Here is a 230,686-nt window from a genome sequence, read left to right as displayed (position 1 = left end):
CGCCACGTCCGACACCAAGCCACCGGCGGAGAAACTGACCCAGACATTCTGAATGTTGACCCCGGCGATCCGCTCCGCTTGCTCGACCGCTTCGCGCACTGCCGCCTCGGTCGCGTCGGCGTCGGCGATATAGCCGCGCTTGACACCACGGCTTTCGCGCTGGCCGGTGCCGAGCACGATCAACTCGCCGCCATCCCCCTTTTGCGCGATCATTGCCGACACTTTCGACGATCCGATGTCGAGCGCGGTGATCAATCCCTCCGGTGTTACTTTCGCCATGCCAATTACCCCTGCCCCGTTACGCCAACATGTTTCTTCGCTTCGATCACCGCCGGCTTCGGCGTCTTGTTCTTGTCATTTGAATCCGCATCGCTCGGATCGGTGATCGCTCGCGCCGTTTCCTCACCCGGCCGGCGCGCCACCAGCTTGGCCGGGTCGCGCATGTCGAAGCGCAGCCAGCCCTTGTTGAGCAATGGCCGCACCCCGTCCATTTCGGCGAACTTGACCAGCGCATGCGAGGCTGCGGTATTGCCCTCGGGCAATAGCAGCGTTTCCCCGCTCTCGAAGGTCAGGTTCCAGCGCCGATTGCCCACCCAGGTCGCCGCCTTGACCAGCGGCCGCAATGCCGGTGCCGCATTCAGCAACTGCTGATATGCCGCCTCCTGCTCGTTCGCGCCTGGACCAATGACCAGCGGCAGGTCGGGCATGGCATCGGCCCTGACCGCCTCGAGCCACACCCCGTTCGCCGCGATCAGCGATAATTGCCCCTTGTCCTGCCATACCGCCGTCGGCTTGCGCTCGACGATATGTACCAGCAGCGTGTCGGGCAGGCGGCGCGAGACATGCGCATCCTCGATCCAGCCATATTTCAGCAGCTTGGCGCGAACGTCTTCCAGGTTGACCAACGGCATGGCGCGCGATTGCTGATCAAGCGCGACGGCATAGACCGACATCCGGTCCATCCGGCTCAGCCCGGTGACCTCGATCTGCTGCACGCGGAACCCAGCCCGGCCAACTCCTTCGGCGACTGCGACACCCACGGCACCCGGGATGCCCATCCATGCCGCGAACGTCACCAGCCCGGCGATCACCGCGCCAGTGATCGACCAGGTGGCGACCCGGTGCAGCGTCGTTTCGGAAATCGGCAGCGCCGCGATGATTCGATCGATGATCGATGTGCGCGGCTGCTTGCGCTTCTGGACCGGGCGACGCGCCGGCGCGCGCTTGAGCGTGGCGGCCATTACACCTCTCCCCCATCAAAGGCGTCGTCGACGATCTTCTGGACCAACTCGGCATAGCTCATGCCGACATGCCGTGCCTGTTCCGGTACCAGGCTGAGCGGAGTCATGCCCGGCTGCGTGTTGACCTCGAGCAGGAACAGCCCATCCACGCCGCGCTCGTCATCCCACCGGAAGTCGGACCGCGACACGCCCTTGCAGCCGAGCAACCGGTGCGATTCAAGCGCGATGGCTTTGCACGCCTCGGTGATCTCATCTGGGATGTCGGCGGGATAGATATGCTCGGTCAGTCCCTCGGTATATTTGGAGTCGTAATCGTAGAAGCCGCTCTTCGGCTTTAGTTCGGTCACACCGAGCGCCTCGCCGCCCAGCACCGCTGTGGTCAGCTCTCGCCCGCGCACGAACGGCTCGGCGAGCAATTCGTCGAATTCCTGCCATGGCCCCACCACGCCGGGCGCGATTGGGTTGCCGTAATTGCCGCTGTCGGTGACGATCGCGACGCCCACTGACGATCCTTCATTGACCGGCTTGAGCACATAGGGCCGGGCCAGCGGATCGCCCTCATACAGGCTGGCGCTCTTGACGATGCGTCCGCCGGGCATCGGGATACCATGCGGCACCAGCGCCTGCTTGGTCAGTACCTTGTCGATCGCGATCACCGAGGTGACGAGACCCGAATGGGTATATTTCAGACCCATCAGGTCGAGCATGCCCTGCACGGTGCCGTCCTCCCCGGGGGTTCCGTGCAGCGCGTTGAACACGACGTCCGGCGCCGCTGCGGCCAGCTTGGCAGCGACATCGCGCCCCATATCGATCCGCGTCACGCAATGGCCGAGCGACTCCAGCGCGTCGGCGATGCCGCTACCGGACGTCAGCGACACTTCGCGCTCGGCCGACCAGCCGCCCATCAGCACCGCGACATGGAGCTTGCTCATTTCACCACCCCCACGCGCTGTATCTCCCATTCGAGCTCGACCCCCGATTGCGCCTTTACCTTGGCGCGGACTTCCTCGCCCAGTGCCTCGATCTCCGCGCTAGTCGCCGAGCCGAGATTGAGCAGGAAGTTGCAATGCTTCTCGCTGACTTGCGCATCGCCGCGCGTCAGCCCGCGACACCCGGCCGCATCGATCAACGCCCAGGCCTTGTGACCTTCCGGATTCTTGAAGGTCGACCCGCCGGTGCGCGACCGCAGGGGCTGCGACGCTTCGCGTTCGGCGGCAATGCGATCCATCTCCGCGCCGATGACCTTGGGGTCACCCGGCACGCCCCCGAACAAAGCCTCGACGATCACCGCACCGGCAGGCAGATCGGAATGGCGATAGGTGTAGCCGAGCTTTGCCGCCGGCCAGACCTCGATCGACCCGTCCCGCATCACGACCGTGGCTTCGATCAGGATATCGCTGGTATCGCGTCCATAGGCACCGGCATTCATCCGGACCGCGCCACCGACTGTGCCGGGGATGCCGCGCAGGAACTCCAGCCCGGCAATTCCGGCATCGCGCGCGCCGCTGGCAACCGAAATGCCCATCGCCGCGCCGCCTGCGCGGACCCGGTTGCCCGGTTCCACTGAAATCTTGGCCATCGCCTTGGGCAAGCGCACCACCACACCGGGCACGCCACCATCGCGCACGATCAGATTCGAGCCGACTCCGACCGGCAGGACCGGTGTGTCGTCCTCCAGCCCGGCCATGAAGGCGGCGAGGTCATTCACGTCCTGCGGCCTGACCAGCCATTCCGCCGGCCCGCCGGTACGGAACCAGATGAAATCGGCAAGACTACCCTCATGCGTAGCAGTACCGCGCAGCGGCGGGAGGGCGTAGCACACCGCACTCACCGCTTCGCCTCGATCGCATCGGCGAGCCCGGCCGCCCATTTGGTGATATCGCCCGCACCCAGGCACACGACCATATCGCCCGGCTGGATTGCGCCCGCCAGCACCGTCGCCAGCGCGTCGGCATCGGCAACCGTTGCCGCCGAGCGATGCCCGCGCCGCTTCAATCCCTCGACAAGAGCATTCGCATCGACGCCCTCGACCGGTGCTTCGCCCGCTGCATAGACCGGTGCGACCAACACCATATCGGCATCATTGAACGCCTGCTGGAACTCCTCCATCAAATCGCCGAGGCGCGAATAGCGGTGCGGCTGCACCACTGCGATGACGCGATTCTCCACGCCCTCGCGCGCCGCCGCCAGCACGGCACGAATCTCGACCGGATGATGGCCGTAATCGTCAATGATCGTCACGCCGCCGGTTTCGCCGACCTTGGTGAAGCGCCGCTTCACGCCGCGGAATTTGGCGAAGCCGGTGCGGATCGTCTCGTCCGGGATCGCCATCTCCAGTGCCACGCCGATCGCGGCCAGGGCATTCTGGACATTGTGGCGGCCGGGCATCGGCATTTCGATCCCCTCGATCGAGCGCACCGATCCATCGCGGCTGCGCACCAGGCATTCGAAGCGGTTGCCACCAGGGATCGGCGTGATGTTGACCGCCCGCACATCGGCCTGCGCCGCAAAGCCATAAGTGATCACGCGCCGGTCGCGGACGCGCGGGATGATCGCCTGCACTTCTGGATGGTCGAGGCACAGCAACGCGGCGCCGTAAAAGGGCACATTCTCGATGAAATCGACGAACGCATCCTTCACTGCGTCGAACGAGCCATAATGGTCGAGATGCTCGGGATCGATATTGGTGACCACCGCGATCGTGCCGTCGAGGCGCAGGAAGCTGCCGTCGCTCTCATCGGCCTCGACCACCATCCAGTCGCTCGCGCCGAGCCGCGCGTTGGACCCATAGCTGTTGATGATCCCGCCATTGATCACGGTCGGATCGACTCCGCCAGCATCGAGCAGTGCCGCGACCATTGAGGTGGTCGTGGTCTTGCCGTGCGTGCCCGCCACTGCAACGGTGGATTTGAGACGCATCAGTTCGGCGAGCATTTCTGCGCGACGCACCACCGGAATACGTCGTTCGAGCGCCGCATCGACCTCGGGATTGTCGCGCTTGATCGCAGTCGAGGTGACGACCACCGCGGCATCGCCGAGATTATCGGCGTGATGACCGATATGTACGGGGATGCCCTTGTCGCGCAGGCCCTGTACGACATAGCCCTCGGCTACGTCCGACCCCTGCACCGCATAGCCGAGATTCTTCATCACCTCGGCGATGCCCGACATGCCGATGCCGCCAATGCCGACGAAATGGATCGTGCCGATATCTGTTGCGACACCCTTCATGCAAATGCCGCCTCATCACCGAATTTCTTGGGACGCCCCTCGCCGACCGGCATGTCGCCGAGCGGTGCATCGAGACTCTCGACCAGATCGGCCAGATCGCGCGCCGCGTCGGGCCGTCCGCAACTTCGCGCGCGACCGGCCGCATTTTGCAGCGCGGCGGGATCGAGCCCGAGCCGCTGCATCTGCTTGGCCAGTTCCTTGGGGGTAAAACCGCGCTGGTCGATCGTGCGCGCGCCGCCCGCCATGGTGATCTCGCGCGCATTGGCGGTCTGATGATCGTCGGTCGCGGACGGCAGCGGCACGAGAATCGCGGGCCGGCCTGCGACGGTCAGCTCGGCAATGGTCGACGCCCCGGCTCGCGCGATCACCACATGCGCCCAGGCAAGCTGCTCGGGCATGTCGGGCAAATAGGTGGCGAGGTCCGCGGCGATCGACAATTCGGCATATTTCGCGCGGGCCGCGTCGATATCCTCGATCCGCGCCTGATGTGTCACCTGCAGGCGGCGGCGAAAATTAATCGGCAGCAGCGACAACCCATCGGGCACCACCTGGCTCAAGACGCTCGCGCCCTGGCTGCCGCCGGTGACGAGCACGCGAAAGATCCCGTCTTCCTCAAGCAGGGGATAGGGCTGATTACGCAGCGCAAGCACCGCATCGCGCACCGGATTGCCGACCAGATGAGTCTTGCCGCGGTGCGCATCCTTCAACCGCTCGACCTCGGCATAGGAGGTGGCGATCGCACTCACCTTGCCCGCGACCAGCCTGTTGACCCGGCCGAGCACGGCATTCTGTTCGTGCACCGCCGTCGGAATGCCCTGGTTGAACGCCGCGAGCAGCGCCGGGAGTGCGGGATAGCCGCCAAAGCCGATCACCGCCGCAGGACGCTGATGGCGATACAGTTCGATCGCCAACGTCCGACCCTGAAGCATTGCGGAGGCCGCTCTGGTCCAGCCGATCGGCCCGCCCTTCAACCGCCCGGCGGGCAGGATATGCGTCTGGATGCCCTCGAACAGGCCCGGAAAGCGCACGCCACGCTCGTCGCTGATCAGCGAGACATGATGGCCGCGCCGCCCCAGTTCGGCCGCAAGCGACGCCGCCGGCACCATGTGTCCGCCGGTGCCACCCGCCGCGAGAACGAAATGCCGTGTGATACTCATTCGCCGCTCCACCGTGCGATATAGGGTGATCGCGATACGAACGGATTTCGGCGGGTAAAGGCAAGCAGCAATCCCATGCCGATCGACAGAGCGATCAGCGACGATCCGCCATAGCTGATGAATGGCAAAGTCATGCCTTTCGAAGGGGCAAGGCCGGTATTGACCGCCATGCTGATCAGCGCTTGTGCCCCGAATTGGGTCGCCAGACCTGCGGCGGCGAACAGACGGAACTCGTCCTGCTCGTCGAGTAGCTTGACGAACACCCGTACCACGATCGCCAGGAACAGGATCGCGATCACCGCGCAGGCGACCAGCCCGAATTCCTCACCGATTACCGAGAAGATATAATCGGTATGCCCTTCGGGAAGGCGGAACTTCATCGTACCGCCGCCGGGGCCCGTGCCACGCCAGCCGCCCGCCGTGATCGCATTGTGCGCAGCGTTGGTCTGGAAATTATCCGACCCGCCCTCGGCCCCGGGAAACAGGAACGCGTCGATCCGCACCCGTGCGGTGTCGTAGAAGATATAGGCGGCGATCAGGCCGGCCGGCACGCAGCCGATCAGCGTCGCCATCACCTTGACCGGCGTGCCGGAGATCATCAGCAACGCAAGCCAGACCGCGGCAAACACCACGGTCTGGCCGAAATCGGGCTGCATCATCAACAGCACCGCGACCAATGCGGTCAGCGCACCGGTGATGGTCACCACCGGCAGGTCGCTGTCCTGCGCGCGCAACGACAGCAGCCATGCCGTCGTGACGATGAAGAAGGGTTTCAGGAATTCGGACGGCTGGAGTAGCGACACGCCGAAATCGAGCCAGCGCGTTGCACCGTTGCGCTCGATGCCGATGAACGGCACCAGCATCAGCAGCCCGAGGCACACCACCGTGCCGATCAACGCCATGCGCCGCGCGAACGCGACCGGCAGCATCGACACGACGAACAGCACGGGCAGCGACACGCCGACCCAGGCAAGCTGCCACCACAGATAGAAGAGCGGCGGGATATGGTGCTTCTCGTCCGAATAGCGCTGTGCGGCGGACGGCGATGCAGCCCCGACCGCAACCAGGCCGATCGCGATCAGCAACAGCGTCAGCAACAACAGGACGCGGTCGATATCCCAGAACCACAGGCCGAGCGGCGACCGGTCACCACGCCCGCCGCGATCCTTCATCCGCCCCCATACGCCCTTGGGCGGAGCAACGCGCGTATCGGTCATGCCAGCGCCTCCACGGCCTTGCGGAACGCGTCGCCGCGATCCTCGAAATCGCGGAACTGGTCGAACGACGCGCAGGCCGGCGACAACAGCACCGTCTCACCCGGAACGGCATGACTCGTTGCACTCGTCACCGCGGCAGCGAGCGTGCCGCTCTGTTCGACCGGGAGCGTATCTGCCAGCAGCGCGGCAAAGCGCGGTCCCGCTTCGCCGATCGTATAGGCCCGCACGATATGCCCGAAATGCGGTGCGCAGGCGTCGAGATTGTCCGATTTGGCCTGACCGCCGAGAATCCAGTGAATCCGCTCGAACGCAGCCAGAGCGGGCGCGGTTGAATCCGGGTTGGTCGCCTTGCTGTCGTTGACGAACCCCACGCCGCCGCGCGACGCAACCAGTTCCATGCGATGCGGCAAGCCCTTGAAGCTTTCCAGTCCGCGATCGATCATTGCCTCGCTCACGCCGAGCGCCTGGCACGCGGCAATCGCGGCAAGAGCGTTTTGCGCATTATGCGGTCCCTGCAGCGACGGCCAGCGGGACTGATCCATGCACATACCCGGTGCGATCCTGGTGAGATGTTCGCTGCGCGCCGACAGGCCGCGCGCGATCCCCGCCGATGCATCTTCGCCGATGCCGATGATCGCGGCATGGCCGGCCGACTGCATCGCGAACAGCCGCGCCTTGGATGCGACATAGCCCGCGAACCCGTCATATCGATCGAGATGATCCGGCGTGATGTTGAGCAGGATCGCGACATCGCAATCAAGGCTGAAGGTCAGGTCGATCTGATAGCTCGACAGTTCCAGCACATAGACCCCGCCTTCGGGCAATGGCTCTTCGCCGAGGATCGGCTTGCCGATATTGCCGCCGAGCCGCGCGGGCATGCCTGCGGTCTCGAGGATATGGTGGATCAGCGCCGTGGTGGTCGATTTGCCGTTGGTGCCGGTGATGCCGACGACCTTGTGCGGCGGCAGCTCGGCGCGCGCCTGGGCGAACAATTCGATGTCGCCGATGATCGGTACACCCGCCGCACGCGCCTTCGCCGCCACCGGATGGCGGTTGATCGGCACGCCGGGCGACACGACCAGACCATCGAAGCCGACGAGGTCGATCACCTCGGGATCCGCGATCTCGGCGCCGGATACGGCAGCCCGCGCTTCCGCCTTCGCATCCCACGCGGCAACGCGCGCGCCGCTTGCGACCAGCGCACGCACCGTCGCAATACCGGAGCGCGCGAGCCCCAGTACAGCGAAGCGTTTGCCGCGCCAGGCGGGGTTCGTGATCACCGAAGCTTCAGCGTCGAAAGCCCGGCCAGTGCCAGCACCAGCGCAATGATCCAGAAACGGATCACGACTGTCGGCTCGCTCCAGCCGAGCTGCTCGAAATGATGATGGATCGGAGCCATCTTGAACACGCGCCGCCCGGTGCGCTTGTAGAAGAACACCTGGATGATCACGCTCAGCGCCTCGACCACAAACAGGCCGCCGATGATGCCGAGCACCAGTTCGTGATGCGCGACAACCGCAATCGCCCCCAGCGCGCCACCCAGGGCAAGGCTGCCCGTATCGCCCATGAACACCGCCGCCGGCGGCGCGTTGAACCATAGGAAGGCGAGTCCTCCGCCGACGATCGCGCCGCAGAAGATCGCCAGGTCGCCCGCACGCGGGACATGCGGAATGCCGAGATAGGTGGCGAATTTGATGTTACCGGCCAGGTAGACGATGATCATGAACGCGACCGCGGCGATGATCACCGGCATGGTCGCCAGGCCATCGAGCCCGTCGGTCAGGTTCACCGCATTGCCGAACGCAACGATCGTGAACGCCGCAAAGGCGATATAGAAATAGCCGAGATCAAGCGACACGCCGCTGAAAAAGGGCACATAGAGATGTGTGCCATTCTCACCGATGATGATCCAGCTCGCGATACCGGCAATGGCGAACTCACCGAGCAGGCGCATCCGGCTGGAGATACCGGCGGCGCTCGCTTTACGCACCTTGTCGTAATCATCGAGAAACCCGATCGCACCGAAGCCCAGCGTGACGAACAGGCACGCCCAGACGAACGGATTGGTGAGGTCCATCCATAACAGGATCGACAGCACCATGGAGGTCAGGATCATCAGCCCACCCATCGTCGGCGTACCGCGCTTGGCGAGATGCGTTTGCGGGCCGTCGCTGCGGATCGGCTGCCCCTTGCCCTGCCGGACGCGCAGCCAGCCGATGAAACGCGGCCCGATGACCAGGCCGATCAGCAGCGCCGTCGCCACCGCCCCGCCGGAGCGGAACGATAGATAGCGGATTAGGTTGAGTGCCCCGGGGAAGCCCAGATACTCGGCGATGAAATAAAGCATTATGCTGTCCCGTTCGCGAGGCTGGCGACCAATGCCGACAACCCCACTCCGTTCGATCCCTTGATGAGCACCGCATCGCCCGGCGCCAATATTGTCATCAAGGTCGTTCGGGCAGCAGCGGTGTCGGCCACATGGACGAATTGCACGCGTCCCTCAAGCGCGTTCGCGAGGGAGGCCATTTCCGGACCGACCAGTACGGCGTACGCCACGCCCGCTTCGTCGATTGGGCCGGCCAGCGCAGCATGATAAGCGGCACTCCCGTCACCGAGCTCGCGCATCTCGCCGAGCACCGCGATCCTGCGCTGCGCCGCCTCCGCGCCCAGCACGGCCAGCGTCGCGCGCATCGACGACGGATTGGCGTTATAGCTCTCGTCGATTACCAGCGCCTCGCCCCCGGCGAGTTTCGCCATGAAGCGCGCGCCGCGCCCCTGCAGCCCGCCAAGTTCGGCCAGCGCAAGCCCGGCCAGCGCCAGATCACCGCCGACAGCCTCGACCACCGCCAGCACGCCGAGTGCGTTGGACACCCAGTGAAGGCCCGGCTGCGACATGGTGAAGCTCAGCTCACGCGTACCCAGCTGCGCCGTGACGAAGGTGCCGCCCGCGGCAGTGCGCATCGTCTCGATCGCCCGCACATCAGCACCGTCCTCAAGTCCGAAAGTCACGATCCGCTCGGCATGGGGTCGCGCCGCCGCAATCAGCCGCTCGCGGTGCGGGCTGTCGAATGGGATGATCGCCGTGCCGCCCGGCTGCAGCCCGGCGAAAATCTCGCCCTTGGCGTCGGCGATGGCGGATTCATCGGGAAAGAAGGCAGTGTGCGCCGGTGCGATTGCCGTCACCATTGCCACATGAGGGCGCACCAGAGTGGTCAGATGGGCCAGCTCGCCGGCATGGTTCATGCCCATCTCGAACACGCCAAAGCGCGCATCGGCCGGCATTCGGGCAAGGCTCAGCGGCACGCCGGTATGATTATTGTAGCTCTTGACCGAACGATGCGCAGCACCCGGATCGCCGCGGTCGAGTGCTGCGAACAACGCTTCCTTGGTGCTGGTCTTGCCGACCGATCCGGTCACGCCAATGATCCGCGCCTTGCTGCGCGCGCGCGACGCGGTGGCAAGCGCTTCCAGCGCAACCATGGTATCGGGGACGAGGACATGCGGGTGCGTCGTCGCTTGCGCGACGATCGCACCCGACGCTCCCCGCTCGGAGGCCTGATCGAGGAATTTATGGCCGTCGGTCGCTTCGCCCGACATCGCGATGAACAGATCGCCGGGGCCGACTTCGCGCGAATCGAATGTGACGCCGGTCACGATAAAGTCGCCCGAGGCGACGCCATCAGTGGCGGCAGCGATCTCGGCTGAGGTCCAGAGGCTCACGCTGCCATCTCCCGCGCGACGCTGACATCGTCGAACGGGAGCACCATGTCGCCGACGATCTGGCCCTGCTCATGCCCCTTGCCTGCGATCAGCACGATATCCTGCGGACCGGCATCGGCGATCGCTACGCCGATCGCGTCGCGCCGCGACCCGATCTCGGTCGCGGCGGGCGCACCCTGCATCACCATCGCGCGGATCGTCGCTGCATCTTCGGACCGGGGATTGTCATCGGTCACGATCACCTTGTCCGCCATCGCCGCGGCGATCGCGCCCATCGCCGATCGCTTGCCCTGGTCACGATCGCCGCCGGCGCCGAACACCACGATCAACCGCCCCGCTGCGTGCGGCTTCAGCGCAGCGATCGCCGCCTCCAGCGCATCGGGTGTATGCGCATAATCGACATAGACCGGCGCCCCGGACCGCGTGATTACCGCCCGCTCGAGCCGCCCGCGCACCGGCTGCAGCCGCGACAGCGCGGTCAGCGTCGCTGTCACAGCACCACCGGTCGCGATCACCAGCCCTGCCGAAACCAGCGCATTGGCCACCTGATAGGCGCCGATCAATGGCAGGTTGATCTTGTGGGTCTTGCCCTCCGCCTCGATCACCAGCCCTTGCCCAAGCAGGGTCGGGTCGCGCGAAACGAGCTTCAGCGTCTCGCCTTGCGTACCGACGCTAATCGCCCGAATTCCGCGCGCTTTGACAGCGTCGGCAACGCGCGTCGAGCTCGGGTCATCTGCCCAGATCACTGCGACGCCATCGGCCTCCAGCACTTCGGCGAACAGCCGCAATTTGGCATCGAGATAGGCCTCCATCGTGCCGTGATAATCGAGATGATCGCGACTGAGATTGGTGAACGCCGCCGCGCGCACCGGTAATCCTTCAGTGCGATATTGCGACAGGCCATGGCTCGACGCCTCGAACGCGACATGGCTCACGCCTTCGCGCGCCAGCCCGGCGACGTTGGACAGGAACGTGACGATGTCCGGCGTGGTCAGCCCGGTCGAGACGCGGTCATCGGCGGTAGTCACGCCGAGTGTGCCGATCGACGCAGCGTGATGGCCGGCCATGCGCCACAATTGCCGGACCATCTCGACGGTCGAAGTCTTGCCGTTGGTTCCCGTAACCGCAACCGTCGTTTCGGGGAACGGCGCGAAGAAGCGCGCGGCCAGCTCGGCGAATTTGCGGCGCGGATTGGCGTCGGCGATGTGCACCGCGCCGGTCACCTTTGCCTCGGGCCGCGCAACCACCGCGATCGCGCCCGACGCCACCGCGGCCGGGATGAAATCCTCGCCATTGACCTTCGCGCCCTCGAACGCGCCGAAAATCGTACCGGTCGCGACCTTGCGGTGATCGATCGCAAAGCCGCTGACCGTGTCGGTCTCGCCGCCACCGGTCAGCGCGCCGAGTTTCATTCCGGATCCCCCGAATCTCCCGCCCGGCGCGTGCCAGAGCAATGGCATCAGATCGGACACATCGATGTCGCGACCATTGTCAGGCATCACGCCCAGCATCGACCCGGTCCGCGAGATCACTTTGCTTACGACCGGGGCGGCAGTGAAGGCAGCCGTAGTCAGACCGAAGGACTGGGCATTACCGATGGGAGAATCGAGCATCGCCACCACGACATAGCGTGGCGCATCCATCGGAAAAGCTGCAGCGAAGGTCGAGACATTGGCCTTCTTCGAATAGCCGCCGGCACCAGCCACCTCGGCTGTACCGGTCTTGCCGCCAACCCGATAGCCTGGTGCCTCACCCTTGCGCCCAGTGCCCTGCGTCACGATCAGCCGCAGCAATTGCCGCATCCGCGCGCTGGTCGCTTCGGACAGCACACGGCGGCCGGTTGGTGCCTTGCCCGGCGCGACACGGATCAGTGTGGTCGGACGCCAGATGCCGCCATTGACCAAGGTCGCATAGGCATTGGCGAGATGCAGCGGCGTGACCGCGATGCCATGGCCATAACCAGTCGTCATCACCGTGGTACGCGCCCAGTATTTCGGCCAGATCGGCTTCTGCTTTTCAAGAATTTCGATGTCCGGCTTGGTGTCGAAGCCCATTTTGGCGAACATCGCCGCGAGCCGGTCCTTGCCGATTTCATCGGCGATCCGTGCGGTAACGATGTTCGACGAATGAATCAGCGTCTCGGGCACATTGAGGAAGCGCCGCTGCGCATGATCGTCATGGATGGTAAAGCCACCGACGTGCAGCGGCTGCGTTGCGTCATAGCGCTTCGCCATCGACGTGACGACACCACTCTCGATCGCCGCCGCCATGGTGATCGGCTTGAAGGTCGATCCCAGCTCATACACGCTCTGAGTCACGTTGTTGCGCAGCGAATCGCGATTGGCCGCGCCAACCTTGTTCGGGTTGAACACCGGCAGCGACACCATCGAGATGATTTCGCCAGTATGCACGTCGAGCACAACACCGGTCGCACCCCTGGCCTGGAACGCGGCCATCGCCGCGCCCAGTTCACTCTCCATCGCTGCCTGCACGCGATAATCGATCGACAGCGCCAGCGGCGTGCCGCGCTGTATCGGATCGGTCAGCCGCTCCTCGAACGCGCGTTCGATCCCGCCTTGCCCTTCGATGATGCGCTTGTCGTTGCGGTTCTGGCCGAGAAAGCCGAGCACATGCGCCGCCAGGGTCGTCTGCGGGTAAAGCCGCTCGGCTTCCTTGTCGAATACCAGTGCCGGCTCGCCCAGCGCATGGACCTGCTCGACCAGCGACGGCGATGCGTGATGCTCGAGAAAGGTGAAATTCACGTCCATCGTCAACCGCTGATAGAACCAGCCCGCATCATGCGTCGGCATCAGCTCGGCAAGGCGCGTGGCGAGTTCGCGCTTGTCACCCAGCAGCTTGCCGGGATGAACCCCGATCGCCCAGGCCTCGATCGTGCGCGCCAGCGGCTCGCCGTTGCGATCGACGATATCGCCCCGTGCCCAGGCCGGGCCGATCTGCGCGAGCCGCGGCGTGGACGCTTCGGAGAACAGGCCAAAGATAGCCAGCCGGATCAGGATCACCGCGATTGCCGCTGTGAACAGCAGCATCAGGATCATCAGGCGCATATGTGCCGTCGCGACCAGCGCATGGCGCTGGCCGGTCAGGCGCCGTTGCGGCAAAGGTCGGGCGACAAGGACGCTCACCGCAACCGCTGCTCCCGCGATGCAGCGCTGGCCAGGTCACCCAGCATCGAATCGCTGAGCAACTGACGATCCAGCATTGCCACGGTCTGCGGCCTGGAACGCTTGACCGGCGCAGTACGAACCTCGGCAACCGCGTTCGACAAACGCGGCGTCGCGCTTGCCATCGCGACAGCGTTGGCTGCGACGGGCTTGGTCGCAACGGCATTGACGTTGTGCACGGCGGCCACGGCCTCCGAGGTCAGAACCGCCGGCGTGATCGTCTCGCCACGCGACGGAACGATCGACGCCATCTGCACCTGCACCTGCACCTCACCCGCTGCAGGGCGCGTGAAATCGACCTGCGCCAGCGCCGCTTCGTTGGGCATGAATTGTATCGACACCGGCGCACCCAGTCGCAGCGTGTCACCGTTCCACTTTTCGAGCTGCGCGATATTGGCGCGCGTCTCGAACTCGGTCTCGAGCGCGCGGATGTCGCGCTGCGCCTGAGTGATCTCGCTCACTGTCCGATCAAGCTTCTTGCGTTCAGCCGCAACCTGCAGGGGAACCAGAAGGAACCCCAGGGTCACGGCAACGCTGCCGAGAAACCAGCCAAGACCTTTCCATGCAACCGCCAGCATCGTTACGCTCCTTTACTCGACTCAACGCTTGACCAGGCCGCGGCCGATGTCCGCCGCGCCGTGCGCAATGTTGCCGAGCGCGCACGCGGGTTGCGCGCGATCTCGGCCTCGCCGGCGCGCACCGCGCGACCTACGGCTTCAAAACTCGGGGCGGCCTTGGCCTGCACTTCCGGCAAATGACGCGAACCCGAAGGCATCGATCCACTGCGCTCGCGCAGGAAACGCTTGACCAGCCGGTCCTCCCCGGAATGGAAGGTGATGACGGCCAATGTTCCGCCCGGCTTCAGCACGCGCTCAGCCGCCGCCAGCCCATCCGCCAGCTCGCCCAGTTCGCGATTCACTTCGATGCGCAGCGCCTGAAAGGTTCGCGTCGCCGGATCCTTCTTGTCATGCGGCTTGTAGCCGAGTGCCCGACGCACGACGTACGCAAGCTCGCCCGTGCGCGTGATTGGCCGGGCCGCGACGATCGCGCGCGCGACACGCCGCGCGCGGGGCTCATCGCCATACTCGTGCAGCACATCGGCAATGTCGCTCTCGTCGGCAGTGTTGACGAAATCGGCGGCGGTCGCGCCTTCCTGGCTCATGCGCATGTCGAGCGGCCCGTCCGCCTGGAACGAGAAGCCACGCTCGGCCTGATCCAGCTGCATCGACGACACCCCGATATCCATCGTCACGCCATCGACCGGCAGCGCCTCGCGCGCCGCGAGCTCAGCCTCCATCGCGGAGAAGGTTGCCGGCACCAGCATCAAGGCACCATCCGATTCCACTTCCAGCGCTCGTCCCGCCGCGATCGCATCGGGATCGCGGTCGAAGCCATAGACCTGCGCGCCCAGCGCGATCATCGCGCGGGTATAGCCGCCGGCGCCGAAGGTCGCATCGACATGGCGCTCGCCGGGGGCAATGGCGAGCGCATCGATGACTTCAGACAGCAGGACCGGTACATGAGGTGCATCGGCCAGCGTATCAGGGAGCGTCACAGCACGATCCCCTTCTGCTTGCAGTGAAACCGCACGCACGACTTCATCACCTCGGCAACGTTGGATTCGAGCAAGGTCTTGGGATCCCAGATCTCGAAACAATCGAACGTGCCGTAGAAAAAGGCGTTGGTATCGATGTTGGCGTGGAATTTAGGGAATGCCGGCATGATGAAACGGCCGCTGCCGTCGAACGGCACCGGCTCGCCCTGCGAGGCCTCGCGGCGGAAATTGGGGTTATGCGCGCCGTGCTCGGCCATATAGGCGGCCTCGCGCAGCGCGGCGCGATCCTTCAGGACGGTGCGATAACCCTCATCATAGGCGATCAGGCAGGGGCTGCTTTCGTGCACGCCGATGATAACGGTGCCGCCGTCCTTGCCGTCGGCCCTGGGGCTGTTGGTGGCGAGGGCCGCGCGAAGCGACGAGGGGATCGCGACCCGGCACTTGTCATCGACAAGTCCGATACCGTCTCCCTGATAGTCGATCCGATCCACCTAAGCCCACCTCATATGAGGCAGACACAAACCTTCGCTCCACGAAACCGGTGTTAACCGTCCTCGTGGCCCTGTCTCGCGCAGGCGAAAGAGTATGCCCCTCTAAGAAAAGAAGGTTACTTTGGGTGAGCCGGGGATTCAAGGGGAATTCGCGGGAAAACCGGGGGAATGGGCTATCCAGGCGGAATTCTGAGCGATTTTTCCTTAACCATAACAATCTGTTCTCTCTGTGTTCACGCATGACGAGCAATCGACTCGGGTTTTCCCCGATCGCACCCGGCGTTCAGCCATGATTTCCCCGAAATACCCAGCGCGATCGGGCCCCGGCCCGACCAGTTCCCCGATCGTCCCCGAACGCATTGCCGTCGAAATGTTCATTGCTTGCCGGCGGGCCTGGTCGCTGTCGCATTGGCGATCTCGGCGACATTGACCTCTTCGGTCGCGGTGCTTGGGGTCAGGCCCAGATCGGCCAACGGCTCACTACCGTCGCCGACACCCGCCGCTTCATTGCCGATGGTCAGATTGGCGACCACATCGGGATTGGCGCCGCCCAGCACGGCACGCTCACGGCTCGCGGTGCTGAAGATCGCGGCGGCAAGCCCGATCAGCAGCAGAACGGCGGCGAGGCCGATCATGCCGACCTTCACGCGCTGCGTCGTTTGTCCTGGTTCGTGTGCGGCCATTTTCATGCTTTATCGGACAAAACTATCGCATGAGCATCGCCTTGTCGATGCCAAGGCTCAATCCGCCGCGAGCCAGGGCAGGACCGGCAGGCCTTTCGCCTTCAGCCATTCGGCATTGTAGAGCGTCGACAGATAGCGGAATCCGGTATCGCACAGGATCGTCGCAATCCGTTTGCCCGGCCCGAGCTGCCTGGCCAGCATAACCGCACCGGCGACATTGATTCCCGACGACAGACCCAAGCACAGCCCTTCCTCGGCGAGCAGGCGGCGGACCCATTCCATTCCTTCCGCATCGGAAATGCGGAACTGGGTATCGACCGGCGCGCCTTCCAGATTGGCGGTGATCCGCCCCTGCCCAATCCCTTCGGCGACCGACGATCCTTCCGACCTGAGCTCACCATGTGCATAATAATCATACAGCGACGCACCGTGCGGATCGCTCAGCGCGATACACACGCTCTCGTCCTTCGCCTTCAGCCCGAGCCCGACCCCGGCGAGCGTCCCGCCGGTCCCTGCAGCGCAGGTGAAACCATCGATCCGGCCGTCCATCTGCGTCCAGATCTCCTCCGCCGTGCCAGCGATATGCGCCCGGCGGTTGGCGATATTATCGAACTGGTTGGCCCAGATCGCGTTCGGCGTTTCTTCCGCGATGCGCCGGCTGGTGTGCACGAAATGCGCCGGGTTCGAATAGGGCGCGGCGGGCACCAGCACGAGCTCGGCGCCAAGCGCGCGCAGCGTGTCCATCTTCTCGCGGCTCTGTGTCTCGGGCATGACGATGATCGTCTTGTAGCCCTTGGCATTGGCGACCAGCGCCAGCCCGATCCCGGTATTGCCCGCCGTCCCCTCGACGATCGTCCCGCCGGGCTGGATCAACCCGCGCGCTTCGGCATCCTCGACGATATAGAGCGCCGCGCGATCCTTCACCGATGCACCCGGATTGGCGAATTCGCACTTGCCGAAAATTTCGCAGCCACTGGCCTCGCTCGGGCCGTTCAGCCGGACGAGCGGGGTATTGCCGATAAGCGCGAGCGTATTGGGGACGATGGTCATGCGGCTAGATAGGGGCGACCATGGCCGATCGGCAAGCGCAGTGCTGCTAAGATCCTTGCAAGCGAAACCATCGACGCTGGGTCGGAACGATCCGCGCGATGTTCAGGCAATTCCCGCCGCGCGCAAATGCGGCCCGAGCCTGCCGCCCAGCCACAGGAAATACATTCGGTAATCGCTGTACAGCGACCAGAGCGGATAGGTGAAGGTTGCCGGCCGGTTCTTCTCGACCGTGAAATGCGCGACCCAGGCGAAGCCATATCCGGCAATCGGCACCAGCGCCCACCACCAGCCGCCCTTCAGCAGCGCAACGGCGAGGAACAGGAAGGTCAATGTCGTCCCGATATAATGCAGCCGACGCGTCTCCATCTTGCCATGCTCACGCAGATAGAAAGGCCAGAAGTCGGCATAGCGGGTGATCTTGTCAGCCATCGCCCGAAGCTAACTCGTCGGCGCCGTGATGCAACCCCGGGGCTGCTGTAAATCCAACACCCCCTCATGTGATATTAAATCACTTGCGCGCCCAAAAAGACCGTGTCACAAACCAGGCATAAATAAGGCTCAATTGTGGCGAGAGGATTTAGGGATGCTCTACAAGTCGCTTGTGTCGGTGGCAGTGTGTGCGATCATGGTGTCGGGTTGCAGCCAGACATCGCAATCGGACAAACAATATGCGCCCAGCCAAACCCTCGATGTTCAGGAGCCGATGGCATCGGTGCTCGCGCCTGAAGGCAGCGAGAAATACAAGCCGAACGAGATCTCCCCCGTCCGCACCGTCGCCGATACCCCTGTTTCGACCTTCGCGGTCGATGTCGACACTGGTGCCTATGCCAATGTCCGCCGCTTCCTGACTCGGGGCCAATTGCCGCCAAGGGACGCGGTCCGGACCGAGGAACTGGTCAATTATTTCCGTTATGATTACCCTTTGCCGACCGATCGATCGCAGCCGTTCAGCGTCACCACCGACGTCGCGCAGACGCCATGGAATTCGGATACGCGACTGCTGCGTATCGGTCTGCGCGGCTATGATCTCAGTTATGCCCGGCGTCCGGCCGCCAATCTCGTCTTCCTGATCGACGTATCGGGGTCGATGGAGGATGCCGACAAACTGCCGTTGGTGAAGACTGCGCTGTCCATGCTCGCCGACAACCTCCAGCCGCAGGACAAGGTCGGAATCGTCGTCTATGCCGGAGCCGCCGGCGTCGTGCTCGATCCGACCAGCGACCCGTCCGAAATCAAGACCGCACTCAACCAGTTGAGCGCGGGCGGATCGACCGCCGGCGGCGAAGGCATCGAACTCGCTTACGCCACCGCGCGAGCCAATTTCATGAAGGGCGGCGTCAACCGCATCATCATCGCCACCGATGGCGACTTCAATGTCGGCGTCACCAATCAGAAACAGCTCGAGGAATTGATCACCAGCAACCGCGACGACGGCATCACGCTTACCACGCTTGGCTTCGGCCAAGGCAATTTCAACGACGCGCTGATGGAATCGATGGCCGATCTCGGCAACGGCAATTATGCCTATATCGACAGTGCGATGGAGGCGAAGAAGGTCCTGTCGGAGGAACTCTCCTCGACATTGTTCACCATCGCCAAGGACGTGAAGATCCAGGTCGAGTTCAACCCCGCCTATATCAGCCAGTATCGCCTGATCGGCTACGAGAACCGCGCGCTCGCCGAACAGGATTTCGACAATGACAAGGTCGATGCCGGCGAGATCGGCGCGGGGCATCAGGTGACTGCCCTGTACGAGGTGGTGCCGGCGGGATCGAAGGGCTGGTCTTCGGAACGGCGCTACGCCGACAACAAGCGCAGCGCGGGCGGGAAACAGGATGGTGAACTGGCCTTTGTCCGGCTGCGTTACAAATTGCCCGACGGCGATACGTCGCGGCTGATCGAACGCCCGGTAGCCGCGACGCTGCTGGCCGACGCCCCCGCCCCGCGCGGCGACATGGCTTTTGTCACCGCAGTCGCCGCTTTCGGGCAGAAACTGCGCGGCGACACGCGGCTGGGCGACACCAACTTCGCCGATATCCGCCGCCTGGCCGGCAACCCCGACGGCTATTGGCGGCAGGAATTCGTCAAGCTGACCGAACTCGCCGAGACGAAAGCGCCGATCAAGACCGCCCAACTGGTCGATTGAGATCAGATCCGGCGGGCGGGTCGCCCGCCGGACTCCCTTCCGCTCAACCGCAATAACCGGCATCGCCGATATCCGCGATCAGCCCGGGCCGGGTCGGCGCCCAGCCGAGCAGCGCCCGGGTCGCAGCACTCGACGCGGCCACGTCCATCCCGGCGAACATCGCGAACCAGCCGAAATGCGCCGACGCCTGGTCAGGCGATCTGGCGACCACCGGAAGGTTCAAGCCGCGGCCGATCGCTTCGGCGATCTCCTTGAACGGCACGCCCTCTTCTGCGACCGCATGATAGCGGCCGACAGTGGCGCCCTGCTCAAGCGCAAGGCGGTAGACCCGCGCCGCATCGAAGCGGTGCACAGCAGGCCAGCGATTCATCCCGTCACCGATATAGGCCGCAGCACCCTGTTCGCGCGCGATGTTGACCAGCGTCGGGACAAAACCATGATCGCCGTCACCATGAACTGACGGCGGAAGCCGCACCACCGACACCCGGACACCGCGGGCCGCAAGCGCCGCGGCTGCCGTTTCGGATGCGCGGGGATAGGTGGCGGAGACTGGTGGCGCCGCATCCTCTTCAGAGGCGAGCCGGCCCGGCGCGATATGTGCGAACCCGCTGGTGACGAGCAGCGGACGATCAGATCCTTCCAGCACCGCGCCGAGTGTCTCGATCGCAAGCTTGTCCGCCGCGCTGTTCTCGGCGAATTTCGAGAAGTCATGGTTGAAGGCGGTATGGATCACGCCGTCCGCCGCGGCCGCCGCATTGCGCAAGGCATCAAGATCGTCGAGCGACCCGCGCTGAACCTGGGCACCGACCGCGACCAGCGCGGCGGCCCCCGCATCGCTGCGGGCCAGGCCGGTTACCTTATGGCCCGCCTCGATCAGTTCCTGGACCACGGCTGAGCCGACCCACCCGGTCGCACCGGTGACGAAAACACGCATCGGATTTTTCCTTCAATATTTTGACGATCGGACGCCATCTCCTGCGGTCCGGATCGATCAGGGAGATAGGAACTAGTCCCGGTACGATCTATGCGATAACGTTCGCATTATCTTTGCAATCGTTCAGGACGGTCGATGGACCCGCTTTCCGACATATTGTCGCTGCTCAAACCGCGCAGCTATGGCTGTGGCGGCTTCGACATGGGCGACATCGCCATCCATTTCCCCCGGCATGAGGGCATCAAATGTTATGCCGTCATCTCCGGTCAGGCTTGGCTCCTCATGGACGGCGTGACGGACCCGGTACATCTGAAAACCGGTGACTGTTTCGTACTCCCGCGCGGACTCCCCTTCTGTCTGACCAGCGATCCGGCGCTGCCCCCGGTCGATTATCGCACCGCTATCGCCAACCGCCCGGCCGGCACCGTGGCGTCGATCAATGGCGGCGGGAAATGCCTGATCATCGGCGGGCATTTCGCGCTCGATGGCCGGCATGCCGGTATCTTGCTCGGCGTCCTCTCTCCCATCGTTCATCTCAGCGTTGAATCGGACAAGGCGACACTGCGCTGGGCGCTCGACCGGATGATGCAGGAATTGCGCGAGCCGCAGCCCGGCGGCTTGCTGGTCATCGAACATCTCGCCCAGATGGTGCTGGTCCAGGCGCTGCGATTGCACATCGCGGCGGGACAGGCCGGCCATGTCGGATGGCTCTTCGCCCTGGCGGACAAGCAGATCGGTCCGACGATCGGCGCCATGCATGCAGATCCCGCGCAGCGCTGGACACTACAATCGCTGGCAGAGCGCGCGGCAATGTCACGCACCAGCTTCGCGCTCAGGTTCAAGGCGACGGTCGGCATGCCGCCGATGGAATATCTCACGCGCTGGCGCATGATGGTCGCCGGCGACCGGCTGACGAATTCCCGCGATCCAATTTCCACCATCGCCCGGTCGCTCGGCTATGACTCCGAAAGTGCGTTCAGCACGGCGTTCAAGCGCGTCATGCACTGCTCGCCACGACAATATGGCCGTGGCCAGACGTTGTCGGCATCCGCTCCTGTTGAGCGCGAGACGGCGCGCGCTTCCGCTATGGCTCCTGACCAGGAATCTCGATCGTCGTCCATTTCGGATAGCCCTCGGGCGTCAGCACGATATCGGGAAGCGTGACCGGATCGTCACCCGTCTCGACCCAGCCGGCCCCGAGGCAATGGCCGCAGCTTGCGCGCTTGCAGCGAAAACTCACCAGATCGATCTCGGTGTTCCATTGCCCATGCCCCCTGCACACCGGGCACCGTATATCGAGCGCGCCGTTGCGCGGCTGAAGCGGCACGATATCAAAGGCGTGTGGGCTATCCGGACCGGCGCAAAGAACCACATCGCTGGCATGGGGCATGACGATACTCTTCTTGAATGGCCTCTAACGTGCCGGGCTCATTTAGGGTCCCCGATCCATCGCGGCCAGCCGATCGCCCGCCGATAATGCCGCGCGCTTCCCGCAGGAATGAATGAGTCGTTGCGCATGTACAAATCTCATCGACGCCGCCCCGGCACAGTCCTAGAAGCGCCACCATGACCACTTCGCTCTACGATCTCACCGTGCCCGTCTTCGACCGCGCACTGAATGCCCTGGCCGGTGTCCTCACCAAGGGCGAGGCGTTCGCCACTGAAAAGGGCATCGACCCTGCGGTGCTGCTCAATGCCCGGCTTGCGCCCGACATGGCGCCACTCACCGCACAGATTCAGCGCGTCACGGATTCGGTGAAGGGCGTGCTGACACGCGTCGGCGGGGTCGAGAATGTCGTGTTCGAGGACAATGAAACCAGCTTCACCGAACTCCAGGCGCGCATCGCCCGGGCCAGGGCGATGCTCGCCAGCACCCCACGCGAGGCACTTGACGGCAAGGAAGCGGCCGAGGTCCTGTTCTCCACGCCGAACCGCACGCTCACCTTTACCGGGCAGAGCTATGTGCTGAGCTTCGCGTTGCCCAACATCTATTTCCACGTCACCACCGCCTATGCGATCCTGCGTCACAACGGCGTCCAGATCGGCAAGCTCGATTATCTCGGCGCCGCTTGACCGTTCGCAAGGTCGCTCTGGCTCCGCCCGCTATGCCGGCGCCGGAATGACCTTCATGCGGCTTCGCGTCGGGCGGGTATTCGCTGTTCTGGCAGCGCTCACCTTACTTACCGGCTGTGCGATCCCGTCGATCCCGACATTCAGCCAGTCGACATTGAAGGCGATCAAAGTCGAATCCCAACGCCTCATGGCAACTCATCCGATTGAGCCGTCAAAGGGTTGGGCAGACGTGCCCAAAAGCCAGTGGCCGCCTGTTATCGCCAGTCTCCAGCCCTATGACGTGACCGTCTACAAATGGGGGGTCAATATCGGGATCAAGCCATATTTTGACGGTGGCTGGGGGTATCAGGTCGGTCGAAGCAAGGAGGAGCTGCCCATGCCCCCAGGTTGTTATTGGGAGCTGAGCCCAGGTGTGTTCTGGCATGGCCCCTGCTGACCCAAGCATCGCTTTTTCCGGGCAAAGCGAAAATAATGCCGGAGGCATGTCGAATTCGGGTGGGACCGAGCGACAAGGGGCACCAACAACGGCAATGAAGGAGCCCGATCATGCGCTATGCCTGCCTCATCTATTATCACCCCAAGACGCTGTTCGGCGGCGATCCCGACGCCAACCAGGCGCTGTCAGAATGCCAGCATCATGATGAGGTGCTGCGCGAAAGCGGGCATTTCGTCGCCGCCGAAGCGCTGGTCTTCCCCGAAGAAGCGATCACCGTCAGGGTCCGTGACGGCAAGGTCTCGACCATCGACGGCCCGTTCATGGAAACCAAGGAAGTGCTTGGCGGCATCGTCGTGATCGACGCGTCCGACATGAACGAAGCGGTGCGCGTCGCCAGCGGTCATCCGCTGGCCCGGATCGGATCGGTCGAAGTCCGCCCGGTGGTCGATTTCAGCCAGCCCCGGCCGGAACTCTGAGTCCGACGCCATGACGATCGACGCACGCGCCGCTGTCGAGGCGGCCTATCGCACCGAAAAGCGGCGCGTGCTTGCGACCTTGATCCGCCTGCTCGGCGGCTTCGAAGCGGCGGAGGAAGCGCTTCATGACGCGTTTTCCGCCGCGTCGGACCGCTGGCCGCGCGAAGGTGTCCCCGCCAATCCCTATGCCTGGCTGGTCTCGGCCGGGCGCTTCAAGACGATCGACCGCTGGCGCCGTCAGGCGCGGCTGGCCGGCGCGCTGCCCGATCTTGCGCTGATCACCGACCCGCTGGTCGACCCGGTCGTGCCGGAGAGCGTGCAGGACGACGAACTGCGGCTGATCTTCATCTGCTGCCACCCCGCGCTCGCCCCCGATGCGCGCATCGCACTCACCCTGCGCGAGGTCGGCGGGCTGACCACCGAAGAGATCGCCCGCGCCTATCTGTCGCCGACCCCGACCATCGCGCAGCGCATCGTCCGCGCCAAGGCGAAGATCCGCGACGAGGCGATCCCTTATGAAGTCCCCGCCCCCGCCGAGCTTCCCGCGCGGCTCGATAGCACGTTGCGAGCGATCTATCTGATCTTCAACGAGGGCTATGCGGCAACCAGCGGGCCAAGCCTGACCCGGACCGATCTCAGCGCCGAAGCGATCCGGCTTTGCCGGCTGGTCGTCGACCTGCTCGACGACAGCGAAGCGAAAGGACTGCTCGCACTGATGCTGCTGCACGAGTCGCGCCGCGCCACGCGCGTCGATGCGGCGGGCGACCTTGTCTTGCTTGAGCATCAGGACCGCTCGCAATGGGACCGCACCCGCATCAGCGAAGCCGCTGCGCTGATCGACCGCGCCATGGCCGCGCGGCGCATCGGCCCCTATCTCCTCCAGGCGGCGATCGCAGCGCTTCACGCCGACGCGCCCGACAGCGCGGCGACCGACTGGCCGCAGATCGCCGCGCTTTACGCCATGCTGCTGCGCATCGATCCCACGCCGGTGGTGGCGCTCAACCATGCGGTCGCGCTGGGCATGCGCGACGGGCCCGAGGCAGGCCTCACGGCAATCGATGCGGTGCTCGGCCAGGGCAAGCTCGACCGCTATCATCTCGCCCATGCGGCAAAGGCCGATATGTTGCGCCGACTTGGTCGCGGCGAAGCCGCGCGCGCTTCCTATCAGGCAGCGCTCGAACTGACCCAGCAGCCGGCAGAGCGCCGGTTTCTGCTGTCGCGCCTGGTTCAACTGGCCAGGCCGGGCGCAGCATGACCCTCAAGCGCAGCTTCCCGCCCGTCACCGATGACCGCACTCGGCTATTGGTCCTGGGCAGCCTGCCCGGCGACCGCTCGCTCGCCGAGGCGCGTTACTATGCGCATCCGCAGAACCAGTTCTGGCCACTGATCTCGGCAGTGACCGGTGCCGACCTGACCCGGCTCGACTATGATGAGCGCCTCGCGGCACTGCGCGAAGCCCGGGTCGGCCTGTGGGATGTCATGGCCAGCGCGCGGCGCAATGGCAGCATGGATGCGGCAATCATCGACCCCGTCGCCAACGATCTCGCCGCGCTGGTCCGCACCTTGCCCGATCTCCGCGCGATCGGCTTCAACGGCGCCACCGCCCATCGCCACGGGCTGAAGCAACTCGGCGCGCTGGCGACGGATATTGCATTGATTGCGCTGCCCTCAAGCAGTGCGCTGCACACGGTCGGCCTGGCCGCCAAGCTGCCCGCCTGGACGGCGTTGCGCGAGTATCTGAGCTAGAACCTCGAGCGTCGCGCGAGAGCTGCGGCGCTGGTGATGCGCGAGGCCGGCACGCTGGCGGCGGGAGATATGTTACACCGGTCATGTAACATATCTCGGGCGACCGCCGCGGCGACAGGTGGAGATATGTTACACCGGTGGCATCGCATATTTCACGCGGCCGCTGCGGCAAGAGAGCAGAGATATGTTACACCGGTCGTGTAACATATCTCCCCTGCCCATCTCGACGTTGGACCATATAATATATCTATTTATCAGATACTTAAGTCACATTTAATTAAGCAAGCTCGCTCCGTCATCCCCGCTTTCGCGGGATGACGCGGGTGATTCAATCTTGCCTGAGGGTTGTCGCTCGGGGATATCGTCGCACCACGCCCAAAGGGGGCGTCCCGCCGTTCAATCCTTGTGGAAGAACAGCTCGGAAATGCTTTCCGCGATCCGCGCCGGACGCAGCGTCTTGGCGTCGAGGCAGCACCAGCTCGACTGAACCTCGGCAAGGACTTCCTCACCGCGCTTGATGATCGTCTGGTAGAATGCCCGCGCGCCCTGCACTTTTTCGAGCAGGACGGTGGCGATCACCTCGTCATCGAGGAAGGTCGGCTTGCGATAGGTGATCTCGTGCTTCAGCGCGACCCACAGATGCGCCGTCACCGCCTCGGCCGGCGCGAAGCGCTGCCAGTGATTGACCACCGCATCCTGTACCCATTTCAGATAGGATGCGTTGTTCACATGCCCCATAAAGTCGATATCCGCCGGATCGATGCCGACGCTGTACTGATGGGGGATCGCGGTGCTCACATCCTCGTCATAGCGGAATAAGTATGTCCGCGCGATTAATTTCGCTGGTCTTTCACTGAATTATCCGACGTTACGGCATCCTGTCGCGCGCGGCAATGTTCTGCTATTGTTCCGAATTGTGCCGACCGATTCGCTCATTTTGCCCCCGCGGCCGCTGCGCTGGTTGTTCCTCGACCTGAACAGCTATTTCGCGAGCGTCGAGCAGCAGTTGAACCCGGCGTTGCGCGGCAAGCCGATCCTGGTTGCGCCGGTCGACAGCGACACGACCGTCGCGATCGCCGCTAGCGTCGAGGCGAAGCGCTACGGGATCAAGACCGGAACACCGGTCTGGGAAGCGAAGCGACTTTGCCGCGACCTGATCGTCACGCCCGCGCGGCACGAGAAATATGTCGAATATCACGACGCCATCGTCGCCGAGGTGTGGAAGCATATTCCGGTCACCAAAGTCTGCTCGATCGATGAAGTCGCGTGCCGGCTGCTCGACAATGAGAATGGCCGCGACGCCGCCATCGCGCTTGCCCATCGTATCAAGGCTGGGATTCGCGCCAATATCGGCGAGTGCATGACCAGTTCGGTCGGCATCGCCCCGAACCGGCTGCTCGCCAAGCTCGCCTCGGACATGCAGAAGCCCGACGGCTTGATCATCCTCGATGCCGAGACATTGCCCGAGCGGCTCTACGACCTTGCCTTGCGCGATATTGCCGGGATCGGCGCGAAGATGGAACGGCGGCTGGCACAGGACGGCATCAACGACATCCGCCAGTTGTGCGAACGCCGGCCGCGCGATGCCGGCACCGCGTGGGGCGGTACCAATGGCGACCGGCTCTGGTATCTGCTCCACGGCGTCGACCTGCCCGAAAAAGCGACGCAGAGCCGCTCGATCGGCCACAGCCACGTCCTGTCGCCGGGCAAGCGCGGCGTCGAGGCGGTCCGGCTCACCGCACGCCGGCTCGCACTCAAGGCGACGAGCCGGTTGCGCCGCAAATCCTATCGCAGCCGGCTGCTCGTGCTTCATGCCCGCTTCGAGGACGACAAATCGACCTGGCGCGCCAGCCGCAAGCTCGCCTCGACCCAGGACAGCTTCGCCGTGCTCGCCGCGCTCGAGACCCTGTTCCCGCAACTTTATGCTGCCGGGAAGGTCAGGCCGGGCGATTTCCAGATCCGCATGATCGGCGTAACACTTGCCGAGATCGAGCCGGTGACCGGCGAACAGGCCTCTTTATTCGGCCTGCTCGACCCCGATGATCCGTTGGCACGAGAGACTCGTACCCTCTCGCTGAGCCGCGCGATGGACCGCATCAACGAGAAATTCGGACGCAACGCGGTCAGCCTGGGCCCGCAATCGGGCGGCCGGATCGACCGCGTCGGCACCAAGATCGCTTTTGGCCGTATCCCCGACCTGGACGAATTTCACGAATGAATTCGGGTTAAATGTCTGTTTGTTAAGCGTATATAAATGACGCTTTTATTGCGGTGCAAAGGGCTCGTTTCGGCCCGAAAACTGGGGCCTTGACGAAATCTTTTGCGTGCGCGAAGCGTCGCCCCGACATGATGAACCGCACCCTCCCGCTCGTTGCCGTCGCGCTGCTCGCGCTGTCGGCCTGTAACAACAACAAGTCGCCTGAAGTGCTGACCAGCGTTGCACCCGATCCTCAGGCGGAGGCAATCGCCAACCGCGCACCGGTCGAACTGCCGCCGGCGATGAAGGCGGAAGTGACGTTCCGCTGCAAGGATAACAGCCTGGCCTATGTGACATTCTTCCAGGGCGACAAGCAGGCGCAGCTGAAGACCGAGAAGGCCGGTCCCACGACCGTGCTCAAGGCCGCCGAAGCCGGCAAGCCGCTGGTCGCGGAGGGCTACTCGCTGACCGGCAACACCAAGAACATCACGCTGACCCAGCCGGGCAAGGGCACGCTGACCTGCAAGGGCTGATCGCTCCAACCTTTCACCCAAACCAAGCGGCCGGTGGAGCGATCCACCGGCCGTTTTCTATCCTGAGGTAAGGCGACCCAGCTTGCGTCACCCCCTGCCCTGCGGCACGATGCACTGCACAACAGCCGGAGGACGCGCATGGCGACAATCGCGATCTACAGCCTCAAGGGCGGCGTCGGGAAAACCACGCTGGCGGTCAATCTCGCCTGGTGTGCCGCAACCCTGTCCGCGCGCCGCACCTTGTTATGGGATCTCGATCCGCAAGCCGCGAGCAGCTTCTTGCTGTCCGACAAATCGCCGAAAAAGCCGGCCCAGGATGTCTTCTCCAAGGATGTCGAGCCCGACAAGCTGATCCACAAGACCGCGATCGAACGGCTCGACCTGATTGCCGCCGACGCGTCGCTGCGTGGCCTCGACCTGCTGTTTCACGAACTCGACAAGAAGAAACGGCTGCAGAAGCTGCTGACGGGCCTGCGCAAATCCTATGACCGCATCCTGCTCGACTGCCCGCCCGGCCTGACCGAAACCAGCGACCAGGTGATGCGTGCCGCCGACCTGATCGTCGTGCCGGTCATTCCCTCCCCGCTGTCCGAACGCGCTTATGCCGAGGTCGTGAAGCATCTCGGCGGGAAGGCTGAGGTGCTACCGGTCCATTCGATGGTCGATCGCCGCCGCAAGTTGCATGCCGAGGCGCTGGCGCGCCACCCCGACTGGCCGGTCGTGCCAATGGCCAGCGTGGTCGAATCGATGGCGGTGCGCCGTGCCCCGGTCGGCAGCTTCGCCGGCCGGTCGGCCGGCGGCCAGGCCTTTGCTCAATTGTGGCAAGCGGTCGAACGGCGGCTGGCCAAGTGACCGGCACGCCGCCTGATGCGGCGTTCGATGTCGTGCCGCTCGACCCCAATCTGGTGCTCGGCGCCTATGCGGTCGGCGTGTTCCCGATGGCCGATGCGCGCGACGCCGACAGCGTCTATTGGGTCGAACCCAAGGAACGCGCGATCCTGCCGTTGGACGATTTCCATCTTTCGCATTCGCTGAAGAAGACGCTGGTCGCCGATCGGTATCGCGTCACCGCGGACACCGCCTTTGCCCGGATCATCGCGTTGTGCGCCGAATCCGCGCAGGACCGCCCCGACACCTGGATCAACACGCAGATCGAGCAGGTCTTTCTCAAGCTCCACGCCATGGGCTTCGCCCATTCGATCGAGGTCTGGCACGAAGAGGAACTGGTCGGCGGCCTTTATGGCCTCGCGCTGGGCAAGGCGTTCTTCGGCGAAAGCATGGTCAGCCGCGCGCGCGACGCGTCGAAGGTCGCAATCGCCTGGCTCGTCGCGCGGCTGCGCGTTGGCGGCTTCACCCTGCTCGACTGCCAATTCATGACCGATCACCTCGCCTCGCTCGGCGCGGTGGAGATTGGCCGGGCCGACTATGTCGGGTTGTTGACCGGCGCGATCGAGGGTGTGGTCGGGGTCGGCGAAGCCTCGGTCGCGGCAGGCGCTTCGGGCGATTTCTTCTCGCTCGATCGCGGGGCCGCGCTCTTATCGTCATCCGCGCCGGCGGCGACCGAATCGGGTCCGCCTTCGGGGAAAGTCATCGCGCAGCTTTTGACCCACACATCATAGATCGGGTGCAGCACGACGTTGAGCTGTGGCCGTTCCTTGTACAACCAACCCGAGAAGACCCGCTGCCAGCTCTTGTTCGACTGCTCGATATCGACCTGCACGAACGCGCCGGTATAGGGTTGCTGCTCCCAGGGCGCTGTGCGTTCGCACGCGCGCAGGCGAATCACCACGCCACCGACCCGAGTCGCCTGGCCCGGCTTCAGCGTCACGTCGCGGGAAACGCCGTTGCGCTTGTTGAGCAGCCCCAGCACCGCGACGCGTTGCGCCATCGGCGTGGCGCCATAGGACGGATCGACGCCGGACGAGACATCGATCGTCGTCACATCGGTCGAGGGTATCTCTTCATCGAGCGCAGTACGCGGCGCTACCGCCCGCCCCTCGGGCGACGCCTTGGTCGCGCGATCCTGCCACCAGCCATAGCCGAACCAGCCACCGACCCCCAGGACGAGGGCAAGCCCGGCCCCGATCAGCCAGCGGCGATTGATCACGCGTCTGGTGTCCAGGCTTCGTAATCGCCGGTCGCGGCGGCGCGACGTCCGCCCTTCTCGAGCGCGCCGGGCGGCCGATAGGCCAGATTGGTGCCGGTCAGGTTCGGCAGGGCCGGCTTTTCCCATGCGCGCGGCGCGGGGAGCGAGCGATCGGGCAGATCGTCGACCTGATGATGCAGCCAGCTGAACCATTCGGGCGCGACGCGACTCGAATCATTGGCGCCCGCATAGATCACCCAGCGGCGCGGATTGCCGTTGGTGTCCTTGCCGCCCTCATAATAGACATTGCCCAGCGCGTCGTCTCCGACACGGGTCTTGCCGCGCAGGCCGATCATGGTGCCCCAGCTGGCGCCGTTCCACCAGGTGAATGGATTGAGATTGATGCCCATGATCCGCGCTTAGCCGCCCAGCGGGCTGCCATCAACCGCGATCAGCGGACCTTATTTCTTCCCGGTCCAGCTGACGGCATCGCCTTCGACGATCCCCAGCTCCAGTGCACGGCCGCCATTGATCTCCAGCACCGCCCCAACCGGCTCGCCCGACGGGACGGGCGCTTCCGAGAAAGGCACGGTATTTTCGGCGATATGCGCGATCGTCCCGTCGGCCCGGATGAAGATGATGTCGAGCGTGCTCGGCGTATTCTTCATCCAGAAGCTCGCTTCGCGCGGCGCACCGCCATTCGGCGGATACGGCGCAAAGAGCATGCCGCCGTCCTTGGGGATGCCGGTGCGGTACATCAGGCCCTTTTGCTGCTCCGCTTCGGTATCGGCCAGGTCAACCTTGAAGACATGCGCGCCGTTACTGCTCTTGACCGTCACCACCGTGGCGGCCGCAGCTTCGCCGGAGGTCGAGACGGCGTCGCCGCGTGTACATCCGCCAGCCAGCACGATCGCGCCGAACGCGACAGCCGCTATCCAGGATCGGGTGCCTGCCATCAGCTTCCTTCTTCGACGGCCACCGCCAGGGGCCCCTTGCGCCCCTCGACGATCCGCGCGCGCAGTGGCTGATCGGGCTCCACCTCGACCAGCCCGGCGCGGCGCAACGTTTCCATATGCACGAATATATCCGAAGAATCGGTACCGCGCACGAGAAAACCGTATCCCTTCAACCGGTTGAACCATTTGACCGTCACCGCCTCGAACGGCCCGGCTGAGTCGATCAGGGCGGCGGGATCAACCCGCTCGCCCGCCGCCCTGGCGCGCGGCAGCGGTTCGACCGCATGAGTCAGGTCGATCGAGACGATCTCGGTTGCCTGCAGACCGCGATCGCGCTGAACGGCATAGCATTCGATCCGCGCCCCTTCGGGAAGGCTGCGACGGCCATGCGACTGCAGCACCGAGAAATGGATCAGGATGTCGCCGACCGACGGATCGTCACCGACCACGAAACCAAAACCGCGCGTCACGTCGAACCATTTCAACGTACCGGCATGCAGCGTCCCGTCGGACACAGGCCCACCCTCCGCATCTTCCGACGACGATATTTCCCCAAGCCGGTCCCATTCCACCGGCTGCGCTTCGATACGCATACGTAACTTCCCCCGCAAAACCGCCATAGCACGATCGTGGCGGCGGGAAAAAGCCCAAGCTTGACCGCGTTACGGCCAGTCCCGGGACAATGTGTCGATATCCTCGCCCGGCGCCATGGTGGCGATCCGCCGTGACAGGGTAAATTCATGCCCGCCACGGATCATCGCCGCGATCTGCTTTTCGCGCAACGGGCGATCCGCCGCTTCGGGCGCAAAAGGTCCGATGCGCTTCTTGCGCGCGAAAGTCAGCGCCGCATCCAGCGCGCGTGCCTCGATTGCCGGCGCGAGCGCCTCGGCATCTTCCGCATCGATCCCGGCCTGGCGGAATGCACCGGTCACGCGCCGCTTGCCCAAGCCGCGCCGCGCCATCGCAGACGCCCGCGCCTCGCCGAACGCACGGTCGTCGATATAGCCCAGTTCGGCCATGCGCTCGGCAATCGCAACCGGATCGGCGCCATCGCCTTCCCAGCCGCGCGTGCGAATCTTGCGCGTCAGATACTCGGCAAGCCGCGCCCTGGTGGTGGAGAAACGCTCGACATAGCGCAGCGCCAGCCGCTCCAGCGCGCCCGCATCGAGCGGTGGAACGACACGGCGTTCGCGGTTCGGGCGCTCCCGGGATGGGCGATCTGACGACATGCGCCATCATTGTGCCACAGTCGGACCCGATTTTGAACGCCAGCGCGGGGCAGAGGTGAACGCTTCTACAAGAGCGGCACATCAAGCGCCGCCACTAGGGCGCAAAATAGATGACGACCGATACACTGCCTCAGGACGGGCGACTGGACGAGCGGAGCGCTGCAGCGCCCCTCATCGCTACGCCGACCGATGACGGCTTGCCGCGGCGCTTTGCCGATTTCGAAACGCTGGGCGCGGCGCTCGACTATGCCGCCAGCGGATCGCGGGGACTCAATTTCCATGACGCGCGCGGTACATTGTCGCGCCCCTATCCGTTCAGCGAGATGCGCGATGATGCGCTCGCCATGGCGCGCCGCCTGATCGCCGCCGGGGTCATGCCGGCGGACCGGATCGCACTCGTCGCCGAAACCGGTCCGGAATTCGCCGCCATCTTCTTCGGCGTGATCTATGCCGGCGGCTGGCCGGTGCCGCTGCCGCTGCCGACTTCGTTCGGCGGCCGCGATTCCTATATCGAGCAGCTGCGTGTCCAGCTTTCGAGCTGCGACCCGACGATGCTGATCTATCCGCCCGAACTCGCCCAGATGGCCGGCGAAGCGGCAAAGATCGCCGGAGTCGAGGGAATCGACTGGTCGGAATTCGAACGGCGCGAGGCGCCCGAAGTGTCGCTGCCCCAGGCGCGCGGCAGCGACGTGGCCTATCTGCAATATTCGAGCGGCTCGACCCGCTTCCCGCACGGCGTCGCGATCACGCATCATGCGCTGCTCAACAACCTTGCCGCGCACAGCCATGGCATGGATATCACGGACAGCGACCGCTGCGTCTCGTGGCTGCCCTGGTATCACGACATGGGCCTGGTCGGCTGCTTCCTGTCGGTGGTCGCCAACCAGGTATCGACCGATTATCTGAAGACCGAGGATTTCGCGCGCCGCCCGCTTGCCTGGCTGGATCTGATCAGCCGCAACAAGGGCACCACCCTCTCCTATTCGCCGACCTTCGGCTACGATATCTGCGCGCGCCGCATGTCGAGCCAGACCAAGGCGAGCGACCGCTTCGACCTGTCGCGCTGGCGCGTCGCCGGCAACGGTGCCGACATGATCCGCCCCGACGTGATGCAGTCATTCGTCGATGCGTTCGCCGATGCCGGGTTCAAGGCAACCGCTTTCCTGCCCAGCTACGGCCTTGCCGAGGCGACGCTGGCAGTGACGATCATGCCGCCGGGCGAAGGCATCCGCGTCGAGCTGGTCGAGGAAACCCAGCTGTCGGGCGTTCCCCATGGCCAGGATCGGCCGCAACGATTCCGCGCAATCGTCAATTGCGGCAAGCCGGTCCGCGACATGAAGGTCGAAATCCGCGAAGAGGACGGCACGCCGCTCCCCGAACGCGCGATCGGCAAGGTGTGGTGCGCCGGCCCGTCGCTGATGGTCGGTTATTTTCGCGACGAGGCATCGACCGAGGCGTGCATGTCCGACGGCTGGCTCGATACCGGCGACATGGGATATATCTCCGACGGCTATGTCTATATCGTCGGCCGCGCCAAGGACATGATCATCGTCAACGGCCGCAACCATTGGCCACAGGACATCGAATGGGCGGTCGAGCAGCTTCCCGGCTTCAAGGCCGGCGACATCGCCGCGTTCGCGATCACCACCCCTGGCGGTGAGGAAACCCCCGCCGTGCTGGTTCAGTGCCGCAGTTCCGATGATGCCGAACGCGTCCGCCTGCGCGAGGAAATTCGCGAGCGAGTTCGCTCGGTCACCGGCATGAACTGCGTGATCGAACTGATCCCGCCGCGCACCCTGCCACGGACCAGCTCGGGCAAGCTGAGTCGGGCGAAAGCCCGCAACCTCTATCTCAATGGCGACATCAAACCGTACGATCTGGCGGCATAATCCCTCTCCCGGGCGGGAGGGGGACTCAATTTTTCGCAAAATAAGTGCCGGAACCGCCCTTCGTCTAACCTTCCGCTAACCAGCATCGCGTAATCATCGTGGTGTGAGCACCCAGCCTTCCTCCCAATTCGCCCAGCCGCGCATCGATGCGCGCGCGCTCCTTGGCTTGTACGATCCGGCGGATACGACGGATTGGGCGCCGATCCGGGCCGCGCAGCTCAATGCGGGCAGTCAGCTCGCGGTATTCCTGTTCGGTGCGAATCTGGTCGGCGCGGCGCTTGTCTTCCTGCTTCTTGCATCGATCGCACCGCTATGGGCGCTGGCGAGCTGGGGTGCGGTCACCGCCGCGGTCGGCGCCGCCATCACGTTTCGCCGACTCGCCTCGCGCAGCCGCACCGGCCACACCGCAACCTTGGCCGACGTGCGTGACACCGTGCTCGAGGGAATCGCGCTCGCCGCCGTCTGGTCGGTGCCGCCACTCGCCTTCGGGGTGAAGGCCGACGCCAATGTCGCGCTCGGCCTGTGGATCGTCCTGTCGGTCCTGATGACCGCGTCCGCCGTGGCGATGGCGGCACTCCCACTCGCCACGCTCGCCTTTCTCGGCATCCTCGGCGCCTCGATCGCGGTCATGCTGTTCGTGCTGACCGGCCCGCTGCTCGCCGCCGCCGCGTTGCTCTTCACCGTTTTGCTGATGCTCGGCTGCTTCGTGCGCGGCAAATCGCTGGTGGTGATCCGCGCCGGCGAAATCGCGCTCGCCGAACGCGATGAAACCGTCAGCCTGTTGCTGCGCGAGTTCGAGGAGAACAGCGCCGACTGGCTATGGGAAACCGACGCCCAGCGCCGCATCGTGCGCGCTTCGCCGCGTTTCGCCCATTCGGTCGGCCTCGACCCGCTCGCGGTCAATGGCATGCCGTTCCTGCAGGTGCTGGCCGGCCCGACCTGGGAAGCGGGCAATTTCGCCGCCGGCCTGCGCACGCTGGCCGACAAGCTGAAAGGACGCGAGGCGTTTCGCGACCTGCTGCTGCCCGTCCAGGTGCAGGGTGTGGAGCGCTGGTGGGAAATCGCCGCCTCCCCACGCTTCGATGAACGTGGCGGGTTCATCGGCTTTCGCGGCGTCGGGTCCGATGTCACCGAGCAGCGCGCATCGGCCGACAAGATCAACAAGATGGCGCGCTTCGACACGCTGACCGGCCTGCCCAACCGTTTGCTGATCAACGAAGCGCTGGCCCGGGCGATGGCGGAGGCCGACAAATGGGGCAGCCGCTGCGCCTTCATGATGATCGACCTCGACCGGTTCAAGGCGATCAACGATACGCTCGGCCATCCGATCGGCGACCGCCTGCTCGGCCGCGTGTCGGAGCGGCTCAATCAGTTGATCACCGACAATGAGACGATCGGGCGCCTGGGCGGCGACGAGTTTGCCGTGGTGGTGCGCGATGCGACCGATTCAGCCCGGGTCGAAAAGCTTGCCCAGTCGATCATCGCCACTTTGTCCAAGCCCTATGAGCTCGACCAGCACACGCTCTATATCGGCGCCAGCATCGGCGTCGCCACCGGCCCGCGCGACGGCCGCACCGCGGAGATGCTGATCCGCTCCGCCGACCTCGCGCTGTATCGCTCGAAGGATGCCGGCGGCGGCACCTTCCACTGCTACGAGCCACAGCTCCATGTGCAGGCCGAGGAGCGCCGCGTACTCGAAATGGCGCTGCGCAAGGCACTGCAGAATGGCGAGATGCACCTCAATTATCAGCCGGTGGTTGCCGCCGACACCGGCGAACTGACCGGTTTCGAGGCGCTGCTGCGCTGGATTCATCCCGAGTTCGGCAACATTTCGCCGGTCAAGTTCGTACCGCTGGCCGAGGACGCGCGGCTGATCGCGCCGATCGGCGAATGGGTGCTGCGTACCGCGTGCGAGGAAGCCACGCGCTGGAATCACCCGGTACGCGTCGCGGTCAACGTTTCGCCCGAACAGCTGCACAATCCGGCCTTTGTCGCCGTGGTCGCCTCCGCGCTCGCGCAAAGCGGGCTGCCCGCCGACCGGCTCGAACTGGAAGTGACCGAGAGCGTGTTCATGAAGGAGGGCACCTGTGCGATCCAGGTCCTCGAGAAGATCCTCGACATGGGCGTCCGCCTCAGTCTCGACGATTTCGGCACCGGCTATTCCTCGCTCGGCTATCTCAGCCGCACGCGCTTTTCCTCGATCAAGATCGACCGCAGCTTCGTGCAGGGGGCGTCGCAGGGCGTGCCCGAGGCGATCGCGATCATTCGTGCCGTCGTCGCGCTCGCACAAAGCCTGGGCATGGCCACCACCGCCGAAGGGGTGGAAACCGAAGCCGAGCATCTGATGGTGCAGGATCTCGGCTGCTCCAAGGTCCAGGGCTATTATTTCGGCCGTCCGTTGCCGGTCGAGGAAGCCCGCGCGATCGTCAATCATGGACAAAGAGACGCAGCGGCCGCTTGAGGCGCTTGCCCCGGACGCCGGGGCTCGCTAAACGCCGCTACCGCACAGGGGTGTAGCTCAGTTGGTTAGAGCGTCGGTCTCCAAAACCGAAGGCCCTCGGTTCGAGTCCGAGCTCCCCTGCCAGTCTTCATCACCGAAAACATCATTCGCGCGGCGTTGGTCGAGCGCGCGCAGCGACGCACGCTCCGCATCATTGTTGAGCGTGGCGAGAATCCGGATCGTCCGGGCATCAAGGTTCATGTGCAACCCCCGTGATAGTTTCCGCCAAGATTGCGGATTTGGGTCGGAAACGTGACAGCCAATCGATCGATCCATCCGAAATGGAGGGATTATGCGTTAACCATCCATCCCGTGCAGCGCGCGCGATGGGCCGAATGCCATCGCTTGCGTTACGGCGCCTGAATCGCTAGATGCAGCGGCCATCCGATAGCGAGGATTGGGCGGCACCGGTTCGGTTGGAACCGGGCAGCGGCCCTTTGCCTCGTTTTTGGGCATTTTTTGAAAGCGGCACTTAACGTGGCACGAACGACACCACTCGAATTCATCCGGCAGGTTCAGGCCGAGACCAAGAAGGTCGTCTGGCCATCGCGTCGCGAGACGATCATGACCGGCGTGATGGTGATGATCATGACGACGTTGCTGGCGATCTTCTTCCTCGGCATCGATTCGGTGTTCGAGATGGTCGTCGCGTTCCTGTTGTCGCTGGCCAAGGGTTGAACGCATGTCGCGCTGGTACATCATTCACGCTTATTCCGGTTTCGAGGGCAAGGTCCGCGATTCGATTATGGCTGAGGCGACCCGCATGGGTCTCGAGCAGCTGGTCGAGCAGATCGAGGTCCCGACCGAAACGGTGACCGAAGCCCGCCGCGGCAAGAAGATCGCGGTCGAGCGCAAGTTCATGCCCGGCTACGTCCTCGCCAAGCTCAACATGAACGACGACGTCTATCACCTGGTCAAGAACACGCCGAAGGTGACCGGCTTCCTCGGATCGATGGGCAAGCCCCAGCCGATCAGCGAAGCCGAAGCCGCGCGGATGCTCAATTCGAAGGAAGAAGCCGCCGCCGCGCCCAAGGCCAAGATGAAGGTCGATTACGAGATCGGCGATTCGGTCAAGGTGCTCGACGGCCCGTTCGCGAGCTTCAACGGCATCGTCGAGGAACTCGATTTCGACCGCAGCCGCGTCAAGGTGTCGGTGTCGATCTTCGGTCGCGCCACCCCGGTCGAGCTGGAGTTCGAGCAGGTCGAGCGCGCGAAGTAATCGCCGCCGCGATAAGCAAATTCAGTTTCGGGCCGTTCGTCCCGGTGTCCCGCAGGGGCCGCGAAACGAACCAGTGAATGCGTACCCGCGGGAGGCCGTAAAAAGCCGTTTGGACCGCTAAACTTGAAAGAGAGTGAGACATGGCAAAAAAGATTACCGGATACATCAAGCTGCAGGTGCCGGCCGGCAAGGCCAACCCCAGCCCGCCGATCGGCCCGGCCTTGGGTCAGCGCGGCGTCAATATCATGGAATTCTGCAAGGCGTTCAACGCGCAGACCGGTGACCAGGAAGCGGGCACGCCCCTTCCCACCGTCATCACCGTTTATGCCGATCGCAGCTTCTCGTTCGAAACGAAGATGCCGCCTGCATCGTACCTGATCAAGAAGGCCGCCGGCCTGAAGTCGGGTTCGAAGGAGCCGGGCAAGGTTTCCGCCGGAAAGATCAAGCGCTCGGCGCTGAGCGAAATCGCTCAGACCAAGATGAAGGATCTGAACGCGAACGATATCGAAGCGGCAACGCGCATCATCGAGGGCTCGGCCCGCGCGATGGGCCTCGAAGTGGTGGAGGGCTGAGAACATGGCAAAGCTGACCAAGAAGGCGAAGACCCTCGCCACGACCGTCGATCGTGAAAAACTCCACGGCATCGACGAAGCGATCTCGATCGCGCGCGCCAATGCCACCGCCAAGTTCGACGAGACGATCGAAGTCGCGCTGAACCTCGGCGTCGATCCGCGTCACGCCGACCAGATGGTCCGTGGCGTCGTCACCCTGCCCAAGGGCACCGGCAAGACGGTGCGCGTCGGCGTGTTCGCCAAGGGCGCCAAGGCTGACGAAGCACGCGAAGCCGGTGCCGATGTCGTCGGTGCGGAAGACCTGATGGAAATCGTCCAGGGCGGCACGATCGATTTCGATCGCTGCATCGCGACCCCGGACATGATGGGCATCGTCGGTCGTCTCGGCAAGATCCTCGGACCGAAGGGCATGATGCCCAACCCGAAGCTCGGCACCGTGACGATGAACGTCGGCGAAGCGGTCAAGGCAGCCAAGGGCGGCCAGATCGAATATCGCGTCGAAAAGGCCGGCATCATTCATTCGGGTATCGGCAAGGCGTCGTTCCCGGCGGAAGATCTGCGCGCGAACTTCGACGCGCTGGTCGATGCGATCGTCAAGGCCAAGCCGTCGGGCGCCAAGGGCAAGTATGTCCGCAAGATCGCGGTCAGCTCGTCAATGGGCCCGGGCATCAAGGTCGACACTGCCGAGGTCGTCGCGGCGTAAGCCTCGCACCAGCAATATGGAAATGCGAAGGGCCGGAGGAAACTCCGGCCCTTTTGCTATCCGGGGCTAACCCGATGGCGCCGCTCAGCCGATATCGGGTTGCGCCTTCGCATCGGCCGCCAATCTGCATTTCAGAACGACTTGCCTGTCGCCGGATGTGTCGCCGATCGGCGCCTCGATCAGCAGCGCGCGGTTGCCTTCGCTCCACCAGGCCAGGCTCTTGCCCTTGGTCATCCCGGTGACGCTCATATATTTCGATCCCGATGCCGCCGAAACAGCGGGCAGTTCATACGCTTCGCCATTGATCAGCAAGGCGGCGCTGTCATCGCCATACGTAACGATGACCCCGGCTCCATTGTTGCAGGTGAAGCGCTCCGAACCGGCCGCGCTGTCGACATGTGACGCATTGCCGGCATCCGCCGTCACGGGATTGTCCGCGTCCGAACCGGCCGCTTGATTGGCCACGGGCAGCAGGGTTTTGCCGCTTTGATTGACCTCAACCTGATCGTCCTGATCACAGCCTGCGAGCATCAGCAGCACGCCCAGGGCGAGTAACGGTCCACGCATGATGAAAATCCTTCTCCGCAACCTCACACGCTCAGATCGGCATTATGGTCGGCGTGGGAGTCGCCATGACGGCATAATGAGCGCGACACGCAGCCCGGGCAAGACATCGTGCCGGTCCAATTGACTCTGCGGATATGGATGACATCCTGCGGAAAGAGATGAACGAACGTGCCGCCAGCGCAACCGCCTTGCCGCGGACGGGTGTCCCGACCCGCGCAAGCGCCCTGGTCTTTTCGACCAAGGCGATGATGCTGCGCGCGCGTCGCCTGATGCGCGACCTCACCCCGGGCACCGCGCCACGCCGCCATCCGCGATCGGCCGCGTTAAGCGATGCGCCGGTGATCGCGGCGGTCACCTCGCCGCTATGGACGGCAGCGGGTGGCGCCGGGGATCATGCGCTCAATGCCGGCAAGATCCAGAATCTCCGCGCTGCGCTGCGCGGCATCGACGGGATCGAAGTGGCGGCGGGCGAACTGTTCAGCTTCTGGCGCCATGTCGGCCGTCCCGTCCGCCGGCGCGGCTTTGTCGCCGGCCGGGAGCTGCGCGAGGGATGCATGATCGCAACCGTCGGCGGCGGCCTGTGCCAATTGTCCAATGCCCTTTACGAGGCCGGACTGGACGCCGGACTGGAGATTGTCGAGCGCCATGCGCACACCCGCATCGTCCCCGGATCTCGCGCCGCCAACGGGCGGGACGCAACCGTGTTCTGGAACTATCTCGACCTGCGTATGCGCGCCCGACAAGCGTTTCGCATCGAGGCACGGCTCACCACGGACATGCTCGAAGTCAGAATTCGCGGCCGTGGCGGGCCGGTCGATGATCCCGCCGCAAGCCTGCTCGCCGGACTGACTGCGCATGATTGCCTGAGCTGTGGCCAGATCAGTTGCCATCGCCACAGTCCCGACCGGCCACAAACGGCACGGCCGCCGATCGCCTGGCTGGTCGATGCGCCCATCCCCGAATTCGCGGCATTCTATCGAGACGAGGCCGGCCCGGACGATCTGTTGCTGCTTCCCACTCGCCGCTTCGGCGCGGGCGCGCAGGGCTGGCCGCAGATCGGGCGCGAGCGTACCGCCGACCTGACCACGTTGCGGCGCTCCGCCACGCTCCGCCTCCGCGCCGGTGCGGCGCCGCTGGCCGCGCAGATGCTGGCGGCGGATGCGCGCCTGGCGGCGGCCCATGCGCGCGGCCTGTCCGCTGCCCACACCCATCTCGTTGTCGCCCAGACGCTGCTGCCACATCTCTGGCGCTCCGGCGTACTGCAGGGCCGGCGCTTCGAAGTACTGCTCGACCGGCTGCCGATGCAGTCCTTGCAGGCCATCCTCGATGCGGCGCATGCGCGTCATCCCGAAAGCTCGACGCTGAGCGATTTTCGTGCTCCCGAACCGATCGTCGCGGCGGAAAGCGCCGCGCTTGCGGCGGCATACCGTCTGATCACGCCACACCGCACGGTGGCCGGATGCTTCCCGTATCGCGTCGAGCTGGTCGACTGGGCGGCGGCCACACCCCTTCCTGTGCGCCGTGGCGGACGCACCTTCCTGTTCGCCGGCCCCGCCGTGGCGCGCAAGGGCATCCATGCGATGCGCGAGGCGATGACCGGGCTCGATATCGACCTGGCGATCGAGCGTGATGCGATAGAGGAACCGGATTTCTGGTCCGGCCTGACGGTTCGCCACCTTGGCAATGGCGAACCGCCGACCGAGTTGGCGGGGGTCGTTCTCCCTGCCCTGTTCGAACACCGCCCGCGCACGTTGCTGCGCGCACTTGCGGCGGGGCTGCCGGTGATCGCGACGGCCGCCTGCGGCCTGCCGCCTCAACCGGGCCTGACGCTGATCGAGCCGGATGATCCCGGCCATCTGCGCGACGGATTGCTTGCCGCGCTCTGACAACCGGCTCGATCGCCCCTTCATCGTCTCCTGTACCGCGCCGCAGCAATTTGCTGGCAATCGACCGGTCATTTCGATAGCGTTCGTGACGGGCCGCTTAACCATAAGGCCGAGTGGGGAATGACGCGCTGGTGTTTTTCGGAATCGCCCTGTTGGCGGCGAGCGTCGACGGTACCGTCAGTCCGCCCCCGACTGCCGTTATGGAATCGAAATTTCCATCCGACGCGGCCGAGCAGGCGATTGCCGTGTCGCGCACCATAGGCGGGATCATCAGCTACACACGCTGGCCGGTGAACCCTCAGCAATTGCGGCTCTGCATCAGCGGCGCCACCCAGATCGCGCTCCGGCCGGCCGAGATCGACCGCAATGCGAGCCGGCCGGTCGCGCTGCGCAAGATCGCTGCGGGTGGCACGACCAGCGACTGCGATATTCTCTATCTCGGGGCGATGGCGCCGGACCAGCAACGCCAGATGATCTCCGGCATTCATGGCCGCGGCGTGCTGTCGATCGCCGAAACCGACCCCCTATGCCGCGGCGGTACCATGTTCTGCCTGCATTTGCGGTCCGGCTCGCTCGGCTTCCGGCTCAGCGTCGACGCCATTTCACGCGGCACGGTCCGGGTCGACCCTCGCGTGCTGCGCATCTCGTCCGCGAGTGGGGGGCCGGCATGACGGATCCTGCCAAGCCCGCCCCCTCCAAGCCCCTGCCCACATTGCGCCAGGTGCTGACCCGGGTTCATTTCCGGGTGACCCTGTTCGCCGTCGGTATTGCCGGTCTGACCGTCCTGCTGACGGGTTTCACGGCAGTGGGGCTCTATGCCAAGCAGAATCTCAAGCTGATCGCCCAGACCGCAAGCTATAGCGTGGCGCCCGCGATCATCTTCAACGACGCGGAAGCCGCACAGCGCAGCATCGCCCCGCTTACCACCACTGACGGGATCGCCGAGATCACCGTCTCCACCGGCGGCGGCCGCGTCCTGGCGCAGTGGAAGTCTCCAACGGGACCCGCACCGTTTCTGTCGCTCAACCGGATCGTCGAAACCTTGTACTTCACTGACCCAACGGTCGCGCCAGTGGTGCATGAGGGTGCGACCATCGGCGAGGTCAGGGTTCGCGGGCAGACCGGGATCATCGCTGGCTATATCGAGGCTGGATTGCTCGGCACCCTCGCCTGCCTGGTCGTGACGGCCGTTGCGACTTTCCTGCTGGCGCTTCACCTTCAAGGCGCCGTGATCGCACCGCTGCGTGCGATTGCAGCCGTGGCGCATGCGGTACGCGTCGATCGCGCCTTTGACCGCCGGGCCCCCAAAGCGACGATCCTCGAGGTCGACACGCTACGCGACGATTTCAACGCTCTGCTCGCCGAGTTGGAGCAATGGCAGCACCGGCTGCGCTATGAGAATGAAACACTCAGTCATCGCGCGACGCACGACGCGCTGACCGGCTTGCCCAACCGCGCCCTGTTCGACCAGCAACTCGCCGCCATGCTCGATCAGGCAAACCGCGAGGGCGCGAGTTTTGCCGTGCTCTATGCCGATGGTGACGGGTTCAAGCAGATCAACGATCGGTTCGGCCACGCCGCCGGCGATGTCGTCCTGGCCGAGATCGGCGTGCGACTGCGCGCCAGCCTCAGCACGCATGACCTCGCCGCGCGGCTCGGCGGCGACGAGTTCGCACTGCTACTGGCGTCGCCCAGCGACCTGGAGGCGGTCATGCGAGTGCGCGAGAGCATCACGGCGGCGATGATCGTGCCGATCGACCTCCCCTCGGGCGAGCGGATTTCGGTCAGCCTCAGCATCGGTGCCGCGGTCTATCCGCAGGACGGCGCGGATGTGGCAGCGCTGGTCCACCATGCGGACAGCGAGATGTTCGTGGCGAAACGGTCCACACGATAAAGGCAGATAACGAGGACGATGAAGATGGTGTTCGGACGTATATCGATCATTCTCGCCGCAATCACGGCGCTCCTGCTTGGCGGTTGCGCCACGCCGCAGCCGCGCGGCATCTGGTCGCCCGAGCAGCTTGCCGTGCTGAAGGAAGAAAATTTCGTCCAGACGGCGCGCGGCTGGGAATTCACGGTCGACGACCGACTGCTGTTCGCCACCGACGAGAGCCAGCTCGACGCGAGTCAGACCGATACCATCGTCCGGATCGCCAAGCGGTTGCTCGCGGTGGGGATTCAGCATGCCGAGGTCGAGGGCCATACCGACAAGACCGGCACCACCGAATATAACGACCAGTTGTCGAAGCGACGCGCGGATGCGGTAGCCGGGCTGCTGACGACCAATGGATTCGCCGCCGAGAATGTTCGCGCCACCGGCCTTGGCGAGCGTTTTCCGGTCGAAACCAACGCGTCCGCCACCGGGCGCCGCGAAAATCGCCGGGTGGTGATCCTGCTGACCGCGCCCTGATCCGGCAAGATGACCGACAAGCAAAAAGGGCCGGGGATCACTCCCCGGCCCTTTGCTTTTCTGCCGGCTTCAGAGACCGACGATCCCGCCATCATCGCGAGTGATGACGATCGTCGCCGAGCGCGGCCGCGATCCGGTTGCCGACCCACCCGACTGATTGGCCGGCCAGTTGCTGCTGATGCTCGCCGCATTGCCGCCTTCACCCGGATGCTGGATATTGACGAACAACGACTTCCCGTCCGGTGTCGAGTGAATGCCGGTGATCTCGCATTCCTTCGGCCCGACCAGGAAGCGCTTCAGCGTTGTGCCGGGCGCCTTGCCCACGCGCGTAGCCTGAGTGCCGCTAGCGCCGTCGCGCGTGTTGGTCACGGTGCGCGTCGCGCCGTCATTGACCGCACCCGGGATCGCGGCCAGCAGCATGCAGTTGGTCTGATCGGTAAAGGCGCCGTCGTCGGTTTCGATCCACAGGATCGGCGTGCTCTGACCGGAGATATTGCTCGGCAGGCCGAACCACAGGCCATCGGGCGACGAGAAATCGTTGGTCGCATCAAGGCCCGACAGGTTGATATTGGTCGGGTCGAGATCGCTGCCCGCACCGAAAGCATAGATGTCCCAGGCGAAGCTGGTCGCCTCCGACGTATCACCGCTCTCACGCAGGCGGATGATATGGCCGTTGGCGTTGCCCTTGGTTTCACCACCCGTGCTTTTCGGGTCGGCATAGGCGCGCGGATTGGCAGCGTCGGTATTGGTTGCAAGGCGCGAGCTGTTGTTGGTCAGCGTGCAATACATCTCGCCCGTCACTGGATTGACCGCAGTCCATTCCGGCCGATCCATCCGCGTCGCGCCGAGCGCATCGCCGGCAAGGCGTGCGTTGATCAGGACATCGGCCTGGCTGGAAAAGGCATAGGCCGGATTGCCGGCGGTCAACGGCCCGGTGCCGAACACCAAGGGCAGCCACTGGCCGCTGCCATCGGCGTTGAATTTGGCGACATAGAGCGTGCCGGCATCGAGATATTTGTCGCCGATCGCCAGCCGGTCGGTCGCGGTGGCGTCGGCCGCCGACCACGCCGCGGTCGACACGAACTTGTAGATATATTCGTTGGTGGCGTCGTCGCCCATATAGAAGGCGGGCCGCACGCCCGCGACGGTGCGGCCGATCTGGCAGCCCTCATGGTTCATGCGGCCGAGCGCGGTGCGCTTGCGCGGCGTCGAGGCCGCATCGAACGGGTCGATCTCGACGATCCAGCCGAACTGGAACGCTTCGTTACGGAAGTCGCCGGTGCCGTCGGCCGGCTGGGCGGCACGCGCGGTAACATTCCAGCGCGCATAGATGGTGCTGGCAGTATCTGCCGGTACCACCGTTGCCCAGCCATAATTGCCCGGGCGGTTCTCCGAAATGCCGTAGCGCGCCAGGCTGACATTGGCCTTGGCCGAAGCGCCGCCGCGGGTTGCGACATCGCCTGTCTCGCGCTTGAAATAGCCGGCCCAATTTTCCTCGGCGGTCAGATAGGTATTCCACGGCATGGTGCCGTTGGCACAATTGTTGATCGTGCCGCGTCCGCTCGTCCCGTCAGTCGAGAAGACGGTCTTCAGCGCGGCGTCGCCGCGCACCGGTCCGCTGAAGCGCATCTGCGTCAGCGGCGTGACACGGCGGTTGAGCGACGAGGCGGGGCTGTAGGACCAGGCACTGCCCGAGCGGCTCACCTCGACCACCGACACGCCATGGCATTCCATTTCCTTCAGCGCTTCCGCTTCGGGGCGGATACCACCAGGCGCGGTTGAGCCACCGACATGGAGGTAGGCCTGGGTGATATTCTCATGGTTCATCGCCAGCACGCCGCGGCTGCTGTTGGTCGGATCGGGCGCGTTGCCCGACGCGGCGAGGCCGAAATAGCTCATCCCGTCATGGTGATCGCCGGCGCGGCGCGAGAACATGGTGTCGCTGCCGTCATTGGCATAGGCACCGGCGCCGGACAGGATCGGGTCGCCGAGGCGGTACAATACAGTCACGGTATAGCCGGTCGGCACAGCGACGATATCGGCCAGGCTCTTGGGCGTGGCGACGAAGCCGAGCTGTGCGGGACTGACCGTGACGGTCGCGTCGGCGGTGGTCGAAACATTGCTTGCGTTGGTGCCGGTGAAACGGAACACCAGAGGTGTGGCAACCGCAACGCTCGGCGCGACGAAGGTCGCGGTTCCGGCATTGACGACCGTCAGCGTGACCGGGGGCCCGCTGACTTGAGTCCAGCCGCTCGACAGCGCGGCCCCGGTCACCGTGCCGGTCAGCGTGACCGTCCTGCCCGACGTGGTGGCAATGCTGCCACCGGCCGATACCGTCACGGGCGGCGCCTGTTCTGCCGCGCTCGACCCGCAGGCCGAAAGCATCGCGCCGCCGAACACAGCTGCCGTTGCGGCCGAAATCCCACCGAGCAAGGCCTGGCGGCGGGAATAGCGCGCATCGACCAGTTCGTTCAGATGCGGCGAGGCAGCGCTGAAATTGGTGTCGATATCGCCATCGCTATAGGCGGTCATCGTGTCGGTCATGGTATCCCCCTTGGAATCGCCGATTGGCGTCGGGGCCGCTGTGTCGGTCTAACCTGTCACCAGCGTTGCGGGATCGGGTCGCCACCAAGACTCTTCGATAACAGAATTGCGACAGTGAGGGCGGGAACGCGCCGCATTTGACTTTTCCACATATCCCGCTAACAGCGCCCCCTCTCCCGGCACGAGTCCGCTCGCGCCGGGATACCGTCCGAGACAGTAGGTGCCGGCTTCCGGCTTAATCTCCTACCGAGACGGGGAATGGAATTCTTGCCGCGCGCCGGGTTCGCCCTGCGCCGGTTCGCCTGCCGCTCCTTAAGCGGCCGGTTCCCATGCCCCAATCGACGGACAACCCGGGTGCACGGGTTAGTCGTGCTCCCGGTCTTAACCGGCCCGCATGTTTGCGCATGTGGGTCAGATACGTGGAGAATGGCATGGATCGCGCTCAAAAGACCGAGCTCGTCGCCGAGCTGAACCGCACCTTTTCCGAGGTTGGCGTGGTGGTTGTCACCCGCAATCTCGGCCTCACCGTCGCGCAATCGACGCAGCTGAGGAACAAGATGCGCGACGCCGGCGCGACCTATAAGGTCTCGAAGAACAAGCTTGCCAAGATCGCGCTCGATGGCACCGACTATCTCTCGCTGGGCGATCTGCTCACCGGGCCGGTAGGCCTTGCCACCTCGATCGACCCGGTCGCAGCCGCCAAGGTGGCTGTCGATTTCGCGAAGACGAACGACAAGTTCGAAATCGTCGGTGGGGCGATGGGTGCGACTGCCCTCGACGTCGACGGCGTGAAGGCGCTCGCAACGCTGCCCTCGCTGGATGAACTGCGTGCCAAGATTGTCGGTCTCCTCGTTGCCCCGGCAACGAAGCTGGCGACGATCACGCAGGCTCCCGCGGCGCAGCTCGCGCGCGTTCTTTCTGCCTACGCGGAGAAGGAAGCGGCCTGATCTTTCAGGCATTTTCGAGACTCAATTGTTGAACTGAACCGATGGGGCAGAAAGCCCCGAACTGGAGAATACACATGGCAGACCTGAACGCGCTGGTTGACCAGCTGAGCGAACTGACCGTCCTTGAAGCAGCCGAGCTGTCGAAGCTGCTCGAAGAGAAGTGGGGCGTTTCGGCCGCAGCAGCGGTTGCAGCACCAGCAGCCGGTGGCGGCGGCGCAGCAGCTCCGGCAGCTGAAGAGAAGACCGAATTCGACGTCATCCTGACCGGCGACGGTGGCAAGAAGATCAACGTCATCAAGGAAGTCCGTGCGATCACCGCGCTCGGCCTGACCGAAGCCAAGACGCTGGTCGAGTCGGCTCCCAAGGCCGTCAAGGAAGGCGTTTCGAAGGACGAAGCCGAAAAGATCAAGAAGCAGCTGGAAGAAGCCGGCGCGACTGTCGAGATCAAGTAAGCAAGCGGAGAGACGGTTTAGCGGCAACGCTAAACCGTATTCCCGCAAGGCCGGCCGGCGGTCCCTTGGGATCGGTCGACAGGCATGGGCTTTGCCCATACCGGCCAGCGAAAAGAAAGGGCGGCTCCTGCCAAGGGGCCGCCCTTTTTCATGGAAGAGCGCGTGGAGTCAGACCAACATATAGTGATCTGGCCTCATTCTCATCTTTCCCGGCGAAGGCCGGGATCCAGTCGTGAAGCAGTCGGTAACTGCTGCCGTCGTTCGTTTCCTTGACCTCTCCAACTGGGCCCGCCCCTCGCCGGGGAAGCAGGAAGGACAGGTCATGGTCGACCATCAGACGTCCCTACGCGCACCTGTCACAGCGTGCCGCTTTCGCGCCTCGGCTTGGCACCCCTGTTATCCCCTGTTTTCAGCGTTAAATTTTCCAGCCCCTGTTATGTTGGATCTGGCGGCCGAATTAGGCGCACTTTTTCAGCAGCTTGGCTGATTCCGCCCCTGTTATGAAAACAGGATGGAACAGGGGCGATAACAGGGGCCGTTTCGGTCGAAACAGGGGCGATACCAGCCCCTGTTTCGTGGCCATGTGAAAGAGCGCGACAAGACGCCGATGTGACCTCTCGTTCGACGCTCACCAAGCTGCATCCCGTGGCTCTGTTGAATCGCTCGACTGAAAAAGCTCAGCGCTCGATCGTCAGATTATGCGGCCGCTGGCTCACACCATCGAACATGCGCGGACCGGTATCGGCGCGGAACGGCCCCATCTTCGCGTCCTCGCCCCGGTCGATACCGATGACGAAGGCGGTGGCGGTCTGGCCATTGCCGCCATGCGCTTCGCCCGGCTCCCAATGATAGAGCGCATTCACCGACATCACGGGCACGAAGAATGCCTTGTCCTGCACGGTCAGGATGCTGAGCGATTCCTTGGGTATCATCGCCATGCCGCCGAGCGAGATATCCGCACCCGGATCGAGGTCGAAGGGCGCGACCGGCGGCCTGTCGATCGGCGCCGCAAACAGCGCGGCCAGCACCGCGTCCTGGTCCGCGCTTGCACTGAGCAGACGGATGTCGAGCCGGATCGCCCGTGCCGCCGCGTCGCCGGTGTTGCGGACGTCGATCTCGTAATCGACCGCCGCGCTGGTCAGGTTCGTACCGGCGCGGCGTGTGCGCAACGCCAGCTCGATCCGCGCGCGCGGACCGGTCGGAACAGGCGCAGGCGGGGGCCTGAGAAAGGAGGGTGGCCGTGGTGCCTCCGGGATCGCCTCCTGAATTGCTGGTGCCGGCTCTGGTTCAGGCGGCAGAACCGGCGCCCGTGGAGCAACTGGCGGCGGCGCTTCTCCCAGGGGTTCGCGCACTGGTTCGGGCCCGGCTTGGGGCGGCGCCGTCGGCGGAAAGGCATGAGCCAGTTCACCGTCGTCAGCGGATATTCCGATCTCGATCTCGCGGTCGTCGGGGACGTTGCGGCGGCGCAGGAAGAACCAGCCAGCCCAGCCCAGCCCCGCAATCAGAACGACCGCGATACCCCCGATGATGAACCAGCGCGCATTGCCGGCGGACGGCTCGGCATAGCCTGTCACGGCCGGCGTCGAGGTCGCGCTTGGTGTCGGCGTCGGGACCGGCACTGCCTCAGGCGCTGTCGTCACCGGCGACGGAGCAGCCTGTGGCGTTGCGGGAATGATCGGTGTGGGCGCTATGACTGGTGTCTCGACGCGCGGTGGCGGCGCTACGGCAACCGGCGGGGTGATCGTGCGCGGCGTTGCGACCGCCCTGGGCGGCGGCGCTGCACGCGGTGTGGGCGTCGCACGAGATACCGGCGCGGCAGCGGGGCGTGATGGCGGCACCGTCCGCGCGACCGGCGGCGGCGCGGCGCGCGGCGCGGGCGTGACCGCAGGCGTGGGAGCCGGTCGTGGCGCGGGCCCGCGATCGCCGGGCAGGCGAAAGCCTTCCAGACCCGGAATGAGTGTCGGCGTTGGCGCGGGCGTCTGACTATTCTGTGCCTGGACGCCGGTTGCGGTCAAAAATAATGGCACAGCGAGAAAGCGCAGCCAGCTTACGAAAAATGTCGTCATGGTCCCCACTGGTGCGCCTTAACCGAGTATTTCTGAATGCCATACGACCGCCGCCTCGATCGCGGCAAGGCGAGAGGCAAAGGCGATGAATGTCGCATACGGCAGGACCCGCCCCTCCCGAGGGAGAGACGGGCCCGACGTGACGAAACGACCGGGGCTCAGGCGTGTTGGGGAACGCCGTGCAGCCGCGCCTCGATATTGTCGCTCATCTGCTGACGGTGGATCGCGATCGGACGCATCTCCCCGCTGCCATCGTTCGTGCCGTCGTCATTCATGCCGATCGTGAAGGAGGCGCTGGTGCGGCCCTCGCTGCCATCGGCCAGGCGATAACGGGCATTGGCGACCACGAACGGTACGAAGGTCTTTGCCTCTTCGCCAAGAACCTCCTTGGAGAGCGACAAAGTGGCATCGACGCGAGTCCCCTCCCCCGGTTCGATCGTGACGGGTGAGACCTCGCCGTCCCCGCTCCGCTCGAGCAGCAGGCGCTCCATCTCGGCTTCGTTGCCGGATTCGGTCGCGAACATGAAGGTCGAGATGCGGACGTCCTTGGCGGCAACCGAACCGGAATTGCCGACGGTCAGCTCGATTTCGACCAGCGCGTCCTCGGCATTGCTGCCGGCACGGACCGGGCGCATCGAGAATTCAAGCCACGGACGATCGGCATGCGCGGTACCGGCGGTGAGCGCAGCGACATCTTCCGCCTCCGGCTCGGCCAGTTCGGCCTCGACCGCAACGGCATCCACCAGCTCATCAGCCGTGGCGGCGGCAACCGGCGCCGCGGCCAGTGGTGCCACACGTATGAACTGCGGCGCGGGCGCTATCGCCGGCTCGGCGCGAACCGGCTCGACATGAGCGGGTGCAGTTTCCGCGACCGGCTCGACATAGGTTTCTTCATAATAGACATCTTCGACGCGACGACGACGGCGCAACATCAACGCGCCCAATATGGCGAGCACGGCAATGCCGGCGAGCACCCACGGCCAAACCGGTGCGGCGTCGGTCGTGGTCGTCGTTGTTGCAGTATCAGCGGCAGGTGCGGCGGCCTCTGGCACCGGCGCAGGTGCGACCGCAACGGGCGCTTCGGCAACCGGCGCGACTTCCGGATTCGACGCAGGGGGCGTGATTGCCGGCGCAGCCTCGGCGACGGGCGCGGGCGCGGCAGCGACCGGCGCGGCGCGCTGTGGCGCAGGCGCACGGGTGACGGTGCGCGCCTGGCGAACCGTGCGCGTCGTCCGGCGCGTGACGGGAGCGGCCGTGGCTTCCGCAGCCGGCTCGGCAGCGGCTAGCTCGGGCGTCGTAACCTGCGCTGCAGGCGGTGCCACTGTTGCCGGCGCCGGTGGCGTGGCTGTGATCGTCGGAACGACCGGCGGCGGCGCTACCGCCTGTGCCGGCGGCGCGGTCTGCACCTCCTGCGCAACGGCGGGTACCGCGAGCAGTACCAGGGTTGGGACGAGCGCGGCGAACGCGCGGCGATGCTGTGGGGGCATGATTTTCATAACGGAGACTCAATGAAGGGAACCCCGATTCTGACCCATCAGAACATCGGAATTGCGTTGAGCGGGTATCTGTGGCCGATGAATGGAATATTTCGATACCATAACGACCATAGAATGAACGATCATTCCATTTATGAAACGATAACTCGGAATATTTATTGCACCGCACCATAAATGATCTTGGGCTCACCAAGATAAAGTACAGACACTGATGTCGATTATTTGAACTTATTTCGCGGATATTTCCGCTTGCGACGCCATTCGTTGCGATCCCTCGATTCCTGCAGGACCGAGTAATAGCCAAACCCTTGGCTGCCGGCCCGCGTTGACAGAATCCAACACGGTTCCTATATGGCCAGTTCACCACAGACCTCGGGAAATGATGTGCCGTCGCGCAGCGCATCGATCGAATTGGGCTCTATGGTTCTTGAGACGCTTGAAGCTGCTGTTTTCCGATAAGGATGACATGCGGCTTTTTTGCGTCTCTACGCGTGCCCCCCGGTGGATGCCGGGCGCGACATTCTTAGCTGTAAGGCAAAAAAATCCATGGCGACCAAGGCAATCGAGGGCGGCACCGCAAAGCGCCGCATCCGCAAGGTGTTCGGCAACATCCACGAAGTGGTGCAGATGCCGAACCTGATCGAGGTTCAGCGCGAATCCTACGAACAGTTCCTCCGCTCGGATCCCTCGATCGGCTATGTCTCCGGCCTCGAAAAGACCCTGCGCTCGGTCTTCCCGATCCGCGATTTCGCCGGCACCGCCGAACTCGACTTCGTCAATTACGAGCTCGAGCCGCCCAAGTTCGACACCGATGAATGCCGTCAGCGCGGCATCACCTATGCGGCGCCGATGCGCGTTACCCTCCGCCTGATCGTGTTCGAGGTCGATGCCGATACGGATTCGCGCTCGGTCCTCGATATCAAGGAGCAGGACGTCTACATGGGCGACATGCCCCTGATGACGGGCAACGGCACCTTCATCATCAACGGCACGGAACGCGTGATCGTCAGCCAGATGCACCGCTCGCCGGGCGTCCTGTTCGACCATGACCGCGGCAAGACCCACGCATCGGGCAAGTATCTCTTCGCTGCGCGCGTTATCCCCTATCGCGGTTCGTGGCTCGACTTCGAGTTCGACGCGAAGGACATCGTCAACGTCCGGATCGACCGCAAGCGCAAGCTGCCGGTTACCGCGTTGCTGTACGCGCTCGGTCTGACCGGCGAGGAAATCCTCAATTACTTCTACAACCGCGTCACCTTCGTGCGCGGCCAGGGCGGCTGGATCATTCCGTTCCAGGCGGAGAATTGGCGCGGCCAGAAGCCGATGTTCGACATCATCGATGCGAAGACCGGTGAAGTCGTGTTCCCGTCGGGCCAGAAGATTTCCCCACGCGCCGCCAACAAGGCAGCCAAGGACGGCCTGACCGACCTGCTGATCCCGACCGAGGAAATCTTCGGCCGCTACAGCGCCTATGACCTGATCAACGAGACCACCGGCCAGATCTATATTGAAGCCGGCGACGAAGTGTCGTCCGAGAATCTCGAACTGCTCGACAAGGCCGGCATCGATCGCATCGAGCTGCTCGACATCGACCATGTCGCGACCGGCCCATGGATCCGCAACACGCTCAAGGCCGACAAGGCCGAGGAGCGCGAGCAGGCCCTGAGCGATATCTATCGCGTCATGCGCCCCGGCGAGCCGCCAACGCTCGAAACCGCAGAGTCGCTGTTCAGCGGCCTGTTCTTCGATCCCGACCGCTACGATCTGTCGGCGGTCGGCCGCGTCAAGCTCAACATGCGCCTTGACCTCGATGCCGAGGACACGGTCACCACGCTGCGCACCGAGGATATCCTCGCGGTCGTGAAGACCTTGGTCGACCTGAAGGACGGCAAGGGCGAAATCGACGATATCGACAATCTCGGCAACCGCCGCGTGCGTTCGGTCGGCGAGCTGCTCGAGAACCAGTACCGCGTCGGTCTGCTCCGCATGGAGCGCGCCGTGAAGGAGCGCATGTCCTCGGTCGACGTGTCGACCGTGATGCCGAACGACCTGATCAACGCCAAGCCGGCGGTCGCTGCGGTGCGTGAATTCTTCGGTTCGTCGCAGCTGTCGCAGTTCATGGATCAGACCAACCCGCTGTCGGAAGTCACTCACAAGCGCCGCGTATCGGCACTTGGGCCGGGTGGTCTGACGCGTGAGCGCGCCGGCTTCGAAGTCCGCGACGTTCACCCGACCCATTATGGCCGCATCTGCCCGATTGAAACGCCGGAAGGCCCGAACATCGGCCTGATCAACTCGCTGGCCAGCTTCAGCCGCGTCAACAAATACGGTTTCATCGAGACGCCGTACCGCAAGGTCGTCGACCATAAGGTCACCGATGACGTCGTCTATCTGTCGGCGATGGAAGAGGCCAAGCACACGATCGCGCAGGCCAACGCCGAGCTCGACGCGTCGAAGGGCTTTGTCGAGGAACTGGTGTCGTCGCGTCAGTCGGGTGAATTCCTGATGGCGATCCCCGACAACATCACGCTGATGGACGTCAGCCCGAAGCAGCTCGTCTCGGTCGCCGCATCGCTCATTCCGTTCCTGGAAAACGATGACGCCAACCGCGCGCTGATGGGCTCGAACATGCAACGTCAGGCCGTGCCGCTGGTTCAGGCCGAGGCGCCGTTCGTCGGCACCGGCATGGAAGAGACCGTGGCACGCGATTCCGGTGCGGCGATTTCCGCCAAGCGCGCCGGCGTGGTCGACCAGGTCGATGCCGCGCGTATCGTGATCCGCGCAACGGGCAGCGTCGAGGCCGGCCAGTCGGGCGTCGACATCTACACGCTGATGAAGTTCCAGCGCTCGAACCAGAACACCTGCATCAACCAGCGTCCGCTGGTGAAGGTCGGTGACGTGGTGAACACCGGCGACGTGATCGCCGATGGCCCCTCGACCGAGTTCGGTGAGCTCGCGCTGGGCCGCAACAGCCTCGTCGCGTTCATGCCGTGGAACGGCTATAACTACGAGGATTCGATCCTCATCTCCGAACGCATCGTGAAGGACGACGTCTTCACCTCGATCCATATCGAGGAATTCGAAGTCATGGCCCGCGACACCAAGCTGGGGCCGGAGGACATCACGCGCGACATTCCGAACGTCGGCGAGGAAGCGCTTCGCAACCTCGACGAAGCGGGCATCGTCTATATCGGCGCCGAAGTGGAGCCGGGCGACATCCTGGCCGGCAAGATCACCCCCAAGGGTGAATCGCCGATGACGCCGGAGGAAAAGCTCCTCCGCGCCATCTTCGGTGAAAAGGCGTCAGACGTGCGCGACACCTCGCTGCGACTGCCGCCGGGCGTTGCCGGCACGGTTGTCGAGGTTCGGGTGTTCAATCGCCACGGCATCGACAAGGACGAGCGCGCGATGGCGATCGAGCGCGAGGAAATCGAGCGCCTGAAGAAGGACTCGGACGACGAGCGCAGCATCCTCAACCGTGCGACCTGGTCGCGCCTGCGGGAAATGCTGCTCGACCAGACCGCGACCGCCGCGCCGAAGGGCGTCAAGAAGGGCGTGGTCATCGACCAGGACCTGCTCGACAGCGTCGATCGTCACGAATGGTGGAAGTTCGCCGTTGCCGACGACAAGATCCAGAGCGATCTGGAAGCGGTCAAGGTACAGTATGACGATGCCGCCAAGCTGATCCAGGACAAGTTCCTCGATCGTCGCGAAAAGCTGGAGCGTGGCGATGAGCTGCCGCCCGGCGTGCTCAAGATGGTCAAGGTGTTCGTCGCGGTGAAGCGCAAGCTGCAGCCGGGCGACAAGATGGCCGGCCGTCACGGCAACAAGGGCGTGATCAGCCGCATCCTGCCGGCGGAGGACATGCCGTTCCTCGCCGACGGCACCGCGGTCGATATCGTGCTCAACCCGCTCGGCGTGCCGTCGCGGATGAACGTCGGTCAGATCTTCGAGACGCATCTCGGCTGGGCCGCGCGCGGCCTGGGGCAACAGATCAGCCAGGCGCTGGAGGATTGGCGTGAAGCCAACCCCGACGCCGTGGCCGGCGCGATGCCCGAAGTCGTCAAGGATCGCCTCAAGACGGTCTATGGCGAGCAGTATCACGCAGAGATCGACGCCCGTACGGGCGACGAGATCATCGAACTGGCGCAGAACCTGCGCGGCGGCGTGCCGATGGCGACGCCGGTGTTCGACGGTGCCCGCGAAGCCGATGTCTCGGCGATGCTGGCGCTGGCGGGGCTCGATACGTCGGGCCAGAGCGATCTGTTCGACGGGCGTACCGGCGACAAGTTCGACCGCAAGGTCACCGTCGGCTACATCTATATGCTGAAGCTGCACCATCTCGTGGACGACAAGATCCACGCCCGGTCGATCGGCCCCTACTCGCTCGTCACGCAGCAGCCGCTGGGTGGTAAGGCGCAGTTCGGCGGTCAGCGCTTCGGTGAGATGGAGGTCTGGGCACTCCAGGCCTACGGCGCCGCCTATACCCTGCAGGAAATGCTCACGGTGAAGTCCGACGACGTGGTCGGCCGCACCAAGGTCTATGAAGCGATCGTCAAGGGCGACGACACCTTCGAGGCCGGCATTCCGGAGAGCTTCAACGTGCTCGTCAAGGAAATGCGCTCGCTGGGTCTGAACGTCGAGCTGAAGAGCATCGAGCAGTTCGACTCCGACGGCGTCGCGATCGCGGCGGAGTAACTTCTGCTCCCCTCTCCCCTTGTGGGAGAGGGGGTCGGGGGTGAGGGGGAATGCGCGACACTCGCGGCAGTCCCCCTCACCCTCCCAAGCCTTCGGCTTGGGCCCCTCCCTCTCCCACAAGGGGAGAGGGTTTAGAAATTCAAGGAAGGGTTCGAACATGAACGAACTGACCAACTTCGCCAATCCGGTCGCCAAGACCGAAACCTTTGACCAGATCCAGATCGGCATCGCGTCCCCGGACCGTATCCGCTCATGGAGCTTCGGCGAGATCAAGAAGCCGGAAACCATCAACTATCGCACGTTCAAGCCCGAGCGTGACGGCCTGTTCTGCGCGCGCATCTTCGGTCCGATCAAGGACTACGAGTGCCTGTGCGGCAAGTACAAGCGCATGAAGTACAAGGGCATCGTCTGCGAGAAGTGCGGCGTCGAGGTGACCGTTTCGAAGGTCCGCCGCGAGCGCATGGGCCATATCGAACTGGCAGCACCAGTTGCGCATATCTGGTTCCTGAAGTCGCTGCCGTCGCGCATCGGCCTGCTGCTCGACATGCAGCTCAAGCAGCTCGAGCGCGTGCTGTACTTCGAAGCCTATATCGTGATCGAGCCGGGCATCACGCCGCTGGAAAAATACCAGCTGATGACCGAGGATGAGCTGCTCGACGCGCAGGATGAATATGGCGAGGACGCGTTCTCGGCTGGCATCGGCGCCGAAGCGGTCCGCATCATGCTTCAGGACCTCGATCTCGAGGGCGAGCGCAAGGAGCTGCTCGAAGAGCTGGCGGTCACCAAGTCGGAACTGAAGCCGAAGAAGATCATCAAGCGCCTGAAGGTCGTCGAGAGCTTCATCGATTCGGGTAACCGCCCGGAATGGATGATCCTCGAGGTCGTTCCGGTCATCCCGCCCGAGCTGCGCCCGCTGGTGCCGCTGGATGGCGGCCGCTTCGCGACCTCGGATCTGAACGATCTGTATCGCCGCGTGATCAACCGCAACAACCGCCTCAAGCGCCTGATGGAACTGCGTGCGCCGGACATCATCGTCCGCAACGAAAAGCGCATGCTGCAGGAAGCCGTCGACGCACTGTTCGATAACGGCCGTCGCGGCCGCACCATCACCGGCGCCAACAAGCGTCCGCTGAAGTCGCTGTCCGACATGCTCAAGGGCAAGCAGGGTCGCTTCCGTCAGAACCTGCTCGGCAAGCGCGTCGACTATTCGGGTCGTTCGGTCATCGTGACCGGTCCGGAACTGAAGCTGCATCAGTGCGGCCTGCCGAAGAAGATGGCGCTCGAGCTGTTCAAGCCGTTCATCTATGCGCGCCTCGACGCCAAGGGCCTCAGCATGACGCTGAAGCAGGCGAAGAAGTGGGTCGAGAAGGAGCGCAAGGAAGTCTGGGACATCCTCGACGAAGTCATTCGCGAGCATCCGGTCATGCTCAACCGCGCGCCGACGCTTCACCGTCTCGGCATCCAGGCGTTCGAGCCCGTGCTGATCGAGGGCAAGGCGATCCAGCTTCACCCGCTGGTCTGTTCGGCCTTCAACGCCGATTTCGATGGCGATCAGATGGCCGTCCACGTTCCCCTCTCGCTGGAAGCCCAGCTCGAGGCACGCGTGCTGATGATGTCGACCAACAACATCCTGAGCCCAGCGAACGGCAAGCCGATCATCGTGCCGTCGCAGGACATGGTGCTGGGTCTCTATTATCTGTCGATGCTGAAGGAAGGCGAGCCCGGCGAAGGCATGCTGATCTCCGACATGGCGGAAGTGCATCAGGCGATCGAGGCCGGCGCGGTGACGCTCCACACCAAGATCACCACGCGCGTCCCGCAGACCGATGCCGAGGGCAAGACCTACCTCAAGCGCTATGAGACCACCCCGGGCCGCATGCTGCTCGGCGAGTGCCTGCCGAAGAGCTCCAAGGTGCCGTTCGACACCGTCAACCGCCTCCTCACCAAGAAGGATGTGGGTGACGTGATCGACGAGGTCTATCGTCACACCGGCCAGAAGGAGACCGTGCTGTTCGCCGATGCGATCATGGCATTGGGCTTCAAGCACGCGTTCAAGGCGGGCATTTCGTTCGGCAAGGACGACATGATCATTCCGGACGCCAAGGTCGGCCTGGTCGATGAGACGCGTGCGCTCGTGAAGGATTTCGAGCAGCAGTATCAGGACGGTCTGATCACGCATCAGGAGAAGTACAACAAGGTGATCGACGCCTGGTCGGGCTGCGGTGATCGTGTTGCGACGGCCATGATGGACGAGATCAAGGCCGTGAAGAAGCTGCCGAACGGTCGCGAAGCGCCGATCAACTCGATCTACATGATGGCGCACTCCGGTGCTCGTGGTTCGCAGGCGCAGATCAAGCAGCTGGCGGGTATGCGCGGGCTGATGGCCAAGCCGTCGGGCGAGATCATCGAAACGCCGATCATCTCGAACTTCAAGGAAGGCCTGACCGTCCTCGAATATTTCAACTCCACCCACGGCGCCCGCAAGGGTCTCGCGGATACGGCGTTGAAGACCGCCAACTCGGGCTACCTGACCCGCCGTCTGGTCGATGTGTCGCAGGATTGCGTGATCATCGAGAATGATTGCGGCACCGAACGCGCGCTGGAAATGCGCGCGATCGTCCAGGGCGGCTCGACCATCGCGTCGCTCGGCGAGCGCATCCTCGGTCGCACGACCGCGGAGGACATTGTCGACACCAAGACCGGCGAGATCGTCATCCCCTCGGGCACGCTGCTCGACGAGCCGATGATCACGAAGATCGAGGCGATCGGCACCCAGGCCGTGAAGATCCGCAGCCCGCTGGTCTGCGAGACCAAGATCGGCGTGTGCGGCAAGTGCTACGGGCGCGATCTCGCCCGCGGTACGCCGGTCAACATCGGTGAAGCGGTCGGCGTCATCGCCGCCCAGTCGATCGGTGAGCCGGGCACCCAGCTGACGATGCGGACCTTCCACATCGGCGGCGCGGCGCAGCTCAACGAGCAGTCGAACCTCGAGGCGGTTGCCGACGGGACGATGGAGTATCGCGACCTTCGCATCATCATGGATCAGCGCGGCCGCCGCGTCGTGCTGAGCCGTTCGGGCGAAATCGCGATCGTCGACATGGACGGCCGCGAGCGTGCGGTGCACCGCATCCCGTACGGCGCGTACGTGATGTACGATGACGGCCATATCGTCTCGAAGGGCGATCGTCTGGCCGAGTGGGACCCGTTCACCATGCCGGTGATCACGGAAAACCCCGGTGTCGTGAAGTATGTCGATCTGATCGAGGGCAAGACCCTGGTCGAGCAGGCAGACGAAGCCACCGGCATCTCGCAGCGCGTGATCATCGAATATCGCGCCGCGACCAAGTCGAAGGAGGATCTGCGTCCGCGCCTGACCCTGCTCGACTCGGACTCGGGTGAAGCCGGCCGTTACATGCTTGCACCGGGCGCCACGCTCTCGGTCGAGGACGGCGCGCAGGTTTCCGGCGGTGACGTTCTGGCTCGTGTCAGCCGCGAAGCTGCCAAGACCCGCGACATCACCGGCGGTCTGCCGCGGGTGGCGGAGCTGTTCGAAGCACGCAAGCCGAAGGAAAATGCGATCATCGCGAAGGTCTCGGGCCGTGTCGTGTTCGGCAAGGACTATAAGGCCAAGCGCAAGATCGGCATTCAGCCCGAGGATGGCGGCGAGGTCGTCGAGTATCTGGTGCCCAAGTCGAAGGTGATCGACGTTCAGGAAGGCGACTACGTCAAGCGTGGCGACAACCTGATCGGCGGCAGCCCCGACCCGCACGACATTCTCGAAGTGCTCGGCATCGAGCCGCTGGCGGAATATCTCGTCTCGGAAATCCAGGAAGTTTATCGACTTCAGGGCGTGAAGATCAACGACAAGCACATCGAGGTGATCGTTCGCCAGATGCTGCAAAAGGTCGAGATCACCGATGGCGGCGATACCACGCTGCTGGCGGGCGAGCAGGTCGATCGCGACGAGATGGATGCGATCAACGACAAGCTCGACAAGAAGGAGCGTCGTGCACAGGGCAAGCCCGTCCTGCTCGGCATCACCAAGGCGTCGCTGCAGACCCGCAGCTTCATCTCGGCGGCGTCGTTCCAGGAGACCACTCGCGTCCTCACCGAGGCGGCGGTCCAGGGCAAGCAGGACACGCTGATCGGCCTCAAGGAGAACGTGATCGTCGGTCGTCTCATCCCCGCCGGTACCGGCGCGGGCATGAACCGTCTGCGCGTCGCGGCCTCCAGCCGTGATGCCGCCCTGCGCGTCCAGCAGCGTCGTCTGCAGGAAGTGCTGATCGCGCCGAATTCGGCGGCGGAAGAGCGTGCGGCCGAGAAGCTGCGCGACGTCGCCGACGATACCGGCAGCGATGCCCTGGCCTCGGTCGTGACCAGCGGCACCGGCACCGATGCCGATGCGGGCGAGTATCTGATCAAGGAATGATCGGGTAGCGCCCCGGCGCTGACAGAAACAAGCCGCCGTCCGGATCGTCCGGGCGGCGGCTTTTTCTTTGTGCAGCGTAATTTCGTCTTCTCTCCGTCATCTCCGCGACAGAGTATCGGGTCGGGGGCAGGACCGAGGACTAGCGGCGGGAGGGTTGAGATATGGGACACCGGAATGTCGCATATCTCCCTTCCCGCCATTTCAACGGCAAGTCATATAATATAATTATATCAGATAGTTAACTATAATTTCGCTGAATAGACGTCTTCGTCACCCCCGCGAAAGCGGGGATCCCGCTGCCTTGCCCCGCACTCAGAAGACGAAGAAGCGGGATCCCCGCTTTCGCGGGGATGACTGCAGTGGTTCGATTAAAATAGCCCACCAAATTGCGTCAGAAATGCAACAGCCCCGGCCAAATCCGAAACGATCGGGACCAGGGGCCCGAGCTTCACTTGCCCCTTGTTACAGAGCGGTTACGAATTGACTCGAACTCCGGGACACAATGGAGTCGCCTGCGGGGCGGATGCCGATACTCAACGGGGGATATCCATGAAAACCAGCTCAGCACATCGGGCATTGTCGGCTTCTCGTCTCACGACGACTCTGTCGCTGCTCGCTTTTGGTCTTGCGCTGCCCGGCATTGCGCATGCCGAAGACGAGACCCCTGCCCCGCAGGAACAGGCCGCCCCCGATGAGATCGACATTGTCGTCACCGCGACGCGCCGGGCGGAGTCGAGCCGAGACGTGCCGATCGCGGTCTCCGCCATCTCGGCCGAAAAGCTCGACGTGCTGAACTCGAGCGGCCTCGACGTCCGGTTCCTTTCCGGCCGCACCCCCAGCCTGCTGGTCGAATCCTCGTTCGGCCGCACCTTCCCGCGTTTTTATATCCGCGGCCTGGGCAATACCGATTTCGATCCGACCGCAGCGCAGCCGGTGTCGGTCGTCTATGACGATGTCGCGCTCGAAAACCCGATGCTGAAATCCTTCCCGGTATTCGATCTCGCCAGCGTCGAAGTGCTGCGCGGCCCGCAAGGGACTCTGTTCGGCCGCAATACCCCCGCCGGTGTGGTGAAGCTCAACTCCACTGCCCCCAGCGATACCTTTGGCGGCTATGGCAGCGTGTCCTGGGCAACCTACAATACGGTCAATGCCGAAGCCGCGATTGGCGGCCCGATCGGCGGCGGCTTCACCTTCCGCGCTTCCGGCATCTTGCAGCGGCGCGACAACTGGGTCACCAACACCGCCTCCCCCACCCTCGCCGATCGCAAGCTCGAAGGCTATCGCGACCTCGCCGGCCGATTGCTGATCGGCTATGAAAGCGGTGATTTTTCCGCCCTGCTCAACTTCCATGCGCGCGATCTCGATGCCACGCCGCGATTGTTCCGTGCCGGCGGATTTCGCCCGGGCAGCAATGATTTCAACACCGGCTTCGACATCAAGCGCATCTCGCTCGATGGCCTGACGAGCCAGAATCTGAACGCCTTCGGCACCAATCTGAAGCTCAACTACACATTCGACGGCGTGGGCACACTGCACACGATCACGGCCTTCGAGAAGGTCAAGGTACAGAGCACCGGCGATGTCGATGGCGGCAGCTGCTATGCCTTCATTCCCGGCTGCACGCTCGGCGCGATCAATGTCGGCGGCTTCCCGGTCAACACCGGCGGCACCACCAAGCCGGAGGAATTCAGCCAGGAACTGCGTTTCGAGACCGAGGATTTCAACGGGATACGCGGGCAGATCGGCGCCTATTATTTCCACCAGAAGCTGATCTACAACGAGACCGCCTATGACGGCACCGGTGCCCTCACGCAGAATGTCCTGCACGACAACAAGAACGAGAATTTCGGCCTGTTCGCCTCGATCGAATATGCCGCGACCGACGCGCTGACGCTGCGCGCGGGCGTGCGCTACTCGAAGGATAACAAGACCGACTGGGTGGGCGGGCTCGCCGCGTTCCCGGGTCAGCCGCTACCGATCACGACCAAGGTCAAGGGCGACAATGTCTCCTGGGACGCCAGCGCCAATTACAAGGTCGACGACCGGGTCAGCATCTATGCTCGCTTCGCCACCGGTTATCTCGGCCCGGCGATTTCGGACCGGGTCAATTTCGGTGACTTCCCGACCACTGCACCGAAGCAGACCACGATCTCGGGAGAAGCCGGCATCAAGACGCAATTCAGCAGCCGGGTGCGTTTCGACCTGACGGGCTATTATTTCCGGACCAAGGATTTTCAGGTCACCGCCGTGGGCGGAAACAACAACTCCGCCAAGCTGCTGACGGTCGACAAAGCGGTCGGCTATGGTCTTGAGGCGGAACTCAACGCACGACCGGTCGATCCGCTCGTGCTGACCGCCGGCCTCTCCTACAATTTCACCGAGATGCGCGATCCGACCCAGTCGGTCGCGGTATGCGGCGGCGGCTGCACCGTCACCAATGCGCTCAATGGTGCGGGCCGGGCGATCCTCAACGGCAACGACCTGCCCCAGGCACCACGCTGGATCGCCAACTGGACGGTGCGCTACGGCATTCCGCTCGCCAATGGCGATGAGATCTTCGCCTTCACCGACTGGGCCTATCGCAGCAAGATCAACTATTTCCTCTACACGGCGGCGGAGTTCCGCGGGAAATCGTCGCTCGAGGGTGGCCTGCGCATCGGCTACAAGACGTCGGGCGGGATCGAGGTCGCGGCCTTTGCCCGCAACATCACCAACCAGATCCGCGCGGTCAGCGCGATCGACTTCAACAATCTGACCGCGATGGTCAACGACCCGCGGATCATCGGGGGTTCGGTGAAGTTCAGCTTCTGATCGATCGGCACCCTCTGTCGGCCACACCGGACAGAGGGTGCCTGTTGACCGGGTCATTTTGGCCATGCCGCTCACCGCGACAGTCGCGCGAATGGCCGGGAGCGGTGGATAACAGCCGGCCCGCTTCTCACGATCGGAAGAGCCAGACCGGCATCCGGCGGCGCTATTTCAGCGGCAGAAACAATTCCACGATCACCTCATGTACCGGCACCTCCGGGATGAAGGACAGCCGGCGTCGGCAATAGATCGGAAAGTCGCGTGCTTCCTCGCCGCTGGCCGGAAGCCAGTCGCGATAGAGATACAGCGCGGCGGGCTCCAGATTGTTGGTATTGCCGGGGTAGCGCAGCACCGCGCAGCGTCCGCCCGGGATCACGCCGGCCTTCATCTGCCCGTCATTCGCCTCGATCGGCTGATCCGTCCCGATACACAGGTCCATGCTGTAATCGGCTGGGACCACGGGCTCTCTTTCCGAACGGAAGACGGTGAAGGTCGGGCTTGTCTCAGGCGACAAGCCGGCCGCCTTGCGCCAGGCGATGAATCGCTGGAACGTGTCGCCGAGCATCGCCCGGTCTCCGCGATGCTCCATGATCGCCACCGGTGTTGGGGGCACATCGCATATGGTCACGTCGTCATGTTCAAAGATGATCTGCATGAGCTTGCTCCTCGCATTGTCGAGCGGCCCGAAGGCCATGAGCCACGGCCCCCAGTCAGGGGATTTGCGGAACGACGAAGGCGATTGTCCCAACCGTTGCCGAAACGCTCGTGCAAAGGCGTCCGGTGCGTCGTAACCGGCATCCATCGCTATGTCCGTGACGCTTTGGGCGTCGATATGGGCCAGCTGGTGTGAAGCACGCTTCATACGAGCAAGCTGGACATAGCGGTGCAGGGACAGTTCGAAAGTCGCCATGAACTGCCGGTGGAAATGAAACTTCGAGAAAGCCGCTATGCGGCTCACCGTTTCCAGGTCCAGATCGCCGTCCAGATGCCCGTCGATATAATCCAGCACCCGCTGCATCCGGGCGTGATAGTTTTGAAACGCCGCCTTCATCGTCCCGTCCTCCGTGGCGGCACCAGCTAGTCGCCATCGGCCATGACCTGCTCGACCGATCTTGCGGTTTGGCATGGATCAGGCGGAAATTTCCAATGCCGCTGACAGGCAGGTATGATCTGCAGGTGAATCTTGAGAAATGGGTCACTTGCCGCCAGCCAGCTTCGCTGGCCGAGGGCCGATCGGCGCCTTGTCTGGGAGCAAAATGCGGAGGCGGCCGTTCTCGGACGAATCAGAACGGAGGCTGTCGTGATCCATCATGTTTCGGTCGGGACGAATGATATGAGGCGCTCCAAGCGTTTCTATGACGCCGTTTTGCCTATCATCGGCATTATGCCGATGGCCGAGGACGAGGGTGGATTAGGTTACGGAAGTGGCACTTTTCACTTCAGCGTCCAGATCCCGATTGACGGAAAACCCGCAACCGTCGGCAATGGCGCTCACATCGCCTTTGCCGTGGAAGACCGTTCGATGGTCGATCGGTTCCATGCTGCGGCACTGGCCCATGGTGGCAGCGACGATGGTGCGCCGGGGCTGCGGCCGGACTATGATGCCAATTATTATGGTGCCTTTGTCCGCGATCCGGACGGTCACAAGATAGAGGCCGTGACCTACTCCGCGAAATAGGCATCAGCGTTAGTCCCTTGGGGCAGGCGCGTGGAATGGCCGGGCGGCGAAGGATCGGTCGTCACCGGTCAGGCCTGTATATGAGACGACGACCCGGCATTACCGTCCGGTTGCAGGATCGGCCCGCTTCTGTCCCACTTGCATCAAACCCCATTGAAAAGGCCGTTGCCCGGATCATCCGGGCAACGGCCTTCCTGTCTTCCGTCGCCAGCGCGACGGTCGGTTATTTCTTCTCTTCCGTGGCCTTTTCTTCGACAGGCTTGGCACCCTTGTCGTCCTTGTCCGCCTTCGGCTCCCAGAGTTTCAGGCCCTTGGCCTTCTTGCCGAACTCCGCCTGATCCGACGGCGAAATATTGGCGCGACCGGCCATGATGCCCATGCCGATCTTGCACTTCACGAAATAGGTTTCGTCAGGCTCGATCTCGAGATTGAGGACGTCCGTCTTCTCCCCCTCGGTGCGATAGGCATGCTTGCCGGGCTCAGCCATATGGACCCAATATTTGCCCGATCCGAGCCGTGCGATCTGCTGTTCGGCAGCGCCCTCGCCTTCACGCACGGTGCAACCCAGTGCCGCACCCATCAGCGACCCGGGGCGATAGAAGACGATCATGCCCTTGCCGGCGGCAGGGGCCCCGATCGTGCCCGACTTGGTGGCGATCGCGGCGGTGGCCGCAGCAGCACCATCCTGTGCGATCGCGGGAACCGCCATCCCCGCCACGGCGACGGCGAGCATCAGCGATGCGATATTCTTCTTCATTCGGACTTCCCCTCTTGGTTGGAAACGGATGCCGGCACGGTCGCCGGCGTTTGTGTTGCTGGTGACGAAGTCGGTACGACCATGGGTTTCGGCTCCGCCGATGCAGGGACCGTCATGGGGCCGGACTCCGCGGATGGCGCCACCATCGGCCCTGAACCGGTGCATTGTGGCGTCGGCGACATCTGGATATCGACCGGCTTGCTCAACCGGGCATGAGCGAAGGCCTTGGCCGGGATGATCGTTTCCCCGCCCTTCATGAACATCAATGGCGTGGCAATGACGCCAACCGCGATCGTCGCGGCCATCAACGTGCCGGTCTTGTCCTGACCCGTCCCACCGAGCTTGAGTCCGCGCAGCCCGATCTTCGAGTCGCCGCACTGCATGTATCGCGCGGCGAGGATCAGTTCCCCCGCCTTACCCAATCCTGTCGCTTTGGCGGCATGAACCACCTGCCCCTCGCCGACGATGCCTGCCGGAAGTACGACCTTTCCGTCGACCGTCACCGGATCGAGCAGTCGGATCGCGAACATCTGATCGACCTTGCTGGTCTTCGAACTCAGCGCATCGACGATTTCGAAATTGACCGGTGTGTTGGCTGGGATGCGGGCAAAGCCGTCCGCCACCGGGCTCGGTTCTGGCGTCGCCGCTGCGGCAGCCGCCGGCATCGCCTCGGTTGCCTGCGCACCGGCGGCGGATGGCATGACTGCCAACCCGACCACCAGACACCATGAAATACACGACGCCCCCGTCATATAGCTCCCCCTGAAAGCTCTTTGGCAAGACAAGGGCAGAAGCACAAGCAGGATTGCCGGCGTGGTCGATCGCGTTGCCGCGTCAGGCTCGATAAACCGCATATCGAGGCTTTCGACCGTGACCGCGTTGGACTGCTCCCGGATCCGAGGTCAGGCCCGCTTCCGGTTGGAAGGTCTGATATCGACGGCAATGATGGTTTTCCCCTCACGACACGTCTTATCGAATCCGATCGCATCGTGACTCGCGGCGCATTATATGAGAACGTTCACAACTTCGGTCGCGAACGTCATTCCCCTGCTATGTTTCGTCCGTTAAACAACACGCCCGCCCCCAGGATATCACCCTCATGCAGCTTTCCCGCCGTGCGCTTCTCCAATCCGGTGCAATGGTCGCCGGCTTCGCCCTCGCGCCACGCGTCGCGCTGGCGCAGTCGGACCGCATCGAAAGCCTGATCGCACGCATGACCCTCGCCGAAAAGGCCGGTCAGCTCAGCTGTTTCAGCGACCTGCTTCGCGCGCCCGGCATCGTGTTCAATCCCGGTGCGGCGTCGGGCAATACGGCGACACAGCTCGCCAACATCCGCGCTGGGCGTGTCGGCATGCTGTTCAACGGCACCGGTGTCGCCGGCGGTCGCACGATGCAACGCATGGCGCTGGAGGAAACCCGGCTGGGTATTCCGCTGATCTTCGGCGCCGATGTCATCCATGGGTTGCGCACGATCTTCCCGATCCCGCTGGCCGAGGCCGGATCGTTCGACCCCGATCTGGCGGAGCTCACCGCGCGCGGCGCGGCGCTCGAATCCACAGCGCTTGGCATTCACTGGACCTTCGCACCAATGGTCGATGTCGCGCGTGACCAGCGCTGGGGTCGCGTCGCCGAAGGCTCGGGCGAGGATACCTGCCTCGGCCAGGCGATGGCGGCTGCTCGCGTGCGCGGGTTCCAGGGCAAGGATCTGCGCGATCCGACTCGCATGCTCGCCTGCCCGAAGCATTTCGCCGCTTATGGTGCGGTTGGCGCGGGCATGGATTACAACAGCGTCGACATCTCGATGGAGGCGCTGCGCGAGATTCATTTCCCGCCATTCGAAAGCAGCTTCGCGGCCGGTGCGGTCACCACCATGTCGGCATTCAACGATATCAACGGCGTGCCCGCCACCGGCAATCACTGGCTGCTGACCGATCTGCTGCGCGGCGAATGGGCGTTCAAGGGCCTGGTCGTGTCCGACTGGACCGCGGATGAGGAACTGATCGCGCACGGCTATGCTGCCGACGGCCGAGATGCCGCGAAAAAGGCGTTCCTGGCGGGTGTCGACATGAGCATGTCGAGCAATCTCTACAACCTCCATCTGCCTGCCTTGGTCGAGGCCGGCGAGGTGCCGGTCGCCGCGGTCGACGCCTCGGTCCGTCGCGTGCTGCAGCTGAAGGACACGATCGGCCTGTTCGACAATCCCTACCGTTCGATGGACGCCAAGGCCGAGCGCACCCAGGTCACCAGCCCGGCGCTGCGCAAGCTGTCGCGCGAGTCCGGTGCGCGTTCGATCGTGCTGCTCAAGAACGATGGCGGCCTGTTGCCGCTCAAATCCAATCCCGGCCGCATCGCCCTGATCGGCCCGTTCGGCGACGACCGCGACAATGTCGTCGGCATGTGGGCCTTCATGGCGGAGAAGACGATCAACGTCGATCTGGCGAGCGGCATCCGCGCGAAGCTGGCGGATCCGAAGCAGCTCGATGTGGTCAAGGGCAGCGATGTCGAAGCGGCCCTGCCCGGGGGATCGAGGCCGCGGTCGCGGCGGCGCGTGCGGCCGACGTGGTGCTGCTCGCGATCGGCGAGACGCAGAACATGTCGGGCGAAGCGCAGTCGCGTACCGCGATCATCGTGCCGCCGGCACAGCAGGCGCTCGTCGAAGCGGTCGCGGCAACCGGCAAGCCGGTCATCATCCTGTTGCGCCACGGCCGCGCGCTGGCGCTGTCGGGCGCGGTCAAGGATGCGCCGGCGATCCTCGCCACCTGGTTCCTCGGCAGCGAAGCCGGCAACGCCATCGCCGACATATTGTTCGGCACGGTCAATCCCTCGGCCAAGCTGCCGGTCAGCTTCCCGCACGAAAGTGGCCAGGAGCCGTTCTTCTACAATCACAAGACCACCGGCCGCCCCGCCGCGGGCACGCCCGGCGAGGAATATAAGGCGCGCTATCGCGAGACGAACAACGACGCGCTGTACCCGTTCGGACATGGCCTCAGCTACACCAGCTTCGCGCTCTCGGCGCTTCAGGTCGGTGGGCCACTGACGTTGAACGGCACGCTCGTCGTCACGGCGACCATCGCCAATACCGGCAAGGCCGCTGGTACCGAAGTGGTGCAGCTCTACATTCGTGATCGCGTCGCCAGCCGCACCCGCCCGGTGCGCGAGCTGAAGCGTTTCGACCGCATCACGCTCGCACCGGGGGAGACGAAGCAGGTGCGCTTCACCCTCGCCGCAGCCGACCTGCGCTTCTGGGCCGGAGACAAATGGACGGTCGAGCCCGGCGCCTTCGACATCTGGCTCGGCACCTCATCGGTGGGTGGCCTGAAGGGCAGCTTCGAACTGGCTTAGACTAACCTACCAGACATCCCTCTCCCGTTCGTTTCGAGCGAAGTCGAGAAACAAGCCACACACGCTGCAAGCAGTTCCTCGACTTCGCTCGAAACGAACCGAGGGGGAGTGTCCTTGAAATGGGGCCCTGCCCTGTCCAAACCGACCTTGCCCTAAACGCTCACTCGCCCGGTCCGCGCCAGCTTGCCCCAGCCGACGCGCGGGCCGCGCAATGCCTGAGTGATCGCTTTCAGCACGACATAATACATCACCTGGCGATACCCGATGCGCTGCGGAATCAGCAGCCACAATAGCCGCCAATTCTCGCGCCGCTCCAGCGCAAAGGCGATCGTCGCCGCGAGCAGGTCGATCGCGGTGAACACCAGCCAGTAGATCAGCATCTTCTCGACATCATGCTGGGTCTGCGCCCAGCCATGCGCCTGGACCGCGACCCAGGTGGTGATGAAGCTGACGATCAGCGCGAGGTCGATGATCGGCGAGATCGAGGCAAGGATGATCTGGAATACGATCGCCTGCGGCAAGCCGACCCGCGCCAGCCCGCGCGGTTTGCCGCTGGCCATCACCCGACGATGCTTCCACAGGCATTGCAACGTGCCGAACGCCCAGCGGAAACGCTGCTTGGCCAGGCCGGCAAAGCTCTCCGGCGCTTCGGTCCAGGCAACGGCATATTGGTCATAGGTCACGCGCCATCCGGCACGCTGGATCGCGATGGTCAGGTCCTGATCCTCGGCCAGCGTGTCGTCGGGATAGCCGCCGACCTGCCGGATCGCCGCCAGCCGCCACGCGCCGACCGCGCCCGGCACGACGGTGATCGCATCGAGCCGCGCCAGCGCGCGCCGTTCGAGATTCTGCGCCGTGATATACTCCAGCGCCTGCCATTTGGTGACCAGGTTGACGCGGTTGCCGACCTTCGCGTTGCCCGCGACCGCGCCCAGCGCTGGATCGGCGAACCAGCGCGCCAGCCGCGCGATCGTCGTCGCCTCGAACTGGGTGTCGGCATCGAGCGCAATGATGATCTCACCCGTCGCCAGTTCCAGCCCGCGATTGAGCGCGCGCGCCTTGCCGCCATTCTCCAGCGTGAGCAGCCGCACGCGCGGCTCGTCCGCAAACGCCTCTTGCACCATCTGGCTGGTCCGGTCGCTGGAGCCATCGTCGATCACGATCACTTCGATCCGCACATCGGTGGAGGCGAGCACGCCCTGGACCGCGCGCACGATCACCGTCTCCTCGTTGAACGCCGGGATCATCACCGTCACGAAACGCGCCGGATCGATCGCCGGGAACACCATCCGCGCCTCGCGCCGCGCCTGGATCAGCGCCAGCGCCGACAGGGTCAGCGCACGCAGGATGCCGATCGTGATCGCGAACAGGAAGATCCACCCCAGCGCGGTGACGATCGTGCCGAGCGTGCCGAAGATGAACAGGTCGACCTGCGCCGCGAGCCGGTCGCTCGCCGAGATTGGCGGCATCGCGACGTCGCGCGGAATGCCCGCCAGCGTCGACACCGGCACCAGCGTATAGCCCCGCGCGCGCAGCTGATCGATGATCACCGGCAATGCGGCGAGCGTCTGCGCACGATTGCCACCGGCATCATGGAGCAGCACCACGTTGCGGCTGCAATTGGCCGGGGAATTGCTGCCGCACGGCGCCTTGCCGGCGTCCACCATGCTCAGCGTCTTGTCGATGATCGCCTGCACGCCGGGGCGCTTCCAGTCGTCGGGATCGACATGCAGCCCGACCGAGATATAGCCGCGATCCTGCGCCTGCAGCGCCGGCTCGATCTCGTCCGCCGTGGTTGGCTCGGCGTCCCCGAAATAGGGCGCGCGGAACAGCCGCAGCGAGCGCCCGGTGAACGCCTGGAACAATCGCTGCGTGGTGTTGAGCTGGAACGCGGTTTCCGCAGGCGAGGCCCCGGCCAGATTGGGATGGGTATAGGTGTGGCTGCCGATTTCATGCCCCTCGGCAACCATGCGGTTGAGCAGCGAGCGCTGGGTCAACGCATTCTCGCCGACGATGAAGAAGGTCGCATGGACGTTCTTCGCCTTGAGCACGTCGAGGATACGCGGCGTCCAGGTCGGGTCGGGCCCGTCGTCGAAGGTCAGCGCGATCTCACCCGGCTTATAGCCGGTGCGCGCCACGATATAGGGCGAGGGCAACCGGGTGAACTCGACCCCGGCGATCGATCCGTCGCGCGCGGCGATGGTCTGCCGTGTCCCCGCGACAGGCACCGCGGCGATCTTCAATATCTCGCCATTGCCCTCGATATCGACATCGGTACCGGCGGGGATCGCGTTGATTGCCGACGGCGCCGGCAGCACGCGGTGCGACCGGCCGAAGATCGACCACAGGCCGGGATCCTCCGACCCGAGCCGCCACAGCGCCACGCCGCTAAGGCCAGCGCGCTTGAGGAAGCGCAGCTGATTATAGGCCGACGCCGCGTCGAGCAGCCACACGACATGGCGGCTCTTGCCCTCTTCATAGGCGAAGCCGCTATTGCCGCTATTCTTGTCGAACACCGGCATCGCACTCGATTCCTGCGCCGCCTCCCACGCTTCGTCGACCGCCAGCGGCTCGCCACCCTTGTCGTGCCAGTCATAGCCGTAATTGCCGATCGCCACGACCAGCTTGGCCTTGGGCACGCCGTTCGCCGCGCGCGCCACGGCCTGTTCGAACCAGTTCTGCGACGCGATCGGTCCGGGTTCGCCGCTCAGCTCATGTTCGTCATAGGCCATCAGGAAGACGCGATCGACGATCGCCGCATAGGCCTTGATGTTCCAGCTTTCGTCACCCACCGGGACCGCGATCGCGACCACCCAGTTGCGCTTGGCAAAGCGTGCCTTGGCCTCGCGCAGAAACGCCTGGTAATCCTTTTGCGACGCCGCCGGCAGTTCCTCGAAATCGAAGAATGCGCCGCCCGCCTGATTGGCCGCCAGCCAGGGCTCGAGCCGGTCGAGCAATGCCTTGCGCTGCGCCGGCGCGCGTAGCAGCGCCGCCATCCCGGCCGAATCCCAGTCGCCCTGGATCGCGTTCTGGATCATCGGCAGCAGCAACGGGCGATGCGGCGAATGGTTGATCACGTTGCGCCCGGCATCGTCGCGGAACACCGAAATCTTGTGATCCGCGCCGGTCACCGAGACCCAGCCGGGGATCAGCCAGTCGAGCTCGCCGATATGCTCGCGCAGCGACGCCGCGCTGGATTCGTCCCATGGCACATGAAAGCCGATCGCCAGCGGCACGTCCTCGGCCACGCCGCGCTTGCGGCCGGTCAGCAGCCGGGCATAATCGAACAGACGGTGCTTGGTGCGCTTGAGCAGCGGCTCGTGCGGCGGCGGCAGCTTGGTCAGCGCGGGATGCTCGGCCACCACCGGCAGCAGCGGCGCGCGCGGCACGGCGCCGATCGAGATCGCCAGCGCCGCCACCGCGACCACCACGAGCAGAACGAATGCCACCACCGCCACGCCGAAGCGGCGGCGCCTGCGCCCGGATGAATCATAGAAGATGGATTGCTGGGTCATGACGGGCGCGAATAGACTCCGGGCATTGGCGTTTTCAGGTCATATGCATGACAAATACGTCATGATCGGGCGATTGGAGCAACCCCAAAGTGGGGCGGATTTGGCGGGATCGCCCAAAACCCGTTCGGCTCCGAATTGGATCGGCATTTATCCCCTGGTCTGCATCAATCGAGAGTGATCGCCCCTTTCTTGTGTTCCCGCGAAGGCGGGAACCCAGTCTGGGCTCCCGCCTTCGCGGGAGCACAAACATCCTTGCTCGACTAAGGATAGTACCGAAGAAATCCGGGGCTCTCGAAGTTCCCGTGCCACCAGCGACGTGCCCCTCGTGCGCCTCTGCTCTTCGAAGCAGATCGAGACCGTCCTAGATCGCGACGATACGGCTCCCCAGTCGTTCCGCTTCCCCCGCATCGTGCGTGACGAGCAGGATCGGCAGTTTCAGCACGTCGCGGACATGCTCGATTGCCTGCATGACCTCCTCGCGCCGTGCCCGATCGAGCGACGATAAAGGTTCGTCGAGCAACAGAAAACGTGGATGGCTGAGCAAGGCCCGCCCGATCGCCACGCGCCGAGCCTCACCGCCGGATAATGTCCGCGGCCAGCGGTCAAGCAGATGTCCGATGCCGAGAAACGCAATCTCCTCCGGGTCGAGCGGCGCATCCTTCGCGCCGTACAGCAGATTGGCCCGGACCCGCAGGTGCGGAAACAGCCGGGCTTCCTGGAACACATAACCAGCCCGGCGATGTTCCGGCGCGATGTCGATCCCGGCGGCGATGTCGGTCAGCGTCTCACCCCCGACGCGGATCGTACCGCAATCGGGCCGCAGCAATCCGGCGACCATGTTGAGAATGCTCGTCTTGCCGGCGCCCGACGGCCCGAACAGCACCGTGACGCCCTCGCCCGCGTCGAGCTCCAGCGCAATCCGGGTGTCGCCGAGGCGCTTCGAGACATGGATCTCAAAGGACATGCAGCCCCCTTCCCGCGCGCCGCGCGAGCAGTTCGGACAGGATCAGCGCCGCCAGCGACAAGGCGACCGAGATCGCCGACAGCCGCAACACCATCGCATCGCCGCCCGGCTGCTGCAGCGCGCTGTAGATCGCCAGCGGCAAGGTCCGGGTCTGGCCCGGTACGTTCGACACGAAGGTGATGGTCGCGCCGAACTCGCCGATCGACCGGGCAAAGCCAAGCACTGCGCCCGCCAGCACGCCCGGCACCGACAGCGGCAGCGTGATCGTGCGGAACACCCGCCAGCGCGACGCACCCAGCGTCCTTGCCGTACCCTCCAGCCGCCGGTCGACCGCTTCGATCGACAGGCGCATCGCCCGTACCATCAGCGGCAGCGCCATCACTCCCGCCGCGATCGCCGCGCCGGTCCAGCGGAACAGCACCGAGACGCCGAACCAGCTTTCCAGCCACCCGCCGATCGGGCCGCCCGGCGCAAAGGCCAGCAGGAGCAGCCACCCGGTCACCACCGGCGGCACCACCAGCGGCAGGTGGATCAGCCCGTCGAGCACGACCTTGCCGGGAAATACCGTGCGCGCGAGAATCCATGCCAGTGCAAAGGCGATCGGCAATGTTGCCAGCATCGCCACGCCACCGACCTGCAACGACAAGGCGACGATCGCCCATTCATCCGGCGTCAGCATGGCGATGCCCACTCCTTCCCCCGTTCGTGCTGAGCCTGTCGAAGCACTGCGTGCCTCATATCGATTCTCCCCTGAGGCACTTGCCCTTCGACAGGCTCAGGGCGAACGGAAGAAGGGTGTCGCATCAACGCGGCAGGAACCCGTATTTCGCGAAGATCGCCTTGCCCTCACGCGATACCAGGAAGCGCCGGAACCCCTCCGCTTCCGGGTTCTTCGACGCGGTCAGCCGCGCGATCGGATAAGTGATCGCAGGATGGCTGCCCGCCGGAAACACCCCTGCCACGCGCACCTTGGCCGAGGCCCGGGCATCGGTCGCATAGACGATCCCGAACGCCGCCGCGTCGCGCTCGACCAGCAGCAGCGCGGCACGGACATTCTCCGCCCGCACGACCTTGGGTTCAAGCCCGGCCCAGGCGCCGAGCCGGGTCAGCGCCGCGCGGCCATACCGCCCCGCCGGCACCGAGTCCGGATCGGCCATCGCCAGCCGCCCCGCCCCGACTGCCGCAACGATCGGACGGCCGCTGCGCAGGTCGACCCGCGATACATTGCGCAGCCCCGTCACCAGCACCAGCCGGTTGCCGAGGAACGACGCGCGCGTGCCGGGCGCGATCAGCCGCTTGGCCGCCAGCGCATCCATCCATTCCTCATCCGCGGAGATGAAAAGATCCGCCGGCGCCCCCGCCAGCACTTGCCGCGCCAGCGCCGATGACGCAGCGAACGACACCACCGGCTTGGGATGTCCCTTGCGCGACCAGGCATCGGCGGCGGCGCTCAGCGATTCCTGCAGGCTGGCCGCCGCCAGCACCAGCGGCGCGGCAAGTGCTGGCGGGGGGGCGGCGCGGCGGCGGCGGGCACGGCGACACCGGCGATCAGGGTCACCAGCCACAGCATCATTCGGAACATGGTCGGCCTCGTCCTGGCGGTTGCGGTTGCGGCACCGGCCTAATCCGATCCGGCCGGGCCGTCAGCAGTTAGTTGCGCATCGCTCCCTCCACCCGTTCGTGCAGGGCAATCCAATCCGATCTTGCCGCAGGTGCGCGAAGTGAGACAGATTTTCGCGCCCCGCTTACCCAGCCGCTGGCATCCGGGCCGCGAACCAATTATCGCCCGTCGCACCAATTGGGGGGACAGACACCGATGATCGTCGGAATCGATCTTGGAACGACCAACAGCGCGATCGGCATCTGGCGCGATGGCACGGCTCAGCTCGTGCCCAATGCGCTGGGCGACCTGCTGACCCCATCGGCGGTCGCGATCGACGACGGCGGCGCGGTGATCGTGGGCATGACCGCGCGCGAGCGCCAGTCGACCCATCCGACCTCGACCGTCACCGCGTTCAAGCGCTGGATGGGCACGCGCCAGACCGTCACGCTGGCGGGCAAGACCTTCACCGCCGAGGACCTGTCGGCGATCGTCCTGTCCAGCCTCAAGGCCGATGCAGAAGCCTTTCTCGGCGAGCCTGTGACCAGCGCGGTGATCACCGTCCCGGCCTATTTCAACGACCGCCAGCGCAAGGCGACGCGCCGCGCGGGCGAGCTTGCCGGCCTGACCGTCGAGCGGCTGATCAACGAGCCGACCGCCGCCGCGCTCGCTTACGGCATCCAGGATCGTTCCGAGAAAGAGCCGTTCCTCGTGTTCGACCTGGGCGGGGGCACCTTCGACGTATCGATCGTCGAGATCTTCGACGGCGTGATCGAGGTGCGCGCCTCGGCCGGCGACAACCGGCTGGGCGGCGAGGATTTCAACGATACGATCATCGAGGTCGCTCGTCCGCGCATCGATCCCGAAGGCCGTCTGGCCGAGGTCGACCCGCTGGTGCTGCACGAACTGCTCCGCGCTGCCGCCGAACGCTGCCGCCGGACCTTGAGCGAACAGGAGGAAGCGAGCTTCACCATCACCTCGGGCGACCGCCAGTTTGCCACCACTGTCACCGCGGGCGAGTTCGAGGCGCAGGCTGCGCCGTTGCTGGCCAAGCTGCGCGATCCGGTGCTGCGCTCGTTGCGCGACAGCGACATCCGCGTCGAGACGCTGAGCGAAGTGATCCTGGTCGGTGGCGCGACCCGCATGCCGATCGTGCGCAAGACGATCACCCGCATGTTCGGCCGCTTTCCCAATGCCGCGGTCCATCCCGATCACGCCGTCGCGCTGGGCGCTGCGGTGCAGGGCGGGCTCAAGTCGCGCGACGCCGATCTGGAGGAAATCCGCCTCACCGACGTCTGCCCGTTCACGCTCGGCGTCGACAACAGCGCACCGGACGGTCGCGGCGGATTCCGCCACGGCCTGTTCTCCCCGATCATCGAACGCAACACGCCGATTCCGGCGAGCCGGGTGAGCTATTATTCCACCCTGTCCGACAATCAGCGCAACGTCGAATTCGGCATTTATCAGGGCGAGGCACGCGAAGTGCAGGGCAACGTCAAGCTTGGTTCGATCAAGGTGCCGGTGCCGCCAGCGCCCGCTGGCCATGTCCATGTCGAATGCCGCTTCAGTTACGACACCAGCGGCCTGCTTGAGGTCGATATCAGCGTCCCGGCGTCCGGCCTGGTCCGCAACCTGGTGCTCATGGACGATGACGAAGCGCCCAATGCGAAGGAAGTCGAGGCTCGGCGCAAGGTGCTCGCCGCGCTGAAGCGCCACCCCCGCGAGGACAGCCATAACATGGCGGTGCTGGCCCGCGCGGCGCGCTGTTACGAAAGCTTTATCGGCGAGCGCCGCGACATGGTCGGGAAATGGACCGCGCAGTTCGAGGCGGCGCTTGACGGGCAGGACCCGCGCGTGATCGATTCGGCCCGCGCTCAGTTCGAGGATGCGCTCAATCAGCTCGAGGGCGATCGCTATCTATGAGCCGCCTCTACGGCATCTGGCGGACGCTCGGCATCGCGAAGACCAGCGATATATCGGCGATCCGCGCCGCGTATGCACGGGCGCTGAAATCGTTCGAGATCGACGACGATCCGGCACGCTACGCCGCCCTGCGCGACGCACGCGATGCCGCGCTCGCTCATGCCCGCCAGCCACAGCCCGAAATATCGGACGACGACGAGACCGACGATCCGGGGAATGAGGTCGAGGAGCCACTCTCCCTCGGCATCACGATTCCGCTGCCCGATTTCGGGGCGGAACTCAGCGCCCCGACCTTGTCGGGCGTACTGCCACCGGACACACCGATCACGATCACACCGATCGCGCCGGAGGGCGACTTCCGGCCTGCACCATCGGAACCGGTAGCGGCAGCCGAGGAACGGACTCTCCCGCTGGCCGAGGTCACGCTGACGCCGCCGGTTCTCGACCTGGGCGCGGCGGCGCCGCTCCAGCCCATCAACGGCCTGCCGCCGGGCTTCGCCTTCGCGATGGACCAGCGCTACAATGCCGTGCTTGGACTGCTCTTCCCGCAGGACGAACGGCGCCATTTCCATTTGCAGGGTCCCGACCTGCTCGCACTGCGCGACCATGTCGCGGTGCTGCTCGCTGACCCGCGCATGGAGGAAATCGCCTTTCGCGCCGATGCCGACCGCTGGTTCGCCAATGTCGTTGCACAGTCGATCCCGCGGTCCGACCCGATCCTCGATACGGTCATGACGGCATTCGGCTGGATCGACACACGCGGCCGCATCGACCAGCCGCCGGCTGTCGCAGCGATCGTCGCACGGCACGATTCGCTGGAATTCGTCGCGCAGGTACGAGAGCCGGGGCATCCCCTTGGCCGGGCATGGCGCGAACTGACCACACCCGCGCAAGAGAACAGCCGGAAGGGCTTTCGCGTCAGCGGTGGAACGGTCCGCACGCTGCTCGCCAAGGTGCGCCGGGAGCATCCCGATCTGGAGGACATGTTCGATACCTATCGCGTGTCGCTGTGGGAAACGCCACAGGTCACCGACCTCGCCGGCAATTGGCGCCTCTGGGGATTCGGCATCTGGATCGCGCTGATGATCATCAGTTCGCTCGGCAGGGTCTCCAACGACAACCGTTCGAACCCGTCGTCAGTCCCGGTCGGCCTCGCCACCACGCTGCCCGTGACCGATCCGCTGATCGACAGGGATATCGATCTCGACGCCATCCTGACCGACCTGGGCGGCTCCGCGCTGACCATGAAGGCGCTCGAGCAGCGCAATCCCAAGCTCCACAGCCAGCTCGCGACCAACTGGCGCCTGGCGCAGGAGAACCGCAACCCGCGCTTCGTCTTCGCCAGGGACACACGCACCCTGTTGTTCGATCGCTATATCAGCGGACAGACTCGAGCCGGCTACGACCTGCTCGCCGAGCATCGGCGTCTCTGGCTCGAAAAGGCAAAGGTCATGCGTGGACATGGCTGGGAAGCGTGCGAGGATTTCCTCAACAGCGGCAATGTGCCGGTGCTGTGGCAGTCGTCCGCGCTGATCGACCGACAAAGAGACATGATCGGCCGGACATTGCTGGAAACCAACGGCGATCCGCAGCCGAAGAACGGGGACGGCAAGTTCAGCATCGCCGGGCCGGTGATCGACGCAGCGACGAAGCGCGCCGGCCTGTCCCGCGACCTGTTCGTCAAATCGCTCAATGCCGGCGGTACCGCCAAAAGCCGCTGCGAGGCGTATATCGCGCTGGCCGAAACCGCGCTGGCCTTGCCGCCGAAACAGGGACTGAAGCTGCTGCGCGATCTTTAGAGCCGCATGCCCCTGAATGGCCTTCCCTCCGTAGCGGGTCAAATCCGATTGCAGGCATGGCAGTGACCAAAAGCTGGTGGGAATGGCGATCTGTTGGCGTAATCCGACACGTGCTCGATGCGCAGCGTCTGCATAAGCCATTGAAATAAAGCAATTCCACTGTATGGCACGACTAATGCACCTGTTGCCGCGATGTGGGCCGATCCGGCCTGTCATCGCAACAGGAGATATCCATGGTCACTACCCGCCAATCGCTTGCATGTGTCGCCGCGATCGCCGCGGCAAGCGCCGCCCTGCCCGTCGTCGCACGGCCGGCCACGAACACGACGCGCGTCATCGTCTCGACCCAGAGCAATATGTCGGGCCCCCGCAGGATCTGCCTCACGCCACATGCCAATGGCGAGGCGGTGATCAACGCGACGCTAAAGCGCCGGACCTGTCTGTCGACACGGCAATGGGCGTTGCGCGGATTCAGGGTGCTTGAAGACTGAAGCGAGGTGGCACGGGCGCATCATGCCCGGCTACAAAATCTCATGAACCGCGTAGCGCACGGTCCCGTCCGGCTGGCGCTCGCCGACGCCAATCGAGGTGATCCGGTTGAGCCAGGCATAGTCCGCTGACGCGGTCTCGAAAAAGGGTGCCGTCCGGAGATAATCTCCCGCCGGCCCCGCCGCCGTGCCGGCGCGTGTCGCTTCGGGTGGACTATAGCCCCGGCCACGGTAGGTCATGATGATCTGCGCGCCGTCATCGGTTTCAAGGATCAGCCGGACATCCTGCTCGCGCGACCCATCCGCGCGGACCAGCAGGATATCGGAACCGGCGAACGGCGAAATCACACCGCGCAGCCGCTCGCCAGTGAAGCGTCCGCCGGCGACCGGGAACACGCGGCGGACGCCAACCGGCGTCGTACCAAGCTCCAGGGTGGGATGAAGGGCGATCATCAGGTCGAAAAGATGGCGATGCTTCAACTCGGACATGGGGAATCTCCAGGACTGGCAAGGCCTATTTTTCGCACGCGGCGGCCCGTCGGGCATAACGCGCAATCTTCCCCTCCTCATGTTGAGCTGTGCTTAATATCGATCGTGCAGCGCCGCCCTCCTTCGCTTGAATCGCTTCGCGTTTTCGAGGCGTGCGTACGCAATGCCAGCTTCACTCGTGCGGCTGCCGAGCTGGGCGTCACGCCAAGTGCGGTCAGCCTGCGCATCCGCGACCTCGAGGCCGATATGGGGGTGACGCTGTTCGTGCGTGCCGGTCCCCGGGTCATCGCGACCGACGCCGGACGAGTCATGGCGGGGCGCATCGGCGATGCGCTGGGGCGGATGCGGGCGGCGGTCGATACATGCGCCCGCACCACACAAGCCTTGCGGCTCAGCGCACCGCCAAGCTTTGCGGCGCGCTGGCTGTCACCCCGGCTCGCCGCCTATCATGCATTGCCCGGCGCCGTGCCGATCCGGCTGGAGGCAACGGCGGAAGTGCGCGGGCGCGGCGCGTTCGATCTCGCGATCCGGACCGGGCTTGGCGACTGGGCGGACCTCGAGACCGTGCGGCTGATGCCGGTAGACGCAGCACCCATGCTCAGCCCCGCCCTCCGCGCGGGCGCGTCACTCGATCGGCCCGAGCAACTCGCCGACCTGCCGCTTTTGCCGCACGACGATTGGCAACGATGGTTCGCCGAAGGCAACCTGTCTCCGCCGGCGCTGCAGTTTGCGGCAATCGACTATCCCACCCATGACCTCGACGCCCTGGCCGCTGTTGACGGGGCCGGCGTGGCACTGCTCTCGCCGACCTTGTTCGCATCATTGCTGGAACAGGGCGCACTGGTGCAGCCCTTTGCTCGCACGATCGTCGGTCCTGCGTGGCATTATCTCGTATTGCATCGCGATGAAGCACGCGCCGCAGTCCTGCAGCTCGCCGACTGGATCACGGCGCAGACCGACAGCTTCAGACGGTAGATCCGCAATGCCGCATAGCTCCCAGCGCAATTGCCGCTCCTCCCTGTCGCGCGCATTTCCTTGGGGTTCCAATCTGCGACATCGCGCGTTAGCCTCGCAATGCTAACGGGAGAATGGCGATGCCCCCTGATTTCCCCGACCCATTTGACGGCGTCCGCCGCTATCTGAGCCGCGCCGCGGCGCGCGCACTCGACCGCGCGATCACCGAGGTACAACAGGCCGCGGGCCGGGCCGTACGCCGCCGGATGCGGGACGTGTCCGACACCATCGACTATGTGACGTCGGTGCTGGGCCGGATGCCGCATGGCGTCGCAAACACCGTCGCCGATGCCGGCCGCGGCCCCTCTGCCCGGCCGCTCGCGCCGAATGAGGTTGTACTGGTCAACCAGGCATTCGGCGCACAGCCGGTGTCGCCCGGCCAGGTCCGCATCGTGCCCGGCGCGGGCAATCAGCCGGCAGCCGCGGCGGCGTTTCGCAACGGCAACCCCGCGATCACCATCGGCAATACGATCTATATGAAGCCGGAGGTCTATCGCGCGCGCGGCGGCAGCGACTTGTCGTCCAATCCGGAAGGGGTGGAGATGCTGCTCCACGAATATACCCATGTCATCCAATATACGCGGCTCGGCTTCACGGCATTCGGCGCGCGGTACGCCCGCGAATTCCACCAGAGCGGCTATGACGCGAACAAGATGTACGATTATGGCTCGCGCACCCGCAATTATGACGACGAGATGCTGGAGGGTCAGGCGGCGATGGTCGGGGACTATGGCCGGCAAATGGCGCTGCCGCCCGGGAGCCGGACCCCGGCGCTGATCCAGCAGCTTCGCACCAAGCTGCGCGGGACCGGGATCCTCGGACAATGAAACGATGACGCGCGCTGGCCTTGCCGCTCTTCTGCTCTGCGCAGCCGCGCCGCTAACCGGGTGTCAGTCCGACATCGCCGTGGCGGTAACGTCCCGCCAGGGGTTAGTCGAATTCTCGGTTCCCGCGACCCGGCCGCCCTGTATCGATCGGCTGACGGTATATGCGGTCAGCGACCGCAAGAACCCCGTCTGGCTGATCGATTCAGCCGATCGGACGACCTGCGTCAGCCATTTCCAATATGCCAGGGTGCCAGCCGGCTTTACCCAGCGCGGTTCGGCCGCTCCGCTGGCCGACGGACAACTTTATCTCGTCGCGGTCGGCCGTCCCGGGGCCACCGGGATCAGCTTCTTCCAACCCGGCACCGACGGCTCGATCACACGTGAAGCGCCGGAGGGCTAGCCGGTCACGCCAAGCCGACGGCATGCGATGGGACATTATGTCCAATGGCGGTTCGCATGCCGACCGGCTATCTCGTCTCCATGAAAAACCGCGAAACGACCGCCCGCCGCGACCTGAAGCGGACCATGGTCCTCATCCTCGCATCGGCGATCGTGATGGTCGCCGGGGCGCTCTGGTATACGTCGCTTTTCCTGCCCATGACGATCGTGGTCGTGACGGCAACCGCCGCCGGAGTGTTCGGCTCGGTCACGCTTGGCTGCGGATTGTTCGCCCTCGCCTTTTACAGCGACAAGAGCGGCCATGACGCAGACTCGCGCAACGCGACGATCGCTTCGCATCGCGCTGATTGATCCGGCCGCTCAGGCAGCCCGCTGCCGGGAATTACGGTAAGGCACCTGTAATCCCCTACGCTCCGCATCTCGAAGCCGGGGCTGTTGCGCGCGCCCCGTTGCCCCGCTCATGCGCCGCCGCGATGCCGATCCTGCTCGGCACGCCTCCCGGTGCTTCGCGCTTTCAGCAGGTCGTGGCGCGACAATATGCCCACCACCCGGCTCGTCTCGGCATTGACGATGGGAATCCGGCCAATCCCCGTTTCGACCATGAGATCGGCGACCTCACCGATTGGCGAATCCGGATAGGCGAAGGGTTGCGATGCGTCGGACAGCGCCTCGACCAGCGACGTTTCACGCAAATCGCCGTCGACCTGCCAGCGCAAGGCGTCGGAGCGCGACACCATTGCGAGCAGCCGGCCATCGCGGTCGACCACCGGATAGCTGCGATGGGTGGCGGTTTCGGTGAAATAGCCGACCGCCTCGCGGATCGACATGTCGCCGGGCAGCGTGTCCGGACCGGCGGTCATTACTTGCGCCGCTTGCAGGAACTCCAGCGGATCGACCGTGTATTCCTGCAGGATATGGCGGCCGCGGCGGGCGATCTTCTCGGTCAGGATCGAGCGCCGCATGATCAGCACGCTGATCGCATAGGCGCCGGCCGATGCCGCGATCGTCGACGGCAGGGCATCGAAATGCCCGGTCACTTCGACCGCGAAGATCGCGCCGGTCAGCGGCGCACGCATCGCCCCGCTCATGATCCCGGCCATGCCGACCAGCGCCCAGAAGCCGATCGGCCCCGGCAGGAACTGGCCGACCAATGCTCCAAGGGCGCCGCCAAGGATCAGTAACGGTGCCAGCACGCCGCCCGAGGTTCCCGATCCCAGCGCCACCAGCCAGACGGTCGCCTTGACCACCAACAGCGCCAGCACGATGCGAGCGGTCAGCGAACCGTCGAGCAATGCCTGAATGTTCGAATAGCCGGCACCGAGCACATGCGCGTCGATCAGCCCGCCCAATCCGACAACCACGCCGCCGATCGCCGGCCACCACATCCAATGGACCGGCAGGCGGTGGAAAAGATCTTCGGCCCGGTAGAGGAGCCATGACAGCAATGCGGCCTCGACACCCAGGATCACGCCGAGGCCGAGAGAAAGTCCCCCGGTCTGCCACCACACCGGCATGGGCGCGGCGATGAACGGGAACAATGGCCCCGCCCCCAGCAGAAACGGACGCACACCCAGCGAGGTCAGCACGGCGATGACCACCGGCACGAAGCTGCGCGGCTTCCATTCGAACAACAGGACTTCGATCGCCAGCAGAATGGCGGCCAGGGGCGTACCGAAAATGCCGGTCATCCCCGCGGCGGCCCCGGCCACGAGCAGGGTCTTGCGTTCGGCGGCACTCAGCCTGAAGCATTGCGCGAACAATGAACCGATCGCGCCCCCGGTCATGATGATCGGTCCTTCCGCACCGAATGGCCCGCCGCTGCCGATCGAAATCGCGGAAGACAAGGGTTTCAGGATCGCCACCTTCAACGACAACCGGCTCTCGCCGTACAGGATCGCCTCGATCGCCTCGGGGATGCCATGGCCCTTGATCTTGTCGGAGCCGAACCGGGCCATCAGTCCGATCATCAGGCCGCCGATCACCGGGATGACGACGACCGCAAGACCGACATGGGCATCGATCGGATCGACGCTTGCGACGGACAGGCGACCGAACCAGAAAAAATTGGTGGCCAGCGCGATCAGTTTCAGCAGTACCCATGCCGCGCATGCCGCCGCCGCGCCGATGACCAGCCCGGCCGCGGCGAGGATCATCATTCGCCAATCCGCGCTGTGATCGCGTAATTGACGGGCGTGGGTCTTGCTGATCAGTGGCGCGGCCATGGTGTCGTCCGGTGGTTTGGCGGCCAGTTATATCGTAATGCGATATAGTTCAATTGCGAGATGAAGAATGCCGGACATGGAAGAACTGACGGATGCCGATTATGCCGCGCTCGCGGATTTCCGCCACGCGCTCCGCGCATTCCAGGCGTTCAGCGAGGTCCGGGTCGCCGAATATGGTCTCACGCCGCAGCAACATCAGGTGCTGCTCGCGATCCGCGGTGCCGGCACGAAGCCGGTCACTGTCGGTCATGTTGCGGAGCGCCTGATCCTGAAGCCGCACAGTGCGTCGGGTCTTGTCGTTCGGCTGGAGGCACTGGGGTTCGTGGCGAGGAAGCCGTCACCGGTCGACGGGCGTCAGGCGGTGGTCGAACTGACGCCGAAAGCGCGGGAATTGCTGGAACATCTGTCGACCATCCACCGCGAGGAAATCGTTCGGCTGCGGCCTTTGCTGAAGACTTTGCTCGACACGTTCGTCTGATCGCCAGGCACCTGGCTGATTGCCATATATATCGTATTACGATATATATGGCTTGAGAGGAGTCGGTGCCGTGCACGTGATCCTGATCATTCTTGACTCGATTGGGCTGATACTCGGCAGCATGGTGGCCGGCTTCTTCTGCTGCTGGCTGCTCTGGTCCGGCTTCAGGTTGGTGAACCACCCCGAATGGGGACCGCCGTTCGTGCTGGTCCCCGCGGCTCTGGCCCTGGCCGGCCGGCTGCCGAACAGCGAATTTCTGGTCATGACCGTGATCTTCGCGAGTCTGGCGGTTGTGCCCTTTTGTCGGGAAGGGCTGGCCTGGCGCGCGCATCGGCTCGATCCGGCTCGCGATGGGCCGGCCGGGCAGCCCGAGGCCAGGCCGATCGACCACCTCCCCGCCGCTTCCCTGACGTTCCGGCGCTATCCGGCACTCGCCGGGTGCATCTGCGAGGCGCGGCCGCCAAATCCTGATGAACTCAAGAAAGTGGCCTCGCGCATGTTGAGCGAGACGTCTCCCGCACAGGGGCCGGCCCCCAGCTTCGCCGCGAAGCGCGCGGTGCTGCGTGCGGCGCGCGCTGCCCTTGCGGGGGCCGGGTGACGCGGGGGCGGATGTCGCCGCGCGCAGCGAACCGGCTTTCCGCCAGGCCGGTCACGCTGAACCACACGATGCCGGGGCTCGCCGCTCTTGAGCGACAAGACCCCGGCGCCGTCATCCTGCCGCGCGAAAGGCTCCACGCCTGCCCTCGCTTGCGGCCCGCCGGCGGTCGCTCTCGTCAGCCCGCCATGGGCGCGGCGGCGTTGACGGTCAGTTGTGCGCCAAACGCCCGCTGGTAGGCGGGACGCGCCTCGCCGCGGGCGACATAGGCCGCCAGGGTCGGATACTCGTCCAGAATGCCCGACATTCTCAATCGGAGCAGGACCGACACCATCAGCAGGTCGGCTGCGCTGAACGCGCCGTCGAGCCAGTCGGCATCGCCCAGGCGGGCCGAAAGCTGGTTCAGCCGGGTGCGGATACGCTCGGCGACCAGCGGCAGGCGCGCCTGGCTCCAGGGTTTGTCGGCCTCGACGATCCTGGCGATCGTGAGGTCGAGGATCGGCGGCTCCACCGTGTTGAGAGCGGCGAACATCCATGTCGTCGCGCGCGCGCGGGCAGCGGGATCCTCCGGCAGCAGGCAGGCATGCTGCTGCGCGATATGGAACACGATCGCGCCCGTTTCGAACAGCGCGAGATCGCCTTCCTCATAAGTCGGTATCTGGCCGAAGGGATGAAGTGCCAGATGTGCAGGTTCCTTCATCGCGGCGAAGGACACGAGGCGGACGTCGTAAGGCTGGTTCGTTTCCTCGAGCGCCCAGCGAACGCGCGTGTCGCGCGCCAGCCCCTTGCCGCCGTCGGGCGATCGTTCAAAGGCGGTGATGGTAATCGTCATGGTCGAACTCCAATGGTGGCATGAAACATCGAAAAGTCGGCATTGCGCCAATCAGGCGACACCCAGCTTTCCCCGTTCCCCGTCGCGCGGCGCGGCGAGTTCCTCGGGTGATACGAACCCGGCCAGGTCCGCTGCCTCGAAGAACGGCCGGATCTCGACCTCGCTCTGGCCCGCGGCCGGATTGGGGCAGCGCCTGGCCCAGGCCACGGCCTCGTCCATGTCCCGGACCTCCCAGATCGAGAAGCCGGCGACCAGCTCGCGGGTCTCGGCGAACGGCCCGTCGATGACCGTGCGGTCGGGACCGTTGTAGAGGATGCGCTTGCTCTGCGCGCCGGGTTTGAGACCGGCGCCGGCCACGAACACGCCGGCCTTGACCAGCTCCTCGGTGAACGCGTCCATCGCCGCGAACGCCTCGAGCGCCTCGGGCGTGGGCGCCATGCCGTTTTCGCTGTCCCCGGTGGTTTTCACGAACACCATCACACGCATCGTCTGTCTCCTGGTTTGAGCCCGCCCTTTTGACGTCTCATCGGAACGACGAACCAGCGTGTCGGAAATCGACAGGGTTCCGCAAACTTTTTTCAACGGTCGACGCGCGCCGCTGGAACGGTCGCTTTTCGGGTCGGCGATACGCCTCGGCACGATGGCCGATTGGCGCAAAGCCGGCATGACCTGCACAGTCCCGCGCCTTTCTTTCTAAGGAAATAGCGGCCTATCTCCTGATGATCACAGCCGTCCCGTCCTTGAGGCGTACGGCATCGGCCATGCGGGGGCATTCTGGCGGCAATCAATGGCCGGCTTGACAGCGGTCCGCTCGCCGGACAATTTGGCCCCATGGGGAATGCGATCTCCCCATGAGGCGACAGGCTGAAGTATCGCGTCCCAACCATCTTGAGGACGCATCATGCCCGGGATCCACACGATTGCCCCCGACAAGCTTGTCCGACTTCTCGGTACGCCCCGAGGTCCGGCCATTATCGACATCCGCAGCGACGCCGATCAACGCCTGATCCCCGGCTCGGTCCGCCGCTCGTTCGCCGACATCCCCGACTGGGCGCCCGGCCTGGTCGGCGCGTCGGTCGTGGTTGCCTGTGGCGATGGCGGCGCGCTCAGCCATGGTACGGCGGCCTGGCTGCGTCAGGCCGGCGCCGACGCCGATATCCTTGAAGGCGGCATGGCGGGCTGGATCGATGCGGGGCATCCCCTGCTCGACGATGCGGTCGTCCCCGCCCGCGATCCGGCGGGCCGGACACTCTGGGTGACGCGCGCGCGGCCCAAGATCGACCGGATCGCCTGCCCCTGGCTGATCCGTCGCTTCGTCGATCCGGCGGCGATGTTCCTGTTCGTTCCCGCGTCCGAAGTGCTGGCCGTTGCAGCGCGGATGGGCGCGACACCGTTCGATGTCGAGGACACAAGCGTGCGCTGGACGCATGATGGCGACCTTTGCACGTTCGATGTCATGGTCACGGCGTTCGGCCTGAACCATGTCGACGGGCTTGCCCGACTGGCGGTGATCGTTCGCGGCGCCGATACCGCCCGTCTCGATCTCGCCCCCGAAGCTGCCGGTTTGCTCGCCATCTCGCTCGGCCTCTCGCGCCTCTACGGTGACGATCTCGAGCAGCTCGACGCCGGACTCACGCTATATGATGCGCTCTATCGCTGGTGTCGCGATGCGACCGGCGAGACGCATGACTGGACATCGCACAAGGCACCCCGGCCCGGGAAAGGCGCGTGAGCGGGTCCGTGGCGCCGCCCGCCGCGGCTGAGCGGGAAAGGCCTGTGGCGGTGTCGGTCGGCGAAGCCTTCTGGGTATGGCTGCGCATCGCCGCGCTTTCCTTCGGGGGCCCGGCAGGACAGATCGCGGTGATGCACCGCGTGCTGGTCGAGGAGAAGCGCTGGATTGGCGAGCATCGCTTCCTGCATGCGCTGAACTATTGCATGCTGCTTCCCGGTCCCGAAGCGCAGCAGCTCGCCACCTATATCGGCTGGCTGATGCACAAGACCCGGGGCGGGATCATCGCGGGCGGACTGTTCATCCTGCCCGGCATCGTCTCGATCATGACGCTCTCCTGGATTTACGTGATCTACGGACAGCTCGGCATCGTCTCGGCATTGTTCTTCGGGCTGAAGGCGGCGGTGCTGGCGATTGTGCTCCAGGCGGTCGTCCGGATCAGCAGCCGCGCGCTCAAGAACAACGTCATGCTGGTGATGGCAGCGGCTGCGTTCCTGCTCATCTTCTTCATCGGCATGCCCTTCCCGGTCATCGTCCTGGCGGCGGGACTGATCGGCTATTTCGGCGGGCGCGCTGGCCTGGCCGTATTCAGGGTCGGTGGCGGCCATGGCGCACCCGGGGGAAAGGTGGTCGAGGATGCCGAGACGTTGCTTGGGGAGGAATTGCCGGCGCACGCCAAAGTGCCGCCGCTCCGGGCCATCGGGACCGCAGCGGTATGGCTCGCGCTATGGCTGATTCCGGTCGGCGTACTGGTCTTCTGGCTCGGCCCCGACAATATATTCAGCCAGATCGCGACCTTCTTTTCGGCCATGGCGATGGTCACGTTCGGCGGCGCCTATGCCGTCCTCGCTTATGTCGCGCAGGAAGCCGTGCAATCCTATCACTGGCTCCAGCCTCGCGAGATGCTTGACGGACTCGGCATGGCCGAAACGACGCCCGGGCCATTGATCATCGTGCTCCAGTTCGTCGGTTTCATGGGCGCCTATCGCGACCCCGGCATGCTGCCCCCGCTGATCGCGGCCACGCTCGGCGGTCTGCTCGCGACCTGGGTCACGTTCATTCCCTGCTTCCTGTGGATCTTCCTCGGTGCGCCGTTCATCGAGCGGCTGCGCGGCAATGCGGCGGTCGCGGGTGCGCTATCGGCGATCACCGCCGCAGTGGTCGGGGTGATCCTCAACCTGGCGATCTGGTTCGCGATTCACACCATCTTCAGCGCCGTGCAGCCATTCAGGGCCGGGCCGATCCGCTTCGATATCCCCGTGCTCGCCAGCGTCGATCTTTGGGCGCTGCTATTGTCGGGGGCATCGATCGTGGCGATGCTGCGCTTCAAGGCGGGTGCGATCCCGACGCTCCTCGCCGCGTCGGCGGCGGGCATCGCGCTCCATTTCGCCGGGGTCACTACCGGGTGACATCGGGCAATTGAGCGAGCCATCTTCCGGTTCAGCTGCGCAATCGCCGTTCCGCGCTGCGGAGCGGGAGGGTGACCGATGCTATGGTCATCCTCCCGTCCATCGACCTCAGGTAACGATCACCAGCTTGCGCCGCGCCGCCCGCTTCGCCGGCGCCATCTCCCCCGGCTTGCGGCCAAGGCCGAGGCTCTTGGCCATTTCCGACCGTTTGACCGAATAGGCGGGCGCGACCATCGGATAGCTTGCGGGCAGGTTCCATTTCGCCCGGTACCCGTCCGGCGTAAGTCCGTGCGCCGTGGTGAGGTGGCGCTTGAGCGTGCGCTGCACGCCGCCGCATTCCAGGCACGTGACCGATTCAGCCTTCACGCTCGACCGGATCGAAACCGCAGGGGCCTGGACCGGCGCCTCGACCTCGATCGGCGTGCCGAGACCGCTCAGCGCGTCATAGATGCTGGTGATCAGACCCGGCAGGTCATTCACCGATACCGAATTGTTCGCGACGTGCGATCCGACGATTTCAGCCGTGAGATCGAGTAGGTCTTCATTGTTCATTCTGTCTCGCCAAGTTTGAGATACTGGGAAAATACCGCTTCGATTTGCGCATCGCTGATCGTTTCGGTGCGGAATTCGAACGTCGCCAATGGATGTTCGTCACTGGGATTGGAAATATAGATCCGCGTCACCCCGTCGATTCCGGGATGGAACACCGTGCCGATCCGATCATCGACGCCCTGCGATGACCGGTCGAAATACGCCCCATGCTGCGCCACGAGCCGATCGCCCAGCTGGTGTTCGATCGGTGCGAACGCAATCCGGATGTCGGCGGCGTGCAGCTTTGCGTTCAGCCCGCTGACAAAGGCCTCGATCCGCGCCGCGACCGCGTCCCAGACATGCTTTTGCGCCGCGGGGGTGGAGTCCTTGATCGCTTCCGCGCGATCGCGCTGCGCCTGAAGGTCGCGGGCTTTCACCAGACTGGCCGCCCGCTTCGCCACCAGCCTCGCCGCGATATCGTCAATTATGTCGTCGGCCATGGCGTCGCCCTCACATCATATTCCACCCTGATACACGCCTGAGGGCATGGCTGCGCGATTAAACGTCGCCGGCTCGCCGACACTCGATATGGCACGACCGCATCCATTGGCTGCACTGGAGACAAGGGGGTTCTCACGCGGGCCCCATGACGGCGGTGTCGGTCACCCTGGCACCGGCGCCGGCATGGCGGTTGCCAGCATCGCCGGATCGAGTTTAAGACCAAAGCCCTTCTCCGCGCGGGCAACCTATGCAGGTGCCGCAAGCAACCCCTGATCAAGGACCGACATGGATGGTTGATACCAATCCACCGGATGGCGCTGCGTCGAAGGCGGCCATGGCAATGCGGACGACGCGCATCATCATGCTTCTCTTTGCCTGCGCCGTGGCGCTGATCTTCTTTCACATCCTCCGGGAAAGCGGTCCGCAGGCGCCTCTGGCCTTGCTGAATCGTGGCGATTGGGCTGCCGGCGCGCTCAAGCTTGCAAGCTATGCCCTGGTGGCGGCGGGCATTCAGCTGCTCATTTTCACGCGCAGCCCGCAGCTTGGCTTTCATGGCCTTCTCGCGGTCGCGACGGTCCTTGGCGGCGTCCTGATCGCCTGGGAACTCCCGCTCCGCCTTGCCGACGGACTGCCATTCCTCGCGCCCCCTTCGGCATTCCTTGTCGCGGTCGGGCTGCTGATCTGGGCATGGATGCGGGGAGCCCACACAGCGCCGCTCAGCCGCATCGGGGCCGGCGTTGCGCTCCTTGTGACTGTGCCCGTGATCTTGCTCGTCACCTGGATCGTGATGCTGCGCACTGTGCTGTGATGCAACATTTCGATGGAAATTCGCCGGCTATCGCATTCGGTTCGGCAGGCAAATTTGGTCACGCTGTCCATACCGACGGCTGAAAGGACATTGTCGCGACTGTCCCGGATACGGAATAATACCTGGTCTCTTGCGCGGTGTTGGCGGTCCGCTAGTCTTGAGACTGCCTCTGCGTGAACCAGTCTTCTTCTATCCAGCCACAAGCCTGGAGTGATCCGGGATCATCAATGAGACCCGGCATAAGATGCACCGTCACCATCGCGCTCGTCATTCCTGAGACTAGGATTTGCGACGCCCCGCTCCCGGCCTGACCGGCACCGTTCCGCCATGCACGGCCCACCACGCGGCGAGCGCTTCCATCGTCGGGCCCAATCCACGGGCTTTGGGCGTCATCTCATAATCGACGCGTGGCGGCACCTCGGCAAAGACGGTGCGCGTGATCAGCCCGTCGGCCTCCAGTTCACGCAATTGCGCGGTCAGCATGTGTTGCGTGATGCCGGGGATCGCCTTGCGCAGTTCGCCGAAGCGATGGATCCGCTGGTTGAGCAGCCACATGATTTCCAGCTTCCACTTGCCCGAGAGCATCGCAAACGCGCGCCGCATCTCATCCTGCATCGTGAAATCAGTCTCGGCCATTAGTCTGGTTTTCCATACTTACTGCTGAAAAATCATCCTACTTGTGTATTCCGATCCAGCAGCTCATTTCTCATACACGCTCTTGGCGGCGTTGGAAATGACCGGCCGCCAAAGCGCCAATTCAACCACACGCAATTGCCCGCAGGCCGGGCGATCGGGAAGAACCATGGCCGCAATCTGTACCTATTGGATCAGCACGACGCTCCTCTCGTTGCTGTATCTATCCTCTGCCTTTCTATACGTGACGAAGCGCGATTTCGTCCGGCAGGCCCAGGCAGACCTCGGCTATCACGCCGCTCATCTCGTGACCTTCATGATCGTGATCAAGATCCTCGGCCCGATCGCGATCCTGTCGCGCGTCAGCGTGCCGCTCAGCGACCTCGCTTATGCCGGCATCTTCTATCACCTGCTCCTCTCCGGAATGGCGCATCTCGGGGTGCGCAAGCCCAAGGGAGCGATTCCGGCAGCGATCGGCCTGGCGCTGCTGGCGGCCTCGTTCGCGACGCAGAACGCCGCCCGCGACATGCCGTCGCCTTATGCCCCGGCGGCAGCGGACCATCACCTCCCCCTCACCACAAGGAATTGACCATGGGCCGTCTCGACGGAAAAATCGCCATTGTCACAGGCGCGGGCCGCGGCATCGGCCGCGCCACCGCCAAACTCTTCGCCGCCGAAGGTGCGAAGGTCGCTGTCCTGTCGCTCACGCCGGCAAATATCGACGCGGTCGTCGCCGATATCGAGGGCGCGGGCGGCACCGCGTTCGGCGTGGCTTGCGACGTCAGCGATGCCGGACAGATCAAGGTGGCGGTCGACAAGATTGCCGCCATCTATGGCGGGATCGACATCCTGGTAAACAACGCGTTCGATCCGTCCGCCGTGTTCTCCTCGGTGATCGACCTTTCGGTCGAGCAGCTTCAGCGCAACTTCGACATGGGGCCGATCGCGTATCTGCGCATGATGCAAGCCTGCTATCCGTACCTCAAGGCAAGCGGCGCGGGCCGCGTCATCAATTTCGGCTCGGCGGCCGGCATCGTCGCGCTGTTGCCCTATGCCCCCTATGGCATGGCCAAGGAGGCGGTGCGCGCGCTGACCCGGATGGCGGCGCGCGAATGGGGCGCCGACAACATCACCGTGAACAACATGCTGCCGGTCGCGGATACCTGGGGTGCGGCCGATGTGCCTCCGCCGAATGTACCGCTCGGGCGCTACGGGTCGCCGGAGGACGATATCGCACCGGTCGTGCTGTTTCTCGCGAGCAAGGATGCGCAGTTCATCACCGGCTATAGCCTGACGCCCGATGGCGGCATGATCATCGACAGCGCCCGCTGACCGCGCGGCGCCTTCAAACCTGAACTCCGCGCGTCCGAACCCGGCAGGAGCGAGGGTCGGTTTTCGGCGACGACAGGCTCACCGGCGAAATGATCAACGGCCGTTGTTTCCCGCTGGCGATGAGTTCGCCCCAATAAGCTTTCGCATTGTCAGATGCATCGGACCTCGCTAGCCGCGCCAGGGATACGGCAGCAGTTTCGGCCTCGGACCTGCTCTCGCATATCGAGTTGAAAGTGGATGGGAACGCTATGACCGGTACGTCGCGGATGAAAATGGAGTGGCTGGCCATGGCGGCGGCGGCGGCAATGATCGGTACGCCGGCGCTGGCGCAGACGACCGGCAAGAATGAACGGCAGTTTCCGGGACAGCTGGACAGCAAGAGCCCGAAGGACGACGATCATCCCTATCAGGTCCGCACAATGCCTCTGGAGGCGGGCAAGCGTTACGCGTTCAGCGCGGAATCCGAGGATTTCGACCCCAAGATGCGCCTCTCCCTCGCCGACGATAATGACGAAGAGATCGCCAAGGACGACGATAGCGGTGACGGGACCGACGCCTATATCGAATTCGCGCCCGCGCAGAGCGGGACGTATCGCGTGCGCGTGTCCTCCGTCGGCGACAGCAAGGGTGACTATGTGCTGAAGGTGCGGGACCTTCCCCCTTGCCGGCGCCGCTGCGGCCGACCGCGTCCGGGAGCAGCAATTTCGTCTTCAAGCACTATTCCGGCGCGCTGACGCAAACGGATGGCGAGATACGCGGCCGCCGCGTCGATGACTATCTGTTCCGCTTCGAGGGCGGCAAGCAGGTCCTGATCTCCATGGATCACGAGGACGACGACCTCGATCCGCTGCTGCAGGTCTACCCGGCAGCCAATCGCCAGGGCGCGGATCCGATTGCGGGCGATGACGATAGCGGCGGCAGGATGAACGCTTTTCTCAGCTTCACGCCTGAAGAAAGCGGCGATTATATTGTGCGTGCGACGGGCTCGACCAGCGATCGCAGTATCGGAAGCTATCGACTGCGCGTCGGGCAGCAGCCCTGATCCGGGGCGCGCGCATCGAGGCATGCGCGATGATCTCGCGATGAGCGCAATCCGTTATGTCCATTTGACGAGCGGGGAACCTCTGCCCCCGCTTTCGCTTCCGCCCTTCAAGGCGATTATCGTTGCCGAAGATACGGCCGATGACGGCTGGCGCAAGGACGTGAGCGAGTGGCTCATTCGCAGCAATTGCCTCTATCTTTGCACTTGGGGCGATGCTTGCGAGGCGTGGCATGACAATATGGATGACGCCAATATCGGGGAGTTCGAGGGCGGGACGATCCCCGACGACAGGTTCGTCATGACTACCTGGCATGCCGGGGAGCCGCTGTCGGAAGCGTTCTGGTTCGCAGGGATTTGCGCGGAGCATCCGACCGTCGAACTCCGGCACACGCTCATCGTGCACATCGCGCCCCGCGAACGCGGCGACGCGCTGCTGGAACAATATCGATCGGCGATCGTGGAATGAGGCGGGCAATTCGGTAATTCGGCGACAACGCGCGCATTGGCGGAACGAAGACCTGTGCCGGTCCATGATACCGACTGAATGAGTACATCGTCACCGCATTCCGCGGTGGTCGATCGGCTGCGCCAATTGGGTGTCGCCAATGTCCATGAAGTCTGGTTAGGCGGCAAGGGCGAGGACTCCGCCTGGTCCGGCGATATGCGGGTCAGGACCGCCAACAAGCGCTCCGAAATGTGGAGCAATATGCGCGGCTGGCTCTAGAGCGGCGCGATCCCCGATGATGATGCGCTGGCCACCGACCTGACCGGGGTCGAATATGGCTATGCCGCCGATCAGGTCTCGATCCTGCTCGAGAAGAAACAGCATATGAAGGCGCGTGGCCTCGCCTCGCCCGACGATGCCGATGCGCTGGCGCTGACCTTTGCCGCTCCGGTCCTGCCGCGCGAGGAACTGGTCTGGCCGGAAATGTACCGCCGCGTGCGCCAACTCACCGAGGAGGAAGAATGGGAGCGGCTCTATGCAGATTTACGACCCGGAAACTGGGATTGAGCCGATGCCGGATTTCTCGATCCCAGCCGACAAGTTGCGTTTCCCCAACGAAGGGCAAAGCAATCGGGCGATGGCACCTCCCCGCTCTTTGTGTCCCCGCGAAGGCGGGGACTCAGTCTGGGCTCCCGCCTTCGCGGGAGCACAAGAAGGGTTGTTCGCGCAGAGGCGCGGAGGACGCAGAGAGGATGCGCTCTACGGCCCGGCCAATCCGACCTCAGCCATCATCGCCCATGCGCAGCGCGGCAATGAACGCTTCCTGCGGAATGCTCACCGAGCCGTACTCGCGCATCCGCTTCTTGCCCTCTTTCTGCTTGTCGAGCAGCTTCTTCTTGCGGCTGATATCGCCGCCATAGCATTTCGCGGTGACGTCCTTGCGCATCGCCGCGATCGTCTCGCGCGCGATCACCTTGCCACCGATCGCGGCCTGGATCGGGATCTTGAACAAATGCCGCGGGATCAGATCCTTCAGCCGCTCGCACATCCCGCGCCCGCGCGCCTCGGCGGTGCCGCGATGCACGATCATGCTCAGCGCATCGACCGGCTCGGCGTTAACCAGGATGCTCATCTTGACCAGGTCGCCCTCGCGATAGCCGATCTGGTGATAATCGAAGCTGGCATAACCTCTGGAGATGCTCTTCAGCCGGTCGTAGAAATCGAACACCACTTCGTTGAGCGGCAATTCGTACGTCACCTGCGCGCGCCCCGCGACATAGGTCAGGTTCTTCTGGATGCCGCGCCGGTCCTGGCACAGCTTCAGGATCGGGCCGAGATATTCGTCGGGACAGTAAATCACCGCCTCGATCCATGGCTCGGAAATCAGCGCGATCTTGTTGGGGTCGGGCATGTCGGCCGGATTGTGCAGCTCCAGATGCCCGCCGCCATGCGTCAGCTCGATCTCATAGACCACCGACGGCGCCGTAGTGATCAGGTCGAGGTCGTACTCGCGCGTCAGCCGCTCCTGGATGATTTCCAGATGCAGCAGCCCGAGGAACCCGCAGCGAAAGCCGAAGCCAAGCGCCGCGCTCGATTCCATCTCGAAGGTGAAGCTGGCGTCGTTGAGGCGAAGCTTGCCGATCGATTCACGCAGCTTCTCGAACTCCGCCGCATCGACCGGGAACAGGCCGCAGAACACCACCGGCTGGACCAGCTTGAACCCGGGCAGCGCCTCGGTCGCCGGGCGCTTGGCATCGGTGATGGTGTCGCCGACCGCGGTCTGCGCCACTTCCTTGATCTGCGCGGTGATGAAGCCGATCTCGCCCACGCCCAGTTCGGTCAGCTGTTCGATCTTCGGCCGGAAACAGCCGACCCGGTCGACCAGATGCGTCGTGCCGGTCGCCATGAACTTGATCTGCTGCCCCTTTTTCAGGGTGCCGGCCATCACGCGCACGAGGATGACGACGCCGAGATACGGGTCGTACCAGCTGTCGACCAGCATTGCCTTCAAGGGCGCATCGGCATCGCCCTTGGGCGGCGGAATGCGCGTGACGATCGCCTCGAGCACTTCCTCGATGCCGATGCCCGATTTGGCGCTGGTCAGCACCGCGTTCGACGCGTCGAGCCCGATCACTTCCTCGATCTCGGCCCGCACCTTTTCCGCATCGGCGGCGGGCAGGTCGATCTTGTTGATCACCGGCACGATCTCATGGTCATGCTCGATCGACTGATAGACATTGGCGAGCGTCTGCGCCTCCACGCCCTGCGCCGCGTCGACCACCAGCAATGCGCCTTCGCATGCGGCCAGGCTGCGCGAGACTTCATAGGCGAAATCGACATGCCCCGGCGTGTCCATCAGGTTCAGCGTATAGGTCTCGCCGTCATGCGCCTTGTAGCTGAGGCGCACGGTCTGCGCCTTGATGGTGATCCCACGTTCCTTCTCGATATCCATGTTGTCGAGCACCTGCTCGGACATTTCGCGCGCGGTCAGGCCCCCGGTGACCTGAATCAGCCGGTCGGCAAGAGTTGATTTACCATGATCGATATGGGCGATGATCGAAAAGTTACGGATTTTGTCGAGCGGGGTCACGGTTTTCTCTGGATGGCGTGCAGGAGATAGCTTGCCATAGCACCGCACGGGGACATGGCAACCAAGCGGGCAACCAACTGGCAATTGCGGTTTTTCGTCAATGATGCGACGAGATATTCAAGGGCGCGAATCATTTTTGTAAAAAGGGAATGCCACATGGCTGTAAAAATTATGCTCGCCGGGGCAGCGACGCTGCTGATCGTCACGACTCCGGCAATCGCCAAGGAACCGAAACAAGCCAAAGCGTCGAACGGCCAGCAGCTGCAGCAGCAGGCGATGAGCGATGTTCCGCGCTGCTCGCGCAAGCATGGCACCGTGTCGATCGCCGATGGTGACGATCCCTCGGGCTGGACGCAGAATCAGCTGGCCCCGCCGCAAAAGCTGCTGCGCGTGCTGGTGCAGCGTTCGGGCTGCTTCAACATCGTCGATCGCGGCACCGGCCTGAACGCCGCGGCGCGTGAGCGCGACATCGGTGCCGGCCTTGGCCTGCAGCGCCGCTCGAATGTCGGCCAGGGCCAGATCAAGGCCGCCGACTATGTGCTGGTCGCGGAAATCCAGGGCGCCAACAGCAATGTCAGCGGCAATGGCGCGGCGGGCGCCGCGGGCGCCATTCTCGGCGGCCCGATCGGTGGTCTGCTCGGCGGCCTGCGCTCGCGCAAGCTCGAGGCGAACACCGTGGTCTCGCTGACCAATGTCCGCACCACCGAGACGATCGCGGTCGAGGACGGCTATGCCGCCAAGCGCGACACGAGCTTCGCGGTCGGCGGCGTGTTCGGCGGCGGCGGTGTCGGCGTGGGCGGCATCGGCGGCGGCTATGAGAGCACCGATATCGGCCGCATCGTGACGCTGTCGTTCATCCAGGCCTATTCGAAGCTGGTCACCAACCTGGGCTATATCACCCCCGGCGACGAGGGTACCGCTCAGGCCGCACCGAAGAAGACCTTCACCGCACAGGGCCCGGTCACGATGCGCCGCACCGCGAACGCCAAGGGCGCGGTCGTCCGCAGCCTGCCGGCCGGCTCGATCGTCTATCCCACCGGCGCGCAGAACGGCCTGTGGTGGGAAGTGGCCGATGAGAACGACAATGTCGGCTGGGTGATCAACACCAAGCTCGCGCCGTCGCAGTAAGCGGCACGCCGGCACGATACCGAAACGGCGCGGTGGCAGAACATGCCGCCGCGCCGTTTTCGTATGGGCACCTATCTCCTTCGGGCAAAGAGTTGGCATAGATCGAGAGCGCCTCGCCGCCTCCTTGTGCTCCCGCGAAGGCGGGAGCACAGACTGGGTCCCCGTCTTCACGGGGACACAATCTTCCTTGTTCAAAACCGTAAGCACTTTTTCCCGCCCCGATTCACCTCAAGCGCAAAGCATGGGATGGCGATTTGCCGTCACCGGTCGTAGCGTGGCGCATCCCCGCCCGCCCCCCAACCTGACCGGAGTCGCTCCATGAAATCCGTCGCTGCGTTTCTCGCCTGCACTGCTGCCCTGACGATCGCGCTGCCCGCCTCCGCCGCGCTGCCGGTCGGTGCCCGGGCGCCGATCATCACCACCAAGGCCGCGCTCGGCGGCAAGCCGTTCGACTTCGTGATGGCCCGGGCGCTGAAGAAAGGCCCGGTGGTGATCTATTTCTTCCCCGCCGCCTTCACGCAGGGCTGCACGATCGAAACCCATGAATTCGCCGAAGCCGCCGCCGAGTTCGAACAGAATGGCGCAACCCTGATCGGCCTGTCCGCCGACCCGATCGACAAGCTCGCCAAATTCTCGGTCGAGGCGTGCCGCAACAAATTCCCGGTCGGCGTTGCCACCCCGGCGACGATCGCCGGCTATGATGTGCCGCTCAAGGCCGGCGCGACGATGACCAACCGCACCTCCTATGTCATCGCCCCCGACGGCACGGTGCTCTACACCTTGTCGCAGATGAACCCGGCCGGTCATGTCCAGGGCACGCTGAATGCGGTGAAGGCGTGGAAGGCATCGAAGAAGCGCTGAGATAAGCGGTCGGGTATTTGATTAAACTACCCGTCATCCCCGCGAAAGCGGGGATCCCGCTGCCTTTGCGCAGCGCCCGTAGAAGAAGCGGGATTCCCGCCTTCGCGGGAATGACGGCGGAAGAGACATCTCGCTCTAATTCCCCCGATTCAACCCGGCTCGCGGTCGTAATAGTCGACGCCATGCTCGGCCCGGAACATCTTGCGCAACGCCCGGTCCCCACGCTTGCCCGCGACCACCATCACCTTGCCCGAATCCGGATATTCGCACGCCTCGACCGGCACCAATGTCGACAGCGACAGGTACCGCATCACTGTCGTACCGGTATTGATGATCTGGTGCGCGACCTCCGCGCCGCCGGACGGACAGGCGATGACATCGTTTGCGCGGAGCGGAAAACGCTCCTCGCCGAAGCGGAGCTCGCCCTCGCCTTCCAGGATGAAGAACATCTCCTCCTCGCCATGATGGCAATGGAACGGGCATTGCACCTTGCCCGGCGGCAGGACGGTCAGATTATATCCCAGGTTCCTCGCGCCGATATGGTCGCTGATCGTCGCGCGGCTCGAGGTGTAGAGGCCATTCTCTTCGACATCGTCGAATTCGACCTCGTCCAGATTCATGACCGGCTTCACCATAGACGCCTCCCGATCGCCGCCATGCCGGCGCTGACATCATGGCGCGTCCTGCGGCGCGATCAACCCCGCCGCCTCGATCGCGGCGAGCGCGCTGGCGAAGCGCTCTTCGCCTTCACCCCGCACCAGCGCCCAGGGTACGCCGCGCCGCTCGAGCTCGGCACGCGACAGGTCGAAGAAACGCTGCCGCTCGGTCACCGACCCGAACATCCGCGTGCCATCCTCGATCCAGGGCAGGTCGATGTCGAACAGAAGATACAGGTCGGCCGTACCGGTCCAGGCGTCGAACCATGGGTCGCGGCGGCCGAACAGCATGTCCGCCCACACCGCGGTCATCAGCGGATCAGTGTCGAGAATCAGCGGGTCGATCGCACCCATTGCGCGGGTCAGCCGGTCATGCGTCTGCGCGATCGTCACCAGGTCGGCCATGGTGAACTCTACGCCATGCGCCTCGGCAAAGGTGCGGCCATATTCGTCGACCACCGCTCCGCCGAGCTGCCGGGCAAGCCGCGGCGCGAGCGTCGATTTGCCGGTGCTCTCCGGGCCATGCAGGCAGATCCGCCGCGTCATGCTGTCGCCGCCCGCTCCGAGCGGCGCCAGTCAATCAGCCCCCAGGCCGATACGCCGAGCAACACGACATACAGCGCACACGTGACCCACAGATCCTTCAGCGCATACATGCCGATCGCGACCAGATCGACCGCGATCCACAACAGCCAGTTCTCGATCTTCTGCCGCGACAGCAATATCTGTGCGGCGATGCTGGCCATTGCGACGCCGGCATCGAGCCAGGGCAAGGCGGCGTCGGTGAAGCGATGCATCAGCCAGCCCCAGCCGGCCGTTGCGGCCGCGATCCCGCCAAGCCAGAACCATCGATCCGCCGGCCGCATCCGCTCGACCCGGACATCGCCTTCACGCGCAACGGACTGCGACCATTGCCCCCAGCCATAGAGATTGATGATCAGGAAAAACCCCTGCAGCAGCGCGTCGCTGTACAGTTTCGCGTGAAAGAAAATCCATGCGTAGAGCAGCACCCCGGCAATCGCGAACGCATAGTTCCAGATGCTGCGACGCGCGACCAGCGCGACGTTGATGACAATCAGGAGAGAGGCGACCGCCTCGATCAGGGACATCGGCCAAGCGATAGAGCGATGCACCACTACCGTCGAGATGCGAGATTATTCCTCTTTCCTCTTTCCCTCTCCCCTTGTGGGAGAGAGCATCGGGCCGGTCATGCCCCCGGCATGACCTGAACAGCGCGGGGCGCTGTTCACCCGATGCTGGAGGAGCGAAGCGACGGAAGGGTGAGGGGGACAACGGCGAAGGTGACAAGCGCGAACGTTGCACACCCCACTCCCCCTCATCCCTCCGCCGCTGCGCGGCTCCTCCCTTCTCCCACAAGGGGGGAAGGGCTCTCGTCAGCGCGTCACCACATCCCCCGCTACCGTCACGCGCTCCAGCGCACGATCCGCCGGCCAGTAATCGCCGACCGCATAATGCTGGGTCGACCGATTGTCCCAGATGCCGATCGCATGGTCGCTCCAGCGGAAACGGACCTGATATTCGGGCACCTTGATGCGGTCGAACAGCAGCTTGAGCAGCGTCTCGCTTTCCTCCGCCGGAATGCCCAGGATCCGCGTCGTGAAGGTGTGGTTGACGTAGAGGATCTTCTCGCCCGTCTCGGGATGGACGCGCACCACCGGGTGCGTCGCGGGCGGCAGGTCGCGCGCCAGCTGCGCGCGCTTCTCGTCGGTCACCCGCGGCCCGAAGCTGCGCACGATATCATGCTCGGCATCGAGTCCGTCGATGCGTTCCTTCACCGCGTCCGGCAATCCGCGATAGGCAGCGGCAGTGTCGGCCCAGATCGTGTCGCCGCCGACCGACGGCAGCAGCCGCGCGCGCAGCACCGACGCGATCGACGGCTTTGCCCGGAACGACATGTCGGTGTGCCATTTGTTGAACGCCTTGAACCCCTCGAACGTGTCGGGGGTCAGATTCACCCCCTCGACGCCCTTGATGATCAGGATTTCCGGATAGCCGTCGATCGAGGGCAGCACCGGATGCCCCTCCAGCTCGCCGAACAGCCGGCCGAGCCGGAGATGGCTCTCATAGCCGATGTCCTGGCCGCGGAAGAAGATCACCTTGTAGCGCAGCCACGCGTCGCGAATGATCTCGCCATCGGTGTCGGACAGGATCTGGTCGAGATCGATCCCCGACAGTTCCGCGCCAAGCGTCAGCGTGGAGGGTTCGATCCGGATCCCGCGCGCCGCGGCGCGATCGATCAGGTCCGATTCAAGCTTCAGGGCTGTTGCCATACTCACTCTCCTATGGATGGAATGTCGGACCTGCAGACGCTCGCGTCAATCGTCCCCTCAATCGTCGCCGGGAAACAGCGGCAGATGCGGCTGGCCGGCGCGGAACAGCAAGGCCGGCGGCTGCATCACCAGGCTGCCCGCCGGCACATCGTCGGTCACCCAGACATTGCCGCCGATCGTCGATCCTGCGCCGATCGTCACCCGGCCCAGCACCGTCGCGCCGGCATAGATCACGACATCGTCCTCGACGATCGGATGCCGGGCAAAGCGTTCGCGTACCGTGTCGCCGCTTTCCGCCGGCAAGCGCCGCGCGCCGAGCGTGACATGCTGATAGAGCCGCACCCGCGCGCCGATGATCGTGGTCTCGCCAATCACCACGCCAGTGCCATGATCGATGAAGAAGCTCGGCCCGATCGTCGCGCCGGGATGGATATCGATCCCGGTACGCGTATTGGCGATCTCCGAGATCACCCGCGCGACCAAGGGCGCGCCGAGCGTATAAAGCTGATGCGCGAGCCGGTGGTACATCACCGCCAGCGCGCATGGATAGCAGATCAGGATCTCATCGACGCTGCGCGCGGCGGGATCGCCCTGGAACGCAGCGGCGATGTCGCTGTCGATCAGGCGGCGCACCTCGGGCAAGGCCGCGCCGAACAGCCGCACGATGGTTTCGCCATGCCCGGACTCGAAACGGTCGGCGCTCTCCGCTTCCCAATAGCGCAGCTCGCGATCGACCTCGTCGCGCAGGATCGCCAGCGCCTGTTCGAGCCGCAATGCGACGAACAGATCCTCGGTCGTACCCTCATAATGACCGAGCCGCAGCGGGAACAAGGCCGCCTCGAGATGCTCGAGCATGAAGCCGACCGCGGTGCGCCCGGGGAATCGCCCGGTGCCCGCCGCGGCATAGCGTTGATTCGCAGCGCGCCAGTCGTCGCGCGCGTCGCGCAATCCGGCGACGATCGATTCGATGGCCTCGGCCCCTGCGGCCTGTTCACGGATCAACTCGGGTACTGGCATACACACTCCCATGGCAGCCTTTATTGGCTGCCGGAGCTCAATCTCTACTTATTCAATAGGATTTCAACCGGCGTAAACTTTCGCCGCGCCAAGCTGATCTTTTCGTACGCCGATCCCACCTTCCCCCCGCCCCGCTTCCCGCCTAGCATTCGGCAAAAGAACGAGGAGCGGCTGCACGTGCATCATATCGCGATCATCGGTTCGGGCCCTGCGGGCTATTATACGGCGGAGGGGTGCCAGAAGACGTTCGGCGCGAATGTGCGCGTCGACATCATCGATCGCCTGCCCGTTCCGTACGGCCTGATCCGCACCGGCGTCGCGCCCGACCATCAATCGATCAAGGGCGTGTCACGCCGCTACGAAGCGGTCGCATTGTCGGATACGGTGCGCTTCGTCGGCAATGTCAGCGTCGGCAGCGACGTCTCGATCGAGGAGTTGCGCGGCCTGTACGACGCGGTGGTGCTGGCGACCGGCGCCCCGTCCGACCGTCGGCTCGGCGTGCCGGGCGACGATCTGCCCGGCGTGATCGGCTCAGCCGCGTTCGTCGGCTGGTATAATGGCCATCCCGATTTCGCCGGGCTCGCCCCGCCGCTCCAGGGCCCCGGCGCAGTGGTGGTCGGCAACGGCAATGTCGCGCTCGACGTCGCCCGCATCCTCGCCAAGACCGGCGACGAATTCATCGGCTCGGACATTGTCGAACATGCGCTGGGCGAGTTGGGCGAAGCGCGGCTCGACACGGTGACTCTGCTTGGCCGGCGCGGCCCGCATCAGATCGCCATGACGCCCAAGGAACTGGGCGAGCTCGGCCATCTTTCGCGCGCCGCGCCGCAGGTCGATCCTGCCGACCTGCCGCCGGTCGAGGCCGATGGGGCGCTCGATCCGGGGCAGCGCAAATCGGTCACGCATCTGCGCGACTTCGCCGCCAATCCGCAGGTCAAGCCGATCAACATCATCTTCGATTTCTACGCCATGCCGGTGCGCATCGAGGGAGACGGCCGGGTCGAGCGGATCATCGTCGAACGCACCGCGCTCGATACCGAGGGCCGCGCCTCGGGCACCGGCGAGACCTATGCCATTCCCGTCGGCCTGGTGGTCAGCTGTATCGGCTATCGCACTCCGCCGATCGAGGGCGTGCCCTATGACGAGAAGCTCGGCCGCTTCGCCAATGACGAGGGCCGGATTGCGCCGGGCCTCTACGCGGTCGGCTGGGCACGGCGCGGGCCGACCGGCACGATCGGCACCAACCGCCCCGACGGCTTCCTCGCGGCCGAGAACATCGCTGCCGACCTGCCCGGCACCAGCGGCAAGACCGGCCGCACCGGCCTCGACGCGCTGCTCGCCGGGCGTGGTGTCGAGGTCGTCACCTTCCGCGACTGGCAGAAGATCGAAGCCGCCGAAGTCGCCGCCGCCCGCGAAGGCGCCCCGCGCGAGAAATTCGTCGCGGTCGACGCAATGATGGCGGCGCGAAATGGCGTGTCCTGAGGCCTGATGGCGGCGCATCGCGAAAATCCTGCGACAACCGGCGCGCCCGCCATTTTTGCCTTGATAGCGCCGCGCGCGCCCGCTAGGCGCAGCACCCTGCAATGTGTCGGGGCGTGGCGCAGTCTGGTAGCGCACTGGTCTCGGGGTCCAGGGGTCGTAGGTTCGAATCCTATCGCCCCGACCATTGCAGCGATATCGCATAGCCGCCCGGAGCGTATCTGGCTGCGAGGCTATAGAATTCTGCCATTCCCGATTAGCCCCGACCCAAGTTCTCCAGGAAAGCGGGACATGGCTTTGGATGCGCCTGAGTTCGGCTACGAATATTACCCCGGGAACATCCTCACACCATGGATTTGCTGAGCGGTTGCGTGCAGAAATATAGGCCCGGCTTTAATATAGGCCCGGCTTTAATATAGGCCCGGCTTCAAAACTTCTTTTCCGCCAACAATCTAATCCCGAAAAAACCTACACCTATGATAGGTCCAAAAATCACCACCCCTGACAGCGCCCAAACAACTATGGACAAAATATCCCTTGCAGGCAGAGAAAATCCCTCAAGACCGCCAGCAAATCCAATACCCACCAACATTGCCGGAAGGCTGAAAAGCAGTGAAATCGCCAACATTAAATATAACATTGCTCTATTATTGATTTTCATTTCACCATCCACTTCCGCCCGGGCCTTATCATAAAGCTCTCAGAAAAATAAAATCCCCATATTATCTCAAAAAGTTAAATGAACTTTATTCTCCTTATATAGACGAAATAATCTCCTCCACATGTATTCTGCATGGGAGAAATAGTCGCTTGCGCAGGATCAGACATCACCCAACGCCCGTATTGCATAACCACGCCTTCGATTATTGCAGTCTTCCGTTTTCCAAACCCTCTCACTTCATCATAACCTGGCGGCATCATGGCGCTGATGCATTTCGCGGATTGCCGCCTGAAGTTTCCTTTTATCACTTTGTAATTATAGATCTTGACCTCTCGTCCCAGCTTGACCACCCCCTTCAACGTCACCTCTTGTCTGTCGGCGGCTTCAGCTGACCAGCCAGGGTGCGGATAGAAAGATGAGGCCATCAGCATAATGGATGCGGCTCGCCCCATTATTCTGGTCACGATTCAACTCCCCTGTCGCCCTGCTAGCAATCCTGGCTTTCACGGCATTGGATCGCAAGGCTGCTTCAGCATGCGCTTGCGAAAGATAGGCGACCCGGAGCGGATGAACTTTGTCAGCGAAACCACACCCCACCCAAGGAAGACTGTCTCCCTTGAGCCACATGAGAGGCAAATAATCTCTCTTTGCCGCCAATGCTGCGAAAGTGGTGCGATCAAGTCCTTGAGCTTGCACATTTTGCTCGATAGCCTCGCTAGATGAAACGGGGGCACCGTTTCCAGTCAAGGGGATTTATCCAGATGATTCAAGCCAATACCGGCGTGCGCTCGGCACGCGTCCGCTCGTGGCTGCTCGCCTCGGCGGGTACCGTATCGCTCATCCTGGGCGGCACCGCCCATGCCCAGAATATCGGCCCAAGCGGCATGATCAACGAGCCGCAGGGCGGCGCACAGCCGATCAGCACGATTTCCGACCCGAGCATCATCGTTTCCCCGCCGAACACACCGGCCAGTGCCGTCGATACGGGCGTCAACGGCGTCGGCCAGATGATCATCGATCAGAAGAACGGCTTTATCGGCACCTGCACCGGCACCTTGATCAACCCGCGCACGGTGATCTTTGCTGCGCACTGCGTGAACGAAAACCCCAATGGCGGCGCAATGGACCCCTGGGGCTATGGCACCGGCGCGAACCAGCTGCCGATCGGCTTCGGCTTCCAGGCCAATAACAATGCGGCGGGCAATTCGGCGTTCGGCAAATGGCTGAACGGTGTTTCCGGCGGTCAAAAATACCTGACCCGCGTCGCCGACTATATGTATAACGTCAACCAGGTCCTGTATCATCCGGACTCGGTGTTGCTCGGCGACGGCAACAATTTCCTTCAGGCCGACGTCGCGGTCGCATCGCTCGATACGCCGGCCGCGAACGTGCCGACCTGGGCGCTCCTCCTGTCCGAGCTGCCCGCTCCCGGCGCGATCGATGACGTTACCGGCACCGGCTATCACGTCACCGTCACTGGCTATGGCAATAACGGCGTCGGTCCGACCGGCGCGACCGGCAGCGATTTCCGCCGTCGCGTTGCGGAGAATTATGTCGGCATTCTCGGCTCGCTCGACGATGTCGACCTGTTCCTGTTCGGCTCGGCCGGCGGCTTGCCGCAGAATCTCTATCAGGTCGATTTCGACAGCCCCGGCCATGGCAACCAGTTCGATTTCAACGCCTTCAAGGATGATGCGCTCCCCAATGAGGGTATCACGGGACCGGGTGACTCGGGCGGGCCGCTGATCGTCGATCGCGCCTTTGCCAAGCAGGTGGTGATCGCCGTCCTGTCCGGCGGCAGCCGCTATTTCAATGGCCAGCCCGGATCGAGCTACGGCACCACCTCCTTCTACCAGCCGCTCTATCTGTTCTGGGATTATCTCGCGGCGAGCAACCCGTACCGCTATGTCGGTGCCAAGGCCGGCGACGGCGCCTGGACCGATCCGAACCATTGGGTCACCAAACTCGATCCGGCGTATAACGTCCTGGTCAATGGTCAGCTGGTCAACGGCATCCCGACCACCCCGGGCGAAGGAATCAACGGCACCGGGGGCAAGTTCGGCCAGATCTGCTTCCTCACTGATTGCGTCGATATCGCGAACGCACCCAGCAGCTCGACAACGCCATTGCCGGCCGCAACGCTGGCCAACGGCCTGCCCGGCGCAAGCAATTTCGTGCCCAACAATATCGATCCCAATGCCGCGACGCAGACCAATGCGCGCTATTTCGACGTGACTTTGTCGGCGGCCGGCACCACCACGCTGGACAGCGCGGTGACGATCGACCGCTTCACCATGACCAGCGCCGACGCCAAGCTGAACGTCGGTACGGGCGGGTCGCTGAAGAGCCTGATCAACATCAACCAGCTCGATGGCCTGGTCACCAATAACGGCCTGATCACCTCGGTCGGCGATTATTTCCTGCTCAGCGGCGGGGTTACCGGTTCGGGCCGCTTCAACGCGCCGTACTTCACCAGCGCGACCGGCATCTTTGCGCCGGGTACGACGGGGACTGCGGGCACGCTGACCTTTGGAGGCAACCTCGTTCTGTCATCGGGCACGCATTATTTCATCGACCTCGGGTCGAACGGCGTGTCGGACAAGATCGCGGTAGTCGCGACGACCTTCAACGGCGCCACGCCGACCAACGGTACGGTCAGCCTCGGCGGCCAGCTCGGCTTCGCGATCATGCCGAATTCGGTCATCCGCTCGACCGACGTCTACACCATCCTGACCGCGGAGGGCGGGTTCGCCGACCTGAACCGTTTCTCCCCCAACACCAGCCCGCTCAGCGCCATCCTCGGCGCGCCGCGCATCACCTACACGCCCAATGCGGTGCAGGTCTCGATCGATGTCGGCAAATATGCCGACCTCGCCACCTCGCCGATCCAGCGCGCCTATGCCCAGCTGCTCGACCAGAACCGCGCAGGAACCGGCCAGACCTTCGTCAACCTTTACGGCCCGCTCGATCTGCAGAATGCCGGTACGATCCGCGCGACGCTCGAGGGTTTCGCGCCACGTGCCGAAGCACTCAACTATTCGATCGGCACCGTGGCGGTCGACAATATGGCGCGCTTCTATCGTGATCGCCTGAACTCGCTGCAGCCAGGCGAGCTCGGCGGCACGCTGGCGCTGGTCGGCCAGCCGTTGAAATTGGCCGCGCTCAACATGAACGGCATGCTCGGCCAGCCGGAAGTGCGCAGCGATGCCGGTGACACCGTCCTGCAGGAAGGCAAGCTGCCGGAAACGGTCAGCGGGTTCATCGCCGGCGGCTATCTGAACGGCGACAGCAGCCCGATGCCGACCGCCGTGCCGCTTGGCGGGCGCAACCAGTTCGACGGCTATTACCTCGCCGCCGGCCTGGAAACCGAGCTCAGCGAGCATGCCGTTGCCGGCTTCGCCTTCTCGTACAGCAAGGTCGACGGCGACACGGCGATCGCCGGGCAGACGGCGCGCGGCGCGCTCTATCAGGGCACGATCTACGGCAAGGTCGAAAGTGTGAGCGGCATCGTGCTCGACGGTGTGGCCAGCGCCGGCCTGTTCGCGACCCGCACCGAGCGGACCGCGGCGATCCTCGCCACGACCTACCGGCTCGAGGCGAAGGACCAGTCGCTGGCCCTGTCGGCCGAAATCGGCCTGGGCAAGAATTTCGACCTCGGTCAGCTCAAGGTCGGTCCGCGGGTCTCGCTCCGCGCCAGCCGGATCGGGTTCGATCGGGTGGCGGAAACCGGCGGCGGCCCGGCACTGGTCTATGATCGGGAAAATCTCGACAGCCTGCAGGCCCGGGCCGGCTTGACCGCCAGCGCCAAGGGGACGTTCCGCCCCTATCTGTCGGCCTATTATGTCCATGATTTCGCCAATCAGCCCGCGGCGTTCGGCGCGAACTTCGTCGGCGGCGTCGGCCCCAACGCATTGTTCGCGATGACCGGCGAGGATAACGACTGGGCCGAAATCGGCGGCGGCATCGCCTTTGGCAGCGACAAGGCGGAGTTCTCGGTCGGCGCCGACACGACGCTCAGCCGCAGCGACGTCGCCAACCAGAGCTATCGCGCATCGGTCAAGCTGCGCTTCTGATCGCGGCGGTATCGCGGGATCGGGCCGTCTTCCTTTGGGAAGGCGGCCCTTTTCTTTGGGAATGAAGCCGTGTGCAAACGCGTCGGGCGGCCGGGCCTCTTTCCTGGCTAGCCGGACTCGCCGCGACTCGTGGTCACTCCTGGGTTTTCGATAGACGAGAGTCGGCTTCCCCGGTAAGCGTCGATCAACCATATCGACCTCACGGAACATGCCCATCGAACCCTGGTTCCTCGTCGCCATCCTGTGCAGCCTGGCGGGTTACGCCGTCTATCTGACCGGGATCAGGCGCCAGCTGGTGCAGCCGAACCGGGCGTCCTGGCTGATCTGGAGCGCCGCGACCGCGGTCGAGGCGGGCACGTATGCCGCGGTCAATCCCGGTGCGCCGCAGGCCTGGATCTTCACCATCTCTGCGGTCGCCTGTGTGGCGATCACGCTCGGCGTATGGCGACGGTCGAGCTGGGAAGCGCCCTCGCAGAGCGAGATCTTCTGCATGGCCGCCTGTCTTGCCTCGCTGACCCTGTGGTTCGCGTTCCAGAATGCCTTCTGGGCGCATATGCTGGTGGTGATCGCGGTACCGATCAGCTTCTGGCCGACCTGGCAAAGCGTATGGCAGGACCGCAATCGCGAACGTTCGCCCGCCTGGGGGTTATGGACGCTCGGCGATCTCGCCACCCTGCTCGTCGCGACCCGGATCGAAGGCCAGGTGGTCGGTGAATATGCCTATATCTTCGTCGAACTGCTGGGCCATGCCAGCATCTGGTTCATGGTCGGCCTGGCGACGATCAACCCACTGCGTTCGCTCGGCTTCCGCAACGGCCGCTTCTACATTCTCGACGCATATCGCCCCGCCGCCAATTTGTTCGCGATCGGCGAGACGCATCTCGGCAAGGCAGTCTATGCCGCCGAGGGTTTTGCCGAAGGCGACGCGATCGTCCGGTTTACCGGTCGCCGCGTCCGCGCCGATCGCGTGCCCAGCCTGATGCGCGGATCAAGCGATCGCTTCGTCCAGGTCACGCCGCAACATTATATGGGTCCGTCGGGCCGGATCGACGATCTGATCAACCATAGCTGCAACCCGAACGCCGGCCTGCGCTTCACCGGCGACGGCGTGTTCCTGGTCGCGGTCCGCCCGATCGCGCCGGGCGACGAGATCACCTGGGACTATTCGACCACGCTGAAGGAATCGAACTGGCACATGATCTGCCAGTGCCGCAGCGAGGAGTGCCGCCGCGTGATCGGCAATTTCGAGACGCTGAGCGAGGCGCGGCAGGAATGGTTCCGCGCCCGCAACCTCGTCGCCCCCTATCTGCGCCGCAAGGACGATGTGGCGCCCGGGCGCGAGCGGGCGGCGTAACGATATGAACGCATCCTATCTGCGACAGGTGGCCGCCGTCCGCACCGCCGTCTGGTCGAGCACGATACGCGTCGCGCCTTTGGGCGTCTGCCCCGCCATCGTCATGCGCGCGGTAAAACCCGCGGCAGTATAGCTGCCCGACCGGACAGCGCGGAACGTGCCGCCTTCCTTTTGCGGGCACACCATCGCCTGCGCGATTCTGCCGTCGGCGACGACCGAGCTTTCGACGCGGCATTTGGCCTTGGGATCGGGAACGAGCAGCGCGGCAATCCCTGCCCGTGCCTGATCCGGCGCAATGCATTTGTGCTCGGTCTTCGACTTGCCCCGCATCATGCGCAGCAGGAAGCCGGAGGTGCCGGGAATCACGAGCTCGACGGCGGTGGACTTCAAGTCCCAATTGCCGGGCTGGATGGCCTGCGCCGCGGCCGGGCCGGGGCATAGGAGGAGAAGCGGAACAAGGTAGCGGATCATGTCCGGCCCCATGCCCGGCTCGCGCCGTCCGCACAATCTCAGTTATGCGATCGGCAACCGGGCGGCCGGACCGCACTCGCCTGATTGCGCGTCCGGGCTTCGCCCGGGCTGATCGCGCAGCGTCTGCTAGAGTCGGGAATCGCCACGATGCCAGTCGGAATCTCGAGCAGGCCGACCGGGCTCGAACCCAGGCCTAGTCGCCCCGCTGCAGAATGATGCCCAATTCCTCGACATCCAGATCGCGCTCCAGATCGTGCAGCACTTCGTCCTCGATCAGCCCCGCGCGGTGAATGCGGATCAGCTCCGCGCGGCCGGCGGCAAGGGCGATCAGCACGACGTCGAAATGCGTGCGGGCCCCTTCCATGAAGGTGTCCGCGTCCGCCGCGTAACGCTGGATGATATCCAGGCGCTTGCGCGACTGTTCGAGCAGTTGCGGGTGGATCAGCGTTCCATCCGGCGCATAGGCGTGCGCCTCGACCGCATCGTTTCTGGCGCCGGCAATGGCCGCCTCCGACTGGGCCATGGTCATTTTCGCCGGGGGATCCTGGTCGACCGGCCGGACTTGCCGGATCAGCCAGCCGAGGCTCGTCCCCTGCACCACGACGGTGGCGAAAATTACCGCGAAAGCGATGACGAGCATCAGGTCTCTGCCCGGCATCGACGCCGGCAAAGTGAGCGCCACCGCCAGCGTCACGACGCCGCGCATGCCGGCCCAGCCCAGCACTGTCGCTTGCCGCATCCCGAGCGGGCGCGCGCGTTTCAGCCCCAGCCCGCGGAGCGCGCTGAGCAGGCCGTCGCTGCCAAACACCCAGACGAAGCGCGCCAGCACAACCGTCAGCACGACACCAAGGATCGGGACTGCCATGGTCGCCGAGACGGCCTCGATCCCGCCGACCCGGTCGAGCACGCCACGGAGCGAGAAACCGATCAGAATGAAGACCAGCGCCTCCAGCACGAATACCAGAGTCTGCCAAAAGGCACTGCCGCGCAACCGGACCTGGGCCGGGAAAATGATATGCTGGTACCAGCCAAGCACCAGCCCGGCGACGACCGTCGCGATCACCCCGGAGACCTGGACCATCTCGCCGGCGATATAGGCGACCCAGCAGATCAGCGTGTTGGCCATGATGATCAACGTCTGGTCGCTCAGACGCCGCACGACGAACATCCAGACCGCCGACACCAAAAGGCCGACGACGATCCCGCCAAAGGCGAGGAAGAAGAAACTCGAGACGGCAGCGCCGGTAGAAAATACGCCGCTCAGCGTGGCGACCACCGCGAAGCGAAACAGCACCAGCCCGGTGGCGTCATTGAGCAGGCTCTCGCCTTCCAGCAGCGCCGATAATCGCCGGGGGAGCGTCACGCCCTGGAGCACGGCGCGGGCCGACACGGCATCCGGCGGCGACACGATCGCGCCGAGCGCAAAGCAAGCAGCCCATGGTAGTCCGGGGACAAGCCAATGGACGACCAGCCCGACGGCCAGTGTGGTAAAGACGACAGCACCGACCGCGAGCGACAATATGCCCGGAAGGTGTCGCCGGAAACGGCCGAACGCGGTGTAATAGGCTCCGTCCATCAGCAGCGGCGGCAGGAACAGCACCAGTGCAAGTTCGGGATCGAGCGCCACCGGGGGCAATCCGGGTATAAAGGCAAGACCGCCGCCGCCGACGAGCAGCGCGGTCGCGGGCGGCAGGCCGATGCGCCGCGCCGCCCAATGCAGGGCGACAACCCCGGCGAGAAGAGCAAGGACCAGTTCGAATGTCTCGACAGGATGCATCCGCTCTCCCACAATCATCGCACCGATGCTGCACCATGATAGTGCCTGATCCGGTTCTGCACTGTGCCATCATGGCGGCCGGTCGCAAAGCCTCGATCAAAAAGGGTGGGAAGACGGAGACCATGATGCTGCCGAAACTATGCTTTGCGCTGGCACTGGTGCCATTTGCCGCTTCCGCACAGGCCCAGAGCGGCCCGATCGTCACGATCGCAGGCGGCAAGCTTCAGGGTGAGGCCGAAACCGGCAGGTCGCCCGTCCAGATCTTTCGCGGCATTCCATTTGCTGCCCCGCCGGTAGGGGATTTGCGCTGGCGCGAGCCGCAACCGGCCGCGGCCTGGCCGGGCATCCGCCTTGCGACGGCATTCGCGCCACGCTGCATGCAGCAACCGCTCTATTCCGACATGATGTTCAGATCGCCCGCACCCAGTGAAGATTGTCTCTATCTGAATGTCTGGACGCCGGCGAAGCTTGGCCGGTCGGCGCGGGCAAAATTGCCGGTGCTGGTCTATGTCTATGGCGGCGGCTTCCAGGCGGGCGATAGTTCGGAGAAGCGCTATGACGGCACCGCACTGGCGGAACAGGGCATCGTCGTCGTCACGATAAACTATCGGCTCGGCATATTCGGATTCCTCGCTCATCCCGAACTGACGGCGGGTTCGCCGCATCATGCATCGGGCAATTACGGCTTGCTCGATCAAGTGGCGGCGCTCAGCTGGGTGAAGCGCAACATCGCGGCGTTCGGGGGCGACCCGGACCATATCACGATCGGCGGGGAGTCCGCTGGATCGATGTCGGTCAGCGCGCTGATGGCGTCGCCCTTGTCGCGTGGCAAGATTGCCGGGGCAATCGGAGAAAGCGGTGCGATGATGCAGAAATGGACGCCACCCGCGCTGGTCGAGGCAGAGCAGAAGGGCGCTGCCTTTGCGCAAAGACTGGGCGCGCCCACGCTTGCCGCACTGCGCGCCATGCCGGCCGACAAGCTTCTTGCCGCGCAGGGCGATGCAAAGGACATGTCATTCTACGCGGTGATCGACGGCTATTTCCTGACCGAGCCACCAGCGGTGACGTTCGCACAGGGCAAGGCCGCACGCGTGCCGCTTCTGCTGGGATCGAACTCGCAGGAGGCGCCGGGATCGGCCGTGTTCGGCGACGGCGCGCCAACAATTGCCAAGTATCGCGCCGGCCTGACTCGCACGCTCGGTGCCAAGGCGGATGCGGTGTTCGCGCTCTATCCTGCCAGGAATGACGGCGACGTTGTTTCCGCGGCGACCGCGCTGGCGAGCGACGATTTCCTCGCCCTGCCGACCTGGAAATGGTTCGATCTGCAGCGCCGGACGGGCGCGCCGACCTATTTTTACCATTACACCCGCGTCCGGCCACGCTTTGCAACCGACGTTTCGGGCAGCCCGCTGCCATGGGGCGCGGTGCACAGCGCCGAAATCGAATATGCGCTGGGCAACCTCGATATCAATCCGCTCTATGCCTGGTCCGACGACGACCGGAAGGTATCGGCAACGATGCGCGGCTATTTCGCCAGCTTCATCAAGAGCGGCGATCCTAACGCCACGGGCTTGCCCGTCTGGCCCAGGGCATCGCTGGATTCAAACAAGATCCGGCGCCAGAGGATCGACGTCGACACGCATAGCGAACCCTTTCCGGAGCAGCATCGCTACGTCGCGGCCGAGCCGCTCGTCTATATGCGGTGAAGCTGTCGGGAAGCGATTGCGCAAGACGCTGCGTCGCGTAACAAGCGCGTCGCCAACAGGAGATTCCGATGCGTTCAGCTTTTGCCTTGCTCTTGCTCCCGATCGTTCCGCTCATCCAGGCGAGCGCTCCCGTGCCGACCCCGGTGGCGCAGGCAAGCGTGCAGGATGCAGCCTTGCTCGAGTTTCTGGACCAGGCATTCGATGCACAGATGAGCTTGAGCCCGGAAACCCAGACACAACTCGGATTCAAGACCAGCTATGATCGGCTGGACGATTATACGGACGCCGCGGCGGTGCGCGCGCGCGACCTTGCCGAACAGCAGCTCAAGGACATGCGCGCTCGATTCCAGCCCGAACGTCTGGGGCAAAGTGCGCGCGTGAGTTATCGGCTGTTCGAGTATGAAGTCATGCGCGGCCGCGATGCTTTCCAATTCCGCAAGCTGCGCTTTCCGGTATCCACGAACGGCAGCCCGGCGGGCGAAATTCCGGTTCTGCTCATCAACAATCACAAGGTCGACACGGTCGAGGACGCCCAGGCCTATATCGCGCGCCTGCGCGATACCGAACGCGTGATGCGGGAAACCGCTGCACTGATGCGGGAGCAGGCGGCAGCGGGAATCATACCGAACAAGGTCAATTTCGCACCAGCCCGCGCCGACGCACGCAAGGTCATTACCGGCGCGCCCTTCGACAACGGCCCGGACTCGACGCTGATGGCCGACTTTCGCAAGAAAGTGGACGCGCTAAACGCACCGGCTGCGACCAAGGAGACATTGCTGAGCGACGCACGCGCGGCGCTGACAGGTCCGTTCCGGCATGGCTATGACATGCTGGTCGCGGCGCTCGACGAGATCGAGCCGAAGTCCAAGGGCAATTTCGGGGCGTGGAGCCTGCCGAACGGGGCGGCCTATTATGCTGACCGGTTGAAGAGCTCGACTACGACCAATCTGACCGCTGACGAAATCCACCAATTGGGCCTCAGGCAGGTCGCCGCGATCCGGCAGGAAATGGGCGCGATCAAGCAGGAGGTTGGCTTCAAGGGGACGCTGGAACAGTTCTTCGATCACATCCGAACTGACCCCAAGTTCAAATATCCGAACACGGAAGCCGGCCGTGAGGAATATCTTCGCGACGCGCGCGCGGTGATCGCGTCCGTGATGGCGGTGGCGCCGCGCTATTTCCGCACGCTGCCCAAGGCGCCGCTGGAAGTGCGCGCGGTGGAGAAATGGCGCGAGGGGACCGCCCCCACGGCCTTCTACAATCCGCCTTCGGCGGATGGGTCTCGGCCCGGCATCTACTATGTCAATCTGGTGGACATGAACCAGACGCAGAAGGTGCAGGTGGCCGGCATCGCAGCGCACGAAGGCGCGCCGGGACACCATTTCCAGATCGCGCGACAGCAGGAGCTGACCGGCATCCCCAAGTTCCGCAAATTCGGTGGCTATGGCGCCTATACCGAGGGTTGGGGCCTCTATTCGGAGCGCCTGGCCAACGAGATGGGCGTGTACAAGGACCCTTATGCCCGGCTGGGCATGCTCTCGCTCCAGGTGTGGCGCGCAATCCGACTGGTGCTGGACACGGGCATCCATTCCAAGCGCTGGACGCGCGAACAGGCGATCGCCTATTTCAAGTCGAACAGCTCGATATCGGACACCGATATCGCGCGTGAGGTGGATCGCTACTTCAACTGGCCAGGCCAGGCGACCAGCTACATGGTGGGGCAACTCAGGATCGCCGCATTGCGGGCACGCGCCGAGAAGGCATTGGGGCCCCGCTTCGACATCCGGGATTTCCATGAGGCAGTGCTGAGCCAGGGCGCGCTTCCGCTCGACGTGCTCGAGGAGCAGGTCGATCGCTATATTACGGCACAGCGGCGATAGCGGCTGGGGTCGTCGCAGCAATTCGGAAATGGGCGAATATCAATGTCCCCGCCGTGCTCCTCAGCCCGGATAGTTGAGCGCCGCGACCACCTTTGCCAAATCCGGTGTTCCGGCGGCGGTCAGGAGAAGATCGCCACCGGCCTTTATCGCCTCGGGGCCGAAATCGCGGATCAGGTGATTGCGCATCGCCGGTGAAACGCATTCGTCGTCCTGGACGAACTGGGGTCGGGTCATCAGCGATTCGGCATGGGCGTCGTCCGCTGGCCGGTCGCCGGTCAGGTCACCGATCCGCTCCATGACGATCGGATAGGCCGATGGATTGCGCATCGCATTCCCGGCGGTCAGCAGGATGCCGTCCATCAGGACGATCTTCGGCATGGTGACGATATTGAAGATCATGAAGCAGGGCAGATGCCTGACGGTGTCCGTGGCGATGACGAAGACCTGCCCCTCGATCGGCAGGATCGACCCGACATACCGAACGTCCGGGCCACCCAGTTCGAACCGCAACAGGCCCCCCACACCGCGGCGTATCATGCCATGCTCGTGGAAGAATCGGCCCGGAGCGATCACGGCGGGATGAGTTGCGCGCCAGAGCCCTTCATAGGCTTCGCCGCGCTGGCTGGTTGACGCATAGGCGGCATCCAGCGTCTCCGGCGGCAGGGGGACGCCAGGCTGACGCGGTTGTGTGACGCTGACCGGGTCGACCCCGAAAAAGGCGGCGAAATCGGCCGGCTCGCGCTCCCAGTCGAGCAATGTCAGGCCGGGGTGTTTTTCAGCGAGGAGGCGCGTCAGCCGCTCGAGATTGTGCGCCGCCGGGTGGACGGCGCCGGAGGCCCAGCGTCCGACCAGCGACTTGTCGACCTGCAGTTCGGCGGCGAGCCGCCCGCGGCTCATCGACAAGGCTTTCAGCGCCAATGTGAGGCGCTCTCCGAAGCTGCTTTGCATCCGCGACCCCTTTTCATCGGAGTTTGAGCAGTCGCCCGGCGAAATGCAACCCGTTGCATCCTGGCGCACCGGTCGGCGACGTATGGTGCATCTGATGACGGTTCTGCTTGCGCCCTAGGGAGCCTGCGGCCCGGGCATCGGCTGCTGCGTCCCATTGAGTGGATCTCGGCATGGCGACGCGGGGCCATCAATCAGGAACAGTGGAACCCTCATCATGACCTTTATGATCTCACCTATTTCGCAACTCGCTTCCCCTGCCCCGCGGCGCAAGGGCCCATACCGGTTCAAGACCTCGCGGCTGGCGATCCTGGCTGCTTCGGTCAGCTTCGCAGCAATCGTCTCGCCGGCCTATGCCCAGTGCGTCGAAGGACCGCCGAACACTTATGGCTGTTCCGGCGCGACGGATGTGCCGCAGGTGATTGTCGACGACGACGCGACGGTCGCCGCCGATTTCGGGTTCACGGTCGATACCAGCGGCAACGGCAATGGAATCGCGCTGAGCGTGACCGGCAACGGACGGATCAGCTTCGAAGGAGGCGGGAGCTTCACCGGTGCGGGCGTGAGCCTAGCGACGACGGGGAGCAGCGGCGGATCGGCTGGCGAGATCCTCGCCTTTTCGAATGCCGACATCTTTGCCAATGGCGCGCACGGGCTCTATCTCGACAATGCCGGCGGTGGTGACACCATTGTGTCCTGGCTTGGCACGATCTCCAACACCGGCGGCAACGGCGTCTGGGCCAGCAGCGATCTCGGCGCGGGCAACCTGAGCCTGATCGTCAAGGACGTGATCGCGCGCGACGATGGCGTCTTCGTTGTGTGGAGCGGTGACGGATCGGCGGTGGTGACGGCGGTCGGCCCGGTGATCGGGCAGACCGGTAGCGGCGTGTTCGTCTCCGCCAGCCAGACCGCGGATGACGTTGACATCACCGTAGGCGACGTGACCGGCGGCAGCTGGGGTATTCAGGCCAGCAACCATGGGTCCGGTTTCGTTCAGGTCGATGCGACCGGGACAGTGACCGGGCAGGGATTGGTCGGCATCTCGGCCAGTGGCGGGACCAACACGACCGGGGTGAAAGTCCTGGCAAATGTGGTCAACGGCCAGACCCTGGGCATCGCGACCGCGAATGATGGCCTGGGCGATACTGTGATCGTCGCCACCGGCGCGGTCACCGCGGCGACCTCGTTCGGCATCGCCGCGAACAACAATGTGACCGCCGGTAATCTCTCGATCACGGCCACCGACGTCACCGGTGCCTGGGGTATCTCCGGACGCAATGACGGCATTGGATCGACCCGCATCGTCGCGACCGGCAATGTAGTGGGTTTCACCGAAGACGCGATCCTTGCGAACAGCGACGTCAACGCCACCGACCTGCTGGTCGATGTCCATAATGCCGAGGGCGCGCAGAACGGCGTCCGGGTCCGCAATTACGGATCGGGTGTCACCATCGTACGATCGAACGGCATCGTAACCGGGCAGGGAATGAACGGCATCCGGGCCGAGACCGGTACTGGCGGACAGGGCATGCTCGTCGATGTGAACGAAGTGATCGGCGGCAATAACGGCATCCTGGTGCTGAACCAGGGCGCCGGCCCGGTCCGCGTGAGCGCAACCGGAAGAGTGATTGGAACGACCGGCAGCGGCATCGCGGTCGATAACGGCCCGGGCGGGACCGATATCCGGGTCGACGCCGCGACCGTGTCCGGCGGCCTGATCGGCATCCGCGCCACCAATGGGGGCAGCGGTGAGTCGTTCATCGCCACCACCGGGCTGGTGTCGGGCAGCATCTTCGGCGTTCTCGCACAGAATGACGTGAACGCGACCGACCTGACGGTCCGCGCGGCCGACGTGCAGAGCCAGGGCGACGCCATCCTTGCCGAGAATTTCGGAAGCGGCGAGACCAGCATCATCGCGACCGGCAACGTGATCGCCCAGAATCAGGTGGGGATTCGCGTCTTCGCCGACGCGAACGCGGACGACATCACGGTGGAAGCCGCCAATGCCTCGGGCGGCTTCTCCGGCATAGCGGTGACGAATCTCGGCCTGGGTGACACCCGGGTCACCGTGAACGGCACCGTCCAGGGCGGCGATAATGCGATCAATGTCGTATCGAACAATGGCCAGAGCGTGGTCATCATCAACAACGGCATTGTCAGCAACGCATCGGGGCTGAGCCTCGACCGGGCGATCAGCGCAACCGGCTCGGTCGGGATCGGCAATGCCAGCAGCCTGATCGGCACGCTCGATATCTCCGGCACCAACAGCCTGATGCTCAATGCCGGCATCTGGCGCAGCATCGGCGGCACCAGCATTTTCGGCACCGCGGACGATCAGCTGTTCAACAGCGCGACCGGCACGATCGTCGGCGCCACGGCTGCGGCAACGGCGGAAACCACGGTCTGGCAGGGACTCGAGCGCTTCCAGAATGCGGGTGTGCTGCGTCTCCAGGACGGTGGCACTGGCGATCTCATCCAGACGTCCGCGGCGACCATTTTCGCGGACGGTTCGGGGCTGACGGTGGACATTGGCGGCGCGACCGGCAGCGACACGTTCCGCACGACCGGAACGGTCCAGATCGAGACGGGCAGCCGGCTTCAGTCGGTGACCGGCCAGCCGCTCGTGCTGCATGGCAAGCATGTCGTGGTCCAGGCGGATGGCGGACTGACCGGCCAGTTCATCTTCGCGGATCAGTTCCTGACCGCCTTTGCCGGCTTGCGCGACGGATACAGCGCGACGACCGCGTTCATCGAGTTCGCGCAGCTGCGCGCGCTGGCCGATGCCGGGATCACACCGAACCAGAAAGAAACGGCTGGAGGTGCGGACAGCTTGCCCGATGGCAATGCGGTCAAGGACGCGCTGCTGCTGTTGCCCAACGACGCGGCCGCCCAGAATGCGTTCGACCAACTGTCGGGGGAAATCCATCCATCGGCGCGGGGCGCCATGATCGAGGACAGCCGGTTGTTGCGCAACGCCGTGCTGGATCGCCTGGCCGACGGCGATCAGGGTGGTGCGGTGTGGGGCAGGGCCTTTGCCGACACCGGTCTCAGCGATGGCGATCTCAACGCCGCGAAGGTCAACCGCGATACGCGGGGGTTTATGATCGGGGTGGACCGTGCGATCGGGCCGGTGACCATCGGCGTCGCCGGGGGCTGGTCCGACACCGACCTGAGGGTCGCTCGCCGCGACAGCAAGGCGTCGGTCGAAACCATCCATGGCCTGCTCTATGCCGGGGGGCAGTTCGGTCGCTTCAACCTGCGCGGCGGGGTCGGTTATGCGCGGACCTCGACCGAGACCGAGCGCCGCATCGCCTTTCAGGGGTTCAGCGCCACGCCACGCGCGGACTATCACGGATCGGTGCTGCAGGGCTTTATCGAGGCCGGGTACCGCGTGCCGCTGGGCGGCGGCCATGTCGAGCCGTTCGCCGGGCTGACCGCTCTTCGCGCCAGGAGCGACGCGTTCAAGGAGGCTTCAGGCCCGGCCGCCCTGTCTGGCAAGGCGATCAGCGAGGACAGCTATGGCTCGACGCTCGGCCTGCGCTTCGAAACCAGCCGGGCTGGCGCCCTGTCGCTGCGCGGCACCATGGCATGGCGCCATGGCTGGGGCGACCTGACGCCCGCCGGCCGGCACGCCTTAGACGGCGGCACGGACTTTACCGTGCTCGGCGCCAGCGGGTCGCGCGACGCGGGCATCGCCCGGATCGAGGCGCAATATCGCTTATCCTCCAACGTCACTTTGGGTGTCGCCTATGACGGCGTGCTCGGAACGGGCGGTGAGGATCACGCGATCACCGGGGGCCTGAAGATCGTCTTCTGACGATCCGGCACCGGCGGGCAGGTCTCGTTCCTGAACCTGTCCGGCCCTCCGGGTGGCGCATGTCGCCGCCCGGAGGGATTGATATGGAATGTTGGCAGGAGCCGGCTGGTGCCTGCATTCGCGGATGTCCGCTTCCCCGTATGACAAAACACCTTCAGCCTGCCGCGATTGTCGGTCATTGGGATCACGGCTATGCGATGGTCTTGTCGGATCATCGGGACATGCTCCCGTGCTCCTCCGCTAAGCGCGCCACGAACTACCGCCGCATCGACCGCGCGAGATCGGGCATCTCGCCCGTGAAATGGAGAGCGCCGGCTATGGTCGCGACTGGATCCTCGGTGGAGCATCGCCGCTAACATGGCGATCCGGGCGAGGCACCAGGGATTGGGAAGGCGGTCGCGACAATGCACGCCCCTGGCAGCCGGCGGCCTGCCCGCTTCCGGCGAGAGGGACAGACCGCCATCACAGGCCAGCCTATTTCAACGGCAGGAAAAGCTCCGCCACTGCTTCATGCTCCGGCACCTCCGGGAAGAAGCTGAGACGCTGGCAGTAAAGCGGGAAGTCTCGGGCTTCCTCGCCACTGATCGGCAACCAGTCGCGATACAGATAGAGCGCGGCGGGCTCCAGATTGTCGGTGTTGCCAGCGACGCGCAGCACCGCGCAGCGCCCGCCGGGAATGACGCCGGCCTCGATCCGCTCTCCATGTGCAGCAACCGGACGGTCGGTGCCGACGCACAGGTCCATGCGATAGTCGGCCGGGGCTGTCATATGGGGATCGGAATGGAAGACGTTGAAGGTCGGGCTGACCTTCGGGATCAGGCCACTGGCCTTGCGCCAGGCAATGAATCGCTGGATCGTGGCGCCGATCGTCGCCGGGTCGCCGCGATGTTCCATGATCGCCACCGGCGTGGGGAGTACATCGCGGATCGTCACGTCGTCAGTGGTAAAAGTCTTCTGCATCAGCTTGCTCCTCGCATTGTCGAGAGGCCCGAAGGCCACAAGCCACGGCTCCCAATCGGGAGATTTCCGAAACGCCGACGGCGACTGCCCGAACCGTCGCCGAAAGGCACGGGCAAAGCCATCCAATGCTTCATAGCCGGCATCCATCGCTATGTCGGTGACGCTGTCAGTGTTCCGATAGGCCAGCCGGTATGAAGCCCGCTTCATGCGGGACAGCTGGACATAGCGATGCACGGACAACCCGAAGGTCGCCATGAACTGCCGGTGGAAATGATATTTCGAAAAGGCGGCCACGCCGCTCATCGCTTCCAGATCCAGATCAGCATCGAGATGCCGGTCGATATGATCCAGCACGCGCTGCATCCGGGCCTGGTAGTTCTGAAGTGCCGCCTTCATCGTCCTGTCCTCCGTGGCGACACCAGTTAGGCGCTCCGCGTTGCGGCATGCTTGGCCGATCTTGCTATTGGTATGAGTTACGCTACTGCGCATCGAATTATCCAGTTAAGTATATGATACATAACACTTTATTAACATCTTACCGAGCAACGACGGCCCGAGATATGTTACATGACCGGTGTAACATATCTCCCCTTGCCCGCGGTCCCGCCCCCTCAGCCCGGTTGCCAGCGGCGATTCAACCATCGCACAGGATCGGGCATAGCATTCCGTGGCGGTCTATTCAGGCGCGCTCGTTCTTGGTGTCGCAACACCATGGCCATTGCGCTACCAGCGCGGACGACCGCGCTGCGGTATGATGACATAGGAGGCGTGAACCATGCCCGATCGCACCCTGACGGACCTGCACCATGTAGTGGTGGTCGGTGCCGGCTTTGGCGGTCTCCAGACGGTTCATGATCTCGCCGGCGCGCCGGTGCGCATCACCATGGTCGATCGGCGCAACCATCATCTCTTCCAGCCCCTGTTGTACCAGGTGGCGACCGCATCGCTGGCCACCTCGGAAATCGCCTGGCCGATCCGGCATCTGCTGCGCAACCGCCGCGAGGTCACCACCCTGCTCGCGACCGTCACCGGCATCGACAAGGCCGCGCGGCACGTGCTGCTCGATGACGGGGCAACGCTCGTCTATGACAGCCTGGTGATCGCGACCGGCGCGCGCCACGCCTATTTCGGGCATGACGACTGGGAGCCGTTCGCGCCGGGGCTGAAGACGCTCGAGGATGCAACCACGATCCGCCGCCGCATCCTGCGCGCATTCGAGGAGGCCGAACGCGAGACCGACCCGGAGCGGCGCCGCGCGCTGATGACGTTTATCGTCATTGGCGGCGGCCCCACCGGTGTCGAGCTGGCCGGAACGATCGCCGAGCTGGCGCACCTGACGCTGGTCGGCGACTTCCGCAATGTCGATTCGCGAACGACGCGGGTGATCCTGATCGAGGCGGGGCCGCGCCTGCTGCCTGCCTTTACCGAAGATATTTCGCTCTACGCGCAGCACACGCTCGAAAAGCTCGGCGTGGAAATCAGCCTGGGACAGCCGGTGACCGAATGCACCGCAACCGGCGTGGTTCGCGGAGGCGAGAAGATTGCGGCCTCTACTATGGTCTGGGCGGCCGGCGTGCAGGCCTCTCCCGCCGCGGAATGGGTCGGCATTGCCGCGGATCGCGCGGGCCGCGCCATGGTCGAGCCCGACCTGACCGCGCCGGGCCATCCCGAGATCTTCATCATCGGCGACACCGCGGCGATCACCGCTCCCGATGGCCGGCCGGTACCCGGTATCGCACCGGCAGCGAAGCAGCAGGGCCGTTATGTCGCGGCCGAGATCCGCGCCAGGCTCAGGGGAAGGAGCACCGGTGCACCCTTTCGGTACCGTCATGCCGGCAGCCTTGCGACCATCGGCAAGAGCAAGGCGGTGATCGACTTCGGACGGTTCACATTGCGTGGCCCGATCGCGTGGTGGATCTGGGGGCTGGCGCATATCTATTTTCTGATCGGCGTGCGAAATCGGCTGAGCGTTGCGCTCAGCTGGCTCTGGAACTATCTGCGCGACCAGCGGAGCTCGCGGCTGATCACACAGGGCCTGGGGGAGCGGACCGTCCGGCTGCCCCCGAACGGATCGAGCGACCATGCGCCACCGTGAACGGTAGCGGCCATTTCCAGCGTGGTTGTTTGGAGCGCTTTCGTCCGGGCAGCTTCACCCCGAGAAACGCGAACACACGGACCATATTGCCGGCCGGAAGATCGTCACGCCGCAATTACGCAACCTTACCGCAATTTCGGCACCGTAGTTTCACCGTGATTTTCGATGAGGCGGATGCTGGCGCTGCTTCATGAGCGACGTTCCTCCGATCCTCTGGGACTGGGACGGAAAAAAAGGAAAAGCGTCATGTACCGTTTCGCCAGTGCTCCGCTGTTGCTGCTCGCGACCCAGGCCGCCGCGGCGGATTATGCGCCGGTACATTGTTCGGCGCGCCAGGCCTATGCGGGCGGGCCGATGCACGCCGCGGTCTCTGTCGAGCGTCCCGGGAAGGTGCCCGACACTGCGCTGGATCCGGCGACGGTTGCACGCCTGGATGCGACGTTGTCCCGGGTCCGCGCGGCCACCGGGGCCTCCGCGATCACCGCTGCAGTCGGCGTCGAGGGCAAAGGCGCATGGACAGGAGGCGATGCACCGCCACTATTCTGGGCGAGTGCCGGCAAGACCTTTACCGCCATCGTCGTCCTGCAAATGGCGCAGGAGGGGAAGCTCTCGCTCGACCACCCGATATCGCGCTGGATCAAGAACGTGCCCAATGGCGACGTCGCGACCGTGCGCGACCTGCTGGCGCATACTGGTGGCTTGTTCAGCGCGAATGAGGATCGGAAAGCGCACGCAGACCGGCGCTATCGCGGCCCCACCGAAACGCTGGCGATCGCGCGACGGCATGGCGCGATGTTTTGTCCGGGCGCGAACTGGCGCTACTCCAACACTGGGTATGACCTGCTGGGCGAGATCGTGCGACTTGTCGATGGCCGCACCATCGATCAGGCGATCACCGCGCGGATCATCGCGCCGCTCGGGCTGAAGACGCTCCGCGCCCTGCCGCTGGGCGGTGGTGCGGAGGGCATTGCGCCGCTCTTCTCCGCGAAGGAAAAGCCGATCGACCCGAGTTGGGCGGGTGCAGCCGGACCGATCGTCGGGAGCGCGGGCGACATGGTGCGATTCTGGAACGCGCTGCTGGAGGGACGACTGATTGGAAAACAGCTCGTCGCTGAAATGACCACGACGCTGTATCCCATGTTCGACTCCGGCACCTTCTATGGTTTGGGCGCGATGGTGTTCGACGTGCCCTCCGACACGGAACGATTGCTTTGGGTCGGCCATGCCGGCGGCACGCCGGGGGCGAGCGCGCTGGTCGCCTATTCGCCGGCCGACCACGCGTTCGTCGCAGTGGCGCTGACCGGCGACGGATCGGCTGTCGCATCGGCCAATGCGTTTATGAAAGCATTGTCACCACCTTGAAGCTGTCCTGCGACATCAACCCTTTACGAAGCGTCGCTGCAAATAGGTGCCCGATCGCCGCAAGGCTAAGCCGCAATTCCCACCGCGCCCGCCTCGCCCGCCGCCGCCCGCAAGGTCAGGATCGCGTTGGCGCCCCTGCCCTCGCCTTCGCTTTCCAGCCGCAGCGCGCCGTCCATCGCATTCATCGAATTGGCGCACCAGTGCAGGCCAAGCCCGCCCGATTTATGCCCGCGCGTCGAATAGCCACGCTGGAACAGGGTCGCACCGGCCTGCGGCTCGAACCCCTCGCCATCATCGCGGATCGCGACCCGGGTCTGGCCATCCAGTTCATCGATCGTCACCGTCACGGTGCCGCTCTGCGTGCCCTTGGCGGCGATTGCTTCGGCCGCATTGGCGAACAGATTGCCGATCACCTGGCTCAGGATCAGCCGGTTGGCCATCACATGATGCGGCTGGGCGGGAAAGCCGAACATGATCGACACCTCGCCCGAATAGCGCGCGATGGTCGCGTTCTGCGCGACGATCTCGGTGACGTTGCACGGCTCCAGCGCGGGGCGTTCATGCGCGGCATGCTGCTGCGCGCCGATGATCTCGAGCACCTGGCTCATCGCCTCGCGGCCGTCCTGCAGTTGGGCACGGCGTTCACCCCGGTCACGCGTCTCCGCTTCGACCGCGGCAGCGACGAACGCGACCAGCTTCTCCCGGCGCAGCTGCGGCAGATCGTCGCGCGCCAGCTCGGCGACGGCACGGTCGAGCGTCGCGCGGTCGATCGGCGGCGGCTGAGCGATGCCCTTGGAGATGATCGTGCTGATCGGGTTGAGCGCGTTGCGGACATTGTGCATCACCGCGACCGCGCTCTCGTTGCGGCCCAGTGCGAAACTCTGCACCTCGAGTTGCTCGCGCAAATCCTTCAACTGACTGAGCATCGAATTGAAGCTGGTGCCGAGCGATCCGATCTCGTCGCGCCGCCCCTCTTCCTCAAGCAGGCCGAGCGAGCCCGACTCCCGCACCACCTGCATATGGCTTTCGACCCGATGCAGCGGCCGCAGCACGAGCCGGGTGAAGATCCGCCGCAGCACGAACAACATGACGACCAGCAACAGCGTCGACCCGCCGATCGCCAGGATCAGCATGCGCTGGCCGAGCGTGGTGATGTCGCGCGGCACGCTGAACACCGTGCTCGCTACCGCATGGCCGTTCACGCCACGCACCGGCACAGAGATCTTCATCGAGCGCGGCGCGGTGGTGATTGTCTCCGCGTCCGACACATTGGCCAGGTCGAGGCGGGCGCCGAGTTGGAGCAGTTCGGCGATCTGCGTCGAGCTGAGCTGCCGCGCCATCAGCACATAGCCGCGCGGCGCACCGGTGCCGTCACTGCGGCGCACCTGCGCGATACCGACCGCGGCGACCTGCGACCCCAGCCGGGTGTAAAAGCTGGCCGAGTTGCCCGTGCCGATTGCCCTGGCGAGCGGCATCTGCCGGATCGCGGCGATCAGGCGCGCGCGCATCACCGGGTCGTCGGCGCCGCTCCTCAGCCAGCGCGCGATGACGATGCGGCCGTCATTGCCGATATAGGCCATGCCGTTGACGTCGAGATTGGTCATCGCCAACGGCGAGAAGGATTCGCTTTCGAACCTGGCCGACGGGGCGGCCATGTAATCATAGCTCGACGTCCAGTCGCCATAGTCGCGCACCGCGCTTTCGACCTTGGAGGCATATTCGCTCAACGCCGCGCGGGTGCGGTCGACATGCTGGTCGATCGACCTGGTCTCGAGTTGGTTGAAGCTCGGCGTGATGACGCTGGCGAGCAGCAGGGTGAGCGCGACCGAACCAGCCAGGCCGACGCCGGTCAGGATCAGCACCAGCTTCGCACCCAGCGACGCCGGGCTGCGCAGCGCGCCGATCCGTCCGGCCGCGGCACGAAGGGCTGCCATTATCCGTGCGTCCCGTTACCCAGTTTCGCCACGCTTTCATCTTCGACCACCGTCTCATCGATCAGATAACGGCGTTCGGCGATTTCGTTGGCGATCTCCAGCGCGACCGGGCGCGAGAAATAATAGCCCTGCAGATGCGAGCAGCCGGCGACACGCAGTGCCTGCACCTGCGCCTCGGTCTCGACGCCCTCGGCGATCACGCCCAGGCCGAGCGAGCGGCCAAGATGGACGATCGACTGGACGATCGCAGCACTTTCGCGCTCGCGGCCCATCCCGTCGATGAAGCTGCGGTCGATCTTCAGGCAGTCGAGCGCGAACTTGCGGATGTTGTAGAGGCTCGAATAGCCAGTGCCAAAATCGTCGAGCGCGATGCGGAAACCCATCTGACGCAATTTGTAGAGTGTATCGGCAGCGCGATCGGCATCGTCGAAGATCGCGGTTTCGGTGATCTCGATCTGCACCCGATTGGGCTCGATCCCGGCGCGCTGCACGCTTTCCATGATCCGGCCGACGAAATTATGCCGACGAAACTGGCGCGGCGAGAAATTGACCGAGATATACTGGCCGGGCCAGCCCTGCAGCACGGCGAGCGACTGATCGAGCACCCAATCGCCCAGCTCGTGGATGAGATTGCTCTCCTCCGCGATCGGGATAAAGACGGCCGGAGAGATCGGACCGTGATCCTCGGTATTCCAGCGCAGCAGTGCCTCGAAGCCGACCACCTCAAGACCTTCGCGCGCAATGATCGGCTGATAGACCAGGCTCAACTCACCCTTCTCGATCGCCAGCGACAGGCCGCCTTCGATCGCGCGACGCAAGCGGATATTTTCGTCCATGCCTTCGTCGAACAGACGCGCGACGCCGCGCCCGTCGCGCTTGGCGTCGTTGAGCGCGAGATCAGCGCGGCGCATCAGGTCAGTCGGGTCGCGCGTCTCTAGCGGAGCGGAAACGACAACGCCGATCGACGCACCGCCCTGCACCGAGTTGCCCAGCACCTTGAACGTACCGCAACAGCCGCGCAGGATGCGTTCGCATTCCATCAGCGCGGCCTCGGCGCCGGGGCTGTCGAACAACAGGCCGAATTCGTCGCCGCCCAGCCGCGCGACCATCCCCCCTTCGGGCACCGATTCCTGCAGGATGGTGCAGATTGCACGGATCAGCTCATCGCCGGCGAGATGGCCGAGCGTGTCGTTGACCAGCTTGAAGCGGTCGAGATCGAGCATCGCCACCGCAAAGGTCGCGTTGCTGCGCGCCCGGTCGGTCAGGGCGCGGCGAAAGGCGAGACGATTGGGCGCTTCGGTGAGCGAATCGTGATTGGCGATATGGATCGCGCGGCTCTCGTTCGCGGCAAGTTCATGGCTCTGCTCCTGCAGTTGCACCACCTGCTTGGCCAGCGCGTTGCGCGCCTCGCTCAGTTCGCGGTCGACCTGCCAGCGATGCGCCAGCGCGGTCGCGGTCTGGGTCACCTCTGCCACTTCGAACGGCTTCGCAATGTAGAAGATCTTATCCGCCGGCCCCGCCGCACGGCTGATCTCGATCGGCGAGAAATCGGAATAGCCCGTGACGATGACCAGGTTGATGTCGGAGTCGAGCGCACGGATGCGCTTCGCGGTTTCCTTGCCGTCGATGCCCGGCGGCATGCGCACATCGATAAAGGCGACGGCATAACGCTCGCCGCTCGCGATCGACGCCTCGACGGCCGCGACGCCCTCAAGCCCCTGCATGACATGGGTCAACCTAAAGACCATGTCGGTCGCGGCAGCAGGCGCCGCATCGTCATCGCCAAACAGCTCCGCCGCCATCGCGTCGAGCGTGCCGACATCACCGGACACCGGCGCGAAGCTGCGCCGATAGCTGTCATGCATCGCAGGTTCGTCGTCGACGATCAGAATGCGCACAGGTCACCGCCATTGGTTAGCGGAGACAGTGCCGCCGGAATGGAAAACAGAAGGTTCAGCTTTAAGGTGACCGGCCCCTTTTCGATCTTGCGAGGGCCAATCCAGGGAGGTCGGCGCCGCGAAACGCAAGGCGCGGGTGCGCCGCCGAGCGGGCTGGCGAGCATGATCGAGTCGCTTCGTGCCTGACAAATCATCCGCCCATCCCCCTTTCGCCGAAATCACGGTTGATCCGGCGTAAGCAGACAGGGTTAAGGCGTCGTAAACGCTATTCCGGAGACGCGGCCGCCAAGGCGCGGACGCCGAGTTCTATTGCCCCCAGCGGCCCGGCATTGTTGCCGAGCGCGGGCGGCACGACGAATGCGTCCAGATCGGACAATTCGGCCAGTGCGGCATAGCCGCCAAGGCTGGCGGCGAGCCGCGAGCGGATCATCGGGAAGAGATGCGGCACGCCGGTCATCACCCCGCCGCCCATCACGATGCGGCGCGGGATGCCGGTCAGCACCAGCGTGTGAAGCAACTGCGCCAGCGCATGTGCTGTCGCGTCCCAGGCTGAGTGCCCTGCGGGCAGCTCGGAAGCGGGTGCACCGGCCCGCGCCGCGATCGCCGGCCCGGAGGCCAGTCCCTCGACGCAATCGCCGTGGAAACTGCACACGCCCGCCCAGTCGTCTCCCGTCATGCGCACCGGGCGGACATGGCCCAGTTCGCCCGCGATCGGTGCGCCGCCGGCGACCAGCCCGATACCGACGCCGGTGCCGACCGTGATATAGGCGAAATCGGCCAGCCCCTGCGCAGCGCCCCAGCGTCCCTCGCCCAGCGCGGCGCCGACCACGTCGCTCTGGAATGCCATCGGCACGCCGGCATATCGCGCCAGCCGCTGCCCGACATCGGTGTTCGACCAGCCCGGCTTGGTCGTCGCGGTGATGAAGCCATAGTCAGGCGCGGCGCGATCGAGCGCGACAGGCCCGAAGCTGGCAATGCCGAGCGCCGCGAACCCGGTCCCCGGAAGACTCGACCAGCGCGTCAGCACCGCCTCGATCGCGTCTAGCGTCTCGGTCGGCGTCGTGGTCGGAATGCGCACCGTATCGCGAATATCGTCAGGCCCGGTCGCGAGGATGCAATTGCACTTGGTGCCGCCCATCTCGACTCCGGCAATCAAGGGCGCCGCGATCAAGGACGCACCGGTCATGCAAGTTCCTTCAGCGGCGTAGCCGTGTCGGCGATGCGCATGGCATCAGGCGCAGCACCGGCAAGGACAAGAGCGCGGCCCTGCACATAGTCGCGCGTCATGTTGACGCAGTCGAGCGCGATCACCTTGCCCGCCCGGAGATAGACCATCGAGAAGCTCCGCGTCGCCGGGTCGCCGCGCATCACCACCGCGTCATAACCGGTCGACAAGCCGACGGTCTGCAGCTTCAAGTCATACTGGTTCGACCAGAACCACGGCACCGCATGATAAGGCTGGTCATCGCCCATGATCCCCTTGGCGACCAGCGTCGCCATATCATTGGCGTTCTGCACGGATTCGACCCGCATCACCGCACCGCCGGCAAAACCATTGGCGTGGAGCGCGCAATCGCCCACCGCGAAGATATCCGGCAAGCTGGTGCGGCAATGATCGTCGACCGCCACCCCGTTGCCACCCGCCGCGCCCGCCGCGATCAGCGGGGCGACCTCCGGGATGATGCCGATGCCGACGATCACCATGTCGGCCGGAACCACCTCGCCATCGGCCAGTTGCACGCCGGTCACGCCCTTCTCGCCAAGGATGCAATCGACCATCTCGTTCAGCCGGACCTCGACGCCGTGCGCGCGGTGCTCCGCTTCATAGAAGCGCGACAGCGGCTCACCGGCGACCCGGGCCAGTACACGATCAAGCGCCTCCAACACGGTGACATGCTTGCCGAGCTTGGTCAGCACCGCTGCCGCCTCGAGTCCGATATAGCCGCCGCCGATCACCACGACGCGATTGGTGCTGTCGAGCTCGGTCATCAGCCGATCGACATCGGCGCGAGTGCGTACCGCATGGACACCGATGAGATCATGCCCACCACAGCTCAACCGGCGCGGCGTGCCGCCCGCGGCCCAGATCAGCTTGCCATAGCCGATCGCCCCCGCCGCGGTGGTAACATTGTGCGCCGCCGGATCGACCGCCGTCACGCGCTGCCCGAGCAGCATGGTGACGTTCCGCTCTTCCCAGAAAGCGGGCGGACGGATCAGCAGCCGCTCAAAGGTTTTTTCGCCGGCCAGATAGTCCTTGGACAAGGGCGGGCGTTCATAGGGAAGCTCGGGTTCGTCGCCGACAATCGCGATCGTGCCCTCGAACTTCGCTTGGCGCAGCGCGATCGCGGCCTGCGCCCCGGCGTGTCCCGCGCCGACGATCAGGACGTCATATTGCCCCATCAGGCCTCCCCTTCCCACAAACCAGCCATTCCCTCAAACCAGCCTTTGGGCATGCCAGCGGACATGATCCGCCATGAAGGTCGAGACAAAATAATAGCTGTGATCGTACCCCGGCTGCAGCCGCAGGGTCAGGTCGATCCCCGCCGCGTCACACGCGTCGCGCAGCAATTCCGGCTTGAGCTGTTCAGCCAGGAACTGATCGGCATCGCCCTGATCGACCAGCAGCTCGGGCACCCGCGCCCCGTCCGCGATCAGCGCGCAGGCATCATAGCTGCGCCACTCGCTGCGGTCGTCATCGCCGAGATAGCCGCCAAGCGCCTTCTCCCCCCAGGGGCAGTCGAGCGGCGACACGATCGGCGCGAAGGCCGAGATGCTCTTGAACCGCCCGGCGTTGCGCAGGCCGATGGTCAGCGCGCCGTGACCGCCCATCGAATGGCCGGTGATCCCCTGACGCGTCATATCGACGGGGAATTCCGCCGCGATCAGCGCGGGCAGTTCGTCCTCGATATAGGAGCGCATGCGGAAATGCGGCGCCCAGGGTTCCTCCGTCGCATCGACATAGAAGCCAGCGCCCTGACCGAAATCATAAGCGTCATCATCCGCCACCCCTTCGCCGCGTGGGGAGGTGTCGGGTGCAATGAAGATGATCCCGGCATCGGCACATGCGCGGCGATATTCGCCCTTGTCGGTGACATTGGCATGCGTGCAGGTCAGGCCGGACAGATACCAGAGCACCGGCAGCGTCGTGCCCGTTTCATGCTCCGGCACGAAGACCGAGAAAGTCATCGGCGTGCCGGTCGCTTCGGACTGATGACGATAGACGCCCTGCACGCCGCCGAACGCCCTGTTGGTCGTGATCGACTCAAGTTCTGACATGCTTCCCATATCCCCGCCGCGTTCGGCTTTTTCGAAATCCGAGCTGTCGGAGCCCTGACACTTTCGGCGGGTGGAGTGCAATCCCAACTCTCCGCAGGCCGGCGGAAAATCGCGGCATGGCGTTCGATTTCCCCACGGCTGCGGGAATTTTGCAGAGCGCTTGCGGGAAAATCGGGAAATGGCGAGGGCTGGCGTCACGATCTGCTCAATCCGGGGCGCACCTGATTTGCGGTCCTACGCCATTCAACTATTCCGTCGAACGAACCTTCGCCGGTGATGTGAAAGGCGCGGACAAGAGCGGGTATGACACGTTCGAGCGCAATGTGAATCGATCCGCGCAAAGGAAGTCCGGGAGGGTTTTGGCGAGTAGCTGGAGAAGATATGTTACACCCTTTGTAACGTATCTCCGGCACCTGCCAGAGCACGGCAATTTATAATATATCATTTTATATCAATATGATAACAAACGCTCCACATCCACCACTCAACCCGTCCAGGACCAGTTCGATCGCCGTCGAGTTGTACTTCGTGACCGGGCCGCCTAGGGCGCCGGCCATGGCCGCCAGGACACTTCTACTATGAGAATCCAGCCGATCAGGCCGCTCCATCGGCCGATATTGGGCCCACTATGCTGCTGCCTGATCTTGTGGGGATGCGCCGATTCCTCGATCTCACCCGCGCCGAAAGAAATCGGGGCGATCGCGGCCAAGCCCCGGCCCGCGCGCACGCCCGCGCAGACGGGCTTTGACCCGGCAGAGATAGAGACGCTGCGGACCATCTCGGTCGCTCCGCTGTCTCCCGATCAGGGAATCGATGACCGGAATATCGGCAAACGCGTCCGCTGGGCCGGTGCCGTGCAGTATATGGAGGCATCGGATAAAGGCGTTTGCCTGACGATCTTATATGCGCTCAGCGGCGAACATGGCGAGCCGCGCTGGACCCCGGAGCCGACTTATCAGACCTTCAAGGCCTGCGCGACGGGCTCCTACGACCCGGAGCTCGTTCGCGAGTCGACCAACGTCACGATCGTCGGCAAAATCTCTGGCAAGACATATATCGGCATGGGTGGCGGCGGCAGTCCCGGACCCATTGTCGAAGTCGAAAAACTCTTTCGCTGGTCGGATTGTGTTGCCGGCGACACCAGCCCCGTCTGCAAGTACGGATTTCTGAGCCCGAAAACCGTTCCCGGCGATTGAACGAAAGCAAACATGGCTCATGTCTTCGACGTAGAACGACGCTTTTGCCACCACGCGTGAACGCGCCGGCCGATTGCAAACGCGTCGAAAAATCGATGGTTCGGTAGCAGTGTTCTGCCATCGATCCATCCGTCCATGCATTTCCGTGCCCCGCATCATGCCCGAGCCTTGGACTGGAATTGCCGCCGAGCCTCGTCGGCCAAGGGGTGCAGCAGCCCTGCGCTGGCCGTACCCATCAAGCCGTATCCCATGCCGCGATCGGCCCAGGTGAAACCAACGACGTCACCCTGACGATGGAATGCCATCCGCGCACTCCGGTCTTGCGCGATCATCGGGCGCATCAGAATGGCAATCCTCAATCCCCGAGCATCGTCATACATAAGCAGACCGGCGGGCCCGTTGCGCGTCGCGACCACCCGCCCGCCCATCAGGCGAAAGCCGCGCCGCGCCAGGTCGGGCATCGTGACCCGGCGCCGGAGGCGGTTTTCCATCCAGCGAGCGAGCATCGGACCATCTGCCGCCGGGATTTCGACCGCGCGGGCGCGGTCGGTGCCGAACACGGCATAGGCATAGGCGGCCTCGTCCGCGAGCGCCTCGATCCCGACGCCGCCCGCAGCGCCGTCACCACGCAAAAGCCATCCACCGGCCCCACCGATAAGCAGGAGCAGACAAGCGGCTATCATCGAGCTCCACTTGGCCCAGCGCGCCGGCCGCCGTGCTGCAATGAGGTGCGCGAGGTTGAGTTGCGGCGGTATCGGCTCGGCTGCGATCGGAGCCAGCGCGGAGCGAAGTTCAACCCGGTGCTCTGCGAACCGACCGAAGCGGTTAGCGATTTCTGGATTCTTTTCGAGAAACGCCTCTACCTCCGCGCGGCGCGCAGGCGCCAGCGCGCCGTCGACGAACGCATGCAGGTCATCCTCGGCAATCGGACGGCTCATTTGACCCTCCTGAGGATGGGTATGGTGGTGTCGATGCGCTTCGGCACATCGTTGACCAGCTGCGCCAATCGATGTCGGCCGCGCGAAAGCCGCGACATGACCGTTCCGATCGGAACGCCGAGCACCGCAGCAGCCTCAGCGTAGGAAAGGTCCTCGACCGAGACGAGCAGCAGCGCGCTGCGCTGATCCTCCGGCAGCTGCGAAAGCACGTCCAGGATCGCCTGATGGTGGAGGCGGTCTTCCTGGTCAGGTGGCGTCGCAAAAGATGCTTCGTCCTGTTCCTCGATCGCGACATGCATACCGCGACGAGCCGTCTGTTTCAGTCGGTTGATCGCCAAGTTATGCAGAATCGTAAACACCCAAGTTCTGGCGTCGCCATCCGGGCGGCGCTGGTGCCAGCGACCGACCACGCGCTCGAGGCAATCCTGCACGAGATCGTCGGCCGCCGACCGATCCCGCAACAGGCTGCGGGCATAGCGACGTAGCGCCGGGACCAGCGGTTCAACCAAAGTCATCATGTCCAGCGGCGCTGTCATGAAGGGAGGACAGCATGGCCGCCCGGATTATTCCATCGTTCTGCAATTTTTTGTTCGACGGGAATAATCGATGCTGGAGATTGTCTGACGCGGAGACCCTTTCGACGATGGAGCGCCTATCGTGCCAGTTTCCCGCCCCCGTCCCAGCACTGTTGCAGCGATCCTCGCAGCGCCGGCCGCGTTGTTGATCGGCTTCGCTCTGGCGGGCGGGTGGGTCGGCACGCCGCGCCTTAGCGGCGGCGGTATCGCCGACGCGCTGGAATATAATGCCGGTCCACATCCCGGATATCGCCGTGCGCATGCGAAGGGCCTGTGCTTCACCGGTCGCTTTGACGCAAATGGGGCGGGTACAGCCCTGTCCAGGGCGCGTATCTTCGCCAAAGGCAGCTATTCCGCGACCGGCCGATTCTCGACAGGCGGTGGCAACCCCTTTGCCACCGACGGCCGCAACGTCTTCCATGCCATGGCCCTGCAGATCACCGCACCGGATGGCGAAATCTGGCGGCTGGCGATGGATCATGTTCCGATCTTCCCGGTTGCGACGCCCCAGGCATTCGTAGAGCTGCAGCGCGCCACCAAGCCCGATCCAGCGACGGGCAAACCCGTACCCGCAATAATGAAGGCCTATCTGGCGCGCCATCCGGAGACCAAGGCCTATCAGGATTATATCACTGCCGCGCCGCTTCCCGACAGCTTCGCCAACGGCACCTATTACAGCATCAACGCTTTCCGCTTCATCGACTCCGCAGGCGCAACGCGCACGGTGCGCTGGTCATTTGTTCCCGAAGCGACATTTGGCGCACTCGACAAGACCAAGCTTGCGCGCCTGCCCGCAGACCATCTGTTCGACGAGCTGCTGCATCGCCTTGCGAGGGGATCGGTGCGCTGGCGGATGCGAGTGACTCTCGCGTCGCCGCTAGACCGAACCAACGACGCAACTGTGCAATGGCCTTCGGACCGCCGCACAATCGAGGTAGGTGTGCTTAACATCGACCGCGCCGGCCCCGAAGAGCAGGGCGCGTGCCGCGACATCACGTTCGACCCGACGATCCTGCCGCGAGGCATAGCCTTGTCGGACGATCCATTACTCGCCGCGCGGTCGGCCGCCTATGCGGCGTCGTTCCGCAGACGCGCCGCCGAAGCCCCCGGGCCGAGCGCGATCGGAAAAGCGCTGGCGAGGGGGGAATGACCATGCGGATGCGTTTTCACCTCACAATCCGCTTGCTCCACTGGACGATGGCGTTCCTCATCATCGCCATGCTCTTCGTCGGCATCGGCATGGTCTCGACCGCCGGCCCCGCCTACGCCCAATTGCTGACGCTGCATCGGCCGCTGGGCATTGCAATCCTGCTGCTTGCCTGTGTTCGCCTGGCGATCCGACTGGCTACGCTGGCGCCCCCGCTGCCCGACGACCTTCCGCGTGCACAGAAGCTGGCCGCGAAGGGTTCGCATCTGCTGCTTTACCTGGCGATGATCGGGATGCCGCTGATTGGCTGGGCAATGCTCTCGGCCGGCGGCTACCCCGTCACCTTGGGACTGGGGCTCACGCTCCCGCCGATTTTGCCGCAGAACCTAGGCGCCTTCGGCATGCTGCGTCAGGCACATACGATTGCCGCGGTCGCTCTTTTCGGGCTCATCCTGGGACATCTGACGATCGCGCTGGTGCATGGTTTCATCCGTCACGACGGCGTGCTCTCGACGATGGCATTTGGACCGAGCGCTGACCATCCGCAGTTCCCTGCGCCGACGATCTTGCCCCGGCTCGAACCGGCTTCAACCGACTCAATTCCGATCGAACACTCATTCCCGGCTGAAACGGACCCAGCTATTCGGCTTGACCCGAGTGAACGACAGATCGACCCAACCTGAATAACTCGCCACTCATTGCAAAATATCGTTGGGTACGCGCCCCGTACCTTCCGAAACCTGCCCTGGGGTGAGCGCTTACGCCGCTCCGATCCGCTGCAGCTTGGCCAGCAACATGTGCTGATCGAACGGCTTGGTGACATATTCGTCGGCGCCAGCGCCGATACCCTGATAGATATCGATGGTCTCGGCCTTGGAGGTGCAGAACACCACTTTCGGGGTCACCCCGCCATCGATCCGGCGCAGCGCGGCGACGAATTCGACCCCGGTCATCACCGGCATTTCCCAGTCGAGCAGGATCAGGTCGGGCATCGCCGCCTTGCAGCGGGCGAGCGCCTCCTCGCCATTCTCGGCCTCGGTCACCTGGTAGCCGAGGTCGGAGATGATGCGATGGGCGACCTTGCGGATTACCCGCGAATCGTCGACCAACAGGCAGCGCCGCGGGCGCGATGGCGCGGCGGCTACGGGCATGGGTACCGGTACGGGCACAGGCACGGCTACGGGCTCCGCAACCGGCGCCGCGGCTACCGGCTGCGGAAGATCTGCGGGGAAGCTCCGCAGGCGTTTGATCAGGCCCTTAATGACTGCGGCTCCCTGTGGCTGAGGACCTGGCTGGTCGCGGCGACCACGGCCTGGTCCGCATCGGTCATGCGGACATGGATATAGGGCACCCAGATGTCGCCGAATTCGGCCTTCTGGTACCAGACATCGATGATATCGTACGAGGCCCAGAAGCCATCCGGCTGGCGCAGCCGCAGTCCCTCACCGATCCGCGGCACCGCGGCGAAGCGCAGCCCGACCTGGGTCTGGTGCGTCTCGTTCTGGACTTCGATCTCGATCAAGGACAGTACCCTCCAGCCTGCATGCGCACCTTAGCCGGGTAATTCTTGCCGAAATGCGAATGGCGCTCGCGGAAGCGACGCGGTGCGAGGGACAAATCGTTTTTCGGCTTTCTTCCCGCGCCCGGCTCCCGCCCATTCGTGCCGGTGCAACGAATCGAGGGCGGGGTTGCATGAGGTCGAATTGCACTCGCGCTGAAACACTCAATCCGCTCTTGCGATGTAATGGCACAGCTTCGCACTTAGCGATGGTAGCGATATCATTTACAAATCGCCTGGCTATGTTGGCACTGAAATCGAGTCGAGGCCAAAGGCCCGGCAAATGGAGACGGATCCGGTGACGATGATGCGATGGACGGGAATGGTCGCGTTCGCCTTTCTTCTCGTGCTGACAACGCTCATGGCCGGCGCCGTCGATGCCCAACCGGTATCGCCTCGCGCCTCTCGCAGCGTATTAACGTTGGGGCCGGGCTGGCAATTCGCGCGTGGAGACTACCCACAGGCCAGCGGCGTCGCGTTCGACGACAAGAATTGGACCAGCGTCACCCTCCCCCATAGCTTCGATGCCGCGGAAGAGGGCGACGGGAGCTATTATCGTGGCCCGGCCTGGTACCGGCGCGTGTTCACGGTCACCGCTCCCACACCAGGCCGACGGCTGTTCGTCCAATTCGATGCGGCCGCAACCGTTGCCGACGTCTGGCTCAACGGCAAACATGTCGGCCGGCACGAAGGCGGCTACGCGGCGTTCCGCTTCGACATCACCGCCGCGCTAGTTCCCGGTCGCAACATCCTCGCCGTACGCGTCGACAACAGCGCCACACGCACCATCGCGCCGCTCAGCGGAGATTTCACCGTCTTCGGCGGACTCTATCGCCCCGTCTCGCTGATCGAGACCGACGATCTGCACTTCGACATGAACGATCATGGCGGTCCCGGCATCTACGCGCGAGTGGCGAGTCTCACGCCCGAGCGCACCGGAATTTCGGTTCTTGCGCGCGTGTCGAACGCCACCGGCTCGCGCAAACGGGCGACGGTCACCAGTCGCATCCTCGATGCCGAAGGTCGGCAGGTCGCACTGATGCGCCGCGCCACCACGATCGCACCCGGCCAGACGGCCGTGGTCCCGCTGCAAGGCGAGGTCGCATCGCCACGGCGATGGGACGGCGTCCGCGACCCCTATCTCTACCGCGTCGTCACACAGATTGGCGAAGCCGGCGACCAGGTGACGGTGCCGCTCGGTATCCGTACCATTCGCATCGATCCGACACAGGGCCTGCTTCTCAACGGAAAGCCCTATCCGCTTCGCGGCGCCAACCTGCAGCACAGCGCCCGGCCGGGAATCGGCAACGCCGTTTCGCGCGAGCAGATTGTTGAGGACTTCGCGATCCTGCGCGAAATGGGCTCGACCGGAGTGCGCCTCGCGCATTTCCAGCATCCGCAGGCCGCCTATGAGGAGGCCGACCGGCTCGGCCTCGGCTTGTGGACAGAGATCGGCGTAGTCGGCGAGATCGAGGATACCCCGGCGTTCCGCGCCAATGCCGCGCAGCAACTGCGCGAGTTGATCGCGCAGACTTATAACCATCCTTCGGTGATGATCTGGGGCATCGGCAACGAGATCTATGCCGACGATCCGAGCGTCACGCGACTGCTGGAAAGCCTTCAAAAGGTGGCAAAAGAGACCGATCCCAGCCGCCCAACCGCCTATGCGCATTGCTGCCAGGCAGACGATCATCCCAAGGCGATGGTGAGCGACGTGATCGGCTTCAACCGCTATTTCGGATGGTACAAGGACCAGAGCGGGCAGACGCTTGGCCGCTGGGCCGCGGGGTTCCATGCCACCCACCCCGACCGCGCCTTCGCGGTCAGCGAATATGGCGCGGGCGGAAGCATCCGGCACCAGGCCGATCCGCCAGGTGATGTGGACCCCGCCTCGGACTGGCATCCCGAGCAATATCAGAGCGAATACCACGAGCGGAACTCGCGCGAACTCGCCGACAAACCCTACGTCTTCGCCGCGTTCGTCTGGGTGGCGTTCGACTTCGCCTCGGCCGGGAGGCACGAAGGCGACCGCCGCGGTATCAATGACAAGGGGCTCGTCACCTACGATCGCCAGACTCGCAAGGACGCCTATTACTGGTACCAGGCGAACTGGTCGGACAAGCCGATGGTCCATATCACCAGCCGCCGTCACAATGTGCGCCGTACACCCGACGTCGAGGTAAAGGCATATACCAACGCCGGTACCGCCACGCTGTTCGTCAATGGCACGGAGCAGACAACGATTTCGACTGAAGGGCAGATCGCGCGCTGGAACGTGCTGCTGCGCCCAGGGCCAAATCGGATCGAGGTTCGCGTCCTCGGCCAGAGCGACTCCGTGGAATGGAGCTACCTGCCAGCTCCCTCGATGATATCGCCGGCGGACTGACGCGCCATAGCGTCGATTTTCGCCGTAATTCTGCAACAGAAACGCGCTGCGGGCCACTAGCCACCACTGGCTGCACTCTCATCGTCATCTGAACGAACAGCGGATTTCGGGATCGCCCGCCCGCGATCCTCATGCAGGCAGGTGAAACCGCCTATCGCTTGCAGCTGAATCGAGAATCGCCCCACGCCTGGCACCCGACCAGCCGCTTGTATTGCGCACGATCAACCATGCTTTGACCTCGGCACCCGCATTATGGTGACAGAATTTGGCACCATAGGCTCGTATGGCGTCCAGCGAACGATCATATAAGGCAAGCACCGTCATGAAACGCATCCAGTATCACGCTTATGGCGGCCCCGAGGTCATGCGGCTGGAGGAGTTCGCGCCCGAAGCGCCCGGCCAGGGAGAGGTAGCAATCGCAGTCCGATTTGCCGCGATCAACCCGATCGACTGGAAGCTGCGCGGCGGCGCGATGAAGATCGTGACCGGGCGGTCCTTCCCCCGCGCGATGGGCGTGGATCTTGCTGGAATCGTTACTGCGATCGGCCCCGGCGTGACGCGCTTCACAGTCGGCGACGCAGTGTTCGGAATGGCGCGATTCAAACAGGCCGGAGCCTTGGGCGAATCGGCGATCGCCAAAGAGATCGCGCTCGCGAAAAAGCCCGACGACCTGTCCTTCGAAGAGGCCGCGTGCCTGGTCACGCCGGGCGTCACTGCATGGAACGGCCTGGTCGACAAGGCGAAGCTAAAGGCTGGGCAGAGCGTGTTCGTCAACGGCTGCGCCGGCGCGGTCGGAGAGGCGGCAGTGCAGATTGCGCGCATGCTCGGCGCTCATGTATCGGGCAGTTGCAGCGCGGAAGCGATCGATCGCGCCCGCTCGTTCGGGCTGCGTGCGGTGTATGATTACCGGACCACCGATCCGGCGATGATCCCGGATAAGTTCGATGTGGTGTTCGACGCCGCTGCGACGTTGTCGACTGCGGCGGGGATCGGCATGCTGCGCAAGGGCGGCACCTTCACCACCGTCGATCCCACGCCAGCGCGGTTCGTTCGGGCCATCGTCGACCGCCGGCTGAAGCCGATCGTCGGCACTCCGCGCGCGGACCTGCTCGATACGCTTGCACGAGCCGCGCAAGACAAGAGCTTCCGCCTGCCTATTGCCGAAATCGTACCGCTTGCGCAGGCGATCCCGCTGATCACCGCGATCGAGGGCGGACGAAGATTGCGCGGTAAAGCGGTCGTGGCGATCGGATAATCATGTCACGCAGCCACCGCCTGTTCGATCTGCTGCAGATCCTGCGCCGGCATCGCGGAACCGTGTCTGGCGCGGTGCTGGCGCGCGAGGCGGATGTTTCTTTGCGCACCATCCGCCGCGACATCGCCACCTTACAGGCAATGGGGGCGGACATCGACGCCGAGGCGGGCGTCGGCTATATTCTGCGACCTGGTTTCCTGCTGCCGCCGCTGTCATTCACTCAGGAGGAACTGCATGCCCTGGTCGTCGGTGCGCAATGGGTCAGCCGCCAGACCGACCCCGCACTGGCGCATGCTGTCCGCAATGCGCTCGCGAAGATCGACGGTGTGCTGGCGCCGGAGATGCGTGAGGCGCTCGACGACAGTAGCTTCTATGTCGGCGGCACCAGCACGATGGCTGCCGGCCTCGACCTGGCGCAATGCCGCCGGGCGTTGCGTGAACAACGCAAGATGCGGATCGCCTACCGAGAAGAGGGCGTCGGCATGTCGGAACGGATCGTCTGGCCGATCATGCTCGGCTTCGCCGAAACCGAGCGCAGCATCGCCGGCTGGTGCGAAACAAATGGCGATTACCACCTGTTCCACGGCGATCGCATAGTACATGCCGAGGTGCTTGCGGAGCGCTATGCACGCGACCGCCGAAAACTGGTCAAGGAATGGCGCGCGAGTGCGCAGCATCCATGCGCTCGATCAAGTTGCTCATGAGCGTCATCGCACAGGGCTCGAGCCCATCCGCAGCAATGAGTCGGCGCGCATGCGAAGCTGGCATATTCTGGCTGGCTCCCACGTCATGCATTGGGGCAAAAGACAGTGTTTGGCGCGCCCAGATTGACACGAGCCTCCGTCCCTCAGCCTCCTAGTCTGCCCCCGTGCTACACCTGCGCTCCAAACGTCTCGGACGACCGCAATTGGGCGTCTAGTTGCCGTCGAAGGTCGCGCATAGGCATATGATATTATCGCGCTGAAGAATGAATTTCCGCGATATAGCCGCCCGGAAATTGCACGATCGCCGATTGGTGATCCCCCTCGGCATGCGGAGGGACGAGCTGCTCGACACCCGCTGCGGTCGCCTTGGCCAGGGTATTTGACAGGTCAGTCACGGCATATCCCGTCAGCTCGCGCCCATAGGGCCAGGGGAGCGCACCATCGCTGACCAGGATCGTCATTTTTCCATATCCCGAGGTCAGCCGGATGTGACGGTAGGTCTTGCAGGGTTGGCCGATCCCGGCGCCTGGTGCGGCACGGTTGTCGGATACGATGCGGCCCCGGGAGAAACTCACCCAGCTTTTGACGAAAGCATCGGCTGCGTCGGGCGTCAGATAGACGCGATTTTCCGGTATCGTGGCGAGCGGCGCGTAGCTGGGTTTCACCGTGTGCCAGTAAAGCTGCATGTTCACGCCGCCTGGCCATTGCACGAGCACATCGCGGCCGATCGGGTCGGGGAACGTCTCCACCAGGCGGACGGCGCCCGCCTTTCTAGCCGCCGCAACAGCAGCATCGATATCGGTGACGAGATATCCGGTGCGCTCCGAGCCGAACGGATAGGGGACCGGTGTCTTGAAGCCGAACACCGACACCATCCCCGCCGGTGTCATCGCAACCTGCGACAGCGTTCGGCTGGTCGTTGGCGTCACCTGAAATTCGCCACGCTTGCTGACCGTACCCCCGAACGTGGCGACGAAACTGGTGATGAAGCGATCGAAATCCTCAGGCGCGACATAGACGTGCGTCGAGTCGTATTGCGGGCCGACCGAATAACCGGCGGTGACCGTGGCGCCCTGGGATCGCGGCGGATGGGCCACAGCTACGCTCGAGGCTGCAAGAAGGATGGTGGCCGCGAAAAGAGTCAGACGTTTCATGGTGGTTCCCCTCGATAAAAAAGACCGCGCGGCGCGTCCGGTGCGCCACGCGATCAGCGAGTTCAGCCCCGGATGAAAGCGAGCAGATCGGCGTTGATCTGATCTGCGTGGGTCGTCGGCATGCCGTGCGGATAGCCCGGGTAGGTCTTCAACTGCGCGCCCGGAATGAGCTTCGCCGAGAGGCGTGCGGAGATCTCGATCGGGACGATCTGGTCATCTTCGCCATGCAGGACGAGAGCCGGCACGGTGATGGCTTTCAGATCCGCGGTGAAATCGGTCTCCGAGAAAGCGGCGATGCCCAGTGTGTGCGCCAGTGCGGCGCCCATCATCCCCTGCCGCCACCAGTTGAGCCGCACGCCCTCCTTCACCTCCGTGCCTTCGCGGTTGAAGCCGTAAAAGGGCATCGTAAAGTCGTAATAATATTGAGCGCGATTGCCGGCGGTCTGGGCCCGGATGTCGTCGAACACCGACATCGGCACGCCGTTGGGGTTGCCGGGCGTCTGGACCATCTGCGGCGGGACGGCACTGATCAGGACCGCCTTGGCGACCCGGCCCGGCCTGGCTCTCGCGGCATAGCGGGCAACCTCGCCGCCGCCGGTCGAATGGCCGATATGGATCGCATTCTTCAGGTCGAGGGCATCGGTCAGTTCGATCACATCGGCAACATAGGTGTCCATGTCGTGGCCGGTCGCCGACTGGGATGAGCGGCCATGTCCGCGGCGATCATGAGCGATGACGCGAAAGCCCTTCTCGACGAAGAACATCATCTGGCTGTCCCAATCGTCGGCGCTGAGCGGCCAGCCGTGATGGAACATGACCGGCTGCGCGTCCCTGGGGCCCCAATCCTTGTAGAAAATCTCGGTGCCGTCCTGCGTCGTGATGGTGGTCATGGTCATTCTCCCTGTGGGTGTGATGTCGGCAATACGCGGTACGAAAGGTGGATCAGGCGGCGTCGACCAGAACGATCTCCGCGTCGTTGATCGCGGTGACCCGCAAGATGGCCTCATCGACGATTGCCGCGCCGTCGCGGGGATCGAGGCGGATGCCATTGACGTCGACCGAGCCGCTGGCAGCAACAAGATAGCCATGACGATCGGCGCCGAGCGGATACTCGGCGGTTTCCCCCGCCTTCAGCGTAGCGCCGACAATGCGGGCGTCGGTCCGGATAGGAAGAGCATCGGCATCATCCGCGAAGCCGCTTGCCAGCGTCACGAAACGGCCGGAGCGATCTCCCTTGGGGAAGGGCTTGGCGCCCCAGGCCGGGGTATCGCCGCGGGTCTTGGGCTCGATCCAGATCTGGAAAATCTTCGTCGTGCCCGGCTCGCGATTATATTCGGAATGGCGGACACCCGACCCGGCGCTCATCACCTGGACATCGCCCGCTTCTGTACGGCCGGTATTGCCCAGGCTGTCCTGGTGCGTGATCGCACCTTCGCGGACATAGGTGATGATCTCCATGTCGGCATGGGGGTGCGGCGGGAAACCGGTGCCGGCCGCGATCGTATCATCGTTCCACACGCGGATCGGCCCCCAGCCCATCCGGGCGGGATCATAGTAATTGGCGAACGAAAAATGGTGCTTGGCGTCGAGCCAGCCATGATTGGCGCTACCAAGTTCGGCAAAGGGGCGGCGTTCGATCATCGTGCATCTCCTGCGGAAGCATCGGCGCTTCCGATGGATGCAAGATGCGGCCGGAACTGACTTGACGAAATAGAAACGTTGGCATCATATCATTGCCGAAAATGACAATGAGACTCCCCGACCTGGAAGCCTGGGCGATCTTCGCGAAGGTCGCCGAACTCGGCTCGTTCTCCGGCGCGGCGCGCGAACTCGGCCTCTCGAATCCCACTGTATCGAAGGCGATCGGGCGGCTGGAGGCGCGGCTGGGATTCGCCTTGCTCTCGCGCACCTCGCGCCGGTTGTCCCTTACCGAGGCAGGGCGCGCCTCGCTCGACCGCGCCTCGCGGATCCTGGCGGAAGGCGAAGCGGTCGAGGAAGAGGCTGCCGATCAATCGACACTGCCGCGCGGACTGGTACGGGTCAGCGCCCCATTGTCGTTCGGGACCGCCTATCTTGGCGCAGCGCTTCCCGGCTTCCTCGACGCTTATCCGGAGATCACGCTCGATCTTGCGTTGAGCGATCGGCGGGTCGATCTGGTGGCGGAAGGCTTCGATTTTGCCCTTCGCATCGCGAGTCTCGAAGATTCCTCCCTGCTGGTGCGCAAATTGTGCACCGTGCGCATTCTGCTGGTCGGGGCGCCCGGTTATTTCGACACGCGCGGCCGCCCGACGCATCCGGCCGAGCTGCTGCGCCACGACGCCCTGGTCTATACAGGGAGCGCGCAGCGTGGCGCCTGGCGGTTCAGCCATTCGTTGTTCGGCGAGGAAGTCGTCGAGCCGCCGGTCCGGCTTTGGGCCGACAACGCCGACATGCTCAACCCGCTGCTGCTGGCGCGGCAAGGCCTGGCCCTGCAGCCGGAGTTCCTGGTGTGGCAGGGCCTGCGCGACGGTACCCTCGAAATCGGCATGCCCGACTGGTCGCCCAAGCCGCTTGGCCTGCATCTTGTCATGCCGCCCAATCCGCTGCGGCCGCGGCGGGTTCAATTGCTGATCGACTATCTGGCAAAGGCACTGGCCGATCCGCCATGGTCGCAAAGCCAAGCCTGAGTTCGGCAGCACCTCGCTTATTTCGGCATCCCGCTCAGCCCGCTCGCCTTCCGCAACGCACTCCCATCGAGCCGGTACCCATCGAGAAACACCGTCTCGACATGACGCAGATTGGTCAGGTCCTTCGAGACATCGCCATCGACCAGGATGATGTCCGCCTCCTTGCCCGGCGCGATCGATCCGGTGCGGTCGTCCATGCCGGTCATGCGAGCGGGCACGATCGTCGCGGTCTGCAGCGCCTCCGCATTGGTCAGGCCCGCTTCCTGATAGAGTTCGAGTTCGCGGACCAGTTCCAGGCCGTAGCCGTCAGTGCCGGCGACGATGCGCACGCCCGCCTTGTGCAGCCGGCCGACCAGGCCGACCATCTTGGCGAAGCTCTTGCGGAAATCGTCGCGGGTCAGGCCGCCGAACAAAGGATAGCCGCCGATCTTCCACCCGCGCACGACCGATGGCGGCGCGACGTCGGCGAAGGGCGCATATTCGGGTGACAGCGCCGTGCCGTCCGACGTCATCAGCGGCTCCCACACGGTCAGGGTCGGGTCGATGATGGTCTTTCGCTTTGCGAGTTCCGCATAGAAGGTCTTCATCGCGGGGGAGTCGAGATCGACATCCTTGCCGTATTTCGCCGGCCCTTCGAGCCGCGCTGCGGTGTTGGCCTTGTCGACCACGTCCTGCGGCATCGCCTGCATCATGATGAAGTTGATGTGCGTGACCTCATCATAGCCGGCGCGGACCGCATCGATCGGGCGCATGCCGGCGGGGATATGGCCGTGGACGTGCAGGCCGAGCTTGTGCGCCTCGGCCGCACCCGGTGCGATCCAGGCCGGCGTCATCGAGGTGTAGAATTTGACGCCCCACAGCCCCGCCGCCTTGACCTTGTCGACCGCGGCGACCGTTTCCGCCGCCGAGGAGACGGTGAGCGCACCCTGTGCGGCGAGCGGATCCTTGCGATCGATGATCACGGAAATCTTGCCGTCGGGCGCGAGCAGGTCGCCGGCGGCGCGGCGCTTGTAGATGCTCAGCGCCTCGTCGATCATCGAGCCGGGGCTGCGATAATTGGTCATGCCGGTGGCGACATTCTGCAGCAGGTTCCAGTCGTCGCCGACATGCTGATGCGAATCCCACAGGCCGGGCAGAAGCGTCTTGCCGCGCCCGTCGATGACAGTCGCGTTCAGCGGCGTCTTGATCGATCCGGCGGCGCCAACCGCGGCAACCTTGCCGTCCGCGATCAATACCGCGCGGTTTGGCAGATAACGGCCGGCAACTGAATCGAACAGCAGCACATTGTCGACCAAAGTCGCCGTGCGGTTGGCCGGCGTGAGGAAGCGGTGCGCGACATCGCGGACCATCGCCGCGGTCGCCTTGTCCTGGATATCCTTCAGCTTGGGGCCCTGAGCCTCATAGCCTTCCGGCAGCAGCGAAATGCCGCCGGCATTGCCGAAGAAATGATTGTCGCCATCGAGCCAGACCGGCGACGGGGTGAAGCCGGTGCCGGTGATGAAAGCCAGCTTGACGGTCTTCTTGCCTTGCGGGCCGTCGATCTCCACGCCCTCGCCGATGGCGATGCTGGCATGGCCGGTGGGCAGCAGGTCGACACCCTTGTCGCCCGCGGCAACGAGCGCGTCGACTTCCAGATCGTTGGCGAGCCAGGGACCGCCATAGCTGCTGTAGCGCCTGGTGCCGAACGGGGCCGAGCCGGAATCGACCACCGTCTTCCAATGCGCGACGCCGCCTGAATCGACGCTGAAGTCTTCAGTAGCCTCGCCGGTATCGGTATAGCCGCGAATGGCGATCGCGGACGGGCGCTGGTCGGGCCCGAGCGTCACCAGTTCATCGGTTTCGGTGACCCAGCCGCGCAGCGACATCGACATGCGATAGGCGACGCGGCCGTCCGGCGTCTTCCACGACCAGATGTCGCCATGCTTTCCGGCGGTCGAGCTGATGACATAGTGCCGCGCCTCCGCAGGCGGTTTCATCAGCTGCTCTTTCGGGGTCGATGCGCCGGCAATCGACGCGGTGGTGGCAAGCAGTGTCGCTACTATCGTTCGGTACATGATGCGTCGCCCCTGGGAGGAATGCTGCGAGACTGGCAAGCCCGATCCATCAACGCAACTGCCGAGTGACCAAATGCCGCGCATCCGGCACGAAGGACACGCCGCTCAGTCGCACGCCGCGGCACGGGCGAGGAGAAAGGCGCGTTCCGCCGCGTTGCGGCTGAGCCCGGCGGCCACCTCGAATTCGGCGCGTGCCTCGGCCGGACGGCCTGCCCGGAGCAGAAAGTCGCCCCGCGCGGCCGGCAGGGGCGCATAATTGCGCAGCAGTTCGGCGTCGGCGATCTGATCGAGCAAAGTCAGGCCCCGTTCCGGCCCGAACGCCATGCTGTGCGCGACTGCGCGGTTGAGATCGACCACCGGCGAGGGCATCGCGGCGCGCAGCCGGTCGTAGAGCCCAGCGATACGCGGCCAATCCGTATCGACGGCGGTGATCGCCCGCGCATGGCAGGCGGCCAGCGCGGCCTGCAGCGCATAGGGGCCCTCACCGCCGGCCGGCTGGGCCAGTGTTTCCCGGGCCAGTGTTTCGGCGCGGGCCAGCGCGTCGAGACCGCGACGGATCAGCAGCTGATCCCAGCGGGCGCGATTCTGTTCGGGCAGCGGCACGGCGGCGCCGTCCGGCGCGGTGCGGGCCGGCAGGCGCGATGCCTGGATTTCCATCAGCGCGAGCAAGCCGAATACTTCCGGATCATCCGGCATCAACGCCGCCAGCATGCGGCCCAGGCGCTGCGCCTCCAGGCACAGGCCCGGACGGACCAGGTCGTCGCCCGCGGTGGCGGCATAGCCTTCGTTGAAGATGAGGTAGATCACCTCAAGCACCGAGGCACGCCGCGCCGCGCGCTCGGGGCCGCGTGGCACTTCGAAGCTCAGCCCGGCCCTGGCGATCGTCTTCTTGGCGCGGACGATGCGCTGGGCGATGGTCACCTCGCTCGACAGGAACGCGCGAGCGATCTCGTCCGTGGTCAGGCCGCCCACGACCCGCAACGTGAGCGCCGCGCGGGCGTCGGGCGACATTATCGGGTGGCAAGCGGTGAAGATGAGGCCAAGCAATTCGTCGCCGGGATCTTCGCCCGGGGCCGCGCCCCCTCCCCGCCATCAGGCCCGCTATCGAGCCCGCCATCGACCTCGCCCTCCAGCTCTTGTGCGATTTCCGCATGCTTGCGCTCCCGCATCCGGTCGCGGCGGACCGCGTCGATCGTGCGGCGTTTGGCGGCCGTCGTCAGCCAGGCGCCGGGATTGGCCGGAACGCCGGTCCGGGGCCATTCGGACAGGGCGATGACCAGAGCATCCTGGGCCATCTCCTCTGCCAGATCGACGCTGCCCGAAAAGCGGGCCAGGCCCGCGATCAGCCTGGCCCGTTCGATCCGGAACACCGCTTCGATCGCCTGTTGCGTCTCGCCTGCCGCCATACCGCCTTGTCAGGCAAAGCCATGAGCGAGGCAAGCGGGGCACGGCCGCGGTCAGAGCCTCATTGCAGATCGCCCATTTCATACAGCGGCCGGATTTCGATCTCGCTTGGCCCCGGCATGGGATTGGGGCAGCGCTTCACCCAGGCGACCGCCTCTGCCATGTCCTTGACTTCCCAGAGCCAGAAGCCGGCGACCAGTTCCCGGGTTTCGGCGAACGGCCCGTCGATGACCGACCGGCCGGGACCGTCGAACGCGATGCGCTTGCCGTCCGACGAGGGTCTGAGGCCGTCGGCGGCGAGCAGGATGCCGGCCTTGACCAGTTCCTCATTATACTTGCCCATCGCCTCGAGCATCGCGGCGTTTTCGGGCGTGGGGGAAAAGCCCTGTTCGCTGTCCGCAGTTGCCTTCACCAGAACCATGACACGCATCGTCTCTCTCCTTCGTTTACGCCGGCCGCAGCGGCCCGACATCGAAACGACGAACGGGGTGTCGAGGAATCGACATGCCCCTGCAAATTTATTCCGAGGCCCCGGCATGACAGCGATCGTGCGCGATGTGAATCGATCCCCCGCGGGGCGCGACGCCGGAGGATTTGGGTGGGCGGTCGGGGAGATATGGGACACCGGATGTGCCGTATCTCCGGTGCCGGACGGTGCGATGGGGAGCGGCCCGATCGGGGCCGATGCCGGACGGTTTGAGGGGGGCGCAGGGGGAGATATGGGACACCGGAATGTCCGATATCTGCGGCGCGGCGCGAGCGCGCTGAACTGTAAATATGCTAGTTAATTCAGATAGATAGATTGATATCCGAGCCATTCGATCGCCACAGCGCGATCTCCGTCCCGTGCCGCCCGGCAATCAAGGGCAGGCTCAGGGCTGCGCCTTCAATGTCTCCCCAAAAGCCCGGATCGCGGCCGCGACCGCCGCCATATGCGCCACCGTCTGATGCCTGGCCGCACCGCACAGGTCCGCCGGCCCATCGGCGGTGCAAGTGGCGAGGAAGTCATAATGACCGACGCCCGGCAGCACATCCAGACGGGCATTGGGCAGGAGCGCCGCCGCGGCCTTGCCGTTGGAGTCCGGCGGCGCCACGCTATCCTGATCGCCGAGAAGGATCGACACCGGGGTCGCGAGGTTTTTCAGGCTGGCCGGATCGAGCCCCTGGATGACCGCGGGAGCCATCACGACGATCGCCTTTACATGCGGAATGATCGGCGCGTCCCCGGCATGCTGGATCGCATCGCGATAGGCCGGGTTGGCGAGCAGGGCATCGCGCTGTTTGGCATCGACCGGAAATTCGACCTGCGGCCTGCACACGCCATCGTCCGGGTTGGCCTTGCAGAAGGCGAGGAGCCGCTGCGGTGCCGGCCGCGCGCCGCCCAGCACCAGCGCGGTAAAGCCGCCGGCCGAAAACCCCGCCAGCCCGACGCGGTCGGTATCGATATGCGGCCCGACGCTCGGGTCAATGAGAGCGAGGCGAAGTGCGGCCTGAAGATCGTCCGCGCGCAGCCAGGTGAGCATCGCCCCGGCGACGGTCATCGGATCGCGCCCGTTATTGCCCGGATGGTCGACCGACACGACGACATAGCCCGCGCGCGCCAGCGCGATGCCGAACCAGCCCATCATCCGCGCCGACCCGCCAAAGCCATGCGACAGGAGGATGACGGGGCGCCTCACCCCCGGCGCATCGCCGGCAAAGGCCGGACCCGATGCGGTGGAGCCGATGGTGAACATCGGCTTCCCGGGCGGGCCGATCGTGATGGGTTGTTCGGGTGTGCCGTCGGCGGCGGGGTACCAGATGGTGACGAGGATTTGCGGGCGGTGCTCCTGGTCGCGGAGTGCGGCGCTTGGGCTGGTTGTGATGCGGTGGATTTCGCCGACTGGGGTGGCGTGGGTGGGGGATGAGGAGAGGAGCGCGAGGGCCAGGAGGGGTAAGCGTGGCATTCGGGTTCTCTTCTGTGGGTCAGTTTGGTGTGAGATAGCCTGCCGGTTGCATGTTTGCGAGGCAACTGGGCTCGTAGGCTGGCGACGGTGCAACTGCCGCTCCGCATGTCATGCGACCGCGCCATCCAAAGATAAACTTAACTACTTGCATTAAGTTGTGTTGACAGAATTTCCAGCATGCCTATGCTGGCTCCCAATGGACATTGAGTTCGCAGACCCGCGCTTGGCGCTTATCGAGACGGAAGCGGCCGCAGACGTCCGCTTGCCCGTCGCCGTTATCCACTCTGCACGCCAACGCCTCGGCATCATGCGGGCAGCGCCTGACCTGCGCACGCTGCAGAACTGGAAGAGCCTTGGCCTACAGCCACGAGCCGGGACGGCAGAGCATCTTGTGGTGCTGCCGCAACACTGGGCGATGGTGGTGAAAATTACAGAAAAGAATAGCGCTATGACGGTGATCGTAACGACGATGGAAGAACAGTTGCGGGGGGCGGCATAATGGCGAACGACAATCAGGTAGCGATCGAGCCACCGGGCGTGTTCATCAAGATGGAACTCGAATCACGCGGTTGGTCGCAGCGCGATCTCGCATTCATCCTCGGCCAGACTGAGCAACAGCTCAATCCGCTACTGTCCGGCAAGCGCGGCATCACACCCGACATGGCGCGCCTGCTTGGCGACGCATTCGATACGTCACCACAATTCTTCTTGAATCTGCAGGGTCGCTACGACTTGCAGAATGCCAAGGAGCCAGATCCGGCGGTGAAGACCCGGGCTGGGCTGCAAGCCCATTTCCCGGTGCGCGACATGATCCGCCGTGGCTGGGTCCAGGACGGTGAGGCTTCCCTGCTCCAACTCCAGATGGACCGCTTCTTCGAAGTCGCCAACGACGAGATGCCGGGCGAGATCGCCTTCGCCGCGAAACGCACTCATTATAACGACACACCGCCGCATCAGCTCGCCTGGGTGTTCCGTGCGCGCCAGCTAGCCCGGCAAGCGACAGTTTCCCCCTATTCGGCCGACATGCTCAAGGCGCTGCTACCCAAGCTACGCACGTTGATGGTCGATCCTGAAGCAGTTGCCTCGGTGCCGGGCTTACTAGCAGCGTGCGGGGTACGGTTTGTCGTTGTAGAAGTCCTACCCAATGCCAAAATCGATGGAGCCTGTACCTGGCTCGACGACGCTTCGCCCGTGATTGCGATTTCCACGCTCTATGACCGGCTCGACAACTTCTGGTTCGTGCTACGTCATGAGATCGAGCATGTGCTGCAAGGCCACGGCAAACACTCGATCGGGATGATCGACTATCTGACCGGAGAAAGCATCGGCGACGAGAATAGCGAGGAAGACGAGGAAAATGTCGCCAATGCGGCTGCAGCCGATTTTTGCGTACCTACGGCGAAAATGGCATCCTTCTATGCCCGGAAGAATCCCTATTTCTCGGAGCGTGACGTGGTCGGTTTCGCAGCTCTTATGGCGATCCATCCCGCGATCGTAGTTGGACAGTTGCAGAAGCGGATGAAGCGTTACGATTATTTACGCAAATATCAGGTTCCCGTCCGGAGATACTTGCTTAAGGAGGCCATTGCCGATGGCTGGGGCAATGCTGTGGAAGTGCATCTGTAGGAAGGGAACTATAAACCATGGCGAAATTCAGCGAACAGATGCAGGCGATCTTCGATCGCTACACCGAAGAAGTGAGTTCGGACCCCGTATCTCTCGATGAGGTGGCGATCTGGGCCATCGATCGCGGCCTTTACCGGCCTGCGCCGCGCGACATCGTCAAGATCTTTCGCGATGCCTTAGCGGATAGCTTACGCCAGGAAAAACGCGTCGATGCTAAGGGACGGAAATATCGCGCAAAGCACTCAATGCGGACATGGGTTAAGGGTCAACAACTGAGTCTATGGGCCGACATCGATACAGCACCCCGCTCTTTCTTGGAAAAGTCGTTCAGCCAACGTCGTAAGGCGATTGCTGACGACTGCTTCCAAATCAAACAGGACGTTGATCATTTCAACGACGAACATCTAGACGAAGAGGCGATCCAAATGGTCATCGACTTCACCGAAGACGTCGCCGAGATGGAGGCAGCTTCACAGCAGGATTCTGGCGACGAAGAGGCAGCTTAACTGGCTGCTTCGCTCAGATGGGCTGCGGCGGGAGGCAAATCTATTTAGCGCGGGTAACTTGGCGAATATCGCCTCTGCTCCATAGCAGAGAGGAAAGACTTGGCGATGAAGGCTAGGCCGTCGTAATGGAAAGATACCGTACGCGGCACCGGTAGCTTTTTTGGGGAAAATCGTGGCGTTACCTGATCCGGTCGGCCGCCAACGCGAAGTGGTCTACCTTCCAGCACAGGGGCACCAAGTGGTGCTCGGAACTGCAGGAAGCGGTAAGACGTCAATGGCCGTTCTCCGGGCAGCTGTTCTGTCCACCGCCGCTTTTCCCGGCTCTGGCAAAACGCTTCTGATCACTTTTAACAAGACCTTGGGTTCTTATATCCGGTTTCTCGCTGCCGACGTCCTGCGGCGGGTCACTGTCGAGCACTTTCATCTTTTCGCACGGGGATATCTCCATTCGTGCGGCCAAATGAACGGCTCCCCCATCTTGCCGACGAACCGCTATCGAGCAATAGTGCAACGGGCAGTAACTCATGTCGCAGCTCGGCACGTGTCGCATTCCTTCTTCGACAGGCCGATTTCCTTTTTCGAAGAAGAGATTCGGTGGCTCTCGCAGCACGGCATCGTCAGTCCGCAAGATTATACATCAGCGAGCAGAACGGGCCGCGCTGACGCCCGGCTCGTACGCTCGCTACGTCCCACTATGTGGCAGATCCGCGAGGAGTATAGGAAGCTCCGCGACGAAGTGGGATATCGCTACGACGTTGATGACATCGCGGTCGCCGTCGTGAATGCGTTCGATCAAGATAACCAGCCCCGGCTCTATAAACATATCGTCATCGACGAGGGCCAAGATCTAACGCCGGCGATGCTGCGCGCATTATCGAAAGCAGTCCCGTCCGACGGCTCGTTGACGTTTTTCGGCGACGTGGCGCAGCAAATCTATGGAAACCAGATGACCTGGCGATCGGCCGGGCTCAATCCGCCGAAGATTTGGTATTTCGAAGAAAACTACCGAAATACCAAGGCTATTGCAAATCTCGCTGTCGCAGTGTCGCGGATGCCTTATTATGCAGGGGAGGCCGATCTCGTTGTTCCCAAGCAGCCTGCCGCCGACGGCCCCAAGCCTACACTCGTCCGGTTCACCGAAGAGGCCAAAGAAATATCGTTTGTAGTTGATCGTGCGCTTCGCTTATCGAGAACGCGAAGTGTCGCGATCTTGACCCGCACACGGGCGCAAGCAAGAATCTTTGCTGCACGATTGACCGGAGCGCGCCAACTCACGGACTCGCTAACGGCCTGGAGGGACGGACCGGGCATCTCGACCGGCACACTTCACAGCGGCAAAGGTCTCGAGTTCGACGTTGTCATTTTACCGCACCTCTCGGATGCGCTCTTTCCCCATCCGCTGGCGATCGAAAATGACGGCTTCGCCGATGCGACGGCGACGGATGGGCGGCTTCTTTATGTCGGGGTCACGCGCGCCAAGACAAACCTCCTCTTAACATATTGCGGAGAGAAGACCGCACTGCTGCCGCTCGATGGCTCGCTCTATACCGAAGTTACGGGATGATCGACTCGATCCGGAACGATGTCGCTAGCCGTGGCATTACGCGGCTTTGTCACTTTACGCCCTCGCGGAGCCTTGCTCATATATTGGCCGGCGGCGTCGGTGTTCTTCCGTCTCACTTGCTCGAAGAAGAAGACCGTTTGCTCTTCAACCCTACCGATCTACAGCGCCTCGACGGCCATACCAACCATATCTGTTGTTCGATCGAATACCCGAACGCTTGGTACCTCGATCGCGTGCGGAAGGGCGAAATCCTGTTCCGCGATTGGGTGGTGATTTTCGCCGAGCCAAGTGTTCTTGCCGTAGAGGGCACCTTGTTCTGCCCGCGAAACGCTGCTGCGGGTTACGGTGCCTATATCGCCGCCGGCTACGACGCCTATGCCAGCATGTTTGCGCAATCTGTGGCCGGAGCTTACGGAACGGTACGAAGCCGAACGCTCCTGCAGTTGCCATGTTCGCCGACGGACGATCAGGCGGAAGTGCTCGTCGCCGATTCGATTCCGCTCGAGAGCATCTTGGCGTTAGGGGTATCGAGCGAGACGCAAGCGCAGATGGAACACGTAAGGCTGGATATCCTAGGGATTGACGTGAGCAAGCTGCAGTTTGTGGTATGTCCGACCTTGTTCGATAAAAATGCCCTTAGTTCCTCCATCCGGGCGGGACGGAGGCCATCTGAAAAACCATGGACCCCATGACCGATCGTTTAATGCCAAGCGGCAATGCTAAGGTTGCTCTCCGCGTCGGCCGCGACCGCGCCGAGGCCGCTTTCTTGGGGGCAGCGGTCGGCGATGCGCTTGGATGGCCGCATGAAATGCGCGCGCCCCATTCGGGAAGAAACCGAGCCCCTCACGAACTACGGTTCGAGCGCTGGATCAAGCGCTCCGGCGGCCGCTTTCAGCCGCATGAAGAGGTGATTGAAGCCGGTGACTATAGTGATGACACCCAGCTGATTCTCGCTGGCGCGAGGTCGTTGCTGCGCGCGCCCGCGAGTTGGTGGCTCCATTTTGCAACTGAGGAGCTCCCGCTATGGACGGTCTATCAGCGGGGAGGCGGTGGAGCGACTAAGCGAGCGGCCTCAAGCTGGCTGGCGGGACGATCTCCGTGGGATGCGAAGCCGGACGATGCCGATCGCTATTTCAGCGCGGGCGGAAATGGGGTTGCGATGCGCGTGCTACCGCATTGTCTTCGCCGAGCGGACTGTCCTGATTTTTCTTCGCTTGCCGTCGACATCATGACAGATGGGGTCACGACTCACGGCCACCCGAGGGCTTTGCTCGGCGCACTAGCCTATGGCTATGGTCTCTGGCGGGCGTTCCGGCATCGCGGCACCTTGAGCTATGGTCAGCTTCTCGATGCAGTGCGCGCTGACCATGCGGTTTGGGGCTTACTCCCGTCGATTGAGGAGCGCTGGCCTGGATGGGCTGACGCGGCATCGCGGCGGGAAAGTTACACTTCGCTTTGGTTGGAAACCGTTCGCGAGCAACTGGATCTATTAGGGCAATGCTCGGATGCGCTCGCCGGAGGCGCTGCTATAGTCGATGAGGACGCGCTCAACGAACTTGGATGTTTCGACCGGCGCATAAATGGCTCGGGTACCGTGAACGCCGCCGCTGCGCTTTTCCTAACATCCCGGCATGCGGCCGACCCAGTAGAGGGACTCATGCAAGCGGCGCTGGCCGAGGGAGCGGATACCGATACGCTGGCGTCCATGACCGGCGGACTACTCGGAGCGGCGCTCGGTCTGGAGTGGGTCCTGCCCTTCGCTCGGGATGTGCAAGATAATGATGCGATCCGCTGGTTCGCGGATGCGGTGCGAAATCTAACAGACGACTACGTTCAAGAAGGCGCCCGGCATCCAGTTACCAAAGCCTCGCTTTCGGCGTTTGTCGCGAGGCTCGAAAATCTCCGAGAACCCTCGTCAATCAGTTTGCCGAACGGTCTCGAGGCGCGCGCTAAGCGCTGGGATGGGGTAGTATCAAAAGCGCAATCACTGTTGGCGTCGGCATGGGAGCTGAGGTTGGAGGACGGTCAGACGCTTTTCGTCAAAAAGCTAACCAGAGCATCTGCGCAACCGGATCGAGAGACACATTCTGCGCCCGAGCTCAAGTTTGAGGCGGCAGGGAAGTTGGCGCCTCCACTTCATCTCGGATTCCGGCTGGTTGTATCGAACCTCGCCCGATCAGTCGCCTTCTACCAGGAAGTCGTGGGGCTCCCGATCAGCAAACGGACGGCGAAATCGGTCAATCTCGGGGGCATATTGTCTATCGGAAAAGCGGAGCACATGCCGGCGGTGAGCGATCACATCACCGTTTTCGTCGAGGTTGCAGATGTACTGCGAAGCCTCTCCGTCTACCAACGACTCATCCCGGACGGGAACTGCCGGCTCGAACAACGGGACGACCGGATACGCCTGCAATGTCACGATCCCGACGGGTACAAGATCGAACTTTATCAGCTGAAGCACGTAGGCCTTGGTGCTGATTAACTCTTTATGAGGCTGATCACCTCGCCCCCCCGCCCGCAATCGCCAACGAAGCGATGCTCGCGATGACGCTCGCCGTCTTGCCCAACAGCCGGGTTCGCGATGGGGTGCTGACCGCGGTAGACCTTGCGGCGACCTTCGTGCTGGCGGTGGAGTGCGCGCTGGCGGGGGTGCAGGCCGATTTCGATCTGTTCGGCATCCTGGTGCTGGCCTTTGTCGGATCGGTCGGCGGTGGCGTCATCCGTGACCTGTTGCTTGGCGAGCACCCGCCTGCGCCGTTCCGCGACTGGCGTTATGCGGCGCTGGCGTTGGCGGCGACGGCAAGCGTCGTTGCCGCTTCGCTGGTGCTGGGGCGGATCGGCGACTTCACCCCGCCGCTCGCGATCGATGTGTTCGAGGCGGTTGGCCTCGCGCTCGCCGCCGTCGCGGGTGCGCGCAAGAGCATGGATTACAAGCTGAACGGCGCCAGCGTCGTGATCATCGCCACGGTCAACGGATGCGGCGGCGGCATCATCCGCGACGTATTGAGCGCGCGGGTGCCGCGCGTCCTGCACGAGGATTTCTACGCCACCGCCGCGCTTGCCGGCGCGACGATCATGGTGGTGCTGGTGAAGCGCTTCGGGTTGCGGAAGGGCGTCGCGGGCGCGGTTGCCGGGGTCGCGATCTTCGCGTTGCGGACGGCGGCTTTGATCGGCGAATGGCGGCTGCCGCATCTGCGGTGACCTGGTTCCGGGGTACGCCAATGGCGAACGTCTGGGAGAGCGGATTGCGGGCTAACAAGCGCCCTCGCCTCCATGCACCTTGCCAAGCAAGGCCTGTAACCCCGCGCGCAACGCCTCCAATTCCCCCTCGCCAAGCCGTTGCGCCCAACTCCGCTCGACGCCCTCGCCGGTCGCCATCGCCAGCGGCCGGATCTTCGTGCCGCGTTCGGTGAGAAAGACCAGGCGCGAGCGTTTGTCGTTCGGGTGCGCGCGCCGCTCGACATAGCCGAGCCGCTCCAGCTCCTCGACCGCTTGCGCCATGGTTTGCTTCCGCACGCCCGCCTTCAGGGTCAGTTCGGACACGGGAATCCCTTCGGGGGCACGAAGCTGAAGACGTTGGCGTGATGGGGGCGGATGTCTCCGAACCCGGCTTGGCCGAGCGCCTCATCCACGGCGGACGCAAAATGCTGGTGCGCCAGCCGAAGCAGGACGCCGAGCGACTGGGGTCGGGCCCGGGGAGGAAGCTGAGTCATTATTGACAGGTACCTGTCTATATTCTAGATAGACAGGTACCTTACCACTTTGCGCCGCAGGAGCAAATCGATGCCGTCGCTGCCCATTCTCGATTCGACCATCTTCTACCGTGAGGCGGGCGACGGGACGCCATTCGTGTTCCTCCATGGCAACCCGGCTTCGTCCTATGTCTGGCGCAAGGTCATTCCGGCGTTCGGCGCACCGGGGCATAGTGTCGCGCCCGATCTCATCGGCATGGGGCAGTCGGGCAAGCCCGGGATCGGCTACCGCTTTGCCGATCATGCGCGCTATCTCGACGCCTGGTTCGACGCGCTGGCGCTCGATGGTGTGGTGCTGGTCGGGCATGACTGGGGCGGCGCGCTGGCGATGGACTGGGCGGCGCGCCATTCCGAGCGGGTGCGCGGCCTGGTGTTGATGGAAACGATCCTGCGACCGTTGCACTGGGACGATTTCCCCGCGTCGCACCGCGCCCGTTACGAAGCGTTGCGCGGTGCAGGCAGCGGCGAAGCGACAGTACTCGACGAGAATTTTTTCATCGAACAGGCGCTGAAGGTGACGATCCGGTCCGGCCTCAGCCCCGCGGACCATGACGTCTATCGCCAACCCTATCCCGACCGCGAGAGCCGCCGCCCGTTGCTCGCCTGGCCGCGGGAAATGCCGATCGAGGGTGCCCCAGCGGACACCGTGGCGCGCATCGATGCTTATGCGCAGTGGCTGGGCGCATCGCCGGAAACGCCCAAATTATTGCTGACGTTCGACGGTAGCGACGGGACATTGATGATCGGGCCGGAGATGATCCGATGGGCGCGCGACACTATCGCGTCGCTCGACATCGGCGCCTGTGGTCCGGCAGGCCATATGTGCCCGGAGGATCAGCCTCAGGCGATCGGCAGCGCCATCGCCGGCTGGGCGGATTGCCATGGGCTGCGCTGAGGAGACGCCGAGCCGCCGCCAGTCACGCCCGGCCAGTCACCGCCCTGCCCTTCACTCCACCGTAACCGACTTCGCCAGATTCCGCGGCTGGTCCACATCCGTGCCCTTGAACACCGCCACATGGTACGCGAGCAGTTGCACCGGCACCGCATACACCAGCGGCGCGATCAACGGGTGCACCTTGGGCATCTCGATCGTCGCGATGGTGTTCTCGCCGGCCTGGGCGATGCCGTCGGCATCGGAGATCAGCACGACCTGCGCGCCGCGCGCCTGCGCCTCCTGCATGTTGCTGACCGTCTTGTCGAACAGCGGCCCTGACGGCGCGAGCACGATCAGGGGCACACTGTCGTCGATCAGCGCGATGGGCCCGTGCTTCATTTCGCCCGAGGCATAGCCCTCGGCATGAATATAGCTGATTTCCTTGAGCTTCAGCGCGCCTTCCAGCGCGAGCGGGTAATCCGGGCCGCGGCCGAGATACAGCACGTCGCGCGCCGCCGCGATCTTCGGCGCCATCGCCTCGATCTCTCCATCATGGGCGAGCGCGTTGCTCATCGCTTGCGGTACTTCCTGCAGGTGATGGACGATGTCGCGCTCTTCCTCCGGGCTGAGCTTGCCCTTGGCACGGGCGAGATTGACCGCGAGCGCGGCCATCACCGCGAGCTGGCAGGTGAAGGCCTTGGTCGAGGCGACGCCGATCTCCGGCCCGGCATGCGTCGGCAGCAGCAGGTCGACTTCGCGTGCCATCGAGCTGGTCGGCACGTTGATGATGCCCGCAGTGGTCAGGCCCGCCGCCTTCATGTGGCGCAGCGCGGCGAGCGTGTCGGCGGTCTCGCCGCTTTGCGAGATGACGATGCCGAGCATGTTGGGGGTGAGGACCGGGTCGCGATAGCGGAACTCGCTGGCGACATCGACTTCGACCTGCACGCGGGCGAGTTGTTCGATCCAGTATTTGCCGATCATCCCGACATAGGATGCGGTGCCGCAGGCGACGATCGCGACACGCTCGACCGAGCCCAGGTCGAATTCCATATCGGGCAGCGCGACCTGTTCCTCGAGCGGGCGGAGATAGGAGCGCAGGGTCTGCGCGACGACCACCGGTTGCTCGTAAATCTCCTTCTGCATGAAGTGGCGGTGATTGCCCTTGTCCATCAGCTGGCCCGAGGCGCCGCTATTGACGATCGGGCGCTTCACCGGGTCATTGTTGCGGTCATAGACCTGCACCGCGGCGCGGGTGATCACGGCCCAGTCGCCTTCCTCGAGATAGGCGATGCGCTGCGTGAGCGGCGCCAGCGCGAGCGCGTCGGAGCCGAGGTAATTCTCATTCTCGCCATAGCCGACGGTCAGCGGTGCGCCGAGCCGGGCGCCGATCAGCAGATCGGGTTCGGATTTGAACATCACGCCAAGCGCGAAGGCGCCGTGCAGGCGGGGCAGAACATTGGCGACGGCTTCGCGGGGCTTGAAGCCCTTGCCGAGCTCGCGATCGATCAGATGCGCGACGACTTCGGTATCGGTCTGCGACTTGAACTCGCGGCCTTCGGCGAGGAGTTCGTCGCGCAGCGGCTTGAAATTCTCGATGATGCCGTTGTGGACCAGCACGACGTCGCCGACGATATGCGGATGGGCATTGTCGACGGTCGGCGCGCCGTGCGTCGCCCAGCGGGTATGGGCGATGCCGCTGGTGCCCGGCAGCGGATGCGCGGCGAGTTCGGCGGCGAGATTGACCAGCTTGCCGGGCGCGCGGCGGCGATCGAATTCGCCGTCATGCACGGTGCAGATGCCGGCCGAGTCATAGCCGCGATATTCGAGGCGTTTGAGGCCGTCGAGGAGGCGGTCTGCGACTGGGCCCTGGCCGAGAATTCCTACGATACCGCACATCTTATAGTCTCCCCCCTCCCTGGAAGGGAGGGGCTAGGGGTGGGTTAACGGCTACGGGGCTCGATGCCCCGTCGTCGCTTTAGTGGTGAGGGTGGAGGAGCTCGCTGCGCTCGCTACCCACCCCCTGCCCCCTCCCTTTCAAGGAGGGGAGTGGTTATTTCTTCTTCTTCGCCGTCATTGCGTCCCGAAACCGTTTTGCCCAGCCGGGCTTGGCTTCCTGCTTCGCCCGGGTCAGGACCAATGCATCCGCCTCGACATCGCTGGTCACGACCGATCCCGCCGCGACGATCGCACCTGCGCCGATATTGACCGGTGCGATCAGCGCGCTGTTCGAGCCGATGAACGCGCCCGCGCCGATCACCGTCCTGTATTTGAAATAGCCATCGTAATTGCAGGTGATGGTGCCCGCGCCGATATTGGCGCCGGCGCCGATTTCCGCGTCGCCGAGATAGGTCAGATGATTGGCCTTGGCGCCGGGGCCGAGAATAGCCTTCTTCATCTCGACGAAATTGCCGATTTTCGACTTCTCGCCCAGCACCGCGCCGGGGCGCAGACGGGCGAACGGGCCGACCTCCGCCTTTGCGCCGATCGTCGCACCCTCGATATGGCTGAAGGCGTGGATCACCGCGCCGTCGCCGATCGTCACGCCGGGGCCGAACACCACGTTCGGCTCGATCACGACATCGCGGCCGAGTTTGGTGTCGTGCGCGAACCACACCGTGTCGGGCGCGATCAGGCTGACGCCGTCGGCCATCGCCTGATCACGGCGTTTCGCCTGCCAGCGTGCCTCGGCATAGGCGAGTTCGCCACGGCTGTTGATTCCGATCACCTCATCGGCATCGGTTTCGATCACGATCGCGCGGTCGCCATCGGACAGCGCGAGCATGACGATGTCGGGGAGGTAATATTCACCCGCCGCATTGTCGTTGCCGACACGTTCGAGCAGCGGCCAGAGATCGGCGGCGCGGATCGCTGTCACGCCCGAATTGCACAGGTCGACCGCGCGTTCGGCCTGGGTTGCGTCCTTATACTCGACCATCTTGGCGATCGATCCGTCGGGATGCGCGATGATCCGGCCATAGGCCTTGGGGTCGTCGGGGCGGAAACCGAGTACGACCACTCGCGGCGCATCGGGCGCATCGAGGCGCGTGGCGAGCCGGGCGATCGTCGCGGTATCGAGAAAGGGCGTGTCGCCGAAACAGACGATCGCGGTGCCGTCGAACCCGGCCAGCGCATCCTTTGCCTGCAGCGCGGCGTGCGCGGTGCCGAGCTGTTCGGCCTGCAGCGCCAGGGTCACCGGGTGGCCGGCAACCGCCGCCTCGAGCTGTTCGCGGCCGGCGCCTGCCACCACGACGCTGCGCGTCGCGCCGGCGCGTTCGAAGCTGTCGACCAGCTGCAGCAGCATCGGCCGCCCGGCGATCGGGTGCAGCACCTTGTGCAGGTCGGATTTCATGCGTGTGCCCTTGCCCGCGGCAAGGATGATCGCGGCGATCGGCTGGGTCATGCGCCTGCCCTGCCACGACAGTATTGGCTTTTCCATAGCGATGCTGTCAGGCACCCCGTTCATGACGGATTTTTCATTTCAGATCGTCGGTTTCGACCTCGACGGTACCTTTCTCGACACCAGCGGCGACCTGACCGCGTGCGTCAATCATGCGCTTGGCCTGGCGGGCCGTCCGCTGCTCACGGTCGAGCAGGTCAAGCCGATGATCGGCGGCGGGGCGAAGCATATGCTGACGCAAGGGCTGGATGCGACCGGCGGCTGCGAACCGGACGAACTGCATCGGCTCTACAAGCTGATGCTTGGTTATTACGAGGCACATATCTCGGTCCATAGTGTGCCGTTTCCGGGCGCGATCGCGGCGCTCGACGAGCTCGATGCGCTTGGCGTGAGGAGCGCGATCGTGACCAACAAGTTCGAGGGGTTCGCGCGCAAGCTGCTGATCGAGCTTGGCCTGATCGATCGCTTCGCGACGGTGATCGGCGGCGATACGATGGGGAAAGGTCTCTCCAAACCGCACCGCGCGCCGATCGACGAGATGATCCGCCGCTGCGGTGGCGGCCGGGCAGCGTTCGTGGGCGATTCGATCTATGACATCCTGGCGGCGAAGAATGCCGGCATCCCGAATGTGGCGGTGAGTTTCGGGTTCCTGATGCAGCCGGTCGAGGAGCTCGAGGCCGATATGGTGATCGACCGCTATGACGAACTGATCCCGGCGCTGCGCCGCCTCGGCTGATTTTTTTTCGTTACGATCCCGGCACTTTTCCCGCGCTGTCGAGTTTGATGTCCCCTGCGAGTGGTCGCCGTGACCATTTTTTCCGACCTCCAAAGGTCGCACAGGGAGATAGAAACGACATGAATCCCAACAACAAGAAATGGCTCATCCTGACATTCGTCGCCGCGATCATCGGCGTGTTTGCCGGTCCGGCGCTGCTGGGCAGCATGGGAAGCATGGGCGGGATCGTCGGAGCCGTGATCCTCATCGCGGCGGTTGGCTATATCGTCTATCTGCTGTCGGCCAACAAGGTCGGCAAGGCGGCCGATCCGGCGGCGGTGAAGGACGCCCGGTCGCTGGTGCCGGCACCGGGCAAGGCGCGCATCTATGTCGTCCGGCGCGGCTTCATGGGCGGCCTGGCGGGCATGAAGGTGGATATCGCCGGCGTGGCGTCGGGGCAGATCCGGATGAACCAGTTCGTGATGGCGGAGGTCGCGCCCGGCACCTACACGGTCGAAACGGCGATGGCCCGCAACGGCATGAAGCCGTCCAATTCGGAGTCCAGCGTGACCGTGGCCGAAGGCGAGGCCGTCGTCGTGCAGGTCATGCTGGAAGTACGCGCCACCCATGCGGTGACCGTGCAGAAGCAGCTCTCGCCCGGCGAAGCGCGATCCGAGATCGCCAACACCAAAATGGTGCAGTGGACCAGCTGAGCTGGCCGAGGTTCAACTGACGATCAATTGAGGACCAAGGCGTCGGAATTGATGTGATAGCCGGCCAGGCTGACATGCTGTTCCGACACTTGGAACACGAAAGTCTCGGCCGCCTTGCCGCGTTCGTACAGCGTGTCATAGCCGAGCGTCAGCGTATGACCGTCGCCATTATATTGTTCGTTCCAGCCCTGGCGAACGGCCTGTTTGGTCGCACCGAGCTTGCGGTGCACCGCAGACAGAAGTGCAACGAGCTGCGGGCCGCTCGCGGTGGATTTCATGATGCCGCCGGACTGATCATAGATTTGCTGAAACTGCCCGCGATCGAGCATGGTGTGAAATTTGACGACGGCCTTTTCGGCTGCCGGCACGCTCTCACCCAGCGAGCAGGACGAAAGGCCGATCAGGGCAAGGGCAGCGAGCGCACGTTTCATGTCATGTCCTCGAGTCGAGGGCCAAGCTTGCCGGATCGTCGCGCGTCGCACAATGAGGTCGCGCCGGGGTCCCTACCCGCTGGCCGGACCGGCCCCGCCCTTGCGCCATTTGGTCCATAAATGCCGCGCCAGCATCGCCGGCGGCATGCGTAGCCAGTGCGAGCGGACGTAGAAGCCGAACCGGGTAAAGGGCCGCGTCGGCCAGCCCCAGCCATCGCGCGCGGTCAGGCGGCGCAGATACAAGCGGTCGGCCAGGTTCAATCTCACTCTCGCGCCGTAGAGCGCGGCGGCAAGGCGCAATGCGCGGGCGGTTTCCCGGGCCAGCCCGTGCTGCGCGGCGCGCTCAGCCAGACCGTCGGTGCCGAAATCCCCGACCAGGCAATGCACATCCCACAGGTTGCGCATGCCCCCGGCGAGATCGCCATCGGCGAACAGATGCGCAGCGGCATGCACCAGCATGTCGTTGGGCGACAGCCCATGCACGCCCGGCTGAAGTGCGACACGTGCCGCCAGCAGCGCGCCGGCATCGGGAGTGATCCGCGCGGTCAGCGGCAGGATCGTATGATGCACATCGATCATGCGGTCGCGCTCGCGGTGGATCAGCGGCGGCAACTCGTGCATCCAGCGGCGATAATAGTCGTCGTCATAGGGGTCGGGCTTGACCCATTCCCATCCCCCCGCGAGCAGCGCCGCCTCGACCGCATCGATCCTGTCTCTGGGCACCAATATGTCGAGGTCGCCGATCGAGCGCCCCTGCCCTGCCTCCAGCCCGGCCGCGACGAACGCCGTGCCTTTCAGCAGCACCAGCGGCACGCCGATCGCGGTCAGCACGCGGCGCGCCATTTCCGCTTCCCACAGGGCGATAATACGCCCCTGTTCCGCCGAAGCGCGGGCATCGTCGAGAATGCGCGCGACCGACTTCGGCACCGGCAGGCCGGCGAGCCGATGCGCCAGCGTGCCGATCATCTGCTCCGCGCGCGCGATCGCCAGCAAATCGGTCCAGCCCGCTGCATCGAGCGCAAGGGTGTCACCGGGTGTGCACAAGGCACGGGCGAGCAGCCAGCCATCATTCATGGCGCCCCCCCAAATCAGACCCGAGATCGGCCCAAGCGGCCTCGACCTGCGCCAGCGCGCTGTCGGTGTCGAGATAGTCGATCGCGTGCGCGGGGATCGACTTCACCAGCCGGGTCAGCGCGGTGAAGCCGCGTTCGCCCATTGCGACATAATTGGTCGATGCCTGAGTCAGCCGCACGAACACTTCGCTTTGCGCCACATCACGCGTCGCGGCGTCAAAGCCGAAGCTCGGGAAGAGCAGCAATGCCGGCATGGCGGGCGTTTCCATCGCCGCGATGGCGTCCACGCCGGGTACGAGATGGCGGATGCTGCCCTTGGGCGTTCCCTCCATCAGTGGCCCGAAGCGCCCATGCGGCACGGCCTGTTCGGCGACCGCGATCGCCTGGTTCTTCAGGCTGATCAGCCGGGGAAAGGGATGCACCAGCCCGGTCGCCGGATCGAGCAGGGCGAACTCGTCGCCCATCAACCGCCAGCCGCGCGCGCCGAGCAACGCGGCGAGCGTCGATTTGCCCGAGCCTGATACGCCGGTCATCAACAGCGCGCGGCCGTCGCGTTCGACCACCGAGGCATGGAGCAGCAGATAGCGCCGCTGCCCCAGCGCCATTTGCAGGTTCATGCCCATTTCCGCTGCGAGCAACCCTTGGGCCAGCGGCAATGGCGCCGCCTCGGGCAGGACGAAGTCGCCGCCGATCATCACGGATGGCCGCACGAAACGCCGCCACGGCCGCGCCGCGAACAGGCGCACGGTATAATCCGGCACGCCGTCGTGCGGCGCAGGGTAGTCGCGATAGAGTCCAGCCAGTTGATCGATCGGCGTACGCCAGTCGGAGCCGATGCGGAATCCGATCGGCCCGATGCGCACGGAAAAGACGTGCCTCATGAGTTGGACACCACGATCTCCGGCCCGTTCGGGCTGAGCCTGTCGAAGCCCGCCATCCCCCGACCAAGTCCGTCATTGGGGAAAGCGCCCTTCGACAGGCTCAGGGCGAACGGAGGTTGGGTGACTGCCATCACCACATAGTCCGGGATCAAGGTATCTTGACCGACGATTGTGAATAATCGGCTTCTACCAGCCCGGCTGCGGTCAGCTCATCAAGCCGCGCCGCCAGCGCTGACGTGTCACCGTCGGGCATGTCGAAATCCAGAGCGAGCCGCCCGACCAGTGTCGCCAGCGTCATGCCCGCCTCCCCCAGCGCCGCGAGGATCTCGGGCGCGGGCGAGGTCAGTAAATGGGTGATGCCCGAGGCGCGGTGATAGAAAAGCGTGAAGTCGTCGAGCCAGTCGATGCACAGCGTCTCGACGCGCGCCGCGCGAAACAGCGTATCCAACGTCAGCCGCGCGGCATCTGTAACGACGCGAAGCAGGTGAAACCGCTGGTGCCCGATTGCAGACGGCGGATGTAATTTGTGTAGGCGCGATTGCGCTCATAATCGACGCCGGGAAGCTGCCCGCCCGACAAAGCGCGCTTGACGTCCTGGCCCTTGAACGGCCGGGTCGCCGGAGCGAACGCGCCCGGCGTACCCGCCGGCACCAATTTACCGTCGGCAGCGATATAGCTACCGCGGCGGGCCGGATCGGGGACGGGGATCTCGCAGGTCAGGATCGACGCCTGGGTCTGTGCCAGAGCGGGACGGATCGAGATGATCGCCGATGCGCCAACCGCACCAAGCATCAGTGCACGGCGGCGGGTCGTGCCCTCCGTCTGCAGCTCGCCCGGCAGCCCGGTTTCAGGAGTATCGTCGCTCATCGCCCGTCCCTTATGAGACCCTAGCCCTTTCATATTCGTGAAACACTGGCAAGCGGGCCTATCCGGGTTAAGCACGATTGCGCTACAGGCCCTGTAATGTTCACTGGTTTTGGTCCCCGCACGGTCACCGCGATTGGCATCGTCCTGCTCGCCGCTGCCGCCGTCTATCTGCTCGGGCATGATGCGCAGACCACCTTGATCACCCTGGTTAGCGGGGTTGCCGCAGTCCTGGCGGCGGCCGGCACCGGTGATAGCGCGGCGGATCCACCGATCCCGGCCCCAGTGCCCTCCGGTCCCGCTGCGCCCGACCTGAGCGAGGTGATGGAAGCGATCATCGAGCCGGTGCTGATCGTCGCAGATGGCCGGGTCAGCCATGCCAACGCCGCAGCACGCGCGTTGCTCGGTGGGCATATCATCGGTGAAGACGTCCGCCTCGCCATCCGCCACCCCGCCGCAGCGGAGCGGCTGGCCAATCCTCTGGCCGGCCATTCATCGCGACCGATCGATCTGGTCGGTCTGGGTACGCTCGACCAGCGCTGGGAAATGCGCATTGGCCGCGCCTCCAGCGGGCAGCGCATCGTTCATCTGATCGACCAGACCGGCAATTATGCCGCGGAACGCATGCGGGTCGATTTCGTCGCCAATGCCAGCCACGAACTTCGCACCCCGCTCGCCTCGATCCTGGGCTATATCGAGACGCTGGCCGACGAAAAGGCGGGCGCCGACCCCGCCGTGCGAAACCGCTTCCTGCAAATCATGTTCGATGAAGCGCGGCGGATGCAGCGGCTGGTCGAGGACCTCATCTCGCTGAGCCGGATCGAGGCGGAAAAATACCGCCTGCCCGATATCGCAGTCGATCTTGGGGCGCTGATCGGCGAAGTGCGCACTGAAATGGAGCGCGCGCGGGACAAATCGGCAGGCGAGATCGTCGCCGATATCGAGCCGGACGTGCCGCCGGTCGCGGGCGACCAGGCACAGCTGAGCCAGGTGCTGCACAATCTGATCGGCAATGCGACCAAATATGGCCGCGCCGGTGCGCCGGTTTCAGTCCGGCTCTGGCGCGACCAGACCAATATGGTGCGAATCAGCGTGACTGATCAGGGCGAGGGCGTCGCCCCCGAACATATCCCACGCCTTACCGAACGCTTCTATCGCGTCGATCCCGGCCGCAGCCGCGCGGCTGGCGGCACTGGCCTTGGCCTGGCGATCGTCAAGCATATCGTCGAGCGACATCGCGGCCGGCTCGACATCGCCAGCACGGTTGGCAAGGGCACCACGGTGACCATCCTGCTGCCCGCGCACGGGGACGCTGTCATCAAACGGTAACGCAAGTGTCACACAGCAGCGATCATCGCAGTGCTAGGCGCAAACGCGGCGAGTCGAACCGGCGCCGCCCGACATCGTGTCACCAGAGGGGTCCCATGCTGAAGAACATCGCGCTTATCGCCGTTTCCCGCGCTCGCGCTCGCGGCATGTCAGGATCAGGCCAATGGCGGCGGCGCGGGCTCGCGCGACCAAATCAAGGCAGTCGGATCATCGACCGTCTATCCGTTCACGACGATCGTCGCCGAACAGTTCGTCAACAAGAACCCGGGCATGAAGGCGCCGGTGATCGAATCGACCGGCACGGGCGCCGGCATGAAACTGTTCTGCGCCGGCGTCGGCGCGGCGCATCCCGATATCGAAGCCGCATCGCGCCGCATGAAGGCGTCGGAATATACCGGTTGCAAGACCAATGGCGTGACCGACATCATCGAGATTCAGGTCGGCCTCGACGGAATCGCCTTTGCCGAGGGCAAGAACGGGCCGAAGCTGCAGTTGAGCCCGGCCGATCTGTACAAGGCGCTCGCGGCCAATCCGGCGGGCAAGCCCAACGCCTACAAGACCTGGAAGGACGTCAATCCGGCGCTGCCCGCAATCCCGATCCAGGTGTACGGCCCGCCCTCGACCAGCGGCACGCGCGACGCGCTGACCGAGCTGATCCTCGACAAGGGGTGTGCCGAGGTGACGCCAAGCGTCAAGGGGCTGAAGGACAGCGACAAGGATGCCTATGCCGCCGCGTGCAACCGCATCCGCGAGGACGGCGCCTATATCGACGCCGGCGAGAACGACAATCTGATCGTCCAGAAGCTGCAGTCGAATCCCAATGCGATCGGCATTTTCGGCTATTCCTATCTCGAGGAGAATATCGACCATCTCAACGGCGTGCCGCTGAACGGCATCGAGCCGACCTATGAGACGATCGCGCAGAACAAATATCCGGGGTCGCGACCCTTGTTCATCTACGTCAAGAAGGCACATCTCGCGGCCATCCCGGGCCTTCAGAAATTCCTCGATGCCTATGTCGCGGCGTGGAATCCGGGCGGCCCGCTGACCGCCAAGGGCCTGATCGCGTCGCCGGAAGGCGTGCGGACCAGCTCGGCCGCGATCGTCAAGGCATCGACGCTGCTCGACCCGAGCCAGTTGAAATAACGCTCCTTGCGCGCCGGTCGTGACCGGCGCGCCTCCTCCGTTACGAGAACGCCGCGTTGTCCACGCTCGCCCTTCTATTCCTCATTGCCGGACTTGGCCTGATCGGCTGGCTGACCGCACGCGTTCGCGCGGTCGGTTTCCGCCGCGACAGCAGTGCGCGGTTCAGCTCACTGCCCTCGCATCACGGCACCTATGTCGCGCTGTGGACGCTGTTGCCGGCGCTGCTGTTCGTGGCGGTTTGGTCGTCGGTATCGCCCGCGCTGGTCACCGACACAGTGCTGACTGCGCCTGCCGCCGCGCAATTGCCACCGCCGGGGTTCGAGCGCGCGGCAGTGCTGTCGGAGGCACGCAACATCGCCAATGGCCGCACTTTCGGATCGTTCAACCCGATCGCGCAACAGCTGGCACCGGCCTATGCCGCCGCGCAGTCGCGCTATGACTGGATCGGTACGGCGGCCGCGCTGCTGCTCGCCTTTGCCACCGGCGCCTGGGCCTATCTGCGGATCAAGCCCGATTTCCGGGCGCGCACGCGAGTCGAACGCGTGGTCATGCTCGTGCTGCTTGCCGCCTCGCTGATCGCGATCCTGACCACGGTCGGCATCGTCGCCTCGCTACTGTTCGAATCCTGGCGCTTCTTCAAGATCGTGCCGATCGGCGATTTCCTGTTCGGTACCCATTGGAGCCCGCAGGTCATTCCAGCGAACGATCCGGGCAGCGCGCTCGGCGCGGTGCCTTTGTTCTGGGGCACCTTCTTCATCGGCGCGGTGATCGCGATGATCGTCGCGATCCCGTTCGGGCTGATGAGCGCGATCTACCTGACGCAATATGCCGCCCCACGCGTGCGCCGCTGGATGAAGCCGATCCTCGAGATTCTCGCGGGTGTGCCGACCGTAGTTTACGGCTATTTCGCCGCGCTGACCGTTGCGCCTGCCGTTCGCGACCTGGCCGTGTCGATCGGTGTGACCTGGGCCAGCTCGGAAAGCGCGCTCGCCGCCGGGCTGGTGATGGGCGTGATGATCATCCCGTTCGTGTCGTCGATGGCCGATGACTCGATCGCCGCCGTCCCCGCCTCGATGCGTGACGGCAGCCTGGCAATGGGCGCAACGCCATCCGAGACAATCCGCAAGGTGATGCTGCCCGCCGCACTGCCTGGCGTGGTCGGCGGCGTGCTGCTCGCAATTTCGCGGGCGATCGGCGAGACGATGATCGTGGTGATGGCCGCGTCGGGCGTCGCCACCCTGTCGCTCAATCCGTTCGGCAGCGCGACCACCGTGACCAAGCAGATCGTCGACCTGCTAACTGGCGAGGCCGAGTTCGACAGCCCCAAGACGCTCGCCGCCTTTGCGCTCGGCCTGACGCTGTTCGTCGTCACGCTATTACTCAACATCATCGCGCTGACCGTCGTGAAACGGTATCGGGAAGCTTATGAATAACGTCGCCGCATCCCCCTCCGGAGTGGTGCCGGATCGCGCCCCGACCGACTGGCGGACCGACGCGATGCAGCGCCGTATCCGCCGACGCTATGCCGCCGAACGCCGCTTCCGCTTTATGGGATTGAGCGCGGTGGTCATTTCGGCCGGGTTCCTCGCCTTTCTGCTCGTGACGATGTTCCTCAACGGCGCAAGCGGCTTTACCCAGACAGAGCTCAAGCTGCCGATCGATTTCCCGCGTGCCGGGCTGACCCTCGATCCGGCGCAACTGCACGGCCCGGCACAGGGAGGGGGCGCCGATATCGCGCTGGCGGCGGCGGGGCTTGAGCGGGCGACCGATGCCGCCGCGATCGCCGCGTTCGGGCCAAAGGGCGACGCATTATTATCCGATGGCGCCTGGCTGCGCGTACGGGATGCAGTGAAGGCCGATCCCGCGTTGCTCAAGACGCGCAGCATCGTCTCGGTTCCTGCTTCAGCGGCGATCGACAGCGCCGCCAAGGGCCGCGGATCGGCCGAGGCAGAGCGGCAGGTCGCCGAACTCGGCCAGCGCGGTGTCATCACCACCGGGTTCAACCCGTGGTTCCTGACCAATTCGGATTCGACCGACCCGACCATGGTCGGCATCTGGGGCGCGCTGAAAGGCTCGTTGTTCACGATGATCGTGACCCTGCTGCTCGCCTTCCCGATCGGCGTGCTATCGGCGCTGTATCTCGAGGAATATGCGCCGCGCAATCGCTGGACCGACCTGATCGAGGTGTCGATCAACAACCTGGCCGCTGTGCCGTCGATCATCTTCGGCCTGCTTGGCCTTGCAGTGTTCCTCGGCACGTTCAACCTGCCGCGCTCGGCGGCTTTGGTCGGCGGGCTGACGCTCGCGCTGATGACCATGCCGGTGATCGTCATTGCCGGCCGGAATGCGATCAAGTCGGTGCCGCCATCGATCCGCGATGCGGCGCTGGCGGTCGGCGCAAGCCCGATCCAGGTCGTATTCCATCACGTCCTGCCGCTTGCCTTGCCCGGCATCCTGACCGGCACGATCATCGGCATGGCGCGCGCGCTGGGCGAGACCGCACCGCTGCTGATGATCGGCATGCGCGCCTTCATGGTGTCGCCGCCCGAACGCCTGACCGATCCGGCGACCGTATTACCCGTGCAGATCTTCCTGTGGTCAGACCAGGTCAATCGCGGCTTTATCGAAAAAACGAGCGCGGCAATCATCGTGCTGCTCGTCTTCCTGCTCGCGATGAACGGGCTGGCCATCTATCTTCGCAACAAATTCGAGACCCGCTGGTGATGACCGAACAAATTTTGAAGATCACCGCCCGCAACGTGAACGTCTTTTACGGCGCGAAACAGGCGATCAACGACGTGTCGATCGACGTCGACCAGGACAATGTCACGGCATTCATCGGTCCGTCGGGTTGCGGCAAGTCAACCTTCCTGCGCACCCTGAACCGGATGAACGACACCGTCGCCAGTGCCCGGGTCGAGGGCGATATCCGGCTGGACGGCGAGGATATCTATGCATCGTCGATGGACGTGGTGCAGTTGCGCGCGCGGGTCGGCATGGTGTTCCAGAAACCCAATCCGTTTCCCAAGTCGATCTACGAAAATGTCGCTTACGGCCCGCGCATCCACGGCCTGGCCGGCAGCAAGGCCAATCTCGACGGGATCGTCGAACAATCGCTGCGCCGTGCCGGGCTGTGGGACGAGGTCAAGGACCGGCTGAGCGAAAGCGGCACTGCCCTGTCGGGCGGCCAGCAGCAGCGGTTGTGCATCGCTCGCGCCATCGCGGTCGATCCCGAGGTGATCCTGATGGACGAGCCCTGCTCGGCGCTCGACCCGATCGCCACTGCCAAGATCGAGGAGCTGATCCACGAACTGCGCGGCCGCTATGCGATCGTGATCGTCACGCACAACATGCAGCAGGCCGCACGCGTTTCGCAAAAGACCGCTTTCTTCCATCTCGGCACCCTGGTGGAATATGGTGCGACCTCCGACATCTTCACCAATCCGCGCCAGGAGCGGACCAAGGATTATATCACCGGCCGTTATGGGTAGTCATTGCGGACTAATCATTGCAGCTGAGCATTGGGATCAAGATTGTGAGTGACCATACGGTAAAGGCTTTCGACGACGATATCGGCGAACTGCGCGGCCTGATCGCGCAGATGGGCGGTCTGGCCGAGCAGGCGATCGGCGCGGCGATGGATGCGCTGCAGCGTCACGATCTTGACGCCGCCACCAGGGTGATCGCGGGCGACAAGCAGATCGACGCGATCGAGATGGAGGTCGAGCAGCTCGCGGTGCGCATCATCGCGCTGCGCGCGCCGATGGCCGACGATCTGCGCGAAGTGGTCGCCGCATTGAAGATCGCCGGGGTGATCGAGCGGATCGGCGACTATGCCAAGAACATCGCCAAGCGCGTTCCCGATATCGACGCCCATAGCGAGATCGAACCGCTGTCGATCATGCCCGCCATGGCCAATCTCGCCAAGGCGATGGTGCATGACGTACTCGACGCCTTTGCCGCGCGCGATGCCCAGGCGGCAGTCGAAGTGTGCGACCGCGACCGCGCGGTCGACGATTTCTACAACAGCCTGTTCCGGGTGCTCGTCACACATATGATGGAGAACCCCAAGACGATCGGTCAGGTCGCACAACTCTTGTTCATTGCCAAGAATCTGGAACGTGTCGGCGACCATGCGACCAATGTCGCAGAGATGGTCTATTATGCCGCGACCGGCGAACATATGGCCGAGCGCGACCGTGGTTCGCTGACCGCCAGCGAAGGAGTTTGATGATGGCGCGCGCCCGTATGCTGCTGGTCGAGGACGATGCCGCCCTCGCCGAATTGCTCGTCTGGCATTTCAAGCGTGAGGATTTCGAAATCACGCACACACCCGATGGCGAGGAAGCCTTGCTGCTCGCCAAGGAAGCGACGCCGGATATCGTGCTGCTCGACTGGATGGTCGAAGGCCTGTCCGGGATCGAAGTATGCCGCCGCCTGCGCCGCATGCCGGAAACCGCGAATGTGCCGATCATCATGCTCACCGCGCGCGGTGAAGAGGAAGATCGCGTCCGCGGCCTCGAAACCGGTGCGGACGATTATGTCACCAAGCCCTTCTCCCCGCGCGAACTCGTCGCGCGCGTCGGCGCGGTGCTGCGCCGGGTGCGGCCGGCACTGGCGGGCGAACAGCTGACCTATGCCGACATCGAAATGGATACGGTCGGACACAAGGTCCGGCGGTCGGGCGACGTCATCCCGCTCGGACCGACGGAGTTCCGACTGCTCAAGCATTTCCTTGAGCATCCCGGCTGGGTCTTCTCCCGCGAGCGTCTGCTCGATGCTGTGTGGGGGCATGACTCCGACATCGAATCGCGCACCGTCGACGTACATATCCGCCGGTTGCGCAAGGCGATCAACGATGGCGGACGCGCCGATATTATCCGCACCGTGCGATCCGCCGGATACGCGCTCGATTCGGGCGCGTGAGGATTTTTTGAGAATTCGCAGATGAGCGAATTTTAAAGCGGCGCCAGCCCGCTCCCCCTCCCGGCCATTCATGGCATATCCTGAAGGGATGGCGGGGAGGAGGAGAAGGGCCGGCACCGCCAAGATGCCCCTTCCGTACATCTTCAAAAACCCCTGCGCGCTTATCTCCCTCGCGCGCCAGCTGATCGAGCTGGGGCACCGGCAAGCGCCTTATCCGGCTCCGCGAGCGCCTTGAGATCGAGCCAGTCGGTCGGCGGCAGGCCGTACAGCATGTCGAAGAATTCGAGCTGCAGCCGCGCTGCTGTGGCCCGGTTGCTGTTCCACAGCATCACGATGCCGCTTCGGTCCGCCGGATCGAACAAAATGAGCGAGCCATAACCGTCCACCGACCCGCGGTGACCGACCAGGGAGTGGCCGGCATAGGTGAAACTGCGCCACGCCAGACCATAGGAGGCATGGGTCAGCGCGCGATCCATTGCGCCGCGCGGACCGTGCGGCGGTGTCGGCACCCTGGGGCGGTGCATGGTGTCGAGCATTGCGGGCGACAGCACGCTCGGCGCGTCGCCCATTTGCGCACGCATCCAGCGCGTGAGATCGTTGATCGACGAATTGACGCCGCCCGCTGCCGGCACGCGATAATAGATATCGGTCACCGTCGCGGGCGTCCTGGCCAGATGGTGGGGTCGCGCCCAGCTCGCCGCGCTTTCCAGCCCGGCACGGCCGACGCTTGCGTTGGTCATGCCGAGCGGCACGAAGAGCTGCGCGCGAGCGACCGATCCATAGTTCTGCCGCGTGACTCGCTCCACAATCTCGGACGCAGCGTCGAAAGCGATATTCTGGTAGGTGTAACAGGTTCCCGGCAGGCAATAAGGCGGGAGCGTGCCGAGCTGACTACGGATCAGCTTCGGGTCCTCCCCCGCTTCCAGCCGGTCGTCCCAGGCATTGCGGACCAGACCAAGGCGGTGTGAGAGCAGATCAGCCACGGTCGCGCGGCGGATATCGCCAGGCAGCGTGAGAGTCGTACCCATGGTCGCGAGCGGCGCGTCGAGCGAGAGCCGGCCATCCGCGGCGAGTTTGGTGACCAATGCGGAGGCCACGCCCTTGGAAAGCGACGCCCAGCGGAACACGGTATCGGGCGTAACGCGATCGCCCGTCCCCGCAAGCGTCTCACCATAACCGCGAACGAATCGGACCTGCCCGCGTTCGACCATGCCGACCGCCAGGCCGACCATGTCAGGCTGCTGCATGAGCGTGAGGATCCGCTCATTCAATCGCCGATAATCGACCCGCGATGGCTGGTCGTAGGGCACCAGGTCGATCGACAACGCGCTCCTGGCGGTCGTCGCCCGTTTCTCGGTGGTGCCCGGCCCCATACTACTCAAGGCGAGCGCCCCACCAACGCCCACAAGCAGGACAAGTCCCAAGACCATATAACGCTTTCCCGCTCTCCGCTGCGGACTCCTCAATTTCTGCATTCGTGTTTCGACTTCCCTGGCAGAGCTCCAACGATCGATCATGGAACCGCGGCTCTGTGTGCCAATCTCGGGGAATGCACCAGAGAGGGGCGGGCTTTTTCGACCAGATGACTGTCCGGGTCGACCGCCAGCGCACCGGAAGCGTGTCGGCATCGTCCGCACCGCAAGATCAGCGGAATACGCACTCGATTCGCGAGCGTGACGATATTCTGGAGCCAATAGGAAAGATGCGCGTTTGGGTCCCGCGCCATGTTCGGCGCAATGCTATCAGGAGACCCTTGATGAAGCTGATCCTATTGGCCGCCGCCGCGTTTATCGCAGCCCCCGCGGTGGCGCAGGACGCCCCCGCACAGCCGGCCGCAGCGGCCGAGCCGTCCCCGGCCGAGACCACCGGTGGCTATGGTCCGACGGGCCCTGCGCTGAGCGGTCCGGTACAGCCCGGCGCGACGGTGGTGTTTCGCCAGGCGCCGACGCCCGATCAGGCCTATCCGGCCCCGCCGCCACTGGCCAAATATCCGGTATGCAAACGCGGCCAGACCGACAATTGCATCCAGCGCGGCGGCCGCTGAACCCGCAATGCGGGCGCACGTCACAAACGTGCGCCCGTATGGCTTTCCCTAAACGGAAACTTGTCCTAGGAAGCGCGCGAACGTTTTCCAGGAGCTTTTTGCATGACCATTCGCTTCGATAACCGCGTTGCCATCGTCACCGGCGCAGGCGGCGGCCTTGGCCGTACCTATGCCCTCGAACTCGCCCGCCGCGGCGCAAAGGTGGTCGTCAACGATCTGGGTGGGTCGCGCGATGGCACCGGCCATTCCGACGCTGCGTTGAAGGTCGTCGAAGAGATCAAGGCAGCCGGCGGCGAAGCAATGTCGGACGGTGGCAGCGTCACCGAATATGAGCATATGGTCGAGCTCGTCGCCAAGACGAAAGAGAAATGGGGCGGCATCCATGTCCTGATCAACAATGCCGGCGTGCTGCGCGACAAGAGCTTCGCCAAGATGGAGCCGGCCGATTTCAAATTCGTCGTCGATGTGCATCTCAACGGCTCGGCGATGTGCACCAAGGCGGTGTGGGAAACGATGCGCGAGCAGAATTACGGCCGCATCCTGATGACCGCGTCATCAACCGGACTGTACGGCAATTTCGGCCAGGCCAATTACGGCGCGGCCAAGCTCGGCTTGGCCGGCCTGACCAAGACGCTCGCGATCGAGGGCGCCAAGAATAATATCAAGGTCAATACGATCGCCCCGACTGCGGGCACGCGCATGACCGAGGACCTGTTCCCGGCCGAAGCGTTCGCCGCCTTCGCACCCGAAAAGGTCGCACCGGCCGCCATCTATCTCGTGTCCGAAGACGCGCCGACCAACATGATCGTCGGCGCGGGCGCGGGCGTGTTCCAGGCCGCCTATGTCACGCTGACCCAGGGCAAGCTGCTGACCGGCGACGAATTGTCGGCCGAAGGAATCGCGGCGCATTGGGCCGAAATCACCGACCGCACAGGTGAACTGACCCCGCAATCGGGCGCCGAGCAGTCGCTGTCGATCATGCGCAAGTTGCAGGGCGGCTGAGCGTCATCATCGCGCCAGGCGCATGACCACCCCGCGCAGCCATATCGATGCCGGATCGGTCTCGAGCCGCGCGGGGTAAAGCAGCCATTGCTGATCGGCCGGCTGGTCGATCGGCAATGGCGTGATGACCAGGCCAAAGGGCCCGGCCACCGTCGCTGCGAAACGCGACGGGACGATCGCGACCAGTTCGCTGCGCGACACGAGGTGGGCCGCCTGAAGATAGGTCGGCACCGTCGCCGCGATACGCCGCGCGAGACCCATGCTGCGCAGCCAGGGTTCGACCGGATCCTCCGTCAGCGCCGCCGGGATCACCGCGGCATGCGGCAGGCCCAGCATTGCCGCCATGTCATCGGCGGCATCGTTGCGCGGCCGATCGGCGCGATGGATCAGCAGATCGCGATCCTGATACAGGCTGCGCATGCGAAAGCCGTGATAGACCTGCGGTTCGGTCGAAATGGCGAAGTCGATTTCGCCACCGCGTGCCGGCGCAAGGCCCGGCCAGCCGATAATCTCCAGCCGGCAATGCGGCGCTTCGGTTGCGAGGATTTCAATCAGCGGCGGCAACAGGGTGGTCGCCACCACATCGGGCATGGCGGCACGAAACACGCGCTCCGCCTCTCCGGGTATAAAGGCTTCAGGCCGATAGAGCGCAGCGGCGCTGTCGAGAAATTCCTCTATCGTGTCGCGCAATGCCTCACCACGTGGCGTTCGGCGCATCGCAGGCCCGGACCGGATCAGCAGAGGGTCGCCGAAGTCGACGCGCAGCCGGGCGAGCGCGCGGCTCATGCCCGGTTGAGAAAGCCCCACCTGCGCGCCGGCCTGAGTGACATTGGCGGTCTCGAGCAGCGCGCGGAGCACGACCAGTTGATTAAGGTCGTAACGCCGTAAATCAGCTTTTGGCATGATATGAATCATCTATATGCATTTTTGTTATCCATCCACGTGATCCACAAACGGCTCCGACGCAACAAGGAGCATTTTCATGAGCACCGACGCCAACAAGGCCATCGTCAAACGGATCTTCAACGCCATGGCAGAGGGGGATCGCAGCGCATTCGGCGATGCGCTGCACCCCGATTTCGCTTGGCAGGCGACCGGCTCGTCGAGTTGGTCGCGGCGCTGGGAAGGCCTCGACACGGTGCGCCGCGACCTGTTCCGGCCACTCTTCGCCCAGTTCGATGGCCAGTATCGCAGCCACGCCACACGCATGATCGCCGAGGGCGATCTGGTCATGGTGGAGGTTCAGGGCGACGTACGCACGCGGCGCGGCGGCCGGTACAATAATCAATATTGCTACATCTGCCGCTTTGCCGGCGGCCAGATGATCGAACTGATCGAATATATGGATACGGCGCTGATCGATCGCGAACTCGGCACCTATGAGGAAGCGCTGGCGACCGTCAAAGCCTGACCGTCTTGGTGTATTGTTTTACCAACACACCCATGCTATTCTTCCGGCAGGAACAGGGAGGATTGTCATGTACAGCGAGAGCGACATCGACGGCGCAGTGGCGGCGGGGGTCATCACCCCCGATGCCGCCGGCGCGTTGCGCAACCATATTGCCGCCAACCGCGCCGCGCCGGCGGTCGATGAGGAGTCGTTCCGGCTCCTGACCGGTTTCAACGACATTTTCGTATCCATCGCGATCGCCTTGCTGCTGGTCGCGATCGCACAGATTGGCGAGGCGATCGCCAAGCCGCTGGCCGGCGCCGGCGTCGCGGCGGCATCGTGGCTGCTTGCCGAATATTTCACGCGCAAGCGTCGCATGGCGTTGCCCAGCATCCTATTGCTGCTGGCCTTTGTCGGCGGCGTTGCCGCGACACTGGTCGGCGCAATGATCCAGATCGATCCCAACCTGTCGGAGCAGACCAATGCAGCGATCGGCGCGGGGATCGCACTGATCGCCGCTGGCGCCGCATGGCTGCACTGGCGCCGCTTCATGGTGCCGATCACCATTGCGGCGGGTGCCGCGGCATTGGTTGCGACCGCCACCGGCCTGGTCATCGCCGCAGTGCCAACCACCGAGAATGCGGTCTATGCGATCGTCCTGGTCGGCGGGCTCGCCGTGTTCGCGCTGGCGATGTGGTGGGACATGTCGGACACCGAGCGCCGCACACGCCGTGCCGATGTCGCCTTCTGGCTGCATCTCGCCGCCGCACCAATGATCGCACATCCGGTGTTCCAGATGCTCGGCATCTTCGGCAATGATATCGGCATGGGCACCGCAGTGATTGTGCTCGGCCTCTATCTCGTCTTCTCGTTCGTCGCGCTGGCGATCGACCGCCGCGCCCTGCTCGTCTCCAGCCTCGTCTATGTCCTCTATGCGATGTACGCGATCATCAACAGCGCGGGCGCGGTCGAACTCAGCGCCGCAATCGCCGCACTGGTGATCGGTTCTGCCCTGCTGATGCTCTCGGCCTTCTGGCACACGATGCGCCGGACCGTGGTGGGTGTATTGGGCGGCCTTGGCGGCCGTTTGCCGCCGGTCGCGACACTGGTGCCGGCCTGACCATAGCAAGCGATCCGTTCGAACGGACCCCTGCCCCGGCGCCGCAAGGCTGCCGGGGTTTTCTTTGGCGGTTATATTGCTTGCAACTCATTGCCGTGACGACAGCTAACGACCCAGTTGCGGCCACTGCGTAAGCACGGCATCATTCCAGCGAACAACAAGGGCGTGCATCGCAGCACAGGGAGATGCGCATGTTCACGGCGAGGATTGTCCTGTTTTCCCTTTTGCTATTCGGTTCGCCTGCGATCGGAGCGAAGAAGGCGAACGAATACGATGGTAACGACGCAGGGTGCCTGATCTATTCCGTCGGGACCATCAAGATCGGAATGCACTTCACGTTTCCCTACAGGCGGGTAACGACGTTAGACGGATCAGCGGTCAATGATTGGAAGGGAGAGATCAAGCCCAAAGTCGGCGGTGCCTTCTATCTGAAAGTCAAGAACCCCGACTTCACCGGCGATGAATCCGGTCACGTCGTGGTTCGGTGCCTGCCACCGGGCACCTATGAGGTTGGCGATTTTGAATTTTACGGGTCCTTACCCGGCGTCGCGACCTACGAGTGGTCGCCGACCCACACTACGGCGTTCCGTTTTCACCTCCGCAGCGGGCAAGCGACCTATATCGGTAGCTTCATGCGCGCCCCTTCTCTGGGAACTCCGCTTCAGCCGATTTTGGGCGCTGCTGGCTTCTTTGTGGTCTCGGACCGTAATCAACGGGACCTGCCGATCGCCAAGGGGCGATTGCGCGCCGACATGGAGATTACCTCCGAGATCACCGACGTTACGATCTTCAACCACCCAGCTCTTCGAGTCAGTGAGCCCTGAGCGGCGAGTCAGCTATCCACCAATAACTACCGCTGGGCATCGCCCATGTTCCTAATCCGCCACCAGCTTCATCAAGCGGCGTTCGACCGGTGCCAGGACCGCTGGCAGTTCATGCCCGCGCTTCAACACCATGCCGGCCTCGTTGATCAGTGCCCACATCCCCTGCCGGTTGCGCAACGCGGGGCGTTTCTCGATGCGGAATTCGGGTCGTTCGGCGGCGCGGCGGAAGGCAGCGAAGACCGCGGCGTCGCGTCCGAGATCCATCGCATAGTCGCGCCAGTGCCCGGCCGAGACCATGCGGCCATAAAGATCGAGAATGCGGGTCAGTTCGGCGCGTTCGAACCCCACTTGCGTGGCGGGACGCTGCGGCGCGGGAAAGGGTGTGACGATTCCCATCAAGCCTCCGGCACGGAACGGTCAGGCACGGTCGCGCTCTCTCCCCACGCTTTCATGTTCGGCAAGCAACGCATCGAGCCGCTTGCGCATCGTCTCCAGTTCGCAGCGCAGCAGCTCGACCTTCTGCGTCGCCGGATCGAACATGTCGCTGCACGGCGTTCCATAAGCCAGGAAGCCGCTCTGCTTCTGCCCGCCCTCGACCATCGTCGCGCGTGCCGGGATGCCGACCATCACCGCGCCTTCGGGCACCTCGCGCGTGACCACTGCATTGGCGCCGATCCTGGCGCCCTTGCCGACGATAATCGGCCCGAGCACCTGCGCGCCCGATCCAATGATCACCCCGTCCGACAGAGTCGGATGCCGTTTGCCCTGGATACCATTGTCGGGACTGGTCCCACCAAGCGTGACGCATTGGTAGATCGTGACGTTGTCGCCGATCTCCGCGGTCTCGCCGATCACCACGAAACCATGGTCGATGAAGAAATTGCGCCCGATCGTCGCGCCTGGATGAATGTCGATCGCGGTCAGGAAGCGCGAGAAATGATTGACCACGCGCGCCAGAAAATAAAGCCGCGCCTTGAACAGCCGGTGCGCGATACGGTGATACCCGAGCGCCCAGACGCCGGGATAGGTCATGATCTCAAGCCGCGACCGCGGTGCGGGGTCGCGCGCCTTGATCGAATCGAGATAGGCGATCAGACTTCCCATCATTGCGTCCCCTTAGTCGCGGGGCCATATCTAGTCGTTCAATCCGACGAATTAAAGGACCGGACCATCGTAACTTTCTGCCGACAAACCCTATCTTGCTTGTAGGATTTCCAGCGGTGCGCGATCTCGATCATTCAGGCTTGGCGCATAATAGCCTTGGGGGATTGCATTGAGTTCGTTTCTTTCAGTCGAAACCATCGAGACAATCCTCCCCTTCATCGCGATCGGCTTTGCGGCACAGATGGTGGATGGCGCACTGGGCATGGCGTTCGGCGTGATCTCGAATTCGCTGCTGCTGTTTCTCGGCGTGCCGCCGGCCGCCGCGTCGGCCGGAGTGCATACGGTCGAGACCTTTACGACCGCTGTCTCCGGCATCAGCCATGCGATCCATCGCAATGTGAACTGGAAACTGTTCTTCCGGCTGATGATCCCGGGCGTGATCGGCGGCATTCTCGGTGCCTATGTCCTGTCGAACATCGACGCGAGCACCGCCAAACCGTTCATCCTGGTCTATCTGACCGGTATCGGCCTGTATCTGCTGTTCCGCGCGATGCGCTACCCGCCGCGCGAGCGCGAGCCGAAGATCGTCGAGCCGCTTGGGCTGATCGGTGGCTTTCTCGATGCGGCGGGCGGCGGCGGCTGGGGTCCGGTCGTGACCTCCAACCTGCTCGTACAGGGCGCGAGCCCGCGGATGACCGTCGGCACGGTCAATACCGCCGAATTCTTCCTGACTGCGACGATCTCGGCGACGTTCATCACTCAATTGGGCCTTGAGGCCTTCACCCTCGCGACAGTCGGCCTGCTCATCGGCGGCGTGATCGCGGCGCCGTTCGGGGCGATGCTCGCCAAGCGAGTCCCGGCGAAGACGCTGATGTTCCTGGTCGGCGTCATCCTGACGCTCACCAGCCTGTTCAATCTTTACCGGGCTTTGGTCTGAACAAGAACGCCGGGCGCCAAACAGGATCCGTTCGCTCTTAGCTTGTCGAAGGGCCGCTCTTCTTTGCGACGGGCTTCGACAAGCTCAGCAAGAACGTAGCAGGGTCAATTCACCGCAGCATGGACCGTGGCGACGGCCTTCAGCACCGCACCGATACGTACCGCCGTCTGGATCGCTTCGGCCGACGCGCCGGCTTTTTTCAGCACCTGCTCATGGCTGTCGATGCACATGCCGCAGCCGTTCATCGCCGATACGGCGAGGCTGAACAGCTCGAAATCGACCTTGTCGATCCCCGGCTGACCGATCACGTTCATGCGCAGCTTGGCCGGCATGCGCTGATATTCGTCATTACCGGCGAGATGGGTGAAACGGTAATAGACATTGTTCATCGCCATCACCGCCGCCGCCGCGCGCGCCGCGTTGGCCGCCTCGGGCGAGAGTTTGCCGGCAGTCTCAGCCTCGGTCACATCGACCAGCGGCTTGTAGCCGGTGGCATGCGCGCAGGCGAGCAACAGGCCGAATTTCTGCTGGTCGGGCAGATGCTGTTCATTGAGCAGCGAGCCGACATTCAGGCGGATGTCCTTGGCGAAATCGGGCAGAGTGCCCGCGAAATCCTTGAGCGACATGGGTGTCTCCAGTCAAAACAAAGGGCGCGAGGCCGCACGGCCCCGCGCCCTTCAAACGCGATGGTGCTTAAGCGGCCAGCTTCAGGACGTCGTCGCCCTTGTTCCAGTTGCATGGGCACAGTTCGTCGGTCTGCAGCGCGTCGAGCACGCGCAGCGTCTCGGCGGGGTTGCGGCCGACGTTCAGGCCGTTGACCTGCACTGCCTGGATCACATTGTCCGGATCGATGATGAAGGTCGCACGGAACGCGACATGCTCATTCTTGTCGAGAATGCCGAGTGCCGAGGCGAGCACTGCACCATTGTCGGCGATCCATGGGAAATCGGCAGCCGCCAGATCGGGATCCGACTTGCGCCAGGCGAGATGGACATGCGCGGTATCGGTCGAGGCGCCGATCAATACGGCGTCACGATCGGCGAAATCGTCCTTGAGATTGGCATAGCCGACGATCTCGGTCGGGCACACGAAAGTGAAATCCTTCGGCCAGTAGAACAGCACCTTCCACTTACCGGGAAAGCTGTCCTGGCTGAGCGTCTCGCCAGCCGGAAGGGCATCCACGCCCTGCTGGACGGGAACGGTGAAATCGGGGAGCGTGTCGCCGATGGTGAGCATTGATGGCCTCCTCAAGGAAATGGGTCGGCCGTTCGGACATCCTCGCGCCGGGACGTTGGCCGCCCTCTTCGCTGCGCTGCACATAAGCGCTGGCTTTTAATCGATCAAGCAGGTTATTCTGGTCGCCTTGATCGATTGAGGCAATTAATGGCCACCTACCTCCCGACGCTGAAACAGCTTCAATATCTCGTTGCCTTACAGGATCATGGCCATTTCGGGCGGGCCGCCGAAGCCTGTTTCGTGACCCAATCGACCTTGTCGGCCGGCATCCGCGAACTCGAGACATTGATCGGCGTCGTCCTGGTCGAGCGCACCCGCCGCGTCGTGCGCTTCACCCCGCTCGGCGATCGAATCGCCGACAAGGCGCGTCGTGTGCTGCGCGAGGCGGAGGAGCTGGGCGACCTCGCCCGCGCCGCGGGGCGACCCTTGTCAGGGGAGATGCGCATGAGCGTCATCCCGACGATCGCGCCGTTCATGCTTCCGCGCATCTTGCCGCGCCTGCGCCGCGATTATCCCGACCTGAAACTGTTTCTGCGCGAGGAACCCAGCGGTGCCGCCTGCGAAGGCCTGCACCATGGCCGTACCGACTGCGTGTTGCTCGCCCTTCCCTATGCGTGTGGCGAAGTGTCGAGCGAATTCCTGTTCGACGACCGGCTGTTCGTCGCCGGCCCCGAGTCCGAGCTCGGCAGTTCGTCACTCACCATCCGTGCCGCGGATATCGACGAAACCCGGCTGTTGCTGCTCGAGGACGGGCATTGCCTGAAAGATCATGCGCTCGCCGCGTGCAATCGCCCCGAGCTGCGCGCCGAAGCGACGATGCTGGGTACGTCGCTGCACACCATCGTGCAGATGGTCGACAATGGCCTGGGCGTGACGATGCTGCCCGAAATGGCGCTGAAGGCCGGCATTCTGGATCATACCGGCTTGACAGCCCGAGCGCTGGAGGCTGAAAATCCGTCGCGCCAGATCGCCTTGGTCTGGCGACGAGCAAGCCCGCGAGAGAAGGATTTCCACCTGCTCGCGCGCGTGCTTGCCGAGGTGCACTGAGCGGACCGCGCGACGGACGGCGGAACCCATTTGTGTGCTGAATCGTACATTTGCCGCGTGCCGGACCCGGCACGACACGGTTTTACAGGTTGGAGAGACAGATGAATTCCTTTGCCAAATTTCCTTTGGCGGCGCTTGCCGGCGCACTTTCAATGACCGCCATGACCGCTACCGCCGCCCCGTTGCAGGATACGGCAGCCCCGGCCCAGGCGGCACCCGCTGCGCCGGCAGCGACAGCGGCACAACCGGCTAATCCGGCGGTCGGCGGCGCGGCGATGGATGCCGCCAAGACGATCGTCGACAACGCCTCCGCCGCACCCAATCTGAGCACTCTCGTCTCCGCTGTAAAGGCGGCCGACCTGGCCGCGACATTGTCGGGCCCGGGTCCGTTCACTGTCTTCGCACCGACCAATGATGCGTTCAGTCGCCTCGCCCCGGGCACGGTAGACACGCTGCTCAAGCCGGAGAACAAGGCGACTCTGGTGAAGGTCCTGACCTATCATGTCGTGCCCGGCACGATCACCGGCGCGCAATTGCTGGCACAGATCGACGCCGGCGGCGGCAAGGTGGTGCTGAAGACGGTCGAAGGCGAACCGCTGACCGTTGCCAAGGAAGGCCAGGCAGTGGCGCTGATCGATGTCAACGGCAACAAGAGCTATATCGAAGTCCCCGATGTCCGTCAGTCGAACGGGGTCGTCCATGTCGTCAACGGTGTGGTCCTGCCCAAGCTGAACTGAGTCAGCCCGGTTCCCTCCACCGCGCGGCAGCGTCTTCGTCGCTGCCGCGCGGTTCGACCCAGCTTGCGACGGCCCCGCGGCTTTCCCGTTTCCAGAACGGGGCATCGGTCTTCAGCCGGTCGATCAGGAAGGCGCACGCCTCCAGCGCAGGCGCACGATGCGCAGCGGCGACGCCGACAAAGACGATCCGATCGCCCGGATGCATCACGCCGACACGGTGGAGTACCGTGACCGCAAGTAGCGACCAGCGCTGTGCGGCCCGCTCGGCCAGCGCCAGCAACGCGGCATCGGTCGCCCCCGGATAATGTTCAAGTTCCAAGGCGCTGACGCCGTCATCGGCGCGGACCAGTCCGGTGAAGGTCGCGATGCCCCCTGCCCCCGTCACCTCGATCGCCGTCAGTTCCTGCGCGAGATCGATCGGGTCGGTCTGGACGGCGGCGCGGATCATCCGCCGGTCACCGGCGGAAAGATCGCCACTTCGCGCGGTGTGCCGAGCGGTGCATCGAGCGCCACGAAGACCTGATCCACTGCCGCTCGCAAGCGGCCTCGATCCGCGAAGGCGCCGGAATGCCCCTCACTGCGGCCGGCAAGCCAGTCGATCAGCTGCGCGACCGTGGCAACCGACTCCGGCGGATCGACCCGTTCCTGCCCGACGCCGATCGCCTCGCGCACCCAGGCGAAATACAGCATTTCGATCACCACGGCTCAATCCATATGCTTCAGGCCGACGCGCAGATAATCCCAGCCGGTCACCAGGGTCAGCGCCGCGGCGCCCCACAGGGCGGCAAGGCTGACATCCTGCACCCAGGGCCAATCGGGCAGGCCGCCGCCGAGAATCAGTCCCCCGAGCGAGACGAGTTGCAGCGTCGTCTTCCATTTGGCGAGCTGCGACACCGGCACCGACACCTGTAACTGCGCGAGGAATTCGCGCAGGCCCGACACCGCGATCTCGCGCAGCAGAATGACCAGCGCGGCGATCTGGTGAATACCGGTGATCACCGCCGGGCTGGTATCGCGCGTGCTGACCAGCAGCAGGATGACCGCCGCGACCATGATCTTGTCGGCGATCGGATCGAGGAACACGCCGAGCTTTGAAACGGTGCCTTGCGCACGGGCCAGATAGCCGTCGAAATAATCGGTCACGCCCATCAGGCAATACAGCACGAACCCGGCGAGATAGCCGGCCGGCCAGCCCGGCCACCACAGGAACCATGCCAGCAACGGCACCGCGACGATTCGCGACAAGGTGAGCAGGTTGGGCAACGTCAGCATCGCATTGCTCTAGACCTGCCTACGGCCCCGGGAAACCCCATGGCGGAAGTCCGGGATGGAACGGAATGGCACGGATATGCGTCAGGGATAGGCGTCAATGATAAGCGGTTGCCGCTCCGCCACCGCCTCGTCTATGTCGCGACACTGTTTCGCCACAAACCCAATCACTAACCCCAATCACTAACAGGGCCGGATTTGACCATGCTCACTGCGCTCGGGTTGCTGAAAGAGCGCCGTTTTCTGCCTCTGTTCACCACCCAGTTCCTCGGGGCGTTCAACGACAATCTGTTCAAGACCTCGATGGTCCTGTTTGCGACCTACCAAATCTTCAATGACCCGGCGACCGAATCGAACTTCAACGCGCTGGCCACCGGCCTCAGCATCATTTCCTTCTTCCTGCTCTCCGCACTGTCCGGCCAGCTCGCCGACACGACCGACAAGGCGAAGATCATCCGCATCGTGAAAACGGCGGAAATCCTGATCATGCTGCTCGGCGCCGCAGGGCTTCTCGTCGCCAAGGCCGGCCATACCGGCATCGGCATGTTCATGATGCTCACGGCGGTGTTCGGCCTGGGCATTCATTCGACCTTTTTCGGGCCGATCAAATACGCGATCCTGCCGCAGCATCTGAAACCCGAGGAAGTGCTTGGCGGCACCGGCCTGGTCGAAGCCGGCACCTATCTCGCCATCCTGATGGGCACCGTCGTTGCCGGCTGGATCTCGGCCGAGGGCGCGGCGGTGACCGTGCTGGTGGTCGCGCTGATCGGCTGGTTCTCGGGGCGGCAAGTGCCGCCTGCGCCGCGCGAGGGCGCGGTGCTCAAGCTCAATTACAACCCCTTCACCGCCTCGTGGCGGCTGATCGCAGCGACGATGCACATCCCACGCCTGTTCCTGGCGATCTGCGCGATCTCCTTCTTCTGGACGATCGGCTCGGTGCTGATCATCGTCTTCCCACCGCTGGTGAAGAATGTGCTGACTGCCGACGAACGCGTCGCCAGCATGGTGATCGCGATCTTCTCGGTCGGCGTCGCGATCGGATCGGTGATCATCAACTCGATGCTGAAGGGCAAGATTTCGGCGAAATACTCCCCCGTTTCGGTCATCGCGATGGGCGGCTTTGTCGTGGTCTTCTCGCTGCTCGCCCGCTCCTGGGTGCCGGCGGCCGACGGTCATCTCTACGGCGTGGTGGAATTCATCAGCCAGCCACGCTCGATCCCGGTGATCCTGTCGCTGCTCGCGATCGCGATCACCGGCGGCATGTTCGTCGTGCCGCTCTATGCCTTCCTCACCACGACGGTGACCAAGGACCAGACCGCACGCACCGTCGCGGCGAACAATGTCGTTAATTCCGGTGCGATGACGGTCGGCGCGTTCACCGTGCTGTTCCTGATCTGGCTCGGAGTCTCGCCCGAGGACATGATGCTGCTGGTCGCCGGCATGTGCCTCGTCTCGGCGTGGATCGCGCAGAAGCTGCACCTCGCCTGCGACTAGCGCATCGAGTGCAGCGCTCCTGCAAGGCTGTTTTCGACACTGAGAAAGAGCACGCTGGGAGAAAGAGCACGCTGGGAGAAAAAGCGTGCCGGCATCGGCCCGGCAAGGATGAGATGCCAGATCCTTTGTGATGCTTGAATCGCCATCCGTGACCGGGCCGTGGAGCAGGACCGGGGATTGGCGGCGGGAGATATGGGACACCGGTCATTCGCATATCTCAGGCGGTCGTCGCGGCGAGAGGGTCGAGATATGGGACACTGGTCATTCGCATATTTCGGGCGGCCGCCCTGGCGAGAGCGTTGAGATATGGGACACCGAAATGTCGCATATCTCCCTTCCCGCCATCTCAAGGCAAGTAATATAATTCAATTATATCAGATATTTAACTAGAATTTCCTTGAATAGACGTCATTCGTCATCCCCGCGAAAGCGGGGATGACTGGGTAGCTCAGATCAAAAATTACCCCGTTCCTCCGCATCGATTGCCAGCCTCTGCCCCTCGACCGGGTCACGGCTAACAGAGCAGGTGGACCGGCCCGAACCGGGTTTGCGCTAGAAAATGAAGCTGTAGATGCAGATGAAAAAGGCGGTGAAGCTCAGCACGAAGAGCTTCAGATCGCCGTCTTCATTGCGCAGGCGCTCCGTGTTCCGGGCAGGCGCCAGGGTCTGCCGGAAGGGGTGGCGGGGCGCTGGAGCACCGGAGGCAAACTGGCTTCGCATGACCAACAGTTAACGCCGCGTTTACGATTTCGACCAGCGCAACTTATGGTTACCAAAGTCTTAATTCGGGACGATCGCACATGGCGGTTGCGGCGCGTTGCCGCGAGGTCTAGGCGATCCGGCGATGTATCCGGCGTCTTACCAATCCTCGTCGGACAGGCGTCGGGCTACCGGCCTGGGGCTTGCGCTGATTGCCCATATCCTGGTCGTGATCGTGCTGGTGAAGCTCGCTCCCGAGGCGCCGCCCCCGCCGGAGAAGCCGCATCGGCCCAACGCCTTCCGGCTGCTCCCCGAGCCCAAGCCCGCCCCACCCACACCCGTCGTCGCCAAAGCCAAGCGTCCGACCGGCGGCGCGCCGCCGCCGCGCCCGACGCCGCCGGCGGAGGCCCATTCGCCAAAGCCGCCGCAACCCGAAATGCCGTTCCTGATCGGCGGCAAGGAGATGTTCGAGGCCGCCGATCTTTCCAAGCTGCCCAGACATCCTGGCAGCGGTGACGGCCAGTCGTCCGGCAAGGACAGCAAAGGCATCTATGGTCCTGGCGAAGGCCCCGGCGGCGAGACGCTCTACAACGCCGAATGGTATCGCGAGCCGACCTCGGCCGAGATAAACGGTTATCTGCCGGCCAGTGCCCATCAGACCGGCTGGGGGCTGATCGCGTGCAAGACGATCCCGGATTACCGCGTCGAAAACTGCCGTGTGCTCGGCGAATCGCCGCCCGGCTCGGGCCTGGCGCGGGCGATGCGCCAGGCCGCATGGCAGTTCCGGGTCAGGCCGCCCAGGATCAACGGCCGTCCGGTGATCGGCGCATGGGTGCGCATCCGCTATGATCTGACGATCACTACCGAGAAGCCGTCGAACCGGCGCCCCATACCGGGTGGCCCGCCGGACGACTCGCCGGGTGAAGCACCCGGCGAATAGCGCACCGCTCGATTCGACCGTTCCGGCGCCCAGCCGTGCTGCGTCCGCGCCGGCCGATGCAGGTAACGATGTCGCGCGCCATTTAGCGGGCAACCAAAACCCCTCAGCGGAGTAGAACCGGCACTGCAGCGCAACAAAGGATCGCCAATGGCCGGAACCGACATCATGACGCATTCGGCCCTGATCCTGCGGCCCGACCCTGCGCGCACCGTAATCCGGCCCTTCTCGCTCGAGGATCCCGGCCCTTTCGTCGTCAAAGGCCACCCGCGCGCGGAGCGGATCATCGCCCGCGTGATGTCGCTCGACGACGATGAGTTGCGCACCGAACTCGACCGGGTCGTCACCTCACTGTCCGAGCGGCACCGCGATGTCGAAGCGACTCTGCTCCGCCGTTTCACCGAGGTGGAAGCACTGACGGAGGAAGAGGAGCATCTCGACCGCGATCGATCGCTGCTGATCGGCGCCTATTTCAGCGAGGAATATTCGTTCGAATCCGCCGCCTTGTTCAACCCGTGCATCCTCATGCACCCCGACCAGTCGAACCTGGCCGAGGGCACGATCCGCTTCGCCATGTCGCTGCGCGGAATTGGCGAGGGGCATGTGTCGTCAGTCACCTTTCGCTGCGGCACCTGGGCCGAGAATGGCTATGTGACGGTCGATCCGCCGAGCGTCACCGTGGTGTCGCCGCAGATCGATTCGGTCGATGGCGAAGGCGATGATGCAGTCACCCGGGTGGTTTTTCCGGGCAGCCAGGATCCATCGGAAACCGTCCTGTTCCCGGTCACGCCGAGCCAGCACCAGGGGATCGAGGACCTGCGCATGGTACGCTTCGTCGAGGATGACGGGAGCGTCCAGTATCTCGGCACCTATACCGCGTTCAGCGGGTCGGTGGCGCGATCCGAGCTGCTGCGCGCGCATGATTTCCGCAGCTTCGAAATGCGTCCGCTGCACGGCGCGGCGGCCGCGGCCAAGGGCATGGCGTTGTTCCCGCGCCGGATCGGCGGGCGTTATGCGATGCTCAGCCGGCAGGACAATGAGAATATCTGGCTGATGTATTCCGACGATCTCTACACCTGGGACGGTGGCGAGAAGATCGTCACGCCGAAATGGTTCTGGGAATTCGTCCAGATGGGAAATTGCGGCTCGCCGATCGAGATCGAGGAAGGCTGGCTGCTGCTCACGCACGGTGTCGGCACGGTGCGCAATTACTGCATCGGTGCGTGCCTGCTCGACCGGGACGATCCGTCGAAAGTGATCAAGCGCATGAAGCTGCCTTTGGTCCATCCGAGTCCGAAGGAGCGCGACGGCTATGTGCCCAATGTCGTCTATAGCTGCGGCGGCCTGGTGCATGACCGGCGATTGCTGCTGCCGTACGGCGTCGCGGACAGCTTCACCACCTTTGCCAGCGTGGCGCTCGACGATCTGCTGGCGGTGATGGTGTGAGGCCAGGGCTGGCGGAACGATACCTGCCCATTCGCCTCACAGAAAGAGCTTCAGCGCGAATTCGACCTCGCGGCGCGTGGTGCCGCGTTCCACCTTCAGCCGCACGGTCCGTCCCGGCGGCCCGGTGATCGCGGCAAGCGCGTCGCGCCATGACATGTCGACGATCCGGTCGCCCGCCACGATCCCGGCCGCCGCCGCCGGGCTTCCCGTGCCGACGGCCTCGACCTCGATCCGCTCGCCTTCCTGGTCGAGCCACAAGCCGCTCAACCCATAACGTTCCGGAGCAGGCTTCTGATGGCTCGGCTGGACCCATAATTTTCGCCCGCGCGTATCGATCGACATATTGAAGCGGCGAAGGAACGACATCCCGACGATTCCGTCGAAATCGTCGCCGATATCATTGCCCAGCAGCGAGATCAGCGGCCGATCCTCGCGCGAATCCCCCATGATCAGCGACCCCGCCCGGATGGTCCGCGCGACCGGGCCGGCACGGCCGATTCCCTGCGGACGGTTCGGGGCATATGGGCGATTGTCGTCCCACAGCTCCAATCGCCGCGACGCCGTTCGGTTGAGCAGCAGATGGGCGGGTGAGCCGGTATCCAGCATGCACCGGATCGGACGCCCATCCAGCGTCAGCGCCGCCGCAATCTTGCGCGATCCGCGCTGCGTCGATTCGATCCGCGGGATTTCCGAATCGAGCGCGACATAGCCGGAACGCTCGCCACGCCCATCGGGATAGATCCGCAGTTCGCCGGCATCGAGATCAAGATCGGTATCGACGGTGGTGAGAACCCCCGCCGCCAGCGCGCCGTATATGTCTTGCTGATAGCCGAAGTCGAACGACGCCTCGAGCGCGACCGCGGGCTGGCGGATCGTACCGCCGATGATGAAATCCTTGGCGAGGTGGATCGCGAAGCCATCCTGCTTCCCGCCGACGCCGCGCGTTTGTTCATGGCCCTGAACCGGCAGCTTCAGCTCTTTGGCGAGGTCGGGGCGGATCAGGCTGACATACGTGCCGGTGTCGATCATGAAAATATACGGCCCCTTGCCGTTCATCTCCACCGCGATCACCACGCGATTATTCTCCAGCAGGATCTTTGCCTTGAACATGCGAGGCGCGGCGGCCAGCGCTGCGCCGGGGCCGATCAGGCCCGCGGCTGTCAGCATCGTCAATACGGCCCGTCGATCGATATCCGCCACGTCTGCCTCCGCCGACTTTCCCAAATCCTAGCGGCGCGGACGATGAGTGGAAAGGCGGACGGCCATTTTTCGGGCCGTCCGCGTGCGTCAGGTCAACGCAACGGCCTGAAGGCCAGCCGAAGATCCCTTGTCAGCGCATCAGGCTGCTCCCAGGCGGCGAAATGCCCGCCCTTTGCCTGCTTGTTGTAATAGAGCAGGTTCGGGAATGCCTGATCGACCCAGGATTTGGGCGCCTGGTACAATTCATCCGGAAATGCGCTGACCGCGACCGGAATTTTGATCCCCTTCGGCGCGAAGAAGGCGAACTTGTTTTCCCAGTAGAGACGGGCAGAGGACACCGCGGTGCTGGTCAGCCAGTAGAGCGTGATATTGTCGAGCACATCGTCCCGCGTCAGGCCCTCATTCTTGCCGTCGAAGACCCGCGCGATCAGTTCATAACTGCGCGCATCATGATCGAGCATCCATGACGCAAGACCGATCGGGGAATCCTCGATCCCGTAGAGCGTCTGCGGTCGATTGGTCATTTCCTGGGCATAGGACAGGCCGTGCTTGTAAAAGAAATCGAGCTGCTCATAGGCGTGCTTCTCATCCGCTGAGAGACCTGCCGGGGCCGCCTGCCCCGCCGCCAGCGCCTTGTCGATTTCGACCGGGACGGCGCCCGGCATATTGGTGTGGATGCCAAGCAGACCCGGTGCGGCCTGGACCGCCATCTGCTCGGTCACCGCATCCCCCCAGTCGCCACCCTGCGCGACGTAGCGCGTATAGCCGAGCCGCTTCATCAGCTCGGTCCAGGCGCGCGCAACCCGCGCCGGATCCCAGCCGAGCTCAGTCGGCTTTCCCGAGAAGCCATAGCCGGGCAGTGACGGAATGATCACATCGAACGCATCGGAGTCCTTGCCGCCATGGGCGGCCGGGTTGGTCAGCGGATCGATGATCTTGAGCTGCTCGATGATCGATCCCGGCCAGCCATGGGTGATGAGGATCGGCAGCGCATGCTTGTTCTTCGACCGGACATGGATGAAGTGGATATCCACCCCGTCGATATTGGTCACGAACTGCGGCAGGGCATTGAGCTTCGCTTCGGCCCTGCGCCAGTCGTAATCGGTCGCCCAATGCTGTGCGAGCTTCTGCATCGTCGCGAGCTGGACGCCCTGCGTCGCGTCTCCCACCAGTTCACGACTCGGCCATTTGGTGGCGAGCACGCGCCGGCGCAAATCGGCGAGTTGTTCATCCGTCGCATGAAACTGGAACGGCCGGATCGACGTGTCGCGAGCCGCTGCGGCCGCCGGCGCCGCGTTGACCGGCAAATCCTGGGCCCCGGCAAAGGGTGTGAAGATGGCCACTGCGCCGATCAGCGCCGAAGCCGCAAACAGCCGCCTGGCTATGGGTTTATTGGAGGAATTCATCGTTCATTCTCCTGATTGGATGGCAAAAAATCGAGTCGGGCATCGCCTCGGATTGGCGTCATGATCGACGCAATCCGGCATATAGATCGCATCCGTTTATATCGGATGCGATCTAACTAGATAAGCCGCGACAGCTTGTCAATACATGCGATCAAATCGCGTACGATTTATTTTGATGTGCCTGAAGGTGACGAATCGAACAGGCGGAGCAGACGGTCTCGACGGATCAATCCGAACCGACTGCGTTGCCCATATTCCGGGTTAGGGACGAGATTGGACCGCAAGCCGTCACGCCGTGTGACGGCCCCGCGTGCAGCCCGTTGAAAGCACGTTCGAAAACCAGGATTCAATCGCTGGCAGACGCAAAAAAGACAGGCCCGGAGGAGGTGGCCGACTGGCGGGGAAACTCCAACGCCAAACCGACAGCTAAGCAATATCGATTGCTATGAAAGGAATGGTGGAGCCGTGGGGGATCGAACCCCAGACCTCTGCAATGCCATCGCAGCGCTCTCCCAGCTGAGCTACGGCCCCATCCGTTCAGGCCCTTGGGCCCTGGGAACGTCGCCCCTAAACGGGCGACGCTTTGTTGGCAAGCGGGTGAATCACCCATGCCACATCAAAATTTCATGCCGACCCGGAAATTTCCGGGCCGGCAGACATATTTTAGAGATCCGACTTCGTCGGTTGGTTTTAGAGATCCGACTTCGTCGGTTGGTTTTAGAGATCCGACTTCGTCGGTTGGTTTTAGAGATCCGACTTCGTCGGTTGGATCAATGCTCGTCTTCGTCGACCGGCGTCTCGACGCCAAGATCGTCGTCGCCGCCGAGATCGACTTCATCGTCCGGCGAGGGCTCTTCGTCTTCACCGGTGTCCAGATCCTCGTCGTCGCCGGCGAGATCGTCGTCCTTCTTGATGAGTTCAGGCTTGGGCGCGTCGAACGGCAATGGCTGCTTCGACTTCAGAATCGGCTCTGGATTCCAGGTCGAACCGCATTCGATGCAGGTGACCGGATCCTCGTTGCCGAGGTCGTAGAAACGGGTGGCGCATTTCGGACACGATCGCTTCGTGCCCCATTCCGGCTTGATCATGTGCCGACTAGACCTTTCAAGACTATTTTGAATGCAGCCCTCTTGCGAGGGTAAGCTGGGTTTGAGGTTCCTCTTTCGAGGGTAGCCCGCAAAGTGGGGCGCGCCTTGCCATAGCGCAAGCGCACTGTCAAAGCGCCGCCCTAATGTCGCATGCAAGCCCCCGCCCGCTCGAAATCGCTCACACCGGCCCGCTCGCCGGCCGACTCACCGTGCCCGGCGACAAGTCGATCAGCCATCGCGCGCTGATGCTGTCGGCGCTGGCGGTCGGCGAAAGCCGCATCGAGGGGCTGCTCGAGGGCGAGGATGTGCTCGCCACCGCCGCCGCGATGCGCGCGATGGGCGCGGATATCGTACGTGGCGATGACGGCATCTGGACGGTAAACGGCGTCGGTGTCGGCGGACTGCTGCAGCCCGAACAGGCGCTCGACATGGGTAATTCGGGTACGTCGACCCGGCTGTTGATGGGTCTGGTCTCCAGCCATGGCATCACCGTCACCTTCACCGGCGACGCCTCGCTGTCGGCACGGCCGATGGCGCGCGTGATCGAGCCGCTGTCGACAATGGGCGCGGACATCACCGCCAGCCCCGGCGGACGCCTGCCGCTGATGGTGCGGGGCATGAACCCGGCAGTGCCGATCCGCTACACGCTCCCCGTCGCCTCGGCGCAGGTGAAGTCGGCGATCCTGCTCGCGGGGCTCAACACGCCGGGCATCACGCGGGTGATCGAGCCGGTCGCGACGCGCGACCATAGCGAACGAATGCTGGCCGGGTTCGGCGCCGACCTGACCGTCGAGGAAACGACCGAGGGCCGGATCATCTCGCTGGCCGGCGAGGCCGAACTCAAGCCACAGCAGATCGTGGTCCCCGGCGACCCCTCCTCCGCCGCTTTCTGGGTGGTGGCGGCGTCGATCGTGCCGGGATCGGACATAGTGGTCGCCAATGTCGGGCTGAACCCGACTCGCGCCGGCATTTTCACGGCACTGCGCCTGATGGGCGCCGACATCACCGAAGAAAACGCCCGCACCGTGGGGGGCGAGCCGGTCGCCGACCTGCGCGTCCGCCACGCTGCGCTGAGCGCGATCGAGGTGCCCGCCGATCTCGCGCCGAGCATGATCGACGAATATCCTGTGCTGTTCGTCGCCGCCGCCTGCGCGACCGGGCGCACCGTGGCGCGCGGCGCGCATGAGCTTCGCGTCAAGGAATCGGATCGCATCGCCGCCATGGCTGCTGCACTCGGCGCGATCGGCGTGGAGACCGAGGAATTCGAGGACGGCCTGGCGATCCAGGGAAGCGGCGGCGCGCCGCTTCCCGGCGGCGGCACGATCGCCTCGCTGCTCGATCACCGCATCGCGATGAGCATGACCGTGGCCGGCCTGGTCTCGACGCGCAGCGTGACCATCGATGATGTCTCGCCAGTCGCAACAAGCTATCCTATGTTCTTCCAGACGCTTGACGAATTAAGAAAGCAGGCGCTGTGACCAGACCATTGATCATTGCCGTCGACGGCCCCGCCGCATCGGGCAAGGGCACCATCGCCCGTGCGCTGGCGAAGCATTATCGCCTGCCTTATCTCGATACCGGCCTGCTCTACCGTGCAGTCGGCGAGAATGTCCGTCGCCTCGAGCTTGACCCCGAGAAAGAGGCCGATGCGGTCGCCGCGTGCGATTTCGACGATCATCTGCTCGACGACGACGTGCTGCGCTCGGACGAGGTCGGCAAGCTTGCCTCGATCGTCTCCGTCCACCCGCTGGTCCGCGCCGCGCTGCTGCATCGGCAGCGGCGATTTGCCCGCCAGTCCGGGGGGCGGTGCTCGACGGTCGCGACATCGGCACGGTGATCGCGCCAGATGCCAGCGCCAAGCTGTTCGTTCGCGCCACGCCGACGATCCGCGCCCGGCGGCGTCATGTCGAATTGCGCGAGCGCGGCTCCTCGGTCAGCATTGACCGGGTCCTGGCCGATATCCGCGCCCGCGACCTGCGCGATTCGATGCGCGCCGCAGCGCCAATGGTACCGGCCAATGACGCGGCTCTGCTCGACACCAGCTTCCTGTCGATTGAAGCTGCGATCAAGCGCGCAATCGAACTGGTCGAACGCCAGGTCAGCCTGAAAGCGGAAAACGCAGCGCATAGCTGACTCGGGGCTCACTGGGGGCTGACTCGGGCACGACTGAAGACTTGCCGGACGCCCCGCCGATCCCCCGGGGCGCCCCACCGTGTGCTCTCCTGCGCGATCTTGCCAATCTGCCCTTGTGGCGCTATGTGCGCGTCCGTCCGGCGAGCGATGCTCACGGAGGTAAGGCGCGGAGTCATGCTCTCGCGCCCTTTTCGCATTTCAACGCGTCTAGATCCTCCTGTGCCCGCCCGAACGGATGCCGCGCCGGTATTCGGCTGTCGCGGCGTTTTGGCCAAGACCGCCGGAAACAACCGGCTGGCCGGAAACTGAACTAGGACGACCATATCTTATGGCCACTCAGGCACATCCAACCCGCGACGATTTCGCCGCCATGCTCGAAGAAACGCTCGGCGCCGCCGACAGCTTCGAAGGCCGCGTCGTCAAGGGCACCGTTACCGGAATTGAAAACGACCTCGCCGTCATCGACGTCGGCCTGAAGTCGGAAGGCCGCGTGCCGCTGCGCGAATTCGCAGCGCCGGGCCAGAAGGCCGATCTGAAGATCGGTGACGAAGTCGAAGTCTATGTCGACCGCGTCGAGAACGTCCATGGCGAAGCGATGCTGTCGCGCGACCGCGCACGCCGCGAAGCCGCCTGGGACAAGCTGGAAACCGAATTCGCCAAGACCGCACGCGTCGAGGGCACGATCTTCGGCCGCGTCAAGGGTGGCTTCACCGTCGACCTGAACGGCGCCGTGGCGTTCCTGCCCGGTTCGCAGGTCGATATCCGCCCGGTCCGCGACGTGACCCCGCTGATGGACATCCCGCAGCCGTTCCAGATCCTGAAGATGGACCGCAAGCGCGGCAACATCGTCGTGTCGCGCCGCGCAATCCTCGAAGAGACTCGCGCAGAACAGCGTTCGGGCCTGATCCTGAGCCTCGCGGAAGGCCAGATCATCGACGGCGTGGTCAAGAACATCACCGATTATGGTGCGTTCGTTGATCTCGGCGGCATTGACGGCCTGCTGCACGTCACCGACCTCAGCTACAAGCGCGTCGGTCACCCGAGCGAAGTGCTGAACATCGGCGACACCGTGAAGGTGCAGATCATCCGCATCAACAAGGACACGCAGCGCATCTCGCTCGGCATGAAGCAGCTCGAGAGCGATCCGTGGGAAGGCGCGATGGTCAAGTATCCGGTCGGCGCCAAGCTGTCGGGCCGCGTGACCAACATCACCGAGTACGGCGCATTCGTCGAACTGGAAGCGGGCATCGAAGGCCTGGTTCACGTGTCGGAAATGAGCTGGACCAAGAAGAACGTCCATCCGGGCAAGATCGTTTCGACCTCGCAGGAAGTCGATGTCATCGTGCTCGAGGTCGATCCCGAGAAGCGCCGCATCTCGCTCGGCCTCAAGCAGGCTCAGGCCAATCCTTGGGAAGCCTTTGCCGAGGCGCACCCGATCGGTTCGACCGTCGAAGGCGAAGTCAAGAACGCGACCGAATTCGGCCTGTTCATCGGCCTCGACAACGATGTCGACGGCATGGTCCACATGTCGGACATCGCCTGGGGCGTGTCGGGTGAGGACGCCCTCAACCTGCACCGCAAGGGCGAGACGGTCCAGGCCGTCGTGCTCGACATCGACGCCGAGAAGGAGCGTATCTCGCTCGGCATGAAGCAGCTCGAGCGCGGCGCACCCGCGGTCGGCGCGACCGGCGGCGCTGCCGCTGCGAGCGGCGGCGGTTCGGGCGGCCTCAACAAGAACGCGATCGTCACCGTCACCGTGCTCGAAGTCCGCGATGCGGGCCTTGAAGTTCAGGTCGGCGACGATGGCGCGACCGGCTTCATCAAGCGCACCGATCTCGGCCGCGATCGTGACGAGCAGCGTCCGGAGCGTTTCCAGGTCGCGCAGAAGTTCGACGCGATGGTCACCGGCTTCGATCGTTCGAAGAAGCCGACCTTCTCGATCAAGGCGATGCAGATCTCCGAAGAGAAGCAGGCCGTGGCGCAGTATGGCTCGTCCGACTCCGGGCGCGTCGCTGGGCGACATTCTCGGCGCGGCGCTCAAGGCGCAGAGCGGCGAGAACAAGAAGTAAGATATCGGCGCGGGCGGGAGCGCGATTTTTCGCCTCCCGCCCTACCCGTTTTGAGTGTTAGTGTCGTATCGGTCCTATCGGTTTGACACAGATCAGTATATCGTTTCGCAGACGTCCCTCCGGGGATGATTGATCCGGGTCCGTCGCGCGCTGCCTTTTGCGGCGCGGTCCGCGATCGAGAGGGGAATGAACACGCCATGATCCGATCCGAGCTTGTCGACATGCTGGCCCAGGACAATCCCGATCTCGCGTTGCGCGACATCGAGGCGATCGTCAGCACCTTCTTCGATGAGATTTCGCGCCGCCTTGCCGCTGATGGCCGGGTCGAGCTCCGCGGCTTCGGCGCTTTCTCCACCCGCGCTCGCGACGCGCGCACCGGCCGCAACCCACGCACCGGCGAAACCGTCGACGTGGTCGCCAAGCGCGTGCCCTATTTCAAGCCCGGCAAGGAAATGCGCGCACGTCTCAACGTGTGAGCGGTCGGTTTTGAAGAGTTGACGGAGTACTTCGTCCGCGCCACCACGGCGTCGGTCGCGGACGTGGCGAAATCGGTAGACGCAGGAGACTTAAAATCTCCCTCTTCGGAGTGCGGGTTCGAGTCCCGCCGTCCGCACCACAAGAAGCTGATATCGCTGTATTTTATTCTGACCATGGGCAATGCCGCGCCAAAATCGCACGCGCAGCCCACTTGGTAAGGTATTGATTTTCAGCATTATTGACGTTGAGATGCGTTGCTCTCATCTGCCGACCGAGAACGCCAATTTCGGACATATGGTATCGAGTCGCTCGCGATTGGCAGCTGCCTTGAGCTCATCCGCAAGTGAATTTGATCGCCGGAATTGGCCGTTAGCCGTCAGGAAACTTTCGGTGGTAGAATTGTGGAAGCAGATATCCGCTAACCGGGCGTCGGAATGACTGCTGGCAACCCGCTGGCGGACGCACGCTGGCGTCGTCGCAATCGCTGGATTGACCGCCTGCCATGGGGATGTGACTTAGCTGCTTTGTACGAAAGAGCCTATATGCCGGATGACAAGTTACTTGTCTTTATTGATGAGGCTACAAAGACCTTTGGCGATAAACTCGCGCTAAACGGTATCTCGTTCGAAATCCCCGCTGGTCAGATTTGCGGGTTGTTGGGGCCGAACGGCGCCGGAAAAACAACTCTATTTCGCCTTTTGATGGGAATCCTCAAGGCGACATCGGGCGTTCTTCAGGTTGCCGGGCTCGATGCCTTCGAAGACCGTGTCGCGACAAAGCGCCTGATCGGCTTCTTGCCTGACGAACCGGTATTTTATTCTTACCTGTCGGCGCGCGAATTGCTGGAATTGAGCGCCGGGATGCATGGGCTCGATATCGATTCGACGATGGAGTGGGCTGAGGCACTGGCACGGCGGCTTCGGCTGGCCGACGATCTCGACAACTACGCCGAGGATTTCTCCCGCGGCATGAAGAAGAAGCTGGGTTTACTGCTGGCCATGTTGCATGGGCCGCGCTTGCTGGTGCTGGACGAGCCGACGAATGGGCTTGATGTCGAATCGACGCACCTATTTTATGAGTTGATCCAGGAAGCCGCCGGCAGCGGGACGACGATATTGTTCTCGACTCATCTGATGGATCACGTGACCCGGCTCTGTTCGCATGCCGTGATCATCAACGATGGCGCGGTGATTGCACAGGGACCGCTGGCAGAGTTGCAGGAACGCTACGGGGAAGCCAGCCTGGAATCGCTGTTCTTGAAATTGACGGCGAGACCGCAACAGGCATGACGAGCGCGTCCGCAATCGGGTTTTGGAGGACTGTCGGCCTGCTGTTAATCGCATCGCGGCGACGTTCGAAAGGGCGCCGGGAGCGGCAGCAGCAGTTGCTGAACAATCGCAGTGGCGAGGGTGCGATCGACTGGGGGAAGCTCGCCACGATTGCCGCCATCGGCATGATGGCATTTCTCCACGGTGCCGCAGCCTTCGCCGTCATCGCCACCGTAAGGGCTGGCCAGCAACTCGAGGCCGAGCACCAGGGCAAGCTCGTCGTCCGCAGCTGGTTCCTCGAACAAGTGCAGGACGTGGAGAAGGCGCCCGACGCTTCGCTGCAAGGCAAGGATGCGTTCAGGACAGCTTGCTATGAGGAAGCGAAGGATATTGCCGAGCGATCCGGCGGCGATGCAGCGAGGATCGAACGACAGCTTCGCTATACGGTCGCCACCTCGGGCAGTCGAAATCTGATCTCGCGCGCAGATCGAGAGCGTGGGATGCCGGGGCTCGCCAGTTCGGGTCACGCCGCGGCGGTGCTCGGCTCGATCCTGTTGCTGTGGTGGCTGGCGATGCTGATCTGCCAGGGCGATGGGCTGGAACTGGATCTGCAACGCCGACGGCATCCGATGTGGGAGTGGCTATTGAGCCACCCGGTCGGCGCCGGCGCAGTGTTCTTTGCGGAAATGCTCTCACCTCTTTTCGCGAACCCCTCTTACTGGGCCGCACCGGTTTTCGTCGGAATTCTCTACGGGGCGTCGCATGATCCGCTCACCGGAATTGCCGCTACCTTTTTGATCGGGATTCCCGTGACCGTGGCTGCTGCCTGTGTCGGCAAGGCGCTGGAAATCGGGGCCATCCTGCGACTAGCGCCGAGGAATCGCGGCGCCGTGATCGGGATGCTGAGCTGGTTCGGCTACGCGTCCATGGTCGCCACCTTTATAGGTGTGGCGGTAATTCCACACATCATCCCGGCATTTGCCCACTGGATCGATCAGGCGGCGATTGCGCCCTGGCCCTTGCTGGGGCTGTTCCTGGGTCTTGGTGAGAACGGCGCATTCTCTTTGCTGAGAGGATTGCTTTTCTGCTGGGCGGCCAGCGCGGTGATGATTGCTGCGGCGGTAATCTTCAGTGCCAGGTCGGTGCGAAATGGACTGGCGGGCGCCTTTGCCTCCGACACGCTTCCGCGCCGCCGGAAGCGCAAGGCCAGCTTCGGCCGCGAACCGCTCTTCAGGAAAGAATATCTCTGGTTCGTTCGCGATCGCAGCGCGATCGTGCAGGCAATATTGATCCCGATTACCGTCGCCGGTTTCCAGCTCTTCAACTTCCGACTCATCCTGGAGCACGCGCGGGATTCCTGGAATTACCTGAGCGGTGCGGCGATCCTTTTCGGTACCTATTTCCTGTGGGTGCTCGGGCCAAAGTCGCTGGTGTCCGAGGGTTCGGCGCTATGGATCGCGCTGACATGGCCGCGCGGCCTGGAGAGCGTGCTGAAGGCAAAGGCTTGGCTGTGGTCACTGATTTCTTCGGCATTGGTGGCAGCGGTGCTGCTGGCCGCTTGCTGGCTGTTCCCGCTTGACGCGTGGAAGGTTGCGCTGGTCGCGGTCGGCTGGTTCTTCTTCGCACGCAGCATGGCGGAAAAGTCCGTCACCCTGGTCACTGTCGTTTCCGAATCCGGCGAGGCGACGAAGATCTCTTCAGGGCGCCGCTGGGCAGCGCAGCTCGGGATGCTCACCTTCGCCATCGGCATCTGCACTCAGCAGTGGAATCTGGCGATCGTCGGCATTGTTTATTCATGGATAACGGCAGCGGCGATGTGGGAGGATCTGCGTGCCCGGCTTCCCTATCTCTACGATCCCTGGTCGGAGCAGCTGCCCGAACCGCCAACGCTCATGCATGCCATGGTCTCGATCAGCATATTGATCGAATGTGCAGCGCTGGTCACCGGGCTCGTATATGTCATTGGCGGCAAGGATAGTCTGGGACTGGCGCAAGGTATCGGCTATGCGGTGTGTGCGCTGTGCGTATCGGTCGGCGTATCCAGCTTCCTTTCCGGACGCGGAGTTTCTCCGGCACGGATTTGGTGCTGGCGCGAAGACGAGCCCGATCCCGACGCAAAGGAATCTTGGGCGCGTCGCTATCTTGCGGCTGATCGCCATCAGATTCGCTGGCTTTTTATCGGCGCTGGTGGGGGAATTCTGCTGGCGCTGCTCGCACATGCCTATCTGATGGCGATCCAGCTCATTCCTTCGGTCGCGGAGATGATCCACGTCTCTGAACAGCAGATGCAGAGCGTTCCGGGTATGGGCGCCGCCTATGCGGTTATGGCGATTGCGTTTGCCCCCTTCGCCGAGGAATATCTGTTTCGCGGATTGGTCTTCAGGACGCTCGACCGGCAATGGGGCGGATGGAGGGCAGTTGTCGCGGCCGCGGCGTTCTTTGCGATTTATCACCCGACGATATCATGGATGCCAGTGGCAATGCTTGGCGCTGCAAATTGCATATTGTTCAAGCGATCGGGGCGATTGGCACCGGCAATATTGCTGCACATGACCTACAATGCTGTGGTTGTCCTGTGGAACTAGGACTCCGCTCGGCCCGATAAGGTTGCGCGCGATTGGAGCGATCGTCGCGAATACGCCTCATCGATGCGATGCCATGGACGTAGCCCAAACGTCGGCAGGATATTTGAAATAGTATCGCAACGCGCTCACCTTTCACATCTGCACGGTCGCAAGCGTCGAGGCGCGCTTCAAATTCCCAGTGTTCAGCGACCTCCCTCCCCGGCCCCAGCGCTCAGCGCCCTCAAACTCGAAAACCCTGCCATCCCCTGCTCGTGCCTGAGTTCGCTCTCCGGCCAAGGTGGTCCGTACAGGGGCTGACCGCTCTCAGAATGACAGGACTGCGGATGTCGCTTGAGCATAATTATATCGCATGCGATTAGATCGCACTTGACTCTCACCCGCGACTCGCATATTTAGATCGCACCCGCTTTAATCGGGCACGATTTTTAACATGAGAAGGAAATGAACATGACCGCCAAGACCATCTATTCCGGAACCACTCACAATGTCGGTGGCCCCAACGGCTATACCCGCAGCGCCGACGGCTTCCTCGACCTGCAGCTGGCTGACCCGCACCCCGCAGCAGAAAACTTCTTCGGTGCCGCCTGGTCGGGCTGCTTCATGGGCGCGATCGGGGTTGCCGCTGCCCAGAAGAAGATCAAGCTGCCTGAGGCCCCGACGGTCGACGCGAAGATCGATCTGTTGATGGAAGGCACCGAATTCTTCCTGCGCGCCAGACTCGACGTCACCGTTCCGGGCATCGACATCGAACTGGCCCGGGAACTGGTCGATCTCGCACACGAGATCTGCCCCTATTCGAAGGCAACCCGCGGCAACATCGAAGTCGAAGTGAATGTGCTTGAGCCGGCCTTCGCCTGACTTCAACCGACCGAACGGACGGCGCCCAGCAATGGGTGCCGTCCGAGCCCTTCCGATTCAATCGGATACGCTTTAGATGACGAGCAATATTATTGCTGGAGCAGGACCAATGGCGCGCAACAGAAACCCACAAGAGTCCGCCAAGCTGGGCGAATTCCTCTGTTTTGCGGTATATTCAGCCAATCTTGCCTTTGGACGCGCCTACCGGCCGATCCTCGACGAGCTGGGCCTGACCTACACCCAATATGTGACGCTGGTCGCACTGGGCGAGGAGGACGGCCAGAGAGTCGGCGACCTGGGCGATAAGCTGTTTCTGGAATCCAACACGCTGACCCCGATCCTCAAGAAGCTGGAGCAGCTGGGCCTGGTCGACCGCCGACGCGATCCGGCCGACGAACGCCAGGTCCGCGTCAGTGTGACACCTGCGGGCCGCGAGTTGCAGCAACAGGTCGAAGGCAACGCGTCCGGGCTGATCGATGCAACCGGCCTGGGGGACGATTTCACTAAGGTCCAGGAGAGCGTCGCCCGGTTGCGCGACAATCTGCTGAGCTCGACCAGGTCATAGTTCGGCCCTTTGCACCGGGCCGACTCCGCATCACGCTGCTCCATTACCAAACGCGCTGACGTCCGGCCGTGAAAGGCGCCGGCCGCAGGCGGCATCGCAGCGACTCATACACCCGATAGCGGACAGTCCGCTTCGCCCTATGTTTCAGCCATGGCGCTATCTCATGTAGCGCCCCGCGCCCGCGCGATCGTCGTCCCACTCATCGATGCGATGTCACTGGCCAACCCAGATGCCGACAGCATCAGCGTGAAGAACCGCGTCGCCGTTCTGGCGTCGCCCCTCGCTAATCAATCGCGAGAATCACCAGAGCAGTAAATTCGATATAAACCTGGTTGGATTTTACATCCATTTTGGCAATAACTTCCCCAATCATGCCAGAAGACTCCATTGTCCGACTCGTTTTTTTGTAAAAAACGGCATCTACCATTCCCAATGAACTCGATGTATCCATTGGATGATAGAGATGTGTTGTGCATTTACCTTGTATTATCACTGATTATTATGCTGATCATTGATAGTATCAATAGAGCCGAAGGTTATTCGGCCGATCCCGGTGTTTAACCGGTGGAAACTCTACTTGGGGGAGCGGGATGTCGTTGCAATTTCGCCTGTGTCACTCATCGGTCGTCGTGGATATCCGCGATTGACCGTGAGCATCCAAATCGCGCTGTCCTTGGGGGGACCATGACAGTCTGCAGCGCATCCCGCGTAATTCGATAATCTTGATGAGCCGACGAAATCTTTCACTCAAACGAAGGAAGAAGCGATGAAAACGGAAAAAATGCTCGCACATGGCGCAAACACCTCGCCCAGCTCCATTGATGCCCTGCTGGGGGAACGATTTTCGCGAGCGAATTCGCGGGCGCAGCGTTCGACGTTCGGGTTACCAGCGAAAGCGCCGTCGATGCTCCCCAAGGAACCCAGACGAAAACCTGCAAGCCGACGCGCAATCCCTGCTGCAGACCCGGCGACGAAGCACCCACCGGGCATCGTCACGATGCACTTGATCTTCTCAGCGTCTGAGCATCACATGCGGCAGGACAATATGGCATCAGGCATGATCGCCAAATAGTGATCCTGACCCGACAGAATGTGCTCCACTATCTGGTCCAGGCCGATCATCTCGGCCTGGACCGCATCGTGAACGGCGACATTCAAATCGTCTCGCGAGAGTCACGCAACCGCGCATTCGCCGTTTCCGACGCGCGCGGGCCAGGCTTCTTCGTCAAGCAGCATCGCCCGGATGAGGGACATTGGAGCGGTGGCTCCACCCTGGAGAGCGAAGCGCATATTTATGCGCTTGCGGCGGCCAACGACCGGCTGGAGGCCTTGCTTCCGCCTTTCCAGAGCTTTGATTCGGAGCATCAGATCCTCGTCATCGGTCTTGTCGAACCGGCAGAGACGCTGCGCGCACAACATAGGCGAACTGGCACGCTCTCGCTTCCGGCCGCCAAAGCGGTCGGTCATGCTCTGGCCACATGCCATATCGAGTTCGGCAAGACGCTTCGTTTCGGGCCACCCAACGCATCGCTCGCAAAGCACCGCCCCTGGATCCTGAGACCGGACCGGCTCGATCCTCATGTCACGCCCAGCCAGAGCGCGGCGCAGGCCAGGGTCATCTCGATCGTCCAGGATCACCCCGATCTGATCGATCGGCTGCGCGCGCTTGAGCCCGGCTGGCGCGTCAACGGCATCATCCATGGAGACATGAAATGGGATAATTGCCTGGTGACGAATGAGGGAGCGTCGGGCGACACGACCGTGACCTTGATCGATTGGGAAATGGCCGGAACGGGCGATGTGGCGTGGGACGTCGGAGGCATCCTGCAATCCTATATAGTCGCCTGGATCCGCTCGACCCGGCCCAGATCGGGGGACACCGCTGCGTCGATTGCGGCGAGTGCCGAAATTCCACTGTCGGCGCTGCAACAGGCAGCGCGCGGATTCTGGAACGCCTATGCCAGTCGCCTGGACCTGGACCGACGCGCAACCGCGACATTGCTGTCGAGCGCGGTGGCCTATGCCGCGGCACGGATCGTACAGACCGCGTTCGAAGCGACGAGCGACGACGCGTTGGTGAGCGCGCACATGATCCTCGCGCTGCAGTTCACCGCGAACATGCTCGCCGGTCCGGAAGCCGTGGCCGGCTCGCTGCTCGGGCTGGCGGCGTGAACGCAACCGCTCAGGGCGCGAGCCGGCCGCGCTGGCTCGACGATCTGCAACCCATCCTCGACACGGTCCGGATCGTGTCACCGACCTGCTTCACCCTCGCCGGCGAGCGAGTCGATACCACGCGGCGCCCCCCCGCCATCGTCCAGGGACGAGTTCTTCGATCCCGATCCACTGATGAGCATGTTGCACCGGCGGCTCTATGCCACTTTTCATGCGGGCGCGTCCTGCAGCAACGATGGCGTGGCGGAGCAGCAAATTTTTGTTGCCGGCTTGTCGGCGGCGAATTTGAGCGTTGACCGGTGGGATAGGGGCTGGACCGTCGTCGAAACGCTGGCGAGCGGCGGCGCCATTGTAGAGAAGAGATATCGGACGCGGCGCGCAAATCCCGGCGAATTCCTGTCAGCGACGGCGCCAGCCACTGTGGTGCGGGGAACCCCGGTCGAGATCCGCGTCAGGCGGGAAGCAAGAGTGCTGCAAGAGAGCTTCTATTACGCGTTCGGGGGTGAACTGGAGGATGATTTCGCCGGCATGCGTTCGGTGCGGTATTATCTGAACATGGATGCGATTGCCGCACCCACCGTGATCGGCATGCTGACCGGCGAATTCACCACGCGTGCCGTTCCGTTTGCGTGCAAATGCGCCAACAGCCCAGCCGGATTCGAGCGGCGCGATCCGTGCGTCCTGTATGTCGGGGCGCGGCACGCCCAGCTCGTCCATTATATTCTCCTGTCGCTGATGCCCGCGCTGGCGCCGCATTTGCGACCGCCCGTGCCGATGCTGACCCATCGACTGGCACCGGGTCTTGGATTTGCCGAGGAACCGCCCGGAAACGATAGCTTCGGCAGCCATCGCATGCGCGCCGTTGCCCATGGACTCATCACCGCGCACAAGGAAAAACGTAACGGCGTCGAAGGCCGCCGTGCAGCAGTGTTCGACAGCTTTGCCAAGCTTGGCATCGACCTCGCCATGCCCCATCTCTCGGCGAGCGATGCGGACTCGTTCGGGCTGCGGCGGCTGAGCTTCTCCGATGGCGAATGACGTCGCCCAACGGATCGAAGCGGCGCTGCGCATCGGCAATCTGCTCTGCGCCGATGCCTTGTGGTGGAACGGCCGCTGTACCTTCACCACCGACGATGTGGATCCGATCGCTTCGGGCTGGCAGATCGTTCACCGCACCTGTGGCGGCGACCTCTACACCGGTACCGCGGGCATCGCGCTTTTCCTGGCCCGGCTGGCGGCACTGACCGGCGATCGCGTGATCGCACGAACGGCCGCCGGCACGCTAGCCCATGCCCTTGCCGAGGCGGACACACCAGGAATGGAAGGCCGGAGCGCGCTTTACACGGGTCGTCTGGGCATTGCGGTCGCCGCCGCGATGGCGGGCGAGTGGCTCGGCCGGGCCGACTTCACAGCGGCATCGGCACGGCTGGCCAAGTCGATCGAGACGAGCGCCATCGCCGGATTTTCCGGCGGCGATTTGATGGCGGGACTCTCGGGCGGGATCGCCGGCGCGCTGATCCTCGCACAACGGCTCGCGGATGATCGACTGCTTGCCTGGGCATCCCAACTCGGCGATGCGCTGATCGCCGACGCGCATCGATCGCCCTCGGGATGGCATTGGCCAACGCCGAAGGAACCGATCGGCCTGTGTGGCCTTTCGCATGGCGCCGCGGGCATTGCCTGGGCGTTCGCCGAACTCGCGCGCGCGACGGGAGAAAAACGATTTGCTCAGGCGGCCGCCAATGCCGTCGCGCACGAACAACATTGGTTCGATGCCGACGCCGGCAACTGGCCCGACCTTTCGCCCGACAGCTGCGACAGTGCGGGCCGCCGCTCCCTCAGCCTCTCATGGTGTCACGGGGCACCCGGGATCGCGCTGACGCGGCTGCGCTTGTGGGAACTGACCGCAAACGACCAGCTGCGCGAACAGGCCCGCATCGCGATTGCGACAACCGCCGCAGATCTCCGTGCGAGCCTCGACCAAGGCCTCGGCAATTATTCACTCTGTCATGGGCTGGCCGGCAATGTTGAGGCGCTAATTCAGGCCGGTGCATCCTTTGAGACGGGAGACCTTGCAGCAGCGGTTGCGATGGCCGGCATCGAGCGCTTCGGCACGGATCCACGGTCCTGGCCGGCTGGAGTCGATTCCGGCGAGACGACCTCACCTACATTGATGCTGGGCCTGGCCGGCACCGGCTATTTCCTCCTGCGCATCGACGACGCTGCGGGAACGCCCTCGATCCTCCTCCCCGACATCGGTGTATCGCCCACGTGCCCGACCGTGCCGAATCTTGTCGAAGCCTTTGCCGGTAAAAGTGCACCGTCCGGATAATTCCATCGCGGCAGTAGCCTGGCTGCTTGCGCGCTTTAGATTAAGTATTTGATATAAAACAAATTATTGTAAATTCGTGAGGACCTGGCAAGGGGGAGATATGGGACACGACCGGTGTCCCATATCTCCTCGCTGCTCGATCTCCTCAGCCCGTCATCCATCAGACAGTCGACCTCATCTGCCCGGCATACCAGCGGATATAGCGATCGACATTCTGCTCCTTGAGCGGCGAATAAGGCCCGGGTTCGAAGCCGGGCGCGGTGACGCCGCGCCATTGCCGGCGACAGATTTCCCAGTCCTCCATCATCACCTGATGATGGAATGCGGCAACCTGATCCGCATCATAGTCGCGCCCTTCCTCCGCCTTTTCATCGACCAGCCAATAGCCACGCACGATCGTCCGCGTCGGCGAGACCGGCGTGATACGCACATTATGGGCATAATCGGCGTTGGCGTGGCACCAGAAATTGATGTTGGTGTTGGCGCGTGCTGTGCCCATGTCAGGGTCGTTGAACCCGCCCATCAGTACGGCGCACACCGCCTGTCCGTCGGGGCTTTCCGTCACCATGTCGCGACGCACCGGCGTGCGGTTGGCGCGGAACCAGTCGGCGGTGGAGTCGGATGAAGTATTGACCCGGCTGGTATCGAGACCCGCCTTTTCCCAGCGCACCGAACAATCGGCGAGGCGCTCTGCAATCTCGGCCTGCAGTGCCGGATTATCGTTCTCGGTGTCATATTGCACCGACACATATTCGGGATGATTGGCCTTGCAATGATAGCATTCGCGGTTGTTCTCGACCACCAGCTTCCAGTTCAGGTCGAGCGTGTAATCGCGCATTACCGCGATCTTCGCACGGTCCATGCCCTGTGGCGAGAGGATCGGCGAGAGATGGTCGCGCAGCGCATCGATCGGTGCGGGATCTTCGGCCAGATTGACGAAGACCAGGCCGTCAAACTCCGCAACTTGCACCGGCTTCAGGCCATGTGCTGCCTTGTCGAACCCCGCCCCCATCATCGGCGCCGCGATCAGCGCCCCGTCCAGCGCATAGGTCCAGCTGTGATAGGGGCAAGTCAGGCGTGCCGCCCTGCCCTGCTCGCTGGTGCAGATGATCGATCCGCGGTGGCGGCAGATATTGAGATAGCCGCGCAACACACCGCCGCTGTCGCGCACGATGACCACCGGCACATTGCCGACATCGAGGGTCAGATAGGCGCCTGCCCCGGCCAGCTCGATCGAATGGCCCGCGAAGAACCAGTTGCTGCGAAAGATGCGGGCCTGTTCTTCGGCATATACCGCCTCGCTAAGATAGGACTCGCGCGGCAGGCCATAGCCGGGGCGATACTCGCCGAGCAGTTGAACAGTCATTGCCATGGCTCCGGATCAGGCCAGAGCGACCGCGCGGATCACGCGTCGCGGTCGGGTGAAATGCAGCGCCGACAGCGCCACGCCGATGGTGGAGAAAAGCGCGGTGCAATAGGCCGTCGCCTCGAAGAAGCGCAGCCAGTCGAACTGGATCGCCGAGAAATTCTTGATCAGCAACAGGCCGACCGTTCCGGCATAACCGCATGAATCGGCCAGATAGATCAGGAAGCCGGCGGTGCCGACCTCGCGGGTCACGGCGATGATCCGGTCGAACAGCATTGCGTTGAACGGCGTATAGGCCATGTAGAGACCGGCACCGGCCAGGACCATCCAGCCCGCCGGGCCAAGCCAGCCGCATTGATAGGCCAGGGTCGAGCCGCCGATCAGCAGTGCACCGACGATGATCACCCCATGCACGAAAAGCAGTGCACGGCGATTGTCGCGCACGCCCATCAACGCCCCGAGCGTGACGAGCGAGAACAGGGCGACCGGCACTTCGCTTGCGGTGAACATCGTCGCGATGTTGTGGTAACCGAGCGCCTGCCAGATCTCGGCTGCGAAATTGTCGCGGAAATCGCGAAACGCAGTGAGCAGGACATAGGCGATGACCAGCGGTACGATCGCCGGGGCATGGTTGCGCAGAAAGGCGGCGCGCTGAATACGGTTCATCGGCGCGCGTGGCGTGCGCTCGGCACGGTCGGTGTCGTCGGGCGGCGGCAGCATCGACAGGCCGACCACTGCGATCAGCAACAACGGGAAGAACAACGCACCGGCCGCCGCGGGCATCCAATAGTCAGTGACGCCCAGGCCGAGCAGCCAGCTGCCGACCGACTTGACCACGCCGGAGGAGAGGATGAAGCTGGAGCAGAGGATCGCGCCGAGCATTTCGGAGGTCCGCCGACCCTCGACATAGCTATAGACCAGCCCCCAGATCAGCCCGAGCGGCAGTCCGTTGAGGAACATCGCCGCGACATTCCACGGCGCAGGCAGGATTGCGAACAGCACCAGTGCGAACCAGGACAGCGCGATCAGGCCGATGATCGCCGCACCGCGGTGCGCCTGCCCCATTTCGGAGATCAGCTTGACGCCGATGATCTTCGACAGGGCATAGCCGACCACCTGGGCAATGATCAGCGCGATCTTGTAATCGAGGATGAAATGCCAGCCCGCGACATGCTCGAACGTCGCCGCGGCGAAGGGCTTGCGATACGCGTACATCGCGAAATAGGCGGAAAAAGACGCCGCGCCGGCAAACAGGCAGAAGAACACTGAGTGCGCGCGCTGGAGACGATCGGCGACTCTCATCGGCCGCTTCTTTTCTCGACACCGGGCAAGGCAACCGGACTCAACGGACGCAGCGTTTCGACGATCGCCATGACCTCACGGACCAGCGCGCTGCGGCGTCGGTCGGTGAGGCAGACGACATAGCCCGAGAGTCTGAAACCGACCTCTGCCCCCTCCACCGGAAGATAGACGATGCGCGGATCGGGCGGCGCTTCGCACGAGAAGAAGAAGCCGACTCCCACACCCAGCGCCACCGCTTCACGGATCACCTCGCGAGTATGCATTTCGATCGTGGCGACCGGCTCGATTTCCGCCGCCGCAATCAGCGACTGGGAAATCGCCCGGGTTCGCGAGGTTTCCTCACGGATCAGCAATGTCTCGCTCTGCAGCGCCGCCAGCGGGAAACAGGTTGCTCCCGCAAATTCATGGCCGGCGGGAATCGCGATCACGATGCGGTCGGCATAGAGCGGCTCATAGGCGAACAGCGTGTCGCCCGGCGGATCGGAGGCGATGGCGACATCGGCTTCGGCCTGCCGCAACTGCTCGATCACTTCGCGCGCATTGCCGATGCGGACGCGCAGCTGGACCGTCGGGTGCAGCCGATGAAATGCCGCGACCAGCTGCGCGGCATAGGGTGGTGAGTCGGACGCGATCCGCAAGGTCGTACCGTCGAGCCCGACCGCACCGCCCAGCATTTCGCTGATATCGTCGCTGGCCGAGAAGAGCTTCTGGCTGAGCCGGAATAATTGCTTGCCGGTCTCCGACAGCTTGAGCGGCGATTTGCGGCTTTCGAACAGGCTAACGCCGTGACGCTCTTCAAGCGCTTTCAGCTGCTGCGAAAGAGTCGGCTGTGACACGTTGAGCCGGCGTGCGGCGCGGCTGACGCTCGCCTCGACCGCGATCGCGTGAAATGCTCTCAGATGCTGGAAATTCACCGACACCCCGGTTCCGAACGAGATCGCTTTAGTCGCCATGGATGTCCGTTTGATGACGTTTGCGACGCGGCGCCAATTGGAGCTTTCTATGGGGGGCATAGACGCAATGACTTTGAAGCCGCCGCGACACCCGACCATTGGGGCTGCCGCAGGACGGCGGCACGACGCTCCCGTCCCCGATTTTCCTGGGGAGCAGACACATGCATCGGACCACCAGACAGAGCCTCGCCACCGGCGCGGCGCTGATCGCATTGACGCTGGCGGGGACGCTGTCAGGCGCCGCGCACGCGGAGGATAAGCCTGCCGATACGGCGACGGAGCCGACGGCAGAAGCACCGGCCGACGATATCGTCGTGACCGCGGCATCGGTCGCGCGCGGCAACAGCATTATCGGTTCCGAGCGGCTGCGCGCGCAGGGTTCGACCCTCAATGTGGTCAACGCCATCGCCGATGTGCCGGGCGTATCGATCCGCGGGTCGGACGCCTATAATTCCGATCCCTGGAGCTATGGCATCAACATCCGCGGCTTCGACGTGAACCTGCGCTCGTCGAAGATCGGCCAGACGATCGATGACATGCCCGCCTACAACGCCTCCTATTATCTCGGCGGCGCACCGGCGCAGAAATATCTGCTCAACGAACTGGTCAGCGAAATCCGCGTCGATCAGGGGACAGCGGGTGTCGGCTCGGCGTCGGCGTCGGCGCTGGGCGGCACGACCGCTTATTATACCCGCGACCCGTCGGAGGAGATGGGCGGACTGATCTCGGTCGGGATCGGCGACTATAACCTCCGCCGCTATGCCGGTTATGTCGAGACCGGGCGGATCCTCGACGGCACCACCCGCGCCTATATCGGCGGTTCGCGCCTGACCTCGTGCCGCTGGGCCTATGGTTGCGCCGACCAGAGCGGCGCCGACGAATGGCATGGCGAGGCCAAATTCGTCAGCGAACTCGGCAAGCTCACGCTCACCGGCCGCGTCTCCTATGACAAGGCGGTCAACGACCCTTTGATTGAGGCATCGCGCGGCTTTCTCGACTCGACCAACGCGCCCGATGGCTCATCGCCGGTTTGGCTGGGGATTCCCGCAGGCGTCAACGAGAATTGGGCGCATGCTTGGTCGGCGCACCGTGAGAATGTGTTCGGCTATCTGAAACTGAAATACCAGGCGAGCGACAGCATCAGCATCGAGGTCTCGCCTTATTATCATTGGCAAAAGGGCCAGGGCGACTGGGTTCCGCCATATCAGCAGATCGCCCTCGACCCCAATGGCGTCCGCACCATTGCCGGCGGGACCGCACCGGGTGCGTCGCGCAAGAAATCCTATTTCGACTATATCGATGCCTCGGGGCGCCAGCGCCCGGTCATCAAGGGCTTGGATTATACCGATATCGACGGCACCAGGGTGTTGTCGTCCTATTGTTACGATGCGGGCGGCGCGGTGAAGGCCTCATGCGCCCCGGCGCAGACCTATCGCACCAGCCTTTATGGTCATGACCGGTTCGGCTTCACATCGAAAGTGTCGGCGGAATTCGGCGGCAACCGCATCGAGGGCGGCGTGTGGTACGAACGACTCAACCGCGACTTCGGTCGGCAATGGCATCAGGTGATCGATGCCCGGCGCGGTGCGGCCTATTATAACGATCCGCAGTTGATCGACTTCCAGCAGCATTTCCAGACCAACCAGTGGAAACTCTATCTCGAGGACACGCTGACGCTCGGCAAGCTGACGCTGACCGGGGGCGTGCAGAAATACCTCATCGACATTCGCGGCCAGACCGAGGGCTGGGACGCGTTCGGCAAGCCAGTGGCTCCGCTTAAAACCAAGCTCAACGCCGACTCCAACCTGCTGTTCAGCCTTGGTGCGGTGTATCATGTCGACGATGCGCTACAGGCATTCGCCGGCTTCTCGCAAAATTATGGCGCGGTGGGCGACTGGGCGCTCGAAAAGACCCAGACCGACACCTCGAAACTCAAGTCATCGGTCGCCAATGATTATGAGGCCGGCTTGCGCTACAGCAACCGCCGGATCACCGCCCAGATCACCGGCTACTACATCGATTATCGCCACGCGATCACCTTCTACTCCGCGGACTTCATCGCGGGCGGGCCATCGGGATCGAGCGGCGGGATCAACTATACCGCCGGCACCTCGGGCGCCTATGCCAATACCGGCAAGGGCATCGCGTCGCGCGGCGTCGAGGCCAGCCTTGCCTATCGGCTGACGCCCGCATTCGACGTCAATGCAGCCTTTACCTGGAACCGCTCGACCTATCAGCAGGCGTTCCTCGGCGGCACCGCCAATGCCGGCACCGATGTGATGGTGGCCAAGGACAATAAGGTGCCCGGCGCGCCGACCACTCTGGTGTCGCTTGGCGCCAATTATCATACCAGCGACTTCCGCGCCGGCATCCGCGCCAAATATACCGGCAAGACGCCCGGCGACGCGGTCAACACGCGAGCGCTCTACCTGCCGGCCTATACGCTGGTCGATGTCTCGGCGGGTTACCGCTTCAAGCTTGACGACAAGCGCTATCTCGATGCGCAGCTCAACGTCACCAATCTGTTCGAAGAGAAATATATCGGCGGCATGCTCGATGAATTTACCAGGCTCTACACCCGCGGCGCACCACGCACCGTTTCCGCTACTTTGAGCGTCGGCTTCTGACGGCGTCGCACGGACATTCATTCGAGGACGATATCGTGCCAGAAACTTCATTCGACGTGGCGATCGTGGGCGCCGGGATCATCGGCCTGGCGCACGCGCTGGCGGCCGCCCGGCTGGGCAAGCGCGTGGTGGTGATCGACCGCGACGCGCAGGCCAATGGCGCATCGATCCGCAATTTCGGTTTCGTGACGGTGACCGGGCAGGAGCGCGGCCTCACCTGGCGCCGCGCACGGCGCACCCGCGATATCTGGGCCGAGGTCGCGGCTCAGGCTGGGATCGCGATCGAGCAACGCGGGCTGATGCTGGTCGCTCAGCGGCCCGAAGCACTGAACGTGATCCACGCCTTTGCCGAAACCGAGATGGCCGAGGGCTGCATGATCCTGTCGGCTGCCGACATGCGGGCGCGCTTTCCGCTGCACGGCGCCGGTACTGTCGCGGGTGCGCTGTGGAGCCCGCACGACCTGCGCGTCGAATCGCGCACCGCGATCCCGCGCCTGGCCAAATGGCTGGAGGAGCGCTGGGGCGTGACCTTCCGGCGTCAGACGATGGTGCGCGACATCGCCGCGCCGGCGATCGTCACCAGCAACGGCACGCTTCGCGCCGACTTCATCGTGGTGTGCCCCGGCGACGATTTCACGGGCTTGTATGCCGATCGCATCGCCGCGCGCGGCCTGACGCGCTGCCGGTTGCAGATGCTGCGCCTGGCCGATCCGGGCATGAGGCTGCCAGGCGCGCTGATGTCGGACCTCAGCTTGGTCCGTTATCTTGGCTATGCAGCACTCCCCGAGGCGGCATCGCTGCGGGCGCTGATCGAGGCCGAACAGCCCGATCATCTTGCCAATGGCATCCATCTGATCGTCGTGCAGAGCGCCGACGGCTCGCTGGTGGTTGGCGACAGCCATCATTATGCCGAGACGCCCGGCCCGTTCGCGTCCGAGGAAGTCGACCGGCTGATCCTCCAAGAATATGCCGCCCTGCTCGGCCAGGCGCCCCCGGTCCTGGAACGCTGGACCGGCACCTACGCCTCGGGCCCCGATCAGAGCTTCGTCGATGCCCCGGACCCTGCCGTTCGGCTGGTGATGGTCACCAGCGGATCGGGCGCCTCGACCGGCTTCGCAATCGCCGAAGATGTCATCGGCAAATTTTACGACGTCGATCAGGAGGTGGCGGCATGAGCGATACGATCAGGGCGGTGGTGTTCGACTGGGCCGGGACAATGGTCGATTTCGGCTGTTGCGCACCAGTCCGGGCGCTCCAGTCAGTGCTTGCCGAGGCCGGCATCCAGGCAAGCGAGGCCGATATCCGCCGCGACATGGGCATGGCCAAGCGCGCGCATATCGCCCGCTTGCTCGCCATGCCCGACCTGGCGACACAATGGCAGGCGATCCATGGCCGGGCACCCGGCCAGACCGATATCGATGCGCTTCATGACGCGGTCGAACCGCTGATGATCGCCGCCGCCGCGGACTGTGCCGAGCTCATTCCGGGTGCCGCCGCGACCGTCGCGACGCTGCGCGCGCGCGACATCCGGATCGGGTCCAACACCGGCTATACCCGCGCGATGATGGCAGCGATCCTGCCGCAAGCCGCTGCCCAGGGCTATGCGCCCGACGCGCTGGTCTGCGCGGGAGAGACTGCCGAAGGACGCCCCTCGCCGCTGATGCTGTGGCGCGTGCTGGTCGAGCTCGGAATCTGGCCGGCGGCAGCCTGCGTCAAGGTCGACGACGCGCCGGTCGGGATCGCCGAAGGCCGCAACGCCGGCGTCTGGACGGTGGGCGTCGCCGCGTCTGGCAATGGCGTCGGCCTGACCGCCAATCAGCTTGCCGCGCTCCTACCGGCCGAGCGCAGCAGCCGGATTGCCGCATCGGCCGCGCTGCTCCGGGAAGCCGGCGCGCATGTCGTGATCGACAGCGTGGCAGATCTTCTACCGGTTCTGGATGAGATCGAGGCGCTCCGTCAGGCCGGGGGCGATCCAACGAGCCTGGTCAGCCGGCGCGATTGAGCTCATCGATCCAGGCGGGAAGTGCCGCGAGGCTGTCGAGCTGCCGGTACCGCGCATCCAGCGTCGGCGGTTCGGCCCGCTCGTGCGACCAGGCCAGCGCCTGCGGCACGAATGCGGCATGCGCGCCGGCATCCAGCGCCGGCAAGATGTCCGACCGCATCGAGTCCCCGGCCATCACGGCCTCGTTCGGCGCAACACCGTAGCGCGCAAAGACACGGTCGAACGTATCGCGGGTCTTGTCGCTGACGATCTCGATTCCGGCGAAACGGTCGCCAAGCCCGGAGGCAGCGAGCTTTACCTCCTGGTGAAGCAAATCGCCCTTGGTAACGAGGACCAGCCGGCCTCGCGCCACCAGCGCATCGAGCGTCTCCTCGATGCCGGGCAGCAATTCCACCGGATGTGCGAGCAAGGCGCGGCCCACCTGAAGGATGCGGGAGATCGCATCGATCGGCAGCTGATCACCGGCCAGCTCGATCGCGGCCTCGATCATCGACAAAGTGAAGCTCTTGGCACCATAGCCATAGGCGTGGAGATTGCGTGTCTCCACTTCTTCGAGCCGCGACCGGGCGATCCCGGCCTCGGCAAAGGGCGCAAGCAGCTCGAGCAGCAAATGCTCCGCTTCTTCGAAATGACGCATATTGTGCCACAGCGTGTCGTCGGCATCGAGGCAGATCAGGTCGATAGGCATGGCCGCGCTCTGCCGAAACCGGCGGAACGAGGCAATCCCTTCGCGGGCGGGATTGCAGACGGTAACGCCCCTTCGCCAATTCCTGCCGATCGCCCCTTCTCTGCGCCGTGCGCGGATGGCAGGATGATGCGATGACCACCCACCCCCTTCCGCCCATACACCGGCGATGATGCGCTGCACCCTCCTGGTGCTGATCGCCGCCGTGCTCGTGCTGGGCGGGTGCAACCGGCGCAGCGACGCCGGCCCGGTGATCGTCAGCGCGATCGGCACGCCGCCGCGGCTGGGCGATCCGTCGCGCGGCGGACAGGATCTCCCGAGCCGTCTGCTGATCGATTCGGCGGCGCAGGGGCTGGTCCGCTTCGATGCCGCGGGCCAGATCGAACCCGGCATTGCCGAGCGCTGGATCGTGATCGACGACGGCATGAGCTATATCTTCCGCCTGCGCGACGCCGAATGGAGCGATGGACGCCAGGTCACCGCCGAGGATGTGGTGGCGGTGCTGAACCGCCAGATCGCACGCGGCTCGCGCAACCCGTTGCTGCCGTTCCTCAGCGCGATCGACGAAGTGGTCGAGATGACGCCCGAGGTGATCGAGGTCCGGCTGAAGCGCCCCCGCCCCGACTTGCTCAAGCTGTTTGCCCAGCCCGAGCTCGCAGTCTTCCGCACCCGCCCGCCGGGCGGCAGCGGCCCGTTCCGGGTCACCGCAACGGGCAAGCGCGATGTGACGCTGCACCCCGCCTTCGATCCGTCGCGGTCACCCGACGACGATATCGCCGAGCCGGGGCCTGCGGCGAACGTCCAGCTGATTGGCGAGCGCGCCGCACGCGCCATCCTGCGCTTCGCCGCGCGCGACTCCGATCTGGTCAGCGGCGGCACCTTTGTCGACTGGCCGCTGCTTTCCTTTGCCAATGTCGCGCCGGCGAACCGCCGGCTCGACCCGGCGGCGGGCCTGTTCGGGCTGGTCGTCGCCGATCGCAGCGGCTTTCTCGGCGAGGCACGCAATCGCCTCGCCATCGCCGGCGCGATCGATCGCAATGCGGTGCTGGCGGCCTTCACGTCCGACTGGGCGCCGGCGAGCCAACTCCTGCCCGAACAACTCGATTCGGCCGCGCCGCCTGCCATCGCCGATTGGGCCGCAATGGCAGCCGCGGACCGGTTCAGCAGCGCGCGCGCGCGCGTGGCGGAATGGCGCGCCGCCAATGCGGGGCCGCTCAGACTGCGCGTCGCCGTCCCCGCCGGGCCCGGTGCGGCCATACTCTATGCGATGATCGCCACCAATCTGCACAGCGTCGGCATCGACACCGCGCGAGTCGCGCTGGACGCCGATGCCGATCTCAGGCTGATCGATGCCGTCGCCCCCTATGACAGCGCACGATGGTATCTGGCCACGGCCTGCGCGCCCTGTGGCGACGAGGCTCGCACCGCAATCGAAGCAGCGCGAGAGGCACCCGATGCGCTATCGCGCGCGCGCCGCCTGGCCGAGGCGGACGTCGCGCTGGCGGCCGATGGCGGGTTCATTCCCATCGCCCGTCCACTACGCTGGTCGCTGGTCGCGCTCAGGCTGCGGCAGTGGCAGGGGAACTCACGCGCGTGGCACCCGTTGAATCATCTGCGCAACGACACCAATTGAGGTGACATGGCCAATACAACCCGAATGCACACCGATGCCGCCGCCAAGATCGCCGGCATGATCCCGATCGGGCGCGATGCCGCCGCGGTGCGTCAGCGCATCGAGACGATGGAGCATCTGCTCGAGGGGCTGTTCACCATCCCCGGCACCAAGCGCAAGGTCGGCCTCGACGTCATCCTCGACGTGATCCCGGTTGGCGGCGACGTGATCGGATCGGTGATGGGTGCCTGGATGGTCTGGGAAGCGCGCAATCTGGGCATGTCGAAAACCCAGATGGCACGCATGTTCGGCAATGTCGGAGTCGATTTCCTGCTTGGGCTGATTCCCGTCGTCGGCATCATCCCCGACTTCTTCTTCCGGTCGAACACCCGCAATCTGAAGATCATCAAGCGCCATCTCGACCGCCATCATCCTTCGACGGCCGTGATCAATAACTGACGGACAGGCTATCGGGCTGGGTTGATGCCCCCGTTCGCTCTGGGCGTATCGAAGGGCATGCACAGCAACCGGGCTCGACGGCCCCGGACCACGTCCGGGGCCGAACGGGAGTTGGTCCGAGTCAAACCAACCCCAATATGCCTAGCGGCTGCCACGCCAGATTTTGAGCTTGGCGCGACCCGGCAATCCACCGCTACCTGCCTTGCAGCGCTCATAGCGAAAGCTTTTGTCGAGACAGAGCCAGACTTCGTCGAGCCAGCCGCCACGCTTGCCGGTCACGCGGATTGCGCTGGCAGGCAGGCCGGGATTGGCGGCAGCGAGTGCCGAGGCGAAGCGCGAGACGTTCAGCGGGCGCCGCGACAGGCGATCCATGTCGGGATAGCGCAGACCGCCGAACAGCCTGGTCGATCGTGCGAAATAGGCGGCCGGCGTCGTGCCCATGCAGGTTCCGTGCTTGGCCCATTCATGCTGGATCAGCTGTGCCGAGGGCGTCGAGCATAAGGTGCTGCGGATGACCGGGCGCGGCACGATCGCGGTCGCGGTACAATATTGCGGCCAGGTCTTGCCCAAGCCATCGGGCCACAGGCCGTGCAGCGTAAAGCCGAACCGGTTGCCCGATCCGCACTGGAACCGCGCCGAGGGCTCACGGCCATTGTCGCGGCAATATTGCGGTGCCCAGGTGATCGCCAGCGTATAGCTGCCGATCGGCAGCACGCGCTGCGGCTCTTTCGCCGAGGGCAGATCGGGGCGCGGATCGGGCACCATGCCCGGCACGGCACATTTATAGGACTGCGCCTGCACGGCCACCGGCATGCCGATGAGCGCGCAACCGATGAGCAAAGTTGCGACGCGCGGGCTCATGCGCTCACCTCGCCGAACCAGATTTTGGTGTCCGGCCGGAACAGGAACCAGATCGACACCGCCTGAAACACGGTGCCGACGACACCGAGAATGCCGTTGAGACCTGGCCGATAGGTACCCCCCGACAGCGCCAGAGCCATGAAGCCCACTGCAGCGACCACCAATATGGTCGCGATCCACTTCGCGACCGCGGCGCCCCGGCGCGCAATGAAATACCAGAGGAGCAAGCTGATGCCGACACCGATCGCGGTAGCTACCGGCACAAGCCAGCTTATGATCTGCCCGGCCTCGGGTACCTGCGCGGTCTGCGCAGCCATTTGCGCCTGGTTCGTGGACCAGGACATCACGGTATTGATCACGCCGATGGCGAGTGCCCCAAGGTAGAGGCGTTCGAAAGTCACGATCGATGCTGGCCGGTCCATGCCCGTTCCCCCTTTATTCCTCAAGTCCTGGGTTTAACCCGACGGCGCACACGTGCAACCTGATTTGCAACCATTGTCCTGCAGCGATTACAGGGCGGCGAAATCCAGCCCGATGTCGGCCGCCGGCGCCGATTGGGTCAGGCGTCCCACGCTGACATACGTCACCCCCGTCTCGGCAATCGCGCGGATCGTATCGAGCGTCACGCCGCCCGACGCCTCGGTCGGCGCCCGCCCGCCGACCAAAGTGACCGCACCGCGCAGCATCGGCGGCGCCATATTGTCGAGCAGCAGGTGAGTGGCACCGGCCGCAAGCGCCGGCTCGATCTGGTCGGTAGAATCCACCTCGACGATGATCCGCTCGATCCCCGCCGCCTTGGCTCGCCGCACCGCTTCGCCGACGCCGCCGGCGACCGCGACATGATTGTCCTTGATCATCGCCGCGTCCCATAGCCCCATGCGGTGATTGGTCGCACCGCCCATGCGCGTGGCATATTTTTCAAGCACGCGAAGCCCCGGGATGGTCTTGCGCGTATCCAACAGGATCGCACCGGTGCCCAGGATCCTGTCGACATAGGCGCGTGTCATCGTCGCGATGCCTGACAGATGCTGTACGGTGTTGAGCGCCGACCGCTCGGCGGTGAGCATCGCCCGGCCATTGCCCTCAAGGCGCATCAGATCGGTGCCGGCGACGACCTTCTGTCCGTCCTCCACCAGCAATTCGATCTTCACCTCGGGGTCGAGCGCGCGGAAAAAGGCTTCGGCGATCGGCAGGCCTGCGACGATAATGGCATCGCGGCTGTCCATTACCCCGGTGAAGCGCGCATCGGCCGGGATCACCGCCGCGGACGTGATATCGCCGGCATCACCGAGATCCTCGGCAAGTGTCGCCGCGACGAACGCGGCGAGATCGAATGTATTGAGCGTGAAGGTCAAATCGGCCTCCGAAAATTCGCCGGCGAGACTGTCGGCAGTGGCACCGGGCAGAGCGGTAGAAGCATGGCGGGAAAGAGCCAAGCAAGGACTTTCCCTCGCGATGCCATGCACCGAAAAAATCCGTTCCGTCAGACCGTTGCGGTGACCGGGTTTGGCTCCTAGGTTCCGCGCAATAATCGAACAATGAGGGGATTCCCATGCGTCGCACCTTTGCCCTGCTGCTTGCCGCCGCAGCGCTGCCGACTCTGCCATTTGCCACCATGGCTATGGCCGCAGCACGGCAGCCGGCGGCCGAAAGCGCCTTTGCCGCTCTCTCGAAACGCTATGTGCAGGGCATCGCGCAATTCTCGCCGGTCTATGGCACCACGCTTGGCGACCACCGCTTCGACGACCGGATCGGCGACGTATCGGCAGCGGCACGCGCGCGGCGCATCGCGCACGACACGGCGTTGCTCGCCGAACTCGGCAAGATCGATCGCGCGCAGCTGAGCCGCGAGAGTCAGGTCGATGCAGCGCTGCTCGACAATGCGCTGCGTTACGATCTGTGGGATCTCCAGACGCTGCAAAGCTGGAAATGGGACGCGCAGATCTACAATGATATCGCCGGGACCGCGCTTTACGGTCTCGCCGCGCGCGACTTCGCCCCCTGGCCGCAGCGGCTCAAGGCGGCGACCGCGCGGATGGAAGCGATGCCCGCCTTCCTCGCCCAAGCGCGCGAACAGCTGGAGCCGGCGCGCGTGCCACAGGTTTTCGCAACGACGGTGGCGAAGCAGAATAGCGGCGTGGTCGATATCGCCGAGACAATGCTCGCGCCGCATGCCGGGGAGTTGACGCCGACCGACCGCAAGCGCTTCGACACCGCGGTCGCCACCCTCAAGACCGCCGTCGCCGAACATCAGAAATGGCTCGATACCGTGCTGGTGCCGCAGGCCAAGGGGGAGTTCCGGCTCGGCGCCGCGCTCTACGACCAGAAGGTCAAGTTCGCGCTCGTCTCCACGCTGACCCGGCAGGAAATCAAGGCACGCGCACTCAAGGCGAAAAGCGATACGCGCGCCGAGATGTATGCGCTGTCCCGGCAAGTCCTTGCCGGCTTGTTCGGCAGCGACAAGCTACCCGACAAACCCAGTGCAGAGCAGGAGCAGCGCGCGATCGAGGCGGCGCTGGCGCGCAGCTATGCGCAGCGGCCCGATCGGGGCGGCCTGATGGACAAGGCCAAGGCGACGCTCGCCCAGGCGACCGATTTCGTGCGTGCCAAAGGGCTGGTGTCGATGCCGGATTCGCCGGTGAAGATCATCACCATGCCCAAATTCCAGCAGGGCGTGGCGGTGGCCTATTGCGACAGCCCCGGCGCGCTCGAGCAGCAGCTCGACACCTTCTATGCCATCTCGCCAATCCCCGACGACTGGACCGACGTTCAGGCAACCTCGTTCCTGAGCGAGTATAACAACTATATGCTTCAGGACCTCAGCATCCATGAAGCGATGCCGGGCCATTATCTGCAGATCGCTCACGCCAATCAGAACAAATCGGTGCTGCGCGCGGTGCTGTCGTCCGGGCCGTTCGTCGAAGGCTGGGCGGTCTATGCCGAGGGCATGATGGCCGATGCGAACTATATGGACGGTGACCCGCTGTTCAAGCTCACCGTGCTCAAGATGCGGTTGCGCTCGATCACCAACTCACTGCTCGATATCGGCATCCAGACCGAAGACATGACCCGCGACCAGGCGATGGAGCTGATGACCAAGGGCGCGTTCCAGCAAGAGCGCGAGGCAGCGGGCAAATGGACCCGCGCCAGCCTCGGCTCCACTCAGTTGTTGAGCTATTTCACTGGCTATAGCGAGCATATGGCGATGCGCGAGGAAGCGAAGCAGCAGCTCGGCGCCAAGTTCGACCTGAAGGCCTATAACGACGCGGTACTGGCGCATGGATCACCACCGGCACGGTTCGTGCGGCAGCTGATGTTCGACTTGCCGATCGGGTGAGTCACGGCTTCTCCGCTCCCCCGGCCCCTCCCTTTCCGGGAGGGGAACAGGCCCGATCGGGCTCCGCCTCGTTCACGCGAGCAGCCCCTCCAGCATTTTCCTGAACGCTGCCACGGACTTTTCCAGCGTCGCTTCGGGGTCATCCGAATTGGCGATCCATTGGGCGGCGAAGGTCGAGGCGCCGGTGATCAGCCGGGCCGCTCCCTCCGCATCCATCTCGGCCACCACGCCTTCCGCCTGAAGTTTGCGGATGCTGGAGGAAATCGCCGCCACACAGCCCTGGGCCGTCGGCCAGCTCGACGGGTCGCCGAGCACGGCCGGACCGTCACGCAGCACGATGCGCTGAATTTCCGGCTCGAGCGCCATTTTCAGATAACCGATATTCTCGTCGATAAAGCCCTGCCACCGTGTCGGCGCCTCAGTCGACAATTGATCAAGCCGTTGCGACATCTCTTCGTCGATCTGCTTGATGACCGCGGCGAGCAGGCCCTTCTTGTCGCCGAAATGATGATAGAGCGCACCCCGCGTCAGCCCGCATTCGGCAGTGAAATCATCCATCGACGCCTCGGCATAGCCGACAGTGCCGAACGCCGCGCGCCCTGCCGCGATCAGCTTGGCCCGGGTTTCCGCGATCATCTCGGTGCGCGGGCGGTGTTTCATGCTCTGCTCCAATCACATACATATCGTATGTCAATTGACATACGGTGCGTACGTTCCTATCTCAACAATTATACGCCGTGTATGTCATTTATATAAGTGGCATGGTGGAAAAATCGAGAGACCGATCATGACCAATCCCTATGCGACAATATTCCGGGCGCCCGGCGCCAAGGGTTTCGCCGCGGCCGGATTCGTTGCGCGCCTGCCGATCGCAATGGCACCGATCGGGCTCGTCACGATGCTGTCCCAGACCTATGGCGAATATTGGCTGGCCGGCGCGGTCGCGGCCACTTTCGCACTGACCAACGCACTGGTCGCTCCGCAGGTCTCGCGCCTGGTCGATCGCCTCGGACAGGCGCGCGTGCTCATTCCCTCGACGCTGGTTTCGGTACTGGCCTTCGCCGTGCTGATCACCGCCGCCCATCTCGACTGGCCGATCTGGACATTGTTCGCTTCCGCGCTGGCGGCGGCGGCGATGCCAAGCATCCCGGCGATGGTGCGCGCGCGCTGGACCGAGCTGTTCCGCGACGGCCCCGAACTGGGCACTGCCTTCGCGTTCGAATCCGCGGCGGACGAACTGGTCTATATCGCCGGCGCCTCGCTGTCGGTCGGCCTGAGCGTCGCTTTGTTTCCAGAGGCCGGGATGCTCGCCAGCACCCTGTTCCTCGCCATCGGGTCCTCGGCGCTGATCCTGCAGCACGCCACCGAACCAAAGGTGCGATCGATTGCGCGTGAACATCGCGGCTCCGCGATCCTGTTGCGGCCGGTGCAGATCATCACCTTCGCACTGATCTTCGTCGGCGCGATCTTCGCCACCGCCGAAGTCAGCGCCGTGGCGATCACCCGCGAGCTGGGCCAGCCCGGTGCCGCAAGCCTGGTAATCGGCGTCTATGCGGTCGGCTCTTTCATCGTCGGCATCATCGTCGGCGCGCTGCCGCTCAAGCTGCCGCTGCAGCGCCAGCTCGCGATCGCCATTGCGGTCATCGCGGTGACGACGCTGCCGCTGCTCGTCGCCGATACGGTCGCGCTGCTGGCGCTGGCGATCTTCGTCAGCGGTATCGGCGTCTCACCGACTTTCATCACGGCGTTCGGCCTGATCGAGCGGCTGGTGCCGCAGGCCATGCTGACCGAAGGCATTACCTGGGTGACGACCGGCATCGGCATCGGCATGGCGCTCGGTTCCTTTGCCGCCGGCTGGACGATCGACACGTTCGGCGCGCACAACGGCTTCTGGGTATCGGTCGCCGCCGGGACGATCGCGCTGACCACGGTCCTGCTCGGTCAGCGCGTGCTGGGTGAGCCCCGCGCGGCTAGTCCGGAACGCGGGTGAGCTGCGTGTAGCTGATCCGCCAGCGACGATCCTGCTTCACCCAGAAATGGACGATGCGCAGCCGGCGCTCGTGGCGGCTGCTCTCCTGAGTCCAGCGCAGGCGGAAAATGCCGCCGGTCAGCGCCGTATCGCCGCGTACCTTATAGACCGGCTGCTCGACCATATAGGGATCGAGCTTGAAGCCCGGCACCGCGAAATCGCGGAGGTAGGAGGCCTTGTCCTGGACGCTCGCATCCGAGTTCACCAGCATATAGTCATCGGTCACGATTGCCGCGAGCGCCGGTATGTCGCTGCCGATCGTCGCCCGGTTATAGGCATCGAGCGTATGCGCGAGATCGGCCGGAAGCTGGTGTGATTCCGCCGGGGCGGCTGACGCGATTGTCGGGGAGGCAAACGCCAGCGCCGCCGCGAATGCCGCAATGGCGAGCGAGCCTCTGCAGGTAAGCCCGTGGTTGATCCGCTGTCGCATTTTCCTCCCCCGTATATCGGCCGGGCAATATTACGCCCACGCCACGCCGCCGTCGACGCCGGTGCAGCTCAGCGTCGCTCACCGCTCAGGCTGAGCGCCACGGCCTCGGCGACCTTGATCCCGTCCACCGCGGCGGAGAGGATGCCGCCGGCATACCCCGCACCTTCGCCGGCCGGAAACAGGCCGATAGTGTTCAGGCTCTGCAGATCCTCGCCGCGCGTGAAGCGCACCGGCGACGAAGTGCGCGTCTCGACCCCGGTCATCACCACATCGGGATGATCATAACCCGCGATCTGCCGGCCGAAGACCGGCAAGGCCTCGCGCATCGCGGTGACCGCGAAGTCGGGCAGGCACTGCGCGAGATCGGTCATGTGCACGCCCGGCCGATAGGACGGGATGACCGTGCCGAGTGCCTCGGACGGCCGTCCGGCGAGGAAATCGCCGAGCCGCTGTGCGGGGGCCTTGTAGCTGGAGCCGCCCGCGACATAGGCAAGCGATTCCCAGTGGCGCTGCAGCGCGATCCCGGCAACCGGGTCGCCGGGATAATCGCGCGCCGGGTCGATCGCGACGACCAGGCCGGAATTCGCGTTGCGCTCGTTGCGCGAATATTGGCTCATGCCGTTGGTCGCGACACGCCCCTCCTCCGATGTCGCAGCAACCACCGTGCCGCCGGGGCACATGCAGAAGCTGTAGACCGTGCGGCCGTTCCTGCAGTGGTGCGACAGGCTGTAATCCGCGGCGCCGAGGATCGGATGGCCGGCGTCGGCCCCGAACCGCGCGGTATCGATCCAGGATTGCGGATGTTCGATGCGCACGCCGATCGAAAAGGGCTTGGCCTCGACATAGACGCCTGCCGCCTGGAGCATGGCGAAGGTGTCGCGCGCGCTATGACCGATCGCCAGCACGACGCGGTCCGCCGCCAGATACTCGCCATTGTGCAGATGCAGCCCGCATATCCGGCGCTCGCCCTGCGCATCGGTGGCAATGTCGAGACCGTCGACGCGGTGTTCGAAGCGATATTCGCCGCCCAGCGCCTCGATCGTCTCGCGCATGCTCTCGACCATCGTCACCAGGCGAAAGGTGCCGATATGGGGATGCGCTTCGGTGAGGATTTCGGACGGGGCACCGGCCTTGACGAATTCGGTCAGCACCTTGCGGTCGAGATGGCGCGGATCCTTGATCCGGCTGTAGAGCTTGCCGTCGGAAAAGGTGCCCGCACCGCCCTCGCCGAACTGCACGTTGGATTCGGGGTTGAGCACGCTGCGCCGCCACAGGCCCCAGGTGTCCTTGGTCCGCTCGCGCACCACCTTGCCGCGATCCAGGATGATCGGATTATAGCCCATCTGAGCGAGGATCAGTCCGGCGAACAGGCCACAGGGGCCCGCGCCGATCACCACCGGCCGCGGGCCGCCCTCCGGCGCTTTGGCGACGAAGCGGTAGCTGGTGTCTGGCGTGCGCTGGACGTTGCGGTCCTTGCGGAAGCGCGCGAGCACGCCGGCTTCGTCCTTCACGTTCACATCGACCGAATAGACCAGCAGGATGTTGGCCTTGTCGCGCGCGTCATGTGCGCGCCGCGCGACGACATGGCGCACCAGCTCGCGCGGCGTGATTCGCAGCCGCTTGCAGATCGCGGCGGGCAGCGCCTCGTCGGGATGATGGAGCGGCAGCGTCAGTTCGGTGAGGCGTAACATGGCTG

General features: G+C 64.1%; 208 protein-coding genes, 4 tRNA genes and 6 pseudogenes (1 of these 218 only partly in view). 114 read left to right on the top strand and 104 right to left on the bottom strand.

Going from position 1 to position 230,686, the window contains the following annotated elements:
- The 18 genes and pseudogenes from ftsA to H3Z74_RS04665 form a co-directional block, all read right to left on the bottom strand.
- On the bottom strand, positions 1-279 hold the start of the coding sequence (gene ftsA / locus H3Z74_RS04750) for a cell division protein FtsA (RefSeq protein ID WP_187762821.1). 984 nt of this gene lie to the left of the window's left edge; 279 of the gene's 1,263 nt are visible here — the first part of the coding sequence; its start codon is at positions 277-279; the stop codon falls past the left edge of the window.
- A gap of 5 nt (positions 280-284) precedes the next feature.
- Positions 285-1,241 (bottom strand): cell division protein FtsQ/DivIB, encoded by a 957-nt coding sequence (locus H3Z74_RS04745; RefSeq protein WP_187762820.1) that lies wholly within the window; start codon positions 1,239-1,241, stop codon positions 285-287.
- On the bottom strand, positions 1,241-2,173 hold the full coding sequence (locus tag H3Z74_RS04740) for a D-alanine--D-alanine ligase (protein ID WP_187762819.1): 933 nt from the start codon (positions 2,171-2,173) through the stop codon (positions 1,241-1,243). Before H3Z74_RS04740 ends, H3Z74_RS04745 begins: the two co-directional genes overlap by 1 nt.
- The gene (murB, locus tag H3Z74_RS04735; protein WP_187762818.1) at positions 2,170-3,111 is read right to left on the bottom strand and encodes a UDP-N-acetylmuramate dehydrogenase; all 942 of its coding nucleotides are present in this window, start codon (positions 3,109-3,111) and stop codon (positions 2,170-2,172) included. The genes H3Z74_RS04740 and murB overlap by 4 nt, the downstream gene beginning before the upstream one ends.
- The gene (gene murC / locus H3Z74_RS04730) at positions 3,069-4,472 is read right to left on the bottom strand and encodes a UDP-N-acetylmuramate--L-alanine ligase (RefSeq protein WP_187762817.1); all 1,404 of its coding nucleotides are present in this window, start codon (positions 4,470-4,472) and stop codon (positions 3,069-3,071) included. The genes murB and murC overlap by 43 nt, the downstream gene beginning before the upstream one ends.
- Positions 4,469-5,629 carry an undecaprenyldiphospho-muramoylpentapeptide beta-N-acetylglucosaminyltransferase gene (gene murG, locus H3Z74_RS04725; protein ID WP_187762816.1) on the bottom strand — a complete coding sequence of 387 codons (1,161 nt, stop codon included), beginning with the start codon at positions 5,627-5,629 and terminating at the stop codon, positions 4,469-4,471. The genes murC and murG overlap by 4 nt, the downstream gene beginning before the upstream one ends.
- A complete protein-coding gene (locus tag H3Z74_RS04720) occupies positions 5,626-6,846 on the bottom strand; it encodes an FtsW/RodA/SpoVE family cell cycle protein (protein WP_187762815.1) in 1,221 nt (406 codons plus the stop codon). The genes murG and H3Z74_RS04720 overlap by 4 nt, the downstream gene beginning before the upstream one ends.
- The gene (murD, locus tag H3Z74_RS04715) at positions 6,843-8,126 is read right to left on the bottom strand and encodes a UDP-N-acetylmuramoyl-L-alanine--D-glutamate ligase (RefSeq protein ID WP_187762814.1); all 1,284 of its coding nucleotides are present in this window, start codon (positions 8,124-8,126) and stop codon (positions 6,843-6,845) included. Before murD ends, H3Z74_RS04720 begins: the two co-directional genes overlap by 4 nt.
- On the bottom strand, positions 8,123-9,193 hold the full coding sequence (gene mraY / locus H3Z74_RS04710) for a phospho-N-acetylmuramoyl-pentapeptide-transferase (protein ID WP_187762813.1): 1,071 nt from the start codon (positions 9,191-9,193) through the stop codon (positions 8,123-8,125). The genes murD and mraY overlap by 4 nt, the downstream gene beginning before the upstream one ends.
- A complete protein-coding gene (locus tag H3Z74_RS04705; RefSeq protein WP_187762812.1) occupies positions 9,193-10,566 on the bottom strand; it encodes a UDP-N-acetylmuramoyl-tripeptide--D-alanyl-D-alanine ligase in 1,374 nt (457 codons plus the stop codon). The genes mraY and H3Z74_RS04705 overlap by 1 nt, the downstream gene beginning before the upstream one ends.
- A complete protein-coding gene (locus H3Z74_RS04700) occupies positions 10,563-11,978 on the bottom strand; it encodes a UDP-N-acetylmuramoyl-L-alanyl-D-glutamate--2,6-diaminopimelate ligase (RefSeq protein ID WP_187764169.1) in 1,416 nt (471 codons plus the stop codon). Before H3Z74_RS04700 ends, H3Z74_RS04705 begins: the two co-directional genes overlap by 4 nt.
- Before the next feature lie 33 nt (positions 11,979-12,011).
- Positions 12,012-13,709, bottom strand: a pseudogene (locus H3Z74_RS04695) (peptidoglycan D,D-transpeptidase FtsI family protein); the annotation flags it as partial.
- Positions 13,706-14,326 carry a hypothetical protein gene (locus tag H3Z74_RS04690; protein WP_187762811.1) on the bottom strand — a complete coding sequence of 207 codons (621 nt, stop codon included), beginning with the start codon at positions 14,324-14,326 and terminating at the stop codon, positions 13,706-13,708. The pseudogene H3Z74_RS04695 and the gene H3Z74_RS04690, both read right to left, overlap by 4 nt.
- A gap of 2 nt (positions 14,327-14,328) precedes the next feature.
- A complete protein-coding gene (gene rsmH / locus H3Z74_RS04685) occupies positions 14,329-15,303 on the bottom strand; it encodes a 16S rRNA (cytosine(1402)-N(4))-methyltransferase RsmH (protein WP_229726886.1) in 975 nt (324 codons plus the stop codon).
- Positions 15,300-15,794 (bottom strand): division/cell wall cluster transcriptional repressor MraZ, encoded by a 495-nt coding sequence (locus tag H3Z74_RS04680; RefSeq protein ID WP_187762810.1) that lies wholly within the window; start codon positions 15,792-15,794, stop codon positions 15,300-15,302. The genes rsmH and H3Z74_RS04680 overlap by 4 nt, the downstream gene beginning before the upstream one ends.
- A gap of 374 nt (positions 15,795-16,168) precedes the next feature.
- Positions 16,169-16,483, bottom strand: a complete 315-nt coding sequence (locus H3Z74_RS04675) for a hypothetical protein (RefSeq protein ID WP_229726885.1) — start codon at positions 16,481-16,483, stop codon at positions 16,169-16,171.
- Between the two features lie 51 nt (positions 16,484-16,534).
- A complete protein-coding gene (locus H3Z74_RS04670) occupies positions 16,535-17,527 on the bottom strand; it encodes a cysteine synthase A (RefSeq protein ID WP_187762808.1) in 993 nt (330 codons plus the stop codon).
- A gap of 102 nt (positions 17,528-17,629) precedes the next feature.
- On the bottom strand, positions 17,630-17,956 hold the full coding sequence (locus H3Z74_RS04665; RefSeq protein ID WP_187762807.1) for a DUF962 domain-containing protein: 327 nt from the start codon (positions 17,954-17,956) through the stop codon (positions 17,630-17,632).
- Positions 17,957-18,110: 154 nt separating this feature from the next.
- Between H3Z74_RS04665 and H3Z74_RS04660 the strand changes: the two genes are divergently transcribed.
- Positions 18,111-19,673: a vWA domain-containing protein gene (locus H3Z74_RS04660; protein WP_229726884.1), complete on the top strand. Its 1,563-nt coding sequence runs from the start codon at positions 18,111-18,113 to the stop codon at positions 19,671-19,673.
- 43 nt (positions 19,674-19,716) lie between these two features.
- On the opposite strand, the gene H3Z74_RS04655 is transcribed toward H3Z74_RS04660, so the two are convergent.
- The gene (locus tag H3Z74_RS04655) at positions 19,717-20,607 is read right to left on the bottom strand and encodes an SDR family oxidoreductase (protein ID WP_187762806.1); all 891 of its coding nucleotides are present in this window, start codon (positions 20,605-20,607) and stop codon (positions 19,717-19,719) included.
- Between the two features lie 135 nt (positions 20,608-20,742).
- Between H3Z74_RS04655 and H3Z74_RS04650 the strand changes: the two genes are divergently transcribed.
- The 6 genes from H3Z74_RS04650 (at position 20,743) to H3Z74_RS04625 (ending at position 25,338) form a co-directional block, all read left to right on the top strand.
- A complete protein-coding gene (locus H3Z74_RS04650; protein WP_187762805.1) occupies positions 20,743-21,771 on the top strand; it encodes an AraC family transcriptional regulator in 1,029 nt (342 codons plus the stop codon).
- 402 nt (positions 21,772-22,173) lie between these two features.
- Positions 22,174-22,680 (top strand): DUF1993 domain-containing protein, encoded by a 507-nt coding sequence (locus H3Z74_RS04645; RefSeq protein WP_187762804.1) that lies wholly within the window; start codon positions 22,174-22,176, stop codon positions 22,678-22,680.
- 46 nt (positions 22,681-22,726) lie between these two features.
- Positions 22,727-23,116, top strand: a complete 390-nt coding sequence (locus H3Z74_RS04640) for a hypothetical protein (RefSeq protein ID WP_187762803.1) — start codon at positions 22,727-22,729, stop codon at positions 23,114-23,116.
- 110 nt (positions 23,117-23,226) lie between these two features.
- Positions 23,227-23,592 (top strand): YciI family protein, encoded by a 366-nt coding sequence (locus tag H3Z74_RS04635; RefSeq protein WP_187762802.1) that lies wholly within the window; start codon positions 23,227-23,229, stop codon positions 23,590-23,592.
- A 10-nt stretch (positions 23,593-23,602) separates the two neighbouring features.
- Positions 23,603-24,847, top strand: a complete 1,245-nt coding sequence (locus H3Z74_RS04630) for an RNA polymerase sigma factor (protein WP_187762801.1) — start codon at positions 23,603-23,605, stop codon at positions 24,845-24,847.
- Complete coding sequence (locus H3Z74_RS04625; protein WP_187762800.1) at positions 24,844-25,338, top strand: DNA-deoxyinosine glycosylase; 495 nt, start codon at positions 24,844-24,846, stop codon at positions 25,336-25,338. Before H3Z74_RS04630 ends, H3Z74_RS04625 begins: the two co-directional genes overlap by 4 nt.
- A 396-nt stretch (positions 25,339-25,734) precedes the next feature.
- Here the strand turns inward: H3Z74_RS04625 and H3Z74_RS04620 are convergent, their stop codons facing one another.
- Entirely contained in the window at positions 25,735-26,136 is a 402-nt protein-coding gene (locus H3Z74_RS04620; protein ID WP_187762799.1) for an acyl-CoA thioesterase, read from the bottom strand.
- 118 nt (positions 26,137-26,254) lie between these two features.
- Between H3Z74_RS04620 and H3Z74_RS04615 the strand changes: the two genes are divergently transcribed.
- The 4 genes from H3Z74_RS04615 (at position 26,255) to aat (ending at position 29,687) form a co-directional block, all read left to right on the top strand.
- Positions 26,255-27,556 (top strand): Y-family DNA polymerase, encoded by a 1,302-nt coding sequence (locus tag H3Z74_RS04615; protein WP_229726883.1) that lies wholly within the window; start codon positions 26,255-26,257, stop codon positions 27,554-27,556.
- A gap of 131 nt (positions 27,557-27,687) precedes the next feature.
- On the top strand, positions 27,688-28,068 hold the full coding sequence (locus H3Z74_RS04610) for a hypothetical protein (protein ID WP_187762798.1): 381 nt from the start codon (positions 27,688-27,690) through the stop codon (positions 28,066-28,068).
- A 138-nt stretch (positions 28,069-28,206) separates the two neighbouring features.
- A complete protein-coding gene (locus H3Z74_RS04605; RefSeq protein WP_187762797.1) occupies positions 28,207-28,920 on the top strand; it encodes a ParA family protein in 714 nt (237 codons plus the stop codon).
- 86 nt (positions 28,921-29,006) lie between these two features.
- Positions 29,007-29,687 carry a leucyl/phenylalanyl-tRNA--protein transferase gene (gene aat / locus H3Z74_RS04600; RefSeq protein WP_229727055.1) on the top strand — a complete coding sequence of 227 codons (681 nt, stop codon included), beginning with the start codon at positions 29,007-29,009 and terminating at the stop codon, positions 29,685-29,687.
- Positions 29,688-29,722: 35 nt separating this feature from the next.
- Here aat and H3Z74_RS04595 read toward each other — a convergent pair.
- From H3Z74_RS04595 to H3Z74_RS04575, 5 genes and pseudogenes are all read right to left on the bottom strand, one after another.
- A pseudogene (locus H3Z74_RS04595) lies at positions 29,723-29,956 on the bottom strand (DUF2155 domain-containing protein); the annotation flags it as partial.
- Positions 29,957-30,171: 215 nt separating this feature from the next.
- Complete coding sequence (locus tag H3Z74_RS04590) at positions 30,172-30,564, bottom strand: NADH:ubiquinone oxidoreductase subunit NDUFA12 (RefSeq protein WP_187762796.1); 393 nt, start codon at positions 30,562-30,564, stop codon at positions 30,172-30,174.
- 51 nt (positions 30,565-30,615) lie between these two features.
- The gene (locus H3Z74_RS04585; RefSeq protein ID WP_187762795.1) at positions 30,616-31,110 is read right to left on the bottom strand and encodes a DUF192 domain-containing protein; all 495 of its coding nucleotides are present in this window, start codon (positions 31,108-31,110) and stop codon (positions 30,616-30,618) included.
- Positions 31,110-31,703, bottom strand: a complete 594-nt coding sequence (locus H3Z74_RS04580; RefSeq protein WP_187762794.1) for a cold-shock protein — start codon at positions 31,701-31,703, stop codon at positions 31,110-31,112. Before H3Z74_RS04580 ends, H3Z74_RS04585 begins: the two co-directional genes overlap by 1 nt.
- Before the next feature lie 69 nt (positions 31,704-31,772).
- The gene (locus H3Z74_RS04575; RefSeq protein WP_187762793.1) at positions 31,773-32,339 is read right to left on the bottom strand and encodes a regulatory protein RecX; all 567 of its coding nucleotides are present in this window, start codon (positions 32,337-32,339) and stop codon (positions 31,773-31,775) included.
- Positions 32,340-32,449: 110 nt separating this feature from the next.
- Between H3Z74_RS04575 and H3Z74_RS04570 the strand changes: the two genes are divergently transcribed.
- The 7 genes from H3Z74_RS04570 to rplA all read left to right on the top strand — a co-directional run bounded on the left by H3Z74_RS04570 (position 32,450) and on the right by rplA (position 39,222).
- Entirely contained in the window at positions 32,450-34,228 is a 1,779-nt protein-coding gene (locus H3Z74_RS04570) for a fatty acyl-AMP ligase (RefSeq protein ID WP_187762792.1), read from the top strand.
- Between the two features lie 103 nt (positions 34,229-34,331).
- Complete coding sequence (locus H3Z74_RS04565; protein ID WP_187762791.1) at positions 34,332-36,689, top strand: putative bifunctional diguanylate cyclase/phosphodiesterase; 2,358 nt, start codon at positions 34,332-34,334, stop codon at positions 36,687-36,689.
- 46 nt (positions 36,690-36,735) lie between these two features.
- Positions 36,736-36,812, top strand: a tRNA-Trp gene (locus H3Z74_RS04560).
- Between the two features lie 393 nt (positions 36,813-37,205).
- Positions 37,206-37,406 (top strand): preprotein translocase subunit SecE, encoded by a 201-nt coding sequence (secE, locus tag H3Z74_RS04555; RefSeq protein WP_187762790.1) that lies wholly within the window; start codon positions 37,206-37,208, stop codon positions 37,404-37,406.
- A gap of 4 nt (positions 37,407-37,410) precedes the next feature.
- The gene (gene nusG / locus H3Z74_RS04550) at positions 37,411-37,947 is read left to right on the top strand and encodes a transcription termination/antitermination protein NusG (protein WP_034156737.1); all 537 of its coding nucleotides are present in this window, start codon (positions 37,411-37,413) and stop codon (positions 37,945-37,947) included.
- A 140-nt stretch (positions 37,948-38,087) separates the two neighbouring features.
- Complete coding sequence (gene rplK / locus H3Z74_RS04545; protein ID WP_034156738.1) at positions 38,088-38,519, top strand: 50S ribosomal protein L11; 432 nt, start codon at positions 38,088-38,090, stop codon at positions 38,517-38,519.
- Positions 38,520-38,523: 4 nt separating this feature from the next.
- Positions 38,524-39,222, top strand: coding sequence for a 50S ribosomal protein L1 (rplA, locus tag H3Z74_RS04540; protein ID WP_034156739.1), 699 nt, complete (start codon positions 38,524-38,526; stop codon positions 39,220-39,222).
- Between the two features lie 84 nt (positions 39,223-39,306).
- On the opposite strand, the gene H3Z74_RS04535 is transcribed toward rplA, so the two are convergent.
- Positions 39,307-39,789, bottom strand: a complete 483-nt coding sequence (locus H3Z74_RS04535; protein ID WP_187762789.1) for an MliC family protein — start codon at positions 39,787-39,789, stop codon at positions 39,307-39,309.
- A gap of 134 nt (positions 39,790-39,923) precedes the next feature.
- Between H3Z74_RS04535 and H3Z74_RS04530 the strand changes: the two genes are divergently transcribed.
- From H3Z74_RS04530 to H3Z74_RS04515, 4 genes are all read left to right on the top strand, one after another.
- Complete coding sequence (locus tag H3Z74_RS04530) at positions 39,924-41,675, top strand: VanW family protein (RefSeq protein ID WP_187762788.1); 1,752 nt, start codon at positions 39,924-39,926, stop codon at positions 41,673-41,675.
- Between the two features lie 200 nt (positions 41,676-41,875).
- Positions 41,876-42,346 (top strand): YfiR family protein, encoded by a 471-nt coding sequence (locus tag H3Z74_RS04525; protein WP_187762787.1) that lies wholly within the window; start codon positions 41,876-41,878, stop codon positions 42,344-42,346.
- Positions 42,343-43,569: a diguanylate cyclase domain-containing protein gene (locus tag H3Z74_RS04520; RefSeq protein WP_187762786.1), complete on the top strand. Its 1,227-nt coding sequence runs from the start codon at positions 42,343-42,345 to the stop codon at positions 43,567-43,569. Before H3Z74_RS04525 ends, H3Z74_RS04520 begins: the two co-directional genes overlap by 4 nt.
- Positions 43,570-43,593: 24 nt before the next feature.
- On the top strand, positions 43,594-44,085 hold the full coding sequence (locus H3Z74_RS04515; RefSeq protein ID WP_187762785.1) for an OmpA family protein: 492 nt from the start codon (positions 43,594-43,596) through the stop codon (positions 44,083-44,085).
- A 69-nt stretch (positions 44,086-44,154) separates the two neighbouring features.
- Here H3Z74_RS04515 and H3Z74_RS04510 read toward each other — a convergent pair whose 3' ends face one another.
- Complete coding sequence (locus H3Z74_RS04510; protein ID WP_187762784.1) at positions 44,155-46,629, bottom strand: PhoX family protein; 2,475 nt, start codon at positions 46,627-46,629, stop codon at positions 44,155-44,157.
- A gap of 431 nt (positions 46,630-47,060) precedes the next feature.
- Here H3Z74_RS04510 and rplJ point away from each other — a divergent pair, with 431 nt between their 5' ends.
- Both rplJ and rplL read left to right on the top strand, forming a co-directional pair.
- Positions 47,061-47,576 carry a 50S ribosomal protein L10 gene (gene rplJ, locus H3Z74_RS04505; RefSeq protein ID WP_187762783.1) on the top strand — a complete coding sequence of 172 codons (516 nt, stop codon included), beginning with the start codon at positions 47,061-47,063 and terminating at the stop codon, positions 47,574-47,576.
- A 74-nt stretch (positions 47,577-47,650) separates the two neighbouring features.
- On the top strand, positions 47,651-48,028 hold the full coding sequence (rplL, locus tag H3Z74_RS04500) for a 50S ribosomal protein L7/L12 (protein ID WP_034156745.1): 378 nt from the start codon (positions 47,651-47,653) through the stop codon (positions 48,026-48,028).
- 677 nt (positions 48,029-48,705) lie between these two features.
- On the opposite strand, the gene H3Z74_RS24305 is transcribed toward rplL, so the two are convergent.
- Together H3Z74_RS24305 and H3Z74_RS04490 are read right to left on the bottom strand one after the other, a co-directional pair.
- Positions 48,706-50,094, bottom strand: coding sequence for a hypothetical protein (locus H3Z74_RS24305; RefSeq protein WP_229726882.1), 1,389 nt, complete (start codon positions 50,092-50,094; stop codon positions 48,706-48,708).
- Positions 50,095-50,252: 158 nt separating this feature from the next.
- Positions 50,253-51,590: a hypothetical protein gene (locus H3Z74_RS04490; RefSeq protein ID WP_187762782.1), complete on the bottom strand. Its 1,338-nt coding sequence runs from the start codon at positions 51,588-51,590 to the stop codon at positions 50,253-50,255.
- Positions 51,591-52,136: 546 nt separating this feature from the next.
- On the opposite strand from H3Z74_RS04490, the gene rpoB reads away from it, so the two are divergent.
- The 3 genes from rpoB to H3Z74_RS04475 all read left to right on the top strand — a co-directional run bounded on the left by rpoB (position 52,137) and on the right by H3Z74_RS04475 (position 63,528).
- Positions 52,137-56,288: a DNA-directed RNA polymerase subunit beta gene (gene rpoB, locus H3Z74_RS04485; RefSeq protein WP_187762781.1), complete on the top strand. Its 4,152-nt coding sequence runs from the start codon at positions 52,137-52,139 to the stop codon at positions 56,286-56,288.
- Between the two features lie 157 nt (positions 56,289-56,445).
- Positions 56,446-60,717 carry a DNA-directed RNA polymerase subunit beta' gene (rpoC, locus tag H3Z74_RS04480; RefSeq protein WP_187762780.1) on the top strand — a complete coding sequence of 1,424 codons (4,272 nt, stop codon included), beginning with the start codon at positions 56,446-56,448 and terminating at the stop codon, positions 60,715-60,717.
- 549 nt (positions 60,718-61,266) lie between these two features.
- Positions 61,267-63,528, top strand: coding sequence for a TonB-dependent receptor (locus H3Z74_RS04475; RefSeq protein ID WP_187762779.1), 2,262 nt, complete (start codon positions 61,267-61,269; stop codon positions 63,526-63,528).
- 163 nt (positions 63,529-63,691) lie between these two features.
- On the opposite strand, the gene H3Z74_RS04470 is transcribed toward H3Z74_RS04475, so the two are convergent.
- Positions 63,692-64,576, bottom strand: a complete 885-nt coding sequence (locus H3Z74_RS04470; protein WP_187762778.1) for an AraC family transcriptional regulator — start codon at positions 64,574-64,576, stop codon at positions 63,692-63,694.
- Between the two features lie 249 nt (positions 64,577-64,825).
- Between H3Z74_RS04470 and H3Z74_RS04465 the strand changes: the two genes are divergently transcribed.
- The gene (locus H3Z74_RS04465; protein WP_187762777.1) at positions 64,826-65,203 is read left to right on the top strand and encodes a VOC family protein; all 378 of its coding nucleotides are present in this window, start codon (positions 64,826-64,828) and stop codon (positions 65,201-65,203) included.
- A 223-nt stretch (positions 65,204-65,426) separates the two neighbouring features.
- Here the strand turns inward: H3Z74_RS04465 and H3Z74_RS04460 are convergent, their stop codons facing one another.
- Entirely contained in the window at positions 65,427-65,960 is a 534-nt protein-coding gene (locus H3Z74_RS04460) for a hypothetical protein (protein WP_187762776.1), read from the bottom strand.
- Positions 65,957-66,661, bottom strand: coding sequence for a hypothetical protein (locus H3Z74_RS04455; protein ID WP_187762775.1), 705 nt, complete (start codon positions 66,659-66,661; stop codon positions 65,957-65,959). Before H3Z74_RS04455 ends, H3Z74_RS04460 begins: the two co-directional genes overlap by 4 nt.
- Positions 66,662-67,059: 398 nt before the next feature.
- Here H3Z74_RS04455 and bglX point away from each other — a divergent pair.
- Positions 67,060-69,302: pseudogene (bglX, locus tag H3Z74_RS24825) on the top strand (beta-glucosidase BglX).
- A gap of 152 nt (positions 69,303-69,454) precedes the next feature.
- Here bglX and H3Z74_RS04445 read toward each other — a convergent pair.
- The 4 genes from H3Z74_RS04445 to modA form a co-directional block, all read right to left on the bottom strand.
- The gene (locus H3Z74_RS04445; protein WP_187762774.1) at positions 69,455-72,817 is read right to left on the bottom strand and encodes a polysaccharide deacetylase family protein; all 3,363 of its coding nucleotides are present in this window, start codon (positions 72,815-72,817) and stop codon (positions 69,455-69,457) included.
- A gap of 361 nt (positions 72,818-73,178) precedes the next feature.
- Positions 73,179-73,781, bottom strand: coding sequence for an ATP-binding cassette domain-containing protein (locus H3Z74_RS04440; RefSeq protein ID WP_187762773.1), 603 nt, complete (start codon positions 73,779-73,781; stop codon positions 73,179-73,181).
- Positions 73,771-74,460: a molybdate ABC transporter permease subunit gene (gene modB / locus H3Z74_RS04435; RefSeq protein WP_187762772.1), complete on the bottom strand. Its 690-nt coding sequence runs from the start codon at positions 74,458-74,460 to the stop codon at positions 73,771-73,773. Before modB ends, H3Z74_RS04440 begins: the two co-directional genes overlap by 11 nt.
- Before the next feature lie 124 nt (positions 74,461-74,584).
- Positions 74,585-75,346, bottom strand: a complete 762-nt coding sequence (gene modA / locus H3Z74_RS04430; protein WP_187762771.1) for a molybdate ABC transporter substrate-binding protein — start codon at positions 75,344-75,346, stop codon at positions 74,585-74,587.
- A 251-nt stretch (positions 75,347-75,597) separates the two neighbouring features.
- Between modA and H3Z74_RS04425 the strand changes: the two genes are divergently transcribed.
- The 3 genes from H3Z74_RS04425 (at position 75,598) to H3Z74_RS04415 (ending at position 79,594) form a co-directional block, all read left to right on the top strand.
- Positions 75,598-77,304, top strand: coding sequence for an Hsp70 family protein (locus tag H3Z74_RS04425; RefSeq protein WP_187762770.1), 1,707 nt, complete (start codon positions 75,598-75,600; stop codon positions 77,302-77,304).
- Positions 77,301-79,103 carry a hypothetical protein gene (locus tag H3Z74_RS04420; protein ID WP_187762769.1) on the top strand — a complete coding sequence of 601 codons (1,803 nt, stop codon included), beginning with the start codon at positions 77,301-77,303 and terminating at the stop codon, positions 79,101-79,103. The genes H3Z74_RS04425 and H3Z74_RS04420 overlap by 4 nt, the downstream gene beginning before the upstream one ends.
- Before the next feature lie 233 nt (positions 79,104-79,336).
- Positions 79,337-79,594: a hypothetical protein gene (locus tag H3Z74_RS04415; RefSeq protein WP_187762768.1), complete on the top strand. Its 258-nt coding sequence runs from the start codon at positions 79,337-79,339 to the stop codon at positions 79,592-79,594.
- Between the two features lie 30 nt (positions 79,595-79,624).
- On the opposite strand, the gene H3Z74_RS04410 is transcribed toward H3Z74_RS04415, so the two are convergent.
- Complete coding sequence (locus tag H3Z74_RS04410) at positions 79,625-80,080, bottom strand: DUF3237 domain-containing protein (RefSeq protein WP_187762767.1); 456 nt, start codon at positions 80,078-80,080, stop codon at positions 79,625-79,627.
- A gap of 105 nt (positions 80,081-80,185) precedes the next feature.
- Here H3Z74_RS04410 and H3Z74_RS04405 point away from each other — a divergent pair, with 105 nt between their 5' ends.
- From H3Z74_RS04405 to H3Z74_RS04390, 4 genes are all read left to right on the top strand, one after another.
- Positions 80,186-81,055 (top strand): LysR family transcriptional regulator, encoded by an 870-nt coding sequence (locus tag H3Z74_RS04405; protein WP_229726880.1) that lies wholly within the window; start codon positions 80,186-80,188, stop codon positions 81,053-81,055.
- A 113-nt stretch (positions 81,056-81,168) separates the two neighbouring features.
- Positions 81,169-81,921 (top strand): eCIS core domain-containing protein, encoded by a 753-nt coding sequence (locus tag H3Z74_RS04400; RefSeq protein ID WP_187762766.1) that lies wholly within the window; start codon positions 81,169-81,171, stop codon positions 81,919-81,921.
- Positions 81,922-81,925: 4 nt separating this feature from the next.
- Entirely contained in the window at positions 81,926-82,321 is a 396-nt protein-coding gene (locus H3Z74_RS04395) for a hypothetical protein (protein ID WP_187762765.1), read from the top strand.
- An 80-nt stretch (positions 82,322-82,401) separates the two neighbouring features.
- Positions 82,402-82,671: a hypothetical protein gene (locus tag H3Z74_RS04390; RefSeq protein WP_229726879.1), complete on the top strand. Its 270-nt coding sequence runs from the start codon at positions 82,402-82,404 to the stop codon at positions 82,669-82,671.
- 107 nt (positions 82,672-82,778) lie between these two features.
- Here the strand turns inward: H3Z74_RS04390 and H3Z74_RS04385 are convergent, their stop codons facing one another.
- On the bottom strand, positions 82,779-84,476 hold the full coding sequence (locus H3Z74_RS04385) for a chloride channel protein (RefSeq protein ID WP_187762764.1): 1,698 nt from the start codon (positions 84,474-84,476) through the stop codon (positions 82,779-82,781).
- Positions 84,477-84,618: 142 nt separating this feature from the next.
- Between H3Z74_RS04385 and H3Z74_RS04380 the strand changes: the two genes are divergently transcribed.
- Positions 84,619-85,020 carry a MarR family winged helix-turn-helix transcriptional regulator gene (locus tag H3Z74_RS04380; RefSeq protein ID WP_187762763.1) on the top strand — a complete coding sequence of 134 codons (402 nt, stop codon included), beginning with the start codon at positions 84,619-84,621 and terminating at the stop codon, positions 85,018-85,020.
- 70 nt (positions 85,021-85,090) lie between these two features.
- Complete coding sequence (locus tag H3Z74_RS04375; RefSeq protein WP_187762762.1) at positions 85,091-85,618, top strand: hypothetical protein; 528 nt, start codon at positions 85,091-85,093, stop codon at positions 85,616-85,618.
- A 175-nt stretch (positions 85,619-85,793) separates the two neighbouring features.
- Here H3Z74_RS04375 and H3Z74_RS04370 read toward each other — a convergent pair whose 3' ends face one another.
- Both H3Z74_RS04370 and H3Z74_RS24720 read right to left on the bottom strand, forming a co-directional pair.
- On the bottom strand, positions 85,794-86,447 hold the full coding sequence (locus H3Z74_RS04370; protein ID WP_187762761.1) for a glutathione S-transferase family protein: 654 nt from the start codon (positions 86,445-86,447) through the stop codon (positions 85,794-85,796).
- A gap of 51 nt (positions 86,448-86,498) precedes the next feature.
- Positions 86,499-87,113 carry a YciI family protein gene (locus H3Z74_RS24720; RefSeq protein WP_315443306.1) on the bottom strand — a complete coding sequence of 205 codons (615 nt, stop codon included), beginning with the start codon at positions 87,111-87,113 and terminating at the stop codon, positions 86,499-86,501.
- A gap of 235 nt (positions 87,114-87,348) precedes the next feature.
- Between H3Z74_RS24720 and H3Z74_RS04360 the strand changes: the two genes are divergently transcribed.
- A complete protein-coding gene (locus tag H3Z74_RS04360) occupies positions 87,349-88,179 on the top strand; it encodes a chromate resistance protein ChrB domain-containing protein (protein ID WP_187762760.1) in 831 nt (276 codons plus the stop codon).
- Positions 88,176-89,585 (top strand): chromate efflux transporter, encoded by a 1,410-nt coding sequence (chrA, locus tag H3Z74_RS04355; protein WP_229726878.1) that lies wholly within the window; start codon positions 88,176-88,178, stop codon positions 89,583-89,585. Before H3Z74_RS04360 ends, chrA begins: the two co-directional genes overlap by 4 nt.
- Positions 89,586-89,693: 108 nt before the next feature.
- Here the strand turns inward: chrA and H3Z74_RS04350 are convergent, their stop codons facing one another.
- Positions 89,694-90,137, bottom strand: a complete 444-nt coding sequence (locus H3Z74_RS04350; RefSeq protein ID WP_187762759.1) for a Ros/MucR family transcriptional regulator — start codon at positions 90,135-90,137, stop codon at positions 89,694-89,696.
- Positions 90,134-90,616: a hypothetical protein gene (locus H3Z74_RS04345; RefSeq protein ID WP_187762758.1), complete on the bottom strand. Its 483-nt coding sequence runs from the start codon at positions 90,614-90,616 to the stop codon at positions 90,134-90,136. Before H3Z74_RS04345 ends, H3Z74_RS04350 begins: the two co-directional genes overlap by 4 nt.
- A 290-nt stretch (positions 90,617-90,906) precedes the next feature.
- On the opposite strand from H3Z74_RS04345, the gene H3Z74_RS04340 reads away from it, so the two are divergent.
- Positions 90,907-91,425 carry a hypothetical protein gene (locus H3Z74_RS04340; protein WP_187762757.1) on the top strand — a complete coding sequence of 173 codons (519 nt, stop codon included), beginning with the start codon at positions 90,907-90,909 and terminating at the stop codon, positions 91,423-91,425.
- Between the two features lie 279 nt (positions 91,426-91,704).
- Here the strand turns inward: H3Z74_RS04340 and H3Z74_RS04335 are convergent, their stop codons facing one another.
- Complete coding sequence (locus H3Z74_RS04335; RefSeq protein ID WP_187762756.1) at positions 91,705-92,061, bottom strand: winged helix-turn-helix transcriptional regulator; 357 nt, start codon at positions 92,059-92,061, stop codon at positions 91,705-91,707.
- 166 nt (positions 92,062-92,227) lie between these two features.
- On the opposite strand from H3Z74_RS04335, the gene H3Z74_RS04330 reads away from it, so the two are divergent.
- The 7 genes from H3Z74_RS04330 (at position 92,228) to H3Z74_RS04300 (ending at position 95,444) form a co-directional block, all read left to right on the top strand.
- Positions 92,228-92,647, top strand: coding sequence for a DoxX family protein (locus H3Z74_RS04330; RefSeq protein ID WP_187762755.1), 420 nt, complete (start codon positions 92,228-92,230; stop codon positions 92,645-92,647).
- A gap of 2 nt (positions 92,648-92,649) precedes the next feature.
- A complete protein-coding gene (locus H3Z74_RS04325) occupies positions 92,650-93,390 on the top strand; it encodes an SDR family NAD(P)-dependent oxidoreductase (protein WP_187762754.1) in 741 nt (246 codons plus the stop codon).
- Positions 93,391-93,677: 287 nt separating this feature from the next.
- Entirely contained in the window at positions 93,678-94,124 is a 447-nt protein-coding gene (locus H3Z74_RS04320) for a PPC domain-containing protein (protein WP_187762753.1), read from the top strand.
- Complete coding sequence (locus H3Z74_RS04315) at positions 94,052-94,432, top strand: hypothetical protein (RefSeq protein WP_187762752.1); 381 nt, start codon at positions 94,052-94,054, stop codon at positions 94,430-94,432. The genes H3Z74_RS04320 and H3Z74_RS04315 overlap by 73 nt, the downstream gene beginning before the upstream one ends.
- Before the next feature lie 40 nt (positions 94,433-94,472).
- On the top strand, positions 94,473-94,898 hold the full coding sequence (locus H3Z74_RS04310; RefSeq protein WP_187762751.1) for a DUF7684 family protein: 426 nt from the start codon (positions 94,473-94,475) through the stop codon (positions 94,896-94,898).
- A 78-nt stretch (positions 94,899-94,976) separates the two neighbouring features.
- Entirely contained in the window at positions 94,977-95,156 is a 180-nt protein-coding gene (locus H3Z74_RS04305) for a hypothetical protein (RefSeq protein WP_187762750.1), read from the top strand.
- Positions 95,157-95,261: 105 nt separating this feature from the next.
- Complete coding sequence (locus H3Z74_RS04300; protein ID WP_187762749.1) at positions 95,262-95,444, top strand: hypothetical protein; 183 nt, start codon at positions 95,262-95,264, stop codon at positions 95,442-95,444.
- A gap of 214 nt (positions 95,445-95,658) precedes the next feature.
- Here H3Z74_RS04300 and lepA read toward each other — a convergent pair whose 3' ends face one another.
- A complete protein-coding gene (gene lepA, locus H3Z74_RS04295; protein WP_187762748.1) occupies positions 95,659-97,467 on the bottom strand; it encodes a translation elongation factor 4 in 1,809 nt (602 codons plus the stop codon).
- A gap of 156 nt (positions 97,468-97,623) precedes the next feature.
- Here lepA and H3Z74_RS04290 point away from each other — a divergent pair, with 156 nt between their 5' ends.
- Both H3Z74_RS04290 and H3Z74_RS04285 read left to right on the top strand, forming a co-directional pair.
- Positions 97,624-98,595, top strand: a complete 972-nt coding sequence (locus H3Z74_RS04290) for a CsgG/HfaB family protein (protein ID WP_229726877.1) — start codon at positions 97,624-97,626, stop codon at positions 98,593-98,595.
- A gap of 318 nt (positions 98,596-98,913) precedes the next feature.
- On the top strand, positions 98,914-99,456 hold the full coding sequence (locus H3Z74_RS04285; RefSeq protein ID WP_187762747.1) for a peroxiredoxin: 543 nt from the start codon (positions 98,914-98,916) through the stop codon (positions 99,454-99,456).
- A 149-nt stretch (positions 99,457-99,605) separates the two neighbouring features.
- Here the strand turns inward: H3Z74_RS04285 and H3Z74_RS04280 are convergent, their stop codons facing one another.
- The 5 genes from H3Z74_RS04280 to epsC (H3Z74_RS04260) form a co-directional block, all read right to left on the bottom strand.
- Positions 99,606-100,091 carry a cupin domain-containing protein gene (locus tag H3Z74_RS04280; protein WP_229726876.1) on the bottom strand — a complete coding sequence of 162 codons (486 nt, stop codon included), beginning with the start codon at positions 100,089-100,091 and terminating at the stop codon, positions 99,606-99,608.
- A 36-nt stretch (positions 100,092-100,127) separates the two neighbouring features.
- Complete coding sequence (locus tag H3Z74_RS04275) at positions 100,128-100,658, bottom strand: AAA family ATPase (RefSeq protein WP_187762746.1); 531 nt, start codon at positions 100,656-100,658, stop codon at positions 100,128-100,130.
- On the bottom strand, positions 100,655-101,221 hold the full coding sequence (gene pnuC, locus H3Z74_RS04270) for a nicotinamide riboside transporter PnuC (RefSeq protein WP_187762745.1): 567 nt from the start codon (positions 101,219-101,221) through the stop codon (positions 100,655-100,657). The genes H3Z74_RS04275 and pnuC overlap by 4 nt, the downstream gene beginning before the upstream one ends.
- A gap of 285 nt (positions 101,222-101,506) precedes the next feature.
- Entirely contained in the window at positions 101,507-102,403 is an 897-nt protein-coding gene (locus H3Z74_RS04265) for a TauD/TfdA dioxygenase family protein (protein WP_187762744.1), read from the bottom strand.
- A 57-nt stretch (positions 102,404-102,460) separates the two neighbouring features.
- Positions 102,461-103,420, bottom strand: coding sequence for a serine O-acetyltransferase EpsC (epsC, locus tag H3Z74_RS04260; protein ID WP_187762743.1), 960 nt, complete (start codon positions 103,418-103,420; stop codon positions 102,461-102,463).
- 177 nt (positions 103,421-103,597) lie between these two features.
- On the opposite strand from epsC (H3Z74_RS04260), the gene H3Z74_RS04255 reads away from it, so the two are divergent.
- Complete coding sequence (locus tag H3Z74_RS04255; protein WP_187762742.1) at positions 103,598-104,902, top strand: FAD-dependent oxidoreductase; 1,305 nt, start codon at positions 103,598-103,600, stop codon at positions 104,900-104,902.
- A gap of 107 nt (positions 104,903-105,009) precedes the next feature.
- Positions 105,010-105,086 (top strand) — tRNA-Pro (locus H3Z74_RS04250).
- A gap of 240 nt (positions 105,087-105,326) precedes the next feature.
- On the opposite strand, the gene H3Z74_RS04245 is transcribed toward H3Z74_RS04250, so the two are convergent.
- Both H3Z74_RS04245 and H3Z74_RS04240 read right to left on the bottom strand, forming a co-directional pair.
- On the bottom strand, positions 105,327-105,560 hold the full coding sequence (locus H3Z74_RS04245) for a hypothetical protein (RefSeq protein WP_187762741.1): 234 nt from the start codon (positions 105,558-105,560) through the stop codon (positions 105,327-105,329).
- A gap of 74 nt (positions 105,561-105,634) precedes the next feature.
- Positions 105,635-106,024, bottom strand: a complete 390-nt coding sequence (locus tag H3Z74_RS04240; RefSeq protein ID WP_187762740.1) for a hypothetical protein — start codon at positions 106,022-106,024, stop codon at positions 105,635-105,637.
- A gap of 297 nt (positions 106,025-106,321) precedes the next feature.
- On the opposite strand from H3Z74_RS04240, the gene H3Z74_RS04235 reads away from it, so the two are divergent.
- Both H3Z74_RS04235 and H3Z74_RS04230 read left to right on the top strand, forming a co-directional pair.
- Entirely contained in the window at positions 106,322-109,633 is a 3,312-nt protein-coding gene (locus H3Z74_RS04235) for an autotransporter domain-containing protein (protein WP_187762739.1), read from the top strand.
- Between the two features lie 208 nt (positions 109,634-109,841).
- Positions 109,842-110,987, top strand: coding sequence for an SET domain-containing protein (locus H3Z74_RS04230; protein WP_187762738.1), 1,146 nt, complete (start codon positions 109,842-109,844; stop codon positions 110,985-110,987).
- Positions 110,988-111,002: 15 nt separating this feature from the next.
- Here H3Z74_RS04230 and H3Z74_RS04225 read toward each other — a convergent pair whose 3' ends face one another.
- Together H3Z74_RS04225 and H3Z74_RS04220 are read right to left on the bottom strand one after the other, a co-directional pair.
- Entirely contained in the window at positions 111,003-111,377 is a 375-nt protein-coding gene (locus H3Z74_RS04225; protein WP_229726875.1) for a DUF3617 domain-containing protein, read from the bottom strand.
- A 274-nt stretch (positions 111,378-111,651) separates the two neighbouring features.
- Positions 111,652-113,235 (bottom strand): Na+/H+ antiporter, encoded by a 1,584-nt coding sequence (locus tag H3Z74_RS04220; RefSeq protein WP_187762736.1) that lies wholly within the window; start codon positions 113,233-113,235, stop codon positions 111,652-111,654.
- A 125-nt stretch (positions 113,236-113,360) separates the two neighbouring features.
- Between H3Z74_RS04220 and H3Z74_RS04215 the strand changes: the two genes are divergently transcribed.
- Positions 113,361-114,941 (top strand): carboxylesterase/lipase family protein, encoded by a 1,581-nt coding sequence (locus H3Z74_RS04215; protein ID WP_187762735.1) that lies wholly within the window; start codon positions 113,361-113,363, stop codon positions 114,939-114,941.
- A 68-nt stretch (positions 114,942-115,009) separates the two neighbouring features.
- On the top strand, positions 115,010-116,821 hold the full coding sequence (locus tag H3Z74_RS04210) for a DUF885 domain-containing protein (protein WP_187762734.1): 1,812 nt from the start codon (positions 115,010-115,012) through the stop codon (positions 116,819-116,821).
- 60 nt (positions 116,822-116,881) lie between these two features.
- Here the strand turns inward: H3Z74_RS04210 and H3Z74_RS04205 are convergent, their stop codons facing one another.
- Positions 116,882-117,769 carry a helix-turn-helix domain-containing protein gene (locus tag H3Z74_RS04205; protein ID WP_187762733.1) on the bottom strand — a complete coding sequence of 296 codons (888 nt, stop codon included), beginning with the start codon at positions 117,767-117,769 and terminating at the stop codon, positions 116,882-116,884.
- Between the two features lie 214 nt (positions 117,770-117,983).
- Here H3Z74_RS04205 and H3Z74_RS04200 point away from each other — a divergent pair, with 214 nt between their 5' ends.
- On the top strand, positions 117,984-121,583 hold the full coding sequence (locus H3Z74_RS04200; RefSeq protein WP_187762732.1) for an autotransporter domain-containing protein: 3,600 nt from the start codon (positions 117,984-117,986) through the stop codon (positions 121,581-121,583).
- A gap of 474 nt (positions 121,584-122,057) precedes the next feature.
- Here H3Z74_RS04200 and H3Z74_RS04195 read toward each other — a convergent pair whose 3' ends face one another.
- Positions 122,058-122,939, bottom strand: a complete 882-nt coding sequence (locus H3Z74_RS04195; protein WP_187762731.1) for an AraC family transcriptional regulator — start codon at positions 122,937-122,939, stop codon at positions 122,058-122,060.
- A gap of 379 nt (positions 122,940-123,318) precedes the next feature.
- Between H3Z74_RS04195 and H3Z74_RS04190 the strand changes: the two genes are divergently transcribed.
- Positions 123,319-124,638 carry an NAD(P)/FAD-dependent oxidoreductase gene (locus H3Z74_RS04190; RefSeq protein ID WP_187762730.1) on the top strand — a complete coding sequence of 440 codons (1,320 nt, stop codon included), beginning with the start codon at positions 123,319-123,321 and terminating at the stop codon, positions 124,636-124,638.
- Between the two features lie 246 nt (positions 124,639-124,884).
- A complete protein-coding gene (locus tag H3Z74_RS04185) occupies positions 124,885-126,000 on the top strand; it encodes a serine hydrolase domain-containing protein (protein ID WP_187762729.1) in 1,116 nt (371 codons plus the stop codon).
- A 65-nt stretch (positions 126,001-126,065) separates the two neighbouring features.
- Here H3Z74_RS04185 and H3Z74_RS04180 read toward each other — a convergent pair whose 3' ends face one another.
- The 5 genes from H3Z74_RS04180 to fghA form a co-directional block, all read right to left on the bottom strand.
- Entirely contained in the window at positions 126,066-127,934 is a 1,869-nt protein-coding gene (locus H3Z74_RS04180) for a sensor histidine kinase (RefSeq protein WP_187762728.1), read from the bottom strand.
- Positions 127,934-129,832 (bottom strand): putative bifunctional diguanylate cyclase/phosphodiesterase, encoded by a 1,899-nt coding sequence (locus H3Z74_RS04175; RefSeq protein ID WP_229726874.1) that lies wholly within the window; start codon positions 129,830-129,832, stop codon positions 127,934-127,936. The genes H3Z74_RS04180 and H3Z74_RS04175 overlap by 1 nt, the downstream gene beginning before the upstream one ends.
- A 265-nt stretch (positions 129,833-130,097) precedes the next feature.
- Positions 130,098-131,018, bottom strand: a complete 921-nt coding sequence (locus H3Z74_RS04170; RefSeq protein WP_229726873.1) for an ROK family protein — start codon at positions 131,016-131,018, stop codon at positions 130,098-130,100.
- Positions 131,015-132,232 carry an NAD(P)/FAD-dependent oxidoreductase gene (locus H3Z74_RS04165; RefSeq protein ID WP_187762727.1) on the bottom strand — a complete coding sequence of 406 codons (1,218 nt, stop codon included), beginning with the start codon at positions 132,230-132,232 and terminating at the stop codon, positions 131,015-131,017. Before H3Z74_RS04165 ends, H3Z74_RS04170 begins: the two co-directional genes overlap by 4 nt.
- A gap of 33 nt (positions 132,233-132,265) precedes the next feature.
- Positions 132,266-133,108, bottom strand: coding sequence for an S-formylglutathione hydrolase (fghA, locus tag H3Z74_RS04160; RefSeq protein ID WP_187762726.1), 843 nt, complete (start codon positions 133,106-133,108; stop codon positions 132,266-132,268).
- 644 nt (positions 133,109-133,752) lie between these two features.
- Between fghA and H3Z74_RS04155 the strand changes: the two genes are divergently transcribed.
- On the top strand, positions 133,753-134,304 hold the full coding sequence (locus tag H3Z74_RS04155; RefSeq protein WP_187762725.1) for a Slp family lipoprotein: 552 nt from the start codon (positions 133,753-133,755) through the stop codon (positions 134,302-134,304).
- Between the two features lie 155 nt (positions 134,305-134,459).
- On the opposite strand, the gene H3Z74_RS04150 is transcribed toward H3Z74_RS04155, so the two are convergent.
- Positions 134,460-135,242, bottom strand: a complete 783-nt coding sequence (locus H3Z74_RS04150) for an anti-sigma factor family protein (protein WP_187762724.1) — start codon at positions 135,240-135,242, stop codon at positions 134,460-134,462.
- Complete coding sequence (locus H3Z74_RS04145) at positions 135,239-135,778, bottom strand: RNA polymerase sigma factor (protein ID WP_229726872.1); 540 nt, start codon at positions 135,776-135,778, stop codon at positions 135,239-135,241. Before H3Z74_RS04145 ends, H3Z74_RS04150 begins: the two co-directional genes overlap by 4 nt.
- Positions 135,779-135,899: 121 nt before the next feature.
- On the opposite strand from H3Z74_RS04145, the gene H3Z74_RS04140 reads away from it, so the two are divergent.
- Positions 135,900-136,967: a catalase family peroxidase gene (locus H3Z74_RS04140; RefSeq protein WP_229726871.1), complete on the top strand. Its 1,068-nt coding sequence runs from the start codon at positions 135,900-135,902 to the stop codon at positions 136,965-136,967.
- Entirely contained in the window at positions 136,964-137,647 is a 684-nt protein-coding gene (locus H3Z74_RS04135; RefSeq protein WP_187762723.1) for a cytochrome b, read from the top strand. The genes H3Z74_RS04140 and H3Z74_RS04135 overlap by 4 nt, the downstream gene beginning before the upstream one ends.
- Before the next feature lie 75 nt (positions 137,648-137,722).
- Here the strand turns inward: H3Z74_RS04135 and H3Z74_RS04130 are convergent, their stop codons facing one another.
- Positions 137,723-138,073 carry a response regulator gene (locus H3Z74_RS04130; protein WP_326838801.1) on the bottom strand — a complete coding sequence of 117 codons (351 nt, stop codon included), beginning with the start codon at positions 138,071-138,073 and terminating at the stop codon, positions 137,723-137,725.
- 140 nt (positions 138,074-138,213) lie between these two features.
- Entirely contained in the window at positions 138,214-138,486 is a 273-nt protein-coding gene (locus H3Z74_RS04125; RefSeq protein ID WP_229726870.1) for a hypothetical protein, read from the bottom strand.
- Between the two features lie 340 nt (positions 138,487-138,826).
- Here H3Z74_RS04125 and H3Z74_RS04120 point away from each other — a divergent pair, with 340 nt between their 5' ends.
- The 3 genes from H3Z74_RS04120 (at position 138,827) to H3Z74_RS04110 (ending at position 142,867) form a co-directional block, all read left to right on the top strand.
- On the top strand, positions 138,827-140,908 hold the full coding sequence (locus H3Z74_RS04120) for a glycoside hydrolase family 2 protein (protein WP_229727053.1): 2,082 nt from the start codon (positions 138,827-138,829) through the stop codon (positions 140,906-140,908).
- A gap of 322 nt (positions 140,909-141,230) precedes the next feature.
- A complete protein-coding gene (locus H3Z74_RS04115) occupies positions 141,231-142,163 on the top strand; it encodes an NAD(P)-dependent alcohol dehydrogenase (protein ID WP_187762721.1) in 933 nt (310 codons plus the stop codon).
- 2 nt (positions 142,164-142,165) lie between these two features.
- Positions 142,166-142,867 (top strand): helix-turn-helix transcriptional regulator, encoded by a 702-nt coding sequence (locus H3Z74_RS04110; protein WP_187762720.1) that lies wholly within the window; start codon positions 142,166-142,168, stop codon positions 142,865-142,867.
- Positions 142,868-143,115: 248 nt separating this feature from the next.
- Here H3Z74_RS04110 and H3Z74_RS04105 read toward each other — a convergent pair whose 3' ends face one another.
- The 3 genes from H3Z74_RS04105 to H3Z74_RS04095 all read right to left on the bottom strand — a co-directional run bounded on the left by H3Z74_RS04105 (position 143,116) and on the right by H3Z74_RS04095 (position 145,662).
- On the bottom strand, positions 143,116-144,021 hold the full coding sequence (locus H3Z74_RS04105) for a glyoxalase (protein WP_187762719.1): 906 nt from the start codon (positions 144,019-144,021) through the stop codon (positions 143,116-143,118).
- 62 nt (positions 144,022-144,083) lie between these two features.
- The gene (locus H3Z74_RS04100; protein WP_187762718.1) at positions 144,084-144,911 is read right to left on the bottom strand and encodes an alpha/beta fold hydrolase; all 828 of its coding nucleotides are present in this window, start codon (positions 144,909-144,911) and stop codon (positions 144,084-144,086) included.
- A 52-nt stretch (positions 144,912-144,963) separates the two neighbouring features.
- A complete protein-coding gene (locus H3Z74_RS04095; RefSeq protein WP_187762717.1) occupies positions 144,964-145,662 on the bottom strand; it encodes a pirin family protein in 699 nt (232 codons plus the stop codon).
- Between the two features lie 107 nt (positions 145,663-145,769).
- Between H3Z74_RS04095 and H3Z74_RS04090 the strand changes: the two genes are divergently transcribed.
- Positions 145,770-146,687, top strand: a complete 918-nt coding sequence (locus H3Z74_RS04090; protein WP_187762716.1) for a LysR family transcriptional regulator — start codon at positions 145,770-145,772, stop codon at positions 146,685-146,687.
- A 17-nt stretch (positions 146,688-146,704) separates the two neighbouring features.
- On the opposite strand, the gene H3Z74_RS04085 is transcribed toward H3Z74_RS04090, so the two are convergent.
- From H3Z74_RS04085 to H3Z74_RS04070, 5 genes are all read right to left on the bottom strand, one after another.
- Entirely contained in the window at positions 146,705-148,741 is a 2,037-nt protein-coding gene (locus H3Z74_RS04085) for an amidohydrolase family protein (RefSeq protein ID WP_187762715.1), read from the bottom strand.
- 105 nt (positions 148,742-148,846) lie between these two features.
- Complete coding sequence (locus tag H3Z74_RS04080) at positions 148,847-149,752, bottom strand: RNA polymerase sigma factor (protein ID WP_229726869.1); 906 nt, start codon at positions 149,750-149,752, stop codon at positions 148,847-148,849.
- Positions 149,752-150,147 (bottom strand): sigma factor, encoded by a 396-nt coding sequence (locus H3Z74_RS24290; RefSeq protein WP_229726868.1) that lies wholly within the window; start codon positions 150,145-150,147, stop codon positions 149,752-149,754. The genes H3Z74_RS04080 and H3Z74_RS24290 overlap by 1 nt, the downstream gene beginning before the upstream one ends.
- Positions 150,148-150,206: 59 nt before the next feature.
- Positions 150,207-150,575: a YciI family protein gene (locus H3Z74_RS04075; RefSeq protein WP_187762714.1), complete on the bottom strand. Its 369-nt coding sequence runs from the start codon at positions 150,573-150,575 to the stop codon at positions 150,207-150,209.
- 442 nt (positions 150,576-151,017) lie between these two features.
- Positions 151,018-152,091, bottom strand: coding sequence for an alpha/beta hydrolase family protein (locus H3Z74_RS04070; protein WP_187762713.1), 1,074 nt, complete (start codon positions 152,089-152,091; stop codon positions 151,018-151,020).
- Positions 152,092-152,287: 196 nt separating this feature from the next.
- On the opposite strand from H3Z74_RS04070, the gene H3Z74_RS04065 reads away from it, so the two are divergent.
- The 7 genes from H3Z74_RS04065 (at position 152,288) to H3Z74_RS04035 (ending at position 158,988) form a co-directional block, all read left to right on the top strand.
- Positions 152,288-152,590, top strand: a complete 303-nt coding sequence (locus H3Z74_RS04065; RefSeq protein WP_187762712.1) for a hypothetical protein — start codon at positions 152,288-152,290, stop codon at positions 152,588-152,590.
- A complete protein-coding gene (locus H3Z74_RS04060) occupies positions 152,590-153,717 on the top strand; it encodes a HigA family addiction module antitoxin (protein ID WP_187762711.1) in 1,128 nt (375 codons plus the stop codon). Before H3Z74_RS04065 ends, H3Z74_RS04060 begins: the two co-directional genes overlap by 1 nt.
- A gap of 17 nt (positions 153,718-153,734) precedes the next feature.
- Positions 153,735-154,223, top strand: coding sequence for a hypothetical protein (locus tag H3Z74_RS04055; RefSeq protein ID WP_187762710.1), 489 nt, complete (start codon positions 153,735-153,737; stop codon positions 154,221-154,223).
- Between the two features lie 172 nt (positions 154,224-154,395).
- Positions 154,396-155,787 carry a 3'-5' exonuclease gene (locus H3Z74_RS04050; protein WP_187762709.1) on the top strand — a complete coding sequence of 464 codons (1,392 nt, stop codon included), beginning with the start codon at positions 154,396-154,398 and terminating at the stop codon, positions 155,785-155,787.
- Positions 155,784-156,479, top strand: coding sequence for a DarT ssDNA thymidine ADP-ribosyltransferase family protein (locus H3Z74_RS04045; protein WP_187762708.1), 696 nt, complete (start codon positions 155,784-155,786; stop codon positions 156,477-156,479). Before H3Z74_RS04050 ends, H3Z74_RS04045 begins: the two co-directional genes overlap by 4 nt.
- Positions 156,476-158,269, top strand: coding sequence for an ADP-ribosylglycohydrolase family protein (locus H3Z74_RS04040; protein WP_187762707.1), 1,794 nt, complete (start codon positions 156,476-156,478; stop codon positions 158,267-158,269). Before H3Z74_RS04045 ends, H3Z74_RS04040 begins: the two co-directional genes overlap by 4 nt.
- Positions 158,270-158,331: 62 nt before the next feature.
- Positions 158,332-158,988, top strand: coding sequence for a trimeric intracellular cation channel family protein (locus H3Z74_RS04035; protein ID WP_187762706.1), 657 nt, complete (start codon positions 158,332-158,334; stop codon positions 158,986-158,988).
- A gap of 51 nt (positions 158,989-159,039) precedes the next feature.
- On the opposite strand, the gene H3Z74_RS24285 is transcribed toward H3Z74_RS04035, so the two are convergent.
- The gene (locus H3Z74_RS24285) at positions 159,040-159,330 is read right to left on the bottom strand and encodes a MarR family winged helix-turn-helix transcriptional regulator (protein ID WP_229726867.1); all 291 of its coding nucleotides are present in this window, start codon (positions 159,328-159,330) and stop codon (positions 159,040-159,042) included.
- Between the two features lie 240 nt (positions 159,331-159,570).
- On the opposite strand from H3Z74_RS24285, the gene H3Z74_RS04025 reads away from it, so the two are divergent.
- A complete protein-coding gene (locus H3Z74_RS04025) occupies positions 159,571-160,434 on the top strand; it encodes a haloalkane dehalogenase (protein WP_187762705.1) in 864 nt (287 codons plus the stop codon).
- Positions 160,435-160,485: 51 nt separating this feature from the next.
- Here H3Z74_RS04025 and glmS read toward each other — a convergent pair whose 3' ends face one another.
- On the bottom strand, positions 160,486-162,309 hold the full coding sequence (gene glmS / locus H3Z74_RS04020; protein WP_187762704.1) for a glutamine--fructose-6-phosphate transaminase (isomerizing): 1,824 nt from the start codon (positions 162,307-162,309) through the stop codon (positions 160,486-160,488).
- Between the two features lie 154 nt (positions 162,310-162,463).
- Positions 162,464-163,813, bottom strand: a complete 1,350-nt coding sequence (gene glmU, locus H3Z74_RS04015; RefSeq protein ID WP_187762703.1) for a bifunctional UDP-N-acetylglucosamine diphosphorylase/glucosamine-1-phosphate N-acetyltransferase GlmU — start codon at positions 163,811-163,813, stop codon at positions 162,464-162,466.
- A gap of 61 nt (positions 163,814-163,874) precedes the next feature.
- On the opposite strand from glmU, the gene H3Z74_RS04010 reads away from it, so the two are divergent.
- Positions 163,875-164,546 carry an HAD-IA family hydrolase gene (locus H3Z74_RS04010; RefSeq protein WP_187762702.1) on the top strand — a complete coding sequence of 224 codons (672 nt, stop codon included), beginning with the start codon at positions 163,875-163,877 and terminating at the stop codon, positions 164,544-164,546.
- A 119-nt stretch (positions 164,547-164,665) separates the two neighbouring features.
- A complete protein-coding gene (locus H3Z74_RS04005; RefSeq protein WP_187762701.1) occupies positions 164,666-165,238 on the top strand; it encodes a hypothetical protein in 573 nt (190 codons plus the stop codon).
- A 23-nt stretch (positions 165,239-165,261) separates the two neighbouring features.
- On the opposite strand, the gene H3Z74_RS04000 is transcribed toward H3Z74_RS04005, so the two are convergent.
- The 5 genes from H3Z74_RS04000 to H3Z74_RS03980 form a co-directional block, all read right to left on the bottom strand.
- On the bottom strand, positions 165,262-165,669 hold the full coding sequence (locus H3Z74_RS04000) for a DUF4019 domain-containing protein (RefSeq protein ID WP_187762700.1): 408 nt from the start codon (positions 165,667-165,669) through the stop codon (positions 165,262-165,264).
- A gap of 72 nt (positions 165,670-165,741) precedes the next feature.
- Positions 165,742-166,743, bottom strand: a complete 1,002-nt coding sequence (locus H3Z74_RS03995) for a nucleotidyltransferase domain-containing protein (RefSeq protein WP_187762699.1) — start codon at positions 166,741-166,743, stop codon at positions 165,742-165,744.
- Positions 166,736-167,623, bottom strand: coding sequence for an HprK-related kinase A (locus tag H3Z74_RS03990; RefSeq protein WP_187762698.1), 888 nt, complete (start codon positions 167,621-167,623; stop codon positions 166,736-166,738). The genes H3Z74_RS03995 and H3Z74_RS03990 overlap by 8 nt, the downstream gene beginning before the upstream one ends.
- A 148-nt stretch (positions 167,624-167,771) precedes the next feature.
- Positions 167,772-168,071, bottom strand: a complete 300-nt coding sequence (locus tag H3Z74_RS03985) for an HPr-rel-A system PqqD family peptide chaperone (RefSeq protein ID WP_229726866.1) — start codon at positions 168,069-168,071, stop codon at positions 167,772-167,774.
- A 2-nt stretch (positions 168,072-168,073) separates the two neighbouring features.
- Positions 168,074-168,490 carry a hypothetical protein gene (locus H3Z74_RS03980; RefSeq protein ID WP_187762697.1) on the bottom strand — a complete coding sequence of 139 codons (417 nt, stop codon included), beginning with the start codon at positions 168,488-168,490 and terminating at the stop codon, positions 168,074-168,076.
- A gap of 96 nt (positions 168,491-168,586) precedes the next feature.
- Between H3Z74_RS03980 and H3Z74_RS03975 the strand changes: the two genes are divergently transcribed.
- The 7 genes and pseudogenes from H3Z74_RS03975 to phoB all read left to right on the top strand — a co-directional run bounded on the left by H3Z74_RS03975 (position 168,587) and on the right by phoB (position 175,888).
- The gene (locus H3Z74_RS03975; RefSeq protein WP_187762696.1) at positions 168,587-169,816 is read left to right on the top strand and encodes an ATP-binding protein; all 1,230 of its coding nucleotides are present in this window, start codon (positions 168,587-168,589) and stop codon (positions 169,814-169,816) included.
- A 129-nt stretch (positions 169,817-169,945) separates the two neighbouring features.
- Positions 169,946-170,962, top strand: a pseudogene (locus tag H3Z74_RS03970) (substrate-binding domain-containing protein); the annotation flags it as partial.
- Positions 170,963-171,018: 56 nt separating this feature from the next.
- Positions 171,019-172,395 carry a phosphate ABC transporter permease subunit PstC gene (gene pstC / locus H3Z74_RS03965; protein WP_187762695.1) on the top strand — a complete coding sequence of 459 codons (1,377 nt, stop codon included), beginning with the start codon at positions 171,019-171,021 and terminating at the stop codon, positions 172,393-172,395.
- Positions 172,388-173,686 carry a phosphate ABC transporter permease PstA gene (gene pstA / locus H3Z74_RS03960; RefSeq protein ID WP_187762694.1) on the top strand — a complete coding sequence of 433 codons (1,299 nt, stop codon included), beginning with the start codon at positions 172,388-172,390 and terminating at the stop codon, positions 173,684-173,686. Before pstC ends, pstA begins: the two co-directional genes overlap by 8 nt.
- Positions 173,686-174,453, top strand: coding sequence for a phosphate ABC transporter ATP-binding protein PstB (gene pstB, locus H3Z74_RS03955; RefSeq protein ID WP_187762693.1), 768 nt, complete (start codon positions 173,686-173,688; stop codon positions 174,451-174,453). Before pstA ends, pstB begins: the two co-directional genes overlap by 1 nt.
- A gap of 44 nt (positions 174,454-174,497) precedes the next feature.
- On the top strand, positions 174,498-175,193 hold the full coding sequence (gene phoU / locus H3Z74_RS03950; protein WP_187762692.1) for a phosphate signaling complex protein PhoU: 696 nt from the start codon (positions 174,498-174,500) through the stop codon (positions 175,191-175,193).
- A gap of 2 nt (positions 175,194-175,195) precedes the next feature.
- A complete protein-coding gene (gene phoB / locus H3Z74_RS03945; RefSeq protein ID WP_034158672.1) occupies positions 175,196-175,888 on the top strand; it encodes a phosphate regulon transcriptional regulator PhoB in 693 nt (230 codons plus the stop codon).
- Between the two features lie 161 nt (positions 175,889-176,049).
- Here the strand turns inward: phoB and H3Z74_RS03940 are convergent, their stop codons facing one another.
- A complete protein-coding gene (locus H3Z74_RS03940; protein WP_229727052.1) occupies positions 176,050-177,261 on the bottom strand; it encodes a serine hydrolase domain-containing protein in 1,212 nt (403 codons plus the stop codon).
- A gap of 383 nt (positions 177,262-177,644) precedes the next feature.
- Between H3Z74_RS03940 and H3Z74_RS03935 the strand changes: the two genes are divergently transcribed.
- Both H3Z74_RS03935 and H3Z74_RS03930 read left to right on the top strand, forming a co-directional pair.
- Entirely contained in the window at positions 177,645-177,932 is a 288-nt protein-coding gene (locus H3Z74_RS03935) for a hypothetical protein (protein WP_187762690.1), read from the top strand.
- A gap of 102 nt (positions 177,933-178,034) precedes the next feature.
- The gene (locus tag H3Z74_RS03930; RefSeq protein WP_187762689.1) at positions 178,035-178,934 is read left to right on the top strand and encodes an SDR family NAD(P)-dependent oxidoreductase; all 900 of its coding nucleotides are present in this window, start codon (positions 178,035-178,037) and stop codon (positions 178,932-178,934) included.
- A gap of 6 nt (positions 178,935-178,940) precedes the next feature.
- On the opposite strand, the gene H3Z74_RS03925 is transcribed toward H3Z74_RS03930, so the two are convergent.
- Positions 178,941-179,837, bottom strand: a complete 897-nt coding sequence (locus tag H3Z74_RS03925) for a LysR family transcriptional regulator (protein WP_187762688.1) — start codon at positions 179,835-179,837, stop codon at positions 178,941-178,943.
- Between the two features lie 79 nt (positions 179,838-179,916).
- Between H3Z74_RS03925 and H3Z74_RS03920 the strand changes: the two genes are divergently transcribed.
- The 3 genes from H3Z74_RS03920 to H3Z74_RS03910 all read left to right on the top strand — a co-directional run bounded on the left by H3Z74_RS03920 (position 179,917) and on the right by H3Z74_RS03910 (position 182,268).
- Entirely contained in the window at positions 179,917-180,345 is a 429-nt protein-coding gene (locus H3Z74_RS03920) for a nuclear transport factor 2 family protein (protein ID WP_187762687.1), read from the top strand.
- Between the two features lie 67 nt (positions 180,346-180,412).
- A complete protein-coding gene (locus H3Z74_RS03915; RefSeq protein WP_187762686.1) occupies positions 180,413-181,444 on the top strand; it encodes a hypothetical protein in 1,032 nt (343 codons plus the stop codon).
- 191 nt (positions 181,445-181,635) lie between these two features.
- A complete protein-coding gene (locus H3Z74_RS03910) occupies positions 181,636-182,268 on the top strand; it encodes a hypothetical protein (RefSeq protein WP_187762685.1) in 633 nt (210 codons plus the stop codon).
- A 51-nt stretch (positions 182,269-182,319) separates the two neighbouring features.
- On the opposite strand, the gene H3Z74_RS03905 is transcribed toward H3Z74_RS03910, so the two are convergent.
- Complete coding sequence (locus H3Z74_RS03905; RefSeq protein WP_187762684.1) at positions 182,320-182,664, bottom strand: DUF2794 domain-containing protein; 345 nt, start codon at positions 182,662-182,664, stop codon at positions 182,320-182,322.
- 21 nt (positions 182,665-182,685) lie between these two features.
- Complete coding sequence (gene epsC, locus H3Z74_RS03900) at positions 182,686-183,375, bottom strand: serine O-acetyltransferase EpsC (protein WP_187762683.1); 690 nt, start codon at positions 183,373-183,375, stop codon at positions 182,686-182,688.
- 166 nt (positions 183,376-183,541) lie between these two features.
- Here epsC (H3Z74_RS03900) and H3Z74_RS03895 point away from each other — a divergent pair, with 166 nt between their 5' ends.
- Positions 183,542-184,309: a sulfite exporter TauE/SafE family protein gene (locus H3Z74_RS03895; RefSeq protein WP_229726865.1), complete on the top strand. Its 768-nt coding sequence runs from the start codon at positions 183,542-183,544 to the stop codon at positions 184,307-184,309.
- 104 nt (positions 184,310-184,413) lie between these two features.
- Here H3Z74_RS03895 and H3Z74_RS03890 read toward each other — a convergent pair whose 3' ends face one another.
- Positions 184,414-184,935 carry a carboxymuconolactone decarboxylase family protein gene (locus tag H3Z74_RS03890; RefSeq protein ID WP_187762682.1) on the bottom strand — a complete coding sequence of 174 codons (522 nt, stop codon included), beginning with the start codon at positions 184,933-184,935 and terminating at the stop codon, positions 184,414-184,416.
- Between the two features lie 67 nt (positions 184,936-185,002).
- Complete coding sequence (locus tag H3Z74_RS03885) at positions 185,003-185,545, bottom strand: peroxiredoxin (RefSeq protein ID WP_187762681.1); 543 nt, start codon at positions 185,543-185,545, stop codon at positions 185,003-185,005.
- 147 nt (positions 185,546-185,692) lie between these two features.
- On the opposite strand from H3Z74_RS03885, the gene H3Z74_RS03880 reads away from it, so the two are divergent.
- Together H3Z74_RS03880 and H3Z74_RS03875 are read left to right on the top strand one after the other, a co-directional pair.
- Positions 185,693-186,592, top strand: coding sequence for a hydrogen peroxide-inducible genes activator (locus H3Z74_RS03880; protein WP_187762680.1), 900 nt, complete (start codon positions 185,693-185,695; stop codon positions 186,590-186,592).
- Positions 186,593-186,753: 161 nt separating this feature from the next.
- Entirely contained in the window at positions 186,754-187,329 is a 576-nt protein-coding gene (locus H3Z74_RS03875; protein ID WP_187764149.1) for a fasciclin domain-containing protein, read from the top strand.
- Position 187,330: 1 nt separating this feature from the next.
- Here the strand turns inward: H3Z74_RS03875 and H3Z74_RS03870 are convergent, their stop codons facing one another.
- The 3 genes from H3Z74_RS03870 to pgsA are packed head-to-tail and all read right to left on the bottom strand — an operon-like array spanning position 187,331 to position 188,601.
- Positions 187,331-187,777, bottom strand: a complete 447-nt coding sequence (locus H3Z74_RS03870; protein WP_187762679.1) for a molybdenum cofactor biosynthesis protein MoaE — start codon at positions 187,775-187,777, stop codon at positions 187,331-187,333.
- On the bottom strand, positions 187,774-188,031 hold the full coding sequence (gene moaD, locus H3Z74_RS03865) for a molybdopterin converting factor subunit 1 (protein WP_187762678.1): 258 nt from the start codon (positions 188,029-188,031) through the stop codon (positions 187,774-187,776). The genes H3Z74_RS03870 and moaD overlap by 4 nt, the downstream gene beginning before the upstream one ends.
- Before the next feature lie 3 nt (positions 188,032-188,034).
- A complete protein-coding gene (pgsA, locus tag H3Z74_RS03860) occupies positions 188,035-188,601 on the bottom strand; it encodes a CDP-diacylglycerol--glycerol-3-phosphate 3-phosphatidyltransferase (RefSeq protein WP_187762677.1) in 567 nt (188 codons plus the stop codon).
- 201 nt (positions 188,602-188,802) lie between these two features.
- Between pgsA and H3Z74_RS03855 the strand changes: the two genes are divergently transcribed.
- On the top strand, positions 188,803-190,092 hold the full coding sequence (locus tag H3Z74_RS03855) for an MFS transporter (protein WP_187762676.1): 1,290 nt from the start codon (positions 188,803-188,805) through the stop codon (positions 190,090-190,092).
- Positions 190,093-190,644: 552 nt separating this feature from the next.
- On the opposite strand, the gene H3Z74_RS03850 is transcribed toward H3Z74_RS03855, so the two are convergent.
- Complete coding sequence (locus H3Z74_RS03850) at positions 190,645-190,812, bottom strand: hypothetical protein (RefSeq protein WP_187762675.1); 168 nt, start codon at positions 190,810-190,812, stop codon at positions 190,645-190,647.
- A gap of 124 nt (positions 190,813-190,936) precedes the next feature.
- Between H3Z74_RS03850 and H3Z74_RS03845 the strand changes: the two genes are divergently transcribed.
- Both H3Z74_RS03845 and H3Z74_RS03840 read left to right on the top strand, forming a co-directional pair.
- Positions 190,937-191,731 (top strand): energy transducer TonB, encoded by a 795-nt coding sequence (locus tag H3Z74_RS03845; RefSeq protein ID WP_229726864.1) that lies wholly within the window; start codon positions 190,937-190,939, stop codon positions 191,729-191,731.
- 147 nt (positions 191,732-191,878) lie between these two features.
- A complete protein-coding gene (locus tag H3Z74_RS03840; RefSeq protein WP_187762674.1) occupies positions 191,879-193,174 on the top strand; it encodes a glycoside hydrolase family 130 protein in 1,296 nt (431 codons plus the stop codon).
- A gap of 36 nt (positions 193,175-193,210) precedes the next feature.
- Here H3Z74_RS03840 and H3Z74_RS03835 read toward each other — a convergent pair whose 3' ends face one another.
- The 4 genes from H3Z74_RS03835 to H3Z74_RS03820 all read right to left on the bottom strand — a co-directional run bounded on the left by H3Z74_RS03835 (position 193,211) and on the right by H3Z74_RS03820 (position 196,868).
- A complete protein-coding gene (locus tag H3Z74_RS03835) occupies positions 193,211-194,374 on the bottom strand; it encodes an aspartyl protease family protein (protein ID WP_229726863.1) in 1,164 nt (387 codons plus the stop codon).
- A gap of 92 nt (positions 194,375-194,466) precedes the next feature.
- The gene (locus H3Z74_RS03830; protein ID WP_187762672.1) at positions 194,467-195,780 is read right to left on the bottom strand and encodes an epoxide hydrolase family protein; all 1,314 of its coding nucleotides are present in this window, start codon (positions 195,778-195,780) and stop codon (positions 194,467-194,469) included.
- Between the two features lie 455 nt (positions 195,781-196,235).
- Positions 196,236-196,311, bottom strand: a tRNA-Ala gene (locus tag H3Z74_RS03825).
- 239 nt (positions 196,312-196,550) lie between these two features.
- On the bottom strand, positions 196,551-196,868 hold the full coding sequence (locus H3Z74_RS03820) for an FYDLN acid domain-containing protein (RefSeq protein ID WP_034159983.1): 318 nt from the start codon (positions 196,866-196,868) through the stop codon (positions 196,551-196,553).
- 143 nt (positions 196,869-197,011) lie between these two features.
- Here H3Z74_RS03820 and aroA point away from each other — a divergent pair, with 143 nt between their 5' ends.
- The 13 genes and pseudogenes from aroA (at position 197,012) to H3Z74_RS03755 (ending at position 211,327) form a co-directional block, all read left to right on the top strand.
- Positions 197,012-198,346 (top strand): 3-phosphoshikimate 1-carboxyvinyltransferase, encoded by a 1,335-nt coding sequence (gene aroA, locus H3Z74_RS03815; protein ID WP_187762671.1) that lies wholly within the window; start codon positions 197,012-197,014, stop codon positions 198,344-198,346.
- An 8-nt stretch (positions 198,347-198,354) separates the two neighbouring features.
- Positions 198,355-199,001 (top strand): annotated as a pseudogene (cmk, locus tag H3Z74_RS03810) ((d)CMP kinase).
- Between the two features lie 328 nt (positions 199,002-199,329).
- Positions 199,330-201,070 (top strand): annotated as a pseudogene (gene rpsA, locus H3Z74_RS03805) (30S ribosomal protein S1).
- A 197-nt stretch (positions 201,071-201,267) separates the two neighbouring features.
- A complete protein-coding gene (locus H3Z74_RS03800; protein WP_187762670.1) occupies positions 201,268-201,546 on the top strand; it encodes an integration host factor subunit beta in 279 nt (92 codons plus the stop codon).
- A gap of 57 nt (positions 201,547-201,603) precedes the next feature.
- A tRNA-Leu gene (locus H3Z74_RS03795) sits at positions 201,604-201,686 on the top strand.
- 295 nt (positions 201,687-201,981) lie between these two features.
- On the top strand, positions 201,982-202,836 hold the full coding sequence (locus tag H3Z74_RS03790; protein WP_187762669.1) for an ABC transporter ATP-binding protein: 855 nt from the start codon (positions 201,982-201,984) through the stop codon (positions 202,834-202,836).
- A 95-nt stretch (positions 202,837-202,931) separates the two neighbouring features.
- A complete protein-coding gene (locus H3Z74_RS03785) occupies positions 202,932-205,400 on the top strand; it encodes a CPBP family intramembrane glutamic endopeptidase (protein ID WP_187762668.1) in 2,469 nt (822 codons plus the stop codon).
- 447 nt (positions 205,401-205,847) lie between these two features.
- On the top strand, positions 205,848-206,258 hold the full coding sequence (locus tag H3Z74_RS03780; protein ID WP_187762667.1) for an Ohr family peroxiredoxin: 411 nt from the start codon (positions 205,848-205,850) through the stop codon (positions 206,256-206,258).
- Positions 206,259-206,367: 109 nt separating this feature from the next.
- Positions 206,368-206,823: a MarR family winged helix-turn-helix transcriptional regulator gene (locus H3Z74_RS03775; RefSeq protein WP_187762666.1), complete on the top strand. Its 456-nt coding sequence runs from the start codon at positions 206,368-206,370 to the stop codon at positions 206,821-206,823.
- A gap of 766 nt (positions 206,824-207,589) precedes the next feature.
- Complete coding sequence (locus H3Z74_RS03770) at positions 207,590-207,895, top strand: hypothetical protein (RefSeq protein ID WP_187762665.1); 306 nt, start codon at positions 207,590-207,592, stop codon at positions 207,893-207,895.
- Complete coding sequence (locus H3Z74_RS03765; RefSeq protein ID WP_187762664.1) at positions 207,895-208,995, top strand: aminoglycoside phosphotransferase family protein; 1,101 nt, start codon at positions 207,895-207,897, stop codon at positions 208,993-208,995. Before H3Z74_RS03770 ends, H3Z74_RS03765 begins: the two co-directional genes overlap by 1 nt.
- Positions 208,996-209,169: 174 nt before the next feature.
- Complete coding sequence (locus tag H3Z74_RS03760) at positions 209,170-210,033, top strand: T3SS effector HopA1 family protein (protein WP_187762663.1); 864 nt, start codon at positions 209,170-209,172, stop codon at positions 210,031-210,033.
- Positions 210,023-211,327, top strand: a complete 1,305-nt coding sequence (locus H3Z74_RS03755) for a lanthionine synthetase LanC family protein (protein WP_187762662.1) — start codon at positions 210,023-210,025, stop codon at positions 211,325-211,327. Before H3Z74_RS03760 ends, H3Z74_RS03755 begins: the two co-directional genes overlap by 11 nt.
- 160 nt (positions 211,328-211,487) lie before the next feature.
- Here the strand turns inward: H3Z74_RS03755 and H3Z74_RS03750 are convergent, their stop codons facing one another.
- Genes H3Z74_RS03750 through H3Z74_RS03740 form a run of 3 tightly spaced genes read right to left on the bottom strand, consistent with a single transcriptional unit; the run spans position 211,488 to position 214,948 of the window.
- Positions 211,488-212,693, bottom strand: coding sequence for an aromatic ring-hydroxylating oxygenase subunit alpha (locus H3Z74_RS03750; protein ID WP_187762661.1), 1,206 nt, complete (start codon positions 212,691-212,693; stop codon positions 211,488-211,490).
- 15 nt (positions 212,694-212,708) lie between these two features.
- Complete coding sequence (locus H3Z74_RS03745) at positions 212,709-213,995, bottom strand: DUF5690 family protein (protein ID WP_187762660.1); 1,287 nt, start codon at positions 213,993-213,995, stop codon at positions 212,709-212,711.
- The gene (locus tag H3Z74_RS03740) at positions 213,992-214,948 is read right to left on the bottom strand and encodes a LysR substrate-binding domain-containing protein (RefSeq protein ID WP_229726862.1); all 957 of its coding nucleotides are present in this window, start codon (positions 214,946-214,948) and stop codon (positions 213,992-213,994) included. The genes H3Z74_RS03745 and H3Z74_RS03740 overlap by 4 nt, the downstream gene beginning before the upstream one ends.
- Positions 214,949-215,109: 161 nt before the next feature.
- Here H3Z74_RS03740 and H3Z74_RS03735 point away from each other — a divergent pair, with 161 nt between their 5' ends.
- Genes H3Z74_RS03735 through phnX form a run of 3 tightly spaced genes read left to right on the top strand, consistent with a single transcriptional unit; the run spans position 215,110 to position 219,577 of the window.
- Complete coding sequence (locus H3Z74_RS03735; protein ID WP_187762659.1) at positions 215,110-217,575, top strand: TonB-dependent receptor domain-containing protein; 2,466 nt, start codon at positions 215,110-215,112, stop codon at positions 217,573-217,575.
- Positions 217,576-217,610: 35 nt separating this feature from the next.
- On the top strand, positions 217,611-218,750 hold the full coding sequence (locus H3Z74_RS03730) for a TIGR03364 family FAD-dependent oxidoreductase (RefSeq protein ID WP_187762658.1): 1,140 nt from the start codon (positions 217,611-217,613) through the stop codon (positions 218,748-218,750).
- A complete protein-coding gene (phnX, locus tag H3Z74_RS03725) occupies positions 218,747-219,577 on the top strand; it encodes a phosphonoacetaldehyde hydrolase (RefSeq protein ID WP_187762657.1) in 831 nt (276 codons plus the stop codon). Before H3Z74_RS03730 ends, phnX begins: the two co-directional genes overlap by 4 nt.
- On the opposite strand, the gene H3Z74_RS03720 is transcribed toward phnX, so the two are convergent.
- On the bottom strand, positions 219,561-220,265 hold the full coding sequence (locus H3Z74_RS03720; RefSeq protein WP_187762656.1) for an HAD family hydrolase: 705 nt from the start codon (positions 220,263-220,265) through the stop codon (positions 219,561-219,563). The two genes, phnX and H3Z74_RS03720, sit on opposite strands and share 17 nt — an antisense overlap.
- Positions 220,266-220,434: 169 nt before the next feature.
- Between H3Z74_RS03720 and H3Z74_RS03715 the strand changes: the two genes are divergently transcribed.
- Positions 220,435-221,895, top strand: coding sequence for an ABC transporter substrate-binding protein (locus H3Z74_RS03715; protein WP_229726861.1), 1,461 nt, complete (start codon positions 220,435-220,437; stop codon positions 221,893-221,895).
- A gap of 6 nt (positions 221,896-221,901) precedes the next feature.
- Positions 221,902-222,333 carry a DUF4112 domain-containing protein gene (locus tag H3Z74_RS03710; protein ID WP_390901770.1) on the top strand — a complete coding sequence of 144 codons (432 nt, stop codon included), beginning with the start codon at positions 221,902-221,904 and terminating at the stop codon, positions 222,331-222,333.
- 141 nt (positions 222,334-222,474) lie between these two features.
- Here the strand turns inward: H3Z74_RS03710 and H3Z74_RS03705 are convergent, their stop codons facing one another.
- The 3 genes from H3Z74_RS03705 to nadC all read right to left on the bottom strand — a co-directional run bounded on the left by H3Z74_RS03705 (position 222,475) and on the right by nadC (position 224,549).
- Positions 222,475-223,194, bottom strand: coding sequence for a ribonuclease T2 family protein (locus H3Z74_RS03705; protein ID WP_187762654.1), 720 nt, complete (start codon positions 223,192-223,194; stop codon positions 222,475-222,477).
- A complete protein-coding gene (locus tag H3Z74_RS03700) occupies positions 223,191-223,616 on the bottom strand; it encodes a hypothetical protein (RefSeq protein ID WP_187762653.1) in 426 nt (141 codons plus the stop codon). The genes H3Z74_RS03705 and H3Z74_RS03700 overlap by 4 nt, the downstream gene beginning before the upstream one ends.
- 87 nt (positions 223,617-223,703) lie before the next feature.
- The gene (gene nadC / locus H3Z74_RS03695; RefSeq protein WP_187764146.1) at positions 223,704-224,549 is read right to left on the bottom strand and encodes a carboxylating nicotinate-nucleotide diphosphorylase; all 846 of its coding nucleotides are present in this window, start codon (positions 224,547-224,549) and stop codon (positions 223,704-223,706) included.
- A gap of 197 nt (positions 224,550-224,746) precedes the next feature.
- Between nadC and H3Z74_RS03690 the strand changes: the two genes are divergently transcribed.
- A complete protein-coding gene (locus H3Z74_RS03690; RefSeq protein WP_187762652.1) occupies positions 224,747-226,531 on the top strand; it encodes a DUF885 domain-containing protein in 1,785 nt (594 codons plus the stop codon).
- A 72-nt stretch (positions 226,532-226,603) separates the two neighbouring features.
- Here the strand turns inward: H3Z74_RS03690 and H3Z74_RS03685 are convergent, their stop codons facing one another.
- On the bottom strand, positions 226,604-227,191 hold the full coding sequence (locus tag H3Z74_RS03685; RefSeq protein ID WP_187762651.1) for a TetR/AcrR family transcriptional regulator: 588 nt from the start codon (positions 227,189-227,191) through the stop codon (positions 226,604-226,606).
- A 127-nt stretch (positions 227,192-227,318) separates the two neighbouring features.
- Between H3Z74_RS03685 and H3Z74_RS03680 the strand changes: the two genes are divergently transcribed.
- Positions 227,319-228,521 carry an MFS transporter gene (locus H3Z74_RS03680; RefSeq protein WP_187762650.1) on the top strand — a complete coding sequence of 401 codons (1,203 nt, stop codon included), beginning with the start codon at positions 227,319-227,321 and terminating at the stop codon, positions 228,519-228,521.
- Here the strand turns inward: H3Z74_RS03680 and H3Z74_RS03675 are convergent.
- Positions 228,502-228,990 carry a nuclear transport factor 2 family protein gene (locus H3Z74_RS03675; RefSeq protein ID WP_187762649.1) on the bottom strand — a complete coding sequence of 163 codons (489 nt, stop codon included), beginning with the start codon at positions 228,988-228,990 and terminating at the stop codon, positions 228,502-228,504. The genes H3Z74_RS03680 and H3Z74_RS03675 overlap by 20 nt on opposite strands.
- 68 nt (positions 228,991-229,058) lie before the next feature.
- Positions 229,059-230,681: an NAD(P)/FAD-dependent oxidoreductase gene (locus H3Z74_RS03670; RefSeq protein ID WP_187762648.1), complete on the bottom strand. Its 1,623-nt coding sequence runs from the start codon at positions 230,679-230,681 to the stop codon at positions 229,059-229,061.
- Positions 230,682-230,686 lie beyond the last annotated feature (5 nt).

The organism is Sphingomonas alpina (assembly GCF_014490665.1).
GTDB classification, from domain to species: Bacteria; Pseudomonadota; Alphaproteobacteria; order Sphingomonadales; family Sphingomonadaceae; genus Sphingomonas; species Sphingomonas alpina.
Note: the sequence above shows the minus strand (reverse complement) of the source record. Positions and strands in the feature narration are given on the sequence as shown.

Coding starts and splice junctions, on each gene's coding strand:
- H3Z74_RS04745 (WP_187762820.1), bottom strand. CDS start 1,241: ATGGCCGCCACGCTCAAGCGCGCGCCGGCGCGTCGCCCGGTCCAGAAG.
- H3Z74_RS04740 (WP_187762819.1), bottom strand. CDS start 2,173: ATGAGCAAGCTCCATGTCGCGGTGCTGATGGGCGGCTGGTCGGCCGAG.
- murB (WP_187762818.1), bottom strand. CDS start 3,111: ATGGGCGGCCGGGCTCGCCGATGCGATCGAGGCGAAGCGGTGAGTGCG.
- murC (WP_187762817.1), bottom strand. CDS start 4,472: ATGAAGGGTGTCGCAACAGATATCGGCACGATCCATTTCGTCGGCATT.
- murG (WP_187762816.1), bottom strand. CDS start 5,629: ATGAGTATCACACGGCATTTCGTTCTCGCGGCGGGTGGCACCGGCGGA.
- H3Z74_RS04720 (WP_187762815.1), bottom strand. CDS start 6,846: ATGACCGATACGCGCGTTGCTCCGCCCAAGGGCGTATGGGGGCGGATG.
- mraY (WP_187762813.1), bottom strand. CDS start 9,193: ATGCTTTATTTCATCGCCGAGTATCTGGGCTTCCCCGGGGCACTCAAC.
- H3Z74_RS04700 (WP_187764169.1), bottom strand. CDS start 11,978: ATGAAACTCGGCGCGCTGACCGGTGGCGGCGAGACCGACACGGTCAGC.
- H3Z74_RS04690 (WP_187762811.1), bottom strand. CDS start 14,326: ATGCTGGCGGTTGCATGGAAAGGTCTTGGCTGGTTTCTCGGCAGCGTT.
- H3Z74_RS04675 (WP_229726885.1), bottom strand. CDS start 16,483: ATGAAAATGGCCGCACACGAACCAGGACAAACGACGCAGCGCGTGAAG.
- H3Z74_RS04670 (WP_187762808.1), bottom strand. CDS start 17,527: ATGACCATCGTCCCCAATACGCTCGCGCTTATCGGCAATACCCCGCTC.
- H3Z74_RS04665 (WP_187762807.1), bottom strand. CDS start 17,956: ATGGCTGACAAGATCACCCGCTATGCCGACTTCTGGCCTTTCTATCTG.
- H3Z74_RS04660 (WP_229726884.1), top strand. CDS start 18,111: ATGCTCTACAAGTCGCTTGTGTCGGTGGCAGTGTGTGCGATCATGGTG.
- H3Z74_RS04655 (WP_187762806.1), bottom strand. CDS start 20,607: ATGCGTGTTTTCGTCACCGGTGCGACCGGGTGGGTCGGCTCAGCCGTG.
- H3Z74_RS04650 (WP_187762805.1), top strand. CDS start 20,743: ATGGACCCGCTTTCCGACATATTGTCGCTGCTCAAACCGCGCAGCTAT.
- H3Z74_RS04645 (WP_187762804.1), top strand. CDS start 22,174: ATGACCACTTCGCTCTACGATCTCACCGTGCCCGTCTTCGACCGCGCA.
- H3Z74_RS04640 (WP_187762803.1), top strand. CDS start 22,727: ATGACCTTCATGCGGCTTCGCGTCGGGCGGGTATTCGCTGTTCTGGCA.
- H3Z74_RS04635 (WP_187762802.1), top strand. CDS start 23,227: ATGCGCTATGCCTGCCTCATCTATTATCACCCCAAGACGCTGTTCGGC.
- H3Z74_RS04630 (WP_187762801.1), top strand. CDS start 23,603: ATGACGATCGACGCACGCGCCGCTGTCGAGGCGGCCTATCGCACCGAA.
- H3Z74_RS04625 (WP_187762800.1), top strand. CDS start 24,844: ATGACCCTCAAGCGCAGCTTCCCGCCCGTCACCGATGACCGCACTCGG.
- H3Z74_RS04610 (WP_187762798.1), top strand. CDS start 27,688: ATGAACCGCACCCTCCCGCTCGTTGCCGTCGCGCTGCTCGCGCTGTCG.
- H3Z74_RS04605 (WP_187762797.1), top strand. CDS start 28,207: ATGGCGACAATCGCGATCTACAGCCTCAAGGGCGGCGTCGGGAAAACC.
- aat (WP_229727055.1), top strand. CDS start 29,007: ATGGCCGATGCGCGCGACGCCGACAGCGTCTATTGGGTCGAACCCAAG.
- H3Z74_RS04590 (WP_187762796.1), bottom strand. CDS start 30,564: ATGGGCATCAATCTCAATCCATTCACCTGGTGGAACGGCGCCAGCTGG.
- H3Z74_RS04585 (WP_187762795.1), bottom strand. CDS start 31,110: ATGGCAGGCACCCGATCCTGGATAGCGGCTGTCGCGTTCGGCGCGATC.
- H3Z74_RS04580 (WP_187762794.1), bottom strand. CDS start 31,703: ATGCGTATCGAAGCGCAGCCGGTGGAATGGGACCGGCTTGGGGAAATA.
- H3Z74_RS04575 (WP_187762793.1), bottom strand. CDS start 32,339: ATGTCGTCAGATCGCCCATCCCGGGAGCGCCCGAACCGCGAACGCCGT.
- H3Z74_RS04570 (WP_187762792.1), top strand. CDS start 32,450: ATGACGACCGATACACTGCCTCAGGACGGGCGACTGGACGAGCGGAGC.
- nusG (WP_034156737.1), top strand. CDS start 37,411: ATGTCGCGCTGGTACATCATTCACGCTTATTCCGGTTTCGAGGGCAAG.
- rplK (WP_034156738.1), top strand. CDS start 38,088: ATGGCAAAAAAGATTACCGGATACATCAAGCTGCAGGTGCCGGCCGGC.
- rplA (WP_034156739.1), top strand. CDS start 38,524: ATGGCAAAGCTGACCAAGAAGGCGAAGACCCTCGCCACGACCGTCGAT.
- H3Z74_RS04535 (WP_187762789.1), bottom strand. CDS start 39,789: ATGCGTGGACCGTTACTCGCCCTGGGCGTGCTGCTGATGCTCGCAGGC.
- H3Z74_RS04530 (WP_187762788.1), top strand. CDS start 39,924: ATGGATGACATCCTGCGGAAAGAGATGAACGAACGTGCCGCCAGCGCA.
- H3Z74_RS04525 (WP_187762787.1), top strand. CDS start 41,876: ATGGAATCGAAATTTCCATCCGACGCGGCCGAGCAGGCGATTGCCGTG.
- H3Z74_RS04520 (WP_187762786.1), top strand. CDS start 42,343: ATGACGGATCCTGCCAAGCCCGCCCCCTCCAAGCCCCTGCCCACATTG.
- H3Z74_RS04515 (WP_187762785.1), top strand. CDS start 43,594: ATGGTGTTCGGACGTATATCGATCATTCTCGCCGCAATCACGGCGCTC.
- H3Z74_RS04510 (WP_187762784.1), bottom strand. CDS start 46,629: ATGACCGACACGATGACCGCCTATAGCGATGGCGATATCGACACCAAT.
- rplJ (WP_187762783.1), top strand. CDS start 47,061: ATGGATCGCGCTCAAAAGACCGAGCTCGTCGCCGAGCTGAACCGCACC.
- rplL (WP_034156745.1), top strand. CDS start 47,651: ATGGCAGACCTGAACGCGCTGGTTGACCAGCTGAGCGAACTGACCGTC.
- H3Z74_RS24305 (WP_229726882.1), bottom strand. CDS start 50,094: ATGACGACATTTTTCGTAAGCTGGCTGCGCTTTCTCGCTGTGCCATTA.
- H3Z74_RS04490 (WP_187762782.1), bottom strand. CDS start 51,590: ATGAAAATCATGCCCCCACAGCATCGCCGCGCGTTCGCCGCGCTCGTC.
- rpoB (WP_187762781.1), top strand. CDS start 52,137: ATGGCGACCAAGGCAATCGAGGGCGGCACCGCAAAGCGCCGCATCCGC.
- rpoC (WP_187762780.1), top strand. CDS start 56,446: ATGAACGAACTGACCAACTTCGCCAATCCGGTCGCCAAGACCGAAACC.
- H3Z74_RS04475 (WP_187762779.1), top strand. CDS start 61,267: ATGAAAACCAGCTCAGCACATCGGGCATTGTCGGCTTCTCGTCTCACG.
- H3Z74_RS04470 (WP_187762778.1), bottom strand. CDS start 64,576: ATGAAGGCGGCGTTTCAAAACTATCACGCCCGGATGCAGCGGGTGCTG.
- H3Z74_RS04460 (WP_187762776.1), bottom strand. CDS start 65,960: ATGAAGAAGAATATCGCATCGCTGATGCTCGCCGTCGCCGTGGCGGGG.
- H3Z74_RS04455 (WP_187762775.1), bottom strand. CDS start 66,661: ATGCCATCCGCCGCCGGTGCGCAGGCAACCGAGGCGATGCCGGCGGCT.
- H3Z74_RS04445 (WP_187762774.1), bottom strand. CDS start 72,817: ATGACCCAGCAATCCATCTTCTATGATTCATCCGGGCGCAGGCGCCGC.
- H3Z74_RS04440 (WP_187762773.1), bottom strand. CDS start 73,781: ATGTCCTTTGAGATCCATGTCTCGAAGCGCCTCGGCGACACCCGGATT.
- modB (WP_187762772.1), bottom strand. CDS start 74,460: ATGCTGACGCCGGATGAATGGGCGATCGTCGCCTTGTCGTTGCAGGTC.
- H3Z74_RS04425 (WP_187762770.1), top strand. CDS start 75,598: ATGATCGTCGGAATCGATCTTGGAACGACCAACAGCGCGATCGGCATC.
- H3Z74_RS04420 (WP_187762769.1), top strand. CDS start 77,301: ATGAGCCGCCTCTACGGCATCTGGCGGACGCTCGGCATCGCGAAGACC.
- H3Z74_RS04415 (WP_187762768.1), top strand. CDS start 79,337: ATGGTCACTACCCGCCAATCGCTTGCATGTGTCGCCGCGATCGCCGCG.
- H3Z74_RS04410 (WP_187762767.1), bottom strand. CDS start 80,080: ATGTCCGAGTTGAAGCATCGCCATCTTTTCGACCTGATGATCGCCCTT.
- H3Z74_RS04400 (WP_187762766.1), top strand. CDS start 81,169: ATGGCGATGCCCCCTGATTTCCCCGACCCATTTGACGGCGTCCGCCGC.
- H3Z74_RS04395 (WP_187762765.1), top strand. CDS start 81,926: ATGACGCGCGCTGGCCTTGCCGCTCTTCTGCTCTGCGCAGCCGCGCCG.
- H3Z74_RS04390 (WP_229726879.1), top strand. CDS start 82,402: ATGAAAAACCGCGAAACGACCGCCCGCCGCGACCTGAAGCGGACCATG.
- H3Z74_RS04385 (WP_187762764.1), bottom strand. CDS start 84,476: ATGATGATCCTCGCCGCGGCCGGGCTGGTCATCGGCGCGGCGGCGGCA.
- H3Z74_RS04380 (WP_187762763.1), top strand. CDS start 84,619: ATGGAAGAACTGACGGATGCCGATTATGCCGCGCTCGCGGATTTCCGC.
- H3Z74_RS04370 (WP_187762761.1), bottom strand. CDS start 86,447: ATGACGATTACCATCACCGCCTTTGAACGATCGCCCGACGGCGGCAAG.
- H3Z74_RS24720 (WP_315443306.1), bottom strand. CDS start 87,113: ATGCCGGCTTTGCGCCAATCGGCCATCGTGCCGAGGCGTATCGCCGAC.
- H3Z74_RS04360 (WP_187762760.1), top strand. CDS start 87,349: ATGCCCGGGATCCACACGATTGCCCCCGACAAGCTTGTCCGACTTCTC.
- H3Z74_RS04350 (WP_187762759.1), bottom strand. CDS start 90,137: ATGAACAATGAAGACCTACTCGATCTCACGGCTGAAATCGTCGGATCG.
- H3Z74_RS04345 (WP_187762758.1), bottom strand. CDS start 90,616: ATGGCCGACGACATAATTGACGATATCGCGGCGAGGCTGGTGGCGAAG.
- H3Z74_RS04340 (WP_187762757.1), top strand. CDS start 90,907: ATGGTTGATACCAATCCACCGGATGGCGCTGCGTCGAAGGCGGCCATG.
- H3Z74_RS04335 (WP_187762756.1), bottom strand. CDS start 92,061: ATGGCCGAGACTGATTTCACGATGCAGGATGAGATGCGGCGCGCGTTT.
- H3Z74_RS04330 (WP_187762755.1), top strand. CDS start 92,228: ATGGCCGCAATCTGTACCTATTGGATCAGCACGACGCTCCTCTCGTTG.
- H3Z74_RS04325 (WP_187762754.1), top strand. CDS start 92,650: ATGGGCCGTCTCGACGGAAAAATCGCCATTGTCACAGGCGCGGGCCGC.
- H3Z74_RS04320 (WP_187762753.1), top strand. CDS start 93,678: ATGGCGGCGGCGGCGGCAATGATCGGTACGCCGGCGCTGGCGCAGACG.
- H3Z74_RS04310 (WP_187762751.1), top strand. CDS start 94,473: ATGAGCGCAATCCGTTATGTCCATTTGACGAGCGGGGAACCTCTGCCC.
- H3Z74_RS04305 (WP_187762750.1), top strand. CDS start 94,977: ATGAGTACATCGTCACCGCATTCCGCGGTGGTCGATCGGCTGCGCCAA.
- H3Z74_RS04300 (WP_187762749.1), top strand. CDS start 95,262: ATGAAGGCGCGTGGCCTCGCCTCGCCCGACGATGCCGATGCGCTGGCG.
- H3Z74_RS04290 (WP_229726877.1), top strand. CDS start 97,624: ATGGCTGTAAAAATTATGCTCGCCGGGGCAGCGACGCTGCTGATCGTC.
- H3Z74_RS04285 (WP_187762747.1), top strand. CDS start 98,914: ATGAAATCCGTCGCTGCGTTTCTCGCCTGCACTGCTGCCCTGACGATC.
- H3Z74_RS04280 (WP_229726876.1), bottom strand. CDS start 100,091: ATGGTGAAGCCGGTCATGAATCTGGACGAGGTCGAATTCGACGATGTC.
- H3Z74_RS04275 (WP_187762746.1), bottom strand. CDS start 100,658: ATGACGCGGCGGATCTGCCTGCATGGCCCGGAGAGCACCGGCAAATCG.
- pnuC (WP_187762745.1), bottom strand. CDS start 101,221: ATGTCCCTGATCGAGGCGGTCGCCTCTCTCCTGATTGTCATCAACGTC.
- H3Z74_RS04265 (WP_187762744.1), bottom strand. CDS start 102,403: ATGGCAACAGCCCTGAAGCTTGAATCGGACCTGATCGATCGCGCCGCG.
- epsC (WP_187762743.1), bottom strand. CDS start 103,420: ATGCCAGTACCCGAGTTGATCCGTGAACAGGCCGCAGGGGCCGAGGCC.
- H3Z74_RS04245 (WP_187762741.1), bottom strand. CDS start 105,560: ATGAAAATCAATAATAGAGCAATGTTATATTTAATGTTGGCGATTTCA.
- H3Z74_RS04235 (WP_187762739.1), top strand. CDS start 106,322: ATGATTCAAGCCAATACCGGCGTGCGCTCGGCACGCGTCCGCTCGTGG.
- H3Z74_RS04230 (WP_187762738.1), top strand. CDS start 109,842: ATGCCCATCGAACCCTGGTTCCTCGTCGCCATCCTGTGCAGCCTGGCG.
- H3Z74_RS04220 (WP_187762736.1), bottom strand. CDS start 113,235: ATGCATCCTGTCGAGACATTCGAACTGGTCCTTGCTCTTCTCGCCGGG.
- H3Z74_RS04215 (WP_187762735.1), top strand. CDS start 113,361: ATGCTGCCGAAACTATGCTTTGCGCTGGCACTGGTGCCATTTGCCGCT.
- H3Z74_RS04210 (WP_187762734.1), top strand. CDS start 115,010: ATGCGTTCAGCTTTTGCCTTGCTCTTGCTCCCGATCGTTCCGCTCATC.
- H3Z74_RS04205 (WP_187762733.1), bottom strand. CDS start 117,769: ATGCAAAGCAGCTTCGGAGAGCGCCTCACATTGGCGCTGAAAGCCTTG.
- H3Z74_RS04200 (WP_187762732.1), top strand. CDS start 117,984: ATGACCTTTATGATCTCACCTATTTCGCAACTCGCTTCCCCTGCCCCG.
- H3Z74_RS04195 (WP_187762731.1), bottom strand. CDS start 122,939: ATGAAGGCGGCACTTCAGAACTACCAGGCCCGGATGCAGCGCGTGCTG.
- H3Z74_RS04190 (WP_187762730.1), top strand. CDS start 123,319: ATGCCCGATCGCACCCTGACGGACCTGCACCATGTAGTGGTGGTCGGT.
- H3Z74_RS04185 (WP_187762729.1), top strand. CDS start 124,885: ATGTACCGTTTCGCCAGTGCTCCGCTGTTGCTGCTCGCGACCCAGGCC.
- H3Z74_RS04180 (WP_187762728.1), bottom strand. CDS start 127,934: ATGGCAGCCCTTCGTGCCGCGGCCGGACGGATCGGCGCGCTGCGCAGC.
- H3Z74_RS04170 (WP_229726873.1), bottom strand. CDS start 131,018: ATGACCGGTGCGTCCTTGATCGCGGCGCCCTTGATTGCCGGAGTCGAG.
- H3Z74_RS04165 (WP_187762727.1), bottom strand. CDS start 132,232: ATGGGGCAATATGACGTCCTGATCGTCGGCGCGGGACACGCCGGGGCG.
- fghA (WP_187762726.1), bottom strand. CDS start 133,108: ATGTCAGAACTTGAGTCGATCACGACCAACAGGGCGTTCGGCGGCGTG.
- H3Z74_RS04150 (WP_187762724.1), bottom strand. CDS start 135,242: ATGAGCCGTCCGATTGCCGAGGATGACCTGCATGCGTTCGTCGACGGC.
- H3Z74_RS04145 (WP_229726872.1), bottom strand. CDS start 135,778: ATGACAGCGCCGCTGGACATGATGACTTTGGTTGAACCGCTGGTCCCG.
- H3Z74_RS04135 (WP_187762723.1), top strand. CDS start 136,964: ATGACCATGCGGATGCGTTTTCACCTCACAATCCGCTTGCTCCACTGG.
- H3Z74_RS04120 (WP_229727053.1), top strand. CDS start 138,827: ATGATGCGATGGACGGGAATGGTCGCGTTCGCCTTTCTTCTCGTGCTG.
- H3Z74_RS04115 (WP_187762721.1), top strand. CDS start 141,231: ATGAAACGCATCCAGTATCACGCTTATGGCGGCCCCGAGGTCATGCGG.
- H3Z74_RS04110 (WP_187762720.1), top strand. CDS start 142,166: ATGTCACGCAGCCACCGCCTGTTCGATCTGCTGCAGATCCTGCGCCGG.
- H3Z74_RS04105 (WP_187762719.1), bottom strand. CDS start 144,021: ATGAAACGTCTGACTCTTTTCGCGGCCACCATCCTTCTTGCAGCCTCG.
- H3Z74_RS04100 (WP_187762718.1), bottom strand. CDS start 144,911: ATGACCACCATCACGACGCAGGACGGCACCGAGATTTTCTACAAGGAT.
- H3Z74_RS04095 (WP_187762717.1), bottom strand. CDS start 145,662: ATGATCGAACGCCGCCCCTTTGCCGAACTTGGTAGCGCCAATCATGGC.
- H3Z74_RS04090 (WP_187762716.1), top strand. CDS start 145,770: ATGAGACTCCCCGACCTGGAAGCCTGGGCGATCTTCGCGAAGGTCGCC.
- H3Z74_RS04085 (WP_187762715.1), bottom strand. CDS start 148,741: ATGTACCGAACGATAGTAGCGACACTGCTTGCCACCACCGCGTCGATT.
- H3Z74_RS04080 (WP_229726869.1), bottom strand. CDS start 149,752: ATGTCGCCCGACGCCCGCGCGGCGCTCACGTTGCGGGTCGTGGGCGGC.
- H3Z74_RS24290 (WP_229726868.1), bottom strand. CDS start 150,147: ATGGCGGCAGGCGAGACGCAACAGGCGATCGAAGCGGTGTTCCGGATC.
- H3Z74_RS04075 (WP_187762714.1), bottom strand. CDS start 150,575: ATGCGTGTCATGGTTCTGGTGAAGGCAACTGCGGACAGCGAACAGGGC.
- H3Z74_RS04070 (WP_187762713.1), bottom strand. CDS start 152,091: ATGCCACGCTTACCCCTCCTGGCCCTCGCGCTCCTCTCCTCATCCCCC.
- H3Z74_RS04065 (WP_187762712.1), top strand. CDS start 152,288: ATGGACATTGAGTTCGCAGACCCGCGCTTGGCGCTTATCGAGACGGAA.
- H3Z74_RS04060 (WP_187762711.1), top strand. CDS start 152,590: ATGGCGAACGACAATCAGGTAGCGATCGAGCCACCGGGCGTGTTCATC.
- H3Z74_RS04055 (WP_187762710.1), top strand. CDS start 153,735: ATGGCGAAATTCAGCGAACAGATGCAGGCGATCTTCGATCGCTACACC.
- H3Z74_RS04045 (WP_187762708.1), top strand. CDS start 155,784: ATGATCGACTCGATCCGGAACGATGTCGCTAGCCGTGGCATTACGCGG.
- H3Z74_RS04040 (WP_187762707.1), top strand. CDS start 156,476: ATGACCGATCGTTTAATGCCAAGCGGCAATGCTAAGGTTGCTCTCCGC.
- H3Z74_RS04035 (WP_187762706.1), top strand. CDS start 158,332: ATGACGCTCGCCGTCTTGCCCAACAGCCGGGTTCGCGATGGGGTGCTG.
- H3Z74_RS04025 (WP_187762705.1), top strand. CDS start 159,571: ATGCCGTCGCTGCCCATTCTCGATTCGACCATCTTCTACCGTGAGGCG.
- glmS (WP_187762704.1), bottom strand. CDS start 162,309: ATGTGCGGTATCGTAGGAATTCTCGGCCAGGGCCCAGTCGCAGACCGC.
- glmU (WP_187762703.1), bottom strand. CDS start 163,813: ATGACCCAGCCGATCGCCGCGATCATCCTTGCCGCGGGCAAGGGCACA.
- H3Z74_RS04010 (WP_187762702.1), top strand. CDS start 163,875: ATGACGGATTTTTCATTTCAGATCGTCGGTTTCGACCTCGACGGTACC.
- H3Z74_RS04005 (WP_187762701.1), top strand. CDS start 164,666: ATGAATCCCAACAACAAGAAATGGCTCATCCTGACATTCGTCGCCGCG.
- H3Z74_RS04000 (WP_187762700.1), bottom strand. CDS start 165,669: ATGAAACGTGCGCTCGCTGCCCTTGCCCTGATCGGCCTTTCGTCCTGC.
- H3Z74_RS03995 (WP_187762699.1), bottom strand. CDS start 166,743: ATGAATGATGGCTGGCTGCTCGCCCGTGCCTTGTGCACACCCGGTGAC.
- H3Z74_RS03990 (WP_187762698.1), bottom strand. CDS start 167,623: ATGAGGCACGTCTTTTCCGTGCGCATCGGGCCGATCGGATTCCGCATC.
- H3Z74_RS03980 (WP_187762697.1), bottom strand. CDS start 168,490: ATGAGCGACGATACTCCTGAAACCGGGCTGCCGGGCGAGCTGCAGACG.
- H3Z74_RS03975 (WP_187762696.1), top strand. CDS start 168,587: ATGTTCACTGGTTTTGGTCCCCGCACGGTCACCGCGATTGGCATCGTC.
- pstA (WP_187762694.1), top strand. CDS start 172,388: ATGAATAACGTCGCCGCATCCCCCTCCGGAGTGGTGCCGGATCGCGCC.
- pstB (WP_187762693.1), top strand. CDS start 173,686: ATGACCGAACAAATTTTGAAGATCACCGCCCGCAACGTGAACGTCTTT.
- phoB (WP_034158672.1), top strand. CDS start 175,196: ATGGCGCGCGCCCGTATGCTGCTGGTCGAGGACGATGCCGCCCTCGCC.
- H3Z74_RS03940 (WP_229727052.1), bottom strand. CDS start 177,261: ATGGGGCCGGGCACCACCGAGAAACGGGCGACGACCGCCAGGAGCGCG.
- H3Z74_RS03935 (WP_187762690.1), top strand. CDS start 177,645: ATGAAGCTGATCCTATTGGCCGCCGCCGCGTTTATCGCAGCCCCCGCG.
- H3Z74_RS03930 (WP_187762689.1), top strand. CDS start 178,035: ATGACCATTCGCTTCGATAACCGCGTTGCCATCGTCACCGGCGCAGGC.
- H3Z74_RS03925 (WP_187762688.1), bottom strand. CDS start 179,837: ATGCCAAAAGCTGATTTACGGCGTTACGACCTTAATCAACTGGTCGTG.
- H3Z74_RS03920 (WP_187762687.1), top strand. CDS start 179,917: ATGAGCACCGACGCCAACAAGGCCATCGTCAAACGGATCTTCAACGCC.
- H3Z74_RS03915 (WP_187762686.1), top strand. CDS start 180,413: ATGTACAGCGAGAGCGACATCGACGGCGCAGTGGCGGCGGGGGTCATC.
- H3Z74_RS03910 (WP_187762685.1), top strand. CDS start 181,636: ATGTTCACGGCGAGGATTGTCCTGTTTTCCCTTTTGCTATTCGGTTCG.
- H3Z74_RS03905 (WP_187762684.1), bottom strand. CDS start 182,664: ATGGGAATCGTCACACCCTTTCCCGCGCCGCAGCGTCCCGCCACGCAA.
- epsC (WP_187762683.1), bottom strand. CDS start 183,375: ATGATGGGAAGTCTGATCGCCTATCTCGATTCGATCAAGGCGCGCGAC.
- H3Z74_RS03890 (WP_187762682.1), bottom strand. CDS start 184,935: ATGTCGCTCAAGGATTTCGCGGGCACTCTGCCCGATTTCGCCAAGGAC.
- H3Z74_RS03885 (WP_187762681.1), bottom strand. CDS start 185,545: ATGCTCACCATCGGCGACACGCTCCCCGATTTCACCGTTCCCGTCCAG.
- H3Z74_RS03880 (WP_187762680.1), top strand. CDS start 185,693: ATGGCCACCTACCTCCCGACGCTGAAACAGCTTCAATATCTCGTTGCC.
- H3Z74_RS03875 (WP_187764149.1), top strand. CDS start 186,754: ATGACCGCTACCGCCGCCCCGTTGCAGGATACGGCAGCCCCGGCCCAG.
- H3Z74_RS03870 (WP_187762679.1), bottom strand. CDS start 187,777: ATGATCCGCGCCGCCGTCCAGACCGACCCGATCGATCTCGCGCAGGAA.
- pgsA (WP_187762677.1), bottom strand. CDS start 188,601: ATGCTGACGTTGCCCAACCTGCTCACCTTGTCGCGAATCGTCGCGGTG.
- H3Z74_RS03855 (WP_187762676.1), top strand. CDS start 188,803: ATGCTCACTGCGCTCGGGTTGCTGAAAGAGCGCCGTTTTCTGCCTCTG.
- H3Z74_RS03850 (WP_187762675.1), bottom strand. CDS start 190,812: ATGCGAAGCCAGTTTGCCTCCGGTGCTCCAGCGCCCCGCCACCCCTTC.
- H3Z74_RS03845 (WP_229726864.1), top strand. CDS start 190,937: ATGTATCCGGCGTCTTACCAATCCTCGTCGGACAGGCGTCGGGCTACC.
- H3Z74_RS03840 (WP_187762674.1), top strand. CDS start 191,879: ATGGCCGGAACCGACATCATGACGCATTCGGCCCTGATCCTGCGGCCC.
- H3Z74_RS03830 (WP_187762672.1), bottom strand. CDS start 195,780: ATGAATTCCTCCAATAAACCCATAGCCAGGCGGCTGTTTGCGGCTTCG.
- H3Z74_RS03820 (WP_034159983.1), bottom strand. CDS start 196,868: ATGATCAAGCCGGAATGGGGCACGAAGCGATCGTGTCCGAAATGCGCC.
- aroA (WP_187762671.1), top strand. CDS start 197,012: ATGTCGCATGCAAGCCCCCGCCCGCTCGAAATCGCTCACACCGGCCCG.
- H3Z74_RS03800 (WP_187762670.1), top strand. CDS start 201,268: ATGATCCGATCCGAGCTTGTCGACATGCTGGCCCAGGACAATCCCGAT.
- H3Z74_RS03790 (WP_187762669.1), top strand. CDS start 201,982: ATGACTGCTGGCAACCCGCTGGCGGACGCACGCTGGCGTCGTCGCAAT.
- H3Z74_RS03780 (WP_187762667.1), top strand. CDS start 205,848: ATGACCGCCAAGACCATCTATTCCGGAACCACTCACAATGTCGGTGGC.
- H3Z74_RS03775 (WP_187762666.1), top strand. CDS start 206,368: ATGGCGCGCAACAGAAACCCACAAGAGTCCGCCAAGCTGGGCGAATTC.
- H3Z74_RS03770 (WP_187762665.1), top strand. CDS start 207,590: ATGAAAACGGAAAAAATGCTCGCACATGGCGCAAACACCTCGCCCAGC.
- H3Z74_RS03760 (WP_187762663.1), top strand. CDS start 209,170: ATGAGCATGTTGCACCGGCGGCTCTATGCCACTTTTCATGCGGGCGCG.
- H3Z74_RS03755 (WP_187762662.1), top strand. CDS start 210,023: ATGGCGAATGACGTCGCCCAACGGATCGAAGCGGCGCTGCGCATCGGC.
- H3Z74_RS03750 (WP_187762661.1), bottom strand. CDS start 212,693: ATGACTGTTCAACTGCTCGGCGAGTATCGCCCCGGCTATGGCCTGCCG.
- H3Z74_RS03745 (WP_187762660.1), bottom strand. CDS start 213,995: ATGAGAGTCGCCGATCGTCTCCAGCGCGCGCACTCAGTGTTCTTCTGC.
- H3Z74_RS03740 (WP_229726862.1), bottom strand. CDS start 214,948: ATGGCGACTAAAGCGATCTCGTTCGGAACCGGGGTGTCGGTGAATTTC.
- H3Z74_RS03735 (WP_187762659.1), top strand. CDS start 215,110: ATGCATCGGACCACCAGACAGAGCCTCGCCACCGGCGCGGCGCTGATC.
- phnX (WP_187762657.1), top strand. CDS start 218,747: ATGAGCGATACGATCAGGGCGGTGGTGTTCGACTGGGCCGGGACAATG.
- H3Z74_RS03720 (WP_187762656.1), bottom strand. CDS start 220,265: ATGCCTATCGACCTGATCTGCCTCGATGCCGACGACACGCTGTGGCAC.
- H3Z74_RS03715 (WP_229726861.1), top strand. CDS start 220,435: ATGCGCTGCACCCTCCTGGTGCTGATCGCCGCCGTGCTCGTGCTGGGC.
- H3Z74_RS03710 (WP_390901770.1), top strand. CDS start 221,902: ATGGCCAATACAACCCGAATGCACACCGATGCCGCCGCCAAGATCGCC.
- H3Z74_RS03705 (WP_187762654.1), bottom strand. CDS start 223,194: ATGAGCCCGCGCGTCGCAACTTTGCTCATCGGTTGCGCGCTCATCGGC.
- H3Z74_RS03700 (WP_187762653.1), bottom strand. CDS start 223,616: ATGGACCGGCCAGCATCGATCGTGACTTTCGAACGCCTCTACCTTGGG.
- H3Z74_RS03690 (WP_187762652.1), top strand. CDS start 224,747: ATGCGTCGCACCTTTGCCCTGCTGCTTGCCGCCGCAGCGCTGCCGACT.
- H3Z74_RS03685 (WP_187762651.1), bottom strand. CDS start 227,191: ATGAAACACCGCCCGCGCACCGAGATGATCGCGGAAACCCGGGCCAAG.
- H3Z74_RS03680 (WP_187762650.1), top strand. CDS start 227,319: ATGACCAATCCCTATGCGACAATATTCCGGGCGCCCGGCGCCAAGGGT.
- H3Z74_RS03675 (WP_187762649.1), bottom strand. CDS start 228,990: ATGCGACAGCGGATCAACCACGGGCTTACCTGCAGAGGCTCGCTCGCC.
- H3Z74_RS03670 (WP_187762648.1), bottom strand. CDS start 230,681: ATGTTACGCCTCACCGAACTGACGCTGCCGCTCCATCATCCCGACGAG.